Origin of the sequence: Pseudarthrobacter oxydans (genome assembly GCF_013314975.1) — a bacterium.
In the GTDB taxonomy this organism is placed as follows: domain Bacteria; phylum Actinomycetota; class Actinomycetes; order Actinomycetales; family Micrococcaceae; genus Arthrobacter; species Arthrobacter oxydans.
The window spans coordinates 1-196,093 of sequence record NZ_JABTYH010000005.1 but is presented as its reverse complement, the minus strand read 5'-3'; the positions used below and the strand labels follow the sequence as shown (position 1 = coordinate 196,093).

Here is a 196,093-nt window from a genome sequence, read left to right as displayed (position 1 = left end):
GCGAAAGGGCCTGAAAGGCGTTGCCATTTCGAAACCCTAGGGATTCGAAGCAGCCTGTCTGCGACAGTGCCGCCGCCGGTAGAGGAACCGATACCGGGCAGGGTGGACGCGACCGCAACCGCGGTGAATCACAGGGCTGGAAGAACGACTTTCCGTTCTCCATATTCCAGTGTGACCTCGCGTGAGACATCCACAGCACTTGGAGTCCTCATCACGTAGGTTCGAGGAGCCATGTCGGCTGTACAGTTTGGCCCGCCTCGGCTCTCAATGTTCAGCTTCATGTGATGAGAACTGACGACTTCAATGGAGGCTGGGAAAGCAGGACAACTCGAACTGCCGCTCAGCACGACCGCGAACCTTGCGCCGGAATCTAGCCAACCTGCAGTAGCAAAGGGAAATGATGGATCTGGAGCCGAACTGGGCTGGGCGGTGATTGCTTCAGCTGGGAGGCCACCTTGGCGTTCAGACTCGACGATTGAGGCAGGAACCGCTGAACAACCTGTAAGTAGCGCCGACAAACCGAAAACAAGAAGTCGAAGTGAGATCCCCATATGCAGAGGCTACGCTGTTGCCGAACCGATCCCTTTGACAAGCATTGGCTGGGTGAACAGCCCGGGACGACACACTTGCCTGACGCCCGCAAGCGGATCCTCCCGAAACAGCTGAACCACCGTGTCTCATAACTTCTGTGCCTCGAATTCCTAGCCAAGAGAGACAGTCTGCGCGAGGCGGCGTTCGCTGCCCCCGGCATGGCTAGGAGCAGGTGCCCCCATACATGGGCACCGAAACTGTGGAGGATTTACCGGTAGCAGTCGTGGTCACTTTGATAACCACACAGGCTGGCCCTTGGACCAAAGTCATTCCGGGGAACTGCGTAGGCCGGTCTTCACATGCGCTGAGGGTATAAGAACTCGGTAAGTCGAAGTCTCCTTGTCGGAGCTCTTCGCTGGTTTCCCATTCTGTCGCAGAGGAAACGATGAGTGACGCGTCTGCGGGGTTGTCGATGGTGATGGTCCGTTCCCCGGATCCTGCCGCTACGGTTATCGGCGTCTTCCAAGCCCCATATTTCGTGCCTCCGCCGTCCGTGTAGGAATATCCGGTCATCTCGTCTCGGATGGGCCATGAATAGCTGGCAGGGCTGCCCTTCCATGCAAGCGATGAGACACCTTCGGCTGTCGGAGCTTCAGGTGCAGGTGGTGGACTACCTTGCCATGCATCCTGGCAAGTCAAATTGGAGGAAAGGTGAAGCCGCGGACTGGCGGTACCCAATACCGGATCCGGTTGGGTCGGCGTGCAAGCAGTGACTACCGCTAAAACAACCAACACCGCTGGCGGTGCGATCCGAATTGAGTGCATAGCTGCCCCCATTGAGCTATTGAACCTGCTTTAAGCACAGCACGGACCATTCCAAACTGGAACCCCAACCCGGTACGGGGTCCCCTTACGGGCAGCTGAACGCCAGTGCCTCATAACCTCAACGTCTCGAATCCATAGGGTTTCGAAGCAGCTTGTCTGTACGGTCCGGTGACGGATCGACTAACGGGCATGTGTTGTTGTATCAGTTGGAAGGGACAGGGATAGCTGGGTATCCGGTTTCTGTTGGCGACAAACCCGGGCAAGGCCATGCCTCACCGGGACCTAGTGTTGGCGGGACTCCCGCGCATTCCGGCGCCGGCTCTCCAACGACCCCGAAGTTCCCGGCAGAATAGCTGATGACGAATTCACCTACGACCGTCTTGCCAGTCACGTTGTAAACGGGAATGGCAAAGTCTTTGCCTAGGCGGGCTTCCTGCCATGCGAGGGCTTCTGCCGGACTCTTGAAGGTCTTCATCGCTGCGGTACCGTCGGCATCTTCAAGTTCTGTCCGGTAGACATAGCCTCTGGTCCCATTGGTTGCTATCACGGCGACCATGTCGGGGCTTCCGTTCTCGTTCTGCGCGCCGTAGGTGTCTCCGTCGGCGTTGGTTGCCCACTCGGTGGTCTTGGTGTTGACGTACTGGGCGGTGATTTTCCAGCTGGCATCGGGGCTTGTTGTGATGGTGATGCTTTCCTCCCCGGGGGTGAGGGGAATTGTGTATCCGGTCCAGTCCTGGGGGGTTCCTACATCGTCCTGGTCGCAGGTGTTACTGGCCCCGCGGGAGTAAGAAAAAGTTCCCGCACTCAGGCAGTGCAACTGCATTTCAATGCCCGTTGTGCCTTCCGGGGGCGGACCGAGCTGCACGGTGGCCGTCCCCGTGTGAGTCTCCGTTACTGGGGATGCCAAGGGCGTTACCTGCGTGGATCCAGGGGTGACGAAAAGGCCGGCGGCGGTCGCGCCTACGCCGCCGAGGACGCCGATGCCGGCGACTACTGCGGTCCCGGCCCAAAGCCTGGTGCGTTTCCGGGCGCGGACAGGTGCGGCTTTCTCAACTCTTGCAGTGAGTTCGGCGCGTAGCGCGTCACTGAACACGTTGTCGACGTGGAGCTGGTTCATGGCCGTTCTCCTTCCAAAACTGGTGTGGGAGCGGTGGGAGGGTTCTGCGCTGATGCCTTGCCGTCGAGGGCGGCCCGTAGTCGTTGCCGGGCCCGGTGCATCCGTGATTTTGCTGCGGCTGGTGTCAGATGGAGGACGGCAGCGGCCGCGGCGATGGTGTGCTCTTCGAAAACGATCAGGCTCACCAGGTGCAGGTCTTCTGCAGACAGCGTGGCAAGAGCCTGCGCAAGGTCCTGATCGAGTTGGTTTTGGTATCTGCGGAAGGGATCCGCAGTGGGGTCACTGTCTTCTTGGGTACGGGGCAGGGAGTTCAGGAGCCGTTGGTAGCGGGCTACAGCGCGGGCGCGGTTACGGGCCATGTTCGTTGTCGTGACCAGTAGCCAGGGAAGTATTGATCCTTCGACCACCCGGACGTGCTTTCGTCGTCGCCAAAGTTCGAGGAAGGCGGCAGCCATGATATCTTCGCCATCGTGGTGGTTCCCGCACAGCCGGTAGGCGTGGCGGAAGACCCTGTCCCGGTGCCGGTCGTACAGGGCGCCGAAGGCGTCTCCCTGGCCCAGAAGGCTCTGGCGCCAAAGCCCCTCGTCGCCGGTTTCTATGCTCCCCATGCCCTTTAGTGTCCGGCAAAGCCTAAAAGGTTTCGCAGAATCAAAAAAACTTCAGATTCATGTCCAGACCTAAAGATGTCTCAACCAGGGCCGGTCCCGCGAGCAATGAGCTGGTTATACGGTAGGTGCCCTGGTGAAGGATCTCTCAGCGGGACGTTCTGAGGGATTTATGTGTCAGCCCTAGCAGGTGCTGGGACCTCAGGGCCCAGCGTTGCGCTCCTAAAGCTATCGCCTAGGGACTGGGCTCGGGATCGGTTTTTAGGGCAAGTCCAAGAGTGCCGCAGACTCTTTCGTCACCGGGAATCACAGCGGCCCTACCGTCCTGGAGGACGCATACAGTCAGAGGGCTCGGCACCGGGTGGGATGAGCTGGGGTCGTAAAGGCTTGGATGTGCTCGGCCGTCAGGGTCATTGGGGTCGATAGCGTTTTGTGCCCACGCTGCTCGGCATAGTGACAGAGCGTCTTCGATCATAATTGTGCTGTCTGGGCGTTCGGCTGTGCTTGGTACTCCCAGGACCATGGTTGTTCCGGGGAAGCTGTTGCCATGGAGTTCGGCTCTTGCCAGGCAGGCTATGGAGCTTTTGTCCGTGACTGGCATCTGCATGACCAGCGCCCCACCGGTTGCAAGAAGGGCGATAGCGACACCAGACAGCAATATTCGTTTGCCTTTGGTGTTCTGGAAATGCTGGTTTTCCGGGGTCCCAGTTTGCGCGACTTTTGTCACAAGAGACTCGATGGCTGCGCTGCGGGCCGGGTCAAATTTCGGCGAATGTGATTTGTTGGTCATGCTTAGTCCTCCTCAGACGTTAAAGCGGTCCGTGGCGGCAGGAGCCCAGTAGATGGGTTCATCAGCTGTGAGAGCTTGCTCTTTGCGCGTGAGAGCCTGGATTTCACCGTGCCTGGAGGAATTCCTAACAGTGCACTCACCTGAGACGTACTCATGTCCTCGTAGACACATAGGGCGATGATTTCCTGGTCCTGCCGGCCCAGTGCGCGGTAGGCGCGATGCAGAAGCTGGGAACGGCGGCCCTCGTCAACTGCTTCAGCTACGGAGTCACTGTGATCCGGCACGGTGGGGCTTTGGGGAAGTTTCCGCAGCAGCCGTTCATATCGAAGCCTTGACCTGATCTTGTTCCTGGCAACATTTGTGGCAGTTACCAATAGCCAGCCGAGCATCGAGTCGTCAACGAGTCGCACTTTGGATCTGCAGCGCCATGCTTCAAGGAACACCACCGCTGTGACGTCTTCAGCTTCAAATGCGGTTCGCACCAGCCGGAGGCTGTGGACAAAGACCCGGTCCCTGTGGCGCTTGAAAAGCGAGGCAAAAGCCGGGCCGTCGCCGTCGATGGCGCGTTGCCAAAGCTCCTTGTCTGTGGATGAGTCCTTACTGTCCCCCATATCTATAAGTGTCCGGCAACCCAACCAAGGTTCCATAAGAATTCGCCAGTCATTTCCACGCCCGCTAGGTGCGAGGATTCGCAGTTGTTCGGCCCAGTCCCGTGCCGAGCTTTTGCGACCCGAGGCGTCCACTTAGCACTGCCCGTAAGCCGGCCCTTCAACGTCTACGCACTTAGTACGCCCACGTTCGTCAGGCTTCTAATCGGTCAGCAGATTGCTAATTCCCATTGGACGCGGCGTAGGACTGCCGGTGAAGGTGCGGCGTCCGCTAAACCTTGAGTGGTCTCGAAACCCTTGGGATTCGAGGCGCTGAGGTTTTGAGACGCGGGCGCAGTACTATCGGTCGCTAGATAGCGGTACCGAATGACCCCCCGGCTGATCCGTATGCCTACTGCGTCCACGCCATGGGGGATGCAGTGGACGCAGCCGTAGCATGGTCTGTGCGTCGGCGAGTTGAATTCGACGCAGGGCCTTTCCGGTCCCTGCTCGCCCTACTTCACGACAATCGGTAAGGATCCTCAACCGGTCGCAACACGCGCGATTCGCTGTCTTTTATGGCTAGGGATTCGAGGCGACGAAGTTTCGAGACACATCAACGCAATGCGGAGCACGGTCCAGCTGCCCGTGAGGGGACCGGGCAACGGCAGACGTTTCAGTCGTGTACATATTGAGCATGGGACTAGAAGCTCAAATATCGGACCGGAACGATTGCCTGTTCTGCGGCATCGTTGACCGCGATCCCGGAGACCAAATTTTCTTTGCCGACAACGACGTCGTGGCTTTTCTCGATATCGCTCCAGCGACTCAGGGGCACACCTTGGTCGTGCCACGCATGCATGCGGTCAACGCATTCGATGTGGGAGGTGATGAATTTTCAGCCACAATGCGAGGCGCATGGAGCGTTGCCAGCCTCCTCAAACGACAGCTGAATCCTCAAGGACTGACCCTGATTCAGAGCAGCGGAGAGGCGGCCTGGCAGGACGTTTTTCACCTGCATGTTCATCTCATTCCTCGATATCAAGGAGACGGCCTCGTCCGCCCCTGGGGTCATATTCCGAGCAAGCCTGAGGCGGTTGGACAGATAAACAATTCCCGCGCCTTGACCGTCGACCTGCGTCGGGCAAGCGGCTACCAGGGCTAAACCGGTCTCTGCCACAGGATCCCTCAACGGGAAAGATTCAGTCTCTGAACTCAGACGAAGGCATCATCGAAATCGCCGCTGCCCCGGCCACACTGCAGCAGCTCCAGGAAGCCCCTTGATTCGGCACCATCGTAGCTGTCGCCGTGCAGGATCTGCTCAGCTGTGCCTTCCTGGACGCCGCCAGGACCACAGCTCACCTGGGCCGTCTCGAAACCTCAGCGCCTCGAATCCCTAGGGATACGAGGCGCTCGGGTTATGAGACATACGGGTTCAGCTGTCTCAAGAGGAACCTTTACGCGACGGTCTCAATTAAAAGTGACCTGAACGGGCTTGAACCTGAAAGGCCCCCCGCATCCGACCCCGAAAGGATGTTCTCCGGTGGATGCAGTTTCTACTGGCAGTTCAACCGCTGTTCGGCCGCCAATGGCAGCTGTGGCCTCAACTTTGATCGAAGTAACGCTTACGGGCTTGTTCAGGTAAGGCGCGGATTGGGGCACCAGCCACTTCCGCTCATCATTTTGTGCCACCGGTTCAGGCATGCACTCTTCCCCAAAACAAGCTGCAACGGACGTCGGCGGAGTGGAAAACACCAACTCCACGGGACCTGTATAGGCATAACCAATGGCTGGGCACGCACGGGGAATACGGGACCCGCCGCCGATCACAGCGATTACCGCCAACACTGCGACGATGCTGCCGACTGCAAGGAGGAGTGCCCACCCACGCTTCATGGAGCCAGACTAGCGCTGTACGGGACAACCGCGCGCATCGAGCCATTACGGTAATGGATCCCCTATCAGGGCGGGAACTGCTCGAATTGCGACTATAGAAAGAAGGCAGCCAGTCCCGTATTGTCACGATGAAATGACGGTACCGTGCTCTGCGAGCTTGGTGCATAGTCCTGAACATGGGGTGGGAATGTTTGGAGTAGGGCCGTTTTCGCGTTCGCAGAAGTTGATACTGACGGTCGGCACGTCAATTCTCACCTTTCTGGCTCTGACCAGATGCGTGATCTTTGTAATTACGGGCAATAGTGAGTGGCCGTGGACAGCGTGGCCAGTCCTGGTGGGAGTAGTCATGCTCATATGGATTCGTCGCGTTCCGATCAAGGAGCCGGGCCGATGACTCCAGTAGGGGTGACGCTTTTCGGGCTGGGGTTCCTGGGCCTGCTGGTTTCGGTACTTTACGGATTCATCGACAAACAGCGGACCGGTCAACTCTTCAGGCGGAAAGAGATCTTTGTCCCTTTGCTTATCGTTTCAGGGGCCCTCGGCTTCTCAGGAATATTCGTCGTTTACCTCTCGCAGTCCCAGTAACAGCACAGCAACCTCGATCAAGACACTTGGTCCTGGGTGTGGGATGTCCGGCTTCCGGTGAAGGATCCCCAGCCAGATCGTTAGGGGGCATCCGAGGAGTCTCGCCGCTCCGAAGACAACAATGCTGTCTTCTATAGCTAGGGATGCAAGGCGTTTAGGTTATGAGACACGGGGGAATTGAGCTGTCCCGTAAGGGGATCCCTCACCGGACACTGTTCCGTTAGCCAAGTTGGCAGCTTTCGAGCCGCAGTGCGTGGTTCTTATCCGAACCGGCACTTTCCGGCTCGTTTTCAGGTTTCCAGCTGCTTAAGCCAGTCATTCAAAATGTCGAATTCGGCCGCTTCGATGAGGGCAAAGGCCTGGATGACCTCGTCAGGCGTTAGCTGATGGCGTACCTTGTCGACACGCCGCCTCCACGTCCCGATCTCTTCAAACCGGAGCGACGCCTGGGCGTACTGATAAAAGTCCGCGACGGCTTGCTCATCCCGATCTAGAAGTTCGAACAGCTTTCCGGGGTCAGCAACAAAGTATTCGTCCCCTAGTACCCAATCCCGTTCCGTCTCTATGGCGAACCGCCAATGAGGGGGAAGAGCCATGTCAAAGGTCTCGAATGCCTTTATTGGCCACCAACTGGGAGCGAAAACCCGTTCCCCCCACCCCGAGGAAGCTAAGCATTCCAAGCTGTCACCTTGGCTACTGATTGCCCACAGGGTATACGGGTGCCCGAGCTCAAGGTCCACAAGCTGGTTCAGTTCATCCCGCGAAAAAGCGTGACGACTACTCACTGCCCAGATCTGCACAATTAGCCTGTCTCTCGTTTTGCTGACGACGCTATCCGCTCGAAGCGACATTCACAGCAACCTATTACATTCCATTGACTTGCGATGCGCCCGTAAGCCGGTCCCCAGCCGGGTCAGTGCGACAGACAGGTGATTTCCATTGAGGAGCGTGGCATCCCGGTGCCCGACGATTCCCGTAAGACCCGCCCGAAAAAATGCCCGGTGAAGGTGCCCCAAACGCTACACATCAAATCGCCTCGAAACCCTTGGGAGACAGTCACGTCTCGGGGACCAGGTGAGGACCGCGGCGGCACCACTGCAAGAGTCGCGGGATGCTGGAGTTCGTCCCCCGGTCGACAATTCCCGTGACTATGTCTGGTAATTTCCAGTCAGACCCCTAACCCAAATCCGCATTCCCGGCCGAAGCCAACGGCAGCATGCGTCCCCAGAAGTCCTCCGGGATGCTCCACTGCGCCAGGCGTGCCGCCTCGGCCACCCGCTCTGGCTCCGCCATCCCCACGATGGTTGAGGTGATGCGGGGATCGCGGGTGGAGAACTGCAGGGCCGCGGCGGCGAGCGGCACCGAATACTCGCGGCAGAGCTCCTGCATCTTCCGGACACGGCCCAGCAGTTCCGGGCTGGCCGGCCGGTAACAGTAGTTGGTGGTGGCATCGGGCCCCTTCACCAGCAGGCCGCCGCCAAAAGGCGCGGCATTGATGAAGGCGACGCCCCGCCGTCGTGCGTCCTCGATGAGCGGCTCCGCCGTCTGGTCGACCAGCGTGTACCGGTTGTGGCTGATCACCACGTCGAACACATCCAGGGCCAGGTACTTCAGTTCCAGGTCGATGGGTCCGCCGGCCACGCCGAGGTGCCCAATCACCCCCTGGTCCCTCAGATCAACGAGCGCCTCCAACGGCCCGCCCGCCGCAACACCCTCCCCGAAGCTGATCTTCTCCGGATCGTGGAAGTGGACCAGCGGCAGCCTGTCCAGCCCCAGCCGCTCAAGGCTTTCCTCCACGCTGCGCCGGACACGGTCCCCGGAGTAGTCCGCCGTCCCCAGGATGGGATCCACTTTCGTGGACAGGACAAAGCCTTCCGGCAGCCCGCCCGCTTCCCGGATGACCTGCCCGATCCAGCGCTCGCTGCCGCCGTCGTGACCGTATTCGTTGGAGGTGTCCAGGAAGTTGAAAGGCCCGGCCAGGGCGGCGCGGACGGCCGCCACTGCCGTTGCCTTCCGCTCCGCCGCGGTGCCGTTCCGCGGCGGCGCGGACGGCCGCCACTGCCGTTGCCTTCCGCTCCGCCGCGGTGCCGTTCCGCGGGTGGTTTCCCAGCGAACTCGTGCCGACGCACACATCGTTGACAGGGAGGCCAGTGCGGCCCAGGGTCTTCATGGCTGTGGGTATCCTCGCCTCGGTGACAGATTCCATCAGGCTACGACGGCGGACACGTCGCCGCCGCTGACGGTCACCTCAAAGTCCGTGGTGGAACCGTCCGGCGACGGCACGTCGATGCGCCGTGTCCCGTCCGCCGCCGCGAACGCCCGGAACTGCATGTCCCGTGCCCAGTCGTAGTCCGGCCGGTCCGACACTGTACCGATGGGCAGCACAGCCCCTTCCCTGACCCACGTGGCAGCCTGCATCACCGAATACTCCTTGCGGTGCCAGCGCGGGCCCGCCAGCTGCTCCCCTGTTTCCAGGTGCGTCCAGGTGCCCTCGGGCAGGTAGAAGGACACGGTGCCGGACGGGTCCATGACCGGTGCCACCAGGATGTCCGGCCCCAGCATGTACTGCCGGTCCAGGTGCGCGCAGCCCGGGTCCTGGGGGAACTCCATAAAAAGCGGACGCATCAGGGGAATCCCCTCCGCGTACGCCTGCTCCGCCGCCATCTGCAGGTAGGGCATCAGCCGCATCTTCTGCTCCGTGAAGTGCCGGAGCACGTCCACGGATTCCTCATCCACCAGCCACGGCACACGGTAGGAGTTGGACCCGTGCAGCCTCGAGTGCGAGGACAGCAGCCCGAACGCGATCCACCGCTTGAAGATTTCCGGCTCGGGCGTGCCCTCAAAGCCGCCGATGTCGTGGCTCCAGAAGGAGAAGCCCGACGCCGCCAGGGACAGCCCGCCGCGCAGCGATTCAGCCATGGCAGCGAACGTGGATTCGCAGTCCCCGCCCCAGTGCACCGGCATGGTCTGGCCGCCGGCCGTGGCGGATCGCGCAAACACCACGGCTTCGCCTTCGCCCAGCTCCTTGGACAGCAGGTCGAAAACCGTCCTGTTGTACAGCTGCGCGTAGTAGTTGTGCATCCTGTCCGGATCGGACCCGTCGTGCCACACCACATCGGTGGGGATGCGCTCGCCGAAGTCCGTCTTGAACGAGTCCACACCCTGGCCCAGCAGGCCGCGGAGTTTGTCCTGGTACCAGAGCACGGCGTCAGGGTTGGTGAAGTCCACCAGCCCCATGCCGGCCTGCCACATGTCCCACTGCCACACCGACCCGTCCGGCCGCTTGACCAGGAAGCCCCGCTCCAGCCCCTCCCGGAACAGGTGCGAGCGCTGGGCGATGTACGGGTTGATCCAGACGCAGACCTTCAGCCCCCGGTCGTGGAGCCGGGCCAGCATGCCTTCCGGGTCCGGGAACGTGGCGGGGTCCCAGACGAAGTCGCTCCAGTGGAAGGACCTCATCCAGTGGCAGTCGAAGTGGAAGACGGACAGGGGCAGCTTCCGCTCCTCCATGCCGTCAATGAACGAGTTCACGGTCTTTTCGTCGTAGTCCGTGGTGAAGGAGGTGGAGAGCCACAGGCCGTATGACCAGGCCGGGATCCGCGATGGCCGCCCGGTCAGTTCGGTGTACCGGCGGATGATGTCCTTGGGCGAGGGCCCGTGGACGATGAAGTACTGGAGCCTCTGGCCCTCCACGCTGAACTGGGTTCGGGACACCACCTCCGACCCCACCTCGAAGGACACCTTCTCCGGGTGGTTCACGAACACCCCGTAGCCGTCGTTGGTGATGAAGAACGGCACGTTCTTGTAGGCGAGGTCGCTGGAGGTGCCGCCGTCCTCGTTCCAGATGTCTACCGACTGGCCGTTCTTGACGAACGCGCCGAAGCGCTCGCCCAGGCCGTACACGTTGGTGCCCACGCCCAGGCTGAGCTGTTCGTGCACAAAGGTCCGCCCGCCGTCGTCCGTGATGACGCCGACGCTGCGCGGCGTGGAGGTGGTCAGCAGCCTGCCGTTCCCCAGGAAATCGACGCCCCAGTCCCCGGCCGTGCTGATCCGTGCCGTGAGCCCGCCGGAGGTGATGCTGGCCGTGTCCGCGTCCCGGCTGAACTGCGGCGCCGGTCCCGTGCGGTTCACGTCAAAGTGCGGGCCGTTGTCCAGCCCGCCCTGGAAGTGCTCGATGGTCACGCCGATGACGTCCGGCAGGGGCGCGTCGAAGGTGACCGTCAGCTGTGGAAGGTTCAGGGCATCGCCGCGGGAGGTGATGCGCTTGGTGGGTGCGTAGACCGTCAGGCTCCGCTCGTCCTCCACAACGTCGGAAACGTCGCGCGGGTGCAGCGCCGAGAAGCCTTTGCGGTACAGCCAGTAGCCGTCGGTAAATTTCATGGGATGTCAGTTTCCGTTCTCAAGAGGGTCTGGGCTGTCTTTGAGGACCAGGGCGCCGTACGGTTCCAGGGCCAGGCGGGGCCCGCAGGCGTCCCCGGTGAGCACGTCCACAGACTGCCCGGTGAGCGTCACGGTGCGTGGTTCCGCGCCGTGGTTCAGCAGGAAGTGGTGGCCGCCGCGGGTGGCGAGTTCGACGTCGTCCGGCAGCGTTCCTGCCACCGGCAAGGAGATGCGGGCTGCTGCCAGGGCCTCCCCCACGATGTGCCCCAGCGCAGGACCGGGCAGGTCGCACCCCGCGTACCAGGCGGTGCCGCTGCCGTGGCTGTTCCGGACTACCGCCGGTTTTCCAGCCAGGGAGCCGGAGGCAAACGTGGCCGCCGCCGCAGCGCCGGGGCCGTCCAGGCGGAGGTCCTCGGACCAGACAGTGGCCTGGAGCCCGGCCGGCACATCTGCAGTGACGCCGTCCTGGGGCGCCGCGAAGTCGAGGCCGATTCCTTCCGCCAGGGGCCGCCATTCCTCGCCGCTGACGCCGAGCATGGACGCCAGGACAGAGGGGAACCGCCCCTGCCGGAGGTGGCCGTTGCTGTCCGCCACCCCGGTGAAGGGCCCGACGACGGCCGTCCCGCCCCGGTGCACCCAGGACGCCAGCGCCCCGGCGTTGTCCTCGGTGAGGAGGAAGAGGCTGGGGACGAGCACCAGGTCGAACCGGTCCAGCGGCGTTGAGGGGTGCACCACCTCCACGGACAGGCCGCGCCGCAGCAGCGGCCGGTAGTAGGCCTGCAGCTGGTCCAGGACGCCGAGCCTGTCCGTGGGGCAGTCCGGGGCCTCCGCCGCCCACCAGCTGTTCCAGTCGAAGAGGACAGCGATCCGGGACGGCGCCGGGGTCCCGGCGAGGAGCCGCAGGTCCTGCAACTGGGAGCCGAGCTCCGCGACTTCGCGGAACACGCGGGTGTCCTCCCCTGCCAGCGGCACCACGGCAGAGTGGAAGCGTTCGGCGCCGAAGGCGGACTGGCGGAACTGGAAGAAGCAGATGCCGTCGGAACCGCGGGCCAGGGCGGAGAACGAGTCCACGCGGAGGGCCCCGGGTTCCTTGGCGCTGTTGTGGGGCCGCCAGTTCACCGCGGAGGCTGCCGATTCCATCAGTAGCCAGGGTGTTCCTCCGGCCAGTCCGCGGCACAGGTCGTGGGTGAGGGCGCCCAGTTCCCAGGTCTGCGGCTGCCCGGGATCGGTGTACCAGTTGTTGCCCACCAGGTCCGTTTCCCCCGCGAAGCTGAAGTAGTCCGCGCCGCGGAAGAACCCCATCAGGTTGGTGGTGACCGGTACATCCGGGGAGTACTGGCGGATGATGTCCCGTTCAGCGGTGAAAAGTCTGAGCAGCGACTCCGAGGTGAAGCGCTTGAAATCCAGGACCTGCGTGGGGTTGTGGAGGTACGGCGCCGTGCGCGGCGGCAGGATTTCCTCCCAGGTGCTGTAGCCCTGGCTCCAGAAAGTGGTCCCCCAGGCCGAGTTCAGGTGTTCCAGGGAGCCGTAGCGGCGCAGCAGCCAGGTGCGGAACGCGGCGGCCGTTTCGTCGTCGTAACTGATCTGTCCCAGCTCGTTCCCCACGTGCCACATCACCACGGCGGGGTGCTGGCCGTACCGCTCGGCGAGCGCTGCGGTGACCTGCCGTGCGGCGCTGCGGTACACGGCCGACGACGGCGAGAACTGGTTGCGGGAGCCGTACCAGAGCGTCGTCCCGGCGGCGTCCGTGGGCAGCGTGCTGGGGTAGCGGTGCCCCAGCCAGGGCGGCGGCGATGCGGTGGGCGTGGCCAGGCAGACCTTGATGTTTCCCTCGTCGAGGAGGGCAAGGATCCGGTCAAGCCAGCCGAAGTCCCAGGTGCCCTCGGTTGGCTGCAGGCGTGCCCAGCTGAAGACGCCGAGGGTGACCAGGTTGATGCCGGCCTGCTGCATCAGCCGGATGTCCTCCGGCCAGCTTTCCTCCGGCCACTGCTCGGGGTTGTAATCGGCGCCGAAGAGCAGCCCGGCCCGCTCTGTCACGGCGCTCAGGCCGTGGCTTCGAGGATGCATGGAATTCCTTGGTTAAATGATGGATATGAGTAATCGAAAGGCTTCAACGGCGGCGACCATCAGTGACGTGGCCAAAGAGGCAGGGGTTTCCACGAGCACCGTGTCCTACGTGATGAGCGGGAACCGTCCCATATCGAAAGAAACCCGCGAAATCGTCGAAGCGGCCATGCGGCGGCTGAAGTACAGTCCCCGGTCCAGTGCCCGCGCTCTGGCCTCCAGCCGCTCCAACGTCCTGGGGCTGGTGGTGCCCCTCCGCGCGGACGTCAACGTGGGAGTGGTGATGCAGTTCGTCACCGCCGTGGTGACTACGGCCCGGACGTTCAACCAGGACGTCCTGCTCCTGACCCAGGACGACGCCGGCAGCATTGAGCGGGTGACGTCCCAGTCCATGGTGGACGGCCTGGTGATGATGGACATCGAGGCCCGCGATCCGCGCATCCCCGTGCTGGCCAAGCTGGACAAGCCCGCAGTGCTGATCGGCATGCCGGACGATCCGCGTGGCCTCAGCTGCGTTGACTTCGACTTCGCCGGCGCCTCCCGCACCGCGGTCCGCCATCTGGTGGAGCTGGGCCACCGCGGCATCGCCTTCATCGGTTCCCCGCCCGCCTCGCTGCGCCGGCACGCCACCTATGCGGACCGGGCCCTGCGCGGTTTTGAGGAGGCATGCCGGGAACTTGAGGTCACGCATGTTTCGGTGGCCTGCGAGGCGAACTCCAAGGACCTGGCCCGCGCGCTGGACAAGGTCTTCGCCGGTCCGGAGGCCATCACCGCCCTCCTGGTGCACAACGAGGGACTGCTGCCCATCCTGCGCGAGAACCTCGCCGCGCACAGCCTCTCCGTCCCGGAAGACATCTCGGTGGTGGTCATAGCCCCCGCCGATGTGGCCACGTCCGCCTTCCTGCCCTGGACGGCGGTGTCCATCCCCGCCATGGACATCGGCCGCGCCGCCGTGGAGATGGTGATGGACCGGCTGAGCCTGGCCAAGCCCGCCGAGCTGCGGCTCATCGCCCCCACCCTCTCCGAGGGGGCAAGCACCGCGGCGGTCCGCTGACAGCTGCCGCAGGGACACGGGAACGCTCATCCCTTGACCGCGCCGATCATCACGCCTTTGGTGAAGTGCTTCTGCACGAAGGGGTAGACGATCAGGATGGGGATCATGGCGAGCACGATCACGGCCATCTGCAGCGCCGGGCCTGCCGCCGCCCCGGTGCCAACATCCACTTGGCCGGGAACAGAAACACCCTGGAGCACGTAGGACCGGAGCACCACCTGCAGCGGGTTCATGGAGCTGTCGTTGATGTAAAGGATGGCGTTGAAGAACGCGTTCCAGTAGCCCACCCCGTAAAACAGGGCGATGACGGCGGTGACGGCCTTGGACATGGGCAGCACGATCTGGGTGAGGGTGCGCCACTCGCTGGCGCCGTCAATCCTGGCGCTGTCCAGGATCCCCCGGTCGATGCCCATGAAGAAGCCGCGCAGGATGATGATGTTGAACACCGAGATGCAGCTGGGCAGGATCAGCGCCCAGTAGGTGTTGATCAGGCCCAGGCCGGACACCAGCAGGTACGCCGGGATGATGCCTGCGCTAAAGAACATGGTGATCAGCAGGGTGAACAGGATAGGCGTGTGGGCGAAGGACCCCGGCCGGGACAGGCCGTACGCGCAGAGGATGGACACCACCATGCTCAGGGCCGTTCCGGTGGCCGTGACGCCCACGCTGACCAGCACCGCCCTGGTGACCACCCCGCCGCTGAGGATCTGCTGGTAGGCGGCGAAGGAGATTTCCCCGGGGACCAGGACCAGTCCGCCGGCCTGCGTGATGGTGGCCTGGGAGGAGATGCTGGTGAGGACGATCGTGTACAGCGGTCCCAGGACTGCCAGGACGACGACGGCGAGCACCACGATCTTGCCGGCCTTCGCCGCTGCTCCGGGTTCTTCGTCCCAGATAGGGCGTTCCGGTTTGGTGCGCGGCTGCCTGGGAGGTTTGGCGGCACTGGCTCGAGTGGGCGCCTTATTGGTTAGTGTGCTCATTTGGAATAGACACCGCTCTCACCGAAGATGTGGGCAACTTTGTTGGCGGTCAGGATCAGCGCCAGGCTCACCAGGCCCTTGATCAGGCCTGCGGCGGCAGCGTAGCTCCAGTCGCCGTTCTGCACGCCGGTGTAGTACACGAAGGTGTCCAGGACCTCGGAGGCCTCGGCCCCCACGGCGTCCCGCTGCAGGATCATCTGCTCGAAGCCCACGGTCAGCGAGTCGCCCAGCCGGAGGATGAGCAGCAGAACGATGACGCTGCGGAGCCCGGGAAGGGTGACGTGCCACATGCGCTTCCACCGGCCGGCCCCGTCCACGGCCGCTGCTTCATACTGCGCGGGGTCGATGGCACTGAGGGCTGCGAGGAACACGATGATGCCCCAGCCTGCGTCCTTCCAGACGGCCTGGGAGGTGAGCAGGAACAGGAACGTGTCCGGGTTGGTCATGATGTCCACGGCCTGCCAGCCGTTGGCGCGCAGCGACTGGTTCAGCAACCCGGCGCCGCCGAAGATCTGCTGGAACACGGAGACCACCAGCACCCAGGAAAAGAAGTGCGGCAGGTACACCACGGCCTGGATGGCGGCCCGGAGCCGCGGGTTGACCAGGGAGTTGAGCAGCATGGCCAGGGCGATGGGGATGGGAAAGAAGAACACCAGCTGGAACGCCGTGATCACCAGGGTGTTCTTGACGGCCAGCCAGAAGTCCGGGTCCGCCAGCACCCGCGCGAAGTTGTCCATCCCCACCCAGGGGCTGTCCGGAATCCCCACATACGGGGAGTAGTCCTGGAAGGCCACCACGTTGCCCAGCATGGGAAGGTAGGCAAAGACGGCCAGCAGGATCACGGCGGGCAGTGCCATGAACACCAGGGAGCGGTCCCGGTTGAACCGCAGTCTGAGGTTGGCCTTCGGCCTCAGGGCGGGGGCCTTGCGCTCTGTTCCGGTGCTCATCCTTGCCATCTCCTAGGCCAGGAATCCGGCGTAGAAGTCCCGGAGTTCGTCGCCGCCCTTGCTCTTCCAGGTGGCGAGTTCGGCATCGAGGTCCTTCATGCTCTTGCGGCCGCGGATGATGTCCTTGGCAAGGTCGTCAAAGGGCTTGGACAGTGAGCCGAACTTGGCTGGCTCCTGGATCTGCATGCCGAAGAAGGCGTCCTCCACAACGTTGGGTGCCTGGCGCGCCTCCCACTCGGACTGGGACTGGACCAGCCCCGGGTACTGGACCATGGAGTTCACGATCGGGGCGTTCACCAGGAACGCGTAGGTGCTGGTGACTTCCTCGGTGCCCTTGGCCGTGGCCTTCGGGATGCCCTGGGCGTCCCTGGTGAAGTGGACGCCCTCCACACCGTTGTTGATCAGCACGTTCTCCTCGGTGCCAAACGGGGCCGCCATGAAGTTGGCCAGCGCCAGCATCTCCTCCACCTTGGCGGGCTCCGTCTTCTTGATGAAGCTGAAGATCGCTGCCGGCTGGGCCCGGAACAGGGTGGGCTTCCCGCCGTCCGGGGCGAAGTAGTCCATGGGCTGCATGTTGAACTTCGGATTGGACGGAAGGACGCGGGCCAGGGCCTCGTGCCAGGAGCCCATGCCGTCGGAGGCCATCAGCGAGGCGCCGGATTCGAAGCGCTGCTTGGACTGCTGCGCGTTGCCGGCCACGGCGTCCGGGTGGACCGAGCCGTCGGCAAACAGTTTCGCCGTCCACTCAAGGGCAGCCCGGTACTCTTCGGTTTCCACCTTGTTCTGCAGCGTGCCGTCCACCTGCTTCCACTTGGGGACCACGCCGTGCATGATCTGCGCGCCGGTCCAGACGTCTTCCGAACCCCAGCGATTCTTCGATTCGTCCGTGAGTTCCTTGGCCAGAGTGCGGTATTCGTCGGCGGAGGTGGGCGGCTTGGCGCCGAGTTCCTCGAAGAGGTCCGCGCGGTAGAAGATGGCGTCCGAGATCACGACATCATCACTTCCCGCTCCACGTACCTGTACAGCCGCGCGGAACCCCTGTACGCGCTGGGGCACGGACTGACGTACGGCGAGGTGCACTACGAATCTGTGGCCCAGCGCGAACTGCCGGGCGAAGGCCCCCAGGGTGCGGACCAGGTGGAACTCGTGGTGGAACTGCGCAACGCCGGCGCCCGCCCGGCGTGGGAACTGGTGCAGGTGTACGCGTCCGCCCCGGACCACCGCTTCGATTTCCCCCGCCGGCTCCTGGTGGGCCACCAGCGGGTGAAGGTCCCGGCCGGAGGCACGGCCACCGCAAGGATCCGGGTGCCGCTCGAGAGGCTTGCCACCTACAGCGTGGTGGAGGAACGGATGCTGGTGGAACCCGGTACGTACCAGCTTCTGGTGGGCGCGTCCGCGGAGGATCTTCCGCTGGCAGTCCCATTCAGTGTGGCGGGGAGCGCCGGATCCGGGCGCCGGGCCGGCCGGTGGTTCCGGGCTGAGAACTTCGACTCCTGCCACCATCTGGCGCTGGTGCCCGAAACGCCGCTGGCCGGCACGGCGATCGCACCGGCGGACACTACCCGGCCCGGCTGGGCGCTCTACCGCGGCTGGGAGCTGGCCCCTGCCGACGGCGGTCATGAGGTGATGCTTGACCTGGTTTCCGGCGAACCGGCGGGGCCTGCCGGCCTGGTCCGCATCCAGGTACCCGGCCCTGCGGACACCTGGAACACCGCGGGCAGCGCCAGGGTTGCCGCGGGCTTCAGTGGTGAGCTTGTGATTCAGCTTCGCCCCGGCACAACATTCCGCGTGCGCGGCGGCGCCTTCCGGCTGGTGCTGGAAGGCGCCGTAAAAGTCACCCGGGTGCAGCTGGCGTAGCCGCGGCCGGCAGCCACCCGGTACGAAGCGGTCAGGCGCGCGTGATCAGGCGTTTTTGGTCTGGCGCGTCTGGTCGGGAGCGTCTGTTCAGGCGCCGATCATTTCGGCGTCCGCCTGCGCCTGGCGCTCCGGCAGGTCGGGAATCATTGACGCACGCCGCTCAATGTAGGCGCCGACCTCCTCGTCGTCCAGCACCAGCAGCTCGGCCTGGCCGCGGAGCCAGGCGGCGTTGAGCGCCGTGATGTTCTCCCTCTCCAGCAGATCCTCAAACTCGCCGTCAAGCTCCTCCATCCGGAGGACGCCGTCGGGAACTTCCTCGGAGTCCTCATCCAGGCCACCGTCCAGGTAGCGCTCCTCGTCTTCTTCGGACAAGTCATCAAATGCCTCGACAGCCCGGTTGAAGAGGTCAAGATGGGCAGGGGCACCCATGCCCGCCATGCCTTCGCGGACCAGGGTGTCCGTTTCGGAGCGGTCGACGGCGGTGAACACGTACTGCGCGAAGCCTCCCTCCAACGCCTGGGTCAGATAGAAGTCCACGCAATAGCTGCGCACGGCCACGGGCGACATCTCTTCGGCCCGCAACAGGGCGCTGTGCATGGCATCCACAACGCTGACGTTCGCCTCCACGACGTCCTCGTCGCTGGAGTCGATGCTGCTGCTGGTCAGGACGACGGGCTGCTGGCTGGTGATCATGGCAATCCTCACGGCTGGTACGGGTGGTGCTCGGAACGTTTTTCACGCTACGTGGACTGGGCCGGTGCGCCGTTGAGGGGGAAATGAACGTCCGGCGAAGTTTTCGTCGTAGGCAGGTTTTCCTTCCGCCGGCCGTCGTGGCCGCCCTTGCCGCCGGACGGCCCGCCCACCGAGCCGCGCTTCACGAGGGTCGCGGCGAATTCGGGTTTGGCCGCCGGCGCTTTCCTGCCCTGGATCTGCCGGATGAGGGCCTCGGCTGCTGCCACGCCCATCTCGTACACAGGCTGGGCGATCACCGTCAAAGGAGGCCTGGTGAGGCGGGTCCAGGCGAAATCGTCGTACATGAGGAACGAGACATCATCCGGAATAGCGAGGCCGAGGTCCTGGATGGCCTCCACAACGCTGAGCCCGATCAGGCCGTCAGAGGCGATGATGGCCGTTGCAGGGTCCGGCTGCTGCAGCAGTTCACGGGTGATCTTCTTGATGGTTTCCGGTCCGTCGGCGTTGAAGCGCACCAGATCGTCGGGTTCCTTGAGACCCGCTTCCCGGAACGCCCGCATGATTCCGTCCCGCCGGTCCGAGATCTGGGAAGAGCCCAGCGACAGGCCCGTGGCGTAGGAGTCATTCGTCCGAAGCGTGGAGATGAAGGCGATCCGGCTGTGTCCGGCCTCAATCAAATAGCGGGTTGACTCATGGGAAATGCCTTCCATGTCCACGGCCACCGTGTCCACATCCAGCCCCTGCGCCGTACGGTCCAGCAGGACCAGCGGCCTTCCCGAGCTGTGGACTTCCTGGAGGTGCTGGGTCTCCACGGAAGAGGCGGGTGCCACGATCAGGCCGTCAACCCGCTTGTCCAGCAGCACCCTGACGGCGTCCACTTCCGCAGCCCTGTCCTCATCCGTGTTGACCAGGATGACGTTGAAGCCGCTCCTCTTGGCGGTGTCAGTTATTCCCCGGGTGGCCAGGCCGAAGTGCGGGTTTTCGATGTCGCCCACCACCACGCCGATGGTGTTGGACTTCCCCGTGTTCATGCTGCGGGCGAGCTCGTTGGGCCGGTAGTTCAGCTCCTCCGCGGCGGCCTGCACCCGCTCCCGGACGTCCTCGCTCACTGCGCCGTAATTTCCCAGGGCACGGGCCGCCTGGGCCTTGGACACCTGCGCGGCCTTGGCGACGTCGGCAACGGTGACGTCGCGTCGACGGGAAGCATCAGTACTCATGTCGGCCTTTCGTAATGGACCCTTGACGCCCTTAGTGGCGTCGATTACATTTCTATCCATCGATGTGAGTCCGGTCTCAATCGTAGGCATTGAGACCGGACTCAGCAAGGGTTTCCGGCAAACCCCGCCACGGCGGATCTTGATCCTCCATCTCCCGCTTCCTCACGATTGGAAAACTCGCTGTGATTACTCGAACCACTGTGCGCCCCGCGGCGCTCATTGCCGCGGCCGTTGCCGCTGTCCTGGCACTCTCCGGCTGCGGCGGCTCCTCATCAGCCTCGTCCTCGCCGGCCGAAAACCCCTACGGCCTCATTGAGCCGGGCTCCATCCGGGTTGCAAGCCTGGGCGATTCGAAGCCCTATACGTTCACGGATGCCCAGGGCAAGTTCACCGGCTTCGACGTGGAACTCTTTACGGACGTTGCCTCCCGCGCCGGCGTAGACGATGTGGTCTTCACCGGACAGGACTTCTCCGGCCTGCTGGCCGCCGTAGCCAACGGGCAGTTTGACGCCGGCGTGGCGGCCATCGGCATCACGGACAAGCGCAAGGAAACTGTCGATTTCTCCGACGGATACCTGGCCGGCTACCTCACCGTCATCACCACCAAGTCCTCCGGCATCAGCAACGCCGACGGACTTTCCGGAAAACGCCTGGGCGTGGTGCAAGGAACACTGCAGGAAGCCTATGCAGTGAAGAACTTCACCTCGGCCAGCCTGGTGCGGTTCCCGGACAACAACACGGCAATCTCCGCCGTCAACAGCGGTTCTGTGGATGCACACTTCCTGGACTACGAAGCCGCGAAGTCCTACCAGGAACAGTTCGGACTGGTCAGCGCCGCGGACATCCCGTCCTTCGACGCACCGGCCGGGTTCGCCGTCGCCAAGGGCAAGACCGCCCTCAAGGAGGCCCTCAACAAGGGCCTGGCCGAAGCCATGGAGGACGGCACCTGGAAGAAGCTCTACGAGAAGTGGTTCCCGGGTTCCCCGATGCCCGAGCAGTACCTCCCGAAGTCAGAACAGACCGCAACCCCGGCCCAGACAGCAAGCAAGTAGACCACGGGCATGTCCGGGCGGGCCGAACGCTTCCATGCCAAGGCCCGCCCGGCTGCTACCGGAACAACTAACACCTGAGAGCATTCAATGGACTGGCTCAACACCATCATCCGCACCTTCTTCGACTTCGGCGCCATGGCTGAAGTCCTGCCCCAGCTCCTGGCGGTAGGCCTCCTCAACACCCTCATCATCTCCGTCGCCGCCACCGTCATTGGCGTGGTCCTGGGCATGGTGGTGGCCGTCATGGGCATCTCACCGTCCAGGTGGCTGCGCATCCCGGCCCGCATCTACACGGACCTCTTCCGCGGCCTGCCGGCCATCCTGACCATCCTCCTGATCGGCCAGGGCTTTGCCCGCCTCAGCCAGTCGATCTTCGGCCCCTCGCCCTACCCCCTGGGCATCATCGCCCTCAGCCTGATTGCCAGCGCCTACATCGGCGAAATCTTTCGCGCCGGCATCCAAAGCGTGGACAAGGGCCAGGGCGAAGCATGCCGCGCCCTGGGCATGAGCTACGGCAAATCGATGGCACTGGTGGTGATCCCCCAGGGCATCCGCCGCGTCCTGCCTGCCCTCGTGAACCAGTTCATCGCCATCGTGAAGGACTCCTCGCTGGTGTACTTCCTCGGACTGCTGGTCAGCGAACGCGAACTCTTCCGCGTGGGCCAGGACGCCGCAGTGCTCTCCGGGAACCTCTCCCCCCTGGTCATGGCGGGCATCTTCTACCTCATCATCACCGTGCCGCTCACCCACCTGGTCAACTACTTCGATACCCGCTTCCGCACAGGAAAGCGCCGTCCCTCGGCCCCCACCAGCGGCCTCAATGAAGTCAAGGAACTGGACGCGGCCTCACCGCTCACCACCGGGAGCAACACATGATCACCAGCACCAGCACAAATACCACTGCTGACATCGAAACCTTCCACGGCTCCAGCCTGGAGCTGAAGAACCTGACCATGGCCTACGGGGATATTGAGGTCCTCCGCAACGTCAGCCTGGCCGTGGCACCCGGCACCACCACCTGCATCATCGGGCCGTCCGGCTCAGGCAAGTCCACCCTCCTGCGGGGCGTGAACAGGCTGCATGAGCCCAAGAGCGGTGACGTTGTACTCGCCGGCGAAAGTGCGCTAAACGTCAACCCGGACATCCTGCGCAGCCGGATCGGCATGGTGTTCCAGCACTTCAACCTCTTCCCGGACCACACCGCGCTGGAAAACGTGGCCCTCGCCCTCTGGAGCGTCAAGAAGATGTCCAAGGCGGAGGCACGGGAACGCGCGCGCCTCCGCCTGGCCGAAGTGGGACTCGCCGAACGCGCCGACCACCGCCCCCGGGACCTTTCCGGCGGGCAGCAGCAGCGCGTTGCCATCGCCCGCGCCCTCGCCATGGAACCGGAAGTAATGCTTTTCGACGAGGCCACCAGCGCCCTGGACCCCGAGCTCGTTAAGGGAGTCCTGACCCTGATGGCGTCGCTGGCCAAGAGGGGAATGACCATGGTGGTGGTCACGCACGAGATGGGCTTCGCCCGGAAGGTGGCCGACCAGGTGGTCTTTATGGACGAAGGCGAAGTCGTGGAAGCCGGCACCCCGGCGGAGATCTTCGACAACCCGCGCAGCGAGCGCCTCCAGCGTTTCCTCTCCGAGGTCCTCTGATGGGGTCCGCAGGCAAAGGACCCATCCGTACCGCCGTCGTCGGCTTTGGCATCTCGGGACGGGTCTTCCATGCACCCCTCATTGAGGCAGACCCGTCCTATTCACTCGATGTCATTGTCACCGCAGATCCGGAACGGGCCGCCGCAGCGGCTGCCCGCTACCCGCACGCGCGAGTCGTGCCGACGGCGGAGGCCATGTTCGCGCTGGCGGCGGACCTCGACCTGGTGGTCCTGGGAACCCCTCCGGCCACGCATTTTGGCATGGCATCGACGGCGATCGCCCACAAGCTGCACGTGGTGGTGGACAAGCCGTTTGTCACCACCTCGGCCCAGGGGCAGGAACTCTTGGCATTGGCGTCAGAGACCGGCATGCAGCTGACGGTTTTCCAGAACCGCCGCTGGGACTCGGACTTCCTCACCCTCAGGAAGCTCCTCCACGAGGGCGCGCTGGGCGAGGTCCGGACCTTCGAATCCCGGTTTGAGTGGTGGCGCCCCGAGGGATTCGGGAACTGGCGCGATTCCGCCACCACAGCCGAGGGCGGAGGAATCCTCCACGACCTGGGTGCCCACCTCATTGACCAGGCCGTCCAACTGTTCGGCCCCGTGGCGCGCAGCTACGGCGAAACAGCGCGCCAGGGCCTGAACCCGGATGCGGCCGACACGGAAGCGTTCGTGTCCCTGCTGCATGACTCGGGGGTGCGCTCCCGGCTGTGGATGAACGGCATGGCCGCCCAGGCAGGCCCCCGGTTCCACGTCCTGGGCTCCCACGCCGGCTACACAAAGTGGGGACTGGACGGCCAGGAACCCGCGCTCGACGCCGGCCTGCCGCCGTCGGACCCGGCATATGGCGTTGAGTCCCAGGAGTCTTGGGGGCTCCTGGGAGTCGACGGCGCAACACGCGCCGTGCCCGCCGAGCGGGGCGCGTATCCCCAGTTCTACCGGCTCCTCGCCGGAGCCCTCCTGCACGGCGGGCCGGTCCCTGTTGACCCGGCGGACGCCGTCGCGGTCCTCAAAGTCATCGAAGAAGTCCATGTCCTCGCCTGACGTACGTCGCCACGGCACACCTTCACACCACCAATCTTCCACACCAGGAAAGCGAGACACCATGTCCTCCGCAAACCCCGCCAGGAAAGTCGCCGTCATCGGCGGCGGAATCCTTGGCGTTTCCACCGCCGTCCACCTGGCAAAGGGAGGCGCGCATGTCACACTCGTCACGTCCGGTCCGCTGGCAAGCGGAGCCTCCGGCCGCTCGATCGCATGGCTGAACTCCTCCGGCGCCCGATCCGCCGAGTACCACTACCTCCGGATGCTCGCCATCGACCGCTACCGCACCTGGAGCGCGCACCACCCCGAAAGCCGCGACTATCTGAGGTTCGATGGTGCACTGAAATGGGCCGGCCCGGACGAAACCTTCCGCGATACCTTCGCTTTCGAGCGTTCGGGCGGATACCACTCCGTCTGGGTGGACAGCAGGGACGTGGCCCGGATCGCCCCGGATGTGGACGCCGCTGCGGTGGCCGACGAGGGTGCCATTTATAACCCTGGTGAAGGCTGGGTCAACATGCCCGACTTCATTACGGCATTGGCTTCCGAGGCGGCGGACAACGGGGCGGTGATCATCAAGGATGCCGGGGATGTCCAGGTGGATGTGAGGGACAGCGCCGCGGTCGGCGTCATCCTGGGCGACGGGACGCGGCTGGAAGCCGACCAGGTGGTATTGGCCACCGGCGGTGAGGTCCCGGCCCAGCTCGCAGCCCTGGGCGTAACGGTTCCTGATGCCACGCCGGCCGCCTTCGTGGTGTTCACCGAACCGCTCGACGTGAAAGTGCAGACCGTCCTGAACACGCCGCGGGTCGCTGTGCGGCCCACGCCTGACGGCGGGCTGGTACTTGACGCGGACTGGGCAGAGCAGTCCGTGATCATCGAAGACGACGGATCCTTCACGGTTCCCGAGGAGTCCGTCCAGGGCCTGCTCGAGGAAGCCTCGAAGGTACTCGCGGGGAATCCCCGGCTGACCGTCCGGCGGGTGGCTGCAGGCCTGAAACCCATTCCCGGCGACGGTGAACCGGTGGTGGGCCCGGTGTCTTCGATACCAGGCCTGCACACGGTTTTCACCCATTCGGGCGCCACGCTGGGGCTGATCCTCGGTGAGCTCCTCGCGGAGGAAATCCTTACCGGAACCCCCTCTCCCGTACTCGCCGCCTTCCGGCTTGACCGGTTCGACGCCGGCGCCCCCGCCCGCGAGGCCGTGGGGACCGGTGCTTGGGCGCCGGTGCACCAGAGCTGACAGGCCGGGCGGTGGTGCGGGCCGAAGCCCCACCACCTCCCGGGCCGGCTGCGGCATTCCGCTGCAGTTGCCTCCCTGGTTGTCCATGTGATCCCACCCTGCCGCCCTCAAGTCGCCGGCGGCGCCCTTCGCCCCGTCGGCGAACTAAGATGGATCAGATGACCAACCACCGGCCCGGCCCCGCCGTGGCCTGCTGAAAGTAGCGCGCACCATGCCATCCCAACCGGACGAGAGTGCGGCACTGGCAATACAGACTCCCGCCATCAACGACCGCTCGCTGGCGGCCGGGCTGGCGTATGCCATGGGAAGCCGCGTCTCGGGCATCTCGTTCGACGCCGGCACCGGGCTCATGCTGGGCAAGGTCCGCGGCGGCGCGGACGTGCCCTACTCCACCACCGCCAAGCTGGTCCGCAAGGGCGGCGGCTGGAGCTGCACCGTGGGCGTGTGCAGCTGCCCGGTCCGCAAGGACTGCAAGCACGTGGCGGCGCTGCTCTTCGCTGCCGAGGACAACCCGGCCATCCGGGTCCAGCTGCTCACGCCGTCCACCTCCACCCAGCTGTCCCGCACCCCGCCCGGCGCCGCCCTGTCCGACTGGGAACAGGCCCTCAGCCCGCTGATCTCCCAGCCGGGAGCCGTCCCCTCCAACGCCGGAGTTCCGCTGGCGCTCCAGTTCGAGGTGGAAGAACCCGCGCCGCACTTTTCCTACACCGGCCGGCGCGATCCGCAGCGCAGCGTCCGCCAGCTCAAGGCCCGGCCCGTCATCATGGGCGCCAAGGGCAAGTGGATCCGCGGCGACGTTTCCTGGACCACGCTGAACTACCTGAACTTCCGGCGCGAGTGCAATCCCGCGCATGTGGAGTGGATGCAGGAGTTCCTGGCCGCCCATTCCGCGGCAGCCGGCCGGACCTACAACTCCTCCGGCTTCTGGCTGGGGCTGAACTCGTACGCCGGGAAGAATCTGTGGAGCCTGCTGGAAGACGCCGGGAAGATCGGCCTTGCGCTGGTGCACTCGCGCGGCACTGAGCCGGTCCGCCTCGCAGGGTCCCCCGCCGCCGTCGGCCTTAGCCTGAGCCGTCACGGCTCGCCGCTCGACGGTGCGACCGCAGCGGAGGGGGCGGTACCCGCGGCGGCCGCCAAGGACCAGGCGTCCGACGGCGGCCTGGAGCTTGCGCCCACCATCGCCATTGAGGGCGTGGAGGTTGATCCGGCGTCCGTGGGAACCATCGGCCGCCCGGCCCACGGCATCTTCTTCACCACCGACGGCGGCGCGCTGCCCGGTGTTGGCGAGGCACCGGCGGGCGAGAACGTGATCACGCTGGCTCCGCTGGAAGGCGGCCTGAGCGAGGAACTGCTGACGTTCGTGACAGCCGGCAGCACGCTGCACATCCCGGCCAGGGACGAGTCGCGGTTCCTGACGGGCTTCTACCCGAAGCTGAAGCAGACGGCCCGGGTCACGGCCCGGGACGAGTCCGTGGAACTCCCGGCGCTGGCCGTCCCCACCCTGTCCCTGCTGGCAAACTACGGCGCCGACCACAGGGTGCGGCTGCACTGGGAGTGGCATTACAAAAGCGGAAACCTGGTCACGGCGCAGCCCCTCTGGAGGCACCCCGGCGACCACGGCTACCGCGACGACACCGCGGAAGCCCGAATCCTCGAAGGCCTCGGCCAGCCGTGGGACGTGGTGCCCGCCCTGGGTGAGTCCGCCACCGGCGGCTGGGGCACCCCGCGGCTTGCGGCGTCAGCGGAACTGAAGGGCCTGGACACACTGGCCTTCACCGAGGAGGTCCTCCCCAGGCTGCGCGAAGCCCCGGACGTCGAGGTGGACACCGTGGGTGAAATCGCCGAATACCGTGAGGCCGAGGAAGCGCCGGTGGTGTCCATCTCCACCAAGGCCACCGAGCAGCGCGACTGGTTCGACCTCGGCATCCAGATCACCCTTGAAGGGCAGCCGGTCTCCTTCGCGGCGGTGTTCTCCGCGCTGGCGTCCGGCCAGACCAAGATGCTGCTGCCCAGCGGCGCCTACTTCTCCCTGGACCTGCCCGAGCTGCACCAGCTGCGCGCACTGATCGAGGAGGCGCGCTCCCTGCAGGACAACAAGGACGCGCCCCTGCAGATCAGCCGCTTCCAGGCCGGGCTGTGGGACGAGCTTGCCCAGCTGGGAATCGTGGACGAGCAGGCGGCCGCGTGGCGTTCAGCGGTGGGCGGCCTGCTTGAAGGCGGCGTGGACGGCCTGCCGCTCCCGGCCACCCTCAATGCGGAGCTCCGGCCATACCAGCTGGAGGGCTTCAACTGGCTGACGTTCCTGTACCGGCACAGCCTGGGCGGGATCCTCGCGGACGATATGGGCCTGGGCAAGACCGTCCAGGCCCTTGCCCTGATGTGCGCGGCGAAGGAGCTTTCCCTGGCGGCAGCAGGCGTGTCAGCAGGCCAGCCCGACGCCGGCGCCCCCTTCTTGGTGGTTGCCCCCACCAGCGTCGTGGGCAACTGGGCAGCGGAAGCGGCGCGTTTTGCCCCCGGACTGAAGGTCCAGGCCGTCAGCGAGACCTTCGCCAAGAGCAACCAGGCGCCGGCCGAAGCACTGGCCGGGGCCGATATTGTGATCACGTCCTACGCCCTGTTCCGGATCGACTACGAGGCCTACGCCTCCCGCATCTGGTCCGGCCTGGTCCTGGACGAGGCGCAGTTTGTGAAGAACCACCAGTCCAAGGCGTACCAGTGCGCCCGGAAACTGCCGGCGGCTTTCAAGCTGGCCATCACGGGCACGCCGCTGGAGAACAACCTCATGGAGTTCTGGGCGCTCACCTCGATCGTTGCACCCGGACTGTTTTCCAGCCCCAAGCGCTTCGCCGAGTATTACCAGAAGCCGGTGGAGAAGAACGGCGACAAGGGGCAGCTGGACAAGCTCCGCCGTCGGGTCCGTCCGCTGATGATGCGCCGCACCAAGGACCAGGTGATCAAGGACCTGCCGCCCAAGCAGGAGCAGATCCTGGAGGTTGTGCTCAACCCCCGCCACCAGAAGGTCTACCAGACGCACCTGCAGCGCGAACGGCAGAAGATCCTGGGGCTCATCGAGGACGTGAACAAGAACCGGTTCACCATCTTCCAGTCGCTGACCCTGCTGCGGCAGCTCAGCCTGGACGCCTCCCTGGTGGACCCGGCGCTTTCGGCAGTGCGGTCAAGCAAGCTGGACGTGCTGTTCGAGCAGCTGGAGGACCTGGTGGCTGAGGGCCACCGCGCCCTGATCTTCAGCCAGTTCACCGGCTTCCTGGGGAAGGTCCGGGAGCGCCTGGACGAGGAGAAGATCGAATACTGCTACCTCGACGGCGGCACCCGCAACCGCGCGGACGTGGTCAACGAGTTCAAGAACGGCAGCGCTCCGGTGTTCCTGATTTCGCTGAAGGCCGGCGGGTTTGGGCTGAACCTTACCGAGGCCGACTACGTGTTCCTGCTGGACCCCTGGTGGAACCCGGCTTCCGAAGCGCAGGCTGTGGACCGGACCCACCGCATTGGGCAGGCACGGAACGTGATGGTGTACCGGCTGGTTGCCAAGGACACCATCGAGGAAAAGGTCATGGCGCTCAAGGCCCGGAAGTCGCAGCTGTTTTCCGATGTGATGGAAGGCGATGCCCTGGCCGGGGGCGCCATCACGGCGGAGGACCTCGCGGGGCTGTTCAAGGAGTAGCGGTGAAGGCGGGGCTTTGGGCCCTACGCCTGCACCATGGCCGGACTTAATCTGGGATCAGCAGAGCGACTGGCGGGCGCCTGCCACATCCCGGGAGGCAAACCGTGAAATCGGCCAACGCGAGCATCATCGCCGGCATCGTCCTGATCTCGGCTGGCGTGCTGCTGTTGCTGGACCTGCTCAACGTCATCGAGAGCGCGGCCTATGTGCCGATGCTGATCTTCGCCGCCATAGGGGCTGTGTTCCTGTCCCTCTTCATCCGCAGCCCGGAGAACTGGTGGGCCGCGATCCCCGGTTCGGTGTTCCTGGGTTTGGCAGCCGTGGTCGCCGCCTCCCAATTTACGGACGGCGGCGCCGGCGCGAGCTTCCTGTTCCTGTTCATGGCCGCCGGATTCGCCGCCGTCTACCTGCGCCAGCGGGGCAACTGGTGGGCGGTGATCCCCAGCGGCGTGATGCTGGCCCTCGCCGTCATTGTTACCCTCCCGCAGGATCTGCAGGGCATGCCCGTGGCAGCCGTCCTCTTCCTCGGCCTGGCGGCCACCTTCGGCGTGCTGTCCCTGGTGCCCGTCCCCGACGCCGGGCCCACCGGGCGGCTGAAGTGGCCCCTGATCCCGGCGGCGGTCCTGGGCGTGCTGGGCGTAATCTTCGCCCTGCAGTCAACGGCACTGCTCATCGCTGCGGACATCCTTGTGCTCACCCTCATGATCCTGGCGGGCGTCGCCCTTCTGGTGTACGCCTACCGCGCCCTGCATGGCGGGCACGGCAAGGCCCACGGCTAGGACCTGACAAGGCCAGGCGGAGGGCACCGGGAGGATCAGGCACGGCCCGGACGCGTCGCATAAGCTGGTACTCCAAGGAACTACAACGTTGGAGAACCAGTGCAAGAGCCGCTCACTCCCCTGCGTCCCGACGCCTTCAGGACGCCGTACCGCGATCCGGTCTGGGACGGCCCGACGGATCCGGTCCTGGTTCCGGACCACCTCACCGGTGAGTGGGTGCTGTTCTACACCCAGCGCCGGGCCACGGCACCGGGCCTCCAAGGAGTGGAGTGGGTGCACGGCACGGCCATCGGTTCAGCACGATCCTCGGACGGCGGCGCCACCTGGCAGTACCAGGGCACCGTGGACGGACTGGTGCCGCCCGGAACCGAACTGCCGGCAACCCTCTGGGCACCCGACGTCGTACGCATCGGCGATGAGTGGCTGATGTACCTGACCGTCTTGGGCGGGGTGCGGAAGGACTGGAACGGAAACGCGGCAATCGTGCAGTTCGCCAGCGGGAACCTGGTGAATTGGGAGTACCTGGGCCCCATCGACCTCGATTCGCCTCGGGTGATCGACGCCGCCGTCGCACCGTGCGGGGACGGCCGCTACCGGCTCTGGTACAAGGACGAGGCACGCGGCTCCGCCACGTACAGCGCGGTGAGCGATACGCCGCGGGACCCCTCGTCCTGGACCCTGGAAGGCATCACCATTCCCGGCCGCCCGCATGAGGGGCCCAAGGTGTTCCGGCTCGAGGGCACCTACTGGATGATCGTGGATGAGTGGCGGGGCCAGGCGGTGTACCGCTCGGCGGACGCCAGCGGCACCTGGGTCCGGCAGGAGCACCTGGACGGGCTGATCCTCACCCGGCCGGAGCACGTGGACGGGCGGCCCGTCGTCGGACGCCACGCGGACGTGGTGCCGCTCGACCCCACGGAAGACGGCAAGGAGCGGGCCCTGCTGGCCTACTTCACCCATCCGTACTGGGGCGGCGAGGACATCGACACCATGGCCCCGAACCCCGAAACCCGCCTGAGCCACCTCCGCGGCGCGGTCCTGGAAGTCCGGGACGGGAACCTTGTGTGTACTGAACACTGATTTCCGGCCGACCAGGCGCTTGACACCATGACAGAGGACCAACCCCTGGAACTATAAGCCGGCTCATGCCGGCACCGGTCCACAGGTTGGCCCTCTGCCTGACTCGTCCTCCGGATGGAACCCACCCGGAATCCTTCGAAAACCTACGCGCGCTGCGGGGAGCCCAGCTCCACCGGATCCTCATCCGTAAGGTAAGCGAGCTCGGAGTGTGCCGCGAGGTCGATGCCGCGCATCTCGTCCTCCGGGTTGATCCGCAGGCCGATCGTCTTGTCCAGGATCTTGGCGAGGACCCAGGTGATGCCGAACGAGTAGGCCAGCACCGTGACGGTTGCGAGCGACTGGACGCCGAGCAATTCCACGCCGCCGCCGTAGAAGAGTCCGCTGACTCCGTTCGGGGCAGCATCGGTGGCGAAGAGGCCGATCAGCAGGGTGCCCAGGATGCCGCCCACCAGGTGGACGCCCACGACGTCGAGCGAGTCGTCGTAGCCCAGGCGGTACTTCAGTTCAATGGCAAGCGAGCAGACGGCCCCGGCAATCGCGCCGATGGCCACCGCACCCAGCGGGCTGACCGCACCGCAGGCGGGGGTGATGGCCACGAGGGCGGAGATCAGGCCGGAGGCTGCGCCCATGCTGGTGGCAGCGCCGCGGCGGACCCGTTCCACCAGGGCCCAGGCCAGCAGGCCGGCCGAGGCAGCCACAGCGGTGTTGAGGAACACCACCGACGCCGAGTGGCCGGCGGACAGTGCCGAGCCGGCATTGAAGCCGAACCAGCCGACCCAGAGGAGGCCTGCACCCACCAGCACCAGCGGCCGGCTGTGCGGCTTCGCGTGCTCCACCTTGGGCCAGCCCGAGCTCTTGCCCAGGACCAGCGCCAGGGCCAGGGCGGCTGCGCCTGCGTTCATGTGCACGGCGGTGCCGCCGGCAAAGTCGATGGCCTCGATGCCGCTGGCGATCCAGCCACCGGTCACGCTGCCGTCCTCGGAGGAGAAGGCGAACACCCAGTGCGCCACCGGGAAGTACACGATGGTGGCCCAGATGCCGGCAAACAGCATCCAGGCACCGAACTTCATGCGCCCGGCAGCCGCGCCCGCCACCAGCGCGGTGGTGACACAGGCGAAGAACAGCTGGAAGGCCGCGAACAGGGCCACCGGAATGGACGCCTCCCCATCCTCAGCCATCAGCTGCCCCAGGCCGGGGAACTCGGTGATGTCACCGATCAGGCCCAGCCCGCCCACTGAATTGCCAAAGGCCAGCGAGTATCCGAACAGCGCCCAGAGGACGGCCACCAGGCTGGCGCCGCCAAAACACATCATCATCATGTTGAGAATGCGGCGCGACCCCACCATGCCCCCGTAAAACAGGGCAAGGGCGGGGATCATCATGCAGACCAGCGCTGCGCTGGCCAAAATCCAAGCGACATTTCCCGAATCCATGGGAAACCCCTTTCGTGATGCGAGGAGAGAACGCCAAATCGCCCGTTGGAGCCACTCCGGAGGAGGGACGCGGAGTCAGTACCACGTTCATCGGAGGGCAGCTATTGCCGTCTGGTTCCAACTGTATGGCGGCAGTAATGGCCTGGGTTTCCGGTGTGTTAAATGATCGTTTCAGTCATCCACACGGAAGTTTCAGCCGTCCCGCAGAGCGCAGGGGTGGGGGTGGGAAGGGCTGGATCCTACTTGGCGGAGATGGCCAGGAACGTGATGGGGAGGTCCAGCAGTTCCAGCGGCCCGTGCGGCCCTTCGCCGTCCAGCAGCAGGGAATCGCCCGGCTCCATGGCGTACTCGTATGAGCCGTGGCCGTACACCATCCTGCCCGCGAGCATGTAGATGAACTCCGTGCCGGGGTGCTGGAACAGCGGGAACACGTCGGAGGCGTCGGTGAGCGTCACCAGCGTGGGTTCCAGGGCGTCGGTCCTGCCCTTGAGCGTGCCCAGGACGCGGTATTCGTGGCCGTGCCGGGTGCCGCTCCGGACCGTAAGGCTTCCCTGGCCGCTCTTGGTGAAGGTGGCGTCGCGGTCCGTGTCTGCGCCGCGGAACAATGCGGTGACCGGGACTTCCAGCCCGTCCGCAAGCCGCTGCAGCGTGGTGAGGGAACACGAGGTGGTGGCGGTTTCCACCCGGGAGATCATCGCCTTGGAAAGGCCGGTCCGGGCGGCCAGTTCCGCCGAGGACAGCCCGGCTGCCGTACGGTAGTGCCGCACCTGGCGTGCGATGACCTGCTCCAGCCGGCCCGCAGCCTGCCCGTCAGCCTGAGCCCCGTCGTCGTCACCGGCGTGATCGGCTGCGTGTTCGGTCATAGCAGCCATCTTAGGCACGGAACCGCGCGGGAGGACGACGGCGGCGGCGCTACCTGGGTGCGCGGGCGTCGCCTGCCAGCCCCGCGAGTGAGTCCGCCAGCGCGAGTGCGCCGGCCTCGGCGTCCCAGTCCTCCACCAGTTCCTCGGGGGAATGGGAGATGCCGGTGGGATTGCGGACAAAGATCATGGCTGTGGGCAGGTGTGGCCCCAGGACGCCGGCGTCGTGCCCTGCCCCCGTGGCCAGGACCGGCGCGGCCGGGAGCAGTTCCTGCAGCCGGCTGCGCAGCCCGCCGTCGAAATGCACCGTGGGGCTGAGCGATTCCATGGTCATGGCCGCGGTGCAGCCTTCCTCCGCGGCGAACACCTGCGCATTCAGCCCGATGGCCTCCACCAGCGCCGCGGTGACGGAGTCGTCCGGATGCCGGGCATCAATCCACAGGTCCACGCGTGAGGCGATCACGTTGGTGCCCCCGGGTACCGGCTGGACCCTGCCCACGGTGGCCCTGGCGTCCCGGTACTTCCGTGCAGTGTCCCGGATGCTGACCATGATTTTCGCGGCGGCCACCATGGGGTCCCTGCGGTCCCTCATCAGGGTGGTGCCGGCGTGGTTGCCCTGGCCGCTGATGCTGAGCTTCCAACGGCCGTGGCCCAGGATCGAGGAACCGATGGCCACGGGCTGGTCGAGGTCAGCCAGTCCCCTGCCCTGCTCCACGTGCAGTTCCACAAAGACGCCCAGCTGCTGGAGCGTTGCGTAGTCAGCTCCGATGAGCCGCGGGTCCTGCCCGTTCGCGGCGGCGACATCCGCGTAGGTGTTGCCCTCCGGGTCCTTCAGCCGGCGTGCTTTGTCCGGGTCCAGCGATCCGGTGAGGAGGCGGGAGCCCAGGCACGCAACGCCGAACCGGGAGCCTTCCTCTTCCGGAAAGACCGCAATGGCCAGCGGGCGCCGGGGCCGGAGTCCGCGGGCTTTGAGGATGTCGACGGCGATCAACGCCGAGGCGACACCGAGCGGGCCGTCGTACCCACCACCGCCGGGGACGGAATCGAGGTGGCTTCCGGTCACGACGGCGTCCTTCCGGGTCCGCGCGGCGGTGTCCCACCAGGCCCAGATGATGCCGTTCTGGTCCGTGTGGACATCCAGGCACCGCCGGCCGGCCTGCTCAACGAACCAGCCGCGCAGGTCCGTTTCCGCGGTGGAAAACACCGGCCGCGAGTACCCGCCCCGGAAGGTGTCCGTGCCGATGGTGGAGATGTCCTGCAGGAGGCTGGCAACAGTGGGGTCGCTGGTCCTGCCGGAAGGCAGGGCAGCCGCTGCGGGGTCTCCCGTGGGTATTGTCTGTGGAAGGCTCACTGGTATCCGTCCTAGGTGGTCGCAGCTGTGGAGGACGCGGTCCGGAACCGCCCGGGAACACCGCCTGTGCCGTCGGCCAGGTCCGCCGCCCACCGGCCGAGCAGCGGCGCGAACTTGGCGCCGTGGCCGGAACAGGGCGAGAGGACGGTCAGGTTGTCCACGCGGTCGATGAGGAAGTCCTCGCTGGGGGTGTTGGTGAATAAGCAGGTTGTTTCGGCGTAGGGCTCCGGGTCCAGGCCGGGCAGGTAGCGCTGCACATACTCCACCACCCGGCGGCGGTTTGCCGGGTCCACCGCACCCGTCTGCTGCGCCGCGGAAGGGATCAGCCTGCCACCGTTGTACTCCGCCACCTTCTGGCCGGCGAAGCCTGCGTCGCGCCCGCCCGGCAGGCCGTAGGCCTGGATGCCGGCAGCCTTGTGGATGAACGTCGGCCAGCCTCCGGCACCGGAAGCAGCACCGCCGTCGTGGTATTCAGGTGCGTGGTCCGCAAAACCGTTGTCCCGGTACCTGAAGTGGAAGGCCTGCTCCTGCCGAACGGTGATCTCCGGGAGCCCGGCCACGAACCCTGCCGGGAGGGACAGCCCGCCCAGCAGCGCCGGCAGCCAGCCGCCCGCGCTGACCACCACGTTGCCGGCGTCGTACGTTTGCCCGGTGGTGGAGTGCAGCCGGTAGCCGCCGCCCTGCCGTGACAGGCTCTCCAGCTCCCAGCCGGTCAGCAGCCGGGCGCCGCGTTCCACCGCGAGGGACACCATGGCATTAACGGCAGTCTCGGCGTCGATCACCCCGGCGCCGGGGTGCCACAGCACGTCCGTGTCGAAGGCGAACTGCGGCCAGCGCTGCCGGGCTTCGGCGGCGGAAAGCAACTGGTGCTCGATGCCTTCGTCAGCCAGCACGGACGCCAGCAGCCCCGGATTGCGCGTCGGCCCGTAGTCCACGGCACCGCAGGGAGTGATCAGCGGGGTCCCGCACGCGGCGGAGAGTCCGTCCCACAGGCTTTTCGATTCCACCACCGCGCGGGTGTAGAAGGGGTCCGGATAGGCGTAGCGGAAGATCCGGGCGGACCCGTGGGAGCTGCCGTCGTGGCTGGCCGGGATGTTGCGTTCCAGGATGGCCACCTGGTGGCCGCGGGCGGCAAGCTGCCAGGCGGTGGCGGCACCGGCCAGGCCCGCGCCCACCACCACATAGTCTGAGGAGCCAGCGCCGGGCATCAAAAGCTCCCTTGGCCCGGGATCCACGAGGTTCCGGCCAGCGGCACCCGGGCCATGGCGGAGGCCTCGATGGTGAGCGCCACGAGGTCCTCGGGCTCCAGATTGTGCAGGTGCGACTTGCCGCACGCCCGGGCGATGGTCTGGGCCTCCATGGTGAGGACACGGAGGTAGTTGGCCAGGCGCTTGCCGGCAACCACCGGGTCCAGGCGGGAGGAGAGTTCCGGGTCCTGGGTGGTGATGCCTGCGGGGTCGCGGCCGTCCTGGAAGTCGTCGTAGAACCCGGCGGCGGAACCGAGGGCGGAATATTCGGCGGCGTAGCGGGGATCGTTGTCGCCCAGGGCAATGAGCGCGGCCGTTCCGATCGCCACGGCGTCTGCGCCGAGGGCCATGGCCTTGGCGACGTCGGCCCCGGTGCGGATACCGCCGGAGACGATGAGCTGGACCTTCCGGTGCACCCCGAGTTCCTGCAGGGCCTGCACTGCCTGCGGGATGGCAGCGAGGGTGGGGATCCCGACGTTTTCGATGAACACCTGCTGCGTGGCAGCGGTGCCGCCCTGCATGCCGTCCACCACCACCACGTCGGCCCCGGACTTCACGGCCAGGGCGGTGTCGTAGTACGGCCGGGAGGCGCCGATCTTGACGTAGATGGGGGTCTTCCAGTCGGTGATTTCGCGGAGTTCGCCGATCTTGATTTCCAGGTCGTCCGGGCCGGTCCAGTCCGGGTGGCGGCTGGCGGAACGCTGGTCGATGCCGACAGGCAGGGTGCGCATTCCGGCCACGCGTTCGGTGATCTTCTGGCCCAGCAGCATGCCGCCGCCGCCGGGCTTGGCGCCCTGGCCCAGCACAATTTCGATGGCGTCGGCCTTGCGGAGGTCGTCCGGGTTCATGCCGTACCGGGACGGCAGGTACTGGTAGACGAGGTGTTTGGACTGGCCGCGCTCCTCAGGCGTCATGCCGCCGTCGCCCGTAGTGGTGGAGGTCCCCACCTCGGACGCGCCGCGGCCCAGCGCTTCCTTGGCGTTGGCGGAGAGGGCGCCAAAGCTCATGCCGGCGATGGTCACCGGGGTCTGCAGGTGCAGGGGCCGGGTGGCGTGCCGGTCGCCGAGAACGACGTCGGTATCGCACTTTTCGCGGTAGCCCTCCAGCGGGTAGCGGGACATGGAGGCGCCCAGGAACAGCAGGTCGTCGAAGTGCGGGACCTTGCGTTTGGCGCCCCAGCCGCGGATGTCGTACACGCCGGTGGAGGCGGCGCGCTGGATGTCGGCGATGGTGGCGCGGTCAAAGGTGGCGGACTCGCGGAGGCCCAGGGCGGCGATGTCTGTGGGCGCCGGGGCGGGGATGGAGGTGATGGTCATGGGTGCCTCCTAGTAGGCAGTCGAGTTGTCGACGTGGAAGTGGTAGAGGTTCCGGGCGGAGCCGTAGCGCTTGAAATCGGCAGGGTTGTCGGTGCGGCCGGCGGCGGCCAGCAGTTCTGCCAGTTCGGCAAGGTGCTCTTCGCGCAGCGGCTTCTCGACGCAGTCCGCACCGAGGGAGGCCACCGTCCCTTTGACGTAGATCCGCGCCTCGTAGATCGAGTCGCCCAGGGCGTCACCGGCGTCGCCGCAGACCACCAGGCGTCCGGCCTGCGCCATGAACGCGGACATGTGGCCGATGTTGCCGCCGACCACGATGTCCACGCCCTTCATGGAGATCCCGCACCGGGCACCGGCGTTGCCGTCGATGACCACCAGGCCGCCGTGGCCGGTGGCGGCTGCGGACTGGGAAGCATCGCCCGTCACGTGGATGCGGCCGGACATGATGTTCTCCGCCAGGCCGACGCCGGCGTTGCCGGTGATGGTGACGCCGCCTTTTTGGTGCATCCCGGCGGCGTAGTAGCCGGCGTGGCCTTCGATGGTCACCGCGATGTCCGCGTCGATGCCGACGGCGAGGCTGTGCTTGCCGCCCGGGTTGGTGACAGTCCACGCTTGACCGTCCGCGGCGTTGTGGATGGCCTGGTTGAGTTCCCGGACGCTGGTGACGGCCAGGTCCACGGTGGTGGACTCCGGCACCCGGGCTTCCGGGGCGGTGTTTGCCGTGCTTTCGGGGGCTGTCAGAGTGACCATGTGTAGACCTTTCCGGGTTCCGGTTCAAAGATGCGGGCGTTGTCGATGCCGGGCAGGCCGGCCAGGGCGCGGTATTCGGAGGCCATGGCCACGTAGTCGTCGGTTTCGGCGATGATGGCGGGCTTGCAGGCGATGGGGTCGCGGACCACGGCCATGCTGTCCGCCGTTGTGACCACCAGGGTGTAGAAGCCGTCCAGGACCTTGCCCAGGTTCACCAGCGCTTCCTCGAGGGTGTCGCCCTGCTTGAGCCGGGAGGCGACGTAGCGGGCACCCACCTCGGTGTCGTTGTCGGAATCGAACACCACGCCTTCGCGCCTTAGGTCGCGGCGGACCGTGGCGTGGTTGGAGAAGGAGCCGTTGTGGACCAGGCAGAGGTCGTCGGCCACGGAGAAGGGGTGCGAGCCGCCCGCAGTGACGGCGGATTCCGTGGCCATCCGGGTGTGGGACAGGCCCTGGCTGCCGGCCATGGCCTCCAGTCCGTGATCGGCGGCGATCTCCATGGGGTGGCCCACGCTCTTCATCACGGCCACGTGTTCGCCGCGGCCAATGATGGTGGATCCGCGCAGCGTTTCGCTGACGGCCTTCACCAGCAGATCAGTACCGACGGCGGCGCTCACCAGGGTGGTGTCGCCCACCACCTGTACGGCTGCCTGTGCGTCGGACGGGAGGAGCGCCGCGACGCCCGCGGTGATGGCCGCCGTCGTGATGCCCTGGTCCCTGCCGAGCAGGCTCAGCGTGGAGGTTCCTTCCGACACCAGGCCGGGGGTGTTGTAGACGGCGAGGCCGGCGGAGTCCGGCCCGCGGTCCACGATCTGGCACAGCATGGAGGACAGCAGGCTGCCCATCCGGGGATGCAGCGAGGGATTGCGCAGCTGCAGCGCGGCGATTCCGCACATGGAAAGTCCTTTGCTTGGGTTCTTGGTGGTTCGGGTGGAGGGCTAGATCGAAGTGAGGTAGGTCCGGATTTCCCAGTCGCTGACCTGGTTGTGCCAGCTCAGGAACTCCTCTTCCTTGGCGTCCGCGTAGTACTTGCCAATTTCCGGGTCGCCGCTGAGGCTGGCCAGGATGACCGGGTCCTGCCGCAGGGCTTCCACGGCGTGGAGCAGGGTGGCCGGCAGCTGGTGCGCGTCCGGCCTGGACTCGCCGGGACCGGATGGGGCACCCGGGTCTGCGGCTTTCTCCACTCCGTCCAGCCCGGCGGAAACCGCGGTGGCGATGGCCAGGTACGGGTTGGCGGAGCCGTCGCCGGAACGCAGTTCAATCCGGTTGGTGTCCGGGACGCGGATCATGTGGGTCCGGTCGTTGCCGCCAAAGGATGCCTTCCGCGGCGACCACGTGGCACCGGATGAGCTGGTGGTGGCGCCTGTCCGTTTGTAGGAATTCACTGTCGGGGCGAGGAACGCCTGAAGTGCCGGAGCATGGTCCAGGATGCCGGCGATGAAGGAGTAGGCGAGGCCGGAAATCCCAAGGCCCCTGCCGTCGTCGTTGTTTCCCTTGCCTTCCGTCCCGCTGCCCGCGGCCGGGAACAGTGGCTCGGCGCCGGACCAGAGGGACAGGTGGAAGTGGAGGCCGGTGCCGGTGCGGTCGGTGAAGGGCTTGGGCATGAACGTGGCGGTCATGCCCCGCTGTTCGGCCAGGATGTTCAGGATGTAGCGGAGGGTGACCACCCGGTCTGCTGTGGTGAGTGCATCGGCGTAGTTGAAGTTCTGCTCGAACTGGCCGGCGGCGTCCTCGTGGTCGTTGGCGTAGTTGCCCCAGCCCAGGCCGTTCATGGCCTCGGAGATGGAAGTGAGGTGGTCATACATCCGGGTGACCCCGCGGGCGTCGTAGCACGGGCGGGGCGAATCGTCCCTGGCGTCGGCGGTACTCAGCGTCCCGTCGTCGTTCTTTTTCACCAGGAAGTACTCCACCTCGGCGCCCACCTTGGCCTGCATGCCCTTCTCCGCAAGGCGGGCCAGGGTGTTCTTCAGTATCACGCGCGGGGCGTAGGGCCAGGGCGTGCCGTTGACATGGGGGTCGCAGTGGATGATGGCCAGGCCCTCCTTGATGAAGGGCACCGGGGTGAAGGAATCCAGGTCCGGCACGGCGATCAGGTCCGGGTCCTGTGGCTTCTGCCCCATCAGGCCTGCGGCGAATCCGGCGAAGCCCATGGCCCCTTTTTCGAGGTCGCCGGCGGCTTCCACCGGGACCAGTTTGGCGCAGGGCTTGCCGGTCATGTCCACGAAGGTGGCCAGCAGGAAGCGGACGCCGTGGGCCCTGGCGATGTCTGCCAGGGAAATGGCGGGAGCCCCGGAAATTTCCCGCTCTTCGGCGAACGGCAGGGCGGTTACAGCAGGGGTTGCGACACTGGTCATCGAAACGTTCCTGTTCGGTTGGTGTTAGCTATCAGTAAACCTTGTTGCATAAGAGTATCCAAAATCATGTTTCGGCGGACCGGCGGCTAGGTTAATTTGGTGTTTCGTGGCAGGCCCTTGCGGGCTTCCGTCACGCCAGGCACGCTTTGAGACGATCGAGGCTGACAGCCTCCCGGAATCACGGGGGAGGCAGCGGCGCGGCAGGTCAAAAGCGTGCCGCGCGTGACGCCGGGGCGGTTCGGGGAGCTGCACCACCTCCCGCTGGATGCCGGGCGGCCCCCGGCAGGCGGCTAAGCTGAGGGAAAACCCGGCAGCACGGCGCGGGTACAGCGTGGATCCGGCAGTGGGGATCTCCATCACTGGCCGCGGGAGGAATTCGTCATGGCGCGAGCGACAGTCCAGGACGTCGCCAAGACGGCCGGAGTTTCGGTGGGGACCGTATCCCGCGTCCTGAACGGCAGTCCGGCCGTCAGCGAATCAAGCAAGGCAAAGGTGGCGGCGGCCATCCGCCAGCTCAATTACCGCCCCCTCGCTTCCGCCCGCGACCTGCGCCGGGACCGCACCATGCGGATTCTTGCCCTGGCCAAGAACTTGTACTCGCCGGTCATCAGCGAAGTCTTCCGGGGTGCCGGCGATGCTGCCGCACGGTCCGGCTACGTCACCCTGATCGCCCCCACAGCCGGCGATCCGGAGCGGGAACAGCAGTTGGTGGACATGCTGCGCAACGGCTCGGTGGACGGGCTGATCATGTTTTCGCCAACGATGCCGGATGAGGACGTCGGAGACATGGCGGAGCAGTTGAGCGTCGTCCAGGTCTGCGAGATCGCCGACGCCGAGGCGGCCTTCGGCGTTTCCATCGACGACCGGCAGGCGGCATTCGACATTGTGCGGCACCTCATTGAGACCGGCGGGCGGCGATTGGCGATGATCGGCACCAGGGCGGCCCGTTCCGGCCGGCTCCGGGAGGAAGGCTTCCGCAAGGCCGTTGCCGAAGCGGGATTGTCGCCCGATCAAATGCTTTTCACGGACGGGGACTTCGACTTCCACGCCGGCCGGCGCCTCGCGAGGGAACTCCTCGGGACCCGCCCCCTGCCCGATGCCGTCTTCTGCGGCAGCGATACGGTGGCCGCCGGATGCGTCCGCGAAATTACCGACGCCGGGCTGCGGGTGCCCGGGGACATCGCCGTTGCAGGTTTTGACGACTCCATCCAGGCAGAGATGTGCGTCCCGGAACTGACCACCATCCGGCAGCCGGCCTACGCCATGGGACAGCTGGCCTTTGAGGCACTCCTGGCCCGGATGACCGAACCGGAAGGGCACCGCCGCGGCCGGACCTTCCTCCCCCATGAACTCATCGTCAGGGACTCGACGAACGGTTGACGCCAAGGGTTGACAGCCCAACGTGGCTCCTGTCACACTTCTTTGGAATCGATTCCAAACCTACTGGCACCACTTTTGCACCATCGGTGGAATCGATTCCAAATTGACCCTCGAAAAGAAGCCAGCCAGGCAAAGGAGCCACTTGTGGACTTGATTCGACCTTCCTTCCCGTTGCACGAGGAGACCACCGCCGCATCCGTGCCCAGCGCGCGCAGGAGCGGAATGGGCGCCGCGTCCCGGCGTCGCACACGCATCACCGCTGCCGCGGCTGCGGCCATGGCTGCCGGCCTGCTTCTGACCGCGTGCGGTGGCGGCGCGGCCACCCAGGGTGCGGACCAGCCGGCGGCAGCCGATCCGGCGTCGGCCGCCAATGCCACCGGCAGCCTCAACGTCTGCGGCGGCAAGGACGCCTCCGGCATCTACAAGGGCACGGTTGAGGCCTTCACCAAGGCCAACGGCAAGGTCACCGCGAAATACACCGAAATCGGAGCCACCACCGATGAGGCCCGCACGCAGGCCGTGCAGCGGCTCGAAGGCAAGTCCTCGGAGTGCGACATCTTCGTCACGGACGTCATCTGGACCTCCGAGTTCGCATCCCAGGGCTGGCTCCTGGACCAGACCAAACTCGTCGAGGCCAACAAGGACCGCCTCATTCCCTCCACCGTGGAGACGGCGAAGTACGAGGACAAGTACTGGGCTTCCCCGTTCTTCACCAACGCCGGACTCGTCTACTACCAGAAGGACAAGGTGGCCAAACCCGAAACCTGGCAGCAGCTCTACGCTGAGGCAGCCGGGGCTGAGGGCAACAGCTACGTCTACCAGGGCAAGCAGTATGAGGGCCTCACGGTGAACTTCCTTGAAATGCTCTACAGCGCCGGCGGAGAGGTGCTGGACGAGAACGGCGAGGTCAGGATCGACTCGCCGGAGACCCGTGAGGTCCTCGACTTCATGGTGAAGGGCCTCGAGGACGGCTCGGCGGACCGTGCAGTGCTGACCTACAACGAGGACCCGGCGCGCCTGGCCTACGAGTCCGGCAACTTTGGCTACCAGCGCAACTGGCCGCATGTCTACCGCCTGCTGAACGCCACCCCGTTGGCGGGCACCTTCGGCGTGGCTCCGCTTCCGGCCTGGGAAGGCGGCAAGGCTTCCGGTGTCCTGGGCGGCTGGAACCTGGCCATCTCGGCCCACTCCACCAACCAGGCCGGCGCCGTTGCCTTCATCGACTTCGCCACCACCCCGGACTGGCAGAAGCACGTGGCCATGGACTTCTCGCAGGCCCCCGTCAACGAGGCAGCCTACGCCGACCCCGAGGTCCTGGCGAAAATGCCTTTTGCCACCGAACTGCTCGCCTCCGTCAAGGGCGCCAAGCCGCGCCCCATCTCCCCGGTCTACCCGCAGATCTCCCAGGCGATCTACAAAAACGTCTACGCCGTGCTGTCCGGCGCCGCCACCACCGAGGATGCGGTCAAGACCATGGCGGAAGAGATCACGGCCGCAAAGGCGAGCTTCTGAGCATGGCAACCAAGTCCCTGTCCCCCGGCCGCTGGGGATCCAGCAGCGGCATGAACGGCCGCGACCGGGAGGAGCGGCGCCTCGCGTTCCGGATGACCGCTCCGTCCCTGGTCCTCATGGCCCTGGTGGCGGCAGTCCCCATCGGTTACGCGCTCTGGCTTTCCCTCAACCAATACAGCGTCCGCACTGCCGGCCTGTCCCGCTTCGTCGGCCTGGACAACTACGTCGCGGCCCTCAGCGGGCCGCACTGGTGGGCAGCCTTCGGCCAGACGTTCCTCTTCGCAGGGCTCTCGGTCTCACTCGAACTGGTGCTGGGCACGGCCATGGCACTGCTGCTCAATCTTGCCTTCAAGGGCCGCGCACTGCTGCGTACCGTGGTGCTGCTGCCATACGCGGTGGTGACGGTGGTCAGCGCCATCACCTGGGAAACGATGTTCCAGCCCAACCTGGGCCTGGTCACCAATGTCCTGTCAACGCTGGGCCTTCCGGGCGGGGACGTCATCTGGCTCGGCGAGCACGGCTACGCGATGGCCGTGATCGTCCTGGCCGATGTCTGGAAGACGACGCCGTTCGCAGCCCTCATCATCCTGGCCGGGCTGCAGGTCATCCCTGCCGAAACCTACGAGGCGGCGGAACTTGATGGCGCCAGCAAGTGGCAGGCCTTCGTCCATGTGACCCTGCCCCTGCTCCGTCCGGCGATTGTGCTGGCGGCGATCTTCCGCACCATGGATGCCCTGCGCGTCTTCGACCTGCCGTTCGTGCTCACCCGGGGCGCCAACGGCACCGAGTCCATGTCCATGCTGGCCTACACCCAGCTGCGCGAGAACCGCCTGGTGGGTGAAGGATCGGCGCTGTCCATCCTCACCTTCCTCACCGTCATGGTGGTCTCAGTGGTGTACATCCGCTTCGCGGGCGGCAACATCCGTGAAGTTGCCAAGGAGGAACAATGAGCACGCTGACCGCACAGCGAACGGCGGCCGGGACCGCCACCCCGGGCGCCAGGACGCCCAAGCGCAGGCCGCGAGGCAGGGCAGAGCTTCATCCGATGGTGTGGGTATTCGTTATCGCCGTGATGGGCTTCTCGCTCATCCCGTTCTACTGGCTGGTCAACACCTCCCTCAAAAAGGGCGTGAGCCTGTCCCAGGGTGAACTCTTCCCCAGCCAGCCGACCTTCGAGAACTACGTGGCTGTGTTCCAGAACGCCGAGTTCCTCCTTGCCCTGCGCAACTCGGTGATCATCGCCGTCGTCACCACCACGGTGGCCCTGGTGTTCGCCTCCTTCGCCGCCTATGCCCTGGCCAGGCTCAAAATGCGCCGCAAAGCGCTGATCCTGACCCTTATCCTCTCGGTCACCACCTTCCCGGCCATTGCCATCGCGGCACCCCTGTTCTCCATCTGGCGGGAAATCGGCCTGTACGACACGCTCCTTGGCCTGATCATCCCGAAGCTGACCTTCGCGCTGCCCCTGGCGATCTACACGCTGACCTCCTTCTTCAGGGAGATCCCGCGGGAGCTGGAGGAATCGGCCTACATGGACGGGGCCACCCCCTTTACCGCCTTCCGCAAAGTCATCCTGCCGCTGGCTGTCCCGGGCCTTGCCACGACGGCGATCCTCGTGTTCATCTCGGTATGGAACGAATTCCTGCTTGCCGTCACCCTGACCACTTCCCCGGAGGCCCGTCCGGTCCCGGTGGCCATTGCATTCTTCAGCGGGACCAGCGAGTTTGACCAGCCGCTGGGCACCATCAGTGCGGCCTCGGTGATCATCACGGTCCCGCTCGTCGTCCTGGTGCTCCTGTGCCAGAAACGCATTGTCTCCGGCATGACCGCCGGCGCCGTCAAGGGCTAGAAACCTGAAGTCCCCAACCACAACACAAAGGAAAACCCCGTGAGCAACGAGCAGTCCCCCAGCCGGCAGGCTTCTGACCTGCAACAACCAGGCTCCAAAGAACTGAGGGTGGGCGTCGTCGGCATCGGCTGGGCCGGACAGCAGCACCTCATGGCCTACAACGGCCTGGACGGCGTCCGCATCGTGGCGCTGGCCGGGATGGAGCAGGACCTCCGCGACTCGCTGCAGGCGGAATACTCCATTCCCAACGCGTTCGCGGATTGGAAGGACATGCTGGAGCACGGCGGGCTGGACGCGATCAGCGTGGCAGTGCCCACCTTCCTGCACGCACCAATTGCCATCGCCGCCCTGGAGCGGGGAATCCACGTGCTGAGCGAGAAGCCCATCGCGCGCAACGCCGTCGAAGGCCAGGCCATGGTGGATGCCGCCCGCAAGGCGGGGCGCGTCCTGGATGTGGCCTTCAACCACCGCCGCCGCGGCGACATCAAGGCACTCAAGGGTGTCATCGACGACGGCGGACTGGGCCGGCCGTACTACGCCAAGGCCTCCTGGCTCCGGCGCTCCGGCATCCCCACGCTGGGCAGCTGGTTCACCAACCCGGAGCTTGCCGGCGGCGGACCGCTGGCGGACATCGGCGTCCACGCGCTGGACTACGCCCTGCACCTTCTCGGTGAACCCAAAGTGGTGGCCGTCTCCGCCGCCACGCATTCCGAGCTGGGTCCCCAGGGGCGGGGCGGCGGAAGCCGGTACTCCGCCCAGGCCACCAGCCACGCGTTCGAGGTTGAGGACTTCGCCTCGGCGTTCCTCCGGCTGGAGGGCGGCGGAACTCTGGTGATCGAAGCCAGCTGGGCCACGTACCGGGAAACGGACGACCTGCTGGACTTCACCGTCTACGGCACCGATGGCGGCGCGGAACTCAAAGTGCAGGGGGCGCCCTTCCCGCCCGTCGGGCAGCTGCGGGTGTTCACCGACAAGGAGGGCGAATCCGCCGACTACGTGCCGCCCGTGCTGCCGGGCCGCGCCCACGACGCAGTGGTGGAAGACTTCATCACGGCAGTGCGCGGCGGCGAGCAGGCCTGGGGCGGGCACGATGGCTCCCTGGCGCTCTACCGGGCACAGATCATCGATGCGTGCTACCTGTCCGCACGCGAACAAAGGGAGGTTCGTCTCTAATGAACGACAAGCTGAGAATCCGCGTCTGGAACGAGGGCGTCCACGAGGCCAACAACGAGCCGTCACACATCGGGGAGATCTACCCGGACGGCATCCACGGCGCCATCGCCGCGGGGCTCCGTTCCTATTACCCCGAGGCGGAAATCACGACGGCGGTGCTGGCCACCGACGATGAGCACGGCCTGGATGAGGAGGTGCTCGCCGAGACGGACGTCCTGCTCTGGTGGGGCCACGTGGCCCACCACGAGGTGAGCGATGCCGTCGTCGAACGCGTCCACCGGCACGTGCTCGGCGGCATGGGGCTCATCGTGCTCCACTCGGGGCACTTCGCCAAGGTCTTCACCAAGCTGCTGGGCACCACCTGCTCGCTGGCCTGGCGGAACGACGGCGAGCGCGAGCTGGTGTGGACCGTGAAGCCGTCACACCCCATTGCCGAAGGCGTGGACAGCCCCATCGTCATCCCCGAGCAGGAGATGTACGGGGAACTGTTCGACATCCCGGACCCGGACGACCTGATCTTCATCAGCTCGTTCGCTGGCGGCGAGGTGTTCCGCTCCGGCGTCACCTTCACCCGCGGCAAGGGACGCATCTTCTACTTCAGCCCCGGCGACCAGGAATACCCGGTGTACCACCACCCGCAGATCCAGCGGGTGCTGGCCAACGGCGTGAAGTGGGCGGCCCAGCCGCAGCTGCACCGTTCCATTCCGGAAGTCACCAACCCTTCCCGGGACTGGTTCGGCGAGCCGTAGGGAGTTTGTCCGGATATGCAGGGTTGCGGGGCCTTTAAATCGGCTTATCTGGACAAAAACTCCACTGCCCTGGCGCCGGCCCCGCTGCCCCAGCTGCGGATTTTCCCCATAGCCGGGGCGGGTTCCAGCAGGTACAACTGAGAGATGACTACCCCAGAGCTGGTCCTAGGCCCCATGATGCGGTACGTGGACCAGACTTCGGCGAGCATCTGGGTGGAAACCCGGGACAACGCCCGGGTGACGGTCAGCGCCGGGGCCGCGGAGTGGGAAGCCCGGACCTTCGCCGTCCATGGCCACCACTATGCGCTGGTGGAAGCGGACGGGCTGGAGCCCGGGTCCGTGACTCCCTACACGGTGGCAGTCAACGGGGTACCGGTGTGGCCTGAACCCGGGACGGGGTTCCTGCCGCCGGTGATCGCCACCCTCAAACCCGGCAAGCCGCTGCGCCTGGCCTTCGGTTCCTGCCGCACCAGCGTCCCGCACGACGGGTCCGGCAACCGGAGCCACGGCGTGGATGCCTTGCGGGCCTACGCCCTGGCAATGAGCTCCGGCGGCAAGGAACCCTGGCCGGACCTGGTGGCGTTCCTCGGGGACCAGGTCTACGCCGATTCCACCAGCGGGCAGATGCAGGAATTCATCAAAGCCCGGCGCGACATCACGGAGCCTCCCGGCGAGGAACTCAAGGATTTCGAGGAATACGCGCACCTCTACAACCTGGCCTGGTCCGACCCCGCCAACCGGTGGCTGCTGTCCACCCTGCCCAGTGCCATGATTTTTGACGACCATGACATCCGTGACGACTGGAATGCCTCGCGGAGCTGGCGGGAGGCCATGGAGGACACGGACTGGTGGCACGGACGGATCGTGGCGGGCCTTGCGTCCTACTGGGTGTACCAGCACCTGGGGAACCTGTCCCCGCAGGAGCGCGCCGCGGATGTGGTCTGGCAGAAGATTGCCTCCCACCGCAGGGACGGCGAACCGGACATCAGCACTGAGCTGGACGGTTTCGCCGAACGGGCCGACCAGGATCCGGAAACCTACCGGTGGAGCTTCTGCCGCGACTTTGGCGACACCCGGCTCCTCGTGGTTGATTCCCGGGCCGCCCGGAACCTGGACCCGGACCACCGCGCCCTGCTGGATGATGCCGAGATGGACTGGCTGGACGCCCGGATGCGCGGCGGTTTCCGGCACCTGCTGGTGGCAACGTCCCTGCCGTTCCTCCTGCCCATGGGCCTGCACCACCTTGAGGCCTGGGACGAGGCAGTCTCCGAAGGCGCCTGGGGGAAAATTCCGGCGCGGTTCGGCGAAAAACTGCGCCAGGCCGTGGACCTGGAGCACTGGGCCGCCTTCCAGGAGAGCTTCCGGCGGGTTGCCGCGATGGCCGAGGACGTGGCCGACGGCGGCCGCGGACCTGCCCCCGGCAGCGTCACCTTCCTGTCCGGGGACGTGCATTTTTCCTACGTCTCCGAGGTGGAGCGGACTGCGGGCAGCCGCATCATCCAGGCCGTCTGCTCGCCCATCCGCAATCCGCTCCCGCGGGTAATGCGGTCCTTCGGCGCCGTGATGTCCTACGGCCTGGCCACGCCGATCGGAGCATTGGCCGCACGGTCAGCCAAAGTCCCGGACCCGCCGTTCCGCTGGTCCGGGATCAAGGGCCCGTGGTTCGACAACAACCTGGCCTGCCTTGAAGTGGTGCCGGAGGGGCTGAAGCTGTGGTGGCAGCGGGGCGTCGTGGAGGGAGGCGACAACCTCAACCCGCGCCTCGAACGCGTGGCTGAAATAACGGTCGCGTCCCGCAAGGCCGGGTCACCGGCCAGGGAACGGTTGTAAAACGGCTGATGCCGGGCCCGGCTGCCGCCGGAGCCGGGCCACGAGCGTCGCGGCGAGCAGCGCCGTCGTAAGCTCCAGGCCAATGACCAGCAACAGTTGGGCGGCGCCGGTTGTGTCCGGAATGCGCGACGTCGGCCCTCCGCCGTGGGCATGTCCCGCACCGCCTGCTCCGAGCAGCAACACGGCATGCAGCGCGGCCATTGCGACGGCCGCCGTCGCGACCTGCTGCGGTGCGCCCACGCGGCTGTGCCGCCAGATATGGAAGGCACATGGCACGCATACGGCGGCCAGGGCAACCATCAGGACACCAAGCCAGGGGCCATGGTGGCCTGAGGCCGCCAACCACAGGTGCACCAGGCAGGACCCTGCGGTGGCCGTGGCACACATGCGCCGGTGCAGGACGAGCCCTGCCTCCCGGGCCCTGCCCGGCGTCGTCGTGATGTCCCTCATCCCGTGGCCGGTCCTAGTGGCAGCCACCAGCGCCTGCATCACTGTGGCAGGCCGAGGCCGGCTGGTTCGGGTTGGCCGGAACGTCCAGGACGGGGCTGCGGTCGAAGAAGCCTTCGGGGCGGAGCTTGAAGCCTACGGTGTCCACCGGCATGATGGGCCAGTCCTCAACACGCGGGAAGTGCGTCAACCCAAAGGTGTGCCACACCACGATGTCCTGGGCATCGATGTCCCGGTCCTGCGCGACGTACTCGGGCAGGCCTGCTCCCCCGGAGTGCTGGTTCACGAAATCGCCCGTCGGGTAGCGCTCCTCCTCCGCGTAACGGGTGACCCACAGGTCCTTGGTGGCGAAAGCGGCACGGCGGGCGATGGAGGAGTCCGGATCGGCCAGCAGCGTGGGCTGGTTGTGCGAGTGGAGCTTGTAGCCCACCGGTTCGCCCAGCCGGTTGCGGGACTCGGGGTTGGAGATGATCCAGGTCCGGCCGGCGCGTGCATCGGCCTCCCTGACGGCCTCCGATTCACGGGCCAGGACGGTGCGCTTGCGGGAGAAGGCGTTGCCGCGCTCATTGCCCGGCCCCATGGCCTGGCGGACCACGTCCTCTTCCTCCACCCGGTTGGTAAAGCCGTCGATGGCCATGTCCAGCCGGGCACTGAAGAGATGCTGGTGGAACGGAGCGCCCAAGCCCGGTGCCAGTTGGGAGATGTTGTCGGAACCGCCATCCGGGAACGCGGAGGTGAACACAACGCCGGTGGCCTTAGCCTCGAATTCGATGGTGCCGTCCAGGTAGAGGTACCAGTAGAAGCCGTAATCGTAGTTGCCGATGGTGGTAAAGAAGGAGATCACCAGGCGGCGGTTCCGGCGGGTGTAGTTCACCCCGCTCCAGAAATCCGAGTGCTTGGACAGGATGCCCCAGTCCTCCTCGTGCATGCAGATGCCATTGCGGATCTCGCGGGGGTTGCCGAAGGCGTCCGAGATGACAGGGCTCAGGTAAGTGATGTCCCCCAGGCAGTCACAACCGAGCTCCAGCGAGTTGGCGTACTGGCCCACCAGGTACTCACCGGTGTCAAAGTAGTTCTGCCAGGACCGGATGGGTGACGGATCGCCGTAAGGGACCACCATCTCGGCAATGGAAGCACGGTTGATGATCGGCCGGAGCCGCTCTCCGTCCTGGAAGGAGAGGTTGTGCAGGACCACGCCCTCACGGACATCGAAGCCGACGTCCACGCTCCATTTTTCCCATTCCACGTGGTTGCCGCCGGTGACGGTAAAGCTGGGGCCTTCCGGCTGGGTGATGCTGATGGGCTTCTGGGTGGTCCGCAGCGGTCCGGTCAGTTCCGGGTCCGTGTAGTTGCCATGCTCTGCGGGCACCGGCATGGCGCCGAGGTCGACGACCTGGGTGACTTCCTTGTTGACCACGTCCACGTACGCCACCAGCCCGTCCACCGGGTGCGCCCAGGCGCTGTCCTCCGGGAACTCCTGGGCGAACGCCAGGCCACGAAGGATGCGCCGGCCCTTCTCCTCGGTGTACTCGAAGACTCCAGCCGAGAGCGGCGCCACGCGGACTTTGTCGACGTCAAGGTCCCTTGCGGCTAGGGCCGCCAGCCAGCGCTCATCGGTGGCCAACAGGGACTCCACCACCTCAAACTCCTCCTCCAGCACCGGGAGCTCACCGGTGACCGCGGTGTCGAGTTCGACGTCGGACACCACCTTCCCGTGGGTGGCGGAGACGATCACGTCGCGGGGCGCACCGCCGGAGACGTCGTGGATGAAGACCCGGAAGCGCCGGTCAACCTGCCCTTCCGTGCGGGCTGCAGCCCGCGGCGGTTCCAGGAGACCGAGGTAGGCGATGCGGTGCTGCGGACCCAGGTGGCCCCCGGAGGAGAGGACGGACCGGACCTCGAGGATCTCGTCGCCGGTGGCCAGGCGGAAAGGGGACGCGATGTCAGTTGGAGCGAGTGTCATGGTGAACCTTTGTCCGGACCGTTTCGGGTCGGTGGTTTATTTTCTATAGTTGTAGAGAATAAACCTCCGTAACATGGCTCACAAGAGTCTGAGCAAAAAATTTCCTGGGAGTGGCCTGCGGTGCCGAAGATAGTTGACCATGACGAGCGCCGCCTGGAACTGGTGGATGCCACCTGGCGCATCATCGCCCGGCAAGGCCTGGAAGGGGCCACCATGCGCGAGATCGCAATGGAGGCGGGCTTCGCCAACGGAGCACTCAAACCCTACTTCCCCACCAAGGACACACTCCTGGAATTCGCCTTCGGCCACGTGTTCAACCGCACCAACCAGCGGATCGCCGAGGTCACCCGCGGCAAGTCCGGCCTGGCTGCCCTGCGCGCCTTCTGCCGTGAGGTCCTCCCGCTGGATGAAGAGCGCGTCAACGAAGCGCGGATCGTTATCCCGTTCTGGCAGAAGGCGGTCAACGATTCGCAGAAGGCCGCGATTCACCAGCAGTCCATGAACGAGTGGGCAACCACCATCCGGCGCTTCCTGGCCGAGGCGCGGGACAGCGGCGACATCCACGCCGCCGTCGACGATTCCATCCTGGCCGGCCAACTCCTGAACATGCTGCTCGGCGCGCAGATCGAGGCGGCCCTGGCGCCGGAGGGCGGCAGGGACTTCGGACATGCCGCACAGCTCGAAGGCTATCTGGCCCTGCTGTGACCAGACCGCCTGGCATCCCCGCCGCGATTGACACGCCGGACATCCTGATCGACCTCGACATCCTCGAGCGGAACATCGCCCGAATGGCGGAAACCATCCGGGCAAAAGGCCTTACCCTTCGCCCGCACGCCAAGACGCACAAGATCCCCGAGATCGCCGCGCTCCAGCTGGAGGCCGGGGCCGTGGGACTCACGGTTGCAACGATCGGCGAGGCCGAAGTCTTCGCAGCCGCCGGAGTGAAGGATCTCTTCATCGCCTACCCCTTGTGGACTTCAGCCCGGAAGGCCGAAAGGCTGCGGCGCCTGGCAGGCACGGCAACGGTGGCCGTAGGGGTGGACTCCCCCGATGGCGCGGCGAGGCTCGGGGCAGGCCTGGGTCCGGCGGCGTCAAGAGTGGGCGTGCTGGTCGAGATCGACAGCGGCCACCACCGCAGCGGTGTACACCCGAGCGCGGCTGCGGACGTGGCACAAGCAGCGTCCGACGCCGGCCTGAAGGTGGCCGGGATCTTCACCTTTCCCGGCCACAGCTACGCACCGGGAATGCCGGCGGAAGCAGCAGCGCAGGAGCAGGAAGCCCTGCGGGCGGCCGCGGAATCGCTCGCCGCAGCCGGGTTCGAGACCACTGTACGGAGCGGAGGCTCCACGCCAACAGCGCTCTTGACCAACGGCCCCGTGGCTACCGAGGTGCGCCCCGGCGTCTACGTGTTCGGTGACGCCCAGCAGCTTGAGCTCGGCAGGTGTGGACCGGAGGAGATAGCGCTGACCGTGGCGGCAACGGTGGTAAGCCACCACGAGGCCAGGCCCGGCATGCCGGAACGCTTCATTGTCGACGCCGGCAGCAAGATCCTGGGCAGTGACCGGCCGGCCTGGGCCAGCGGCTTTGGCCGCCTGATGGATTACCCCGCAGCCCGCATCACCGCCCTCTCGGAGCACCATGCCACGGTCGAATGGCATGGCCCCGGAAGAATGCCCGCGCTGGGCGCCCGCCTGCGCGTCGTCCCGAACCACGTCTGCCTGGCCATCAACCTCGTAGACAGCGCGGCCGTCATCAGCGCCGGAAAAAATAAGGGCCGCTGGACAGTGGCGGCCCGCGGGAAGAACGCCTAGCGCCCGGGGAAAATCTTTTTTCGCCGACTGTTGAAAAAAGAAACGGACGGCCCTAACCTGAAGGGACTGTGTTGCAGGACACAGCTCCCGGGGGAACGTCAGATGGCCATCCGTCGTCAGGAACATCCATGCCAGCAACAGCAAATACTGCGGCCCGCCCCGCACACCAAAACCTCACGTCCAGCGTCGCCACCTCCTTTGACCACTGGAAGCACCTGGTGGCCGAGTCCTTCGTGCCGCTCGCCGCCCAGACAGCGGACGTGGATGGCTTCCGTGGGCGGATGCGCTCGCGGGTGCTGGACCGGATGTCCATCGTTGAAGTCACCGCCACGTCCCACGAGGTGCACCGCACGCCGGCCCTGATTGCCCGGGCCCATGAGCGCTATTTCAAGCTCAACCTGCAACTGGAGGGCACCGGCCTGCTCGTCCAGGACAACCGCGAGGCCGTGCTCCGGCCCGGCGACCTGGCCATCTACGACACCAGCCGCCCCTATACGCTGACGTTCGAGGAGCAGGCGCGGAGATGGTGGTGATGTTCCCCTGCGACGCACTGGCCCTGCCCGCCGACTACGTGGGCCAGCTGGCAGCCGTGCGGATGGCGGGCAGCGCCGGCCTCAGCGGAATCGTGGGGCAGTTCATCCGCCAGCTCTCAGAGAACCTGGACGTCCTCAGCGGGCCCAGCGGTTCGCGGCTGGCAGCCAACGCCCTGGACCTGGTGTCCACAATGCTCCACGCCGAGATGGACATCGCGCCGGACCGGATGAAGCCGCAGGCACTCCTGGCAGTTTCGATCCGGGAGTACATCGACGCCAACCTGTCCGACCCCCTCCTGTCGCCCGCCACCATCGCCGCCGCACACTTCATCTCTACCCGGCACCTGCACAACGTTTTCCATGAATCCGGGACAACTGTGGCCAGCTGGATCCGGAGCCAGCGCCTGGAAGGTGCCAGGCGCGATCTCCGCGACCCGCTGCATGCCGGGAAGTCCGTGGGCGCCGTCGCGGCGCACTGGGGATTCCTGGATGCTGCGCACTTCAGCCGCACCTTCCGGGACGCTTTTGGCGTCCCGCCGAGCGACTGGCGGCGGGGCGGGTAGCGCCCGTCCCTGCGTCCCGGGCCATCCAACGTCTGGAGGAACGACGACGGCGGGTTGCGCTAAATGAGCCCCTGGGCGAGCATCGCGTCGGCCACCTTCACGAAACCGCCGATGTTGGCGCCCAGGACGTAGTTGCCCGGGTCCCCGTACTCGTCAGCAGTTGACGCGCACCGGTGGTGGATGCCCACCATGATCTCGGTCAGCCGCTCTTCCGTGTGCTCGAAGGTCCAGGAATCGCGGCTGGCATTCTGCTGCATCTCAAGCGCGGACGTGGCAACACCGCCGGCATTGGCGGCCTTGCCCGGGCCGAACAGGACGCCGGCTTCCTGGAAAACGGCGACGGCCTCGCGGGTGGACGGCATGTTGGCGCCTTCGCCGACGGCAAGGAGCCCTCCGCGCACCAACCCGGCGGCAGCAGCGCCGTCGAGCTCGTTCTGCGTGGCGCACGGCAGCGCCACGGAGGCGTCCACGTCCCAGACGGAGCCGCCCTCAACGTAGGAGACGCCGGAACGGCGCTCGGCGTAGTCCTTGAGGCGGCCGCGTTCCACTTCCTTGACTTCGCGAAGAAGCGCGACGTCGATGCCCGCCTCATCCACCACGTAGCCGGAGGAGTCGGAGCAGGCCACCACGGTGGCGCCGAGGTCCTGGGCTTTGGCGATGGCATTGATGGCGACATTTCCGGAGCCGGAAACCACCACGCGCTGGCCGTCAAAGGATGCCCCACGGGTCTTCAGCATTTCCTGGGTGAAGATCACTGTTCCGAAGCCGGTAGCCTCGGGCCGGACCAGGGAACCGCCCCACGAGATGCCCTTGCCCGTGAGGACGCCTGATTCGTAGCGGTTGGTGATGCGCTTGTACTGGCCGAAGAGGTAGCCGATCTCCCGCCCGCCCACGCCGATGTCGCCGGCCGGGACGTCGGTGTATTCGCCGATGTGCCGGTACAGCTCGGTCATGAAGGACTGGCAGAAGCGCATGACTTCTCCGTCGCTGCGGCCGCGGGGGTCGAAGTCGGAGCCGCCTTTGCCGCCGCCGATGGGCATGCCGGTGAGGGCGTTCTTGAAGATCTGTTCGAAGCCCAGGAACTTGACGATGCCCAGGTAGACGGAGGGGTGGAACCGCAGGCCGCCCTTATAGGGGCCCAGTGCGGAATTGAATTCCACCCGGAAGCCGCGGTTGATCTGTACACGTCCGGCATCATCGGTCCAGGGCACGCGGAAGATGATTTGCCGCTCGGGCTCGCAGAGCCGCTCCAGGATGGCGGCTTCGAGGAATTCGGGGTGCCTGTCATGGACGGGTCCGAGGCTCTCGAAGACTTCCACCACCGCCTGGTGGAACTCCGCTTCGCCCGGATTCCTTGCCAGGACAGTATCCCTGATGGCTTCCAGCCGTGAATCCATGTGTCTTCCTCACCTCTGCGTGAACGTGGGACGGCCGAAAGCGATCCCGGACGCACCTATAGTTGAGATTTCAACTTTATCGGATTATGACCGCGCGCCCCCAGACGGCCTGCCCGTCATCCCTTATTATCCGTATTGTGACAGACTTATTCCGTAGAACGAAAACTAGGTGCGTCCGGGACTGCATCCGCGGGGCCGCCTGATGGCGCACATCTGCCTGCTGCTGTCCGGGGCGGCCCTGCTCCTCAATGGGCTGGCCATGCTCGGATTCCTGCCCCGCCGGGACGCAGCAGTGTTCAGCCTGGTGGTGGGATCCATCCAGTTGGCGCTCGGCGTGGGCTACGTGGCGACGGCTGGGGCGGGTGCAACGCCGCTGCTGACTGCCGCGGGAATGTTCCTCTTCGGCCTGACGTACCTCTATGTGGGCCTGGACGTCCTGCTGCGCCTCGGTTCGGGGGGACTGGGATGGTTCTGCGGCATGGTGGGAGGTTGTGGCCTGCTGCTTGCCGCGGCCTGGCTGGGAACAGATCCCCTGCTGGCGGTCCTTTGGTTGTGCTGGTCAGCCCTGTGGGGACTGTTCTTTGCGTCCATGGCAGCTGGCCTGGGACACCTTGACCCTTTCATCGGCTGGGCGCTTGTGCTGACGAGTCAGGTGACGGCCACCCTCCCCGCATTCCTCGGCCTGGCGGGGATATGGCCGAGTGAGCCTGTCGTGGCGGGGCTGGCAGCAGCTTTCCTCGCCGCGCTTTTTGTCCTGGCAGGCATCCTGGCACGCGTGCCGGCCCGGCGCAGAGTTGCTCCTCGCCGGGCCGGCACAGGACACGTTGCCGTTTCTGCCGGCCCCAAAGCGCCCGTTAGTTGAGTGTATGGCCGAGGCTCTCCGCCCTGTGCCGGCGCTGCACCCGGTCCTCCACCAGCACCCCGGCCGCAAACACCACGGGAACAACCACCAGGAGCGCGGCCGCCGTCCCGGTGCTGCCGCCGATCAATGCGGTGAAGTTGCTGACCACGAGGAACAGGATCCATCCCAGCAGCAGGTCCGCGAGCGCCGGTGCGATCAGCGTCTGCCACAGCCCGGCGTCACCGCGGTCCCTGCGGAAGAATGCGACGACGGCGGCGGAGCAGAGCATGTACAGCACCAGGAGCGCCGCTACAGCCAGTCCGCTGAACCAGGAGAACAGGGTCAGCACGGGATCCAGCGCCAGGACGGCGAACGGAACCACGAGAATGACGGCGGCGGCGGTCTGGATCCAGGCTGCAGAGGCCGGGGCGCAGTGCCGGTTGGTTCGGGCCACGACGGCGGGCATGGAACCGCGCAGGGCCAGGGAGTGCAGGTAGCGGTTGATGCCGTTGTGGAAGGCGATGATGCCTGCCAGCAGTGACGTCACCAGCAGGACGCCTGTCACCACGCCCGCCCAGGGACCGAACAGTTCCACGATCGGCCCCAGGACGAAGGAGGTGGAATCGCCTGACTCAAGGGCCGCTCCCGCTGCATCCATGACCTGGGACGGGCCGTAATAGCTGACCAGCATCCAGGAGATGAAGGAGAAGAAGACGGCGATGACGCCCACGGACAGGTAGGTTGCCCGTGCCACGGTGCGGTGCGGGTCCTTGGCCTCTGCCGAATAGATGGCCGTCGACTCGAAGCCGAACATGGACGCCACAGCGAACATGATGGCCACTCCCGGAGCGCCGGTGGCGATGGCTTCCGGTGAGAAGGATGCCGCCAGGCTGATGCCTTCCGGTCCGCCGCCGCTGAACAGCACGGCGACGCCGAACAGCAGCAGCACTGCCACCTCCAGCCCCACCAGCACGGCCAGCACGCGGGCTCCGAGTTCGATATTGAGGGATCCAAGCACCTGGACTCCGGCGATGGTTGCCAGGGCCAGAAGCCACCAGGGCACCTCGAGGCCCATCGACGCGAGCAGGCCGGAGAATGCCGCCCCGTACAGGCCGTACATCGCGGCCTGGATGGTGTTGTAGGCCAGCAGCGCAAGCCAGGCCGCGCCCGCGCCAATCCTCCTGCCGAACGCTGCGGTGATATAGGCGTAAAAAGCGCCGTTCGCCTGGATCCTGCGGCTCATGGCCACGAATCCCACGGCAAAGATGACAATGACAATGCCGACAATCAGGTAGGCGCCGGGGGCGCCTGCCCCGTTGCCAAGGGCTGCGGCGAGCGGCGAAGCTCCCACGATGCCGGTCAGGGGCGCCTGGGCGGACAGGACAAAAAACAGGATGCCCAGGACGCCGATGCTTCCTGCGCGGAGGGCTGTGGAATGCTCCTTGGCCGGAGCGTCGGCAGTCCGGGACCCGAAATTCGAAATACTCATTTGATCCTTCTTAATGGTCATGAGCGTGGGGAAGATTATTGGTCATGAGCGTGGGGAAGAGCTGTGGAATCCAGCGTGGCAGCGGGCGGCTGCAGGTCTTTGTCCGTCAGCGATCAGTTCTTGTCCGTCAGCGCAGTGCCGTGCGCGCAGTGTCGTCCGGGCAGCGCCGGAAGCGGTGCCGCGGTCCCGGCGGCAGGGTGCGTACACAGAAACACGCCGTCCCGGGGCTGACCTAAGGAAGCCGCACCCCGCCGTCGGGCGTTCCCCTGCCGTGTGACATGGGATACTGCCGTAACATCTTTCCTGCCGGAAACCCCGGCGGAAGCCGGAAGGAGCCGTGGGCATGCAGGAATCCGTCAGGGTGGACGAAACGGCGCTGGAGCACGTGCTGGACGCACTGTCCCGCGAACGGAGCCTCGGACTCGCCCCTGATCCGGCATTCGACCGGCGCCTGGAGCAGCATTTCCCGGACCTGTGCCGGCTCTTCCGGTCCCTGTACGAAGCCCGGCAGGACTGGCTGGACCAGCTGACCGCCCTGGTGGTGGAGAGCGCACGCTCATGGCAGGAGCGGCCCGCTGACCTGAAGGCACTCGACGCCCAGCGGGAGGCGGACAGCGGTTGGTTCCTCTCCAACACCATGCTTGGCGGCGTCTGCTACGTGGACCGGTACGCGGACAACCTGGACGGGCTCCGCAAGCACATCCCGTACTTCAAGGAACTGGGACTGACCTACCTGCACCTCATGCCGCTGTTCCTTGCTCCGGAGCCACACTCCGACGGCGGCTACGCGGTTTCGAGCTACCGCCAGGTCAACCCGAAGCTGGGCACCATGGAACAGCTCCGCGACCTCGCGGCAGAGTTCCGCGGCCACGGCATCAGCCTGGTGGTGGACTTCATCTTCAACCACACCTCCGACGAGCACGAGTGGGCCAGGCGGGCCGCTGCCGGCGACCCTAAGTACAGCGACTACTACTGGATCTACCCGGACCGGACCATGCCGGACGCCTTCGAGCAGAACGTGCGCGAGATCTTCCCGGAAAACCACCCTGGGTCCTTCATCCGCATGGAGGACGGCCGCTGGGTGTGGGCCACCTTCCACACGTACCAGTGGGACCTGAACTACTCCAACCCGGACGTGTTCCGGGCGATGGCCGGCGAGATGCTGTTCCTGGCCAACCAGGGCGTGGACATCCTGCGGATGGATGCGGTGGCGTTCATCTGGAAGCAGCTGGGCACCCCCTGCGAGAACCTGCCCGAGGCCCACATCCTCCTGCAGGCCTTCAACGCCGTGTGCCGGCTGGCCGCCCCCTCGCTGCTGTTCAAGTCGGAGGCAATCGTGCACCCGGACGAGGTGGCGCTCTACATCGACCCCGCCGAATGCCAGCTCTCCTACAATCCGCTGCAGATGGCGCTCATCTGGGAATCCCTGGCCACCCGGGACGTTTCGCTCCTGGCCCAGGCACTGGAGCGGAGGCACAATATCCCGGGCGGCACCTCATGGGTGAACTACGTCCGCAGCCACGACGACATCGGCTGGACGTTCGCGGACGAGGACGCGGCAGAGCTCGGAATTAACGGCTTCGACCACCGCCGTTTCCTGAACTCCTTCTACGTCAATCGCTTCCCCGGCAGCTTCGCCCGCGGCGTGCCGTTCCAGGACAACCCCAAGACCGGTGACTGCCGCATTTCGGGTACGACAGCGTCGCTGTGCGGCATGGAGGTGGACCCCGCTGAGGCGGTGGAGCGGATCCTCCTGGCCCACTCGGTTGCCTTCAGCACCGGCGGCATCCCCCTGCTGTACCTCGGCGACGAAGTGGGCCAGCTTAACGACTACGGCTACGCGAAGGAGGAAGGGCACGACGCCGACAGCCGCTGGGTGCACCGGCCCCACTATCCGAAGGAACAGTACGCCCGGCGGCACGATGCGTCCACGCCGGAAGGCGCGGTGTATGCGGGCCTGAAGCGCATGATCGAGGTCCGCGGCGCTGCTCCTGAACTTGCGGGAACAACGCTCCTCGATTTCGATACCCACAACAGGGGCGTCCTGGCCTACCAGCGGCCGGCAAGTGCGGCCGACGGCGCGGAGACGAGAATCCTGGCGCTCGCCAACTTCAGCGACGAGCCCCAGACCCTGCCCGCCGAAACCTTCTCCGGTTTCTCAGACACCGCCGTCGACCTCCTCTCCGAAGCCGCACTGCAGCTGGACGAGGGCGTCACGCTCCTCCCCCGCCAGTACACCTGGCTGCGCGTCACTCCGGTCTAGTCCCGTCCTTCCCCAACTGGGTAGCAGCAGATGTCCTTTTGGGCCCCCATACCGACATCTGCTGCGACCCAGTTGGGCCTGCGGGCTCGGTCCGTGAAACCATACGGATCATGGCCCAGAAGATTGCGTACCAGGGTGAGCCCGGCGCCAACTCCAATATCGCGTGCAAGCAGATGTTCCCGGACATGGAAAGCGTGCCCTGCGCGAGCTTCGAGGATGCGTTCGAACTCGTGGCCAGCGGCGAGGCGGAGCTGGCCATGATTCCCATCGAGAACTCCATTGCCGGCCGAGTGGCGGACATCCACATCCTGTTGCCGCAGTCCAACCTGCAGATCGTGGGTGAGTTCTTCCTGCCCATCCACTTCGACCTGCTGGGCATCCCGGGCAGCACCATTGAGGACGCAACCGAGGTCCACAGCCACATCCACGCCCTGGGCCAGTGCCGGAAGCTCATCCGCGAGCACGGCCTCAAGCCAGTCATCGCCGGTGACACTGCAGGCTCCGCCCGGGAGGTCAGCGAGTGGAACGATCCGCGCAAGCTGTCCCTGGCACCGCCGCTGGCCGCGCAGATCTACGGCCTGGACGTCCTGGCCTCACGGGTTGAGGATGACCCTTCCAACACCACCCGCTTCGTGGTCCTGGCCCGGGAAAAGGAACTGCCGGCCCGGGATGAGCTTTCCGGACCGGCAGTGACCAGCTTCGTGTTCCGCGTCCGCAACGTCCCCTCAGCGCTGTACAAGGCACTGGGCGGCTTCGCGACGAACGGGGTGAACATGACGCGGCTGGAAAGCTACATGGTGGGCAACGAGTTTGCCGCCACCATGTTCATGGCCGACGTCGAGGGCCACCCCGAGGACCTGCCGCTGAAGCTGGCCCTCGAGGAGCTGGACTTTTTCACCACGGAGGTGCGGATCCTGGGCGTTTACGCTGCCGCGGAATACCGGACGGGTCAGACAGTCAGCGGCTGACCGGCCGGACGGCTTTTGAGGAGCGGCCCGAAGAACTGCGCCAGTTCGGTGGTGGCCGTCAGCGGCAGGACGTTCGCCACGTACTGGTCCGGCCGCACCACCACCACAACGCCGCCGCGGTCCAGGCCGCGGAGCTCGAAGATGTCTGCTGAGGGGTCCGTGCCGTAAACCTTCTCGTAGTCCGTGAGCTTGAATGGGCCCACCTGCGGCTTGAAAACCGCCGGCACCGCGTTGATGTCAAGCTCCGTGTGGGGCTGCTGGTAGATCACCTTCACGTCGAACCACGCGTCAGGATCAGCGTCCGACGGCGTTGCCGCCAGCGGTGATTCGGCCGCCTCCGCCAGCCACTGGGCCAGCTTGTCCGTGGCAGAGCCGGTGCCCGGAAGCGCGGCGTCGGCGAACACGTAGATCCGCCAGCGTCCGTCTGCCGTGGCGTGGTGGCCCAGATGCATGGGATTTGTGTCGCCTACCCGCACCACGGGCGCTGACTTGAACCGCTTGCCCACCGGGAAGCCGGCTGCAAGGGCCTGGTGGTCTGCCGGTGCCACGAGCATGGACGGCGCGTACTCGGTCATGAAACCGGCCGGGAACTCGGCAGTGCGGACATAAAAGTCCTCAAGGTCCGAGGGGTTCTCGAACTCCTCGGGCTTCTTGGCCATCATGGTGGACCATTCCTTGTCGAAGTCGATCAGGTTCTTGGCCACCACCTGGCGCTCCTCCGAGTAGGTGGACAGGAGGCTTTCAGGGCTGCGGCCTTCCAGGACATGCCCCAGCTTCCAGGCAATGTTGAAGCCGTCCTGCATGGACACGTTCATGCCCTGGCCGGCTTTGGCACTGTGCGTGTGGCACGCGTCGCCGGTGATGAACACCCGGGGGGTCCGTGTGCCGCGGTCCTCCGGCAGGACGTCGTCGAACCTGTCCGTGAGCCGGTGCCCCACTTCGTAGACGCTGTGCCACGCCACGTTGCGCACGTCGAGGGTGTAGGGATGGAGGATCTCGTTGGCTTTGGCGATGATCTGCTCGATGGTTGTACTTCTCACGGCGTGATGGGTAGCCGGATCCACCTCACCCAGGTCCACATACATGCGGAACAAGTACCCGCCCTCGCGCGGGATCAGCAGGATGCTGCCTTTTTCGCCCTGGATGGCGCACTTGGTGCGGATGTCGGGGAAGTCGGTCACGGCGAGCGCGTCCATCACGCCCCAGGCATGGTTGGCCTGGTCCCCGGCGAGGGTGCAGCCAATCGCTGCGCGCACTTTGCTCCGGGCGCCGTCGGCACCAATAACGTACTTCGCCCGGACTACGCGCTCCTGGCCCTCGTTCGGTCCGTCGGTATGCAGCAGCGTTACGCTGACGGGATATTCGTCCCCTTCCGTGATGTTGAGGGACTGGAAGTCGTAGCCGTAGTCGGGCGTCATGCGGGTGGGTGCGTTGGCCATGTACTCGGCGAAGTAGTCCAGCACACGGGCCTGGTTGACGATAAGGTGCGGGAACTCGCTGATGCCCATCTCGTCGTCGACGGCCCGGGCGGCCCGGGCGATGTTGGCGCGGTTCGCGGGGTCCGGCTTCCAGAACGCCATCTCGGTGATGTGGAAAGCCTCGGCAATAATCCGCTCAGCGAAGCCGAAGGCCTGGAAGGTCTCGACGCTGCGCGCCTGGATGCCGTCAGCCTGGCCGATGGCGAGGCGGCCCGGACGGCGCTCAATGATCCGGGTGGTGATGTTCGGGAAGCGGGACAGCTGCGCTGCCGCAAGCATTCCCGCAGGCCCGGTGCCAACAATCAGCACGTCGACTTCCTCCGGAAGCTCCTGGGGCCGGTTCAGGCCAACGCCGGCGGCGGGCAGGACTCGCGGGTCTCCGGATACGTAGCCGTGGTGGTGGAATTGCACGGGATTTCCTCACTTCGTTGTGGTGGATTATCGCTACTTCGCAGCAGTTACCTGCCCCGTCGATTGGTGTTCTATATAAGAACACCCCATTCGATAATCGAAAACTGGAGCTTTGGCTTCAACTGTACGCCGGATGTGATTCAGGCGACAAGTGCCATATTCCCGAAAGCCAAACGCCGCAATTGGGGGTTGACGATCCGCCTCCGACGGACGATAGTGATCGTATACGATTTCGTACCTGATGAGGGAGACAGTTTTGGAGCACGTCAACGGCGACACCTTGGCAGCAGCACGGAAGGTGGTCGCGGTGCACATCAACTACCCCAGCCGTGCAGCCCAGCGCGGCCGGACTCCCGCCCAGCCGTCGTACTTCCTCAAGCCCTCCAGCTCCCTGGCCCTGAGCGGCAGCACGGTGGAGCGGCCTGCAGGCTGTGAACTGCTCGGCTATGAAGGCGAGATCGCCTTGATTATCGGCAAGGCTGCCCGCAGGGTGGGCATAGAGGACGCCTGGAGCCATGTTGCTGCAGTGACCGCCAGCAATGACCTGGGCGTTTATGACCTGCGCTGGGCGGACAAGGGTTCCAACCTGCGTTCCAAGGGCGGGGACGGCTTCACGCCGGTGGGCCCGGCACTGATTCCTGCAGACGCCGTCGACCCCGCCCAACTGCGGATCCGCACCTGGCACAACGGGGAGCTGGTCCAGGACGACACCACGGGGGACCTGCTCTTCCCGTTCGCCCGACTGGTGGCGGACCTGTCCCAGCTGCTCACCCTCGAAGAGGGGGACATCATCCTCACCGGCACCCCGGCCGGCGCCTCCGTCGCCAAGCCGGGGGACGTCCTGGAAGTCGAGGTTTCCGCCGGCGACCTCACCACCGGCCGGCTGGTCACCAGGGTGGAGGAAGGTACGACGCCGTTCGCGGACTTTGGTGCCGGACCCAAGGTTGATGACCTGCAGCGGGAGGAAGCGTACGGTTCGCGGGCAGCGGCGGGGCTGCCGGCCTTCGCCTCCGCGCTTAGCCCGGAACTGAAGGCCAAGCTCGAAAGCGTCGCCACGGCCACCCTGTCCTCGCAGATGCGAAAGCGCGGCCTCAACAACGTCAGTATCGACGGCCTGCAGGCCACCCGCCCGGACCGCAAGGTGGTGGGCCTGGCCCGGACCCTGCGCTACGTCCCCAACCGTGAGGACCTCTTCAAGGCCCACGGCGGCGGCTTCAACGCCCAGAAACGCGCCATCGATTCCGTGAACGAGGGCGAGATCCTGGTCATGGAAGCTCGGGGCGAGAAGGGCACCGGAACCGTTGGCGACATCCTGGCCCTGCGCGCCCAAGTGCGCGGCGCCGCAGCAATCATTACCGACGGCGGCGTCCGCGACTACACCGCCGTGGCCGGGCTGGAGATGCCCACGTACTTTGCCAACCCGCATCCTGCCGTGCTGGGCCGCCGCCACATCCCGTGGGACACGGATATCACCATCGCCTGCGGCGGCGCCACAGTGCAGCCCGGCGACATCATCGTGGCCGATTCCGACGGCATCCTGGTGGTCCCGCCCGCCATCGCCGAAGAACTCGTGGATGATTGCATCGCCCAGGAGCAGGAGGAAACCTTCATCTTCGAGATGGTCAAGCAGGGCAACAGCGTGGACGGCCTCTACCCGATGAACGCCGCCTGGCAGGCACGGTACAAGGAATGGAAAGCGGGCACTGCGGAGGGGAGCCACCCGAATGACTGAGACAGTGACTGAACCGTCTGCTGCGGCTGCTGCGGGGAGCAAGTCCGAGCAGGCCTACCGGGCCGTCAAGGCACGCATTGTCGAGGGCATCTATTCCCCCGGCTACCGCCTGGTCTTGGGGAGCATCGCCAAGGACCTGGGGGTCAGCGTGGTGCCGGTCAGGGAAGCGATCCGCCGGCTCGAAGCCGAGGGCCTGGTGACCTTCGAACGCAACGTGGGCGCCACCGTGGCCGGAATCGACCCCACCGAATACCTCTACACCATGCAGACCCTGAGCATTGTGGAAGGTGCCGCCACCGCACTGTCCGCCCCACTGGTTGATTCCGTGGCAATTGCCCGGGCCCGTGCGGTGAACGAGGACATGCGCGAATGCCTGGACCACTTCGACCCCGTCCGGTTCACGCAGCTTAACCAGGACTTCCACAGCATCCTGTTCGAGCACTGCCCCAACCCCCACATCCTGGACCTGGTGCACCGCGGCTGGAACCGGCTGGCGTCGCTGCGGTCCTCAACCTTCCGCTTCGTCCCCGGCCGCGCCCGCAATTCCGTGGACGAACACGAGGCACTCCTGAAGCTCATCGAGTCCGGCGCCGACGCCGACGACATCGAGAAAGCCGCCCGGCTCCACCGCTCGGCCACCCTGGACGCCTACCTCGCCCAGGCGAAAACCATCTGAACTCCCCTGATCCCTTCAGAAGCAGTAAGGAAACAACAATGACGTTCACTGCACCGGAAACCGGCACCCATTACGTGCCGCAGGACCTTCCCACCCATATCCAGCACTACATCAACGGCCAGTTCGTTGACTCTGTAGGCGGGGCGACCTTCGACGTCCTGGACCCGGTATCCAACCGGAACTACGCCACCGCCGCGGCAGGCCAGAAAGAGGATATCGACCTCGCCGTCGATGCCGCCCGCGAAGCGTTCGCCAACGGCCCGTGGCCGAAGATGAAGCCCCGCGAACGCGCCCGCGTTCTCAACAGGATCGCCGACGCCGTCGAAGCCCAGGAGGCCCGGCTCGCCGAACTCGAGACCTTTGATACCGGCCTGCCCATCACCCAGGCCAAGGGCCAGGCCCTGCGCGCTGCCGAGAACTTCCGGTTCTTCGCGGACCTGATCGTGGCGCAGTTCGATGACGCCATGAAGGTGCCGGGATCGCAGATCAACTACGTGAACCGCAAGCCGATCGGCGTTGCGGGCCTCATCACCCCCTGGAATACCCCGTTCATGCTGGAGTCCTGGAAGCTCGCCCCGGCCCTGGCCACCGGCAACACCGTGGTGCTCAAACCAGCCGAGTTCACGCCGCTCTCGGCCTCGCTGTGGGCAACGATCTTCAAAGACGCCGGCCTGCCCGACGGCGTGTTCAACCTGGTCAACGGCCTCGGCGAGGAAGCCGGTGACGCCCTGGTCAAACATCCGGACGTCCCGCTGATCTCCTTCACGGGCGAGACCACCACCGGCCAGACGATCTTCCGCAACGCCGCCGCCAACCTCAAGGGCCTGTCCATGGAACTCGGCGGCAAGTCCCCCTGCGTGGTGTTCGCCGACGCCGACCTGGACGCCGCCATCGATTCCGCCCTGTTCGGCGTCTTCTCCCTCAACGGTGAACGCTGCACCGCCGGCTCCCGCATCCTCGTTGAGCGCGCCATCTACGACGAGTTCTGCGAGAAGTACGCCGCCCGCGCGAAGAACATCGTGGTGGGCGATCCGCATGACCCCAGGACCGAGGTGGGCGCCCTGGTCCACCCGGAGCACTACGAAAAGGTGGCCTCGTACGTGGAGATCGGCAAGTCCGAAGGCCGGCTGCTGGCCGGCGGCGGACGGCCCGAAGGCCTCCCGGACGGCAACTACATAGCACCCACGGTGTTTGCCGACGTCGCCCCGGATGCGCGGATCTTCCAGGAGGAAATCTTCGGACCCGTCGTGGCCATCACCCCGTTCGAAAATGACGACGAAGCCCTCGCCCTGGCGAACAACACCAAGTACGGGCTGGCGGCCTACATCTGGACCCAGAACCTGCCCCGGGCACACAACTTCGCGCAGAACGTGGAGGCCGGCATGGTATGGCTGAACAGCCACAACGTCCGCGACCTGCGCACTCCGTTCGGCGGCGTCAAGGCCTCGGGCCTCGGACACGAGGGCGGCTACCGCTCCATCGATTTCTACACCGACCAGCAGGCCGTGCACATCACGCTCGGAACCGTCCACACCCCCAAATTCGGCGCCTGAACCGCCACCCGTCCCTCCTCAAAGAAGAGAGAACACCATGACTGACTTCATTCCCACCCCCACTGTCCCGGCACCGGACATTGTCCGCTGCGCCTACATGGAGATCGTGGTCACCGACCTCGCCAAATCCCGCGAGTTTTACGTGGACATGCTGGGGCTGCACGTCACCGAGGAAGATGAGAACGCCATCTACCTGCGCACCCTGGAAGAGTTCATCCACCACAACCTGGTGCTCCGCAAGGGACCCCTCGCCGCCGTCGCAGCCTTCGCCTACCGGGTAAAGTCCCCCGCCGAAGTGGACGCCGCCGAGGCCTACTACAAGGAACTCGGCTGCCGGGTTGAGCGCCGCAAAGACGGCTTCACCAAGGGCGTCGGCGACTCCGTGCGCGTGGAGGATCCCCTGGGCTTCCCCTACGAGTTCTTCTACGACGTGGTGCACGTGGAGCGCCTCACCCAGCGCTACGACCTGTACTCCGCCGGCGAGCTGGTCCGTCTGGACCACTTCAACCAGGTCACCCCGGACGTCCCCCGCGGCCGCAAGTACCTCGAGGACCTGGGTTTCCGCGTCTCCGAGGACATCCAGGATTCCGACGGCGTCACGTACGCCGCGTGGATGCACCGCAAGCAGACGGTCCATGACACCGCGCTGACCGGCGGCAACGGCCCGCGCATGCACCACGTCGCGTTCGCCACGCACGAGAAGCACAACATCATCCAGATCTGCGACAAGATGGGCGCCCTGCGCATCAGTGACCGGATCGAACGCGGCCCCGGCCGGCACGGTGTGTCCAACGCGTTCTACCTCTACATCCTGGACCCGGACGGCCACCGCATCGAGATCTACACCCAGGACTACTACACCGGCGATCCGGACAACCCCACCATCACCTGGGACGTCCACGACAACCAGCGCCGCGACTGGTGGGGCAACCCCGTCGTCCCGTCCTGGTACACCGAGGCGTCCCTGGTCCTGGACCTGGACGGCAACCCGCAGCCGGTCATCGAGCGCGAGGAAAAGAGCGAAATGGCGGTCACCGTGGGTGCCGACGGTTTCTCCTACACCCGAAAGGACGGCTCCCCCGAAGGTGACCGGACCGGGTTCAAGCTGGGAGCGCAGCTGTAGCCATGCTGGATGACAGGACCATCGAAGCCATCGCGGACGAACTGGTGGAAGCCGGCCGGAACCGGAAGCCCGTCCCCCGCCTGACGGCCCGGTACCCGGAAATGACGGTGGAGGACTCCTACGCGGTGCAGCAGTTATGGCGGCGGCGGAACGAGGAGGCCGGCCGGACCCTGGTGGGCCGCAAGATCGGCCTTACGTCCAAAGCCATGCAGGCGGCCACGGGCATCACCGAGCCGGACTACGGCGCCATCTTCGACGACATGGTGCTCGAGACCGGCTGCTCGGTGGAGTGGGACCAGTACACCCACCCGCGGGTGGAAGTGGAGCTGGCGTTCGTCCTGAAGGACGGCCTCAAGGGCCCCGGCGTCACCATCTTCGACGTCCTGAAAGCCACCGACTACGTGGTTCCGGCCCTCGAAATCCTCGATTCCAGGATTGAGATGGAGGGCCGGACCATCGTGGACACCATCTCGGACAACGCCGCCATGGGTGCCATGGTGATCGGCGGCAACCCGGTGAAGCCGGACGCGGTAGACCTGCGCTGGGTCTCCGCCATCCTCTACAAGAACCAGACCGTGGAGGAAACCGGCGTGGCCGCCGGGGTCCTGGACCATCCCGCCAACGGGGTGCACTGGCTGGCCAACAAGATCGCCGCCCACGGTGATTCCCTGAAAGCCGGGGACATCATCCTGGCCGGCTCCTTCACCCGGCCCCTCTGGGTCTACAAGGGCGACACTGTCCATGCAGACTACGGACCCCTGGGGAGTGTCACATGCCGCTTCGAATAGACGACACCTTCCGCGACGCCCTCGCCAGCCAAACGGGGGAAACCGGCCGCCCGCTGGCAGGGATGTGGGTATGTTCCGGCAGCCCGTTGGTTGCCGAGCTTTGTGCTGGATCCGGACTGGACTGGCTGCTGGTGGACGCAGAGCACAGTCCCAACGGCCTCGAATCCATCCTCGCCCAGCTCCAGGCCATCCACGGCTACCCGGTCCACACCCTGGTCCGGCCGCCAGTGAACGACACTGTGCTGATTAAGCAGTACCTGGACCTGGGTGTGCAGAACCTGCTCCTCCCCATGGTCAACTCCGCTGCTGAGGCGGAAGCCGCCGTGGCCGCAACACGCTACCCGCCGCAGGGCGTCCGCGGCGTCGGGTCCGCGTTGGCCCGGGCCGCCCGCTGGAACCGGGTCCCGGACTACCTGGCCCGGGCCAACGAGACGATCAGCGTCACCGTGCAGATTGAGTCGACGGCGGCGGTCGACTCAGTCCAGGACATCCTGAAAGTCGACGGCGTCGACGCGATTTTCGTGGGCCCGTCAGACCTCGCTTCCTCAATGGGCCTGCTGGGACAGCAGGAACACCCTGAGGTGAGTGCCGCCGTCGAACACTGCCTGGCTGCTGCCAAGGCCGCCGGAAAACCGGCGGGCGTCAACGCCTTCAAGCCGGACACGGCCCGCCACTACCTGGACCACGGCGCCAACTTCATCCTGGTGGGGGCCGACGTCGCCCTCCTCGCCCGCGGCTCCGAAGCCCTCGCCGCGAAGTATGTCACCACGCGTGACGGCGACACCCCCACCAGCTACTGATCCCTCCCCTCTTAAGGACTATTTCAATGACAGTCACTCCTGCGCTGCCCCCTGCCGTTTCGTCGAAGCGTGAGGCTGAGCTCCTCGCCTCCGTTCCCACCGGCCTGCTGATTGGCGGGCAGTGGCGGGATGCGTCCGACGGCGGCACGTTCGATGTGCACGATCCCGCCACCAGGGAGGTCCTCGCCACCCTCGCCTCGGCCACCAGCGACGACGCCATCGCCGCGCTGGACGCCGCCGACGCCGCCCAGGCGTCGTGGGCACGGACCGCACCCCGGGTGCGTGCGGAGATCCTCCGCCGCGCCTTCGACCTGGTGACCGAACGGGCCGAGGACTTCGCCCTGCTGATGACCATGGAAATGGGCAAACCGCTGGCCGAAGCCCGCGGCGAAGTCACCTACGGCGCCGAGTTCCTGCGCTGGTTCTCCGAAGAAACCGTCCGCGACTACGGCCGCTACCTCACCACCCCCGAGGGCAAGAACAAGATCCTGGTCCAGCACAAACCCGTCGGCCCCTGCCTGCTCATCACCCCCTGGAACTTCCCCCTCGCCATGGCCACCCGCAAAGTCGCACCGGCCGTCGCCGCCGGCTGCACCATGGTCCTCAAACCCGCCAAACTCACCCCGCTCACAGCCCAGTACTTCGCCCAGACCATGCTCGACGCCGGCCTCCCCGCCGGAGTCCTCAACGTCGTGTCCTCCTCATCCGCCTCCAGGATTTCCGGGCCGCTGCTGAAGGACTCCCGGCTCCGGAAGGTCTCCTTCACCGGCTCCACCCCGGTCGGTAAGCGCCTGATGGCAGACGCCGCGCAGAACGTCCTCCGCACCTCCATGGAACTCGGCGGCAACGCCCCCTTCATCGTGTTTGAAGACGCCGACCTCGACAAAGCAGTCGACGGGGCCATGGCGGCCAAAATGCGGAACATGGGCGAAGCCTGCACCGCCGCCAACCGCTTCCTCGTCCACGAATCCATCGCCCAGGAATTCACCGCAAAGTTCGCCGCCGCCATGGACGCGCTGGCCACCGGCCGCGGCACCGACCCCAAAACCCAGGTCGGCCCCCTCATCGACGCCGGAGCAAGGGACGACGTCCACGCCCTGGTCACCGCCGCCGTCGACGCCGGAGCAGTAGCCGTCACCGGCGGCGCACCCGCGGACGGGCCCGGCTACTTCTACCCGCCCACCGTCCTGGCAAACGTGCCCAACGACGCCGCGATCCTCGGCCAGGAAATCTTCGGACCCGTCGCCCCCGTCACCACGTTCAGCACCGAAGACGAGGCCATTAAACTGGCCAACGCCAGCGAATACGGCCTCGCGTCCTACCTCTACAGCCGCGACTTCAACCGGCTCCTCCGCGTGGCAGAACAAATCGAATTCGGTATGGTCGGCTTCAACGCCGGCGTCATCTCCAACGCCGCCGCCCCCTTCGGCGGAGTCAAGCAATCAGGGCTCGGCCGCGAAGGCGGCACCGAAGGCATCGCCGAATACACCACCACCCAATACATCGGCATCGCCGACCCCTACGCCGGCTGATACCAGCCGCCCGGCGTGACATCCCGCTAAGCCCGCCTCGCGGGACGCTCCCTGCAGTGAAGAATAAAGGAATGTTCAGCATATTAGCCACCAGCCAGTATAGTGAACGAATGACTTCCACAATCACCCTTGCGATCGCTGTACCGCTCGAAGCAGAGCTGGTGGAACAGATCCGCGCCGTCGATCCGTCAGTTACTGTCCTCTACGAGCCCGAACTCCTGCCGCCCGAGCGTTACCCGGCCGATCACTCCGGCGACCCGGCGTTCAAGCGCACTCCAGCCCAGGAAGAGCGCTACTGGGCCATGCTCAACAGCGCACAGGTGCTGTATGGATTCCCCAACGAAAGCCCCGCCGGCCTGGCCCGCATCGCCCGCGAAAATCCCCGCCTGCAGTGGATCCATGCAATGGCCGCCGGGGCGGGCGGAGCCGCCAAGGCCTCCGGCCTTGACCAGGACATCCTGCAAAAGTTCAAGATCACCACATCGGCCGGCGTCCACGCCCTCCCCCTCGCCGAGTTTGCGGCGCTGGGGATCCTCAACGGCTTCAAACGGAGCGCAGAACTGGCGCAGGACCAGGCTGCCAAAACATGGCCTGAACTCCGGATTCCCACCCGCCTGGTCAACGGCTCCACGCTGGTGGTCACGGGCCTAGGTGAGATCGGGCTGGAGACTGCACGGATTGCCAGGGCACTGGGAATGAAGGTCAGCGGGACCAAGCGGTCCGTGGAACACATCGACGGCATCGAGGAGGTGGTGGACAACACCGGCCTTCCGGCCCTGCTGGCCACGGCTGATGCGGTGGTGAACACGTTGCCCGGCACCGCCTTCACGGAGAACCTTTTCAACCACGAAACCTTCGCCGCCATGAAGCCCGGGACGGTGTTCATCAACGTGGGACGCGGCACCGTTGTTGACGAAGAAGCCCTGCTGGAAGCCCTCAACAACGGGCAGGTCAGCTACGCCTGCCTGGACGTCTTCGCCGTGGAACCCCTCCCGCAGGACAGCCCTCTCTGGGACCACCCCAGGGTCATGGTCTCCCCGCACACATCGGCCCTCAGCGCAGCCGAGAACCGCCTCATTACCGAGCGCTTCTGCAGCAACCTCCGGACCTTCCTCGACGGCGGCGACCTTCCCCACCTCGTGGATACCGTCCACTTCTACTAAGCCCCGGGGGCACGATCAGGAGACCCATGCGCATCGCAAGAATCAAGACAGCAGAGGGCGCCCGGCACGCGGTGGAACGGAGCGGGACATGGCACCAAATTGCCGACCCCTTCGAGGAACCCCTCAGCTACACGGGGCACACCACCCCGGACGCCGACGCCGTGTTCCTTGCCCCGGTCCGGCCTGCGGTGGTGCTCGGCATCGGACACAACAGGACGCTGAACGACCATCCGCTCCCCATCCAGGCATGGCATAAATCCGTGCACACCCTCGCCAATCCCGGCGATCAGGTGGTGGCCGTCCGGGACCGCGGCACGGTCAACGTGGAAGGCGAACTCGCGGTGGTGATCGGGAAACAGGCGAGGGAACTGACGGCGGAGAACGCCCTGGAGTATATCCTCGGGTACACCTGCGTCAACGACGTGACCAACGTGGACCAGGGCCTGGTGGATGAACGGAATTTCCAGGGCAAGGCCGGCGTCAACTACACGCCCCTTGGCCCCTGGATAGAAACCGACCTGCCGGATCCGGACCTTGTGGCAATCGACGTCATCGTCAACGGAGTGGCCCAGGCGAACTCCGGGACATCCAACCTGCCCTCCTCCGTCGTGGAGTGCCTCGTCTACGTCACTTCCTGGCTGACGCTGGAACCCGGAGACGTGCTGATGACCGGGGCTCCCGGCACCGCCGTGGCAGTCCTGCCGGGCGACCAGGTGGACATCGTGATCGAGGGAATCGGAACCCTTAGCAATAGCGTCGCCTGAGCTCCCCTTCAGGAGTACGCCTGGCATAGGGGGCGCGATGTCGCGCGCCCCCTATGATGGATGGTGTTCAGTCAAATGAACACCAGCTCGTCCCGCCGCGGCAACCCGAAGGAGAATCATGGCCGATTCCCGCAACTCAGGTCCTCAACCAGACAACCAGGGCAACGCCTCTCCCGCCCCCGCCGTCACGCGGGCGGCTGCCGTCCTGGATGCGCTGGCTTCCTCCGCCACCGGCCGCCTCACCCTCAGCGACCTCTCGCGGGAAGTAGGCATTCCCAAGTCATCCACGTCGAACCTGCTGCTGGCGCTGGAGGAAGCACGGCTCATCAACCGGCAGGGCAGTGAATTTACCCTTGGCCGCAAACTCGTGGAGCTGGGCGCCGCCTACCTTGGCCGGCTGGATGAAGTGCAGGAGTTCTACCGCTACTGTGAGCAGGCTCCCGTCCTGTCCGGCGAAACGGTTCGCATCGCCATGCTCGACGGCGTGAATGTGATCTACCTCGCCCGCTACGAGGGCCATCCTGCCGTGCGCCTGACATCGAACATCGGCGACAAGATGCCGGTTTCACTCTGTGCGGTGGGCAAAGCGCTGATAGCAAGGCTCCACGACCATGACATCGAGGAGCTTTTCCCTGATGATGCCGAGCTGCCGGTGCTGACGCCGAAGTCGCTGCGCACGGGTGCCGAATTCAAGGCGCAGCTCCAGACCATTCGCGAACAGGGCTACGCCTTTGAGGATGAGGAATCCACCACAGGCGTGGTCTGCCTGGCCGTTGCCGTACCAACCCGGGGAGCCCACGGCCCCAGCCTGGGACTTTCCGTGACGGCCCTCAAGGCCACCTACACGCCCGAGCAGGGTGCCCAGATGGTCAAGGAACTCCAGGAACTCGCCCATTCCCTGGGCAACCCCATGGGTTAGGCGGCGGCACCTCCTTCACAAACGCATTCCCCCTTGTCGTCTGTTCAACTTGCTGTATTGTGTTCAGCATAGTGATCGGCGCAACAGGCGTCTCGCTATCCCACCAGGCCAACGAGGGTCTGGAGTGCGTTTAAGGGAGTTACTGTGACAACTCGTACTAAATCACCGCAGACTGACAGGAACGGCGATGTCGTCGAACCGGAGCAGCTGCGAAGGGCAACGCTTGCCAGCTCTGTGGGATCGGCCCTCGAGTACTACGACTTTTACATTTATGGCCTCGCGTCAGCACTGATCTTTGGTCCACTGTTCTTTTCCCCCCTGGGTGAAAGCGGTGCAGTCATCGCCTCGTTTGCCACGTACGGCGTCGGCTTTGCCGCAAGGCCCTTCGGTGGAGTGGTCTTTGGCTACATCGGAGACCGCTTCGGCCGGAAGATGGTGCTGATCCTCACCATCGGCCTGATGGGAATGGCGAGCTTCGCCATCGGCCTCCTGCCCACCTTTGAACAGGCCGGAATGCTCGGCGCCGTTCTGCTGGTGGCACTCCGCATCCTCCAGGGCCTCGGCGCCGGCGCCGAACAGGCCGGGGCAACCACTCTGATTTCGGAGGTGGCCCCGCGAAGCCGCCGCGGATTCTTCGCCTCCCTGCCCTTCGTGGGCATCCAGCTGGGCACCCTGCTCGGAGCGGGCACGTTCGCCCTGATGGCCCTCGCGGACAGGGATGTCCTGCTGGGCTGGCTGTGGCGGGTACCCTTCCTGGCCAGCGTCATCCTCATTGTCATTGCCGTCTTTATCCGGCTCCGGCTGAAGGAAACTCCGGTCTTCCAGGAGCTTGAGAAGCACAAAGCCGTGGTCAAGAACCCGGTTGGCCAAATTTGGAAGCACTCCAAGAAGAACGTGCTCGTCGGGATCGGCCTGCGCATGGGCGAGAACGGCAACTCGTCGGTTTACTCCGCGCTTCTGGTCTCATTCATCAGCCTTCCGGCCGGCGTCTTTCCGGGCGACAAGTTCATTGGCCCAACAGGCCTGCTGATCGCCGCAGGCTGCGCAGCAGTCATGGTGGTCGTCTTCGGCGCCCTCTCCGACCGGTTCGGCCGGGTTCCCGTGTACCGCTACGGGGCACTTTTCCAGGCCCTCATCGCGCTGCCCGCGTTCTACCTGGTCACGCTGGGCAACGTCACGCTGGTCTGGGCAGTGATGGCGGTGGGCATCGCCCTGGGCGTGCAGTCCATGCTGGGTCCGCAGTGCGCCCTGCTGCCCGAACTCTTCGGCTCGCAGCACCGGTTCACCGGTGTGGCCCTCAGCCGTGAACTCTCGGCAGTCCTCGCCGGCGGTTTCGCACCCATGATCGGCGTTGCCCTGCTCGCAGCAACCAACCACTCCTGGCTGGTTCCCGCGCTGTACTCACTGGTCCTGGCCGCAATCTCCTTTGTCACCACGTTCTTCACTCCCGAAACCAACGGCCGCGACCTGGTGCTCGTGGAGGACGCCAAATAGAAGTCCCTGAACCTTGGGGGCGGCCCCTTGCGGGGCCGCCCCCGGGTTCGTTCGCAGCCCAGCACCCCAAGCCCCGCCTGTCCCCCAAAGGTTGAACATGAACAACGCCACCACCTCCGCCGTTCCACCCTCCGGCGCCGAACATACCCGTCCGCGGGCCGGGTTTGTCGGGCTGGGGCTGATGGGCGCACCCATGGCCGCCAACCTGCTGCGGGCGGGATGGTCCGTCACGGGATGGAACCGCTCCCCCGCCGCTGTTGAAGACCTGCTGCGGCTGGGCGGGAGCGGCGCAGCCACGGTGGCAGACCTGAGGGACGAGCCGGTCATCATTTTTATGCTCCCCGATCTTTCCTTCATTGAAGATGCCGCGGCAGGGCTCCTCGACGCATGGCGGTCCTCGCCGCCTGGACCGGGAACGCTCGTTGTGGTCATGAGCAGCGTTTCACCCGTGGGCGTCCAAGACTTCGGCCGCGCGGTTATCGAGGCAAGCAGCGGGAACGCCACGGTGCTGGACGCGCCCGTCAGCGGCGGCACGCACGGCGCACGGCAAGGGACCCTGGCCATCATGGCAGGCGGCCCGGAAGAGGACTTCGCGCGGATCCTGCCGGTACTGCAGGCCATGGGGGCAACAGTCCGGCGGCTCGGCGGCCTCGGGGCGGGCTCCCTGGCCAAAGCATGCAACCAGTTGGTTGTTGGCACCACGACGGCGGCCCTCGCCGAAGCAGCCGAACTTGCGGAACGCTCCGGCCTGGACGTCACAGCCCTCTTCGACGTGCTCTCCGGCGGGCTCGCTGCAAGCCGCGTACTCGAAATCGTGGGCCCCCGCCTGGCAACAAAGGACTACACTCCCACAGGACCGGCCAAGTTCATGCACAAGGACCTGTCCTTTGTTGTGGAGAGCGCACGAAGCGTCGGTGCCGCTGCGCCGATGGCGTCCGCCGGGACTGAACTCTATGCGCAGTTGCTCGCCCAAGGCCTGGGGGACCTCGACCTGGCTGTGGTGCGTCAGACCATTGCGAACCTCAGCACCACAGACGCTTCCCACAGGGAAACCGAAACGGCCAAGGAGGCTGCACAATGACTTCACTTTTCGACCTGACCGGGCGTACGGCCCTTATTACCGGTTCCAGCCGGGGAATCGGCAACGCTCTTGCCCGGGCCTTGGCGGACGCCGGCGCAACGGTGGTGTTGAACGGGATGGATGCGGACCGCCTCAAGGCTGCAGAAACCTCCATGTCCGCCGGTTTCCCACCCGGCCGCATCCACAGCTGCGCCTTCGACGTGACCAAGGACGCAGAAGTGGGCCGTGCGGTGGCGTGGATTGAGGAGAACGTCGGCCCGCTGGAGATCCTGGTCAACAATGCCGGAATCCAGCACCGCGTGGCGATGCTTGACCTGGACGTCGAGGACTGGGAAAGGGTCATCACCACCGACCTCACCAGTGCTTTCCTCGTGGGCCGGGCAGCCGCGCGCTTTATGCTCCCCCGCGGCCGCGGCAAGATCATCAACATCTGCTCCGTCCAGGCCGACCTTGCGCGGCCCACCATCGCCCCCTACATCGCTGCCAAGGGCGGCCTGCGAAACCTCACCCGCGCCATGACGGCGGAATGGGCGGCTTCGGGCCTGCAGATCAATGCCATCGCCCCTGGTTACATCCACACCGAAATGACGCAGAACCTGGTGGACGATGAGCAGTTCAACTCCTGGATCCTGGGGAGAACCCCCGCGCACCGCTGGGGCACCGTCCAGGACCTCGCCGGACCGGCAGTCTGGCTGGCCTCCAGCGGTTCGGATTTTGTCAACGGACAGACCATCTTCATCGATGGCGGAATGACGGTGGTGGTCTGATGCATGGCGCTCCTGATGCTCCTGGAGCCGGCCGGCGCTACCCGTCCGGACTTCCCGCGGCTAGTCCCGCCGTCGTCGCCCATGCTGCAGGCGACCTGCGCATTGAAAGCATTCCGCTCCCGGCACCCCTGCCCCACCAGGCCGTGGTGGAGATTGCCTACGGCGGAATCTGCGGCTCCGACCTGCACTACTGGCTGCACGGTGCCGCCGGGGAATCGGTCCTGAAGGCCCCCATGGTGCTTGGCCACGAGATCGTGGGGACTGTCATCCGCGCGGCAGCGGACGGGTCGGGACCGGCTGAGGGCGCACAGGTCGCCGTGCATCCGGCCACGCCCGGGCCGGGAGAGGGTCCGGACTATGCCAGGTATCCCGAAGACCGGCCCAACCTGTCCCCAGGCTGCACCTATCTTGGAAGTGCCGCACGGTTCCCGCATACGGACGGCGCCTTCAGCAGGTACGTCAACCTGCCGTCGCGGATGCTGCGGGTCCTGCCGCCTGGCCTGGATCTGGGGACAGCGGCGCTGATTGAACCGGCCAGCGTTGCCTGGCACGCCGTGGCCCGCGCCGGTGATATCAGGGGCAAGACCGCCTTGGTGGTGGGGTGCGGTCCCATCGGGGCGCTGGCCGTCGCCGTGCTTAGGCGCGCTGGCGCAGCCCGCCTTGTTGCCACCGATCTGCACCGCAAACCCCTTGAGACAGCCCAGGCACTCGGCGCTGACGACGTGCTGGAAGCAACAGACAGCCAAGCACTGGCAGAAGTCCACGCCGATGTGGTGATCGAGTCCTCCGGCTCCCACCATGGGCTGGCTACGGCCATCAAGGGAACGGTTCGTGGGGGCAAAGTGGTGATGGTGGGTTTGCTGCCGTCCGGACCCCAGCCTGTACTTATTTCGCTGGCCATCACGCGGGAACTCGAACTTCTGGGATCATTCAGGTTCAACGACGAGATCGATGACGTCATTTCCGCACTGGACGACGGGTCACTTTTCGTGGACCCGGTTATCACGCACGTGTTCCCGCTGGAACGCGGGCTCGAGGCCTTTGAGACCGCCAGGAACTCGGCAGAGTCCGGCAAGGTCCTGCTGGACTTCGCTCCGGTCCGCCACTCCTGACGGGGCGAGGAGCTGACGCCGGTTCCAGGCTGTTCCCTCCACGTCAAGGGCCCTGCGCCCAAACACAAGAGGCCCGGACCGGGCGTACAGCACACTGGGAAGCAACCCGCCAGGCCAACCGGCCGGCGTCCTTGCCTACTCGAAGTGGAGTACACCATGGAAACCTACGATGCGCTTCTGGCGTCCGTCTCTGCCGCACCCGGTACCGGCCGGACCATCCTGGACCCCGCCACGGGAGAGCCCGTAGGCGAAGCCCCCGTCCACAGCCTCGAGTACCTCGAGGCGGCAGTCTCCGCCGCACAGGAAGCGCAGCCGGCGTGGGCTGCGCTGGGCCACAGCGAGAGGTCGGCCGCGCTCCTGAAAGCAGCCGACGCCGTCGAACGTTCCGCCGAGGAACTGGCCCAGCTGCTCTCCCGCGAGCAGGGCAAGCCCCTGAACGGCCCCAATGCCCGGTTCGAAGTGGGCGCGTGCGTGGCCTGGCTGCGCGCCACAGCCAACCTCCCGCTTGAGCCTGAAACGATCGTGGACGACGGCCAGACCCGCGCCGAGCTGCACTACAAGCCCATCGGGGTCGTGGCCGCGATCGGCCCGTGGAACTGGCCCATGATGATCGCCATCTGGCAGATTGCCCCCGCCCTGCGCATGGGCAACGCCGTGGTGGTCAAGCCCTCCGGCAACACCCCGCTTTCCGTCCTGGCGCTGGCCACTGTACTGAATGAGGAACTCCCCGAAGGCATCCTCTCCGTGGTCTCCTGCGGCCGGGAAGTAGGTGCCCGGCTCACGGACCACCCCGCCATCGGAAAGATCATGTTCACCGGCTCCACCGCGGCCGGCCGCGCCATCATCAAGTCCTCCGCGGACACCATCAAGCGGCTCACCCTGGAACTTGGCGGGAACGACGCCGGGATCGTCCTGCCCGACGCCGACCCCAAGGCCATCGCCGAAGATATTTTCTGGGGCGCCTTCCTGAACACCGGCCAGACCTGCGCGGCCCTCAAGCGCCTCTACGTCCACGATGACATCTACGACGCCGTCTGCGAAGAACTCACCGCCGTCGCCGCCACGATGCCCATGGGCAACGGCCTCGACGAGGACAACGTCCTCGGGCCCCTGCAGAACAAGGCACAGTACGACGTCGTTGCAGGCCTCGTGGAGGCAGCGAAGGCTTCCGGCGCACGCGTCCTGCTGGGCGGAAACCCGGAGCCGGACCAGCCCGGCTACTTCTACCCCACCACCCTGGTCGCGGACATCGACAACGACAACCCTCTCGTGGCCGAGGAACAGTTCGGCCCCGCCCTGCCCATCATCCGCTACAGCACCATCGATGAAGCCGTGGAAAATGCCAACGGACTCGACGTCGGACTCGGCGCCTCCGTCTGGTCTTCGGATGTTTCAGCAGCCCGCGGGGTCGCAAGCCGGATCCAGGCCGGCACCGTCTGGATCAACAGGCACGGCGCCGTAGACCCGCGCATCCCCTTCGGCGGCGCCAAACAATCCGGCTACGGACTGGAATTCGGCGTCGAGGGCCTCAAAGCCCTCGGTGTACCGCAGGTCATCAACGGCTGAAACCTGACAACGCAAGAGGGGCACTGCACGCCGACGCGCGCGCAGTACCCCTCTTGCGTTTGCCCGCGGGTGGCGGGGATCAGCCAGCCTAAAGGCCCGTTCCGGGTCCAGTTTGGTTACGCGAGGGAAAGGAAGAGCTTCTCCAGCTCTTTCCGGTCCATGGTGCTGTCCTCGCGGACAATGCACTGCTCGAGGCCGCTGGCGATGATCGCGAAGCCAGCCCTGTCCAGCGCCTTGGATACGGCGGCGAGCTGCGTGACGATGTCTTTGCAGTCCCTGCCCTCCTCCAGCATCCGCGTCACAGCGGCGAGCTGGCCCTGGGCGCGCTTGAGGCGGTTGACCACTGGGGCCAGTTCAGTCGAGTCGAGTTCCATGAGGTCTCCGTAAGTGGGGTTCTTGAGTCCAACTATATACCCCTCGGGGTGTTTTGACTACCCCCGGGGGTATCTGTAATACTCGGTGGGGTATTCACCTTCCCCCAACGAGAGGCCAGCAATGACTTCCCCTTCCACCGCACCGGCCGTTACCGCCCTTGCTCCCGAGACCCTGCGCAGCTGGATCGAACAGCACCAGGACCTCGTCGTCATCGACGTGCGCTCCGCCGCAGAATTCGAGTCCATGCACATCCGCGGCTCTTACAACGTGCCCCTGCCGCTGCTGTCCGAGCACACTGACGAGCTCGCCGCCCGCCTGGGCTCCCGCGTGGTCCTGGTCTGCCAGTCCGGAGCCCGCGCCGAGCAGGCACGCCAGCGGCTGGGCAAGTCCGGGATCGACGGCGCCTACGTCCTGACCGGCGGGGCCCCGGGCTTCGCCGCCGCCGGCGGGGACGTCGTCAAGGGCAAGAACCGCTGGGACCTGGAGCGCCAGGTCCGCCTCGTGGCCGGATCCCTGGTGGTCCTGGGCCTGGCCGGCGGCAAGTTCGTCTCCCCGAAGATCCGGACGCTTGCCGGGGTGATCGGCACCGGACTGACCTTCTCCGCAGCCACCAACACCTGCGCCATGGGCCAGGCCATCTCCGCCATGCCATGGAACAAGGCCGCCAAGGAACCCACCCGCGAAAGCGCCATCCTGACCCTTCCCATCGCTGACGCCCCGGCCCTTGACACCTTGGAGGAGGCCAAAGCCTCATGACCGCCACCCTCATCCTGGTCCTTGCCCTGTCGGTAGTCATCGGGCTCTCGCTCGGTGTCCTGGGCGGCGGCGGATCGATCCTGACAGTCCCGATCCTGGTCTACGTGGCCGGGTTCGAGGCCAAGGAAGCCATCGCAGCCTCCCTGTTCGTCGTCGGCGTCACCTCCGCGGTCAGCGTGTTCAGCCACGCCCGCGGCGGCAGGGTGATGTGGCGGACCGGCCTGATCTTCGGCGCGGCCGGCATGGCCGGTGCGTTCGTCGGCGGCCTCCTGGGCGGGCACATCCCCGGCCAGATCCTGCTCATCGCCTTCGCGGTGATGATGGTGGCCACCTCGGTGGCCATGCTTCGCGGCCGGAAGAAAAAGTCCGACGGCGGCGCACCGCCGGTCAAGCACGAACTTCCCCTTGGGAGGGTGCTGCTTGACGGCGCCGTGGTCGGGCTCGTGACCGGCCTGGTGGGCGCGGGCGGCGGATTCCTGGTGGTCCCGGCCCTTGCACTCCTGGGCGGCCTGCCGATGTCCGTTGCCGTGGGCACCTCCCTGGTGGTCATCGCCATGAAGTCTTTCGCCGGGCTCGCCGGATACCTCACCACGGTGCAGCTCGACTGGGGCATCACCCTCGGCGTGACCGCGGCCGCCATCGCTGGCACTCTTGCCGGGTCCAAACTCGCCGGCCGCATCCCGGAGGCCGCCCTGCGGAAGGCGTTCGGCTGGTTCGTCCTGGCCATGGGGTCCTTCGTCCTCATCCAGCAGGCCCCGGCCGACCTGCGGTGGTTCATCGCCGCCGGAGTCGCAGCCCTGACGGCAGCCACCGCAGGCGTCTGCTGGTTCTTCATCAGCTCGTGCCCCCTGCGCAACCGAAGCGGCCGGCGCAGCAACGTCCCCTCACCCGCCTGACCCCGCCACCAGCAACCAAGGAGAACACCATGGGCCTCATCAGCTCCCTGAAAAAAGCCTTCAGCAAGCCCTATAAAACGGTTTCAGTCGCGGAGGCCAAGGACCTCCTGGCCTCCGGCGCCGCGCTGATCGATGTCCGCTCCGCCCAGGAATGGCGCTCCGGAAGGGCACCCCAGGCGAAGCACATTCCGTTGGACCGGCTGCAATCCGACTTCGCCGGAACCAACACGACCGGAATCAATAAGAACAAGCCCGTGATCGCCGTCTGCGCGTCCGGGGTCCGCTCCGCTTCAGCGGCACGGCTCCTGGCCTCCCAGGGGTACCAGGCGTACTCCCTGCGCGGCGGCATGGGCGCCTGGCGCTCGGCCGGCGAACCCGTCCGCTAGCAACAGTCCACACGCACGTCGAAGGAGAATCCAATGGCTGAAATCACCATCACCGAAGCCGACCAGCGGCGCACTACCGCCCGCATCCTCGATGTCCGCGAGGACTTCGAGGTGGAGGAAGGCATGATCCCCGGCGCCCTGCACATCTTCATGGGCCAGCTGCAGGCACGCCTGTCCGAACTGGACCCCGCCGTCCCCGTCATTGCAGTCTGCCGCAGCGGCAACCGCTCAGCCCGCGTGGCCGACGCCCTTAACGGGGCCGGCTTCACCGCGGACACCATGGCCGGCGGAATGATCGCCTGGACCCGCGCCGGCCTCCCCACCGCCTGAGCCCGCAGTTCCGCCACCCTTCACCCCAAACCACACCCGAAAGGACACGAAAGACGATGGCAACCATCGACGTCACCGAACAGAGCTTCGCCGAGACCCTGGAGAACAGCGAGATCGTCTTCGTTGACTTCTGGGCAGCCTGGTGCGGCCCCTGCCGCATGTTCGCCCCCACCTACGGGAAGGCCGCCGAACGGCACCCGGATATCACCTTCGCCAAGGTGAACACCGAAGCCGAACAGGCCCTCGCCGCCGCCGCGAACATCACCGCCATCCCCACCCTCATGGCCTTCAAGGACAAGACGCTGGTCTTCTCCCAGCCCGGAGCCCTCAACGCCACAGGCCTGGAAGAAGTCATCCAGGACGTAAAGAAGCTGGACATGGACAAGCTCCGGGCTGATGCAGCCCAGCAGCCCGCCTGACCCAGGCACGGATTGCCCGGCGCATACCCCTCATTGCGGGATACCCCCCGGGGTATTACACTGAATTAAAGACCTCCCCAAACACCTACTCCATTGAAGGAGAGCACCAGATGCTTATCGAGCGTATTTACGATGAAGACCTCGCCCAGGCCAGCTACCTGATTGGCTGCCAGGCCAAGGGTGAAGCCATAGTGGTGGACGGCCGCCGCGACATCGCCGTGTACCAGGATCTTGCCGCGAAGAACGGCATGAAGATCGTGGCCGTCACCGAAACCCACATCCACGCCGACTACCTTTCCGGCACCCGCGAACTGGCCGCTGCCACCGGCGCGAAGATCTACGTCTCCGGCGAGGGCGGACCGGACTGGCAGTACGAATTCGACGGCGAACGCCTCCACGACGGCGACGCCATCACCCTGGGCAACATCACCATCAAGGCCCTCCACACCCCGGGACACACCCCCGAGCACCTGTCCTTCCTGGTCACCGACGGCGCGTTCAGCGACCAGCCCGGCTACCTGCTCTCGGGCGACTTCGTCTTCTCCGGCGACCTGGGCCGGCCGGACCTGCTGGACGAGGCAGCCGGCGGCATCGACACCCGCTTCGAAGGGGCCAAGCAGCTCTTCACCAGCCTGCGGGACAAGTTCCTCACCCTTCCCGACTACGTCCAGGTCCACCCCGCCCACGGTGCCGGCAGCGCCTGCGGCAAAGCCCTCGGCGCCATCCCCTCCTCAACCGTGGGCTACGAGCGCCTCTACGCCTGGTGGGGCCCCTACCTCGCCGCCAACGACGAGCAGGGTTTCATCAACGAACTCCTCGACGGCCAGCCCGACGCCCACGCCTACTTCGGCCGGATGAAGCGCGAGAACCGTGAAGGCCCGGCCATCATGGGCGAACGCACCCCGCTGCCCGAGCTCGCACCCGGCATCGTCGCTGCCGGCCTGGCAGAGGACACCCTGACCTTCATCGACACCCGCTCCAACAGCGAGGTCCACGAAGGCACGGTAGCCCGCTCCCTGAACGTGCCGGCAGGCAAGTCCGTAGCCAGCTACGGCGCCTGGGTAGTCAACCCCGAGACAGACAAGAACCCGCTGGTACTGCTGGCACCGGACCAGGAAGCCGCCATGGACACGTGGGACCACCTGGTCCGCGTCGGCATCGACAACGTGGCCGGCTACCTCACCAGCATCGACGGGCTCCCCACGGCACCCCCTAAGCTCATCCAGCCGGAGGAACTCGACGGCTTTGGCGCCGCCATGGTCCTGGACGTCCGCAACAAAACCGAGCACACCGCCGGGCACATCCCCGGCTCCCACCAGCTCAGCGGCGGCCGCGTCATGTGGCACCTGGACGAACTCCCCGCCAACGGCACCATCGTCACCTACTGCCAGTCCGGCGTCCGGAACTCCGTAGCAGCCAGCGCCCTGCGCCGGGCCGGGTACGACGTCGTCGAACTGGACGGCAGCTACGCCGGCTGGAACGCCTGGCAGCAGACGCGACAGAACGCCGTCTCAGCTAAGTAACCCCCCAGACCGCCCGGGCTGGTCCCCCCTCCGGCCCGGGCAACCTTATACCCGAATTCTGTCCCCACGACGAACGGAGCAGTCCGTATGCAGGGCAGCACACTCCCGCGCCGTGGCCGGGGACCAGCCGGTACCGTGCTGGGGCTTCGGCAAAACCTGGCCCAGTTCATGCTCCTGGTGGCAGTCAACGCCCTGGTGGGCGGCACACTGGGCCAGGAGCGCACCGTGCTGCCGCTGCTGGCGGACCAGGTCTTTGGCCTGGGCCAGTACACGGCCGCCCTGACCTACATTGTTGCGTTCGGTGTGGCCAAAGCCGCCACCAACTACTTCGCCGGAACACTCTCGGACCGCTACGGCCGGAAACCGGTGCTTGTGGCGGGCTGGCTCATCGCCCTCCCGGTCCCGTTCCTGCTGATCTTTGGTGATTCCTGGGGCCTGATCGTCGCAGCCAACGTGGTGCTGGGCATCAGCCAGGGCCTCACCTGGTCCACCACCGTGATGATGAAGATGGACCTTGTGGGCCCCGAACGCCGGGGACTGGCCATGGGACTGAACGAAGCCGCCGGCTACCTCGGCGTTGCCGGCACGGCACTGGCCACCGGCTACATCGCCTCAAGCTTCGGCCTGCGCCCGTGGCCGTTCCTGCTCGGCGCAGCCTTCATCGCCATCGGCCTGGGGCTGTCCGTGCTGACAGTGCGCGAGACACACCACCACGCCAAGGCCGAGGCCGCTGGCCATGTCTCCGTCCATGCGGGAGCAGGGGCCGGCCTGCGCACCCGGGAGGTCTTTACACTCACCAGCTTCCGGGACAGGTCCTTGTCCTCCATCAGCCAGGCCGGCCTGGTGAACAACCTCAACGACGGCCTGGCCTGGGGACTGCTTCCTGTCCTCTTCGCCGCAGCGGGGCTGGGCATTGAACGCATCGGCATCCTTGCCGCGGCCTACCCGGCCGTGTGGGGTGCGGGACAGATGGTCACGGGCCCCCTGTCGGACCGCATCGGCCGCAAACCACTGATTGCCGGAGGCATGCTGGTCCAGGCCGGGGCGCTTTTCCTGGTCGCCGTCGGACAGGATTTCGGAACCTGGCTCGCCGCGCTGGTCCTGCTCGGCGCCGGCACGGCCATGGTTTATCCCACGCTCCTCGCGGCGATCGGCGACGTCGCCCATCCGCTCTGGCGGGCACGTTCCGTGGGGATCTACCGGCTGTGGAGGGACGGCGGCTTCGCTGTGGGGGCCCTGCTTTCCGGGGTACTGGCTGACGCTTACGGCATCCCGGCGGCTGTGCTTGCGGTTGCTGCCATCACCGCAGCATCCGGCCTCCTGGTGGCCGTGCGGATGCGCCGGACGGACCACCACCGGCGCGGCTGAGTTCAGCGCAGTGCATCCGGAGGCGCCGTTACAGCGCTGAAAGGATGCCGGCGATGTCGTCCATCACGCCGGGCACCAGTGAGTAGTAGGCCCAGGTGCCGCGCTTTTCCCGGTGCAGGATCCCGGCTTCCACCAGGATCTTCAGGTGATGGGAAACGGTGGGCTGCCCCAGGTCCAGCGGCTCCGTCAGATCGCAGACGCAGGACTCCCCCGAGTCCTCCGCCTTGACGATGGACAGCAGGCGCAGGCGGTTGGGATCGGCCAGGGCTTTGAAGACCAGGGCTTTGCGCTGGGCCTCTTCGATGCCCAGCACCGGCTTGTCCGAGGGAACGCAGCAGGAAGCGTCGACGGCGGTACCAGCAGTATGGAGGAGGTTCATGACACCCATTATGCACATAGATTGACATTCATCGATATAGGTGGCAATACTTCCTATATCGACTTTCATCAATCTATTACAGAGCAGCGCAGGAGACCCGTGAGCACCCGGACCGAGACACCGCCCACCCGAGGGGACGAGGCCGTCGTCGGCAAACTCTCCACCCTTGACCGCTTCCTCCCTGTATGGATCATTGCCGCAATGGCCTTGGGCCTCCTGCTCGGAAACCTGGTCCCCGGCCTCAACACAGCCCTGGAAGCCGTCAAGGTGGGCGAAGTGTCACTGCCCATCGCCGTCGGCCTGCTGGTCATGATGTACCCGGTCCTGGCGAAGGTCCGCTACGACCAGACCCGCCGCGTGATCGGCGACAGGAAGCTCATGATCTCGTCCCTGGTGATCAACTGGCTGTTGGCCCCGGCGTTTATGTTCGCCTTGGCCTGGCTCTTCCTCGCGGACCTCCCCGAGTACCGGACCGGCCTGATCATCGTGGGCCTTGCCCGCTGCATCGCCATGGTGATGATCTGGAACGACCTCGCCTGCGGGGACAGGGAATCCGCCGCGGTCCTGGTGGCCATCAACTCCGTTTTCCAGGTGGTGGCCTTCGGTGCACTGGGCTGGTTCTACCTGCAGCTCCTGCCGTCCTGGCTTGGCCTGCCCACCACCAGCGCGGACTTCTCCTTCTGGGCCATCACCCTCTCGGTGCTGATCTTCCTGGGCATCCCGCTGCTCGCCGGGTTCCTCACTCGCACCCTCGGCGAAAAAGCCAAGGGCCGCGACTGGTACGAGGGCACGTTCCTTCCCAGGCTCGGCCCGTGGGCGCTTTACGGACTGCTGTTCACCATCACCCTCCTCTTCGCCCTGCAGGGCGAAACCATCGCGGCCCGCCCGCTGGACGTCGCCCGGATCGCACTTCCGCTGCTGGTCTACTTCGTGGTGGTGTTCGGCGCCGGCATGGTGATCGGCAAATGGCTGGACCTCGGCTACGCCAAAACCACCACGCTCGCCTTCACTGCCGCGGGCAACAACTTCGAGCTGGCCATCGCCGTGGCGATTGGCACCTTCGGCGTGACGTCCGGGCAAGCCCTGGCCGGCGTCGTCGGCCCCTTGATTGAAGTGCCGACGCTTGTTGCACTTGTATACGCCGCACTGTGGGCGCGAAAGCGTTTCTTCACCCCCGCCACCGCTTCCTTCTGACCACCGCCACACCCCGGGAGAACACCATGACCACCGAAACCGCCAAGAAGCCCTCCGTCCTGTTCGTCTGCGTCCACAACGCCGGCCGCTCCCAGATGGCCGCCGCCTTCCTCACCAGCCTCTCCAAGGGCGCCATCGAGGTGCGCTCCGCAGGCTCCCAGCCTGCGGACAAGATCAACCCTTCCGCCGTCGAGGCGATGGCGGAGGTGGGCATCGACATGTCCGCGGAGGTCCCCAAGGTCCTGACCACGGAGGCGGTGAAGGAATCCGACGTCGTCATCACCATGGGCTGCGGCGATGAATGCCCGTATTTCCCCGGCAAGCGCTACGAGGACTGGGTCCTGGAGGACCCGGCCGGCAAGGGCGTGGAGTCGGTCCGCCCCATCCGCGACGAGATCAGGGGCCGGATCGAGGACCTGATCGCGTCCCTGACCCCAGCCGCCAAGTAGACCCCCAAGATTCCGACCCCCAGGAGATTCCCGTGAGCGAGACCGCGAACGCAGAGAGCGTAAAGACAGAACAGCTGATCATCATCGGTTCCGGCCCTGCCGGCTACACCGCCGCCATCTACGCCGCCCGCGCCGGGCTGGAGCCCCTGGTCCTGGCCGGCTCGGTCACCGCCGGCGGGGCGCTGATGAACACCACGGAAGTGGAGAACTTCCCCGGCTTCCCGGGCGGCATCCAGGGCCCCGAACTGATGGACGGGCTGCAGCAGCAGGCGGAAAAGTTTGGCGCCAAGGTAGTGTTCGACGACGTCACGGAGGTTGCGCTGTCAGGCCACCTCAAGCGTGTGGTCACCGGCGGCGGCGACGTGCACGAGGCGCCAGCCGTCATCCTCGCCACGGGGTCCGCCTACAAGGAGCTCGGACTGCCGGAGGAGAAGAAGCTCAGCGGCCACGGCGTGTCCTGGTGCGCCACCTGCGACGGGTTCTTCTTCCGCGAGCAGGACATCATCGTGGTGGGCGGCGGGGATTCGGCCATGGAGGAGGCGATGTTCCTGACCCGGTTCGGCAAGTCCGTCACCGTCGTCGTCCGCAAGGGTGAACTGCGCGCCTCCCGCATCATGGCGCAGCGGGCCAAGGACAACCCCAAGATCAGCTTCGCGTGGAACTCTGCCATCACCGCCATCCACGGAGACAGCAAAGTCACCGGCGTCACGCTCACCGACACCCGCACCGGGGAAACCCGCGAACAGGCCGCCACCGGCATCTTCGTCGCGATCGGCCACGTGCCCCGCACCGAACTGGTGGCCGGGCAGGTGGACCTGGACGAGGAGGGCTACATCAAGGTGGACTCCCCCACCACCGTCACCAACCTCTCAGGCGTCTTTGCCTGCGGGGATGCCGTGGACCACCGTTACCGGCAGGCCATCACCGCCGCCGGCACCGGCTGTGCCGCAGCCCTCGACGCGGAACGCTACCTCGCAGCGCTCGAGGACGCGGACAGCATCGCTACCGCCCTGGTGGAAGAACCAACCCACGCCTAGAAGCACTCTCAAGGGAGGGGGTGAGCTGAATGGGTACAGGATGCTGCGGCGACTCCGGCTGCTGCGACGACGATTCCTGCACTGACCAGGACTGCTGCTAAACCAGCCCCTCCCCCAACTAGGTAGCAGCAGGTGTCGTTATGGGCCCTCAAAACGACACTTACTGCTACCTAGTTGGGCCGCCTACCGCACAAGACCTACGGATGAAACAGAGGACAGCATGGATTCAGCGAAGAACCTTCCCGTTGCCGTGATCGGCGCCGGCCCTGTGGGCCTGGCCGCGGCGGCCCACCTGCTGGAGCGCGGCCTTGAGCCGCTCATCCTCGAGGCAGGCACGACGGCGGGAGCGGCCATTGACCAGTGGCGGCACATCCGCCTGTTCTCGCCTTGGCGGTTCAACCTCGATGCCGCCGCGGTGCGCCTGCTGGAATCCGCCGGATGGGAGGCCCCCCGCCCCACCGCGCTGCCCTACGGCGGGGAACTCGTGGACAACTACCTGGCACCGCTGGCTGGGCTGCCGGCGATTGCATCCCGGCTGCAGACCGGAGCCCGCGTGGTCGCCGTAACCCGGGCGGGGATGGACAAGACCCACACCCGCAACCGGGACACCACACCCTTCACCGTCCGAGTGGAGCACGCGGACGGCGAAACACGTGACCACACCGTCGCCGCCGTCATCGACGCGTCCGGAACCTGGTCCCGCCGCAACCCGTTGGGCACCTCCGGCCTTCCCGCCATCGGCGAGGACACCGCAGCGGACCGCATCTCCGCTCCGCTGCCGGACGTTACAGGCCGGGACCGGGCGGCGTTCGCCGGACGCCGTGTCCTGGTGGTGGGCGCCGGCCATTCCGCCGCCAACACGCTGACCAGCCTGGCCGAGCTCGCCAGGGAAGAGCCGGAGACCCGGATCCTCTGGGCCGTCCGCGGCGCGTCGGCGGCGAAAGTCTACGGCGGCGGCGACGCTGACGGCCTTCCTGCCCGTGGACAGCTCGGCGGCCGCGTGCGGCGCCTGGTGGAGGCAGGAAAAATCGAGCTCCACACCGGATTCGGCATCAGCTCGCTAAAGTCTCTCGACTCCCATGTGACGGTGGAAGCCGCAGATGGCCGGACCCTTGATGCCGACATCGTGGTCCCCTGCACCGGTTTCCGGCCCGACCTGGACATCCTCCGCGAAATCCGGCTGGAACTCGATCCCGCCGTTGAGGCTCCCCGTGAGCTCGGCCCCCTGATCGACCCGGAATTCCACTCCTGCGGCACCGTCCCTCCGCACGGTGCCAGGCTCCTCGCCCACCCGGACAAGGACTTCTATATCGTGGGCATGAAGTCCTACGGCCGGGCACCCACCTTCCTCCTCGCCACCGGGTACGAGCAGGTCCGCTCGGTGGTGGCCGCCCTGGCCGGGGACCGCGAGGCCGCCGACACCGTCCAGCTGGAACTTCCCGAAACCGGCGTCTGCTCCACGGACGCGGGCACCAGCTGCGACGTCCCGGCAGCAGCAACCGCAGCCGGGCCCGATGCCGGCTGCTGCGCAGCCCCCGAGCCCGTCCTGGTGGGCTTTCCCACCGGACTTTCCCACGGCCGCTCCGGCGGCAACTAGATCCCTGAACATCGACCTCCGGAGCACCGCCATGTCCAACCCGAGCCACCAGGCCCCCGCCCCCAACACACCAGCCGTCCTCTTTGTCTGCAGCAAGAACGGCGGCAAATCCCAGCTCGCCGCCGGCCTGATGAACCAGATGGCCAACGGGAGGGTCACCGTGTACTCGGCCGGCACCAAACCGGGAAAGTCCCTGAACCCCCAGGCCGTGGAGTCGCTCACCGAGCTGGGCATCGACATCAGCGGCGAACACCCCAAGCCTGTTACCGGGGACGTCCTGGACGCTGTGGACGCGGTGATCGTGCTGGGGACGGAAGCGAAACTGGAGCCACGGGAGGGAACGCGTTTCGAAGTGTGGGAAACCGACGAGCCCTCGGAGCGCGGCATCGAGGGGATGGAGCGCATGCGCCTGGTGCGCGACGACATCACGTCGCGCGTCCGGAAGCTCTATGAAGAGCTGACTGCCGGCTAGCAGCAGGACTTCGCCCGCCGGACAGGGGCCCGAGCCGCTGCAGCCTTCCGCGCTATCCCATCGCGGGGGCGGCGGCGGTCCGTCCGGCGAACTGGCGGCGTGCCCAGCGGGCCAGCTTCTTGCCCTTGCCCTTCCACCAGTTGTCCTCGTCCTTGTCGTGGTGCAGGCGGAAGATGATGGCCACCAGCACGAACATGCCCATGACCACGTCGATCCAGGACCACAGCACCAGGGCGATGAGAACCGTCAGCCCGTTGACGATGATGGACGGAATCGCGAGGGTACGGAAGACCGTGCTGGCCAGGTAGCGCCGGTGGGACCTGGGGACGGACAGTGCGCGCACCATGTCAAAGCAGACACACACCACCACCACCGTCTGTCCGATGGCCAGCAGCATCTGGCCGGGAAGCGAGCCGCTGAACGCTGCCACCGACTCCATCCCCGGGCTCATCGGTGCCCCTCAAATGCAGGGCGGCAAGAATCGAAACCACACATGGAAAAACCCCCAGAAACTTTGGAACACTGCTGCTGATCCAGCAGTGGTTCCATTGAAGTTTCCGGGGGCTCCGGTGGTCACGAGTAGTGGGTACTCTAATTCCCGCCCGTACCCGTGGGGTGGTACTTACCTGCCGATGGCACGCGGCCGCCACAGCACCACGGCCTGCGACCGCGGGCGCGGACGCTGGCCACGCGCCAGGCTCACCACGTCGCCCGCAGCGCCCGCTGCGAAGATCCGGGCGTCCAGTGGCTGCCGGCGCCGGCCAAGTTCCTCGGTCAGTTCCGAAACCCTGCTCTGCAGGGCTGCCACCTGGTTCTCCAGCTCCAGGATCCGTTTGATCCCCTCCAGCGATACGCCCTCCTGGGACAACCGCTGGACCTCACGGAGCATGTTGATGTCCCGCTGCGAGTAGCGGCGGGACTTCCCTGGAGCGCGGCTGGGCGAGACGATGCCCAGGCGGTCGTACTGCCGGAGCGTCTGGGGGTGCATGTCCGCGAGTTCAGCCGCGACCGAGATCACGAAGATAGGCTGGTCAGCACTGACGTCCACAGCACACCTCCCCTGCTACAACCGGGCCTTGGCGGCCAGGCCCTCACGGACATCGGCTCCGGCCGTGGCTTCGGCAAACGCCTTGACCGCGGCTTCGGCTTCCTTGTTCAGGTTCTTGGGAACGGCGACGTCGATGGTCACCAGCAGGTCGCCGGTTCCCTTGGACGTCTTCACGCCTTTGCCTTTGACCCGCAAGGTGCGGCCCGACGGCGTACCGGCCGGCACGCGGACCCGCACCTTTTCGCCGTCGATGGTGGGCACCTCGATGTCCGCTCCCAAAGCAGCCTCGGGGAAGGTGACGGGGACGTGGATGCGGAGGTTGTCGCCGTCGCGCGTGTAGAACGCATGCGGCTGGACGGCGACGGACACCACCAGGTCTCCATAGCCGGCGGCGCCGGGCTGGCCCTTCCCCCGGACGCGGACCTTCTGGCCGTCCTTGATGCCGGCGGGCACGCGGACGTCGATCACTTCGCCGCTGGGTTCCCGCAGGCCGATGGTGGTGCCGCGGATGGCACCGGCGAAGGAAATGCTTGTGGAGGCTGTGCGGTCCGCACCCTTCTGCGGGGTGCGCTGGAATCCGGTCTGGCCGAAGCCGCCGCCGAACAGGTCAGCGAACTCCGGCGGGATGCCGCCCGCGGAGGGGTTGAACCCGCCCGCGTGCCGGCCGGTGTTGCCCGTGAACAGGCCACCGAACATGTCCTCGAACCCGGCGCTGCCAGCCCCGGCGCCGCCGGGGGCGAACCGTGCGCCGCTGCCCATGGCCCGGATGGCGTCATACTGCTGGCGCTCATCGGGATCCGAGAGCACGGAATAGGCCTCGGAGATGTCCTTGAACTTCTTCTCCGAAGCAGCATTCCCCGCGTTGGTGTCCGGGTGGTGCTGCCTGGCGAGCTTCCGGTATGCCTTCTTGATGTCGGCGTCGGAAGCGTCCTTGGCGATACCAAGGATCGCGTAAAAGTCCTTGTCCACCCAATCCTGGCTAGCCAATGGCGTTTCCTTTCAAAAAGTTATGAGTCGGTGGTTGAGCCAACCGGAAATCGGCCGGCTCAACCACCGAAGGTAATGCTACGCAGGTACTGCGACGATGACCTGGGCTGCGCGGAGGACGCGTTCTCCCGACTTGTAGCCGGAACGGAGTACTTGGCTGACGGTGTCAACCTCGATGTCCTCGCCAGGCTGCTGGATCAGGGCCTCGTGGATCGTGGGATCGAACTCCACGCCGGTCTCGTCGATGCGGACCAGGCCGTACGTCTTCAGCGCGTTCTCCAGCTTGGCGGCGATCGCGGCAAACGGTCCGTCGGCCAGGTCGCCGTGCTGGCGGGCTGCGTCGACGTCGTCCAGGACTGGAAGCAGGGAGTTCAGGACGCCGATGACGGCCATTTCCCCTGCCACGGCGCGGTCGCGTTCAACGCGCTTGCGGTAGTTGACGTACTCGGCCTGCAGCCGGAGGAGGTCGTTCCGCAGCTCGGCCGCCTCAGCGTTGGCCGAACCCGTTCCAGCGGCACCCTGCGCGACGGATTCTTCCGCCGGCACCTCGACGCCGTTGAGGATCTCCTCAGCCTGGGCCAGGGCGTCGCCGTCGGAATCCGTGCCGGAAGCCGGACCTGCACCGTGGGAGCTGGTGCCCTCTTCAGGGTGCCGGGCCTGACCGGTCACCGGGTCGACCTTGCGGTTGTCCCGGATGACCGGCTCATGGCTGTCGCCCTGCTGGCCTGCGCGATCGTGGCCGGTGGAAGTGTGCTCTTCCTCGTTACCGTGATGGGGCATGGCTACTTCTTCGCTTCGTCTTCGTCGATGATCTCGGCGTCAACGATGTCCTCGTCGCCAGCTTTGTCACCGGCAGCTGATCCCGCAGCGCCTTCAGCACCTGCAGCGCCGGTGGCACCGTCCGGTGACCCGGCCTGGGCGTAGATGGCCTCGCCCAGCTTGCCCTGGGAAGCCTGCAGCTTCTCGAAGGCGGACTTCACGGCGGCGTCGTCGGTTCCCTCGAGTGCCTTCTTGAGGTTGTCGACGTCGGCCTGGACCTCGGTCTTGACCTCTTCAGGCAGCTTGTCGGCGTTGTCCGCAATCAGCTTGTCCACGGAGTAGGCCAGCTGCTCGGCCGTGTTGCGGGTGTCGGTTGCCTCGCGGCGGGCCTTGTCCTCGGCTGCGTGCTCCTCGGCGTCCCGGACCATGCGGTCGATGTCTTCCTTGGAGAGGCTGGAACCGCCGGTGATGGTCATGGACTGTTCCTTGCCCGTGCCCTTGTCCTTGGCGGACACGTGGACAATGCCGTTGGCGTCGATGTCGAAGGTGACCTCGATCTGCGGAATGCCGCGCGGAGCCGGGGCAATACCGGTCAGCTCGAACGTGCCCAGCGGTTTGTTGTCGCGGGTGAACTCGCGCTCGCCCTGGAAGACCTGGATTGCCACGGACGGCTGGTTGTCGTCGGCCGTGGTGAAGGTCTCGGACCGCTTGGTGGGGATGGCCGTGTTGCGCTCGATCAGGTGCGTCATCACACCGCCCTTGGTTTCGATGCCGAGGGACAGCGGGGTGACGTCGATCAGCAGGACGTCCTTGCGCTCACCCTTCAGGACACCGGCCTGCAGTGCTGCGCCAACAGCCACAACCTCGTCCGGGTTCACGCCCTTGTTCGGTTCCTTGCCGCCGGCGAGTTCCTTGACCAGGTCGTACACGGCGGGCATACGGGTGGAACCGCCCACCAGCACGATGTGGTCGATGTCGGAGAGCTTGATGCCGGCTTCCTTGATGACGTCGTGGAACGGCTTCTTGGTGCGCTCCAGCAGGTCCTTCGTGAGGTCCTGGAACTTGGCGCGGGTCAGCTGCTCGTCCAGGTGGACCGGGCCGTCGGGGGTGACGGACAGGTACTGGAGGGAAACGTTGGTGCTGGTGGAGGAAGAGAGTTCCTTCTTGGCCTGCTCAGCGGCTTCGCGGAGGCGCTGGAGGGCGATCTTGTCCTTGGACAGGTCCATGCCCTTGACCTTGAGCTGGTTGAGCAGGTAGTCGACGACGCGCTGGTCCCAGTCGTCGCCGCCCAGGCGGTTGTCACCGGCGGTGGCGCGGACCTGGATGGTGGAGAAGTTGTCTTCGTCCTTGCCGACTTCCAGCAGCGAGACGTCGAAGGTTCCGCCGCCGAGGTCGAAGACCAGGATGAGTTCGTCTTCCTTGCCCTTGTCCAGGCCGTAGGCCAGGGCTGCGGCAGTGGGCTCGTTGACGATGCGCAGGACGTTCAGGCCTGCAATCTCGCCGGCTTCCTTGGTTGCCTGGCGCTCGGCGTCGTTGAAGTACGCCGGAACGGTGATCACAGCGTCGGTGACCTTTTCACCCAGGTAGGACTCGGCGTCGTTCTTCAGCTTCATGAGGATACGCGCGGAGATTTCCTGCGGGGTGTACTTCTTCTCGTCAATGTTGACGGTCCAGTCCGTGCCCATGTGGCGCTTGACCGAGGCGATGGTGCGCTCGATGTTGTTGACGGCCTGGCGCTTGGCGATTTCGCCCACCAGGACTTCGCCGGACTTGGAGAATGCAACGACGGACGGCGTGGTGCGGCCACCCTCGGCGTTGGCAATAACGGTGGGCTCGCCACCTTCGAGAACGGAGACGACGGAGTTGGTGGTTCCGAGGTCAATACCTACTGCACGTGACATGTGTTGCTTCCTTCTTTCCTTGGAAACTGGTTGGCGCCCTCGTATTGAGCGTTCTGCACTCAACTTTACTCAGCACACGATTGATGTCAATACGAAGTTGAGTGATGTGCGCTCAACTTTGCCTGCCTCCAGCTTCAGGGATCCGCCAGGCTGCCAGCAATCACGCGGCTAACGCCGCTTAAACGCGGACGACGGCGGATCTCCGTTTTCGCTGTTGGAGAACCCGCCGCCGTGCTGCTGCGTGTTGCGGTGCTGCTTTTGCGGCCTCGCTACCTGTCGCTGTCCCGGCCGCCGTGCAGGGGACCGCCTTCCTCCGAGGTGGTGTTCACCTGGCCGTCCGCGGCCCCGTCCCGGACTGCATCGGCTTCCCGGGCCGTACCGGACGTCCCGGCGTCGCCGTAGTCCCCGTCCGGGTACTCGCCGTCCTCAAGGTTCCCGGCGGGCTCTCCCACAGTCCCGGCATCACCGTAGTCACCGTCCACGTACTGCCCGCCCTCGCCTTCCAGCCCGGGGGCGGTGCTTCCTTTGCGGGGCTGCTCGGCCGGGGATTCCTGGTTCTCGGTCATGGTGCATCTCTCCTTTGAGTTCCGCGTCCATGCGGGCGCATGTGCAGTCTATCCAGCAGGCGTTTTGGCCAACAGGGCCTCATCCCGGTCCGGGCGTTCCTCAACCTCCTGCCGCCCCAGCTTGCTGGGCCACCAGATGCCGGGGCCGATGTCGTACGCCAGGGCGGGCACCAGCAGGGACCTCACCAGCACGGTGTCCAGCAGCACACCGAAGGCCACAATGAACGCCAGCTGCACCAGGAACATGATGGGGATGACGCCCAGGGCGGCGAAGGTGGCAGCCAGGACCACGCCGGCGGACGTAATCACCCCGCCGGTGACGCCCAGGCCGCGAAGAATGCCCGGACGGGTGCCGTGCTTCAGCGATTCCTCACGGACCCGGCTCATGAGGAAGATGTTGTAATCCACCCCGAGCGCCACCAGGAACACGAAACCGAACAGCGGAACAGTGGCATCAGCGCCCGGGAAACCGAGGATGTTGTTGAACACGAAGGCCGAAACCCCCATGGCTGCCGCATAGGAGAGCACCACCGAGAGCACCAGCAGCACCGGCGCCAGGACGGAGCGGAGCAGCAGCATCAGGATGAAGAGGATGACCACCAGGACCACGGGGATGATGATCACCAGGTCACGCTGGGCGGTGGTGTTGGTATCCAGCGCCGTCGCGGTCACGCCGCCCACCAGGGCGTCCGGGTCCACGGCCTTCACGTCCTCGCGCAGGGCCTTCACCGCTTCCTCCGCCTCCAGGGAGTCCGCTGCGGAGTTCAGGGTGGCGTTGATAAGCACCTTGCCGTCGCGGACGTCGGGAGCGCTGGGAGCGCCGGGAGCCCCGGTGATGGGCACGCTGCCCTGGGCCAGCAGGTAGGCGTCCCCTACGCCGTCGGCCGCCTTCACCGTGTTAAGCACCTCCTGCGCCTTGCCCTGGTCCGCAACCACGACGGCGGGGCTGCCGCTGCCGGCGTCGAAGTGGCGCGCCAGGGCGTCCTGGCCGTCCACGGCGTTGGAGGCGGTGAGGATGACGTCTGTCTGCGGGACGCCGTTGGCTTTGAGCTGCAGGACGCCGGCCGACGCTACCAGCAACAGCAGGACGGAGGCGATCCACACCGTACGCGGGCGCTGGGAGACCAGGGATCCGGTGGCCCGCCACAGTCCCTTCTGGCCCTCCAGCCCCGTCACCAGTTCGGGTTCGCGGTCTTCCGCCGGGACCAGCTTGGGGCGGAACGGCCAGAATGCCGCCCGGCCCAGGAGCGCCATCAGCGCCGGCAGCAGCGTGAGGGCTGCGAACAGGGAGCAAAGAATGCCGGCAGCAGCCACGGGGCCAAGGGCCTTGTTGGAGTTCAGGTCGGAGAAGAGCAGGCACAGCAGGGCGATGATCACGGTGGCGCCGGAGGCCAGGATCGGCTCGAAGGATGCCTTCCAGGCGGTGAGCACGGCCGCGGTGCGGTTGGCGGTGTGGGTCAGGGCCTCGCGGAACCGTGCCACGTAGAGGAGTGCATAGTCCGTTGCCGCGCCGATGACCAGGATGGACAGGATGCCCTGGCTTTGGCCGTTCAGCTGTATCCACCCGGCCTTGGCCATGCCGAAGACCAGCAGGATGGCCGCGCACAACGCAAAGACGGAGGTCAGGAGCACCATGATGGGCAGCAGAAGGGAGCGGTAAACGATCAGGAGGATCACAAACACGGCGGCCAGGGCCACCAGGAGGAGGATTCCGTCAATTCCGGCGAAGGCAGCCGTGAGGTCCGCCGCGAGTCCGGCCGGGCCGGTCACAAAGGTCTGCATTCCTTCCGGCGCAGACTCTGCCACGGTGTCCCGCAGCTCCTGGACGGCCTCCTTGACCTCCGAGGACGAGTCAATCGGCGCGATGAACTGGACCGCCTTGCCGTCCTCGGAAGGAATCGGGCCCACCACTGCGCTGCCAAGCTGCAGCCCTTCCAGCTCCGCCTTGAGGCCCGCCACTTCCCCGAGCTGGGCCGGGGTGAAGGCCTCGTCGCTCTCGATCACGATTACGCCGGGCACTTCGTCAGAGTCCCGGAACTTCGCCTGCCAGTCCTGGGCAGCCGTGGCCTCGGCGCTGGCGGGCAGGAAGGAAGCCTGGTCGTTGGATGAAACCTCTTCCAGACGGCCAAAAGTGGGGCCTCCGACGCCGGCGAGCGCCAGCCACGTCAGGACCAGGATGACGGGGAGCAGCCAGCGCAGCCAGAACGGGACGCGCTCCGTTCCTGAGGATTTGTGTTTCATGATGCCTTCCGGACGACGGGCGGGGAGTACAGTTGGTTCCATACTAGAGTATCTCCATCATGGAGATAAGCGTCTGGCTAGCTTTCTGTGGATTCCACCGAGAGCAAGGGGCCCCCGCCGCTGAAGTAATATCCGTCAGTACGCAACGCACGGTTGCACTGCAACCAGCCAGGCATGGAGACAACCGGGAGGTGGACATGGCAGAAGGCACCGGCGCGGCACCGCAGGGCGGCCCTCCCGGGACCGCGGGCGGGCCCCACCCCCTGGTCCGCCTCCTGCAGGAATTCACGCTCGAAGCCAACCGCTACGTGGATACAGCAGGCGGCCGCAAGGACATGCACCGGACAGACCTCAACGCGCTGGCCGTCATCATGCGCCACACCGCCAAGGGGAATGTGGTCACGCCGGGGCTCCTGCGCAAGGAGCTGCACCTCAGCTCCCCCGCCACCACCGCCCTCATTGACCGGCTGGACCATTCCGGACACGTGACACGTGAGCGGCACAGTTCGGACCGCCGTCAGGTCCAGCTCAGGATGACCCCTAAGGCCTTCCAGGAGGGCGGCGCCATCTTCGCTCCGCTGGCCCGCCAGATGGGCAGCGCCATGGCCGGGTTCTCGGCTGAAGAGCTGGAGATTGTCACCCGGTTCATGACCGCCATGGTGGAGGCCACGGTCGCTGCGCGCGAAGAGTCTTCCGCCGGCCGGCCGGACACCCCCGCCCCACCCAACTAGGTAGCAGCACATGTCGTTTTGAGGGGTCAAAAGGACACGTGCTGCTACCTGGTTGGGGGTAGCGTTTGGTTATGAGTGCGCAGCAGCCTGAAGACGACGTTTACACGCACGGCCACCACGAATCCGTGGTCCGCGCCCATGCCGCCCGGACCGCCGAGAATTCGGCAGCGTTCGTCCTGCCGCACCTCACACCCGGAGCCAGCGTGCTCGACGTCGGCTGCGGCCCGGGCACCATTACCTGCGACTTCGCCGTCCTGGTGGCGCCGGGCAAGGTGACGGGCCTGGACCGGTCACCGGACATCATCGCCCAGGCAAAGGCGCTCGCCATGGAACGCGAGGTTTCCAACGTGGAGTTCATGGCTGGCAACATCTACGACCTGGACTTTGATGATGAGACGTTCGACGTCGTCCACGCCCACCAGGTGCTCCAGCACCTTACAGACCCCGTGGAGGCGCTGCGTGAGATGCGGCGGGTCGCCAAGCCCGGCGGCATCGTTGCCGTGCGCGACGCCGATTTCCACGGCATGAGCTGGTACCCCGCCATTCCGGAACTGGACGAGTGGATGGAGCTCTACCAGCGCATCGCGCGGCGCAACGGGGCGGAACCCGACGCCGGCCGCCGGCTGGTCAGCTGGGCGCAGGCGGCCGGCTTTAGCGACGTGGCACCCTCCAGCAGCAACTGGCTTTATGCCACAAGCCAGCAGCGGCGGTGGCAGGCGCGCGTGTGGGGGGAACGCGTGCTTCATTCCGCCTTCGCGGAGCAGGCGCTGGAATACGGCTTCGCCAATCCCGCTGACCTGGCCCGGATCTCGGCCGGGTGGCACCGCTGGGGTTCCACCGACGACGGCTGGTTCCTGATCCCCAACGGTGAGGTCATCGCCCGGGCTTGAGCCGGTACTTGTCCAGGCGGCCGCACTCGCAGCACGGCAGTTATGGCCCGCAAGCAGGGCAAACAGGTGATGAGGCGGCGTCAACGGCCACTAAACTTGGATGGTGCAATTCTCCCTTTGGCTCGCCCTGGTGGGCGCCGGAACACTGATCAGCTTCACGCCCGGCGCCGGAGCCATCAACACCATGAGCAATTCCCTGAATGCCGGGTTCCGCCGGTCCATCTGGGGCATCCTGGGACAACAGGCAGCACTGGTGATCCACGTGGTGATCGTGGCGCTCGGCGTGGGCGTCCTGGTGGCAAGCTCTCCCGTCGCCTTCAACGTCATCCGCTTTGCCGGCGCCGCCTACCTGGTATACCTGGGCATCAGGCAGTTCCTGAGCAAGCCGAATGTCGAAGAGCAGCAATCCGCCGCCCTCCGGAACGAACCTGCCTGGTCCATCTTCCGCCGGGGGTTGTGGGTAAACCTGCTCAACCCCAAGGCCATCATTTTCTTCCTGGCGTTCATGCCCCAGTTCATCAGGCCTGAACAGCCGCTCCTCGCCCAGTACGCCGTGCTGACGGCCACGATTATCGGCATCGACATCCTGGTGATGTGGTTCTTCTTCGCGGCAGCCGCCCGGTCCTTCCAGCGGTTTACGCATTCGGCGCGTGGACAAATGGTTCTCAGCAAGGTCTTTGGGGTGCTCTTTGTCGGCGTCGGCATCCTCCTGGCCGTCATGCACTAGGCCCCGTTCAAGTACCTACCGTGACGGAATTAGAAAACCTATTTACAAGTCCGTCACGCAATATGAATGTGATCTCTGGCCAATCCGGCCGATAGCGCGCATGCTTAGTTTCATGAACTCAGCGTCGAGCCCATACCGCGTCATCGCCGTCTGCACCGGCAACATCTGCCGGTCCCCCATGGCTGAGCTCATGCTCGCCGCGGCCCTTGAACGCGAGGGGCTGGACGGTTTAGTAACGGTGGACTCGGCAGGAACCACGGGCTATGAGGCCGGACGCCCCATTGACCCCCGGGCCGCCCGCAGGCTCGCGGCCACCCAGCTTGGATCAGAGCAACACATCGCCCGCGAATGGGAGCTGGACTGGTTCCGGTCCAGGGACCTGATCCTTGCGCTGGATATCGACCACTACGCCTGGCTCAGCCAAGCCGCTCCGGACCAGGAGTCACTGGAAAAGATCCGCATGCTCCGCAGCTTCGATCCCGCCATGTCCGGCCTGGACCTCCTGGACCAGGGCATCGAGGACCCCTGGTACGGCGGACACGCGGACTTCGACGCCGTCTGGCACCAGATCCATGCAGCAATCCCCGGAATCGTGGACCACATCAAAGCCACAGTCCTGGGCAGGGCGGAACTGCAGCGGCAGGACCGCTGACCCAAAGTCCGGCACACGACCTTGGTTTGTAATTGAGAATCATTCTCAACTAGTCTGGGCGCATGGAGCTCATCGTTGTCACTTCCCTGGATGCCCTTTGCCGCCAGCAGGCCTGCGAGGACCTGGCGGCTGCCCGCCCCGGAAGCATCGTGGTCCTTCACGACCTGCTGGAAAACGGGACGGTGGTCCGGCGGACTTTTACCGGGGCCGGCGAGATTGAACGCGGGGAGTCCTTCCTGGAGCACGGATGCCTGAGCTGCGCCGTCCGTCTGGACCTGGTGCCCGGCATTGAACGCCTCATCCAGGACAGCCCGGGCAAGGGAACCCCTGGTCCCATCATCATCGGGCTGGCACCGGCTACCCCTGCGCACGCCGCCATCACTGCGCTCAACGAAAAACTCGCGGACCGTGCCACCGTCTCTTCTGTGATCCTCGCGCTGGCTCCGGATGCCCTGGAGGACCACATCTGGGACGCCCATACCCTGTACGAATCCGGCTTCACGCCGATGGTGGAGGATGAGCGGACGCCCGGCGAATGCCTCATCGGCGAACTGGCCTTTGCGGACACCGTCCTGGTGACCGAACCGGAGATCGTGCCACCGGACCCGGAGGGCCGGGAGCGGGGCCTGCACCTGGTCCGGCAGCTTGCGCCCCACGCGGATCTGGCGGCCAGCGCGAAGGAGGTCCGCCCGGGACGTCACCACTACCTGGGCTCACTGGCCCGGACTGCCCCCGGAACAGTGCCCTCCGGAACGGTGCCTGGGACGGACGCAGAACGGACCGGGGGCGCAGGAACCCGGAATGCTTCGCCGTTCACGACGGTTGTCCAGCGCGTCGAACGGCCACTGCACCCCGGACGTTTCCGGCAGGCCCTGGCAACCCTGGCAGAAGGCTGCTGCGTGGTGCGCGGCCACCTCTGGATTGCCTCGGCGCCGGAGTGCCGCATTGCCATCCAGGGCGTCGGCCCCCGTATCTGGCTCGAGAATACCGGGGCGTGGGACGACGTTCCCGCCACGCGAGTTCCGGCCGGCAACGGAATGCCGGCACCTGCCGCCACGGTTATCACGGCCACCGGCGAGGACCTCGACGCTGCGGAATTCGGGCACCTCCTCACTTCCTGCCAGCTCACGGACGAGGAACTGGCATCAGGCAAGAACCTGCACGACCCCTTCGGCCTTGAACAGGCCGGCTGAGCTTCTTTTCCCCAACCAGTACCAACAATCCAACCCACCCACCAGGAGCACATCATGAAAGTCCGCAACTCACTTCGCGCATTGAAGAAGATCCCGGGAGCCCAGATCGTCCGGCGCCGCGGCCGTACGTTCGTGATCAATAAGAAGAACCCGCGGATGAAAGCCCGGCAGGGATAAAGGTACGCTCTACTCCATGAGCCCAGCCCCCGTCATCATCGCCATTGACGGACGTTCCGGCGCTGGGAAGACGACGCTCGCCGTCGAACTGGCCGCCAGGCTGCGCGCCCACCACAAGGTGTCCCTGTTTCATCTCGAGGACATATACCCCGGCTGGAATGGACTCGCGGCAGGCATCGAGAGGTATGTTTCCACGGTGCTCGCGCCCCTGAGCCGCGGGGAGGCCGCCTCCTGGGTCTGCTGGGACTGGGAGAACCATGACGACGGCGAATCCCGGGTGACGCTTCCGGCAGAGATCGTCATTGTGGAGGGCGTGGGGGCGGCGGCAGCCGCAGCCCGCCCCCTGCTGAGCGCGGTGATCTGGGCCGAGGCTCCGGACGACGTGCGCCGGACCCGTGCGCTGGACCGGGACGGCGAAACCTATGAGCCGTTCTGGGACCAGTGGGCGGCGCAGGAAGAGGAATGGCTCGCGGCGGACAAGGTCCCCCTTGACGCCGATGTCCGCGTGCTGAACCCCGCCGACGGCTCGGCACCGGCTGACGTGCTGCAGGTCCTCCCCTACCTTCCCTCGCTGGCGCCTGCCCTGGCGCCAGAGCTGTCAGCGCGCCGGGGACTGCGCCTCCGCGCGGAACGGCTGAACGTCCGTCCGGACGCCGCGGGACTCTTCGGTTCCCTGTATGGCCGTTCGGCCAACGCCGTCTGGCTGGACTCCTCAAACGCGGGTGCCCCGGACACGGAGGCCGGGGAGGCTGCGGAGCGCAGCCGGTTCAGCATCATGGCTGACGACGGCGGCACGTTCGGCCAGTCGGTAACGCACCGTTCAGGCCACAGCCTGCTGAGCGCGGGGTGCGCCACCGCCACCGTGCAGGGCCCCTTCTTCCGTTGGCTGGACACCGTGTGGGGGCTCTCCGCCGTTGAGATTCCCGAGGCGTACCCCGGCGGCTTCGCGCTCGGCTGGCTCGGCTGCCTGGGCTACGAACTCAAGCGCGAGACCGGCGGCACCGACCTTCCCGCCCCCACCCCCGATGCCGCGCTCATCTTCGCCGGCAGGGCCGTGGTCCTGGACCATGCGGAAGGAGCCGCCTGGCTCCTGGCACTTGACGCCCCCGACGCCGATGACTGGCTGGTCCAGGCGCGGGCCGCCGTGGAAACCGCCGGGCGGGCCGCCGTGGAAACCGCCGGGGCGGCAGCGCAAGCCGGCGGCAGCACCGGCGTCGTGCTCCCGGCGGCGGCGGCGTTCCGCAGCCGGGACACCCGCGCGGAGTACCTGGCCAAAATCTCCGCGGCGCAGCACCAGATCGGCGAGGGGAACTCCTACGAGGTCTGCCTGACCACTGCCCTGTCGGCGGACATTCCGGCAGATGCCCTGGATCCATGGCCCACGTACCTGGCGCTGCGCCGCAGGAATCCCGCACCCTTTGCCAGTTACCTGCGCCTGGGCAGCCTCACGGTGGCCAGCACCTCGCCCGAGCGTTTCCTGAAGATCGCGGCCGACGGCGGGATGCGCGCCGAGCCCATCAAGGGAACCCGCCGCCGGGCTGCCGACCCCGCGGAGGACGCCCGGCTGCGCACGGACCTTGCCACAGCGTTGAAGGACCGCGCTGAAAACATCATGATCGTGGACCTGCTCCGCAATGACCTCAGCCACTTCGCCATCCCCGGCTCGGTGACCGTCAGCAGGCTCTGCGCCATTGAAAGCTACGCCACCGTCCACCAGATGGTGAGCACCATTGACGCGCAGCTGAAGCCCGGTTCCTCCCGGGCCGAGGCCGTGGCCGCCTGCTTCCCCGCCGGATCCATGACCGGCGCACCCAAGATCAGCACCATGGCCATCCTGGACGGCCTGGAAGGCGGCGCCCGCGGGGTCTACTCGGGAGCGATCGGCTACTTTTCGTTGAATGGAGCCACGGACCTCGCCGTCGCGATCCGGACGCTGGTGATCAACGCCCGGGGCGACGGAACGGCGGAACTGACGCTCGGCGTCGGCGGTGCCATTACCGCGGATTCAGATCCGGAAGACGAATACGAGGAAATCCGCACCAAGGCGTTCGGCATCCTCTCCACCCTGGGAGCGGACTTCCCGGATGCCTGACCACAGGAGTTGTTACTGGACGGTGGCGGTCAGCCTGGCCACGTTGTCCACGTAGCGGGCCGCCAGGGGCCGGTTGATCCAGTCCGTCAGCTTGAGCTCGTGGGAGATGTCCCGGTACGTGTCCTCCACGGCCCGCATCTTGGTGACGATGTCCTCGCCCAGCAGCATCACGGACACTTCCATGTTCAGGGAGAAGGAGCGCATGTCCATGTTGCTGGAGCCGAGGACCGCCACCTCGTCGTCGATGGTGAAATGCTTGGCATGGAGCACAAACGGGGCCTTGTAGAGGTAGATCCGGACGCCGGCCTCCAGCAGGGCTTCGTAGTAGGACCGCTGGGCGTGGTGCACCAGGAACTGGTCGCCCTTCTCGGACACGAACAGCTCCACCTCCACGCCGCGCTGGGCAGCTGTGGTGATGGCATAGAGCAGGGAGTCGTCCGGCACAAAGTAGGGGCTGCAGATGGAAATCCGGTGCTGGGCCGAGTAGATCAGGGTGTTGAACAGGCGCAGGTTGTTCTCGGTGATGAACCCCGGGCCGCTGGGAACCACCTGGGCGGTGACGTTCCCCGGCTCCGGGTTGGCCGGGAGCTGCAGCTGGTGCTCCAGCGATTCGTCCGTTTCGCTGAGCCAGTCGGTGGCAAAAACAACGTTCAGCGTGGTGACGATGGGCCCGCGCAGGCAGGCCATCAGCTCCACCCATTCCCGGCCTGCCTTGCGGTGCCGGGGGTTGTTATAGGAAGGCTCAATCAGGTTTTGCGACCCCGTGAAGGCAATTTCGCCGTCGATCACCATGATCTTCCGGTGGTTGCGGAGGTCCGGCCGGCGCCACTGGCCATGGATGGGCAGCAGCGGCAGCATCCGCTTCCACTGGATCTTGCCGGCGCGCAGCCGCTTCAGCAGTTTCCTGTAGCCCTGCACCCGGAGCGTGCCGATGTGGTCGAACAGCACGCGGACTTCCACGCCCCGTTCCGCCGCTTCCTCCATGGCCGTCAGGAGCTCGTCGGTTATATGGTCCGTGCTCATGATGTAGAACTCGGCGTTGACGAACTTCTTCGCCTTGCGGACGGCGTTGGTCATTTCCAGGATGGAATCCGGATAGCCAGGGATGAGGTCCACCGAGTTGCCGTCCACCATGGGGAGGGACCCCAGCCTGCGGTTCAGTTCCCCGGCGGACTTGACCCACTCGGGGCCCGGGTAGTCGCTTTCGACGTCGGCAAGGGACGAGATCCCGGCCCGCACCCTTTCGTTGACCTGCTGCTGCTGCTCCCGCCGGCGGCTGGACAGTTTGAAGTTGCCGAACAGGAGGAACAGGATGATGCCCACGAACGGGACGAAGAAGATGCCCAGCAGCCAGGCCATGGCCGTGGTGGGCCGTCTGTTGCCTGGAATGATGCCCACAGCCAGCACCCTGATCACCAGGTCGGCGATACCCAGCACCACAACCACCCACCCTGGAGCGGTGCCGGCAAGCGAAAATGGCCACAACACGTGAGATAACCCCCGGAAAAATGAGCTCCGGCGGACGGTTTCCGGCCGGGGCACTCCGCCCAGCTTATCGGTGGGGTGCCGCACTAAGCTGGAGCCATGACCTCTCCTGTGCCCGTGGTTCTCGTTTTCCTGGATCCCGCCTTCCCCGGCGGCCGGCTGGCTGACGCCTCGCAGCCGCAGCTGATGGTGACAGACCAGGGGGCCACCCGGGGCGACGGCGTCTTCGAGACCATGCTGGCGGTGGGCGGCAACGTCCGGAAAATCCAGGCCCACCTGGACCGCCTGGCCGGCTCCGCAGACGCGCTTGACCTTGCCATTCCGGGGCAGGACGAGTGGCGCCGCGCCATTGCCACCGCGCTGTCCGAGCACCGGGTCCAGAACCCTGCCCCGGCCGGGTACGAACTGGTGGTAAAACTCGTGGTGACCCGCGGCGCGGAGGGCGCAACCGCCCCCAACTGCTGGGTCCAGGTCTCGCCTGTGGGCGCAGGCGCCCGCCGGCAGCGCGAAACCGGGATCGACGTGATCCTCCTGGACCGCGGCTACGACAGCGACGCCGCCGAGCGTGCACCCTGGCTGCTGCTGGGCGCCAAGACACTCTCCTATGCCGTCAACATGGCCGCCCTGCGCCACGCCCACAAGCAGGGCGCGGACGACGTCATTTTCATCTCCTCGGACGGCAGGGTCCTGGAGGGCCCCACGTCCACCGTGCTGCTGGCCCACGTGGAAAAGGCCGACGACGGCACGTCAGTGAAGCGCCTGATCACGCCCCAGCTGGACAGCGGGATCCTCCCCGGAACGTCGCAGGGGGCGCTGTTCACCGCAGCCAAGGCAGCCGGCTGGGAACTTGGATACGGCCCGCTGGAGCCCCAGGACCTGCTGGACGCCGACGCTGTGTGGCTGATCTCCAGTGTCCGCCTGCTGGCGCCGGTCAACCACATCGACGGCAAGCCGGTCGGGACGCCGTCCGTGCAGAAGGAGCTCACGGCGGAACTGAACGAGGTGTTCGCGGGCATCCAGTAGGCCGGCCCGTGATTCGGGCCGTTGAACTCTAGGTTCCGCAGGGACAGTGGCCGTAAGGTGTGGTTCATGGACTCGCAGACGCAGCCGGAAGGCACCCTGACCTTTGACGAATGCTGGGAACTCCTGGCCAATGACACAGTCGGCCGCCTTGCCGTGGTGGTTGACGGCCACCCCGAGATCTTCCCGATCAATTATGTGGTGCACCGCCGAAGCATCGCCTTCCGGACAGCCGGCGTCACCAAATTGTGGAGCGCCCTGTCCGAACGCCCTGCAGCCCTGGAAATCGACGGCTATGATCCCCACACCGAAGAGGCGTGGAGCGTGGTGCTGCGCGGGGACACCCAGGTCATCGAGGACCAGGCGGACAAGGACGCCGTGGACAGCCTGGGCCTTGAGCCGTGGCAGCCGGGCGAAAAAGCGAACTACATCCGGCTCTCAGCCCGGGCGCTGACGGGCCGCCGCTTCAAGGTGAACCGCCCGGATGTCTGGGCCACCCGGGTGCAGGACAAGCGCCGCGCTTCCTTCGAATAGTGGTGTCCAAGGCTCTCCGGCGGCAGGAAATTTGCGGCGCCGGATGGGCAGTTGCGGGCAGCGGCGGACGGCTTGGGATGGATAATCCAGACGCTTGCTAGATTGGTTGTCTACGGGTAAAGTCTACATTGTAGATGCGGCAGTGACACCTTCATCCACACTCCATTGCCCCGTGCACGGCATTGAGGTTAGCTGCTGTAGCCGAACGGCAGTACCACCGCACTTAGCGAAGGGAAGCCGTCTTGGCACATTCGCAGTTCGACCTCTTTCTCAAAGAAGCCACCTACCTCGACCAGGCCTCGGAATCCACGCTGGACCGCGACCGCCTGTACGGCCTGTACACCAGCTGGTGCTTCATCAACCAGCAGAAGCCCGGACCGGAATCCGAGTTCTGGGCCGCCATGAGCCACCGCAGGATTGCTACCGGCCACAACGGGCTGCGCATGAAGGGCCCCGCTGCCGCCGATTACATCCTGGCGAGCTACCCCGGGCTCGTATAACAAGCCGCAGTAGACAGGTCACGGCGTGGACCACGTGCTTTCGGGCACGGGGTCCACGCCGCTCCTGTATCCGGGGACTCTGCGGGCCTCTACCTGCCGCCGGATGCCGGGTAGGCCGCGTCCACCTCCACTTCCACGAGCCATCCGTTGACGGGCAGGTTCTCGATTTCCAGGGCAAAGCGTGAGGGCCTTGCAGGGTTCACCACAAGAGGCTCTGCTGGCGCCGCGGAGCCCAGCGGAACCTTCACGGCGGAACCGTCGGCGAGGCTGGTGTTCGCAAAGTACTGCCGGTACGCCCGGTTCCAGCCGTCAAAGTCGGCCTTTTCCGCACCGGCAGGGTTCTGGAGGAAAACGCGCATGGTGATGACGTCGTCGTAATCCAATCCTGCCTGTGCAAGGTTCTCGCCGATCCGGCGGAGGGCGTTGATGCCCTGCGCTTCGGTAATGGTGACGCCGGGCGGAAGGACACCTCCCGGGAACACGCCCGTGTCCACGTAGCGCTGCTCACTGCCGGCGGGGGCGGCTGTGTTCAAGGCAGACGGCCCCAGCCCGCTGCTCTTGTAGATGGCGGTGTTCGCACCGATGGCCACGCCGCTGGCGATCATCGGGTTGTCCTGGCCGGCTGGGAGGTTGGACACTGTGGTTCCGGGTTTTGGTGCGGTGAGGTCCTGGAACACTGCAGGAGCCGCGAAAGCGGCGGTTGCGGTGAGGCTTATGCCGGCGATGCCGGCACCGATCAGGGCGAGTCTGCGGCGGAGCATGGGCTTCTTTTCTGTCGAGGTGCGGGTACTGGCGGGGGTTGCGGCGCTCATCCGGCCACCATTGCCGCTGCCCGGGTGTGCAGGGCGGTGACGGCTGCACGGGCGGAGGTCATGGCACCGTGCTGCCAGGCGATGGCGTGGCTGAGGTGGTCGCCGGCGAAGTAGATGTTGCCGGACGGCTCCAGCAGCCGGGCGTATTTGGCATCGGTCTGTGAGGGCCAGCCCACCCAGGCACCTTCGGAAAAGGCGGTGCTGCCCCAGTCCACCGAGAACGACGCCGCAACGTCCTTCCGGTACACGTCACCATGGATCCGTGCCCCTTGGTCGAGGGCGCGGCCCAGGCGCTTCTCCGGGCTGAGTTCCTTGTAGACGCGCGCGCTGGCACCTGTGTTGTAGTAGCCCACCATGGTGCCGCGCTGCCCGTGGAACCCGGTGGACGGGTACCACATGTTGCCGAGGTCGATGTTGGTGTTGGTGATGCCGCCGTAGATCCGGTGGTCCTCCTCCCACCAGCGGCGTGAGTACTCGATGCCGATCTTGCCGGCGTCGCTGGGGCTGGCGAATTTCAGGGCGTCGATGATGTCCGCGGGGAGGTTGCCCGGGACCTTGGCTGCGATGTGCGGCGGGAGGGTGCAGACGGCAAAGTCTGCTTCGATCAGCTTTGCCTGGCCGCCCGGGTTGGTGTACTCCACCGAAACGCCGGCTGCAGTGTTGTTCATGGAGAGGACCTGGGCTCCGTACACGAATTTGTCCTTGCCGATGGCTGACTCGAACGCGTACGGGATGCGGTCCATGCCGCCCACGGGCTGGAACATCATCATGGCCTGGTCCCAGCCGAATTCGAAGGAAAAGTAGTTGCCCACACCGCTGGCGAAAACGTCGGACAGGGCATCCGGCGCCAGGGGCGTGCCCGCTTCCAGGCCGGCCCCCGGAGCCACGGAGTATCCCTTGCGGCCGGTGCCGGTGTACTTGAAGCTCGCCGCGGCATCTCCTGGCACTTTATTGCCAATGGCACCGAAGCTCTTCAGGAAGGAGATCAGGTTCTCCTTGTCCGCTGCGCTCATGTAGCTGTCCAGGGCACCCTGGTCGGTGGCTTTGGCCAGCAGCTCGGAGACGTACCCGTAAACGTCAGCCTTGGCAGCGCGGTGCCGGATGGGGGTGTTGGAGAGCTTGCTGCTGCCTTCACGGAAAAGGTAGCCGTCCGCATTCTGGTTGGTGAAGGGCTCGATGGCCACCCCGAGTTCCTTGCAGTAGTCCAAGGTGATGTGGTGCTGCGGGATGCGGCCCGGCCCCGCGTTCATGTACTGGTCCTTCGAGAACGTGGCCCGCTGGGTGATCCCGCGCATGTCCGTCTCTTCGGTCCCGCCGCGCACGGTCCAGTTCCGCCCGCCCGGACGCATCCGTGCCTCGAGGATCGTGACCTTGTAGCCGGCTTTGCCCAGTTCGTACGCCGTGGTCAGGCCTGCGATTCCCCCGCCCAGGATTACCACGCTCTTGCCCTTGCCCTGCAGGTCGTCGGCACGGGGAGCGGCAAACGCAGGAGCTGCTGTATCAGGGGCAAGGCCCATGGCTGCCATCGTCTGGTACATCACCCCGGCTCCCCCCACCATTCCCACATAGCGGAGGAAGTTCCTGCGAGTAGCATCTGTCATGTCGTTCCCTTTCACCGGAGTGTTACATGGTGAGCGTAGGGATGAAATGTTTCGTCAAATGCTGTGACAGTATCGGTGTTGTGGCGTTTGCGTTTCGGTCACGTAAACCCTGCTCCCGCCCATGGAGCGCCCCCCTGAAAGGTGCCTGGTACATGACTGGCAGCAGTGCCTACCTGCGCGAACGGCTCCTCATCCGGTTGCTCGAGGACTCGGATGCGGCCGCCCTTGCCGGGGCCTATCAGCGCAATCGGGAGCACCTGGCTCCTTGGGAGCCGAAACGCACTGACAGGTTCTTCACCAGCGGGCACCAGGCGGACATCATCCGCGCCAAGCTCGCCCAGCACGCGTTGGGCACCGAAGTCCCTTGGGTCCTGGTCGAAGAGGAGGACGACGGCGGAGGCACAGTGTGCGCCGGCCACCGAGCCGGGCGCGTGGTTGGGGCGGTCACGCTGACGGGAATCGTGCACGGCCCCTTCCTCAGCGCCAACTTGGGCTATTGGGTGGATCACGAACTCACCGGGCAGGGGATCGGCACAGCCGCGGTTCGCCACGCAGCCAACTACGCCCGGACGTCGCTTGGGCTGCACCGTATCCAGGCGGCAACCCTGCTCCACAACACAGCATCGCGGCGGATCCTGCAGCGGGCGGGGTTCCGGGAGATCGGGGTTGCGCCGGAATACCTGAAGATCGCAGGGCAGTGGCAGGACCACCTGCTCCACCAGCTGATCCTGCCGCACTCCTGAGCACCGCGCGTCAGCCCCCGGCAGGAGCGCACGGGCTGCGGTGGCCGGGGAATCCTCAGGTAGGGATGATCTTGAAGAGGAACCGCGTGCGCACCATCACCCAGAGGAGCCCCAGCACCACGGCGTAGGCCAGGGTGTTGATGAGGATGTTCTCTTGCTGGAGGGCCGGGATGTTGGCGATGACGGCGATGAGAACCACATGCATGATGAACACATAGAGGGTGGCGCGGCCCAACGGGACCAGGAACCAGCCCAGGGCGCGCTGTACCGGTTTCCAGTACGCGGTGAGGAAGGCATAGGCCGCCACCACCAGGACCAGGACGTTGAGCAGCCGGCCCGGGGCAAGGTAGGTGCGCCCGAAGAAGAGGTCGTACATGGCCCGGTATGCGGTGTCCGGAATGATGGCAAGGCGGACGTCATACCCGTTGGCGAGGTACGGGTTGCCCCAGGATACGAAGGCGAACGCGAAGGCCAGGGCAGTGCAGGCCACCACCACCCCGGTATGCGATGAAAGCCAGGCCACGATGCTCCGCCGGTGGAACCCGGCCGTCAGGCCGATGACGAACAGCACCTGCCACACCAGCAAGGGGAAGGAATCCTCGAACTGTGACGGCAGGAGCCGGAAACGCGTCACCGTACCCACCGCGTATACGGCCAGCGATGCCGCCAGCACCCAGACAGCCTTGCCGCGGTTGAGGGCGGCCAGGATCAGCGGGCTGGCCAGCAGCAGCACCACGTAGAGGCCCATCACGTTGAACTGCCAGGGCCCGAACTGGAGCAGCAGGATGGCGGGAAGCACCCGCGCCGGAACGGGAAACTGGAACAGCGTTTCCATGCCCGCGTAAAGGTCGTAGGTGCGTCCTGCCCCTTCGTGTCCCGCTCCGCCGGTGCCTTGATCCACGAAGGTTGTGAGCGCGTCGGTCCGGAAGGCCGGCAGCAGCGACATCAGGAAGACGCCCACCAGCACCACGAGCGCCGTTACGTAGAGCTTGCCTGCCCGGCGCGAGGTGAGGTCCACCACCGTTCCAAAATCGTTCTTCGCCCTGGGCCCGTACACCATGCCCACCACCAGGCCGGAGAACAGAACGAACAGCTCGGCACCCGAAACGAAGCCCACCGCCTCCTGGGTCAGGAGCTGGAACAGCGATACCATGCCCAGGTGGTTCACCACCACGAACACGATGGCCAGGCCACGGAGCAGGTCCACGCGTGAGTCCCTGCTGGAAGGGTCGCTGTAGCCCCACGCCGTGACCGCACCCAGCCTGGCGGGGAGTTGCCACAGCGCCACCAGGAGGATGATGAGCGCGGCCCCAACGGTCCAGGCTGCAGCCCCCGAAAGCGTGTTGGACCTCACGAACCCGGGACCCGAACTGACATCGGTAACAGGCCCCGTCACGATGGGCGCGTCCTCAAGCCGGCTGTGGGCAGCGTCCGCGATGCCGGCGTTTCCGGTGAGCCGCCAGTCGATGCTGGCCACACCGGTGTCCCGTGTGCTGGTGCGTTCGTCCCAGACCACTGCCCCGGTCAGTGCGAAGTCGGCTGATCCGGCAACGCCCAGGACCTGGTCCCACCAGCCGTTCTTGATCTCCGCTTCCGCGGCGCCTCCGGAGGACGGGCTGTAGAAGGCGGACGTCTGCAGCATAAAGGGCTTGTCCCGCCCCGCGGCATATGTCCCGTAGAAGCTCTCCCCGCCGGAGGCCGTCAGCATCTCCTGCAGCTCACCGGCTCGGGGCACGGTGTTGACGGCGGCGCCCCCTGCGGTGTCATCGTGGTAGGCAGTCAGGCCCACCCAGTCCACGGCGTCGTCCCCCGGATAGTAGGGCTCATAGGCTTTGTCGGAGCCATTCCAGGTGCCGTCGCCATTGGTATCCAACAGGTTGAAGCCTTCGCTGCCGGGCCCGGGCGCATTCCGGTTCCGGTCAAAGGGGTAGTCCTTGCCCAGGTACGGCTCCCACACCATGACAAAGCTGCCACGGGCACCACCATCCCGAAACGCCGCCGCCACCGCCTGGAATGCCTCCCGGTAGTCGCCAGGCTGTTGCCCCCACTCCACCCAGCTGGTATTCATGTCCGGCGCAAAGCGGATAAGCAACTGGCCCTTGAAATCCCCCTGCATCCGGCGCACTTCCCCGGCAAAGGCTGTGGCAGCGCCAGCGGTGACCTGGTCCAGCGGGACGGCAGGCCTCACCGTGAGCATCGCATGGGCACCCTGCCCGGCGGACTGCTCCAGGAACTCCCGGATATCGTTCTCCTCCGAGGCACGGAACGGGAAGGCGATGTCGTGTCCGAAGATTGCGGGGGATGCCCCGAGCCTTTCGGAGAAGCCGCCGGCGGTGTCCTCTCCCCATTCGAGGACTGCGCCCAGCAGCGGCTTGCCTTCCTCCGTGAAGTTTCGGGCGGCCTGCGCTGAGCCGGCGGGCACCACCACCGCCAGGACGGCCATCATCACGGCGGCGAGGAGCGCGGCCACCCTGTGGAGGGGCTGCAGCCGGCGGCTCCGGGCGGGACGTGTGGGCGCGGCGGCGGATGGCGTGATGATGAAGACCCCCAGGGACTGATTTCTCCAGTAGCGGGGCGGCGGCCCCTGCAGAAACTTTATCGGCCTGACCCGGGCGGCAGGCACCTGGCGCCCGGGCACCCCAGGTGGTGTCGCCGTCGTCCGTTCCAGGGAGGTGGCGGACGCATCTTCGGCGCGGCGCCTCCGCACTGCATCCTTCAGTTACGCAACATGACGACGGCGGCGGTGCGGCGCCGGGCGGCAAGTGTTACGTTTTTGGGGAGTAATGAGTACCGGCGCCAAGCCCTGACTGGCCGGTCGGCAACCCTCCTTCCACGGCGGGGTGCCTCAGGTGAATACTCGGCATATCGACCATTCGAGCTGCAAGCGTGAGAGAAGGAGATCCGTCGTGTCTGACGCACCTGCCCCTGAAGAAAAACTGTCCTACCGCCTCATCAGCGGCCCGGACGACCGCGCTTTCTGTGAGCGCATATCGGCCGCCCTGGCAGAGGGCTATGTGCTGCACGGCAGCCCGGCGGCAACCTTCAACGGCAGCAGCGTCATCGTGGCCCAGGCAGTGGTTCTTCCGGCGGCGATCGCTTCCGCGGACGCCGCAGTGGCGGACGCCGTGGACAACCTCGAAACCACGGGTGACGACCTTGAGTTCGACGGCGAGGGCCACGCATGAGCTACGCAGGGGACCTGACGCCGCAGGAGGCCTGGGACAAGCTGGAACAGGGCGCCATCCTGGTGGATGTACGCACCGAGGGCGAGTGGGCCCACATTGGTATTCCCGACACCAAGGCAACCGAGAACGATCCGCTGTTCATCCAGTGGACTTTCCCCGGCGGCATCCCCAACCCGGACTTCATCAACGACCTCAGCCAGCAGGCGCCCGAGGACCGTTCAACCGAACTGGTGTTCCTGTGCCGCTCCGGCCAGCGGTCCATCGCGGCAGCCATAGCGGCCACCCAGGCCGGCTTCACCTCCTACAACGTGCTGGAGGGCTTTGAAGGCGACCCGGACCGCTTCGGCGAACGCACCGTCAACGGCTGGAAGAACCGCGGCCTGCCAACCAACCTGGGAAAGATCTAAGTGACCTTCAACGAGGACGCCGCCGGCTGGAGCCCCGACACCCAGGCCGTGCGCGGCGGGCTGGACCGCACCAACTTCCAGGAAACCAGCGAAGCCATCTTCCTGAACTCGGGCTTTGTCTACGAATCCGCCGCTGCCGCCGAGCGCGCGTTCACGGGCGAGGACGAGCGCTTTGTGTACTCCCGCTACGGCAACCCCTCCGTGGCCACGTTCCAGGAACGTCTCCGCCTGCTGGAAGGAACCGAGGCGTGCTTTGCGACGGCGTCCGGGATGTCCGCGGTGTTCACCGCGCTGGGTGCCCTGCTGGCCGCCGGCGACCGCGTGGTTGCCGCCCGCTCGCTGTTCGGATCCTGCTTTGTGATCCTCAACGAGATCCTGCCGCGGTGGGGCGTGGAAACCGTCTTCGTGGACGGGCCGGACCTGGAGCAGTGGCGCGAGGCCCTGTCCAAGCCCACCACTGCCGTCTTCTTTGAATCACCATCCAACCCGATGCAGGAGATCGTCGACATTGCCGCGGTCAGCGAACTGGCGCACGCAGCCGGGGCAACCGTCGTCGTCGACAATGTCTTCGCCACTCCCCTGCTGCAGCGCTGCGGGCAGTTCGGCGCGGACGTCATTGTCTACTCGGGCACCAAGCACATCGACGGCCAGGGCAGGGTGCTCGGCGGCGCCATTCTGGGCACCAAGGAGTTCATCGACGGACCGGTGAAGCAGCTGATGCGCCACACCGGACCGGCGTTGTCCGCGTTCAATGCCTGGGTCCTCACCAAGGGCCTTGAGACCATGGCGCTCCGCGTCAACCATTCCTCGGCCACCGCCCTGCGTCTCGCGGAATGGCTGGAGGAGCAGCCCGCCGTCAGCTGGGTGAAGTACCCTCTCCTGAAATCCCACCCACAGTACGAGCTGGCCGCGAAGCAGATGAGCGCGGGCGGCACAGTCCTCACCCTGGAGCTTGCGCCCTCCGGGGGCCGCTCGGGGAAGGAAGCGGCGTTCGCGCTGCTGGACGGCCTGCGGATCATCGACATCTCCAACAACCTGGGCGACGCCAAGTCCCTCATCACCCACCCCGCAACCACCACGCACCGCGCCATGGGTCCGGAGGGCAGGGCGGCAATCGGCCTGAGCGACGGTGTGGTGCGGCTTTCCGTCGGCCTGGAGGACGTGGACGACCTGATCGGCGACCTGGAGCAGGCGCTCAAGCAGATCTAGCACTCCGGACGGTGGTGGGCATGCCTGGAACGGTCGCTGCTCCCGGCTGGCGGCTGCTGTCCACCATCCCCTGCCTGAGCAGACCTGCTGGGCATCGCCGCCGGCGCGGCCCTACAGCGCCTGTTTCCGGTACGTCTTTTGGGGATATCCGGCCCCTATTCATCAGGTGCCGATAACGGAGAGGCTGACTTTCACGGCGTCGCCTTCACTGATCCGGGCCCTGGCCCTGATGGCCTTCTTGACTGGCAGGAGGTACGTCCCCTGGTGAGCGTCCGGGAAGAGCGAGGTCTGCCAGGTGTGGCCGGAAATTTCCGCTGTCACCTGGATTGAGCCGAACGCTTTGCTGTGCCCTGCGTTTCGTGCGCGGATATCGTCCGCCACGTCCGGTGGCAGGGTAAGGAAATGCCAGCCGGCCTCGCCCGGGTACAGCCACAGTTCGGCTGTGAAGGAGTACGACGACGTCACGCGCCGAGTATGGCACGCCTGCGGTAGTGCCGCCAAGGTTGTGGATATCCAGCCGGCCACTAGTCATCCACAGCCCCTGCCACACTGCCCTTTTTGTCAGACCCCCGCTGGAGGATGTCTGTATGGAAAGCACGACGGCGGTGGTGGAGGCGGAGGCGGCAGTTGACGCTTCGGTGGCTGCTTTTAGGGCGGTGCTCAGCGGCGCTGCTGTTTCCGGTACGACCGGTTCTGGGACGGCTGTTTCTGGTCTTGGTGGCGTTGAGCCTGGTGCTGACGCTGGCGGGGTTGGTGATGATCCGTTGCAGCGGGTTGCTGATAATGCGTTGGATGTCCTTGCGGGGGTGGCGCGGTCGGAGGCGAAGCTGGCGGCGGTGAAGGCGCGGGCGGTTCAGGTGCTCGCTGTCGCCACGAGTGTGGTGAACGGTCCGCCGTCATCGCCGCAGGAGGCCACGGCCCAGGACCGGAGCCTGGTGGCCGAGGTCGGGTGTGCGCTGGTGATTGGTGACCGTGCCGCCGGTGCCTTGTTGGCCGAGTCCCACGCCCTGGCCACCGCCCTGCCCCGGACCCTCGCCGCGTTGGGGTCCGGGACGATTTCCTGGGCCCATGCCCGGGAAATGGTGGACCAGACCGTGGGGCTTGACCGGGCCGGGGCCGCCGCCCTGGAGGCCCACTTCCTGGATCCGGACACGCCACGGCCGGCCGGGGCGGCGACGATCGGTGAGATGCCGGCGTACCGGTTCAAGGCCAAGGCCCGGACGTGGCGGGAACGCCACCATCCCGAATCGCTGGAGAAACGCCATACCAAGGCCGCGGCGGACCGGCGGGTCGAATACCGGCCTGACCAGGACGGCATGGCATGGCTCTCGGCCTGCCTACCCGCCGACCAGGCCATGGCAGGCTGGAACCGGCTCACCGCCCTCTCCCGGGGAATGCAAGGCCCCCACGAGGCCCGCACCCTCACCCAACTCCGCGCCGATACCTTCGCCCAAGCCATCCTCACCAGCGGCGCCGGCCCTGGCGCCGGTAGCGGCAACGGCTCTAGTGACGGCGACGGCGCCGTCGCCAGCAACTACGCCGGTACGGGTACTGGTCCTGGGCCGGGCATGCCGATCCGGGCGCAGGTCCTCGTCACCGTGCCGGTCGTCACCCTCATGGACCTGACCGACGAGCCAGCCATGCTGGACGGGTACGGACCCATCCCGGCCTCGATGGCACGGGACCTGGTCGCCAACGGTGCTGATTCGTTCTACCGGGTCCTGGTCGATCCGAGGAAGGGGGCGCCGTTGGAGATCGGCAGGAGCAGCTACCGGGTCACCAAAGCCATGCGGAACTGGCTCCGGCTTCGCGACGGCCAGTGTCCGTTCCCCGGCTGCAGCAACCCGTCTCTGGATAACGAGGCAGACCACCTCCTCGCCTGGCACCACGGCGGGACCACCGGGATCAGCAACCTGGGACAGCCCTGCCCGAAACACCACAAACTCCGGCACACCAGCGGCTGGAAACCAACACCAGCCACCAAAAATCAACCACCCGGCTGGACCTCACCCACCGGACGCCACTACACAAGCGAACACCAGGACTGGGAACCACCCCACTGGCCGGACTGGGTTACTGAATCGTGGAGTGCGGCAACGAAACCGGAAGGACAACCGAGTTTGGCGCTCGGAGGCATGCCCGTCCAGGGCTTTGTTGAGCACTTTGGGATGCCCCAGGACCTGGACCTGCCCGATAATGTCGATCCCCCAGACGTGGACGTTCCAGAAGACCCGGGACCCACCGAGGATGAACTCCCCAAGGACCCGTTCCCTGAGTGGCACCTCCTGCTGGAAGCCTCCCTTGCTGTCCTTTAGGAGAGAGCAAACATCGCCCCTGTAGGACAGAGCAGGATTGCCGGATACCGCGGTCTGCCCAGCGCCCCGGGCATAAAGCGGGCCAGCCTCCCATGGCATATGCCGTGCCGTACGCGCAGCCCCTCGTCGGCCCAGGAGGCAGCCCCTGTCTGCTCAAGAGGCAGCCCCTCGTCGGCCCAGGAGTGCCTATGACTGCCGTACGCGCAGCAGGTCCGGGGCTGCTTCCACTTCTGAAAGGTCCATGGCACCACGCATGGTGATATTCACTGCGTGGTTGACCACGGCGCCCAGGCCTAGGTCCTCGGGCGGTGAACCTTCCATGGCCCTGTCCCGGACCCGGCGCTGTTCAGCCGCTCCGGTGCCGCGGGCGATGATGTCCTCCACCCCCTGCCGAACGATGGCGAGCTCCCCTTGTTCGTCCAGGACCGGCGCCAGGTAATCCACCAGCGAACGCACCACATCCGCGGCCCGGGCCGGCCGGAAGGTGCCGAAGTCCAACAGCTCCCCGCTAAGCCCGCTGCTGCTCGCCTGCCATGCAGCCATGCGCAACAGCACAGTGGGCACCGGCGCGGGGTCCACCCCGTCCCGCCACTCCCGGCTGGCCGACTCCACCAGTGCACGCACCAGGAGTGCGATGAGCGCGGCATCCTCGGCACGGAGGCAGACATCGGCCACCCGCACTTCCACAGTGGGGTGGTTGCGCGAAAGCCTGGCGTCGAAGTAGAGCATCCCCTCGTCCAGCATCACTCCGCTGTCCAGCAACCGCGTGACCACCCGCCTGTACGCAGGGTAGGTCCCGTAGATCCCCGCGGGTCCTGAGGTGGGCCAGCGGTTCCAGGCCTGGGTCCGGTAACTCTCGAAACCGGTCGGCACACCGTTCCAGAACGGCGAGTTCGCACTCAACGCGGTGAGCACGGCAAGCTTGTCCCGGATCCGGTCCAGGACCGCCACGCCTTCCTCCGGCGATTCAATATAGGTGTGCACATGGAAGCCGCACGTGAGCTGCTCCTGCGCTGTGAGGCCGAAGCGCTCCAGCATCCGGGCATACCGGGGGTCCGGCGTCGTATGGCTGGTGGAGGCCAAGGGCGAGGTGGCCAGCGCCGCCACCCTGGCACCGTTCTTTTGGGCAGCCCGGTCAGCAAGCGTCCGGCCAGCACGGATCTGGTCCAGCAGGACGCCGTACTCGAGGCAGGGCCGCGTCTGGGTCTCGATCTGCTCAAGCTTAAGCTCGGCACTCAAGCCCATCTCATCGTCGTCGTAAACGGTCTTGTCTTCGGTTTCCAGCGAGCGGGCATCGGGTGCATCATCGGCCGCCATCCTGTGCCCGGACAACAGGGCATCGGCCAGCGCAAGCGGCTCCCCCGTTGTGGGGTCAACAATCAGGAGCTCTTCCTCGACGCCGAATGTACGCATACTGTCATTCTGCGGCAGGCAGGAAGATTTTGGAGGGGCTCCGCCATTCATGACGAACCGTGAATGATCAGTCCTGGAAGTACTCCACCTTCGCGCCAATGGCGTTCAACCGCTCCGCCAGGTCCTCGTAGCCGCGCTCAATGACGTAGATGTTCCGCAGCTCTGACACTCCACGTGCGGCAAGCATCGCCAGCAGCAGGCAGGCGGCAGGGCGCAGTGCAGGCGGGCAGCCCACCTCCGCGGCACGCCATTTCGTGGGCCCGTTGACATAGATCCGGTGCGGATCCAGCAGCTGCACCTGGGCGCCCAGCCGGTTGAGTTCCGTCAGGTAGATCGCCCGGTTTTCGTAGACCCAGTCATGGATCATGGTCTGGCCCCGAGCATTCGCGGCAATGACGGCGAAGAAGGGCAGGTTGTCTATGTTGAGCCCCGGGAACGGCATGGGATGGATCTTGTCCTCCGGAGCATGCAGCTCCGAAGGCTTGGTGGTGACATCCACCAGGCGCGTCCGGCCATTCCGTGCCATGTACTCGCCCGAGATCTCCAGCTGCTGGCCCATCTGCCCCAGCGTTGCCAGCTCAATTTCCATGAACTCAATGGGCACGCGCCGGATGGTCACCTCGGAATTGGTGACAATGCCCGCGGTGATCAGGCTCATCGCCTCGATGGGGTCCTCCGACGGGAAGTACTCGATGTCGGCGTCGATGGACGGGCGCCCCGTGATCTTCAGGGTGGTGGTGCCGACGCCCTCGATCTCCACGCCCAGCATCTGCAGGTAGAAGCAGAGATCCTGCACCATGTAGTTGGGGCTGGCGTTCCGGATCACGGTTGTACCCTCCCGGTGGGCGGCTGCCATGATGGCGTTTTCGGTGACGGTGTCGCCGCGTTCGGTCAGCACGAACGAGCGGTCCCGGGTGTCCGCGGGCGGGGCCTGGACACTGTAGAAGCCCGCGGTGGCCTCCACCGAGAGTCCGAACTGGCGGAGCGCCTGCATGTGAGGTTCAACCGTCCGGGTGCCGAGGTCGCAGCCGCCCGCATAGGGGAGCCGGTATTTTGCTGATTCGTCCAGCAGGGGGCCCAGGAGCATGATGACGCTCCGCGTGCGGCGCGCGGCGTCAACATCCATGGCGTCCAGGTCCAGCACGGCCGGACGCCGGAGCTGCAGGTCGGTGTCGTTAAGCCACGTGCACTCCACGCCGATGCTGGTCAGGACCTCAACAATCCGGTTTACCTCTTCGATGCGCGCCAGGCGGCGAAGGACAGTGGTGCCCCGGTTGATCAGGCTGGCGCAGAGCAGGGCCACTCCGGCGTTCTTGCTGCTGTTGACGTCCACGGAACCGGAAAGGGTCTGTCCGCCTTCAACCCGCAGGTGCGTCATCTGCGGCTTGCCCACGTTCACGATGCTCCTGCCAAAGATTGCTTCGAGGCGTTGGATCATTTTGAGGCTCAGGTTTTGCTTGCCCTGCTCCATCCGGGCAACGGCGCTTTGGCTCGTCCCCAGTTCGGAAGCCAGCTGGCCCTGGGTCCAGCCCTTCTCACTGCGGGCGTCCCTCAACATGGCGGCAACGTGTTCGGTGGTTTCCTGCGTCATAGTCAAGTTTATATCATGAATGAGCTATCAGGCCTGCCTTTGGAGCCTCAGTGAGCGGTAATAACGATTCGTTACCCGTTCCATGCGATAGAGTCGCACAGTTGCGGCACCTTGACCTTCCCGTGCCAACGGCGGGACACTGGATCAGGACCTCTTCGTCCAGCGGCAACGGAGGCAGTATGCGCCGCACACCAGCCAGCGAAATTCCGCCAAGGACCACCCAGCGGGGCAGGGCGCAGTCCTGCAGGGCACAGCCCGCCGGAAACAGCTTGGCCGTGCCGGGAATGTTTGGCCTGCTTCTTGCCGCGCTGCTCCTGGTCACCGGCGTCCCCGCCTACGCCGTTCCCTCACCCGGGGAGGGGCAGCAGTCATTTCTGGGTAACGACATCTCCTGGCCGCAATGCAACGGAAATTTTCCCTCGGAACAGGCGTTTGCCATCGTGGGCGTCAACAATGGCCTGGCCAACACCACGAACCCCTGTCTGTCCGAGCAGCTCAGGTGGGCGGAAGATTCTGCCGGCCACCCCGGCCAGCCCACCGTCGCGCTGTACGTCAACACGGCCAATCCCGGCGCCGCCGGCTCCTGGTGGCCGGACAACGACGAGTATCCGGCCGGCCAGGAAGTCCATAACCCCTACGGCCCCTGCAGGGCCGGGGACTACGGCAAGGCCTGCGCCTATATGTACGGCTACGCCAAGGCCTACGACGACGCGTACTTCCGCGGGATCAGCAACCCCTCCTCGTACTTCTGGTGGCTGGACGTCGAAACGGAGAACAGCTGGTCCCGCACCGACAAGGATGCCAACCGGACCGTCCTCGAAGGCATGACCGACTTCTTCCACAGCATCGGAGCCGAGGTGGGGATCTACTCGACCGGCCAGCAGTGGGACCGGATTGTGGGAACAGTCAGCAGCTCGAGCAACCTCTATTCGCTTCCCAGCTGGCTGGCGGGGTCCCTCAACGCCTCTGGCGCGGCGAGCGCCTGCTCACAGGAGCCGCTGACCGGCGGTGGCAAGGTGGTGCTGGCCCAGTTCGTGTCCAGGGGCTTCGACTACAACTATTCCTGCCCCTAGGCCGGCCCAGGCGTCAGCTTCCCAGCCACACCATGTTCCAGGTCCCCAGGGACACTGCCGCAACCACCGCTGTTCCCGCCATCACGACGCCCCCGGCAAGCACCCAGGCATCCAGCGCGCTGAAGGTGGATTCGCGTGCCCACGTCCGGCGTCCGCCGCCGAAACCGCGCGCTTCCATGGTCACTGCCAGCCGTGACGCCCGGCGGATTGCCTGCACCAGGAGCCCGAAGCTCTGCCCCAGCGTCGCCTTCAACCGCTGGACGGCATTGCCACGCGAACCGACGCCCCGGGCCCGGCGCGCCATGCCGATTGTCTGCCACTCTTCCGCCATCAGGCCCACCAGCCTCATGGCCGCAAGGGTCCCCAGCACGAACCGGTGCGGCAGGCGGGCCTTCTGCGCCAGGGCGTCGGCCAGGTCCGTGGGGTCGGTGCAGCTCATCAGCAGCACCGCCGGAAGGGCGATGGCCAGCCCGCGCAGCATGAAGCCGATCCCAAGTTCCAGCGAGCCTTCGCTCATGGTCCAGATGCCGACGTCGATCAGCGTCCTTCCGCTGTCCGGAGCCAGGATTGAGGTACTCCAGCCCCCCACCGCCGCGGCGAGGATCAGCGGCCAGCCGCGCTGCCACAGCAGCGTCAGCGTGAGGCCTGCGAGCGGGAACAGGAGGAATTCGAAGGCCAGCGCCACTGATGCGGAAACCCAGTCGATCGAAAGCGCCAGCACTGCCGTGATGAGGAAGACGGCGGCGAACTTGCTCAGGGGGTTGGCGCGGGCCAGCAGGGCCTGGTTGCCCCGAAGGTTCAATTCCTGCCTCATGGCGCCACCGGTTCCGCGGCAGCCATCCGCAGCTCAGTGCCACCCAGCGCGGCGGTGAACTCGGCGTCGTGGGTCACGGACACCACCGCGGTGCCGGAGTCCAGCAGCTCGGACAGGAACGAGGCCAGCTCCGCCCAGGTGTTGGCGTCCTGGCCGAACGTCGGCTCGTCCAGGACGAGCACCCGGGGATGGGCCGCCAGGACCGTGGCCACGGAAAGCCGCCGCTTCTCGCCGCCGGACAGCGTATAGGGGTTCGCGTCCACGAGGTGGGTCAGCCGCAACCGCTCCAGCAGTTCGTCCACGCGCTCCTCGCCGTGGCCCAGGTGCCGCGGACCGAACAGGAGTTCGTCCAGCACCTTCCCGGTGACGAACTGGTGCTCCGGCTCCTGGAACACGGTGCCAATCCGCTCGATGAGCTGCTCGGCCTTCCACTTATAAGGGTCTATCCCGGCGCCACGGCTGAGGTCCAGGGTGGCCGACACCTTTCCTGCCACCGGTTCCAGGAGTCCCGCGAGGGTCAGCGCAAACGTTGACTTGCCCGCCCCGTTGGGGCCCGTGATGGCCAGCGCCTGCCCTGCCCGGACCTGGGCGGAAATATCGTGTTGGACGGGTACCGGGGGTACCTTCCGGAAGCCGCTGCGGCGCGGACGTTCCCGGGAAACCGCAAGGTTCTCGGCCGCCAGCAGAAGGCCGCCGGAGCCGGCTGCCGGATTGCCCGACCGTGCACGCGTGCCAGGAACATACCCGGGCACCCACACACCGGCCGCCGCCAGCATGGTCCGTGCGTCCGCGAGCACCTGGTCCGGAGGACCGTCAAGCAGCACGGCATCTTCAGTGGCGCTGCCCGGCTGCAGCACCACGATCCGGTCCACCAGGTCCTTCCACACGGACACCCGGTGCTCCACCACAACCAGCGTGGCGCCGGTCTTGTCCACGCAGCGGCCCACGGCGTCCCGGACTTCCAGCACACCGGCAGGGTCCAGGTTCGCCGTTGGCTCGTCGAGCAGGATCAGGCCGGGCCGCATTGCGAGGATTCCCGCAAGCGCGAGGCGCTGTTTTTGCCCGCCGGACAGGGCCGACGTCGGGTGGTCACGCGGCAGGCGGGAAAGGCCGACGTCGTCCAGCGCCTCGTGCACGCGGGCCCAGATGGCGTCGCGGGGCACGGCGAGGTTCTCGGCGCCAAAGGCGACGTCGTCGCCGACGCGGGAGAGGACCACCTGCGTCTCCGGATCCTGCTGCATCAGCCCGGCCCGGCCGCGCTGCTCGCGGGGCACGGCGCCGTCAACCAGCAGCGAGCCCGTCTCGTCGGACTCGCCGGCGTCGCCGCCGTCGTCGTCCATGTCCCCCAGCACCCCGGCCAGGGCATGCAGGAGCGTGGACTTGCCCGCACCGGAGGGCCCCAAAAGGAGCACCCGCTCCCCCGGGCGGATCTCCAGGTCGAGGCCACGGACAGCCGGCTTGGCGCGCCCCGCATGGCGCCATCCCCAGCCGCGGGCTGTGACGGCAGCCGGACGCACCGCAACTGATGCCTCGTGCCGCGAAGGGGCGCCCATCAGGAGAAGACGGGCTCCGTTGCCGCCTTGCGTGATGCAAAGGAGCTCAGGACCCCTGTCCTGGCCAGGCCGCGGGTGGCGATCCAGGACAGTGCGCCGGCGATGATGGCGCCGGAGATGGCAGTGAAGATGATGTACGCCAGCTTGTCGCCGGCGGCGTAGGCGATGTTCCAGCCCCACGGCGCGAAGGAGTCGTTCAGGCCGCAGAAAAGGCCGGCCGCGGCGCCGGCAAGCAGTGCCACGGGCAGGTTGAACTTCCGGTACACGAAGATGGCGAAGATGATCTCGGCACCCAGGCCTTGGACGAATCCGGAGAACAGTACCGACGCACCGTACTGGGAGCCCATGAGCAGTTCACCCGTGGCGGCCACCGTCTCGCAGAAGAGCGCGGCGCCTGGCTTGCGGATGATGAGCATGCCCAGGACGGCCGGGATCATCCAGCCGCCGGCAATCAGGCCGGTCAGGGGCGGGTAGACGGCGTTCATGGGTCCGGAGACTGCGGCCGCCCCCTGGGACCAGGCCCAGAAAATGACGCCGCCGGCAACGGCGATAAGGGCCGCCACCACGATGTCCACGACGCGCCAGGACTTGCCGGCGGGCTTCTTGATTGCTGTTGTTGCCATGTGGTCCTCCTGAGGAACAGGAGGGGAAAGTGGACGCGGTTGCCGGCACTGCTGCCGCTGCGCGCACTTCGAGAACTCGACTCCCTTGCGCCGGTACTAACCGGATCAGGTTCGAGGGTCTGCGGCTGTCCGCACTCTCAGCGCCCACCTGCGGTCCCTGGCCTGGCCAGTGATGCCGACGGCGGCGCTCCCCTGTCGTTGAATGATTCTATTGGTGAAATATCCGCCCTGTTGGGCGTGGTCCAGTTTACCGCAGGGAGGGGTAGATTGTGGGCCATGACAGCGAATCCACCAGATGTGACCGGGTATGATCCGGATTCCCGCGATGCCCAGCCGGAGGGATCCCTGGAGGCCTTGATCGCGCGGATTGAGGCGGAGATCCGGGGACTCCAGTTTCCCGGCTTCTCCCTGGACGACTCCCTGAACCTGGGGCTGCTCCTCGTGGAGCTGGGCAAGGAGCGCGGGCTTCCCATCGCCATCGACATCACCAAGGGCGAGCAGGTCCTCTTCCACGTGGCCCTGCCGGGGGCAACACCGGACAACGGGCACTGGATCCGGGCCAAGAAACGGACCGCAGCCCGGTACGAGGTTCCTTCCCTGCTGGTGGGGCTGCGCGCCCGGCTCAGCGGCGGACGTATCGAAGACAATGCCTGGTTCGACCAGGCCCTCTACGCTGCGCACGGCGGCTCCTTCCCCTTGTACGTCACTGGGGTGGGCGCCGTAGCAACCGTCACCGTGTCCGGATTGCCGCAACTGCAGGACCATGACCTGGTGGTCGAGGCCCTCCGCGACATCCTCCGTTCGGCCGGCGCGGAGTAACGCCCTGCAAGCCAGCGGAGTGGCGCCCCCGGCCGGCCGGCATGGCAGGTCTTCCTGGCATGGACACCCCAGTGAGGCCGGGAGTACATTCGAGCGCAGTGGCGGGTGATCAATCCAGGAGGGCGCCGTGACCGGTCCAGCAACCGAGAACCAGGTCCGGGCGGCGCTGGACAAAGCCTGGGACGAGATGATTTTCATCGGCCCGGACCACCCCTACTATTCCCTGCTGGCGGAACTGGTGTCCGCCGTCGGGAAGTCCTGGCAGCAAGGCTACGACCACGGCCGCCGCGGAGGTCCGCACACCAACCCCTACTTATGGGCCGGCCCGGGAGGCTAGCAGCCTGCGCGCGGAGTGCGGGCGCACAACGCCGGCACAATACAAAGGCTGCTTAGCAATTATTTAGTAATCATGCTTACTATGTTGTCTCCAGCGTTTGAGGAGTACAGCACATGGCAGCCAGCATCCGCCGGGCAGGCGCCCGCACAGGCCTGCAGAAGGCTGCCCTCGCAACGGGCGCCGTGTTCTGCCTGGCCGGCATCCTTGGATTCGTTCCCGGCATCACTTCCAACCATGACGCGCTCCGCCTGGCCGGACACGCCTCAGGAGCATTGCTGCTCGGGATCTTCCAGGTATCCGTCCTCCATAACGCCGTGCACCTGCTCTTCGGCGTCGCCGGCGTCCTGATGTCGCGCACCCACCCGCAGGCACGGAACTTCCTCATCCACGGCGGCGTCATCTACCTGGTCCTCTGGCTGTACGGCCTCCTGGTCGGTGACCCCACCCCTGCCAATTTCATCCCCGCAAACGATGCGGACAACTGGCTCCATCTGGTCCTTGGCCTGGCCATGATTGCCCTGGCCATCATGCTCGCCCGTGGACCCGCCCCCGCCGCAGGCGGCGCCGGCAGCGGCAGCACCGCCACATCCCCAGCGCCCGGCACCCGCGGCCGCTGACACATCCCCGGCCGGGCCCCAGTGCAGGGAGCACGGAACCGGCCCACGCCAGACCTGAAGGAGCACCATGAAAATCCCAGCAGCAAGGGGTCCAGTCAGCACCGCACTGTTCAGCGCCCTCACAGCGGCACCGGGCACAGATGAGGGCGCCCTTGACGCGTTGCACCGCTCGGTGGCCGGCCATCTCCCGGCAACCCGGGACATCATTGGCGACGACGACCTCCAGCTGGCGCTCTTCTGCCTCTACGAGCTCCACTACTCGGGCCTTGAGGGTGTGAGTGACGAGTGGGAGTGGGCGCCGGAACTGATCCGGGTGCGCCAGATGCTGGAAAAGCCGTTCGAAGCCGCGCTCCGGGACGCAGCCGCGGAGGCTGCCGGTGACCTGGAACTTCCCGCCGGACCCGGTGCCACCAGCGACGCTGTGGCGGACGTCCTGTTCGGCCTGGCCGCACGCGACACCGGCCCCAGCCTCTCCCGCTATGTGGCCCGGAAAGCCAGCCTGGGCCAGCTCAAGGAATTCCTGATCCACAAGTCCATCTACCAGCTGAAGGAAGCCGATCCGCACACCTTCGCCATCCCCCGGCTCTCCGGCCGGCCCAAAGCGGCACTGGTGGAAATCCAGGCGGACGAGTACGGCGGCGGACGGCCCGAGCGGATGCACAGCGCCCTTTTCGCCCGCACCATGCGGGGCCTGGGAATGGAGGACGGGTACGGGGCATACGTGGACGCCGTCCCTGCGGTCTCCCTCGCTGCCGTGAACCTGATGTCCCTTTTCGGCCTGAACCGCCGGCTCCGGGGGGCCATCACGGGACATCTGGCCATCTATGAGATGACGTCCTCCCAGCCCAACCGCCTGTACGGCAGGGGCTTCCGGCGCCACGGATTCACTACAGACGTCACCCACTACTTCGACGAGCATGTGGAGGCCGACGCCGTCCATGAACAGATTGCCGGCCGGGACCTTGCGGGCGGGCTGGTTGAAGCCGAGCCCCACCTGCTGGCGGACGTCCTGTTCGGAGCCACGGCCGTCATGGCCGTGGACGGCAGGCTGTCCGCGCACATCCTGCAGTCCTGGGAAAACGGCGGAACCTCGCTAAGGCAGGCACTGCCTGCTGCGGCCTGAGCACCAGGGCAGGAAACCCCACTGACCAGATCAAGCCCGGCTCCACGCAGGCATCAACCGAGACCTCCACCAGATTTCCCAGCACCCCAGAGCAGGAGCAGAGATGAACCAGGAACCCACCGAGAGCTCCATTGTGGTCTGCCCCGACGGGCCCCTTATTGTGCGCGGCGATTTCGAGCTGGTCACACCGTCCGGCGATCCGGTTCCCCGTGACCGCAAAACGGTGGCGCTGTGCCGGTGCGGCGCCTCAGCCATCAAGCCCTACTGCGACGGCACCCACAAGATGATCAAGTTCCGCACCGAATCCCCGTCAGCCTGAACAAGCGACGCGTCACGCTGGGCAGGGACCCGGCAAACGCCAGATAGGCTAGGGACAGCCCGTTTTCCGCCCGCAAGGAGTACTCAGGAATGAACCTTTTCATCAAGCTGCTCGGCACCGGCGTGAGCCTCGGCGCCGGCTTCGTCGGCACCAAGCTGGTCAACACCATCTGGGAAAAGTCCACCGGGCGCAAGCCGCCCACCGGCAAGGACGAGGACGTCCCCACGAGCCTGCAGTCCGCGCTGACGTTCGCGCTGATCTCGGCCTCTGTCAGCACCATCATCCAGGTCCTGGCCAACCGAGGCACCCAGCGGGCCATCACCCGGTTCGCCAAGAGCCAGGACATCGTCTAGCGGAGTCCAGCACCCGCAGCCCCGGCCAACAGGGAAGTTTTACTCAGCTCCCGGGGCACTCCAAACCAGCGCTCAGCCGTCGCCGGAACCGTCCTCACGGGCGGCTTTGGCGGCGGCTTTTTGCACCACGGCCTCAAGCTCATCCGAGGTGAGGAGTTCGCGGTGCAGGTGCTTGGTGCGGTAACCGGCGCGCCCCACCATGTGCGCAGAGACCGGCACGGTGAGCAGCTGGAAGATCCAGGCCACCAGCAGCACGGGCCACACCCACCAGGTCCGCATCTGCAGGCCGATGGATGCCAGGAGCAGGAACAGCCCCAAAACCTGGGGTTTGGTGGCGGCATGCATGCGGCTCAGGAGGTCGGGGAAGCGCAGCAGGCCGATGGCCGCCCCCAGGGACATGGTGGCCCCAACAATCATGAACACCGCGGACAGCACGTCCACCCAGGCATCCAGGCCAGTGGAATCAGGACTCATTGGGCTGCTCCCTACGGTCTGCCACAAACCTTGCCACCGTCACGGACCCGATGAAGCCGATGATCGAGATGGCCACCACCAGCATCAGGTTGTTCAGGTGCCGGTTGACGGCCATGTCCACGCACAGGGCACCGCCCAGGATAGCCAACAGGACATCCGTGGCCAGCACCCGGTCCAGCAGCGACGGGCCGCGGGAGATCCTGATGATTGCGCCGACTGCCGCGAGCGAGAAGATCACGGCGGTCACTGCCAGGACGATCTGCATCATGCGGTCGCCTCCGTTCGCAAAATCTCGAGCTCTTCCCTGGTACCCATGATCCTGATCAGCCCCGCTTCGATGGACAGCACCTCGTTCTTCAGGTTTTCGACGTCCTGCGGGGAGCTGATGTTCAGCGCGTGCAGGTAGAGGGTGGAGGTTGACCTGTCCACCTCGACCACCAGGGAACCGGGAATCAGGGAAATCACGTGGCCTGTGGCTGTGACCAGAAGGTCCTGGTGGCTGCGCAGGGTCACCGCCACCACGGCGTTCTTCACCCTGGGGCCCCGCGACACGGCAAGGTAGAGGAGCTGCATGCTGGCCATCACCACCTTGGCCAGGAACGTGAGCGCGAACGGAACGGCGTACAGGATGTTGAAGCGTCCGCTGAGCTCCACCGGCGGAAGGTAGAACAGGCGTGCCACGGCTACTGACAACAGGGCTCCGAAAAGGAGGTTGCCCGGGCTGAAATCCTGCCACAGGGCACCCCAGACAATGACCAGCCACACCAGGAGCGGAAGCTCCTGGCGCAGTGAGATGCGCCGGCGGCTCATTTTCCTCCCCCTGCGGTAAGGACCATGGGAACCTCGGTGTCCTCGCCCAGGACTGCCTGGATGTAGGAGGACCTGTCCAGCATGTCGTGCGCGGCCTGGTCCGAGACCATGAACAGCGGCCCCGCGAAGACAGTCAGCCCGATGCCCAGCACCACCAGCCCGATGGTGGAACCCACCATGGTGCGCGGCAGCAGGGTGACGGTGTTCGGCTTGGCTCCCGGCCCGGTAACGCGGGCGGCAGGCGTTGCCAGCAGCACGGGATCCGGGTGTTCGGCGTCGGAAGGCCTGCGCCAGAACGCGCGGTTCCATACCCTGGCCACCGCAAGCAGGGTCAGCAGGCTGGTCAGCACCCCGCCGATCACCAGCACGTATGCCAGCGGTGTTCCCAGTTCAACGCCGGCCTGCATGAGCCCCACCTTCCCCAGGAATCCGGAGAATGGCGGGATTCCGGCCAGGTTCATGGCGGGCACGAAGAAGAGCAGCGCCAGCAGCGGCGACAGCTTGGCGAGCCCGCCCAGCCGGTCCACGGAGGAACTGCCGCCCCGGCGTTCGATCAAACCTGTCACAAGGAAGAGGGAAGTCTGGATGGTGATGTGGTGCACCACGTAGAAGACGGCCGCGCCAAGCCCCGCCACGGAGGACATGGCCAGGCCGAAAACCATGTAGCCGATGTGGCTCACCAGGGTGAACGAGAGCAGACGTTTGATGTCGCTCTGCGCCAGGGCGCCCAAAATTCCCACCACCATGGTCAGTAACGCGGCAACCATCAGCGGGGTGTTCAGTGAGTCCCCGGGGAACAGGAGCGTCTCGGTGCGCACCATGGCGTAGACACCCACTTTGGTGAGCAGGCCCGCGAACACGGCAGTGACCGGCGCCGGCGCCGTGGGGTAGGAGTCCGGCAGCCAGAAGGACAGCGGAAAAACGGCGGCCTTGATGCCGAACGCCACCAGCAGCATCACGTGCAGCAGCGTCCTGGTGCCCTGGTCCAGCTCACCGAGCTTGATGGCCAGGTCCGCCATGGTGATGGTTCCGGTGGCGCCGTAGACCATGGCGATCGAGATGAGGAACAGCACCGAGGACACCACGGACACCACCACATAGGTGACGCCTGCCCGGATGCGGGGTCCGGTGCCGCCCAGCGTCATCAGCACGTAGCTTGCCGTCAACAGGATCTCGAACCCGACGTAAAGGTTGAAGAGGTCCCCGGAAAGGAACGCATTGGAGACGCCCGCCACCAGGATCAGGTAGGTGGGGTGGAAGATCGAGACGGGCGCATCCTGGTCGCCGTCGGCCATGCCCTGCCCGGTGGCGTACACCAGCACGGCAAGGCTCACCGCCGAGGAGACCACCAGCATCAGCGACGAGAACTGGTCCACCACCAGCACGATGCCCCACGGCGGCAGCCAGCCGCCCAGCGTTACGGCAAACGTGCCGCCGTCCCAGACGGAGGCCAGCAGGAGACATTCCAGCAGAAGCGTGAGGGACAGCAGGGCGATGCTCACCGCGCGCTGGGCCCGTGAATGGCGGATCAGCATGAAGGTCAGGGCGGCGCCCAGGATGGGAAGTACGACGGCGAGCGGGGCAAGGCTTGCGAGGTTCACTTTCCGCCTCCTTCCGGGCCAGGGGCCACATTGGTGGAGCCGGGTTTTTCTTCGGAGGCTGCCTGCTCGGCCGCCATCTCCCGGCCGCCGGCCAGCAGCGTTGTCCCGGCAGCGCCGTCATTGGACGCGCCGCCGTCGGAAAAACTGCCGTTGGAAACACTGTGATTGGAAACGCTGTGGCCGTCGGTGCCCAGCATGGTGAGCGGGAACTCTGAGGTCTCGGCGGGGACCTCGGCGTCGTCCTCTGCGTCGAAGCTTGGAGTCTCGGCAACGCGGAGGTCCTCCACGTCATCCTGGATCTCGTCACGGCGCGCCAGCACCCACGTGCGGTAGATGATGCCGAGCATAAAAGCGGTGACGGCAAAGGAAATGACGATGGAGGTCAGGATCAGGGCCTGCGGAAGGGGATCGTTGTAGTCCCCGGCGGCAATGTCCTTTGAGTACAGGGGCGCGAGCCCTGCGTACCCGCCAGTGGCCAGGATCAGGAGGTTGGTGGAATTGGCCAGGAGCATCAGTCCCAGCAGGACACGCGTGAGGCTGCGCTCCAGCACTAGGTAGATGCCGCAGGCGTACAGGGCCCCCATGACGATCAGGAGGGTCAGGTTGATGCTCATGCTTGGCCCTTTGCGGTGGTCTCGGAGGCGGCGCCTTCAGGCTCCTGCTCCGGTGCGGACGGTGTGGCGGAGTCGTCGCCCGCGAACTCCTGCTCCTCGCCGGGGGTTCGGCCGCCCACAGCGGAACGCTGTTCGAAGTGTTCGTCGATTTCGGCGCCCAGGCTCCGCAGGACGTCCAGCACCAGGCCCACCACCACGATGTACACGCCGATATCGAAAATGGTGGAGGTGACGAACTTGATGTCGCCGAACACCGGGAGCCACAGCTCGATGATGGCTGTCTGGAACACCTGGCCGCCGAGCAGCAGCGGCACTGCGCCGGAGGCTGCAGCCACGGCCAGCCCGATCCCCAGGAGCGCACCGGCGCTGACCGGGGTGGCCTCGCGGAGCTCAAACCGTCCTCCGGCCAGGTACCGGATGGTCAGGGCCAGGCCGGCTGTCAGGCCGCCGGCGAAGCCGCCGCCGGGAAGGTTGTGGCCGGCCAGCAGGAGGTACAGCGAGAACATGATCATGGAGTGGAAGATCAGCCGCGTGACCACCTCGAAGATGATGGACCGGCGTTCAGGGGCCAGTGTCCGGCCGGCCACGATCCACGCATCCCGGGCAGACGCCGCGAATTTCCGGCTGACGGCCAGCGCCGCCGCGTCCCTGCTGCCGGGGTCAACGCCGCGGTGGCGGCCTACGGTTCCCTCCGCTACGGTGGCGGAGTTCAGGATCCGGTCGCCGCGGCCGCGGACGAAGATGAGGCTCGCCACGCCGGTGGCTGCCAGCGCCAGGACGGTGATTTCACCGAAGGTGTCCCAGGCGCGGATGTCCACGAGCGTCACGTTGACGATGTTCAGTCCGCCGCCGCCCTCGTACGCGAGCCGCGGGAACTCAAGGGACACCGGCGTTGCTATCCGTGCTCCCATGGCGTAAATCGCGGCGAACACCATGGTGACGCCGAAGCCCAGGCCGATGATGACGCGAACCACACGGTATTTGCCGCCGGTCCGGTCGCGGAGCTCGGGCGGCAGGCTGCGCATCGCCAGCACGAAGGCCACCAGAATGATCGTTTCCACCAGCATCTGCGTCAGTGCCAGGTCCGGGGCGCCCTGGAGCGCGAACATCAGGGCGATGCCGTAACCGGTGACGGAAACCATCAGGACTGCCAGGAACCGTTTGTTGGCTTTGACGGCCGCCAGGGCGCCGATCACGATGCCCGCACCCACCACGAGCTGGAGCGGGGAGCCGGGGTCAACCAGGTAGATCCCGTCCGGAAGCGGCTTGCCCGTCACCAGGATCACTGACAGGGGCAGGACAAAGGCGACGCTGAGGATGACGGCCAGGTAGTAGTACAGCGAACCACGCTGGGTGCGTCCGGTGATCCACACCGCTGCGTCATCCAGGCCGCCGATGGTGTACTGGTAGGCCTTGTCCCCGTCCACCCATGGCGGGACCAGGGACTGTGCCCGCGAGACCGCGTTGCGGCCAAGGTACATCGCCAGGCCCAGCGCGAACGTGATGACCGTCAGGCCCAGCGCCGGCGTGAAGCCGTGCCACAGCGCAAGGTAACCGGCCTGTTCAGCGGCCGTTCCGGCGTCGGGAGCAGTGGAGGCAAACAGGGCGGCGTACGGCTGGATCCACGCGTCAACGGGTGCCGGCCACAGCCCGTAGATGATGGTCAACAGGCTGAGGATGGCCGGCGCGGCGAGGAAGGAGGGCCTGATGGCCTTGAAGGGCGTGGGCTCCACGCCGGGCTTGACGGCGAACGCGCCCCACATGAAGCGGGCGCTGTAGGCGAAGGTGAGGATGGATCCCAGGACCAGTCCGGCCAGGACCACCGTGCCCCACGGTCCGGCTGCTTCGTCTCCCGCGTGGTGCACGAAGGACTCCAGCACCGATTCCTTGGCCACGAACCCGGCCAGCGGGGGCACTCCGGCCATGGACGCGGCGCCGATGGCGGCAACCACTCCGAGCGCACGGGACGAGCGGAAGACGCCGGACAGCTTGCGGACGTCGCGCGTTCCTGACTGGTGGTCGATGATGCCCACCACCAGGAACAGGGTGGCCTTGAACAGCCCGTGGGCCAGGAGCATGGCGAGCCCTGCGAGCGCCGCGTCCGGTGTGCCCAGGCCCACCACCATGGTGAGGAAACCCAGCTGGCTGACGGTGCCGTAGGCGAGGATGAGCTTGATGTCGGTCTGGCGCAGCGCCCGGTAGCCGCCCACCAGCATGGTGGCCAGGCCCAGGCCCAGCACCACCGGCTGCCAGTACGCCGTTTCGGAGAACCCGGGCGCCAGCCTGGCCACCAGGTAGATGCCGGCTTTGACCATCGCAGCGGCGTGCAGGTAGGCGCTGACCGGCGTGGGTGCGGCCATGGCGCCGGGGAGCCAGAAGTGGAACGGGACCAGGGCGGACTTGGTAATGGCGCCCACCAGGATCAGTACGACGGCGGCGCCCACCATGGCGCCCGTGGCACCGCTTGTGAGGGCGGGCGCCTGCTCCAGGATGCTGGAGATGCGGTAGGTGCCGGCCGCGTGGCCCAGCATGATGAGTCCCACCAGCATGGCCAGCCCGCCGGCAGTGGTGACCATGAGCGCCTGCAAGGCGGACCGCCGCGCAGCCAGCCTGGTGCGGGCGAATCCGATCAGGAGGTAGGACAGGATGGTGGTCAGTTCCCAGAAAATGAACAGCAGCAGCAGGTCATCCGCCGCCACCAGGCCGAACATGGCGCCCGCAAAGGCCAGCAGCTGCGCACCGAAGGCGCCGAGGTCCTGGTCTTTTTTCTTGAAGTACCTGGCGCAATAGACCAGCACCAGCGACCCCACGCCCAATACCAGGAGGGACATGACCCAAGCCAGCGCGTCCATGCGGAACGCAAGTTCGAGTTGGAGCCCGGGAATCCAGGAGACGGTTTCGCTGATGGACCCCGTCCCGGCGTAGACCGGACCGTGCTGCAGCAGGAGCCAAACGAAGGATGCGGCCGGAACAGCTGCCAGTGCATAGAACGCGTTGCGGCCCCAGGCCCTGAAGAGGAACGGCGCCAGGACAGCCACCGAAAAGTGCACGGCAAGGACTGTTATCACTGGTATCTCCGCAACGTCAGGGATTCGATTGTCAAAGTTGGAGCAGGCGGTTCATTCGTTAGGTCCGGGAGGGTCCAGTTTATCAAGGCTTCGGCGCCCGCCCTGCCCCTCACGACGCCCCGCTGGTGCGGGGCCCGGTATCCCCGGGGGTTCGCTCCGCCTCCTGTTCGCCACGGGCGGATACGATGCATCCTATGAACAGCGCCAGCGCTCCAGGGGCAACGCAGCCGTCCTCGGAACTTGAGTCCGGGAACCAGCGCACAGGCAAAGGCCGCATCCTGGCATGGGCTTCATGGGACTGGGGATCCGCAGCCTTCAACGCCGTGATGACAACCTTTGTCTTCACCGTCTACCTCACCTCCAATGCTTTCGGCGGCGAAGACCAGGCCTCGGCGGTCCTGGGCGGTGCCCTGGCGGTCGCCGGCCTGGCGATTGCCCTGCTGGCTCCTGTCACCGGCCAGCGTTCGGATGCGGGCGGCCGGCGCAAGCTGTGGCTGGGAGTCAACACGGCCGCCGTCGCCATCCTTACTGCCCTGTGCTTCTTCGTCTTCCCGCGGCCGGAATTCCTGCTGCTCGGAGTGTCGCTGATAGCCCTGGGCAACGTGTTCTTCGAGTTCGCGGGCGTCAATTACAACGCCATGCTCGCCCAGATCTCCACGCCGCGGAACATCGGCAAGGTCAGCGGATTCGGCTGGGGGGCGGGCTACCTTGGCGGCATCGTTGCCCTGCTGATTGTCCTCCAGCTGTTCGTCCAGCCCAGCTTCGACTGGTTCGGCGCGTCCACCGAGGACAGCCTGAACATCCGGCTGGTAGCTGTTTTCTCGGCCCTCTGGTTCTTCATCTTCGCCCTCCCCGTGCTGTTCGCCGTGCCCGAGCTTCCCCGCGCCGCCCAAGCAAAGCGGCTGGGCCTGCCGGCCAGCTACGGGCTGCTTTTCCGCCGGATCAAGGCCATCTACGCCACCAGCCCCCACACCATCTACTTCCTGCTGGCCAGCGCAGTCTTCCGGGACGGACTGGCCGCCGTCTTTACCTTCGGCGGAATCATCGCTGCGGGTACCTTTGGCTTTGAGCTGTCCGAGGTCATTTTCTTCGCCATCTTCGGCAATGTCGTGGCCGCGGTGGGGGCAGTGCTGGGCGGCCTGCTGGATGACCGGATCGGCCCCAAGCGGGTGATCATCGGCTCGCTGGTGGGCCTCCTGGTTGCGGGCAGCGTCATCCTGGTGCTTGGCAACGGCGACTACACCTTCCTGGGCATGGCCTGGCCCGGCAGCACCACCTTCTGGGTATTCGGGCTTTTCCTGTGCCTGTTCGTGGGGCCCGCCCAGGCCTCGTCACGCGCGTACCTGGCCAGGCTGGCGCCGCACGGCGAGTCCGGCGAACTCTTCGGCCTCTATGCCACCACCGGCCGGGCCGTCAGTTTCCTGGCACCCACGCTCTTCACCCTCAGCATCACCCTTGCGGCTCCCCTGGTGGCGCCCGGCGAGGCACAGCGCTGGGGCATCCTGGGCATCATGGTGGTGCTGCTGGCCGGACTGCTCGTCCTGCTGCCCGTCAAGTCGCCGGACGAGGCGCCCATCGCGGTCGTGCCTGCCGCCTGACGCCCGCAGGTTGACGTGGGACTCCCTCGTGACCCCTTGACGCCTCATGTTATCGATCACATAATTGTGATCGATAACATGAATCCTTTCAATGACGAGGAGCACCATGACAAAGGCCCAACATCGTCCCCGCGTGGGGATCGTCGGCACGGGCGGCATTGCCCATGCCCATGCGGAAGCCCTGAAGCTGGCGGGCGCGGAGCTCGTCGCGGCGGTGGATATCGACCCGCGCAGGGCAACAGAATTTGCGGAAAAGGTGGGTGTCGCCCAGACCGCCCCCACCCTGGCCGCCGCAGCGGAAACGGAACTGGACCTGGTCGCCGTCTGCACGCCGCCGTCGTCGCACGCACCCCTGGCCCTGGAGGCCATGGCGCTGGGCATGGACGTGGTGCTGGAGAAGCCGCCCGCCCTGTCGCTCCGGCAGCTGCGTGAGCTGCAGGAAGCGGAACTCGCCACGGGCAGGCGGGTCAGCTGCATCTTCCAGCACCGCTTCGGCACGGGCGCCCGGAAGCTGGCGGACCTGCAGGAGTCCGGAGTCCTGGGCAGCCCGCTCACCGGGTTCTGCAACACCCTCTGGTTCCGGGACCAGGCGTACTTTGACGTTCCGTGGCGCGGCCAGTGGGACGTTGAGGGCGGCGGACCCACCATGGGGCACGGCATCCACCAGTTCGATCTCCTTCTGCACCTCTGGGGGCCCTGGCAGGAAGTGACGGCATTCGCCGGAAAGCTGGCCCGCCGTACGGAGACGGAGGACGTCTCCACCGCCATCGTGCGGTTCGAGTCAGGTGCGTTGACCACCGTCATCAACTCGGTGATCTCGCCGCGGGAAACCTCCCAGCTGCGGTTCGACTACGAACATGCCACGGTGGAACTGGAACACCTCTACGGCTACGACGACTCGAACTGGCGCTTCACGCCGGCACCCGGCCAGGAGCACCTCGCAGCTGCGTGGACGGACGGCCCGGCCAGCACACCCAGCGGCCATTCGGCACAGTATGCCCGGATCATCGAAGCCGTCAGCACCGGGACCGTTCCGCCGGTCACGCTCGCTGACGCCTGGCCCACCATGGAGCTCGCCGCCGCAACCTACGCATCCGCCATCACCGGCGAGACCGTCCGCCGCGGCGACATCACTGAAGGAAACCCGTTCTTCGACCGTGCCGACGGCCGGCTGGAACCCTGGAAACTGGAAAAGAGCCCCGCATGAGCACCGCCGCCGGAACAACTGCTGCCCCAGCAACCGCACACCAGCTCGGCTGGACGGACGATGGCGCCGCCGTCGAAATCTCACTGGACGGCGTGCCCGTCCTTACCTACACCTATGCCGCAGAGGATCCCCAGGCGGAATCGCCCCGGCCGTACTTCCACCCGGTCCGCACCAGGGGAGGCGACCTGGTGAGCGCTTACCGCCCGCACGACCACGTGTGGCACAAAGGCATCGCCTGGTCCCTGCCGCACCTTGGTCCGGACAACTTCTGGGGCGGCCCCAGCTACCGGCGCGGCCAGGATTACCAGTGGCTGCCCAACAACGGTGCCATGCGGCACCTGGAAACCACCAGGGCAGCGGACGACGACGGCTCGTTCAGTTTTGCGCACCGGCTGCAGTGGATGACCCAGCAGGGCGCGCCCGTGGTCGAGGAGGAGAGATCCTTCCGGGTGGTGCCGGGGACGGACGCCAGCTACACCCTCGTCTTCGACACCGTCATGACCAACGTGTCCGGAGCGGACATCCACATCGGCTCCCCCACCACGGAGGGCCGTGACAACGCAGGATACGGCGGCCTGTTCTGGCGCGGCCCCCGCTCCTTCGCAGGCGGAACCATCATGGGACCCGGCGGTGCCACCGGCGAGGAACTCCGCGGCCAGCGGGCCCCCTGGCTTTCCTTCGTGGGGCAGCATGACGAAACCTGCCGCTATTCAACGCTGGTGATGGTTGACGATCCCGGCAGCGTGCATCCGGAGCCGGAATGGTTCGCCCGGTCCGAACCGTTTGCCTGCATGGGCCCTGCCCCGTTCTTCAGCCAGGAAGTCCTGTTCCAGGCAGGAGCCACCCTCCGTTTCCGGTACGGGGTTGTGGTTGCGGACGGCGCATCGGACCGGAACAGGGCGGAAGCGCTGGCAACGGCGGCCCGCGGTGTCCTGGCGGCTGCGCCGGCATCCCCGGCAGGGACGTGAACGGCGGAGAGGTGAACAGCGGACCGATGAACAGCGGGAAGGACCAGCCCCCTCCGCCGCCGGGATTTCCAGGCGGCACCGCAGTCAGCAGGCTCCGGGTATATGACTGGGAGTCCGCCGACGGCTTGTGCGGCGGCTCCCCGCACCTCCATACGGTGTCCTCCGAGGCCTACGTGGTCACGGCCGGCACTGGAGCGGTGCACACCATTTCGATGGCAGGCATCCAGCAGCACGGGCTGGCGGCCGGGTCGCTGGTGTGGTTCAGCCCCGGCACCGTCCACCGGCTGGTGAACACGGACGGGCTCACCCTCAACGTGATCATGTCCAACGCCGGCCTGCCTGAGGCCGGAGACGCCGTCCTGACTTTTCCACGCCGCATCCTCCAGGACCCGGACCTGTACGCGGCGCATGCCGCCCTCCCCCGGGATGCAAAAGAAAGCGAGGTTGCGGCGGCAGCACGGAGGCGGCGCGACCTCGCCCTGGAAGGATACGCCGAACTGCATACATCGGTGCTGCAGGACGGCACTCCCGCGCTTGCGGAGTTCCACCGCGCGGCCGCCCGCCTGGTCCGCCCGCGCGTCGGGCACTGGAAGGAACTCTGGTCCGCCAACGTCCAGAGCCAGGTAAAGGCAACGGAGCAGGCCCTCCGCGAGCTGGCAGACGGCTCGGCAGCGTCCCTGGCGGGCGCAGCGGTAGCCAGCGCCGAACAGCGCCCGGGCGAGGGATTTGGCATGTGCGGGCGCCTCACCACCTGGGAGGATTCCAGGCTGTGACACCATCCCCCGCCGCCGCCCGGCCGCCTGCCCGTGCAGCCACGATCTACGAGGTGGCACGGCTGGCCGGCGTCTCGCACCAGACTGTCTCCCGGTTCATGGCCGACCGTTCCAAGCTGAAGGCCTCCACGTCGGAAAAGGTGGAACGGGCCATGGCGGAACTGAACTACTCGCCCAACCTCACCGCCCGGTCGCTGCGGACCAAGGCCGCGTACCGGGTCCTGGCACTGGTGCCCGGATCCTCGCCGTACTTTCCGTCCCGGATGCTCAACGGCGCGGCCGCAGCCGCCCGGGAAGCCGGGTACCACCTGGACGTCGTCGCCCTGGAAGGGGCCGGCCCGGAGCGGACGGAGCGGCTCCGGGGGATCCTGGACGGCGGTCCCTTTGCTGGGGCCCTGTCTTTCGTGCCCATTTCCGGGACGGACCTCCTCCAGGCGCAGGAACGGATCCCCGTGGTGGTGGCCGGAGAGTACGACGACAAGATGCGTGGCCGGGGCCGGATTTCGGACGGCTCCGCGGCGCAGGCCATCGTGGAGCACCTTGCCGCCCTGGGCCACCGGCGGATCGCCCATATCGCTGGCCCGCAGGAATGGCCCGCAGCCCGCAACCGCCTGGCCGTTTACCGCAAGGCCGTGCACGACGCCGGGCTGGAGGATTGCGGGGTGGCCGAAGCGGAGTGGAGCGCCGCCTCCGGATACACCGCTGCGCAAACCCTCCTGGCCAACCCCTCCTTCACCGCCGTCTTCGCCGCAAACGACCACCTGGCCATCGGGGCCATCCGGGCGCTCCACGATCACGGTCTCCGGGTTCCCGCCGATATCAGCGTCGTCGGCTGGGACGACCACCCCGAATCCGCGTTCCTGGTCCCGTCCCTGACCACCGTCCACATGGACCTGGAGGCCCAGGGCAGCCGCGCCATGGAACAGCTGATCGCCGCGTTGAACCCGGGAAACACACCCCCTCCGGAGCCTGGTCCCACGGGCATGCGGCTGGTCCTGCGGGAATCCTCGGGGCCCGCCCCCAAGCATGGCCAGGCAGACTAGTCTGGAACCATGAACGTGGACGAAACCAACCTTCCCGGCCTGGGCCGGCGCAAGGATTTCATGACCGCCTCAGGCCGCCGGATCGGCGTGGTGGAGCGGCGCGAGGGCCAGACCGAGCTCATAGTCTCGGCCTGGGATGATCCGGACACCTGCCAGGCATCCATACCCCTCACCACCGAGGAAGCAGCCACCCTCGGCAATCTCCTGGGCGGGCAGCACCTGGCCATGAAACTGACAGAGGAACACAAGGACGTCCCGGGAATCGTCACCCGGCAGTTCTCCATCGCCCAGGATTCCCCCTTCCAGAACCAGCCCATGGGCAAGGCGTGCATCCGCACCCGGTGCGGCGTCTCCATCGTGGCGATCATGCGCGAAGGCGAGGTGCTCCCGTCGCCGGGACCCGACGTCGTGCTTCACCCCGGTGACCTGCTGGTGGCGGTGGGCACCCAGGAAGGCCTCGACGCGGCGGCCGATATCCTGCGTCACGGATAAGACGGCATGGACCCGCTGGCCCTGACCCTCATTGAACTGGGGGCCGTTGTATTCTGCCTTGGCCTGCTGGCCAGGCTGGCCGGACGGGTCGGAATGTCCCCCATCCCGCTCTACCTCCTCGGCGGACTCGCATTCGGCGCCGGCGGCATCGTCAAGCTCGACGGCATGAAAGAGTTCGCGCACGTCTCCGGCGAGATCGGCGTGATCCTGCTGCTGCTTATGCTCGGCCTGGAATATACGGCGACCGAACTCTTCACCGGCCTGCGCCGCTCCTGGCAGGGCGGCGTGCTGGACCTCGTCCTGAACTTCCTGCCCGGTGCTGCCCTTGCCTACCTGCTGGGCTGGGGCGGGGTGGGCGCCATGGTGCTGGGCGGCGTCACCTACATCTCCTCATCGGGAATTGCCGCCAAGGTCATCACCGACCTGGGCCGGATAGGCAACCGGGAAACACCGGTGGTGCTGTCCATCCTGGTGTTCGAGGACCTGGCCATGGCCGTCTACCTTCCCGTGCTGACCACCATCCTGGCCGGCGTCAGTTTCCTCGGCGGGCTCACCAGCGTGGGCATCGCGCTGGCGGTGGTGAGTGTGGTGCTGATGGTGGCGCTGCGGCACGGGCACCACGTGTCCAAGGCCGTTCACAGCGAGAACTCGGAAGTGTTCCTCCTGAACGTGCTGGGCGCGGCGCTGCTGGTGGCCGGGATAGCCTCGGCCATGCAGGTGTCCGCCGCGGTGGGGGCATTCCTGCTTGGCATCGCAATTTCAGGCGCAACGGCGCACAACGCCACCCGCATCCTCGAGCCGCTGCGGGACCTGTTTGCCGCCATCTTCTTTGTCGCCTTCGGACTCAATACAGATCCCACGTCCATCCCGCCGGTCCTTGGCTGGGCCCTGGTGCTGGCCGTCATCACGGCCGCCACCAAAATGGCGACGGGCATCTGGGCGGCCAAACGCGCCGGCATCGCGCGGCCCGGCCGCCTGCGCGCCGGAGCCACGCTGATCGCACGCGGCGAATTCTCCATCGTCATTGCGGGGCTGGCAGTTGCGTCCGGGGCAGTGCCCGGCGAGCTGGCGGCCCTTGCCACCGCGTATGTCCTGCTGATGGCGGTAGTGGGTCCGCTGGCGGCCCGGTTTGTGGGGCCCGTCAGGGCTGCCCAACCGCCCGCGGGCGTGGCTGCCAGGGCCTGAGGCCCCCTGCCCCGGTGCGGGCTTCAGTGCTGCCTGCTAAATCTCCGTGCGGTGGAAGTTCAGGTGGCTGCGGCTCGCGGTAGGACCGCGCTGGCCCTGGTACCGGTTGCCGTACTCGCCCGAGCCGTAGGGATGCTCCGCGGAGGACGTCAGCCTGAAGAAGCACAGCTGGCCGATCTTCATGCCCGGCCACAGCTTGATGGGCAGGGTGGCCATGTTGGACAGTTCCAGCGTTACGTGGCCTGAGAATCCGGGGTCGATAAACCCGGCCGTGGAGTGGGTCAGGAGGCCCAGCCGGCCCAGGGAGGACTTGCCTTCCAGGCGGGCCGCGATGTCGTCCGGCAGCGTGACGGTCTCGTACGTGGACCCCAGGACGAACTCGCCCGGGTGCAGGATGAACGGCTCGTTCGGCTCCACTTCCACAAGGCGCGTCAGCTCCGGCTGTTCCTCGGCCGGGTCGATGTGGGCGTACTTGTGGTTATCAAACAGGCGGAAGAATTTGTCGATCCGGACATCCACGGACGACGGCTGGACCATCGCCGGATCGTACGGCTCGAGCACGATCCGCTGGGAGTCTATTTCGGCACGAATATCGCGGTCAGAGATCAGCACCGTCCCAAATTACCGTATGGCCGCTCCCGGGCAGTTATCCACAGCAACATTTTTTCGTTGTTGCAGAGCGCTCGTGGGGCTACTGTTACAGCAGTGATTCAGGCGCCGGATGGTCTCCCGGATGGCCCAACAGAGCTGGGGATGTTGTGAATAGATTGGCCGCGCCCTCTTTTCTTGGCGTGCTCTTGGCTTTAGCGCTGCTCTCTTCATCGGCGGGCACGCCTCCGGTGCCGGCTGCGGGGCCGCCAGTGGGCGCAACGGGGCCCGGCAGCGTCAGCCTGGGTGCGTCGGCCATAACCGGCCGCACCGGGTCCCCCTCCGGCACGGACTCCGGCGGGCCCCTCCTCGCCCCCGCGGTTGAACCTGACATCCGGCCGGCATCACCTACGGAACCGCTGGCAGCGGAACCAGTACCTGCGGAGCCCCTGGCACCCGCCCCCGCACCCGGCCCGTTCGCCGTTTCGGTTCAGGATTCCCCCGAGCCCGCAGCACCGGCACCTGCTCCTGCTCCTGCTCCTGCTCCGGACTCCGAAGAGCCTGCACCCGGCATTCCGTCCATCCCTCCCCTCTGGGCACCGGACGAGGAACTTGCCTCTCCCCCGGTGTCCCGCCAGGCGGCTCCGGAATCCCTGGCGGCCGCCACTCCTGCACCGGAAGCCCTCATTCCTGACAGCAACGCAGCCGCCATCCTCACGGTTTTCAACCGGATCAACGAGTACCGGGCGTCCAAGGGCCTGAACCCCGTCAAGTACCACGCAACAGTGGCGGCCCTGGCACAGGAGTGGTCAGACAGCATCGCATCCCGCGAGGTCATCGAGCACCGCGCCAGCTTCTGGACGGACCAGCGCGCGCTGAGTCCCAACAACGGCGCCGGTGAGGTCATCGCCATCCGCACGGACCGGGACGCCGCGCTCCTGGTGGAATGGTGGAAAGGCTCCCCCGGCCACAACGCCATGCTGCTCGATCCGCGCTTCAACGTCATGGGTGCCGGGATCAGCTATACGGACCGCACGTACAAGATCTGGGGCGTGGTGAACTTCTTCGGCTACACCACCCTTCCCGCCGGCACCACCGATTCCCCCGGCGGAACCGGGTCGAGCACACCCTTCCCGGCGCCGCCGCCCACTATGTGCGACGCGCCGGTCCGGCATATGCCGCCCACGCTTGACCTCTCCGCCGCGGCCATCAAGGGGCCCGGAGACATGGTGACCGTCGACTCCTCCGGCCAGCTCCTGGCACGGGCAGCCACCGGCGCGCGCACCTTTGCCGCGGCCAAGGTCATCGGCTCAGGATTTGCCGGCGCCAAGGAAGTGTTCACCTCAGACTGGGACCGGGACGGCGCCTATGACCTCGTCACGCAGTGGAGCAACGGCACGCTGACCCTCCACCGCGGCATTGCCGCCGGCGGATTCCAGCCGCCCGCCACCCTGGGAAGCGGAGGGTGGGAAACCCTTACCCTCGCCGTCGGCGGATGGTGCGCCAACAACAGGCTCCCCCAGATTCTTGCCCTGGACGGGGCGGGGAACCTCTATCTGTATCCGAACAAGGGCATGGGCGACCTCTCCGCACGGACGTTCGTAGGCTCCATCGGCGCCGCCCGGAAACTGTCCATGGTGGATTACGATGCCGACGGGTTCCAGGACCTCCTGGCCCTCCGGGCTGACGGCTCCGTCCAGCTGCACCGAGGCTGGGGCACCACGGCACTGCGGACGGAAGCCAGGGCTACGGTCGCCACCGGCTGGGGAGATGTCACGGGCATCAGGCCACTGCGGGACGTTACAGGCCTGAACTCCACCGGGCTGGCCCTGCGACGGGCGTCCGACGTTGTGCAGTACTGGGACCTGACCTCCGGAAGCCTCGCGTCGCCGTCGAACATTCCCGGACCGTGGACCGGGCAACGGCTGGCGCAGTAGGCGCCCCGGCACCGTAGGAGGGCAGCCGCAGTAGGCGGACTACGCAGGCCTGCCGCTGCCGGAGGGAACGAGAGCACCCTCTACATAGCGGGCTGGAGCTCCAGGACGTCCTTGAGCCGTTCGAGCTGGGCCACCTCGGTGGAGAGGCTGCGTTGAAGCATCCTGTTCAGGAATCCGACCCGATTGAGGATCCCGAGCCTGTGCAGGATGCCGGCCGCCCCTTCTGCCCGGGCCTCAAGGGCAAACCTGACGCGCGTTCCTGCCGCCTCCGTGCTGAGGTAGTACCCGCCTGAACGGTGGGCCGGCCCGGACATGGCCTGGAACTGGATTTCGGCTCCGGGCCTGGAGTGGGTGATTTCCAGCTCCGCGGGGATGCTCAGCCCGGACCGTCCGGCCACCATCTTGCGGTACACCGCCCCCTTGGAAGCAGATGCGCCCTGCAGCAGCCTGACGCTGCGCACCGAGTCGTTCCACGCAGGCAGGTTGGTGGCATCAAGCAGGTACAGATACACGGCCATGGCGTCCCGCCGGATAAGGACCTCGTGTTCTGCGAATGCCATGGGGGATCTTCCTGTGGTTGAGGTTCAAGTGCCGCAGTAGCTGCACTCCCCCCGGCCCCGCAGCTACCCGGTTCAGGTTAGCCAGCGCTCCGCGGGCACACCTAGCCACGGCAGGCGACGTTATTGAAGAGTTACTGGATGACGTGCCCCTCACCGGGACACGGGCGGCGCGCAGCGTGTGTGGGCAAGGCAGGCAAAGTTCTGCGCTAAGCTATGTTCTGCCCCTCCACGGCGGGGCAGCGCGGCTGTAGCTCAATGGTAGAGCGCTAGCTTCCCAAGCTTGATACGCGGGTTCGATTCCCGTCAGCCGCTCCACTGCTTGCAGCGGGACAGAAGACAAGCCACCCCGGGGCCATTAGGTACCGGCGTGTATCGTCAGAAGCCAGGAACCTCTTCGGTTCCGCTACAGGAGCAATTCATGGCTGACAAGTCCCCGCGTCAAACAGCATCCAAAAAATCCGGCAAGTCCATCAAGGAAAAGCGGGCCGACAAGAAGGCCGCTTCCGCCCCCGCCAGCTCCCTGGACATCACCTCCAGCAAGGCCGCCAAAAAGAAGTGACCGGGCAGCAGAAAAGACTGACCCTCGGCGTCCTGGCCTCAACCAGGAAGCCCGATGAGCGCCGGCTCCCCATCCATCCGCTGCATTTCGAGCGCATTGCGCCCGACATCCGCGAGCACATCATCCTGGAAACCGGCTACGGCGAGCGGCTGGGCGTCTCGGACGAACACCTCTCGCCTTTGGTGGGCAGGATGGCCGGCCGGGAGGCGCTGCTGGCGGAGGCCGACGTCGTCCTCCTGCCCAAGCCCCAGCCGGAAGACCTCGCCGACATGCGGGACGGCCAGGTCCTCTGGGGCTGGCCGCACTGCGTCCAGGACCGCGCCATCACCCAGCTGGCCATCGACAAGAAGCTCACGCTGATTGCCTTCGAGGCCATGAACCACTGGGCCAGCGACGGCGGCTTTGGGCTGCACGTGTTCCATAAGAACAACGAACTCGCGGGGTACTGCTCCGTGCTGCACGCCCTGGCGCTGACCGGGTCCACCGGCGACTACGGCCGGAGGCTCAGTGCCACGGTCATCGGCTTCGGCGCAACGGCCCGGGGCGCCGTCACCGCGCTGAACGCGCACGGGATCCATGACGTCCAGGTGCTGACCAACCGGGGCGTGGCCGCCGTCGGGGCACCGATCCACTCGGTGAACATCGTCCAGTTCGACCACGGCGACGAAGCCCCGTTCCTGAGCCAGGTCATCAGCGAGCGCGGCAGGGTCCCGCTGGCACCGTTCCTGGCCGAGAGCGACATCGTGGTCAACTGCACCCTGCAGGACCCCAACAACCCGCTGACGTACCTGCGCACGGAGGACCTGGCGGCGTTCAGTCCCGGGAGCCTGATTGTGGATGTGTCGTGCGACGAGGGCATGGGTTTCAGCTGGGCCCGGTCCACCACCTTCGCCGACCCCATGTTCACGGTGGGCGACCACATCAACTACTACGCCGTGGACCACAGCCCGTCCTACCTCTGGAACTCCGCCAGCTGGGAAATCAGCCAGGCGCTGCTGCCTTTCCTGGAAACCGTCGTCAGTGGCCCCGGCGCGTGGGACGCCAACGAGACCATCGCCCGTGCCATCGAGATCCGCGACGGCGTCATCCGCAACAGGGATGTCCTGGAGTTCCAGAAGCGCGAAGAGGCGTACCCGCACCTGGCCTTATAGTGCGGGTTACGCGGCGGCCCGCCCGACAATCCGCACGGGCTGCCGCCGGTCCTTGAGGTTGACCCTCAGCGACAGCGAGCCCTTGCGCGCCAGGATGACCGCGACCGTCAGTGCCGCGAGGGCAGGCACGCCGCCGGACACCAGCAGCGCCACGTGCGGGTCGGCGTGCTCGGCGATCCAGCCCAGCATTGGCCCGCCGATTGCCTGGCCGCCGATCAGGACCATGATGTACAAGCTCATGACCCTGCCCCGGATGCCCATGTTGGAGCTGACCTGGACCAGCTGGTTGGACCCTGTCAGGAACATCAGGCACCAGAACCCCGAGAGCACCATGACCGCGCCGAACACCGGCATGGACGGCGCCAGCGCGGCAAGGCACAGCATGACCCCGTACATTCCCGCGCAGAACACCACGGAGCGCAGCCGGAGCCGGCGGCGCCGAGTGGATGCCACCGCGCCGGCCAGCGCGCCCAGCGCCACCAGGGCGTTCAGGAGGCCATAGCCCGCGGCACCGGCGTTGAACACGTGGTCCGCGAAGGCGGCGAGCACCACGGGCAGGCTCATGGCGAACACCGCGATGAATCCTGCCATCAGCCACGGCCAGTAAATGGTGGGCTTGCCCAGCGCATACCGCAGTCCCTCGCGCAGCATACCCTTGCTCTTCGGGGCGGGCTCGCTCACGAACAGCTGGTCCTTGCGCAAAAGAAGCAGCATGGCCACGGTGGAACAGCATGCCACGGCATTGCCGGCGAAAGCCCATCCGGCACCCACGGCAGTGAGCATCCACCCCGCCAGCGCGGGACCGATCAGGCCGCCCAGCTGGAAGGTGGTGGAGTTAACGCTGATGGCGTTGCGCAGGTAGGTGGGTCCCACGAGTTCATTGACGAAGACCTGCCGGGCCGGCTGGTCAAGGACCGTCACCAGGCCAAGCACCAGCGCGATGACGTAGACGTGCCACACCTCAACAGCCCCGCTCAGGGCGAGGGCCGCCAGCACAGCCGCCAGGACTGCCGCCATGCCCTGGCACAGAATCAGGATCTTCCGCTTGGCAAACCGGTCGGCCACCATCCCGCCCCACGGTCCCAGGAGCAGGGACGGCAGGAACTGCAGCGCCACGGTGATGCCCACGGCCGTGACGGATCCGGACAGCTCCAGCACCATCCAGTCCTGGGCGATCCGCTGCATCCAGATGGCGACGACGGCGATGAAGTGGCCTATCGCGAAGATGCGGAAGTTGGGGACCCGAAGGGAGATGAAGGTGTGTTTCCAGGGCAGGCGTTCAGTAACGACGGCGAGCGGCTGGGTCTGGTGGTCCGGCGGCGCGGAGCCGGCGGTATCGATGACGGTTTGGGTGACGGTTGCCGATGACGGCGGTGGGGGTGCCACAGGTGTGTCCTCAAGTGCGTGCGGTCCGGGATGCCCTTAACGCTAGGGTGGAACACGGGATTATGGAGACGTATCGTCCCTATAACTCCTATTGCAGACTGCAATACAGCCACGCCCGCACCGACGCCCCCCGGAGTCCATCGTGTTCGAACCAGCCCAGCTGCGCTCCTTCCTCGCCGTCGCAGAAACGCTGAGCTTTACCAAGGCGGCGGAGCGGCTGGGCCTGGCCCAGCCCACCGTCAGCCAGCATGTCCGCAAGCTGGAGGCGGCCGCCAAGAGGGTCCTGGTCAGCCGGGATACCCGCGATGTGCGGCTGACGGACAACGGGGACGCCATGGCGGGCTTCGCCCGGAACATCCTGGCAGCCCACGATTCCGCCTCCCGCTACTTCTCCGGTTCTGCGATGCGCGGACGGCTGCGGTTCGGCACGGCCGATGACCTGGCCATCACGGGCCTGCCGCGGATCCTGCGGGAGTTCCGGCAGATCTATCCGCAGATCAACCTGGAGCTGACGGTGGGCCAAAGCGACCAGCTGTACCGGAAGCTCAACGCGGGGCAGTTGGACCTTGTCTTCGTCAAGTGGGTGGCCGGAGCCAAGGACGGAACCGTGGTCCAGCATGATTCCTTTTCCTGGGTGGGGCTGGAGCAGACCACGCTGGACCCGGCGGCTCCCGTGCCGCTCATCGCCTACCCGTCACCCAGCCTGAGCCGGAAGCTCGCCATTGACGCCCTTGAGTCCCATGGCAGGACCTGGCGGATCACCTGCACCACGCGGCAAATCAGCGGTGTGCTGGCGGCCGTCCGGGCAGGAATCGGCGTGGCCGTCATGCCGTCGTCGCTCGTCCCGGAAGACCTCAAAATCATCACCCGGCGGTTCGACCTGCCGGCAGTGGGCGACGTGGACTTCACCCTGATCCGCAATCCACTGGCCAATGCGGAGGTCATTGATGCACTGACGCAGTCCATTGTGGGCAGGACAATTAACCGGCAAGCATAACGCCGGCGCCGCCCCGGCGGGCGCAGCCATTCCGCAGTTTCCATTGATTGCTGAAGGCAGCATCCCCTATGCTGACTTCCTAGGGTCAAGCAGCTGGCCGGTTCTCAAGCACGGGGGGCTCCTGCATGCCAGGATTTCCACCCGGGACAGGCAGCCAATGACGACAGCCAGGAACACCCATGCCAGCTCGGCCCATGCGCGCCCCATCAACACTGCGCGGCCGCCGGCCACCCGCCGCTCCAACCTCGGCGCCGGGATCGCAACAACCGATACCGGCTACGTAGGCAAACCCACCTGCGACACCTGCCGGACGGACGAATTCGTCTATCTGGAGTCCTACATCCCGCCCACGTACCGGCGTGACGGAACGGTCGCTTCCCTGGGCGAAGTAGCGTACACGTGCACGCGGTGCGAGGATTTCTCCGCTCACAGCGTTCCGGTGACCTGGACGCCGCCCGGGTGGTACCTCGGCTGACAGGCAAATAACACCAACACACTGCAGAAGGCCGGGCGGTCACCGTGAAAGGTGGCCGCCCGGCCTTCTGTATGTGCGGTAATCCTGCAGTGTGCGCGGAAACTCCGCGGGCCTGGGCTGCTAGATCAGGGCGTCCGAGAGGTGGTTCGGGGTGCCGAAGCGGTGCGCCGTGATGCTGACGGCCTGTTCGTGCACGAAGGGCAGCAGCTCAACGCGGCCCGCTTCGGTCACCGGGTGCGCGTAGATTGCCAGGTCGGGACGTCCCCCCGTGGCCTTCGCCAGGGCCGTCGCGGTGCCGCCAATCAGGCGGACGCGGCCATTGGACAGCTTGCCCGCCGCGGCGAGCCTGCCCGCGGAAGCCAGCCAGTCGGCGTCGGACTCCACCGTCACCTCGATGTCCAGGGCCAGCAGCACCGGGTGCAGCTGGGCGGGAAGCTCGACGGCGCTGGAAACGGTCAGCTCCGAGCCCGCCAGTACGCCGGCCGCCACGGTCCGGACCAGGTCCGCCAGCGGCGCACCCTCGGACAGGCGCACCGTCACGGGAAGGCTGCGGTAGCGGAAGATGTTGCGTTCCGCGCTGAGTCCGGAGACGTCCTTGGCGGTACCAAACTCCTCTGCCCAGGCCTGCGCATCGGAGGCCAGCGCACGCTGGACGGACTCGAAGCCGGCCGGGTCCAGGGCGGACCCGGCCGCGTCAAGGATGCGGCGCACGCCCGGGTGGGTGATGTCGGCATCCGCGGTGCTTGTGGCAGGGGCCCAGTCACCCAGGCCTGCCAGGTAGTTGGGTCCACCGGCCTTGGTGCCTGCACCCACTGCGGACTTCTTCCAGCCGCCGAACGGCTGGCGCTGCACAATCGCGCCCGTGATGCCGCGGTTCACGTAGAGGTTTCCGGCCTGGATGCTGTCCAGCCAGATTCCCAGTTCCTCGGAGTTCAGGGAGTGCAGCCCGGCGGTGAGGCCGTACTCGATCTGGTTCTGGAGGTCGATGGCCTCTTCCAGGGTCTCGGCGGTCATCACGCCCAGGACGGGGCCGAAGAATTCAGTGAGGTGGAAGTAGGAGCCGCGCTTGACGCCGTAGCGCACGCCCGGGCTCCAGAGCCGGCCGGTGCCGTCCAGCTTCCTGGGCTCAACGGCCCAGTTTTCTCCGTCGCCCAGGGTGGTGAGGGCGTTGAGGAGCTTGCCGTTGGCGGGCTCGATGATCGGGCCCATCTGGCTGGTGGGGTCCTCCGGGTAGCCCACCTTCAGGGAGGTGACGGCATCGATCAGCTGGTTGTGGAAGCGCCTGGACTTGGCCACCGAACCCACCAGGATCACCAGTGACGCGGCCGAGCACTTCTGGCCGGCGTGGCCGAACGCGGAGTACGCCACGTCCTTGGCTGCCAGGTCCAGGTCCGCGCTGGGGGTGACGATGATGGCGTTCTTGCCGCTGGTCTCGGCCAGCAGCGGCAGGTCCTGGCGGAAGGACCGGAACAGTTCGGCGGTCTCGTAGCCGCCGGTGAGGATCACGCGGTCGACGGCCGGGTGGGAGATCAGCTGCCTGCCGAGTTCCCGCTCGCCCAGCTGCACCATGGTCAGCACATCGCGCGGAACGCCGGCCTCCCACAGGGCTTCCACCATCACGGCACCGCTGCGGGCGGCCTGCTTGGCGGGCTTAATCACGACGGCGGAGCCGGCGGCGAGTGCCGCGAGGGTGGACCCTGCGGGGATGGCGACCGGGAAGTTCCACGGCGGTGTGACCACGGTGAGCTTGGCCGGGACGAACGTGGCGCCGTCGACCTTGTCCAGCTTCCGCGCGGACTCGGCGTAGTAGTGGGCAAAGTCCACCGCTTCGCTGACCTCCGGGTCGCCCTGGTCGATGGTCTTGCCGGTTTCGCTGGCCATGACCTCGAGCAGGTCGGCGCGGCGGGCTTCGAGGATGTCGCCGGCGCGGTGCAGGATCTCGGCGCGCTCGGCGCCTGAGAGCGCGCCCCAGGCCCTGCCCTTGTCGACGGCGGTGGTAATGGCGTCGTTCAGGGTTGCTTCGTCGTTGATGAAGGCGGCTTCCACGGCGGCGTTGCCGAGTGTGGAGGACGGGACGCGTTCCAGGATGGCACGGCCCCAGTCGCGGTTGGCCGGCAGCGAGGGATCGGTGTCCGGGGTGTCCTTGAACGAATCGTGCGGCAGGGGCTGCGGCGGAAGGTTGCGGTTCTGCTGCCGGTTGGCGGGCGGCACGCTGTTGTCCAGGGCTTCAAGGGAGGAGAGGAAGCGCTGCTTTTCCCGCTCGAACAGGGCTTCGTTCTTGTCCAGCTCGAACACGGCGGACATGAAGTTGTCCTGGCTTGCCCCTTCTTCGAGGCGGCGGATCAGGTAGGCGATGGCGACGTCGAACTCGGCCGGGTGCACCACCGGTGTGTAGAGCAGGAGCGAGCCGACGTCCTTCTTGACGGCTTCGGCCTGGCCCTGTGCCATGCCGAGCAGCATCTCAAACTCGATGCTCTGCCGTGCGGTGTCCGCGATGCCGCGCTTTTTGGCCAGCAGCCACGCGAACGCGATGTCGAACAGGTTGTGGCCGGCAACGCCGATCCGGATGTTCTTGATCCGCTCCGGGTGCAGCGAGTAGTTGATGACGCTCTTGTAGCTGGTGTCCGAGTCCTGCTTGGTTCCCCACGTTGCCAGCGGCCAGTCGTGCAGCGAGGCTTCCACCTGCTCCATGGGCAGGTTGGCGCCCTTCACCACGCGGACCTTGATGGCGGCGCCGCCGTTGGCGCGGCGCTCAGCGGCCCAGTCCTGCAGGCGGATCATGGCGGAAAGTGCGTCCGGGAGGTAGGCCTGGAGCACGATGCCGGCCTCGAGGCTCTTGAACTGGGGCTTGTCCAGGATCCTGGTGAAGACCGCGATGGTCATGTCCAGGTCCTTGTACTCCTCCATGTCCAGGTTGATGAACTTGGCCTTGGGAAATGACGCTGCGCGCTCGAACAGCGGGGTGAGCTTCTCGACGACGTGCGCAACGGCCTCGTCGAAGGCCCACGGCGAGTGCGGGGCCACCGTGGAGGAGACCTTGATGGAGACGTAGTCGACGTCGGGGCGCGCCAGCAGCGTGTGCGTGCCCTCGAGCCGGCGGGAGGCCTCGTGCTCGCCCAGGACGGCTTCGCCCAGGAGGTTGACGTTCAGCTTGATGCCGTCCTTGCGGATCTTCGCGATGGCGGGTCCCAGCTTGGCGTCGGTGGCGTCAACAATCAGGTGGCCCACCATTTCGCGCAGGACCTTGCGCGCGACGGGGATGACAACCTGCGGCAGGATCGGGGCCATGGTTCCGCCAAGTGCCACGGCGCTCCGCATGTACCAGGGCAGGAAGGCGGGGACTTTGGGGGCCAGCGCGGCGAGGTTGCGTGCGGCGACGTTGAGGTCCTCGGGGCGGACCACGCCGTCCACGAAGCCAACGGTGAATTCCAGGCCGTTGGGGTCCTTCAGGACGCCGGCGAGCTGCTGGGCGGAAGCATCCACGGGAACCTTGGCTGCCTCGGTCAGCCAGTGGCGGACCAGTGCCACTGCTTCGGTGGCCAATGCCTTGGCCTGGGGCACGTCGACGTCGACAGTCCGGGGCGCAGTTCCGGTGGCGGCTGCCGGTTCCATTGCAATGTGGGTCATGGCTGTTCTCGTTCTTTCCTGGGGTTCAAGGAGGTCTTATCCACCAGTATGAGCTTCCAGTCACATAAGATAAAGCGATCTTTTCTAAGCAATACAGGTTAGAAAAGATGAAGAATTAAGCCCCGCCCGAACTCCCCCTCCCCCAGCGACGCTCTCTCACTTGATGCAACAAATACGGCCACCCTCTCTCACTTAATGCGGGAAAAACGGAAACGCTCTATCACCCCCCACAGGAGGGTGATAGAGCGTCCGTGTTTAAGCGGCATTAAGTGAGAGAGCGTCCCCTGGGCGGGTCAGCCGACGGGGCGGTGCATCTCCACAATCTCCTGGTGCCGGGGGCTGTTGGGGTTCATGAGCGAGTGCTTCTTGCCGTAGAAGAAGTAGATCGCCAGGCCAACAAGGAGCCAGACGCCGAAACGAGCCCAGGTCTCCCAGTGCAGCTGGAACATCAGGAACGCGGAGGCCAGCACGCCGAAGGCCGGGATGAACGGCATGAACGGCAGGCGGAAGGTCCGGGGCGCGTCCGGCTTCTTGTAGCGGAACACGATCACCGAGAAGCAGACGACGACGAACGCGGCCAGGATGCCGATATTGGTCAGGTCGGCAACGGCCTTGATAGGGAACACGCCGGCCAGCAGTGCGGAGGCGACGCCGGCAATCCACGTGACGCGCTGCGGGGTGCCGTGGCGGTCTGTCTTGGAGAACCAGCCGGGCAGCAGGCCATCGCGGCTCATGGAGAACCAGACGCGGGTAACACCCAGGAGGAAGGTCAGCATCACGGTGAGGATGGACAGGACGGCGAACACCGAGATGATGGTGGCGATCACCGGCAGGCCAACACCCGTGAAGGCCGAGGCAAAACCGGCCGTGGGGTCAATGTCCTTGTAGTTCTGCATGCCGGTAAGCACCAGGGTGGCTGCCACGTAGAGCAGCATCGCAATGATCAGCGACAGGATGATGGCCTTGGGCATGTGCTTCTTGCCGTCCTTGGCCTCTTCCGCCGCGGTGCTCATGGCGTCGTAGCCGAAGACGGCGAAGAAGACCGTGGCCGCGCCGGCCAGGACGGGGCCGAAGCCGCTGGGCATGAACGGGTTGTAGTTGTTGGTGTCGATGTAGAAGACGCCCAGTCCGATGATGAAAAGGATCAGGATGACCTTGATGGCAACGGCCACGAGTTCAAACCGGCCGAAGGCCTTGGTGCCGCGGGACAGGATCCAGGTCACGATCAGGCAGACCACGATGGCCGGAATGTTGACGATGCCGCCGCGGCCCTCGTCAGCGGTGGAGGTCATCCAGATGGGCATGTTGATGCCGATTCCCGAGAGGAAGGCGTCGAAGTAGCCGGAGATGCCGATGGCAACCACCGCCACGATGGCGATGTACTCCAGCAGGAGGTCCCAGCCGATGAACCAGCCGATGATCTCGCCCAGCGCCACGTATCCGTAGGTGTAGGCGGACCCGGCGCGGGGGATCATGCCCGCGAATTCCGCGTAAGACAGAGCAGCGGCGGCAGACGCAAGGCCTGCCACCAGGAAGGAGATCAGCACCGCGGGCCCCACCCCGGGTGTGCTCTCGCTGCCGGCGGCCACCAGTCCCGCGAGGGAGAAGATGCCGACGCCGATGATGCCGCCTACGCCGATCGCCGTAAGCTGCCAAAGCCCGAGTGACTTAAAGAGGCCACTGTGTTTGTTCTCTTCTTCTATGTCGTCAATGGGCTTGCGCCGCATGATCGACTGGGTCATATCTCTAGTGCTCATCAGGAACTCCTGCTTGGGGTGCGACCCCGTCACGGCGCGAGAAGAATCGCTTGTGACGGGGGTAACTCGGTCCCAACAGTATGCAAGCGGGTTTGCGTTAGATAAAGTGACTACTTCTAACCTATATTCGTTAGTTTAGGTAAGGATTTCCCCATGCTTGATGTGCGCCGGCTCCGCCTGCTCCGGGAACTCAGCATCCGGGGGACCCTCGCGGAGGTGGCGGAGGCACTGCAGTACAGCCCGTCGTCGGTCTCGCAGCAGCTTGCCCTGCTGGAAAAGGAAGTAGGGGTCCAACTGCTCCGCAAGACGGGGCGACGGGTGCAGCTCACGCCCCAGGCCGAAGTCCTCGTGGCGCACACCGCGAGCCTGCTGGAAACCATGGAGCAGGCCGAGGCGGACCTGGCCGCATCGTTGACCACGGTCACCGGCACCGTCCGGATCGCCGTTTTCCAGTCGGCAGCCCTTGCCCTTATGCCGGAAACGCTCACGCGCATGTCCCGCACGTACCCCGAAGTCCGGATCGAGATGATCCAGCGCGAGCCCGAGACCGCCCTGCACGAAACCTGGGCCCGCGATTTTGACCTTGTCATTGCCGAGCAGTATCCGGGTCACGCCGCCCCCCGTTATCCCGAGCTGGACAGGGTCAGGCTGACCACCGATGCCATCCGGCTCGCCGTCCCGCCGGCGTCCGACGGCGGCCCCGCCATCTCCTCGATCGAGGACACCGCGGAACTCGCCTGGGTGATGGAGCCGCGGGGTGCCGCGTCGAGGCACTGGGCCGAGCAGGCCTGCCGGAGTGCGGGATTCGAACCCGACGTGCGCTATGAGACCGCTGACCTCCAGGCGCAGATCCGGCTGATCGAGTCGGGCAACGCCGTGGCGCTGATGCCGGACCTGGTGTGGACCGGCAGGGACACCACGGCCCGGCTCCTGGACCTGCCGGGGAAACCGCGGCGCACCGTCTTCACCTCGGTCCGCCGTTCCAGCGCCAAGCGCCCGGCCATCCTGGCAGCCCGGGAAACCCTTGCTGCCACGGCAGGAGCAGTGGCGGCTGACGTCGCCGGGTGACCGGCCGCCGTCGGACGCGTCACTGCGCCGGGACCGTCCCTGCGCAAGTGTTTCCTGCGTCACTGCGCGGCAGGGCCCCCGCCGCTAGACTGAAGCCGTTATGAATCGAACAATGTTCAAGTCCAAAATCCACCGGGCCACCGTCACGCACGCTGACCTGCACTACGTAGGTTCGGTCACTGTTGACCTGGACCTGCTTGAGGCCGCCGACATCCTGCCGGGTGAGCTGGTGTCCATCGTGGACGTGACCAACGGCTCCCGTCTGGAGACCTACACCATTGCCGGCGAGCGCGGCTCCGGCGTCATCGGCATCAACGGGGCGGCGGCCCACCTGATGCAGGAAAACGACATTGTCATCCTGATTACCTACGCGCAGATGACCACCGAGGAAGCGAAGAGCTATGAGCCCAGGGTGGTCCACGTGGACGAAAACAACCGCGTGATCCAACTGGGCAACGACCCCGCCGAGGGTCTGACCCCGGGCCTGCTGCGCCCCCCTTTCGCGCTTAACAACGCCGCACTGTAACCGGAGCGTGAGCCCCGGTCCCCTGCTCCGCCGCGACCTGCGGGCTGTCCCATGCTAGGCGTGCTGGCCGGCTTCTTCGTGGTGTGGTGCATCATCCTGGTGGGCTGGTTCGTGGGCCGGCAGAAAATCCTGGGTGACAACGCCCGGCAGGTGCTGAGCTCCCTCACGTTTTTCGTGGCCAGCCCTGCACTGCTCTTCGAAACCCTCAGCAAGGCGCGCCTCGCCGAAGTCTTCGCTGCTCCGCTGCTGGTGGCGGCGGTCTCTGCCGTGGCCACGGCCATGATCTTCTTCGCCATTGCCAGGTTCTGGCTCAAACGTTCGCTTCCCGAGTCGCTGATGTCCTCCATGGCGGCGTCGCTGGTCAACTCGGCAAACCTGGGCATTCCCATCGCGGTTTACGTGCTGGGTGACGCCAGCTATGTGGCGCCCCTCCTGATCTTCCAGCTTGCCTTCTTTACGCCGCTGTTCCTGATGCTCCTGGATTCGAGCACCAGCAGCCACCGCACCACGCCGCTGACCTTCCTCGTGATGATCGTGCGGAACCCCATGATCGTCGGCTCGGCACTGGGCCTGCTGGTGGCAGGCACCGGCTGGCAGGTCCCGGAACTGGTCATGGAGCCGATCCACCTGATCGGCGGCGCGGCGATTCCCGCCATGCTGATCGCGTTCGGCATGAGCCTGAACGGCACCCGCCCGCTGCAGGCGTCCGCGGGCCGCCGCGTGGACACGCTCCTTGCCAGCGCCTTCAAACTCGGCGTCCAGCCGGTGCTTGCCTATCTCTTTGCCCGCTTCCTGCTGGGCCTGGAGGGCCACCTCCTGTTCGCCGTCGTGGTGACCGCCGCGCTGCCAACCGCTCAGAATGTCTTCGTGGCCGCCAGCCGCTACAAGACCGGCCTCACCGTGGCCAAGGACACCGTTTTGATAACCACCGTGGTGGCAGTGCCGGCCATGATCGGCGTGGCGCTGCTGCTGACCTGACCCTGGAGGGCTGATGGAAACTGTTGTGGACACCGTGGTGATCGGCGGCGGGGCGATGGGCTCGGCGGCCGCGTGGGCGCTGTCGCGCCGCGGCCGGCAGGTGACGCTAGTGGAGCAGTTCGGGCCCGGGCACCGGATCGGGGCCTCCCACGGCACCACCCGCAACCTGAACCCGGGCTACCACCGGCCCGAGTACGTGGCCATGCTGGCCGAGGGGCTTGCCCTCTGGGACGAGCTCGAGGAGGAAAGCGGCGAACAGCTGCTGGCGCGCACGGGGGTGGTCAACCACGGGCCGGAGCCGCTGTTCGCCGACGTTGCAGCCGCCCTGGAGCAGGCCGGGATCCGCGCCGAATTCCTACACCCCGAAGAAGCGGCGGAACGCTGGCGCGGCATCCGCTTCGACCAGCAGGTGCTCCACCTGCCCGACGGCGGCCAGCTCAACCCTGACGCCGCCCTCCCCGCCATGCAGCGGCTCGCCGTGGCCCGTGGTGCCGAGATGCGGCACCACACCAAGGTGGTGGACTTCAAGGTCATGGACGACGGCGTCCGGCTGGTTGTGGAGTCCGCTGCGGGAACGGAGGTGCTCACCGCGGCGCAGGTGGTGGTGACTGCCGGCGGCTGGACGGAAAAACTCCTGGGCCGGGCGTTGGCCAACGGCTCCGGGCTGAGGATTCCGCAGCTGCGCGTCACCCAGGAGCAGCCGGCGCACTTCCGGGTTACGGACCCGGGAGCAGCGTGGCCTGGCTTCAACCACTACCCGGGCACCGGGACGGAGTACAGGAGCTGGTACTCCCCGGTGTACGGGATGCAGACCCCGGGTGAGGGAATCAAGGCCGGCTGGCACGGAGTGGGCCCTTTGGTGGATCCGGACCGGCGGTCCTTCCTTCCGGAGCCGGTGCAGCTCGCCGCCCTGCAGGAGTACGCGCGGACATGGCTGCCCGGGGTGGACGCGGACTCCTTCGAGGCGGTCAGCTGCACCTACACCACCACCCCGGACGAGGACTTCGTCCTGGACCGGATCGGCCCCGTGGTGATCGGCGCCGGCTTCTCGGGCCACGGGTTCAAATTCACCCCGGTCATCGGCCGGATCCTTGCGGACCTGGCCACCGGCACCCGGCCCGCTCCGGAGATCTTCCGGGCCGGCCGCTGATTGCCGGCTGCTAGTTGCCGGCCGCTGACTGTCGGGTACTGGCCGCTGGCTGTCGGCTACTGGCTGCTGGCTGCTGGCTGCTGGCTGCTGGCCGTAAGCCCAAGGCGGTTATCGGGAGCTGTCCTCCGCGTCGGTGAGGACCGGCTCCCCGCTGCCCCCATTTCCTTCACCGCCGGCGTCCTTGGTGGCCGCCCGGACGGCAGGCATCGCCAGGACTGCCGCCACCGTCAGGACCCCGGCTGCCAGGGCGGCCACGAAGACCGCACCGGAGGCGGCCACCACCGCAGGGCCGTTGCTGTCGCCTCCGGCCGTTCCCCCATAGATGGCGTTGGCCACGGCACCGAAGACGGCCACGCCCAGTGCGCTCCCGATGGACCGGGCGAACATGTTGGTGCTGGTGACCACGCCCCGCTCATTCCAGGAAACGCTGGACTGGGCGGCGATCAGCGTGGGGGTGGCCACCAGTCCCAGGCCGAGCCCGACGACGAAGCAGCTGGCGGCGACCAGCGCCACGCTGGGAGCAGCGGCGGTGAATGCAAGGACCGCGAGGCCTGCCACGGTGATGGAGATGCCGATGAGCGCTGTGGCCTTGAACCCGATCCGCAGGTAGAAGCGTCCTGCCTGCGAGGCGCTGATCGGCCAGCCCAGGGTGAGTGCCGCCAGGGCCAGCCCGGCGACCAGTGGCGAGCTGGCCAGCGCGCCTTCCAGGAACGTGGGCACGTAGGACGTCAGTCCGATCATCACGGCACCTACGCCGAAGGACACGAGGGCTGTGGTGCCAAGGAGCCTGCGCGAGACCACCCAAGACGGCAGCACCGGTTCCGCCGCGCGCCGTTCCACCACGAGGAACAGGGCCAGCAGGATCCCGCCCACGGCAAAGATGCCAAGACTCACCGGTGAATTCCAGGCCCAGCCGTGGCCGCCCTCAAGGGCTCCGAGGATGAGCAGGCCAAGCGAAGCAGCCAACAGGGCTGCCCCGGCGTAGTCCACGCGGTGTTTGGCCCTTTCCACGTTCTCGTGCAGGGTCCGGACGAGCATCCATCCCGCCAGCAGGCACAGCGGGATGTTGACCAGGAAGATTCCGCGCCAGAAGCCCACTGCGGCAAATATGCCGCCCAGGCTTGGTCCCACCACGGAGGAAACCGCCCACACGCTCGCAAGGTAGCCCTGGACCTTGGCCCGTTCCTCCAGCGAGTAGATGTCCCCTGCGATGGTGATGGAGACAGGCAGCACTGCGCCGGCTCCGAGTCCCTGCAGGGCACGGAAGGCGATCAGGGCGGGCATGCTCCAGGCGATGCCGCAGAGTACCGATCCGAGGAGGAACAGCCCGATGCCCGCAAGGATGATCGGTTTGCGGCCCACCATGTCCGAGAGTTTTCCGTAGATGGGCACGGAGACGGCTTGTGCCAGGAGGTACGCCGAAAAGAGCCAGGGAAACGACTCGAACCCGCCGATGTCCCGCACAATCGACGGAACGGCCGTGGCCACGATGGTGGAATCGATGGCCACCAACCCGGTGGCGAGCATCAGGGCAATGAGGATGGGCCCCCGTTCAGAACGGAAGCCCACTCCCTGGGCGCGGGTGGCGGACATGGGTCTCGTTTCCGTTTCGGGGTGGTGTCACCTCCACTCTAGGTACCCAGGAAGAGAGCCGGCTACCGTTTGTCCTGGTGTTCGTCCAGGATCCGGGCGCAGCGGATGAAGCCGAGGTGGGAGTAGGCCTGGGGGTGGTTCCCCAGGTGGGTTTCGGTGCCGGGATCGTACTCCTCCGGCAGCAGCCCGGTGGGCCCGAAAAGGTTCACCAGCTGGTCGAAGAGGTCCCAGGCTTCCTCGATCCGGCCCGTGGCAACGTACGCCTCGATCAGCCAGGTGGTGCAGATGTGGAAGCCGCCCTCCAGCCCCGGCAGGCCGTCGTCGTACCTGTACCTGAACACGGTGGGCCCCACCCGGAGTTCCCGCTCCACGGCGGTGACGGTATCCAGGAACCGTTGGTCCGTGACGTCCAGCAGGCCGGAGAGCCCGATGTGCAGGACGGCGGCATCCAGGTCCGGGCTGTCATAGGCCACCGTGTAGGACTTCGCGGACTCGTCCCAGCCCTCCCGCAGGACTTCGTCCCTGATGGTGGCGGCCACCGGCGCCCAGGATGGCTCGGGAACGCGGCCGTGGCGGGACGCCGTGCGGAGCGCGCGGTCAAGGGTCACCCAGCACATCACCTTCGTGTAGATGTGGTGGCGCGGTGCCCGGCGGGCCTCCCAGATTCCATGGTCGGGTTCGTGCCAGCGGGCCAGGACGGCTGACGCCATCTGGACCATCAGCTCCCAGTGTTCGTCGGCGAGCGTCCCCTCCCGTTCACTCAGGGCAAGGATCAGCTCGGCGATGGGGCCAAAGACATCCAGCTGGACCTGGTGGTCAGCGGCGTTGCCGATCCTCACGGGACGGGACCCGGCGTAACCGGGCAGGCTGTCGATGACGGCTTCCGTGGACAGGGGTGCGCCCGTCACGGAATACAGGGGGTGCAGCCACTCGGGCCCGGGGGCGTGCTCCAGGATCCGTCCCAGCCAGGACAGGAAGCCCGTGGCCTCCCGGGTGGAGCCCAGGTCCACCAGCGCGTTGACGGTCATGGAACCGTCCCGCAGCCAGCAGTACCGGTAATCCCAGTTCCTCGTCCCGCCGATCCCTTCGGGCAGGGAGGTTGTGGGTGCCGCCAGGACCGCGCCCGTGGGTTCATGCACCAGGGCACGCAGGACCAGGGCCGACCGCCGGACCAGGGATGGTTTGACGCCCGGCAGGACGAGCCCCTGCACCCACTGCCGGGCATGCAGCGCCACCGCGGAGCGCCGGTCCGCCTCACTTTCGGGTACCGCGGGCTGGTGCTCCGTGTCTCCGCAGCGCAGGTTCAGCACCACCGGGCCGTCCTGCAGGTTGACGGCGGCGGTGGCCGTGGCGTGGCGCCCGTCCGAGGTGATGCTGAAGGTCACGCCGGGCGCCAGCAGGATGAACGGCTCCGACGTCCCCACCACGTGCAGTTCCTCGCCGCGGGCCTCCATGCTGAACGGGGCGTTGGCGTAGTCCGGCCGGGGGGCGAAGGTGATCCTGGCGGCGCCATTGCCGGAGAGCACCCGCACCAGGCTGGTGATCCCCTCGGGGGCCGGCTCAAGGTAGTCCGTTACCGTAACGTCCGCCCAGCGGGTTTCAACGATCATGGTGCTGTCCACGTAGCGCTGCCCGAGCACCTGGGAGGCCTTGACCGGTTCCACCGAAAAATGGCCTGCGGCGTCTCCGCCCAGGATGTGCGCGAACAGCGATCCGGAGTCAGGCAGGGGGTGGCTCATCCAGCAGATTTTCGCGTCCGGTGTCACCAGGGCCGTTGAGGATCCGTTGCCGATCAGGCTGTGCCGTTCCAGGCCTACGGCATCCTCGCCGAACAGCCAGGCACGCCGCAGTTCGAACAGGATCGCCAGCACCCGGGCGAAGGATTCCGGGTCGCGGAGCCGGTAGGAGGCGGAGGTCTCCCCCGGTCCCACCCGCAATCCCATGTCCGGCCCGCGCAGGGTTGCCATGGCCAGTTCATCGCTCTCAGCGTCGCCCGCATACATGGCCGCGCTGGCTCCCAGCCGGGACCGCAGGCTCTCCAGGGCCTCCGCCTTGGACGGCTCCACCACGGACAGGTCCAGCACGGAGCCGTCCACAATAAAGTGCAGTCCGTGGGCGCGGGCCACCTCCCGCGCGGTGTCAGTTACCGCCGCCACGACGTCCGGAGCTGCCGGCCGGGTGTGCACCGAAACGGCCACGGGTTTGCGCTCTAGCCAGATGCCCTTCTGGAACCCCACGGCCTCGTTGAGGGCGGCGTGGACTTTCTGCAGGACGGACTCGGTGGCGAGGGTCTGCTGGTGCGCGAACCCCATGTCGAACTCGGCGCCGTGCGAGCCCACCAGGTGCACCTCCGCCGGCAGGCGCGATACTGCGGCGAGGTCACGCAGCGACCGCCCGGAAATGACGGCGGCGTGGGTGTTGGGGAGTGCTGCCAGGGCACGCAGCGCGATGGCGGCACTCCCCAACGGGAGCGTCTCGGTGGAGATGCCTTCGGCGTCGCACAGGGTTCCGCCGTAATTGCAGGCCACAATGAGCCCGGGCACCCGGGCCAGGACCTTCAGTTCCGCCAGCAGCGCAGGCGTGAGCCCTTCGTCGGCGGCGTCGGACTGGACGAACGTCCGGAGCATGCCCAGCGGCAGGGACCTGGTGAGCAGTGCGGAATCCGCGACGCTTTGGTTCAACGGCGTTGGCATCCATGTACCCCTTTGAGGCAGGACCGGGCCGGGACTACAGCCGCTGGATCTCCTGCGGGCTACCGGTTGGTGCCCCTCCCCAAGGTTCCCGGAACTCCGGAGGGGGCACTCCCATGGTCAGCCTCCGCCGTTACCCCCGAAAGTCCCTTGTATTGCGTATGTGTAAAAGTCTGCGGTCCCTGCGGCTGCACGCACGGCGGGCTTTAACTGCCGGCTCAGACCCGGGCCAGTCCGGCGGCTTCGGCAAGCAGCTCCACGGACCGCAGCCGGGCGTCCGTGCCGGTGCTCTGGTGCGCCACGATGAGCTCGTCGGCGTCGGCGTGCCTGCCGAAGCTGTCCAGGTAGTCCAGGACGACGTCGGGCGTCCCCACCGCGGAATACGTCATCATCTGGGAGACGTGCTGACCCTGCGGCGAATCGAGGATCATGTCCGCCTCGTCGTCCGTGAACTCGCGGCCGCCGCCGAAGAACAGCGACACCCGGGCACGCTTGGTGGCCTGCATCATGGCCTGCGCCTCGGAAGCCGAATCGGCGGCAATGACGTTCACACCGGCGATGACATGCGGGGCGTCCAGCTGCGCCGAGGGTTTGAACTCGCGGCGGTAGAGGGCCACCGCGTCCTGCAGGGCGTTCGGGGCAAAGTGCGAGGCGAACGCGTACGGCAGCCCCAGCTGGGCGGCGAGGCGCGCGCCGAACAGCGACGAGCCCAGGATGTACAGCGGCACGTTCGTGCCCTTGCCGGGAGTGGCTTCCACGCCCTGGATGCGGGTGGGGCCGGTGAGGTAGCCCTGGAGTTCCAGGACGTCCTGCGGGAAACTGTCGGCGGACATGGGATCCCGCCGCAGCGCGCGCATGGTGTTCTGGTCACTTCCCGGCGCGCGGCCCAGGCCAAGGTCGATGCGGCCCGGGTGCAGGGTCTCCAGCGTGCCGAACTGCTCGGCGATGGTCAGCGGTGAGTGGTTGGGCAGCATGACGCCGCCGGCGCCCAGGCGGATGCTTTCGGTGTGGGCGGCCACGTGGGCTATGAGGACGCTGGTGGCGGAGGAGGCGATGGAGGACATGTTGTGGTGCTCGGCGTACCAGACGCGGCGGTACCCAAGCTTTTCCGCGCTCTGTGCCATGGCCACGCTGCCCGCGAAGCTCTCCGCCGCCGTCTGGCCCTTCCCGATGGTTGCCAGGTCAAGGATGGAGAGGGGAAGAGTCACGTCGGGTGCCGGCCTTTCAAAGCTGTTCTGTGGGTTGGTACCCGCCGGATCGCGGCAGGCACTTGATGCATAACGACGGCGGGGGCCGGCTTATTTCAGCCCGCCCAGGAATACTCAGCAAACTTATGATGTTGCCGCCCCTATGAGCCTGAATACGTCGAACCAGCTGGAACTGTCCGCAACGATTGACCTGAAAGACCTGGGAACCGTGCACCGGCTTGGCTTTGGTGCCATGCGCATTGTCGGTGACGGTGTGTGGGGTGAGCCCGCCGACCGCAGCACCGCGATCCAGGTGGTGCGCCGCGCCGTCGAACTCGGGGTGGACTTCATCGACACCGCCGACTCCTACGGCCCCAACATCAGTGAGGAGATCCTGGCGGAGGCGCTGCACCCCTATAAGGACGGGCTGAAGATCGCCACGAAGGTGGGCTTTACACGCACCGGCCCCAACCAGTGGATTCCCGTAGGCCGGCCGGAGTACCTGCGCCAGCAGACGGAACTCAGCCTGCGGAAGCTCAAGGTGGACACCCTGGACCTGCTGCAGCTGCACCGGATTGACCCCAAGGTGGACGCCGAGGAGCAGTTCGGAGTGCTCCGCGAACTGCAGGACGAGGGCAAGGTCCGGGCGCTGGGCCTCTCGCAGGTCAGCGTTGCGGAACTCGAGGCCGCCGGGAAGCACTTCACCGTGTCCACGGTCCAGAACCGGTACAACCTCACGGACCGCAGCTCCGAGGATGTGCTGCGCTACTCGGAGGACAACGGCATCGGCTTCATCCCGTGGGCCCCGATCTCCGCGGGCGAGCTGGCCCAGCCGGGCGGGCCGCTGGATGAGGCCGCGAAGCGCCTTGGGGCCACCACCTCGCAGGTGGCGCTGGCGTGGCTGCTGCGCCGCGCCCCCGTGATGATGCCCATCCCTGGCACCGGGTCCGTGAAGCACCTGGAAGAAAACCTGGCCGCAGCCGGTGTCACGCTGGACGAGGACACCTACGCTGAACTTGAAGCAGCGGCCGGATAACCGCGGCGCAGTGGAGAAGCAGCACGGCAAAACAGTCCCCAACGACAGGAGCAACACCATGGCAAACATTCTGATGGTTGTATCCGCAGCCGATTCCCTCACCATGAAGGACGGCAGCGAACACCCCACCGGTTTCTGGGCCGAAGAGCTGGTGGTGGCGCACCAGACGCTGCTCGACGCCGGACACACGGTCCACATCGCCACCCCCGCCGGGGCGAAACCCACGGTGGACCAGGTCAGCCTGGCTGCGGAATCCGCAGGCGGCGAGGACCGCGCGAAAGGCTTCCGGGACTACCTGGCGTCCATCGACGGCGAGCTCTCGAACCCGCTGGTGCTTGCCGGCGTCGACCCCTCCGCCTATGACGCCATCATCATGCCTGGCGGGCACGGCCCCATGGCCGACCTGTACAAGGACGCCGACCTGGGCCGTCTGCTGGCGGCGGCGGACAAGGCCGGCAAGGTCATCGCCCCCTTCTGCCACGGTCCCGCCGGGCTGCTCAGCGCAACGGACGACGACGGCACGTTCGTTTTCGCCGGACGCCGCCTCACAGTCTTCACCAACGAGGAAGAGCTGGGCGGCGGCACGGGCGAGAACACGCCGTGGCTGGTGGAGGACGCGCTGAAGGAGAAGGGCGCGGTAATTGAGAACGGCGCTGCCTGGACCTCCAACGTGGTCCGCGACGGCAACCTCATCACCGGGCAGAACCCGCAGTCCAGCGAGGACGTCGCCAAGGAAGTCATCAAGGCACTGGGCTGATTCCGCTTCACGCTGCTGACACCCAGAAGGGCCAGGTCATGAATGACCTGGCCCTTCTGGGTGTCCCGTCAGACGGCGCAGCCTCCGAGCGCGATGGTCCCGTCGATGGCCTTTATCTGCAGCTGGACCTCGCCCAGTTTGGCTGTCAAGGCCGTGACCGTCGACTTCTGCGCAGTGATCACGTCCTTGTTCTGCTTCTTTTGGGCCTCCAGCGCCCGCAGCGTCTCCTGGGCCGCGGTCAACTTTCCGTCGAGGGCGGTCAGTTGGGACTGCAGGTCCTTGAGGGCTGCTTCGGTAGTGCTGATTTCATCATTCAGCTGGTTGAGCTGCTCCAGGAGAGGCGCCACCCTGGTCTGGAGGGAAACGATGTCAGCCTCCGTGGCCTTGATATCCGCGTTCAGCACGCCCAGCCGGGCGACGAAACCATCCATGATCAGGTGGAGGGCGACGATCTGGCTGGTCTTTCCCGCAACCGCCTCATTGGCTGCATCGACGTTGGCCTGCAGGGCGGGAAGCTGGCCCTGCAGGGTGGAAAGTTCAGCTTTCTTGTCCTCCACCGCGGCGGCGGCCAACACCTCCGCCGCCTGGGCGCTCTCCAGGGTCGACCTCTTCCGCTCCAGGTCGGCCCGCTGCTCTGTAACAGCCTGCTGCGCATCTTCGACACCCTGTGTAAGCCCGGGCAACTCCGCCTCAAGGCCGGCTACAAATGTCACCTGGGCAGCGACGTCGGCCGCAGCCCCGGCAGCTGCCTCCCGGGCTGCCGTCAGTTCCTGCTGCAGCCCATCCAGGACCGCCTGCTGGCCGGCCACGGCACTGTTGGCCTCGGTGAGGGCATCCCCAAGTGCCGGGAGTTCGGCCTTCAGGGCTGCAATCTCGGCCTCCTTCAAGGCAACCGCTGTATTCGCCGCGGTGAGTGTCGCCTGCAGGGGTGCCGCCTGCTGCTGCAGCGAGCTGCTTTCCTGTTGCTTCGCCAGCAGCTGGGTGTTCAAAGCCGAGACCTGGTTGTTCAGGGCCGCCAGGTCACCCTGGAGCGCCGAGATCACCACATTTTGGTCGGTAATCTGCGTATCGACGGCAGCGAGCAGTGCTTGCTTCTCATTCCGCTGGGTAATGAGGCCGTTGGCAGCGCCATTGTTCTTCTCAATCTTCGCTGTCAGCACCGCGATCTCCCCTTCGAGGGCCGTTTTGTTGGCTTGAAGAGTAGTCAGTTGGTTCCGTGCCGTGGTCAGCTCGCCCTGCTTGGCAGCGATGGCAGCGTTGGCGGCAGTGATCTGCCCTGTGATCGTCGTGATCTGCCCGGCGACAACGGCGGCGGCGTCGATGTTGGCCGTCACGGCCCCAGCTGCCATCAGCGCGTCGGCCCGGAGGCCTTCGAGGCTCTCCTCCGCAGATGCAATTTCAGCGTTCTTGGCGGAAAGTGCCGTGGCCGCTGTGCCGGCCGCCGTCTGGAGCACCTCCAGCTGGTCCTGGGCCGCGGCCACCTCAGTTGCCTTTGCCGTGGCAGCCTCTGCTGCCCCCGCGGAGATGTCTTGGAGCCCATCAAGGATAAGATTTTCAGCATCCACGAGGTCCTGCTGCTTCTGCAGGGCGTCCCCGGCTGTCACACCCGCCGCTTCGAGGCGGTCGAGCTCCACCTCCGCTGCTTCGACGGCTTCCCGGGCGGCATCCACGTCGTCTGCAGCTTCTGCGGCCGCCGTTTCGAGGGCGGTGAGCTGGTCTTGGGCAACTGCAATCCCGGCCTCTTTGTCCGCGAGCGCGGCGGCGGCCCCGGCTGCCGCCTGCTCCAGCGCAATGAGCTCGGTCTTCGCTGCGTCAATGCTGTCCTGGGTGGCAGCGATGTCTTGTGCAACGGCGGCGGCCTCGACCCTGAGGTCCTCGGCTGCCGCCTCTGCGGCAGCTTTTTCCTCCTGCAGCGGCGTGAGTTTGGCGACGAGGTTCGCCTTGTCTTCCTGCAGCTTGGCGAGGGTTGCTTCAGTCGCGGTTTCTGCCGCTGACGTGGCCTCATATGCGGCAGTGAGCCTTGTGATGTCCGACTCGGCCACCTTCACGGCCCCCTCGAGCGTAACTACCTCCGCCGCCAGCCTGGCAGACTCCCCCTCCAGGGCGGCGATCTCAGCGCTCAGCCTGTCCTTCTCCTCCTGGAGCGGTGCCCGCTCTGCCAGGAGCCTGGCGATGACGTCAGCATTCTTCTTCGCGGCTGCCTTCAGGAGGTTCTCCTGGACGGTGCCGCGGTGCGCCAACTGGTTTACCACCCCGTTGCAGATCCCGGCGTTGGCTCCGGTACCTGCGGCAGCCGGCGGGATGAGCACAAGGCTGCTGGTGAGCAGACCCGGCAGGACTACGGCCGCCGCGAGCCGGCGTGAGAGGACAGACGTGGACGGGGAAGTGCGCATGCGAGCTCCTGTTGAGACCTTCGGGCGGCCCACTCTGGCCGCTGCCTGGACTAACCGTAGGTGGAGGCAGGGGCGGAGCACACGCGTAGTCCCCCACCCGTCTTTCCGCTTAAGTACTCGTTTTCCCAAGCCGGCCAAAACCGCCACTACTTGGTGTACCTGGCCGGCCGGACTCCGGAATGTGACCGCTCCGGTCGCCCGGTTAACCGCCATTACTCCCTGTATCTCCCGGTGTCGCGGCCTTTGATTCCCTCGCCGCGGCTGCCGGATAGTGGCTGCAACGAGACTCTCCGTTGCATCCGCTACCAACTTCCAGGAGGAAAATTGGCCCCCACCAAGGCAACTGCGGCAGCCGCCATGGCCTTCACCATCACGGCACTCATGGGACTTTCTGCGTGCGCGGATCCCGGCGCGACGGCGGCGGCAGCACCGTCGTCGGAATCTTCCACAACGGCGGCCGGCAAGTCCTTCAACCTGTCCCCCGGGCAGGACCGGTTCAAGGTCTCCGAGGACCCGGCCGCGGCGGCGCTGGTCCCCGAATCCGTCAAGGCGGACGGCAAACTGACGGTGGTGACCACTGGCGGCACCGCCCCGCTCAGCCTTTTCGCCACCGACAACAAGACCCTGATCGGCAGCGAAGTGGACATCGCCTACGCTGTGGGCGGGACCCTGGGGCTGGAGGTGGAAGTCCTTCCGGTCGCGTTGGCCGACTGGCCGCTGGGCATCGAATCCGCAAAGTACGAGGCCGTCCTCTCCAACGTGACCGTCACCGAGGCACGGAAGGAAAAGTTCGACTTCGCCACCTACCGCAACGACCTGTTGGGCTTCTATGCCAAGAGCGATTCGGAGATCGGAGAGATCAAGGAGGCCAGGGACGTCGCAGGAAAGCGGATCATCGTGGGCTCCGGCACCAACCAGGAGGCCATCCTGGTGCGTTGGGACGAGGAGAACAGGAAGAACGGCCTGCAGCCGGTCGAGTTCCAGTATTACGACGACGATTCCGCCTCCACGCTGGCCCTGCAGTCCGGACGTGCGGACCTGACGTTCGGGCCCAACGCCGCCGCTGCCTACAAGGCCGCGAAAGACGGAAAGACCAAGGAGGTGGGCACCCTCAACGGCGGCTGGCCGCTGACCGCCGAAATCGCGTTCACCACCAAGAAGGGCAACGGCCTGGCCGTCGCCGCACAGGCCGCCCTGAACGGGCTGATCGAAGACGGCACGTACGCCAGGATCCTGGACCGCTGGGGGCTGTCATCCGAAGCCATCCCGAAGTCCGAACTGAACCCGGCGGGGCTGCCCAGCAAGTAGCTGCTCCTGCCGACGAAGGAATCCCCGCCCCGCTCCCGCAGGGCGGGGATTCTCCTGCGTAAAGTGCACTCCTCCGGCTTTGGCAATAGTGTGGCCGGATGGGGATAAATACCGTGAACTCCGGCGAACAGGTCGACAGGCAGTCGCGCATTCTCGAAGCGGCGCTGGACCTGCTCTCGCGCCACGGTATCTCGGGCGTCAGCATGCGGGCCGTGGCCCGTGAAGCCGGCGTCGCTCTGGGCCTCGTCAATTACTATTTCGACGACAAGATGAGCCTGATCCGGGCGGCACTGCACAGCGTGGACGAGCACGACCTGGGGCTGGTGGCACCGGACCCGTCGCTGACCCCGGAGGAGCAGCTCCGCAAAGCACTGCACCGGGTGGCCGGCGCGGATCTGCTGACCACCCGGTACCTGTCCCTCCGCCTGCACCTCTGGGCCCTCGCACAGGCCCACGAGGACTTTGCCCGGATCAACGCCGCAGCCTTCGACCGGTACCTCGACGGGCTGGCGGCGCTGGTGTCCACTGCCCACCCCGCGCTGCCCCTGAAGGAATGCAGGGACCGTGCGGCGGACATCGTCGTGGTCCAAAACGGCATGTGGCTGACAGCCCTTCTTGGGATAGACAAGGCCGCCATCCAACGGAGCATCGCCCGCACCGAGCAGATAGCCTTCGCCCCGCCGCGGGACAACTGACTTCAGGCCGGACCCCCAGCGCCAGGCACCACACGTCAGGGCCAGCCGGGCGCATCCGGCGCTTCACATTGAACACTTGTTCAAGAAATGTGTTGAACGTCCGTTCAACCTCGGTTACTCTCCTTCGTATGACATACGCCACACCACGCCACGGCGTCGCTCGCAGCCCTTGGGCTCCCGCTCCCCTCACCGGTCCCCGATAAAGCGTCCGGACAGTACGGCGGCCCCCCCGTGCCGCCTCTTCCTGCCCACACCAAGCGCTTTCCCCCGCGCCGCTGTGCGGCAGCACAACCTGCAGCACAGCGGCCGCAGCGGTCCCGGCCCTGCCCGAAGCCGCCACAGTCCTACACCCCAGGAGACAGCATGACCGAAACAGCCTCCACCCTTTTCATCAACGGCGCATGGGAGCCGGCGGCATCCGGCGCCGTACGCCACATCCGCAACCCGGCCGACGGCGAGCTGGCGGCCACAGTGTCCGAGGCCGGCCGTGAAGATGCCGGGCGGGCCATCGCCGCAGCCCGCGCGGCCTTCGACTCCGGCACCTGGTCCTCGGTCCCGGCGCCCGAACGGGGAACCTTCCTGCTCAAGGTCGCAGCGGAACTGCGCGAACGCCGCGAAAAGTTTGCCCGCGCCGAGTCGCTGGACACCGGAAAGCGCATGGTGGAAAGCCGCATCGACATGGACGACGTCGCCGCCTGCTTTGAATATTTCGGCAGGCTCGCCGGGCAGCAGTCCGGCCGCGTGGTGGACGCCGGGGACCCCGCCGTCGTGAGCAAAATCGTCTACGAGCCCGTGGGGGTCTGCGGCCTGATCACACCCTGGAACTATCCCCTGCTCCAGGCCGCGTGGAAGATCGCCCCGGCGCTGGCCGCCGGCTGCACCTTCGTCCTCAAGCCGTCCGAGCTGACGCCGTCCACCGCCATCCTGGCCATGCAGCTGCTCCAGGATCTCGGCCTGCCGGCGGGCGTGGCCAACCTGGTGACCGGACCGGGATCGGAGGCGGGTGCACCGCTCTCGGAACACCCCGCCGTCGACCTCGTCTCCTTCACCGGCGGGCTCGAAACCGGCAAGCGCATTGCCGCGGCCGCCGCAGGCACCGTCAAGAAGGTGGCGCTGGAACTGGGCGGCAAGAACCCCAACGTGGTGTTCGCCGACGCCGACTTCGATGCCGCGGTGGACAACGCCCTGAACGGCGCGTTCGTGCACTCCGGGCAGGTCTGCTCCGCCGGGGCGCGGCTGGTGGTGGAGGAATCGATCGCCGAACGATTCGTGGACGAGCTGGTCCGCCGTGCACAGGACATCCGCCTCGGCGGCCCCTTCGATGACGACGCCGAAACCGGGCCACTGATTTCAGCGGCCCACCGCGACAAGGTCCACGCCTACGTCCAGCGCGGCATCCAGGAGGGTGCCCGGCTGCGGACCGGCGGTGCGGCACCTTCCGGGGAGAAGTACGACGGCGGGTTCTACTACCAGCCCACCATCCTGGACCACGTCCAGCGGGGCATGTCCGTGGTGGTGGACGAAGCCTTCGGCCCGGTGGTCACCGTGGAAACCTTCACCACCGAAGACGAGGCCGTGGCCACGGCCAACGACACCGTCTACGGCCTGGCCGGCGCGGTCTGGACCCAGGACGCCGGCAAGGCGCAGCGTGTGGCCGGCCGGCTGCGGCACGGCACCATCTGGATCAACGACTACCACCCCTACCTCCCCCAGGCTGAATGGGGCGGCTTCGGCCAGTCCGGCGTGGGCCGTGAACTCGGCACCACCGGCCTGGCGGAGTACCAGGAAGCCAAGCACATCTACCAGAACACCAGCCCGCAGGTAACCGGCTGGTTCGCTGACCACAGCAAGGAGAACTAGATGCACGTCGACAACATCGAGGACCTCACCGGGCACGCATTCGACTACATCGTGATCGGCGGCGGATCCGCCGGCGCCGCGGTGGCCGCCCGCCTGAGCGAGGACCCGGACGTGACCGTGGCCCTGGTTGAAGCCGGCCCGGATGACCGGAACCTTCCCGAGATCCTGCAGCTGGACCGCTGGATGGAGCTGCTCGAATCCGGCTACGACTGGGACTACCCGGTGGAACCGCAGGAAAACGGCAACTCCTTCATGCGCCACGCCCGGGCCAGGGTCATGGGCGGCTGCTCCAGCCACAACTCCTGCATCGCCTTTTGGGCGCCGCGCGAGGACCTGGACGAGTGGGAATCCAAGTACGGCGCCACCGGCTGGAATGCCGATGCCGCCTGGCCGCTCTACCAGCGGCTGGAGACCAACGAGGACGCCGGTCCGGACGCGCCGCACCACGGGGACTCAGGCCCCGTGCACCTGATGAACGTTCCCCCGGCGGATCCTGCCGGCGTCGCACTCCTGGACGCCTGCGAACAGGCCGGCATCCCCCGTGCCAAGTTCAACAGCGGAACCACCGTGGTCAACGGTGCCAACTTCTTCCAGATCAACCGCCGCGCGGACGGCACCCGGTCCTCCAGCTCGGTCTCCTACATCCACCCGATCATCGACCGCCCCAACTTCACCCTGCTGACCGGGCTGCGCGCCCGCCAGCTGGTGTTCGACGCGGACAAGCGCTGCACCGGCGTGGACGTGGTGGACGGCGCGTTCGGCCGGACCCACCGGCTTTCCGCGCACCGCGAGGTGATCCTGTCCACCGGCGCCATCGACTCGCCCAAGCTGCTGATGCTCTCCGGCATCGGCCCGGCGGCGCACCTCGCCGCGCACGGCATCGAGGTGCTGGTGGACTCCCCCGGCGTGGGCGAGAACCTGCAGGACCACCCGGAAGGAGTGGTCCAGTTCGAGGCCAAACAGCCCATGGTGCAAACGTCCACCCAGTGGTGGGAAATCGGCATTTTCACCCCCACCGAGGACGGCCTGGACCGCCCTGACCTGATGATGCACTACGGCTCCGTCCCGTTCGACATGAACACCCTGCGGCACGGGTACCCCACCACGGAGAACGGCTTCAGCCTCACCCCGAACGTCACGCACGCACGCTCCCGCGGCACCGTCCGGCTGCGCAGCCGCGACTTCCGCGACAAGCCCATGGTGGACCCGCGCTACTTCACTGATCCTGAAGGCCACGACATGCGCGTTATGGTGGCCGGCATCCGCAAGGTCCGGGAAATCGCGGCCCAGCCGGCCCTGGCCGAATGGACCGGCCGCGAGCTATCACCCGGCGTCGAGGCGCAGACGGACGAGGAACTGCGGGAGTACATCCGCAAGACCCACAACACCGTGTACCACCCGGTGGGCACCGTCCGGATGGGGCCGGCCGACGACGTCATGTCGCCGCTGGATCCCCAGCTGCGGGTCAAGGGCGTCACCGGCCTGCGCGTCGCGGATGCGTCCGTGATGCCGGAACACGTCACCGTCAACCCCAACATCACCGTGATGATGATCGGCGAGCGCTGTGCTGATTTGGTCCGGGCGGACCTCATCCGCGCCGGCGGAAACAGCGAAACCCTGGCGGCGGACCTGGAGCTCAGCGCCTCCCTTGCCTGACTTTCAGGCAACCGACCTTCCGTGCGCCGCAGTGCGGACGGTCATCACTTTCGTGCTTTTTTGATTGAGGAGTCCACATGGCGGAACCCAGCAAGAGTATTGATTCAAGCGGCATGGACGAGTTTGGCTACGCGCAGACCCTGGACCGGAGCATCGGCAAGTTCGCCAGCTTCGCGGCAGGTGTCAGCTACATCTCCATCCTCACCGGTGTTTTCCAACTGTTCTACTTTGGTTTTTCCATGGCCGGCCCCGCCTACGCGTGGTCCTGGCCCCTTGTCTTCGCCGGCCAGCTGATGGTGGCCCTGTGCTTTGCCGAACTGGCGGGCCGCTACCCCGTGGCGGGATCGGTGTACAACTGGGCCAAACGGCTCGCGTCGGGCACCTCGGCCTGGCTGGCCGGATGGCTGCTGATGCTCTCCTCCATCGTGGCACTGGGCTCCGTGGCACTGGCCCTGCAGCTCACCCTGCCCCAGCTCTGGTCCGGCTTCCAGTTCGTCGGTGACGGCACCGGCCCCTACGATTTCGCCATGAACGGCGTGGTGCTGGCCAGCATCATGATCACCATCTCCACACTCATTAATGCGTTCGGCGTGAAGCTCATGACCCGGATCAACAGCATCGGCGTTTTCGTGGAGCTGAGCGCAGCCGTGCTCCTCATCCTCGCGCTGGGCTGGCACGTGGTGCGCGGGCCCGAGGTCCTCTTTGATACCGCCGGTTTCGGCGAAGGCCATGACCTCGGCTTCTTCGGCGTTTTCCTTATCGGCGCCATGGCATCGGGCTACGTCATGTACGGCTTTGACACCGCCAGCTCGCTCGGGGAGGAAACGAAAGACCCCAAGCGCACGGCACCCAAGGCCATCCTGCGGGCCATCACGGCTTCGTTCGTGCTGGGTGGGCTGATCCTGCTGTTCGGCATCCTGGCCGCACCGGACCTGGCGGACCCCAAGGTGGGATCGGCCGACGGCGGGCTGCAGTACATCGTGCTGTCCGTCCTGGGCGGACCGTTCGGCAAGGCCTTCCTTGCGTGCATCGTTGTGGCCGTGGTGGTCTGCACCCTGGCCGTCCATGCCGCCGCCATCCGCATGATGTTCGCCATGGCCCGGGACAACAACCTGCCGTTCAGCCGGCAGCTCAGCAAAGTGGACCCGGTCCGCAGGACCCCGACTGTTGCGGCGATCGTGATCGGCATCCTGGCCGTGATGCCACTGCTCATCAACGTTACGCAGCCCGCAATTTTCACGATCATGTCCAGCATCAGCATCGTCCTGATCTACCTCTCCTACCTCCTGGTCACCGTGCCCATGCTGCGCAACCGCCTCCTGAAGAAGTGGCCGCTAGCCGCAGACGGCTCCGAGCCCGGCTTTTCCCTGGGCAGGTGGGGGCTGCCGGTGAACATCCTGGCAGTCCTGTGGGGCGGTGCCATGACGCTGAACCTGGTGTGGCCGCGCCAGGAGATCTACAACTCGGTGCCGCCATTCGAGTGGTACCTGCAATGGGGCGGCGTGATCTTCGTTGCCGCCGTCACCGTTGGCGGGGCCCTGCTCTACCGGCTGAAGATCCGCCACCAGACGGGCGTGCTCGCCGAACATGCCGCGGCCGTCGCGGCCCATCCGTCCTCGGGCGGCGCCCCGCAGGCCGCCCCCGCTGAGCAGGACGTGGTGGACGCCAAGGTGTCCTAGGAACGCCCGCAAGAAGGGCCGACGACGGAAGTTTCCACGCCGTCGTCGGCCCTTCTGCGTTAACCGGCAGGTCCCTTGCGACTACGATGCCGGCTTGCCGGCTTCCGCCGGAGTCCAGCCCAGGGCGGGGCCAAGTTTGCCTGCGATGTCCGTAAGGATCTGGACGTAGTCCTCGTGGTCGAAGCTGAAGGGCAGTGCGAACGCCACCTCGTCCACCTCCTGGAACCCTGCGTGTGCGTACAGCTGCCCAGCGATCTGCTCGCTGCTGCCGATCAGGTCCCGGGCGAACATCATGCCCCTCGGCCCCTGCGGCGCCGTGGTGCGTGGCGTGCGTTCGTCGACGTACCGCTGGTATTTCTCCCGCTGGGCCGGCGTCGCCGAATCGGTGGGGATCACCACCAGGCCCTGCGAAACCCGCGCCCGGGAGTGTCCTGACGCTGCTGCCGCTTCGCGGAAGGCCCGGATCTGCGACTGCTGGACGAGGGCAAAATCCGGGTCCTGGTCCTCGCCAGGGAAGACCACGCTGCTGGAGAGCAGGTTGAACCCGTTGGCCCCCGCCCAGACAGCTGACGCCGTGCTGCCGGCCCCGTACCAAAGGCGCCCGCGCAACCCGGGAGAGTGCGGCTCGACGCGGTTGGAGAACTCCTCCACCACCCCTTGCCTGCCGGAAAATTCGCGCACCGGCTCCCCTGCAACCAAGTGCGCAAACCGCTCCACCCGGCCGTAGCTGAAGTCCTCCTGCTCCCCGGAATCCGGGTACAGCTCATGCTTCACAGTGTCGTAGTGCATCGGCTCGCCCACACTGACGCCGGGATTGATGCGTCCTCCGGCAAGCAGGTCCACGGTGGCCAGGTCCTCTGCCAGGCGCAGCGGGTTCTCCCAACCCAGCGGCGTCACGGCCGTCCCAAGCTCAATGCGCGAGGTGCGCTGGCTCGCGGCGGCCAGCACCGCCACCGGGGAAGAGATGCCGAACTGCAGATGCCGGTGGCGCAGCCAGGCGCTGTCGAATCCCAGCCGTTCGCCCAGTTCGATAATCCGCAAGGTGGATTCGTGTCCCGCGGCAGGATCCGCAGGATCAAACAGCCCAATGGTGAGGAATCCAAGTTTCCGCAGGGGACGGGTGGGGTGGGGCATCGGCTTCCTTAGATCGGGATGCGGTTACGTCCTACGAGTATGCGCCGGGGAGATGACGGTTCTCCTACAGCCACTGCTCCCACACCGTCAGTTGCAGCGTGACGGTCCCCAGCGAAGCAGCCCCGCCGGAATGGTCGACGACGGCACCCACCCCGCCGCCGTCGTCGGCCTTTCCAGCCATCTCAGCCGGGTGCATCAGGCCCGTACCGCCTGGGCGGCGTCATCCGCGGTCCGTACCGGCGTTGCCAGCCCAAGGTTCCCGCGGAGCGTGCTGCCGCGGTATCCGGTGGGGTACACCCCGCGTTCCTGGAGCTCCGGAACCAGGTGGTTCACAATGTCGTCCAGGCCGGTGGGAACCAGCCACGGCGAGATGTTGAACCCGTCCACGGCGCCCACCCGCGCATACTCAGCCAGCCGGTCCGCCACATCGGCGTACGAGCCGGTAAAGGTGGCGTCCACGCGTGCGGTGCGGGACGTGACGAACTGCCGGATGGACAGGCCCTTGTCCTTGGCCTCGGCCCGCCACTGGTCCGCCAACTGCCGGGCCTTCGCTCCGTGGAAGCCGCTGCCGCGGGTCTCCGAGGTCTCGTCCACGACCGGGTCGATTCCAGGCAGCGGCCCGTCAGGATCGTAAGCGGACAGCTCGCGGCCCCAGAACTGCTCCAGGTAGGCGATGGCCTGCTGCGGGCCGATCTGCAGGCTGCGCACCCACTCCTTCTTTTCAGCTGCTTCCGCGGCGGTGGGCGCAAGGATGAATTCGCTGGCCGGCATGATCTGCACCGCGTTCGCACCGCGGCCGGCGGCCACGGACCGCGCCACGAGGTCCTTGCGGAACTCCACGGCGGCATCGAACTTCGGGTGGGCGGAGAAGATTATGTCCGCCTGGCGGGCGGCAAAGTTGCGGCCCTCCGGGGAGTCGCCGGCCTGGAAGAGCACGGGCCGGTATTGGGCGCTGCGCGGCAGCCGCGGCGTGACATCCACCGTGTAGTGCTGGCCCTCGTGGAGCACCCGGCGTGCCGGCCCCTCAGGCGTTTCCCACGAATCCCAGATCCGCTTGGCCGTCTCCACGAACGCTTCCGCGTGCTTGTAGCGGTCCGCGTGGTCCAGGTAGCCGCCGCGCCGGAAATTCGCCCCGGTCCAGGCGTTGTCCGTGGTCACGATGTTCCACGCGGCCCGCCCGCCGGAGACCAGGTCCAGGGACGCGAGCCGGTGCGCCAGGTCCGCAGGATCGTTGTAGGTAGTGTTCTGGGTGGCCACCAGGCCGATGTTCTTGGTCACCGACGCCAGTGCGGCCAGCATGGTCTGCGCGTCGGGGCGGCCCACCACATCCAGGGCGTGCGGGCGGCCCAGGTGCTCCCGCAGGCGGAGTCCCTCGCCCAGGAAGAAGGCCGCGAACAGTCCCCGCTCGGCGGTCTGCGCAATGCGGCGGAAGGACTCGAAGTCAGTCTGGGAGCCGGATTCGGCGGCCTTCCAGATGGTGCCGGAGTTCACGCCCTGGAAGAAGACCCCGAACTGGATCTGTCCGGTGGGAGTGAACACGTCGGATTTAGCACGCGTGTGCTGCGTCATGGTTTTCCCTTACTTTCCTGCGCCGGCGGGAGCAACGGCGTTGGATGCGGCGGTGGCGTCGGATGCGGCGGCGTAGCGGCTCACCGGGCGTGAAAGCCCCAGCAGGTCGCGGAAGGTGCCATCCTGCACCACCGGGCGAAGGACTCCACGGCGGCGCAGTTCCGGCAGGACCAGGCGGCCCAGTTCCTCCAGGTCTACAAAGAGCGACGCCGGGTGCAGGCGCACGCCGTCGGCCTCCTTCAGGAGTTCCGCAAGGAAGTCCGTGAGACCGGCAGCGGAACAGGCGTAGGCAGCACGGCCGGAGTCAAAGCCAGCCACCCGCCCCGCCGCAGCCTGCCCGCGGGAGTCCAGGACGACGTCGAGCTCGGCGATCACCGCCACGGACGCACCCAGCCGGGCACGGACATCGCGCACCTCGGCGGCGAGCAGTTCGGGCGTGGGGGCAGACACCAGGACGGCGTCAACAGCGCCGGCCGGCACCTGCCCCTCGCCCACCAGGGACGCTGCGGCCAGCACCGGCAGCTGGCCCTGCAGCGGCCGCGGAATGATGGACGGGCCCTTGACCGAGTACCCGGGTCCGGCAAACCCGGCCGGAGTTTCGAAATCGGCATAGTGGAGCTTGTCCACGTCGATGTACCGGCCGGTGGCGACGTCACGGATCACGGCGTCGTCCTCCCACGAATCCCACAGGCGCCGGGACACCTCAACGGACGCGGCGGCTTCCTGGGCCAGGGCGGCGCCACTCACGGAGGAACGGCCGACGGCGGCTGCCGCCTCGGGCGCTTCGGCCGCCGTGGCGATCCATCCGGCCCGGCCGCCGCAGACGTAGTCGAGGCTCGCCAGCTGGGTGGAGACGTGGAACGGCTCGGTGTACACGGTGTCCACCTCAGGGACCAGGGCGATGGTGCGCGTCACCGGTCCCGCGAAGGCCGCGCGCTGCAGGGCATGGGCGCGGCCGGGCGCCGGCGCATCGGTGAACGTGGCCACATGGAACCCGGCGGATTCGGCGGCCAGCACGGCCCGGGAAAGGTCCACGCCGTCCCAGCCGGCGCCGTCGAGTTCGATGGCAAGGAATCCCGCCTGGGGCGTCTTAGAGGTGCTCACTGCTTGTCCTGACGTTCGTAGGGGATCTTCTCGCCGGCTTCAATAGCCACCGGCAGCCGGTTTTCGGCCGGCGGCAGCGGGCAGGTGGCAAGGTCTGTGTAGGCGCAGGGCAGGTTGACTGCCCGGTTGAAGTCGAGCTCCACGGCGCCATCCGGGGCAGGCACAACGGAGAGCGAGCGGTTGGCCGGGTAGGTTGTCCTGCCGGAGGTCTGGTCCGTGAACAGCACGGACAGCGATCCTGGCGCGTGGCCGTTGAACGCGGTCAGCGCCAGGTCCTCCCCCGCCAGGCGGAAGCGGATCTCGCCCGGCGCCTCGTAGACGTGCTGGATTCCTTCGACGGCGGCCCCCACCGTGGTGGGCCGCGGCGCCTCGAACGGGACGTAGGTCCCGCGGACGGCGTAGGCGGCGTCCGGTGAGTATGCCGGCGTGCCCTGGTAATTCCGCAGCAATCCGTTCTCCGGATTCCGGGGCCGCACAATGCACTCGCCGCCGCGCTTGGCCACCTCAATGACCGTGTTGCCGGAGAGCAGGTTGATGCCGCCGCGCTCCTCGATGGGGCCGAACGTAACAGTCGTGCCCGCTTCGGTGTTCAGTTCCCTGCCGTCCCGCTGCAGGCTTTCGCCCGGCTCTAAAACCACGCGGACGACGTCGGCCTCCACCCTCCAGATGCCCGGCGCACCTTCCAGCCGGGCAGCTTCGCTGCCCAGCCAGTGCAGGTGGGTCACGGCCAGGAAACCGTGCGGGTGCGCCCGCTGCTTTTCGTGTGCGGCGTGCCATTCCTGCCAGTCTGCGTCAAAGGACTCCAGGGCTGTTCCGGTGGACAGTGCGTTCATGATGCCTTCCCTGAAGGGGCCGCGCTGGCCGATGCCTGCGTGGCCGCGAAGTTCTCTTCCGTGATGGTCCTGGATTCGGGCAGGGCTTCCTCGGACAGGCCCCAGCGCTCCAGCACCTTGCCGTAGGACCCGTCGTCGATCGCGGAGTTGAGGGCCTCGGAAATGACCGGGGCCAGGCCGTTGCCGCGCAGCGTGGTGGCGGCCACCAGGGTTTCGGACGGCCAGCCGGCGTTGACCTTGCCCACCACCTTCAGGTCGTCCCGGGTGTTCTCCCGGTACACCGTGGACGGGTAGGGCGAGATGTTCAGGTCGGTGCGGCCGGAGGACAGCGCCAGGATGGTGTCTGCGTCGGAGGAGTAGTACTGGAGGGTGGCCGGCGCCTTGCCCTTGCTTTCGAGTTCCTTGTTCCACGCCAGCAGGATCTTTTCCTGGTTGGTTCCGGAGCCCACGGACACCTTAAGGCCGGAGATGTCGTCTGCGCCCTTGATGTCATAGCTGGCGGATTTCTTGGCTTCGAAGCCCATGAAGGCCGCGCGGTAGCTGGCGAAGTCGAACAGCTTCACCCGGTCCTTGTTGACTCCCACGTTGGAGAACACGGCCTCGAAGTCGCCGGACTGGGTTTTCAGCGGCCAGTTCTCCCAGGACGTCACCTGGACGTCCAGCTCCAGGCCCAGCTTGTCCGCCACGAGCTGCGCGATGTCCAGCTCGGAACCGATGGCCGTCTGGTCATCCGTGGCGTGGAAGGACAGCGGGATGGACCCGGCCGTGGTGGCGACGGTCAGCTTGCCGTCCCTGCCGATCAGTTCGGGGACCTTGGCGGCGAGCGCCGCCTCTTTCTCCGCACGGATGCGCTGCTGGTCCGGCGCGGTGTTGTACACGACGCCGTTGCGGGCCGCCGTTGTCTGCGCCCCGCCCGTGGAGGTGCCGGCAGCCGAGGCGCCGGGATCAGCGCAGCCGGCCAGGGCGGCAGTTCCAAGAAGTACGACGGCGGGCAGCGCAGCGAGTGCGCGGCTGCGGCGTGGGCCGCGGGAAAGGCCAGTGGGAGGTGTCATGGGGAAGTCCTTAGATGTTGAAAGCCGGTTCGAGCACCTTGGAGAAGAAGCTCCGGGTGCGCGGTTCCTGGGGGTTGGTGAAAATGTGTTCCGGGCTGCCTTGTTCCACGATCTGCCCCTGGTCCATGAACACCACGGTGTCAGCCACGTCGCGGGCGAAGCCCATCTCGTGGGTGACGATGAGCAGCGTGGTGCCGGATTTCGCGAGTTCGCGGATGACGTCCAGCACTTCGTTGACGAGTTCCGGGTCCAGTGCGGACGTGGGCTCGTCGAACAGCAGGATTTTGGGGTCCAGGGCCAGGGCGCGGGCGATGGCCACCCGCTGCTGCTGGCCGCCGGAGAGCTGGCGCGGGTAGGCGTCCGCACGGCCCTTCAGTCCCACCCGGTCCAGGAGTTCCAGGCCGCGGCGCCGCGCCTCGTCTTTGGAGCATCCCTGTGCGACGACGGGGGCTTCGCTCACATTTTCCAGGGCCGTGAGGTGCGGGAACAGGTTGAAGTTCTGGAACACCATTCCGATTTCGGTCCGCTGCTTGAGGATTTCCTTCCCGCGCAGCTCGTGCAGCCGGTTGCCCCGGACTTCATATCCCACCAGGTTGCCGTCAATGGAGATGAAGCCCCCGTCCACCTTTTCCAGGTGGTTGATGGTGCGCAGCAGTGTGGACTTGCCGGATCCGGAGGGGCCCACGATGACAGCCACCCCGCCCGGTTCCACCGTGAGGCTGACCCCTTTGAGGACCTCGGTGGCCCCGAAGGACTTGCGGACCTTGGTGATTTCCACCAGGCCGCGGGTGGATGGCGTGGTGACTGGGTCGGTGGCAGTTGCCGGGGCAGAGGTAGTTGCGGTGCTCATCGGGCGTTCCTTGCGGTGTTGGCCACAGCGTGGGTGGCGAAGAATTTGCGGGCCTTCTGCAGGGGCGTCAGCGGCAGGTTCCGCACCGCGCCTTTGGAGTAGTGCCGTTCGATGTAGTACTGGAAGACGCTGAGCACGGACGTGATCACCACGTACCAAAGAGTGGCCACCAGCAGCAGCGGCAGGACCTGCTGCGTGCGGTTGTAGATCACCTGAACTGTGTAGAACAGCTCGGAGTAGGCCAGGACGTACACAATGGACGTGCCCTTGACCAGGCCGATGATCTCGTTGAAGGCTGTGGGCAGGATGGCCCGCATGGCCTGCGGCAGGACAATCCGCGTGGACCTGCGCCAGGCCGGGATGCCCAGGGCGGCCGCGGCTTCGAGCTGGCCCTGGTCCACGGAGAGGATGCCGCCGCGGATGATCTCGGCCGAGTAGGCAGCCTGGTTGAGGGTCAGGCCCAGTACTGCTGCCGCGAACTGGCTGATCAGTGTGGTGGTCTGGACCTCGAAGAACCGGACGTCCGTGAAGGGGATGCCCAAGCTGATCTTTTCGTACAGGTAACCCAGGTTGTACCAGAGCAGCATCTGCACCAGGAGGGGTGTGGACCGGAAGATCCAGGAGAACGTCCAGGACACCGAGACCAGCAGCGGCGAGGCGGACAGCCGCATGAGCGCCAGGATAAAGCCCAGCACAAAGCCGAGGATGCCCGAGATGGCCGTCAGCTTAAGCGTCTCCAACAGGCCGTTGATGACGGACTGGGCGGTGAACCACTGGGCCACCACTCCCCACTCCCAGCGCGGGTTGGTGGCCAACGACCACGCAACAGCGAAGACCCCGAGGGCGACGACGGCTGTCCCCACCCAGCGCCAGGGGTGCCTGGCGGCCACCACCCGGTAGGAGGAGTAATCGGTGGCCACGCGGGCCGTCCCGACTTCCGGCGGGACACCGCCGGACCCGGAAGAAACCGCCCCGGCCGCAGTTGCCCGGCTATCCGCGGCAGCCGGCGCCCGGCCGGCAGTTGACTGTGCTGGCTGTGCTGACGTTGTTGACTGCGCCGCGGTAGTTGCTGCTGAACTCATGCGCCACCCCGCTTCTTTGTTAGGTCCGAAAGATCGGATTGTTGAGGCCGGAGCTGTTTGCCCCGGATGCTGGCTGCAAATCTAGGACCCGCCTGGAGGGGCCAGCAAGGCGCCGGGTTGCATAACTTCACCGGGGTTCGCACGGCGTCATGAGTCGGATTCTTGCGTTGCTTGACGCGGTGTGACGCGCAGTTAACGGCCGTGACAAAGCGCTCGACCGCCGTCGGAAACGCTGCCTAGCATGGGCACTCCCAGCCGCCCTTCCCCTCCATAGCCAGGAGCGCCATGCCAGCGAACATTCCCGCCGTCGTCTTCATCGGCGGCGGTCCCCGGACGGCCGGCGTGCTCGAACGGATCGCCGCCAACCGTTCGGAGCTCTTCACCGGGCCGCTGGACATCCACGTTGTGGAGCCGTACGTCCCTGGCTCTGGACGCATCTGGCGCTACGACCAGCATCCGGGCCTTCTGCTGAACTCCACTGCCGCTGACGTCACGATGTTCACGGACGGGTCCGTGGAATGCCTGGGTCCTGCGGTCCCGGGTCCGGGCCTCGCCGAATGGGCTGCCGGCGTAGTGGACGGTTCGATTACCGACGTGCCGGACTTTCCGCAGCTTCTGTGGGAGCAGCTCAGGCAGCTCAACCGCGCCAGCTTTCCCACCCGCCAGCTGCAAAGCCAGTACCTGGAGTGGTTCTTCCGCCGAACCGCGAAGTCCCTGGGGCGCAGCGTGACGGTGCACCGGACCATGGCTGTGGACGTCACCGCGCTTGAAGGCGGTGGCCATGCCGTAGAGCTTGCGAACGGGCGGACCCTGCGCGCGGACATCCTGGTGAACGCGCTTGGGCATACCGATTCGCGCCCGGATGCCGCCTCGGCCGCCTGGTCCGGTTTTGCCAGGCGTCACGGCGGTTTCCATGCGGCACCCGGCTACACCACCGACGTCGACTACTCCCCCATAGCCCCCGGACAGGACGTCATCGTGTCCGGCATGGGCCTCGCCTTTGTGGACCTGCTGGTCCTCCTGACGGAGGGACGCGGCGGCCGGTTTGAGGAAACATCCGACGGCGGCCTCGAGTATGTCGCGTCGGGCAGGGAACCCCGGCTTTGGGCTGGGTCCCGCCGGGGAGTGCCGTACCACTCGAAGATCTCCGCAACGCTCCGCGGCGAGGCTCCGGGACCGCTGCGTTTCTTCACCGCCGCGGCGGTGGAAGCCCTGCTGGAGCGGCACGGGGAACTGGACTTCCGCAGGGACCTGTGGCCGCTGATCGCCAAGGAGGCGGGCTACGGCTACTACCGGGAGCTGCTGACGGGCAGCCCCGCCCGGGCCGCCATGGACTGGGACGAGTTCGCGGCCCGCTACGCGGCGCTGGACTGGTACAGCGCCCGCCGGGAGGAACTCGTGGCCGCTGCCGTACCGGATAGCGCCCTGCATCTGGACCTGGAACGGCTGGACCGGCCCCTGGAAGGGCGCCGGTTCACGGACCGGCAGGACGTGCAGGACGCCGTGGCCGGTTACATCGAGCATGACCTGGCGCTCCGGGACAGCCCCGACCATCCCGAAACGCTCGCGCTGTTCCTCGCGCTGCTGCACGTCTACATGGAGGTGGGCCGCGTGGTCCCACTGGAGCGGCTCAACGCCCGCTCCCAGCAGGCCGTCCACGGCTGGTGGCACGGCTTCTTCAGCTTTGTGGATTCCGGGCCGCCGCCCCACAGGCTCCGGCAGATGCTCGCCCTGCACCGGGCCGGGCTGCTGCAGTTCCTCGGGCCCAACCTTGAGATCTCCACCGACGAGGCCGACGGCACCTTCCGGGCCAGTTCGCCGCAGTTCCCCGGCACCCTTGCAGCCACGGCCTTCATCGAAGCACGGCTCCCTGGCACCTCCGTGGCCCGCTCGCTCAACCCGGCTCTTGAGTCCCTGCACCGCAGCGGCTTGGGCACGGAGCAGCAGCTGCTCACGGCGGACGGCATCCATTCCACCGGGAAACTGCTGGTCACCTCCCGGCACCAGCTGGTGGATGCCCAGGGGCAGCCGCAGGCCACGGTGTTTGCCGTCGGGCCTGGGACCTCGGGCTGGGGAGCAGGAGCATTCGCCCGGCCGGGCACCAACGCCGCACCCTTCCGCGAGAACGATGCCCTGGCCCGGATCATCCTCTCCGTTGCCCGCGGCCTCACGGCGGAACCTTCCGCCGCCTTGTCCACCGCGCCCGCCGTCGTCGGAAAGAACTGAACCATGACCGCTGAACCTTCCCTCAGGCACCCGTCCCGCAGCGCCGGGTCCCTGGACGGTGCACGCCCGCTTGACCCGGCCGCGCTGGAAGTCCTCAACCTCCCCATGGACGATCTGCGGGTCCGGCCGCTCCTGGACGAACTCGCCGTCGAGTACGACACCCGGTACGGCGACCTCTTCGGCAGGAAAGCCGCCGCGGAGGAACTGAACCGCTACCCCGCCGCGGAGTTCGCGGCGCCGGGAGGGGCACTCCTGATGATCCTGGAGGATGCTAAAACCATTGCCGGCGGCGCCTTCCGCCGCTATGACGCCAGCACGGCGGAGCTGAAGCGAATCTGGACGCACTCGGGACACCGCCGCCGGGGCCTGGGAAGGCTGGTGCTGGCCGAGCTGGAAGCACTGGCGGCCCGGCGGGGCTACACGCGCATCTACCTCACCACCGGGCCCGCCAGCCCGAAGCCAGGAACCTGTACCTCAAGGCCGGCTACCGGCCGCAGTTCGACCTGGATGCCGACCCTGAAACACTCAAGTTCCTGGCGTTCACCAAGGAACTTCCCGAAGGCCCACGGAAGTGAGGGCATACCGGCCACGGAGGCGCAGCCGCCGCTAAGCTAGCGCCATGGCCAACAAAACCACAGCAGAAAAGCTCGCCACCCTCCAGAAGGGCTACACGCTGGAAGGCGCCACCATCGAATTGGGGGCCGCCATCATCGACGGCGAACTCCACAAGGACGCGCCGGTGCGGCTGCCGCTATCGATGATGAACCGGCACGGACTCGTCGCCGGCGCCACCGGCACGGGCAAAACCGTCACGCTGCACATGATGGCCGAGCAGCTTTCCACCGCCGGGGTGCCGGTCTTCCTGGCCGACATCAAGGGCGACCTGTCCGGCCTGGCCACTGCCGCCACCGGCAGTGAAAAGCTGACCGCACGTACCGAGGGCATCGGGCAGGCCTGGCAGGGCCGGACGTTCCCGGTGGAGTTCCTGGCCCTGGGCGGCGACGGCAACGGCGTCCCGGTACGCGCGACCGTATCCTCGTTCGGCCCCATCCTGCTCTCGCGGATCATGGAGCTGAACGACACGCAGGAATCGAGCCTGCAGCTGGTGTTCTACTTCGCGGACAAGAACGGCCTGGAGCTCATCGACCTCAAGGACCTCCGCGCAGTCATCCAGTTCCTCACCTCGGCCGAAGGCAAGGACCAGCTTGAGGAACTCGGCGGGCTGTCCAAGGCCACTGCCGGGGTTATCCTGCGGGAGCTGGTAAGCCTTGAGGCGCAGGGCCTGGAGAAGTTCTTCGGTGAGCCTGAGTTCGACACCGCGGAGCTGCTGCGGACCGCCCCGGACGGGCGCGGGGTGATCACCTGCCTGGAGCTGCCCACGCTGCAGACCAAGCCCATGCTGTTCTCCACCTTCCTCATGTGGCTGCTGGCGGACCTTTTCGAGGACCTGCCCGAGGCCGGCGACCTGGACAAGCCCAAGCTGGTGTTCTTCCTCGACGAAGCCCACCTCCTCTTCAACGACGCCTCCAAAGCCTTCCTGGAAGCCATCACCACCACGGTCCGGCTCATCCGGTCCAAGGGCGTGGGGATCTTCTTCGTCACCCAGACCCCCAAGGACGTCCCCGCCGAGGTCCTCGGCCAGCTGGCAAACCGTGTGCAGCACGCCCTCCGCGCGTTTACCCCCGAGGACGCCAAGGCCCTCAAAGCCACGGTGTCCACGTTCCCCATGAGCGACTACGACCTCGAAGAGACACTCACCTCTGCAGGCATCGGCGAGGCCGTCATCACCGTCATGAACGAGAAGGGCGCCCCGACACCGGTGGCGCTCACCAGGCTCCGCGCCCCCGAGTCCGTGATGGGCCCCAGCGACGAAGCCCTGGTCCGGAGCACCGTGGCAGGCTCGGCCCTGCTGGCAAAGTACGGGACAGCAGTGGACAACCACTCGGCCTTCGAAAAACTGTCAGGGAAGGCCGCCGCGCCCACCGGCCCCGCAGCCGGCGGATCTGTTCCGCGCGGACCGGTTCAGGGCGGACCGGTTCAGGGCGGGGCGGGCCAGGACGACGTCGACGCCGAGGCGCGCCGGATCGAGGAGGAGATCCTTGGGCGGCCGAGCAGCAGGCCCGCCCCGTCCGCCGAAACAAGGCGCCGCACGCCGGCCGAAAGCGCCCCGGCCCCGCGCCCGGGTGCGGGAGACTCGATGGCGGGGGACATCGGCGGAATGCTCGGCGGCGCCCTGGGCGGCGGGCTCAAGAGCATGGCCAGGTCCATCGGCACCCAGCTCGGACGGGAACTTCTGCGCGGGGTGTTCGGCACGTCGTCCCGGCGCCGCCGCCGCTAAAACGGACCGCATCCTGCTGACTCAACTGCCGCCGTCGGACGCATGGCAGGTAACGTATGGAACGTGCAGATGAGTCAAGCGTTGGTGAGGATCGCAGCCGGATGGCTGCTGGGACTCATGCTTGCCGTCGCCGGCGCCGTGGTGGCGGTGAACCTGGTCAACAACACCGTGGCCAGTCCCCAGCAGCCTGTGCGTGAATATCTGGACGCGCTGCAGAGCGGCGACGGCGGGAAGGCGCTGGGGCTGCTCCGCGCCACTGTCCCGCCCAGCAACGCCGCCATGCTGGACGGCACGGCCCTGCAGACCGCGACGTCCCGGTTGACGAACGTGGATATCGGAGACGCCGAGGAACGCCCGGACAACCAGGTCATGGTGCCCCTGGAGTACACCATTGACGGCAGCCGGCTGCGCACTGAATTCCTGCTGCGCAAGACCGGGACCGAGTGGATCTTCTTCAACACCTGGGCTTTCGTTCCGTCCCGGCTGCCCACGATGGACATCACGGTGGTCAATTCCAGTGAGGCCACCGTCAACGGCGTCCCCGTCAACATGCCCAACGGCCGGAACTCCTTTGCGGTCTTCTACCCCGGCGAGTACGAGGCCTCCGTGAACGGGGAGTATTTTTCCGCGGCCCCCTCCCGTGCCACGGTGACGGCACGGGACGCCCCGGTGGCGCCGCTCAACCTCCTCACCCAAGCCACGGACAACCTGAAGAAGGACGTGTCAGCGAAGGTCAGGGAATTCCTGGACAGCTGTGCCGCCGTCGCCGCCAAGGAACAGAAACTCCAGCCGGACTGCCCGTTCTATTACGCCAGCAACAACACAGTGCAGGACGGCAGCATCAAATGGACCGTGACGGAATACCCCAACGTGTCCATTGAACCCTTCGACGGGCGCTGGGTGGTGGCTCCGCTCGACGGCAAAGCGAAGGTGGAGGCCCTGCAGCAGAATCTGTTCACGGGGGCCTGGTACCCCCTCAACGAGGAAGTGGACTTCAGCTTCACCACCCGCCTGGACGTCACCGGGGACACGGTGAAGGTCACCCCGGTACTGAGCTTCTAGGGCCGGATTCCGGGGGTCGCGCGGCCTGCTTGCGTCACGCAGGGCACTTTTTTGCACTCCCCCGCCGTCCACGGCCTCGGAATCGCGCAGTTTCTGTCTCAGCGGGCATCCAAAACCATGCTCCCTGTGACGCCCGCACGGTTATCGCCGCCGTCCCAGCACCGCCAGGACCTGCGCCACCATGGCCTCAGGCTGGTAAACCACGTCGGAGTAGTAATACCGGAGTGCCGTGTAACCCTGAAGGACGGACTCATTGTTCCGCCGGTGGTCCTTCTTGACCTGGTTCCAGTCGGCGTGGTGCCGGCCGTCCAGCTCAACCACGAGCCACCCGTCCAGCAGCAGGTCTATGTATCCCACCCGTTCCAGGTAGACCTGGGTCTGCACGTCGATCCCAGCTTGGCGGAAGTAGGTTCGCGCCAGTGTCTCAAGGAGGGAATCGGCACCCCCATCAACCCACTGCAGGACTGCCCTGGCTTTGCCGTTGCGCCGGCCCTCGAGCCGGTCGCGCAGGAAGCCCACCGTCATGTCACCCCTTGTCACGGCGCTCTCCACCATGACGAGGGACTCCCTGAGGGGCAGGCAGCGTAGCGCGTGAATGAGCACATCGGCGAGGGCTGCTACCGGCCGTATCGATGCGGGCGGCAGGAGCAGCCCGGCGTGATGGACAGCCTCATCCCCTACTGCTGACTGCCTCCGGTGGTAGACGTGGCGGAGGCCCGGCGCCGGCAGGCACCATAGGTTGTAATGTCCCGCGGCGCTGGAACAGGTCAGCAACTCCCGGTTCCGAAGTACGGCAATCAGCCCGGCAGGCGCCGTCGGAAGCGCATACAGTCCGCGGTCCGGCTGCAGGACCCCGCCGCGGACGGCCCGCCGAAGGGCTGCATCATCCACGCCGAGCCGGGCGAGGGCGGGTCGGCGGGCAGCTCCCCCGCAACGTTCCAAGGCTCGTGACACTTCCATGGGGCCATGGTGGCTGGCCACGGATGTGCCCGGCAGCTGCGGACGGGGTTATGTGGACAAACCGTGCACGCATCGGCTGGCGGATGCCGTCACGCTGGACAGGGTTTTGGCGGCAGCGCATCGCAGCCACCCCGGGTTTCCACAGTTCTCCTGTCCACGCAGCGCAAAAGGCTGCTTCCCGTGACGCATGAGTCATGGGCAGCAGCCTTTTGCGGCATGTCGGCTGAGAATCAGGGACGACGGCGGGGCGTCAGTCCATGCCGCGCAGGTCCAGCACGAGCTCGGTGTCGCCGTCGCCCTGCAGGACCACGGGGATGCCCCAGTCCTGCTGGTAGAGGTGGCAGGCGGCGTGGTCCGGGATCTCGCCGTCCTCCGTCTCGGGGCCATCGCAGGCGGCGGCCCGTGCAGTGATGTGCAGGATTCCCTCCGGCACGTCCGGTGAAAGCTCCAGGGTGCGGAGCAGCCCCACCGAGGTTCCGCCGCCGGAGGCCAGCAGCTCCGGCGGTGTGGAGGAGATCTTCAGCTGGGTGGGATCGCCCCAGCGGTCATCCAGCTTCTGCCCGGTGGGGGCGGTGAAGCGGACCGTCAGTTCCAGGGGGCCCGGCGCCACGGGGCTCTTGGGCCGGTGCGTCTGGACCGCGCCCTCATCCACCTGCTGGGCTTCCTTGGGGATCGGAACGAACACCACCTGGTGCTTGTTCGCCTCCACCACCACCAGCAGCGGCTCCGACCCGGCCGAGTGCGTGTGGTCCACAATCACGTCGGACGGCTCCAGGAGGCCGCGCGCCAGGGTGGACACTGCGCCGGAGGCGGGGTCGTACCGCCGCACGGCGCCGTTGTAGGTGTCGGCCACCGCCACCGAGCCGTCCGGCAGGACGGTCACGCCCAAGGGGTGCTGGAGGCGTGCCTCGGCGGCCGCGCCGTCCCGGAAGCCGAAGTCGAACAGCCCCTTGCCGATGGCGGACTCCACGGTGACCGTGCCGTCGTCGTCAATTGCCAGCTTGCGGAGGGCGGACGTTTCGGAGTCGGCTACCCAGATGTTGCCCTCGGCGTCTTCGGCCAGGCCGGAGGGCTGGGCGAACCAGGCCTCGTGGGCCGGACCGTCCAGCAGGCCCTCCAGGCCGTTGCCGGCCACGATGGCCACCGCCCCGGTGAGGGGGTCGAAACTGAAGATCTGGTGCACACCCGCCATGGCGATGACCACGGCGTTGAGCTTGCGCGACCAGACAACATCCCACGGCGAGCTCAGTGCCACGTCCAGCGGGTGCCCGCCGAGCTGGCCGGTGAATCCGGCTGCGTCCTCGTCCACGCGTGCCGGTCCGGCCTCCAGCAGCCGCTGGACGCCGCTGCCGGCAAGGGTGGAGGCCTTGCCGTCCGCAAGGGACAGTCCACGGAGCCGGTGGTTGACGGAGTCGGCAATCACGACGTCGTACCCGGCCTTGGCTGCCACGTCTTCCGGCAGCAGGACCAGGCCTTGGGGCTCATTGAACTGTGCCACGGCGGAATCCCCGGCGGCGGGGCCGTCCGCGTGACCCCTCGCCCCGGAACCAAAGGTGCCCAGGACGGTATGGAAGTCCGTGCCGAGCTCCACCAGCCGGTGGTGTCCCGTGTCGGTGACCAGCCACGAACCCTTGCCGGCAGCACCGTTTCCTGCAGCACCTGCCGCTGCGCCGTCGTCGGACGTTCCATTCACGGCGGTGGAACCGCGGCCCGGCGGAAGGAACAGTGCCTTGCCCGGGAAGCGCAGGGTGCCGGAGGTGGGCTCCGGGGCCACGTACGGGCCGGAGCCGCGGTGCAGCGTCCCCTTGGCCTCATGTTGTGCGATGAGCTCGGGAATCAGCACCGCCAGGCCGTCCGCATGGCCTTCACCGGACAGGTGAGCCACGATGTAGCCCTCGGGGTCGATGACCACCAGGGTGGGCCAGGCGCGGGCAGTGTAGGCCTTCCAGGTCTCCAGCTCGGGATCGTCCAGGACCGGGTGGTGGATCTCGTAGCGCTCAACGGCGGCGGCCAGCGCCACCGGATCGGCCTCGTGCTCGAACTTGGGCGAGTGGACGCCCACCGTGACCAGGACGTCGGAGTACTGTTCCTCCAGCGGCCGGAGTTCGTCCAGGACATGCAGGCAATTGATGCAGCAGAAGGTCCAGAAATCCAGCAGCACGATCTTGCCGCGCAGGGCCTCAAGATCAAGGGTTTTGCCGCCGGTGTTCAACCAGTTGCGGCCCACCAGTTCGGAGGCCCGGACCCGGGCATGCGTGCGTACGGTTTCGCTCATCAGCGTCCTTCCAGCTTGTTGCGTTCAGCCAGCCTGGCGTCGCGTTCGGCCAATTTGGCAAACATATCGTTGTAAGCGGTGAGATCGGCGTCGTTATTCCTGTCCGCGGCCCTGTCCACGCGTTTGGTCTCCCGCTGGTCAGACCGGGACCACATGATGGCGACGCCGAGCGCCACCAGCAGCGTGGGGACCTCGCCGATGCCCCAGGCCACGGCGCCGCCCTTCTGCTGGTCCAGGAGGGCCGAGGGGCCCCACTCCCTGCCCAGGTTCCCGAAGTAGTCCGCGGCAAGGAGGTTGGTCCCGCCCATGATGGCGACGCCGAAGAAGGCGTGGAAGCCCATGGTGGCCAGGAGCAGCAGGAGCCGCATGGGGTACGGCGCCCGGCGCGGCAGCGGATCGGTGCCGATCATGGTCAGCACAAAGATGTACCCGGTGAGCAGGAAGTGGACAATCATCAGCTCGTGGCCCACGTGCTCCCGCATGGCGAAGCCGAACAGGTCCGAGTAGTAGAAAAGCACAATGGAGCCGGCAAAGTTGGCTGCCGCAAAGAGCGGGTGGGTGACCAGCTGGGAGAACTTCGAGTGGATGAACACCAGCAGCCATTCCCGGGCGCCCCTGGAGCCGTCACCCCGGGCCGGCAGGGCCCGCAGGGCGAGCGTCACCGGCGCACCCAGGACCAGGAAGATGGGCGCCACCATGGTCAGTGCCATATGGTCCACCATGTGTGCCGAGAACAGTATGCGGCCATAGACCGACGGCGGGCCGGACGTGATGTAGGTCAGGACCAGGAGGCCGATGACCCAGTTCACGGAACGGAACCACTGCCACGTGTCCCCGCGCCGGTGGACCTTGGCCACGCCCAGGAAATACGCCACAAGCCCGAACAGCGCCGCGGCGATCCAGAGCCAGTCCAGGCGCCACTCGGTGAGCCACCGCTCCGGTGTCAGTTCAGGGGGAAGTTCGTAGCCCGTGAGGATGAAGGCCGGCGAGGCGTCAGGGGCGAAGGTGGTGGGCTCCGGTGGGGCGGAACGGCCCAGGGCGACGGCGACGCCGGACGTTGCGCCCATCACCAGGAATTCCGCCAGGACCAGCTGCCAGAGCACGCGTCGTGAAGACATTGTGGAGCCCTTGCGGCCCAGCTGCGGGATCACCCACTGCCGGTGCATGAACCCGATTCCGCCCAGGACAAGGGTGGCCGCTGATTTGGCCAGGATCAGCTGGCCGTAAGGAGAACCAAAGAGGTCTGCCCAGTTGGTGATCCTGATGCTCGCGTTGATGATGCCCGAGGCGAGCACCAGCACGAACGCGAAGCCCGCGAGCGAGGAGAACCGGCGGAGCGTGGGTTCCGTGATGTCGGCGGACGCTGCGGCTTTGGGGCCCGTCAGGATTCCGGACAGCAGGGCCAGCATGATGATGCCGCCCACCCAGGTGCTGACACCCACCAGGTGCAGGCCCAGCGAGTTGATGGCGCCTTCATGGTCGGCGGAGCTCGAGGAATGGCCAATCAGGGCGGTGGGGACCAGCCCCACCAGGGCCAGGACCAGCGTCAGCGCAAGTCCTCCAAGGGACCTCACCCCGAACAGCGCCGTCGTCACAATGGCCGCGATGATGGTGACGGCCAGCCAGGCCCGCCCCGTCTCGATGTCCGTCATGAAGAAGACCAGTGCCTGCGTGAACTCCGGGTCACCGGAGAGTCCCTGCCCCGCCACGTCCGAGTAGGTCAGCACCAGGACGGCGATGGCGGACAGCGTCCACGCGGCACCTGCCGCCGACGCCACGGCCAGCGCGCGGCTGAAGGCGGGATGCTCCGGCGCTTCACCGCCGGCAGCCTCCTTGGCCCGGCTGCGGGGCCCGGCACTGTGGGGGAGGATGCCGACGGCGAAGATCAGGCCGCCGATGACAGTCGCCAACGAGACGTTGTGGATGGCCTTGCTGACAGGGAGGCCCCAGCGGACCAACGCTCCAGGGTCAGACACGGCCCGGGCGCCTGCCGCACCGGAGAAAAACAGCGCCGCTGCAAGGCCCAGGAAAAGGGCAGCCAGTCCGGCCAGCTGCCATCCGCGGGGGATCCCCAGGGACCTGCTGTCTTGGCCTGGCGCACCGTTGCCCCGCGCTCCCTTGACGGAAACGGACTGGGGGTGGGTGGAACGTGGTTTTGCGGCAGAAGACACCATTCCATTGTCCGCTACGCCTGCCCGGCCAGCGAATCGGCCTTAAAAGCAAAAGGAGCGGCAACCGGGTGGTTGCCGCTCCTTTTCCTGCGCCGGCTACGTGCCGGGAAGGAAGAAGCTTACTTCTTGTTGGAGACTGCAGCCTTCAGCTTGGAGCCGGCGGTCAGCTTGACGCTGTGGCCTGCCGCGATCTGGATGGTCTCGCCGGTCTGCGGGTTGCGGCCGGTACGTGCTGCACGGTCGGTGCGCTCGACGGCGAGCCAGCCCGGGATGGTGATCTTCTCGCCCGCGGCGACAGAAGTCTCGAAAACCTCGAACAGTGCGTCGAGGACGGAGTTGACGGCTGCCTGGCTGGTGCCGGCCTTGCCTGCTACCTCTGCAACAAGTTCACTACGGTTCTTAGCCATTTATGTCCTCCTGGACGGTCATGATTCTGGAGCCTGAACGCGGCATGCGCACAAGCCACTGTTCGAAAACTTACCAGCTTGGGCCCCCCGGTTCCGCAAATTCCGCGTGTTTCCGCCACTTTTTGAGGTTAATCACCGCGTTTTAGAGGTTTTCTGCCCCGGATTCAGCCACCAGCGGACGCCCTTGGACCTCTCCCCCGGCTTCTCCCTGGGACGCTCTCTCACCTGATGCGGGGTTTCCCGGGATGCTCTCTCACTTGATGCGGGGTGTCCCGGGACGCTCTCTCACTCGATGTGGGGTGTCC

Annotated in this window: 171 protein-coding genes, 1 tRNA gene, 2 pseudogenes and 2 riboswitches; of the genes and pseudogenes, 102 read left to right on the top strand and 72 right to left on the bottom strand. The window is 66.4% G+C overall.

Annotated elements, in window-relative coordinates; translation table 11 throughout:
• Window positions 1-1,558: 1,558 nt before the first annotated feature.
• From HTS88_RS05720 to HTS88_RS05705, 4 genes are all read right to left on the bottom strand, one after another.
• On the bottom strand, window positions 1,559-2,473 hold the full coding sequence (locus HTS88_RS05720) for a peptidase M56 family protein (protein ID WP_174176339.1): 915 nt from the start codon (window positions 2,471-2,473) through the stop codon (window positions 1,559-1,561).
• Complete coding sequence (locus HTS88_RS05715; RefSeq protein WP_174176337.1) at window positions 2,470-3,081, bottom strand: RNA polymerase sigma factor; 612 nt, start codon at window positions 3,079-3,081, stop codon at window positions 2,470-2,472. The genes HTS88_RS05720 and HTS88_RS05715 overlap by 4 nt, the downstream gene beginning before the upstream one ends.
• A 232-nt stretch (window positions 3,082-3,313) precedes the next feature.
• The gene (locus HTS88_RS05710; protein WP_174176335.1) at window positions 3,314-3,868 is read right to left on the bottom strand and encodes a hypothetical protein; all 555 of its coding nucleotides are present in this window, start codon (window positions 3,866-3,868) and stop codon (window positions 3,314-3,316) included.
• 2 nt (window positions 3,869-3,870) lie between these two features.
• The gene (locus HTS88_RS05705; protein ID WP_174176333.1) at window positions 3,871-4,479 is read right to left on the bottom strand and encodes an RNA polymerase sigma factor; all 609 of its coding nucleotides are present in this window, start codon (window positions 4,477-4,479) and stop codon (window positions 3,871-3,873) included.
• 673 nt (window positions 4,480-5,152) lie between these two features.
• Between HTS88_RS05705 and HTS88_RS05700 the strand changes: the two genes are divergently transcribed.
• On the top strand, window positions 5,153-5,620 hold the full coding sequence (locus HTS88_RS05700; protein ID WP_174176331.1) for an HIT family protein: 468 nt from the start codon (window positions 5,153-5,155) through the stop codon (window positions 5,618-5,620).
• Between the two features lie 50 nt (window positions 5,621-5,670).
• On the opposite strand, the gene HTS88_RS05695 is transcribed toward HTS88_RS05700, so the two are convergent.
• Complete coding sequence (locus HTS88_RS05695) at window positions 5,671-5,817, bottom strand: hypothetical protein (RefSeq protein ID WP_174176329.1); 147 nt, start codon at window positions 5,815-5,817, stop codon at window positions 5,671-5,673.
• A 924-nt stretch (window positions 5,818-6,741) separates the two neighbouring features.
• Here HTS88_RS05695 and HTS88_RS05690 point away from each other — a divergent pair.
• The gene (locus HTS88_RS05690; RefSeq protein WP_174176327.1) at window positions 6,742-6,936 is read left to right on the top strand and encodes a hypothetical protein; all 195 of its coding nucleotides are present in this window, start codon (window positions 6,742-6,744) and stop codon (window positions 6,934-6,936) included.
• A gap of 290 nt (window positions 6,937-7,226) precedes the next feature.
• On the opposite strand, the gene HTS88_RS05685 is transcribed toward HTS88_RS05690, so the two are convergent.
• The 4 genes from HTS88_RS05685 to HTS88_RS05670 all read right to left on the bottom strand — a co-directional run bounded on the left by HTS88_RS05685 (window position 7,227) and on the right by HTS88_RS05670 (window position 13,383).
• Window positions 7,227-7,532, bottom strand: coding sequence for a hypothetical protein (locus tag HTS88_RS05685; protein WP_174176326.1), 306 nt, complete (start codon window positions 7,530-7,532; stop codon window positions 7,227-7,229).
• A 580-nt stretch (window positions 7,533-8,112) separates the two neighbouring features.
• Window positions 8,113-8,937, bottom strand: coding sequence for an aldo/keto reductase (locus HTS88_RS05680; RefSeq protein WP_343044887.1), 825 nt, complete (start codon window positions 8,935-8,937; stop codon window positions 8,113-8,115).
• 204 nt (window positions 8,938-9,141) lie between these two features.
• Window positions 9,142-11,316 (bottom strand): alpha-xylosidase, encoded by a 2,175-nt coding sequence (yicI, locus tag HTS88_RS05675; RefSeq protein ID WP_174176322.1) that lies wholly within the window; start codon window positions 11,314-11,316, stop codon window positions 9,142-9,144.
• A 6-nt stretch (window positions 11,317-11,322) separates the two neighbouring features.
• Complete coding sequence (locus HTS88_RS05670) at window positions 11,323-13,383, bottom strand: beta-galactosidase (protein WP_174176320.1); 2,061 nt, start codon at window positions 13,381-13,383, stop codon at window positions 11,323-11,325.
• Between the two features lie 25 nt (window positions 13,384-13,408).
• Between HTS88_RS05670 and HTS88_RS05665 the strand changes: the two genes are divergently transcribed.
• Window positions 13,409-14,434, top strand: a complete 1,026-nt coding sequence (locus HTS88_RS05665) for a LacI family DNA-binding transcriptional regulator (RefSeq protein ID WP_174176318.1) — start codon at window positions 13,409-13,411, stop codon at window positions 14,432-14,434.
• A 26-nt stretch (window positions 14,435-14,460) separates the two neighbouring features.
• On the opposite strand, the gene HTS88_RS05660 is transcribed toward HTS88_RS05665, so the two are convergent.
• From HTS88_RS05660 to HTS88_RS05650, 3 genes are read right to left on the bottom strand one after another with little or no spacing between them, the layout of a single operon-like run.
• Window positions 14,461-15,414 (bottom strand): carbohydrate ABC transporter permease, encoded by a 954-nt coding sequence (locus HTS88_RS05660; protein ID WP_174176316.1) that lies wholly within the window; start codon window positions 15,412-15,414, stop codon window positions 14,461-14,463.
• Window positions 15,411-16,361 (bottom strand): ABC transporter permease, encoded by a 951-nt coding sequence (locus HTS88_RS05655; protein ID WP_174176314.1) that lies wholly within the window; start codon window positions 16,359-16,361, stop codon window positions 15,411-15,413. The genes HTS88_RS05660 and HTS88_RS05655 overlap by 4 nt, the downstream gene beginning before the upstream one ends.
• 12 nt (window positions 16,362-16,373) lie before the next feature.
• Entirely contained in the window at window positions 16,374-17,351 is a 978-nt protein-coding gene (locus HTS88_RS05650; protein WP_343044886.1) for an extracellular solute-binding protein, read from the bottom strand.
• 84 nt (window positions 17,352-17,435) lie between these two features.
• Between HTS88_RS05650 and HTS88_RS22130 the strand changes: the two genes are divergently transcribed.
• Window positions 17,436-18,218, top strand: a complete 783-nt coding sequence (locus HTS88_RS22130) for a fibronectin type III-like domain-contianing protein (protein ID WP_343044885.1) — start codon at window positions 17,436-17,438, stop codon at window positions 18,216-18,218.
• An 87-nt stretch (window positions 18,219-18,305) separates the two neighbouring features.
• Here HTS88_RS22130 and HTS88_RS05645 read toward each other — a convergent pair whose 3' ends face one another.
• The gene (locus HTS88_RS05645) at window positions 18,306-18,911 is read right to left on the bottom strand and encodes a DMP19 family protein (protein WP_246256010.1); all 606 of its coding nucleotides are present in this window, start codon (window positions 18,909-18,911) and stop codon (window positions 18,306-18,308) included.
• A gap of 47 nt (window positions 18,912-18,958) precedes the next feature.
• On the bottom strand, window positions 18,959-20,128 hold the full coding sequence (locus HTS88_RS05640; RefSeq protein WP_174176312.1) for a LacI family DNA-binding transcriptional regulator: 1,170 nt from the start codon (window positions 20,126-20,128) through the stop codon (window positions 18,959-18,961).
• 185 nt (window positions 20,129-20,313) lie between these two features.
• On the opposite strand from HTS88_RS05640, the gene HTS88_RS05635 reads away from it, so the two are divergent.
• From HTS88_RS05635 to HTS88_RS05600, 8 genes are all read left to right on the top strand, one after another.
• On the top strand, window positions 20,314-21,180 hold the full coding sequence (locus HTS88_RS05635; protein WP_174176369.1) for a transporter substrate-binding domain-containing protein: 867 nt from the start codon (window positions 20,314-20,316) through the stop codon (window positions 21,178-21,180).
• An 87-nt stretch (window positions 21,181-21,267) separates the two neighbouring features.
• A complete protein-coding gene (locus tag HTS88_RS05630; RefSeq protein ID WP_104186508.1) occupies window positions 21,268-22,056 on the top strand; it encodes an amino acid ABC transporter permease in 789 nt (262 codons plus the stop codon).
• Window positions 22,053-22,826, top strand: a complete 774-nt coding sequence (locus HTS88_RS05625; RefSeq protein ID WP_217432230.1) for an amino acid ABC transporter ATP-binding protein — start codon at window positions 22,053-22,055, stop codon at window positions 22,824-22,826. The genes HTS88_RS05630 and HTS88_RS05625 overlap by 4 nt, the downstream gene beginning before the upstream one ends.
• Window positions 22,826-23,869 carry a Gfo/Idh/MocA family protein gene (locus HTS88_RS05620; RefSeq protein WP_174176310.1) on the top strand — a complete coding sequence of 348 codons (1,044 nt, stop codon included), beginning with the start codon at window positions 22,826-22,828 and terminating at the stop codon, window positions 23,867-23,869. The genes HTS88_RS05625 and HTS88_RS05620 overlap by 1 nt, the downstream gene beginning before the upstream one ends.
• 61 nt (window positions 23,870-23,930) lie before the next feature.
• Window positions 23,931-25,112 (top strand): NAD(P)/FAD-dependent oxidoreductase, encoded by a 1,182-nt coding sequence (locus tag HTS88_RS05615; protein ID WP_174176308.1) that lies wholly within the window; start codon window positions 23,931-23,933, stop codon window positions 25,110-25,112.
• A gap of 211 nt (window positions 25,113-25,323) precedes the next feature.
• Window positions 25,324-28,794: a DEAD/DEAH box helicase gene (locus HTS88_RS05610; RefSeq protein ID WP_174176306.1), complete on the top strand. Its 3,471-nt coding sequence runs from the start codon at window positions 25,324-25,326 to the stop codon at window positions 28,792-28,794.
• Between the two features lie 104 nt (window positions 28,795-28,898).
• Window positions 28,899-29,573: a hypothetical protein gene (locus tag HTS88_RS05605; RefSeq protein ID WP_174176304.1), complete on the top strand. Its 675-nt coding sequence runs from the start codon at window positions 28,899-28,901 to the stop codon at window positions 29,571-29,573.
• 99 nt (window positions 29,574-29,672) lie between these two features.
• The gene (locus HTS88_RS05600) at window positions 29,673-30,653 is read left to right on the top strand and encodes a glycoside hydrolase family protein (protein WP_174176302.1); all 981 of its coding nucleotides are present in this window, start codon (window positions 29,673-29,675) and stop codon (window positions 30,651-30,653) included.
• Between the two features lie 143 nt (window positions 30,654-30,796).
• On the opposite strand, the gene HTS88_RS05595 is transcribed toward HTS88_RS05600, so the two are convergent.
• The 8 genes from HTS88_RS05595 to glnT all read right to left on the bottom strand — a co-directional run bounded on the left by HTS88_RS05595 (window position 30,797) and on the right by glnT (window position 39,961).
• Entirely contained in the window at window positions 30,797-32,086 is a 1,290-nt protein-coding gene (locus HTS88_RS05595) for an ammonium transporter (protein ID WP_174176300.1), read from the bottom strand.
• Between the two features lie 239 nt (window positions 32,087-32,325).
• Entirely contained in the window at window positions 32,326-32,949 is a 624-nt protein-coding gene (locus HTS88_RS05590) for a helix-turn-helix domain-containing protein (RefSeq protein WP_174176298.1), read from the bottom strand.
• 49 nt (window positions 32,950-32,998) lie between these two features.
• On the bottom strand, window positions 32,999-34,297 hold the full coding sequence (locus HTS88_RS05585; RefSeq protein WP_174176296.1) for an allantoate amidohydrolase: 1,299 nt from the start codon (window positions 34,295-34,297) through the stop codon (window positions 32,999-33,001).
• Window positions 34,298-34,308: 11 nt separating this feature from the next.
• Window positions 34,309-35,505 (bottom strand): FAD-dependent oxidoreductase, encoded by a 1,197-nt coding sequence (locus HTS88_RS05580; RefSeq protein ID WP_174176294.1) that lies wholly within the window; start codon window positions 35,503-35,505, stop codon window positions 34,309-34,311.
• On the bottom strand, window positions 35,505-36,860 hold the full coding sequence (locus tag HTS88_RS05575) for an FMN-binding glutamate synthase family protein (protein WP_174176292.1): 1,356 nt from the start codon (window positions 36,858-36,860) through the stop codon (window positions 35,505-35,507). The genes HTS88_RS05580 and HTS88_RS05575 overlap by 1 nt, the downstream gene beginning before the upstream one ends.
• Window positions 36,861-36,869: 9 nt before the next feature.
• Window positions 36,870-37,607 (bottom strand): GltB/FmdC/FwdC-like GXGXG domain-containing protein, encoded by a 738-nt coding sequence (locus HTS88_RS05570; RefSeq protein WP_174176290.1) that lies wholly within the window; start codon window positions 37,605-37,607, stop codon window positions 36,870-36,872.
• Window positions 37,595-38,503: a class II glutamine amidotransferase domain-containing protein gene (locus HTS88_RS05565; RefSeq protein WP_174176288.1), complete on the bottom strand. Its 909-nt coding sequence runs from the start codon at window positions 38,501-38,503 to the stop codon at window positions 37,595-37,597. Before HTS88_RS05565 ends, HTS88_RS05570 begins: the two co-directional genes overlap by 13 nt.
• Before the next feature lie 42 nt (window positions 38,504-38,545).
• Entirely contained in the window at window positions 38,546-39,961 is a 1,416-nt protein-coding gene (glnT, locus tag HTS88_RS05560; protein ID WP_217432229.1) for a type III glutamate--ammonia ligase, read from the bottom strand.
• A 381-nt stretch (window positions 39,962-40,342) separates the two neighbouring features.
• Between glnT and HTS88_RS05555 the strand changes: the two genes are divergently transcribed.
• From HTS88_RS05555 to HTS88_RS05525, 7 genes are all read left to right on the top strand, one after another.
• Entirely contained in the window at window positions 40,343-41,341 is a 999-nt protein-coding gene (locus HTS88_RS05555) for a LacI family DNA-binding transcriptional regulator (RefSeq protein WP_174176286.1), read from the top strand.
• Window positions 41,342-41,485: 144 nt separating this feature from the next.
• Window positions 41,486-42,853: an ABC transporter substrate-binding protein gene (locus HTS88_RS05550; protein ID WP_343044884.1), complete on the top strand. Its 1,368-nt coding sequence runs from the start codon at window positions 41,486-41,488 to the stop codon at window positions 42,851-42,853.
• Between the two features lie 2 nt (window positions 42,854-42,855).
• Window positions 42,856-43,803 (top strand): carbohydrate ABC transporter permease, encoded by a 948-nt coding sequence (locus tag HTS88_RS05545; protein WP_174176284.1) that lies wholly within the window; start codon window positions 42,856-42,858, stop codon window positions 43,801-43,803.
• The gene (locus HTS88_RS05540; protein ID WP_174176282.1) at window positions 43,800-44,702 is read left to right on the top strand and encodes a carbohydrate ABC transporter permease; all 903 of its coding nucleotides are present in this window, start codon (window positions 43,800-43,802) and stop codon (window positions 44,700-44,702) included. Before HTS88_RS05545 ends, HTS88_RS05540 begins: the two co-directional genes overlap by 4 nt.
• A 39-nt stretch (window positions 44,703-44,741) precedes the next feature.
• A complete protein-coding gene (locus tag HTS88_RS05535; RefSeq protein ID WP_425515551.1) occupies window positions 44,742-45,875 on the top strand; it encodes a Gfo/Idh/MocA family protein in 1,134 nt (377 codons plus the stop codon).
• Window positions 45,875-46,624: a ThuA domain-containing protein gene (locus HTS88_RS05530; protein ID WP_174176280.1), complete on the top strand. Its 750-nt coding sequence runs from the start codon at window positions 45,875-45,877 to the stop codon at window positions 46,622-46,624. The genes HTS88_RS05535 and HTS88_RS05530 overlap by 1 nt, the downstream gene beginning before the upstream one ends.
• A gap of 144 nt (window positions 46,625-46,768) precedes the next feature.
• The gene (locus tag HTS88_RS05525; protein ID WP_174176279.1) at window positions 46,769-48,454 is read left to right on the top strand and encodes an alkaline phosphatase D family protein; all 1,686 of its coding nucleotides are present in this window, start codon (window positions 46,769-46,771) and stop codon (window positions 48,452-48,454) included.
• On the opposite strand, the gene HTS88_RS05520 is transcribed toward HTS88_RS05525, so the two are convergent.
• Together HTS88_RS05520 and HTS88_RS05515 are read right to left on the bottom strand one after the other, a co-directional pair.
• Window positions 48,431-48,904: a hypothetical protein gene (locus tag HTS88_RS05520; RefSeq protein ID WP_217432228.1), complete on the bottom strand. Its 474-nt coding sequence runs from the start codon at window positions 48,902-48,904 to the stop codon at window positions 48,431-48,433. The genes HTS88_RS05525 and HTS88_RS05520 overlap by 24 nt on opposite strands.
• A gap of 13 nt (window positions 48,905-48,917) precedes the next feature.
• Window positions 48,918-50,864: a primary-amine oxidase gene (locus HTS88_RS05515; RefSeq protein ID WP_174176278.1), complete on the bottom strand. Its 1,947-nt coding sequence runs from the start codon at window positions 50,862-50,864 to the stop codon at window positions 48,918-48,920.
• Window positions 50,865-50,984: 120 nt separating this feature from the next.
• Here HTS88_RS05515 and HTS88_RS05510 point away from each other — a divergent pair, with 120 nt between their 5' ends.
• The 3 genes and pseudogenes from HTS88_RS05510 to HTS88_RS05500 all read left to right on the top strand — a co-directional run bounded on the left by HTS88_RS05510 (window position 50,985) and on the right by HTS88_RS05500 (window position 53,771).
• Window positions 50,985-51,569, top strand: coding sequence for a TetR family transcriptional regulator C-terminal domain-containing protein (locus HTS88_RS05510; protein WP_174176277.1), 585 nt, complete (start codon window positions 50,985-50,987; stop codon window positions 51,567-51,569).
• The gene (locus HTS88_RS05505) at window positions 51,566-52,675 is read left to right on the top strand and encodes an alanine racemase (RefSeq protein ID WP_343044883.1); all 1,110 of its coding nucleotides are present in this window, start codon (window positions 51,566-51,568) and stop codon (window positions 52,673-52,675) included. The genes HTS88_RS05510 and HTS88_RS05505 overlap by 4 nt, the downstream gene beginning before the upstream one ends.
• Before the next feature lie 128 nt (window positions 52,676-52,803).
• Window positions 52,804-53,771 (top strand): annotated as a pseudogene (locus tag HTS88_RS05500) (AraC-like ligand-binding domain-containing protein).
• Between the two features lie 59 nt (window positions 53,772-53,830).
• Here HTS88_RS05500 and gdhA read toward each other — a convergent pair.
• Entirely contained in the window at window positions 53,831-55,168 is a 1,338-nt protein-coding gene (gdhA, locus tag HTS88_RS05495; RefSeq protein ID WP_066279713.1) for an NADP-specific glutamate dehydrogenase, read from the bottom strand.
• A 202-nt stretch (window positions 55,169-55,370) separates the two neighbouring features.
• Between gdhA and HTS88_RS05490 the strand changes: the two genes are divergently transcribed.
• Window positions 55,371-56,030: an AmiS/UreI family transporter gene (locus HTS88_RS05490; RefSeq protein WP_174176275.1), complete on the top strand. Its 660-nt coding sequence runs from the start codon at window positions 55,371-55,373 to the stop codon at window positions 56,028-56,030.
• On the opposite strand, the gene HTS88_RS05485 is transcribed toward HTS88_RS05490, so the two are convergent.
• Window positions 56,023-57,498, bottom strand: a complete 1,476-nt coding sequence (locus tag HTS88_RS05485; protein WP_174176273.1) for an APC family permease — start codon at window positions 57,496-57,498, stop codon at window positions 56,023-56,025. The two genes, HTS88_RS05490 and HTS88_RS05485, sit on opposite strands and share 8 nt — an antisense overlap.
• Before the next feature lie 343 nt (window positions 57,499-57,841).
• Here HTS88_RS05485 and HTS88_RS05480 point away from each other — a divergent pair, with 343 nt between their 5' ends.
• Together HTS88_RS05480 and HTS88_RS05475 are read left to right on the top strand one after the other, a co-directional pair.
• On the top strand, window positions 57,842-59,761 hold the full coding sequence (locus HTS88_RS05480) for an amylosucrase (RefSeq protein ID WP_174176271.1): 1,920 nt from the start codon (window positions 57,842-57,844) through the stop codon (window positions 59,759-59,761).
• A gap of 110 nt (window positions 59,762-59,871) precedes the next feature.
• Window positions 59,872-60,729 (top strand): prephenate dehydratase, encoded by an 858-nt coding sequence (locus HTS88_RS05475; protein WP_174176269.1) that lies wholly within the window; start codon window positions 59,872-59,874, stop codon window positions 60,727-60,729.
• Here HTS88_RS05475 and HTS88_RS05470 read toward each other — a convergent pair.
• Window positions 60,711-62,618 (bottom strand): FAD-dependent monooxygenase, encoded by a 1,908-nt coding sequence (locus HTS88_RS05470; RefSeq protein WP_174176267.1) that lies wholly within the window; start codon window positions 62,616-62,618, stop codon window positions 60,711-60,713. The two genes, HTS88_RS05475 and HTS88_RS05470, sit on opposite strands and share 19 nt — an antisense overlap.
• 241 nt (window positions 62,619-62,859) lie before the next feature.
• Between HTS88_RS05470 and HTS88_RS05465 the strand changes: the two genes are divergently transcribed.
• The 15 genes from HTS88_RS05465 (at window position 62,860) to HTS88_RS05395 (ending at window position 79,688) form a co-directional block, all read left to right on the top strand.
• Entirely contained in the window at window positions 62,860-64,350 is a 1,491-nt protein-coding gene (locus HTS88_RS05465; RefSeq protein WP_174176265.1) for a fumarylacetoacetate hydrolase family protein, read from the top strand.
• Window positions 64,343-65,026 (top strand): GntR family transcriptional regulator, encoded by a 684-nt coding sequence (locus tag HTS88_RS05460; protein WP_174176263.1) that lies wholly within the window; start codon window positions 64,343-64,345, stop codon window positions 65,024-65,026. The genes HTS88_RS05465 and HTS88_RS05460 overlap by 8 nt, the downstream gene beginning before the upstream one ends.
• 38 nt (window positions 65,027-65,064) lie before the next feature.
• Window positions 65,065-66,579 (top strand): 5-carboxymethyl-2-hydroxymuconate semialdehyde dehydrogenase, encoded by a 1,515-nt coding sequence (hpaE, locus tag HTS88_RS05455; protein ID WP_174176261.1) that lies wholly within the window; start codon window positions 65,065-65,067, stop codon window positions 66,577-66,579.
• Window positions 66,580-66,616: 37 nt separating this feature from the next.
• Window positions 66,617-67,702, top strand: coding sequence for a 3,4-dihydroxyphenylacetate 2,3-dioxygenase (gene hpaD, locus HTS88_RS05450; protein WP_174176259.1), 1,086 nt, complete (start codon window positions 66,617-66,619; stop codon window positions 67,700-67,702).
• Between the two features lie 2 nt (window positions 67,703-67,704).
• Window positions 67,705-68,490 (top strand): 2-oxo-hept-4-ene-1,7-dioate hydratase, encoded by a 786-nt coding sequence (gene hpaH, locus HTS88_RS05445; RefSeq protein WP_174176257.1) that lies wholly within the window; start codon window positions 67,705-67,707, stop codon window positions 68,488-68,490.
• The gene (locus HTS88_RS05440; RefSeq protein ID WP_174176255.1) at window positions 68,475-69,290 is read left to right on the top strand and encodes an HpcH/HpaI aldolase family protein; all 816 of its coding nucleotides are present in this window, start codon (window positions 68,475-68,477) and stop codon (window positions 69,288-69,290) included. Before hpaH ends, HTS88_RS05440 begins: the two co-directional genes overlap by 16 nt.
• Before the next feature lie 26 nt (window positions 69,291-69,316).
• Window positions 69,317-70,822 carry an NAD-dependent succinate-semialdehyde dehydrogenase gene (locus HTS88_RS05435; RefSeq protein WP_174176253.1) on the top strand — a complete coding sequence of 502 codons (1,506 nt, stop codon included), beginning with the start codon at window positions 69,317-69,319 and terminating at the stop codon, window positions 70,820-70,822.
• A gap of 110 nt (window positions 70,823-70,932) precedes the next feature.
• A complete protein-coding gene (locus HTS88_RS05430; protein WP_174176251.1) occupies window positions 70,933-71,985 on the top strand; it encodes a D-2-hydroxyacid dehydrogenase in 1,053 nt (350 codons plus the stop codon).
• Between the two features lie 26 nt (window positions 71,986-72,011).
• The gene (locus HTS88_RS05425; protein WP_174176249.1) at window positions 72,012-72,749 is read left to right on the top strand and encodes a fumarylacetoacetate hydrolase family protein; all 738 of its coding nucleotides are present in this window, start codon (window positions 72,012-72,014) and stop codon (window positions 72,747-72,749) included.
• 118 nt (window positions 72,750-72,867) lie between these two features.
• Complete coding sequence (locus HTS88_RS05420; protein WP_174176247.1) at window positions 72,868-73,668, top strand: IclR family transcriptional regulator; 801 nt, start codon at window positions 72,868-72,870, stop codon at window positions 73,666-73,668.
• Window positions 73,669-73,812: 144 nt separating this feature from the next.
• Window positions 73,813-75,162 carry an MFS transporter gene (locus HTS88_RS05415; protein WP_174176245.1) on the top strand — a complete coding sequence of 450 codons (1,350 nt, stop codon included), beginning with the start codon at window positions 73,813-73,815 and terminating at the stop codon, window positions 75,160-75,162.
• 97 nt (window positions 75,163-75,259) lie between these two features.
• Window positions 75,260-76,243: an NAD(P)-dependent oxidoreductase gene (locus HTS88_RS05410; RefSeq protein ID WP_174176243.1), complete on the top strand. Its 984-nt coding sequence runs from the start codon at window positions 75,260-75,262 to the stop codon at window positions 76,241-76,243.
• Window positions 76,240-77,010 carry an SDR family oxidoreductase gene (locus tag HTS88_RS05405; RefSeq protein WP_174176241.1) on the top strand — a complete coding sequence of 257 codons (771 nt, stop codon included), beginning with the start codon at window positions 76,240-76,242 and terminating at the stop codon, window positions 77,008-77,010. Before HTS88_RS05410 ends, HTS88_RS05405 begins: the two co-directional genes overlap by 4 nt.
• Window positions 77,010-78,122, top strand: coding sequence for an L-idonate 5-dehydrogenase (locus HTS88_RS05400; protein ID WP_174176239.1), 1,113 nt, complete (start codon window positions 77,010-77,012; stop codon window positions 78,120-78,122). The genes HTS88_RS05405 and HTS88_RS05400 overlap by 1 nt, the downstream gene beginning before the upstream one ends.
• A gap of 156 nt (window positions 78,123-78,278) precedes the next feature.
• On the top strand, window positions 78,279-79,688 hold the full coding sequence (locus tag HTS88_RS05395) for an aldehyde dehydrogenase family protein (RefSeq protein ID WP_174176237.1): 1,410 nt from the start codon (window positions 78,279-78,281) through the stop codon (window positions 79,686-79,688).
• A 116-nt stretch (window positions 79,689-79,804) separates the two neighbouring features.
• Here the strand turns inward: HTS88_RS05395 and HTS88_RS05390 are convergent, their stop codons facing one another.
• Complete coding sequence (locus HTS88_RS05390) at window positions 79,805-80,062, bottom strand: metal-sensitive transcriptional regulator (RefSeq protein ID WP_066279770.1); 258 nt, start codon at window positions 80,060-80,062, stop codon at window positions 79,805-79,807.
• 121 nt (window positions 80,063-80,183) lie between these two features.
• Here HTS88_RS05390 and HTS88_RS05385 point away from each other — a divergent pair, with 121 nt between their 5' ends.
• From HTS88_RS05385 to HTS88_RS05355, 7 genes are all read left to right on the top strand, one after another.
• Complete coding sequence (locus tag HTS88_RS05385; RefSeq protein ID WP_174176235.1) at window positions 80,184-80,819, top strand: rhodanese-like domain-containing protein; 636 nt, start codon at window positions 80,184-80,186, stop codon at window positions 80,817-80,819.
• The gene (locus tag HTS88_RS05380) at window positions 80,816-81,715 is read left to right on the top strand and encodes a sulfite exporter TauE/SafE family protein (RefSeq protein ID WP_174176233.1); all 900 of its coding nucleotides are present in this window, start codon (window positions 80,816-80,818) and stop codon (window positions 81,713-81,715) included. The genes HTS88_RS05385 and HTS88_RS05380 overlap by 4 nt, the downstream gene beginning before the upstream one ends.
• A gap of 29 nt (window positions 81,716-81,744) precedes the next feature.
• Complete coding sequence (locus HTS88_RS05375) at window positions 81,745-82,101, top strand: rhodanese-like domain-containing protein (protein ID WP_174176231.1); 357 nt, start codon at window positions 81,745-81,747, stop codon at window positions 82,099-82,101.
• A gap of 33 nt (window positions 82,102-82,134) precedes the next feature.
• On the top strand, window positions 82,135-82,431 hold the full coding sequence (locus HTS88_RS05370) for a rhodanese-like domain-containing protein (RefSeq protein ID WP_174176229.1): 297 nt from the start codon (window positions 82,135-82,137) through the stop codon (window positions 82,429-82,431).
• Window positions 82,432-82,487: 56 nt separating this feature from the next.
• Window positions 82,488-82,850, top strand: a complete 363-nt coding sequence (trxA, locus tag HTS88_RS05365) for a thioredoxin (RefSeq protein ID WP_174176227.1) — start codon at window positions 82,488-82,490, stop codon at window positions 82,848-82,850.
• A 110-nt stretch (window positions 82,851-82,960) separates the two neighbouring features.
• Complete coding sequence (locus tag HTS88_RS05360; protein WP_174176225.1) at window positions 82,961-84,373, top strand: MBL fold metallo-hydrolase; 1,413 nt, start codon at window positions 82,961-82,963, stop codon at window positions 84,371-84,373.
• A gap of 87 nt (window positions 84,374-84,460) precedes the next feature.
• The gene (locus HTS88_RS05355) at window positions 84,461-85,741 is read left to right on the top strand and encodes an MFS transporter (RefSeq protein WP_174176223.1); all 1,281 of its coding nucleotides are present in this window, start codon (window positions 84,461-84,463) and stop codon (window positions 85,739-85,741) included.
• A gap of 28 nt (window positions 85,742-85,769) precedes the next feature.
• Here the strand turns inward: HTS88_RS05355 and HTS88_RS05350 are convergent, their stop codons facing one another.
• The gene (locus HTS88_RS05350; protein WP_174176221.1) at window positions 85,770-86,120 is read right to left on the bottom strand and encodes an ArsR/SmtB family transcription factor; all 351 of its coding nucleotides are present in this window, start codon (window positions 86,118-86,120) and stop codon (window positions 85,770-85,772) included.
• 99 nt (window positions 86,121-86,219) lie between these two features.
• Here HTS88_RS05350 and arsB point away from each other — a divergent pair, with 99 nt between their 5' ends.
• The 5 genes from arsB (at window position 86,220) to HTS88_RS05325 (ending at window position 90,869) form a co-directional block, all read left to right on the top strand.
• Window positions 86,220-87,314, top strand: coding sequence for an ACR3 family arsenite efflux transporter (gene arsB / locus HTS88_RS05345; protein ID WP_343044882.1), 1,095 nt, complete (start codon window positions 86,220-86,222; stop codon window positions 87,312-87,314).
• 26 nt (window positions 87,315-87,340) lie between these two features.
• A complete protein-coding gene (locus tag HTS88_RS05340; RefSeq protein WP_174176217.1) occupies window positions 87,341-87,763 on the top strand; it encodes an arsenate reductase ArsC in 423 nt (140 codons plus the stop codon).
• Between the two features lie 32 nt (window positions 87,764-87,795).
• Window positions 87,796-88,800 carry a thioredoxin-disulfide reductase gene (trxB, locus tag HTS88_RS05335; RefSeq protein WP_174176215.1) on the top strand — a complete coding sequence of 335 codons (1,005 nt, stop codon included), beginning with the start codon at window positions 87,796-87,798 and terminating at the stop codon, window positions 88,798-88,800.
• A 220-nt stretch (window positions 88,801-89,020) separates the two neighbouring features.
• Window positions 89,021-90,397 carry an FAD-dependent oxidoreductase gene (locus tag HTS88_RS05330; RefSeq protein ID WP_174176213.1) on the top strand — a complete coding sequence of 459 codons (1,377 nt, stop codon included), beginning with the start codon at window positions 89,021-89,023 and terminating at the stop codon, window positions 90,395-90,397.
• A gap of 31 nt (window positions 90,398-90,428) precedes the next feature.
• Window positions 90,429-90,869, top strand: coding sequence for an arsenate-mycothiol transferase ArsC (locus HTS88_RS05325; RefSeq protein ID WP_174176211.1), 441 nt, complete (start codon window positions 90,429-90,431; stop codon window positions 90,867-90,869).
• 52 nt (window positions 90,870-90,921) lie between these two features.
• Here the strand turns inward: HTS88_RS05325 and HTS88_RS05320 are convergent, their stop codons facing one another.
• From HTS88_RS05320 to HTS88_RS05290, 7 genes are all read right to left on the bottom strand, one after another.
• On the bottom strand, window positions 90,922-91,308 hold the full coding sequence (locus tag HTS88_RS05320; RefSeq protein ID WP_174176355.1) for a hypothetical protein: 387 nt from the start codon (window positions 91,306-91,308) through the stop codon (window positions 90,922-90,924).
• A gap of 183 nt (window positions 91,309-91,491) precedes the next feature.
• Window positions 91,492-91,917, bottom strand: a complete 426-nt coding sequence (locus HTS88_RS05315; RefSeq protein ID WP_066279799.1) for a heat shock protein transcriptional repressor HspR — start codon at window positions 91,915-91,917, stop codon at window positions 91,492-91,494.
• A gap of 15 nt (window positions 91,918-91,932) precedes the next feature.
• Entirely contained in the window at window positions 91,933-92,904 is a 972-nt protein-coding gene (locus tag HTS88_RS05310) for a DnaJ C-terminal domain-containing protein (RefSeq protein ID WP_174176209.1), read from the bottom strand.
• Window positions 92,905-92,982: 78 nt separating this feature from the next.
• Complete coding sequence (locus HTS88_RS05305) at window positions 92,983-93,684, bottom strand: nucleotide exchange factor GrpE (protein ID WP_174176207.1); 702 nt, start codon at window positions 93,682-93,684, stop codon at window positions 92,983-92,985.
• Window positions 93,685-93,686: 2 nt separating this feature from the next.
• The gene (dnaK, locus tag HTS88_RS05300; RefSeq protein ID WP_174176205.1) at window positions 93,687-95,564 is read right to left on the bottom strand and encodes a molecular chaperone DnaK; all 1,878 of its coding nucleotides are present in this window, start codon (window positions 95,562-95,564) and stop codon (window positions 93,687-93,689) included.
• Window positions 95,565-95,833: 269 nt separating this feature from the next.
• A complete protein-coding gene (locus HTS88_RS05295) occupies window positions 95,834-96,130 on the bottom strand; it encodes a hypothetical protein (RefSeq protein ID WP_174176202.1) in 297 nt (98 codons plus the stop codon).
• 48 nt (window positions 96,131-96,178) lie between these two features.
• Entirely contained in the window at window positions 96,179-98,371 is a 2,193-nt protein-coding gene (locus HTS88_RS05290) for an MMPL family transporter (protein ID WP_174176200.1), read from the bottom strand.
• Window positions 98,372-98,568: 197 nt separating this feature from the next.
• Here HTS88_RS05290 and HTS88_RS05285 point away from each other — a divergent pair, with 197 nt between their 5' ends.
• The 7 genes from HTS88_RS05285 to pabB all read left to right on the top strand — a co-directional run bounded on the left by HTS88_RS05285 (window position 98,569) and on the right by pabB (window position 104,833).
• Window positions 98,569-99,102: a MarR family winged helix-turn-helix transcriptional regulator gene (locus tag HTS88_RS05285; protein ID WP_246256009.1), complete on the top strand. Its 534-nt coding sequence runs from the start codon at window positions 98,569-98,571 to the stop codon at window positions 99,100-99,102.
• A 71-nt stretch (window positions 99,103-99,173) separates the two neighbouring features.
• The gene (locus tag HTS88_RS05280; protein WP_174176198.1) at window positions 99,174-99,992 is read left to right on the top strand and encodes a methyltransferase domain-containing protein; all 819 of its coding nucleotides are present in this window, start codon (window positions 99,174-99,176) and stop codon (window positions 99,990-99,992) included.
• A 103-nt stretch (window positions 99,993-100,095) separates the two neighbouring features.
• A complete protein-coding gene (locus HTS88_RS05275; RefSeq protein WP_174176196.1) occupies window positions 100,096-100,719 on the top strand; it encodes a LysE family transporter in 624 nt (207 codons plus the stop codon).
• Window positions 100,720-100,831: 112 nt separating this feature from the next.
• A complete protein-coding gene (locus HTS88_RS05270) occupies window positions 100,832-101,371 on the top strand; it encodes a low molecular weight protein-tyrosine-phosphatase (protein ID WP_174176194.1) in 540 nt (179 codons plus the stop codon).
• 62 nt (window positions 101,372-101,433) lie between these two features.
• Complete coding sequence (locus HTS88_RS05265; protein WP_174176192.1) at window positions 101,434-102,564, top strand: GTP-binding protein; 1,131 nt, start codon at window positions 101,434-101,436, stop codon at window positions 102,562-102,564.
• 54 nt (window positions 102,565-102,618) lie between these two features.
• Window positions 102,619-102,741 carry a type B 50S ribosomal protein L36 gene (ykgO, locus tag HTS88_RS05260; RefSeq protein WP_011693081.1) on the top strand — a complete coding sequence of 41 codons (123 nt, stop codon included), beginning with the start codon at window positions 102,619-102,621 and terminating at the stop codon, window positions 102,739-102,741.
• Between the two features lie 16 nt (window positions 102,742-102,757).
• Complete coding sequence (pabB, locus tag HTS88_RS05255) at window positions 102,758-104,833, top strand: aminodeoxychorismate synthase component I (RefSeq protein ID WP_174176190.1); 2,076 nt, start codon at window positions 102,758-102,760, stop codon at window positions 104,831-104,833.
• Window positions 104,834-104,845: 12 nt separating this feature from the next.
• On the opposite strand, the gene cls is transcribed toward pabB, so the two are convergent.
• Entirely contained in the window at window positions 104,846-106,318 is a 1,473-nt protein-coding gene (gene cls / locus HTS88_RS05250) for a cardiolipin synthase (RefSeq protein ID WP_174176351.1), read from the bottom strand.
• Between the two features lie 99 nt (window positions 106,319-106,417).
• Between cls and HTS88_RS05245 the strand changes: the two genes are divergently transcribed.
• The 3 genes from HTS88_RS05245 to HTS88_RS05235 all read left to right on the top strand — a co-directional run bounded on the left by HTS88_RS05245 (window position 106,418) and on the right by HTS88_RS05235 (window position 108,372).
• Window positions 106,418-107,341: an aminodeoxychorismate lyase gene (locus HTS88_RS05245; RefSeq protein ID WP_174176187.1), complete on the top strand. Its 924-nt coding sequence runs from the start codon at window positions 106,418-106,420 to the stop codon at window positions 107,339-107,341.
• A gap of 66 nt (window positions 107,342-107,407) precedes the next feature.
• Window positions 107,408-107,872 (top strand): pyridoxamine 5'-phosphate oxidase family protein, encoded by a 465-nt coding sequence (locus HTS88_RS05240; RefSeq protein ID WP_174176185.1) that lies wholly within the window; start codon window positions 107,408-107,410, stop codon window positions 107,870-107,872.
• A 242-nt stretch (window positions 107,873-108,114) separates the two neighbouring features.
• Entirely contained in the window at window positions 108,115-108,372 is a 258-nt protein-coding gene (locus HTS88_RS05235) for a hypothetical protein (protein ID WP_174176183.1), read from the top strand.
• 89 nt (window positions 108,373-108,461) lie between these two features.
• Here HTS88_RS05235 and HTS88_RS05230 read toward each other — a convergent pair whose 3' ends face one another.
• Window positions 108,462-109,184, bottom strand: coding sequence for a Rid family hydrolase (locus tag HTS88_RS05230; RefSeq protein ID WP_246256006.1), 723 nt, complete (start codon window positions 109,182-109,184; stop codon window positions 108,462-108,464).
• A complete protein-coding gene (locus HTS88_RS05225) occupies window positions 109,181-110,785 on the bottom strand; it encodes a flavin monoamine oxidase family protein (RefSeq protein WP_174176181.1) in 1,605 nt (534 codons plus the stop codon). Before HTS88_RS05225 ends, HTS88_RS05230 begins: the two co-directional genes overlap by 4 nt.
• A gap of 152 nt (window positions 110,786-110,937) precedes the next feature.
• Between HTS88_RS05225 and HTS88_RS05220 the strand changes: the two genes are divergently transcribed.
• The gene (locus HTS88_RS05220) at window positions 110,938-111,528 is read left to right on the top strand and encodes a GNAT family N-acetyltransferase (RefSeq protein ID WP_174176179.1); all 591 of its coding nucleotides are present in this window, start codon (window positions 110,938-110,940) and stop codon (window positions 111,526-111,528) included.
• A gap of 55 nt (window positions 111,529-111,583) precedes the next feature.
• Here the strand turns inward: HTS88_RS05220 and opgC are convergent, their stop codons facing one another.
• A complete protein-coding gene (gene opgC / locus HTS88_RS05215; RefSeq protein WP_174176347.1) occupies window positions 111,584-113,974 on the bottom strand; it encodes an OpgC domain-containing protein in 2,391 nt (796 codons plus the stop codon).
• A 333-nt stretch (window positions 113,975-114,307) separates the two neighbouring features.
• A riboswitch (SAM riboswitch) is annotated at window positions 114,308-114,421 on the top strand.
• Window positions 114,422-114,434: 13 nt separating this feature from the next.
• Here opgC and HTS88_RS05210 point away from each other — a divergent pair.
• The 3 genes from HTS88_RS05210 to HTS88_RS05200 are packed head-to-tail and all read left to right on the top strand — an operon-like array spanning window position 114,435 to window position 116,329.
• Window positions 114,435-114,713 (top strand): DUF1737 domain-containing protein, encoded by a 279-nt coding sequence (locus tag HTS88_RS05210; RefSeq protein ID WP_174176177.1) that lies wholly within the window; start codon window positions 114,435-114,437, stop codon window positions 114,711-114,713.
• On the top strand, window positions 114,710-115,120 hold the full coding sequence (locus tag HTS88_RS05205) for a rhodanese-like domain-containing protein (RefSeq protein WP_174176175.1): 411 nt from the start codon (window positions 114,710-114,712) through the stop codon (window positions 115,118-115,120). Before HTS88_RS05210 ends, HTS88_RS05205 begins: the two co-directional genes overlap by 4 nt.
• On the top strand, window positions 115,121-116,329 hold the full coding sequence (locus HTS88_RS05200; RefSeq protein ID WP_174176173.1) for an O-succinylhomoserine sulfhydrylase: 1,209 nt from the start codon (window positions 115,121-115,123) through the stop codon (window positions 116,327-116,329).
• A 162-nt stretch (window positions 116,330-116,491) separates the two neighbouring features.
• Here the strand turns inward: HTS88_RS05200 and HTS88_RS05195 are convergent, their stop codons facing one another.
• On the bottom strand, window positions 116,492-116,794 hold the full coding sequence (locus HTS88_RS05195) for a DUF1905 domain-containing protein (protein WP_174176171.1): 303 nt from the start codon (window positions 116,792-116,794) through the stop codon (window positions 116,492-116,494).
• Between the two features lie 122 nt (window positions 116,795-116,916).
• Between HTS88_RS05195 and HTS88_RS05190 the strand changes: the two genes are divergently transcribed.
• On the top strand, window positions 116,917-118,644 hold the full coding sequence (locus HTS88_RS05190) for an HNH endonuclease signature motif containing protein (RefSeq protein WP_174176169.1): 1,728 nt from the start codon (window positions 116,917-116,919) through the stop codon (window positions 118,642-118,644).
• Window positions 118,645-118,830: 186 nt separating this feature from the next.
• Here the strand turns inward: HTS88_RS05190 and HTS88_RS05185 are convergent, their stop codons facing one another.
• Window positions 118,831-120,057 carry a glutamate--cysteine ligase 2 gene (locus HTS88_RS05185; RefSeq protein ID WP_174176167.1) on the bottom strand — a complete coding sequence of 409 codons (1,227 nt, stop codon included), beginning with the start codon at window positions 120,055-120,057 and terminating at the stop codon, window positions 118,831-118,833.
• 67 nt (window positions 120,058-120,124) lie between these two features.
• A complete protein-coding gene (locus tag HTS88_RS05180) occupies window positions 120,125-121,648 on the bottom strand; it encodes a UDP-N-acetylglucosamine 1-carboxyvinyltransferase (RefSeq protein ID WP_174176165.1) in 1,524 nt (507 codons plus the stop codon).
• Window positions 121,649-121,932: 284 nt separating this feature from the next.
• Here HTS88_RS05180 and HTS88_RS05175 point away from each other — a divergent pair, with 284 nt between their 5' ends.
• Window positions 121,933-122,721, top strand: a complete 789-nt coding sequence (locus HTS88_RS05175; protein ID WP_174176345.1) for a glycoside hydrolase family 25 domain-containing protein — start codon at window positions 121,933-121,935, stop codon at window positions 122,719-122,721.
• A 13-nt stretch (window positions 122,722-122,734) separates the two neighbouring features.
• Here HTS88_RS05175 and HTS88_RS05170 read toward each other — a convergent pair whose 3' ends face one another.
• From HTS88_RS05170 to HTS88_RS05160, 3 genes are read right to left on the bottom strand one after another with little or no spacing between them, the layout of a single operon-like run.
• The gene (locus tag HTS88_RS05170) at window positions 122,735-123,535 is read right to left on the bottom strand and encodes an energy-coupling factor transporter transmembrane component T family protein (RefSeq protein WP_174176163.1); all 801 of its coding nucleotides are present in this window, start codon (window positions 123,533-123,535) and stop codon (window positions 122,735-122,737) included.
• Window positions 123,532-125,088, bottom strand: a complete 1,557-nt coding sequence (locus HTS88_RS05165; protein WP_174176161.1) for an ABC transporter ATP-binding protein — start codon at window positions 125,086-125,088, stop codon at window positions 123,532-123,534. The genes HTS88_RS05170 and HTS88_RS05165 overlap by 4 nt, the downstream gene beginning before the upstream one ends.
• Entirely contained in the window at window positions 125,088-125,711 is a 624-nt protein-coding gene (locus tag HTS88_RS05160) for an ECF transporter S component (protein ID WP_174176159.1), read from the bottom strand. The genes HTS88_RS05165 and HTS88_RS05160 overlap by 1 nt, the downstream gene beginning before the upstream one ends.
• A gap of 64 nt (window positions 125,712-125,775) precedes the next feature.
• A riboswitch (TPP riboswitch) is annotated at window positions 125,776-125,915 on the bottom strand.
• Window positions 125,916-125,987: 72 nt separating this feature from the next.
• Here HTS88_RS05160 and HTS88_RS05155 point away from each other — a divergent pair.
• The 6 genes from HTS88_RS05155 to HTS88_RS05130 all read left to right on the top strand — a co-directional run bounded on the left by HTS88_RS05155 (window position 125,988) and on the right by HTS88_RS05130 (window position 129,279).
• Window positions 125,988-126,530, top strand: a complete 543-nt coding sequence (locus HTS88_RS05155; RefSeq protein WP_174176156.1) for a heme-degrading domain-containing protein — start codon at window positions 125,988-125,990, stop codon at window positions 126,528-126,530.
• A 127-nt stretch (window positions 126,531-126,657) separates the two neighbouring features.
• Entirely contained in the window at window positions 126,658-126,867 is a 210-nt protein-coding gene (locus tag HTS88_RS05150) for a hypothetical protein (protein ID WP_174176154.1), read from the top strand.
• A 113-nt stretch (window positions 126,868-126,980) separates the two neighbouring features.
• Window positions 126,981-127,484 (top strand): DUF4383 domain-containing protein, encoded by a 504-nt coding sequence (locus tag HTS88_RS05145; RefSeq protein ID WP_174176152.1) that lies wholly within the window; start codon window positions 126,981-126,983, stop codon window positions 127,482-127,484.
• A gap of 67 nt (window positions 127,485-127,551) precedes the next feature.
• On the top strand, window positions 127,552-128,607 hold the full coding sequence (locus tag HTS88_RS05140; protein ID WP_174176150.1) for an iron-containing redox enzyme family protein: 1,056 nt from the start codon (window positions 127,552-127,554) through the stop codon (window positions 128,605-128,607).
• Window positions 128,608-128,710: 103 nt separating this feature from the next.
• Window positions 128,711-128,926, top strand: a complete 216-nt coding sequence (locus tag HTS88_RS05135) for a CDGSH iron-sulfur domain-containing protein (protein ID WP_174176148.1) — start codon at window positions 128,711-128,713, stop codon at window positions 128,924-128,926.
• Between the two features lie 89 nt (window positions 128,927-129,015).
• Complete coding sequence (locus HTS88_RS05130) at window positions 129,016-129,279, top strand: DUF4235 domain-containing protein (protein ID WP_066279890.1); 264 nt, start codon at window positions 129,016-129,018, stop codon at window positions 129,277-129,279.
• Window positions 129,280-129,351: 72 nt separating this feature from the next.
• Here HTS88_RS05130 and mnhG read toward each other — a convergent pair whose 3' ends face one another.
• From mnhG to HTS88_RS05100, 6 genes are read right to left on the bottom strand one after another with little or no spacing between them, the layout of a single operon-like run.
• Entirely contained in the window at window positions 129,352-129,753 is a 402-nt protein-coding gene (gene mnhG / locus HTS88_RS05125; protein ID WP_104188514.1) for a monovalent cation/H(+) antiporter subunit G, read from the bottom strand.
• Complete coding sequence (locus HTS88_RS05120; RefSeq protein ID WP_066279895.1) at window positions 129,743-130,021, bottom strand: MrpF/PhaF family protein; 279 nt, start codon at window positions 130,019-130,021, stop codon at window positions 129,743-129,745. The genes mnhG and HTS88_RS05120 overlap by 11 nt, the downstream gene beginning before the upstream one ends.
• Window positions 130,018-130,563, bottom strand: coding sequence for a Na+/H+ antiporter subunit E (locus tag HTS88_RS05115; protein ID WP_174176146.1), 546 nt, complete (start codon window positions 130,561-130,563; stop codon window positions 130,018-130,020). Before HTS88_RS05115 ends, HTS88_RS05120 begins: the two co-directional genes overlap by 4 nt.
• The gene (locus HTS88_RS05110) at window positions 130,560-132,164 is read right to left on the bottom strand and encodes a Na+/H+ antiporter subunit D (RefSeq protein WP_174176144.1); all 1,605 of its coding nucleotides are present in this window, start codon (window positions 132,162-132,164) and stop codon (window positions 130,560-130,562) included. The genes HTS88_RS05115 and HTS88_RS05110 overlap by 4 nt, the downstream gene beginning before the upstream one ends.
• Window positions 132,161-132,778, bottom strand: a complete 618-nt coding sequence (locus HTS88_RS05105; RefSeq protein ID WP_174176142.1) for a Na(+)/H(+) antiporter subunit C — start codon at window positions 132,776-132,778, stop codon at window positions 132,161-132,163. Before HTS88_RS05105 ends, HTS88_RS05110 begins: the two co-directional genes overlap by 4 nt.
• Entirely contained in the window at window positions 132,775-135,846 is a 3,072-nt protein-coding gene (locus HTS88_RS05100; RefSeq protein ID WP_174176140.1) for a Na+/H+ antiporter subunit A, read from the bottom strand. Before HTS88_RS05100 ends, HTS88_RS05105 begins: the two co-directional genes overlap by 4 nt.
• Window positions 135,847-136,040: 194 nt before the next feature.
• On the opposite strand from HTS88_RS05100, the gene HTS88_RS05095 reads away from it, so the two are divergent.
• The 7 genes from HTS88_RS05095 (at window position 136,041) to HTS88_RS05065 (ending at window position 143,112) form a co-directional block, all read left to right on the top strand.
• Window positions 136,041-137,444: an MFS transporter gene (locus HTS88_RS05095; protein ID WP_174176138.1), complete on the top strand. Its 1,404-nt coding sequence runs from the start codon at window positions 136,041-136,043 to the stop codon at window positions 137,442-137,444.
• Window positions 137,445-137,550: 106 nt separating this feature from the next.
• The gene (locus tag HTS88_RS05090; RefSeq protein WP_174176136.1) at window positions 137,551-138,651 is read left to right on the top strand and encodes a Gfo/Idh/MocA family protein; all 1,101 of its coding nucleotides are present in this window, start codon (window positions 137,551-137,553) and stop codon (window positions 138,649-138,651) included.
• Window positions 138,648-139,619 carry a DUF6807 domain-containing protein gene (locus HTS88_RS05085; RefSeq protein ID WP_174176134.1) on the top strand — a complete coding sequence of 324 codons (972 nt, stop codon included), beginning with the start codon at window positions 138,648-138,650 and terminating at the stop codon, window positions 139,617-139,619. The genes HTS88_RS05090 and HTS88_RS05085 overlap by 4 nt, the downstream gene beginning before the upstream one ends.
• 26 nt (window positions 139,620-139,645) lie before the next feature.
• Window positions 139,646-140,392: a cupin domain-containing protein gene (locus tag HTS88_RS05080; protein WP_174176132.1), complete on the top strand. Its 747-nt coding sequence runs from the start codon at window positions 139,646-139,648 to the stop codon at window positions 140,390-140,392.
• Window positions 140,389-141,435 (top strand): LacI family DNA-binding transcriptional regulator, encoded by a 1,047-nt coding sequence (locus HTS88_RS05075; protein ID WP_174176130.1) that lies wholly within the window; start codon window positions 140,389-140,391, stop codon window positions 141,433-141,435. The genes HTS88_RS05080 and HTS88_RS05075 overlap by 4 nt, the downstream gene beginning before the upstream one ends.
• Before the next feature lie 9 nt (window positions 141,436-141,444).
• Entirely contained in the window at window positions 141,445-141,927 is a 483-nt protein-coding gene (locus HTS88_RS05070) for a cation:proton antiporter regulatory subunit (RefSeq protein ID WP_174176128.1), read from the top strand.
• Between the two features lie 6 nt (window positions 141,928-141,933).
• Window positions 141,934-143,112: a cation:proton antiporter gene (locus HTS88_RS05065; protein ID WP_174176126.1), complete on the top strand. Its 1,179-nt coding sequence runs from the start codon at window positions 141,934-141,936 to the stop codon at window positions 143,110-143,112.
• 36 nt (window positions 143,113-143,148) lie between these two features.
• Here the strand turns inward: HTS88_RS05065 and dcd are convergent, their stop codons facing one another.
• Entirely contained in the window at window positions 143,149-143,724 is a 576-nt protein-coding gene (gene dcd / locus HTS88_RS05060; RefSeq protein ID WP_104188486.1) for a dCTP deaminase, read from the bottom strand.
• Between the two features lie 248 nt (window positions 143,725-143,972).
• Between dcd and HTS88_RS05055 the strand changes: the two genes are divergently transcribed.
• Window positions 143,973-145,637, top strand: a complete 1,665-nt coding sequence (locus HTS88_RS05055) for a CAP domain-containing protein (RefSeq protein ID WP_343044881.1) — start codon at window positions 143,973-143,975, stop codon at window positions 145,635-145,637.
• An 80-nt stretch (window positions 145,638-145,717) separates the two neighbouring features.
• Here HTS88_RS05055 and HTS88_RS05050 read toward each other — a convergent pair whose 3' ends face one another.
• Window positions 145,718-146,197, bottom strand: a complete 480-nt coding sequence (locus HTS88_RS05050; protein WP_174176122.1) for an SRPBCC family protein — start codon at window positions 146,195-146,197, stop codon at window positions 145,718-145,720.
• A 241-nt stretch (window positions 146,198-146,438) separates the two neighbouring features.
• Here HTS88_RS05050 and HTS88_RS05045 point away from each other — a divergent pair.
• From HTS88_RS05045 to HTS88_RS05035, 3 genes are all read left to right on the top strand, one after another.
• Window positions 146,439-146,512: transfer RNA gene (locus tag HTS88_RS05045), tRNA-Gly, on the top strand.
• Between the two features lie 103 nt (window positions 146,513-146,615).
• Window positions 146,616-146,756 carry a hypothetical protein gene (locus tag HTS88_RS05040; RefSeq protein ID WP_172801468.1) on the top strand — a complete coding sequence of 47 codons (141 nt, stop codon included), beginning with the start codon at window positions 146,616-146,618 and terminating at the stop codon, window positions 146,754-146,756.
• Window positions 146,753-147,907 (top strand): Rossmann-fold NAD(P)-binding domain-containing protein, encoded by a 1,155-nt coding sequence (locus HTS88_RS05035; RefSeq protein WP_174176120.1) that lies wholly within the window; start codon window positions 146,753-146,755, stop codon window positions 147,905-147,907. Before HTS88_RS05040 ends, HTS88_RS05035 begins: the two co-directional genes overlap by 4 nt.
• Window positions 147,908-147,913: 6 nt before the next feature.
• Here the strand turns inward: HTS88_RS05035 and HTS88_RS05030 are convergent, their stop codons facing one another.
• The gene (locus HTS88_RS05030) at window positions 147,914-149,293 is read right to left on the bottom strand and encodes an MFS transporter (RefSeq protein WP_174176118.1); all 1,380 of its coding nucleotides are present in this window, start codon (window positions 149,291-149,293) and stop codon (window positions 147,914-147,916) included.
• A gap of 142 nt (window positions 149,294-149,435) precedes the next feature.
• Between HTS88_RS05030 and HTS88_RS05025 the strand changes: the two genes are divergently transcribed.
• Window positions 149,436-150,290, top strand: a complete 855-nt coding sequence (locus HTS88_RS05025; protein ID WP_066279926.1) for a LysR family transcriptional regulator — start codon at window positions 149,436-149,438, stop codon at window positions 150,288-150,290.
• A 157-nt stretch (window positions 150,291-150,447) separates the two neighbouring features.
• Window positions 150,448-150,765: a hypothetical protein gene (locus HTS88_RS05020; RefSeq protein ID WP_174176116.1), complete on the top strand. Its 318-nt coding sequence runs from the start codon at window positions 150,448-150,450 to the stop codon at window positions 150,763-150,765.
• Window positions 150,766-150,885: 120 nt separating this feature from the next.
• On the opposite strand, the gene HTS88_RS05015 is transcribed toward HTS88_RS05020, so the two are convergent.
• Window positions 150,886-154,392, bottom strand: coding sequence for a bifunctional proline dehydrogenase/L-glutamate gamma-semialdehyde dehydrogenase (locus HTS88_RS05015; RefSeq protein ID WP_174176114.1), 3,507 nt, complete (start codon window positions 154,390-154,392; stop codon window positions 150,886-150,888).
• Window positions 154,393-154,685: 293 nt separating this feature from the next.
• Window positions 154,686-156,149, bottom strand: coding sequence for an amino acid permease (locus tag HTS88_RS05010; protein WP_174176113.1), 1,464 nt, complete (start codon window positions 156,147-156,149; stop codon window positions 154,686-154,688).
• Window positions 156,150-156,302: 153 nt separating this feature from the next.
• Here HTS88_RS05010 and HTS88_RS05005 point away from each other — a divergent pair, with 153 nt between their 5' ends.
• The 4 genes from HTS88_RS05005 to HTS88_RS04990 all read left to right on the top strand — a co-directional run bounded on the left by HTS88_RS05005 (window position 156,303) and on the right by HTS88_RS04990 (window position 159,871).
• The gene (locus HTS88_RS05005) at window positions 156,303-157,217 is read left to right on the top strand and encodes a LysR substrate-binding domain-containing protein (RefSeq protein ID WP_174176111.1); all 915 of its coding nucleotides are present in this window, start codon (window positions 156,303-156,305) and stop codon (window positions 157,215-157,217) included.
• 100 nt (window positions 157,218-157,317) lie between these two features.
• Window positions 157,318-157,743, top strand: coding sequence for an aspartate 1-decarboxylase (panD, locus tag HTS88_RS05000; RefSeq protein ID WP_172801470.1), 426 nt, complete (start codon window positions 157,318-157,320; stop codon window positions 157,741-157,743).
• 51 nt (window positions 157,744-157,794) lie between these two features.
• Complete coding sequence (locus HTS88_RS04995; RefSeq protein ID WP_174176109.1) at window positions 157,795-158,721, top strand: AEC family transporter; 927 nt, start codon at window positions 157,795-157,797, stop codon at window positions 158,719-158,721.
• 13 nt (window positions 158,722-158,734) lie between these two features.
• A complete protein-coding gene (locus HTS88_RS04990; RefSeq protein WP_174176107.1) occupies window positions 158,735-159,871 on the top strand; it encodes an FAD-dependent oxidoreductase in 1,137 nt (378 codons plus the stop codon).
• A 108-nt stretch (window positions 159,872-159,979) separates the two neighbouring features.
• Here HTS88_RS04990 and HTS88_RS04985 read toward each other — a convergent pair whose 3' ends face one another.
• The 3 genes from HTS88_RS04985 to HTS88_RS04975 all read right to left on the bottom strand — a co-directional run bounded on the left by HTS88_RS04985 (window position 159,980) and on the right by HTS88_RS04975 (window position 165,362).
• Window positions 159,980-161,464 (bottom strand): MFS transporter, encoded by a 1,485-nt coding sequence (locus tag HTS88_RS04985; RefSeq protein WP_174176105.1) that lies wholly within the window; start codon window positions 161,462-161,464, stop codon window positions 159,980-159,982.
• A gap of 62 nt (window positions 161,465-161,526) precedes the next feature.
• Entirely contained in the window at window positions 161,527-164,157 is a 2,631-nt protein-coding gene (locus HTS88_RS04980) for a trehalase-like domain-containing protein (RefSeq protein WP_174176103.1), read from the bottom strand.
• 215 nt (window positions 164,158-164,372) lie between these two features.
• Window positions 164,373-165,362 carry an LLM class flavin-dependent oxidoreductase gene (locus tag HTS88_RS04975; RefSeq protein ID WP_174176101.1) on the bottom strand — a complete coding sequence of 330 codons (990 nt, stop codon included), beginning with the start codon at window positions 165,360-165,362 and terminating at the stop codon, window positions 164,373-164,375.
• Between the two features lie 142 nt (window positions 165,363-165,504).
• On the opposite strand from HTS88_RS04975, the gene HTS88_RS04970 reads away from it, so the two are divergent.
• Window positions 165,505-166,377 carry an aldo/keto reductase gene (locus HTS88_RS04970; protein ID WP_174176099.1) on the top strand — a complete coding sequence of 291 codons (873 nt, stop codon included), beginning with the start codon at window positions 165,505-165,507 and terminating at the stop codon, window positions 166,375-166,377.
• A gap of 58 nt (window positions 166,378-166,435) precedes the next feature.
• Window positions 166,436-167,134, top strand: coding sequence for a type 1 glutamine amidotransferase domain-containing protein (locus HTS88_RS04965; RefSeq protein WP_174176097.1), 699 nt, complete (start codon window positions 166,436-166,438; stop codon window positions 167,132-167,134).
• Window positions 167,135-167,202: 68 nt separating this feature from the next.
• On the opposite strand, the gene HTS88_RS04960 is transcribed toward HTS88_RS04965, so the two are convergent.
• Window positions 167,203-169,527, bottom strand: coding sequence for a coiled-coil domain-containing protein (locus tag HTS88_RS04960; RefSeq protein WP_174176095.1), 2,325 nt, complete (start codon window positions 169,525-169,527; stop codon window positions 167,203-167,205).
• 357 nt (window positions 169,528-169,884) lie between these two features.
• On the opposite strand from HTS88_RS04960, the gene HTS88_RS04955 reads away from it, so the two are divergent.
• From HTS88_RS04955 to HTS88_RS04935, 5 genes are all read left to right on the top strand, one after another.
• Window positions 169,885-170,835, top strand: a complete 951-nt coding sequence (locus tag HTS88_RS04955) for an ABC transporter substrate-binding protein (RefSeq protein WP_174176343.1) — start codon at window positions 169,885-169,887, stop codon at window positions 170,833-170,835.
• Window positions 170,836-170,933: 98 nt separating this feature from the next.
• On the top strand, window positions 170,934-171,530 hold the full coding sequence (locus HTS88_RS04950) for a TetR/AcrR family transcriptional regulator (protein WP_174176093.1): 597 nt from the start codon (window positions 170,934-170,936) through the stop codon (window positions 171,528-171,530).
• Between the two features lie 363 nt (window positions 171,531-171,893).
• Window positions 171,894-173,390: an aldehyde dehydrogenase family protein gene (locus HTS88_RS04945; protein WP_174176090.1), complete on the top strand. Its 1,497-nt coding sequence runs from the start codon at window positions 171,894-171,896 to the stop codon at window positions 173,388-173,390.
• The gene (locus tag HTS88_RS04940; RefSeq protein WP_174176088.1) at window positions 173,391-175,046 is read left to right on the top strand and encodes a GMC family oxidoreductase; all 1,656 of its coding nucleotides are present in this window, start codon (window positions 173,391-173,393) and stop codon (window positions 175,044-175,046) included.
• A gap of 77 nt (window positions 175,047-175,123) precedes the next feature.
• Entirely contained in the window at window positions 175,124-176,725 is a 1,602-nt protein-coding gene (locus tag HTS88_RS04935; protein ID WP_174176086.1) for an APC family permease, read from the top strand.
• An 81-nt stretch (window positions 176,726-176,806) separates the two neighbouring features.
• Here the strand turns inward: HTS88_RS04935 and HTS88_RS04930 are convergent, their stop codons facing one another.
• The 7 genes from HTS88_RS04930 to HTS88_RS04900 form a co-directional block, all read right to left on the bottom strand.
• Window positions 176,807-177,859, bottom strand: coding sequence for an LLM class flavin-dependent oxidoreductase (locus tag HTS88_RS04930; RefSeq protein ID WP_174176084.1), 1,053 nt, complete (start codon window positions 177,857-177,859; stop codon window positions 176,807-176,809).
• Window positions 177,860-178,054: 195 nt separating this feature from the next.
• Window positions 178,055-179,428: an NtaA/DmoA family FMN-dependent monooxygenase gene (locus tag HTS88_RS04925; protein WP_174176082.1), complete on the bottom strand. Its 1,374-nt coding sequence runs from the start codon at window positions 179,426-179,428 to the stop codon at window positions 178,055-178,057.
• Between the two features lie 9 nt (window positions 179,429-179,437).
• On the bottom strand, window positions 179,438-180,532 hold the full coding sequence (locus HTS88_RS04920) for an LLM class flavin-dependent oxidoreductase (RefSeq protein WP_174176080.1): 1,095 nt from the start codon (window positions 180,530-180,532) through the stop codon (window positions 179,438-179,440).
• Complete coding sequence (locus HTS88_RS04915; protein ID WP_174176078.1) at window positions 180,529-181,365, bottom strand: DUF1684 domain-containing protein; 837 nt, start codon at window positions 181,363-181,365, stop codon at window positions 180,529-180,531. Before HTS88_RS04915 ends, HTS88_RS04920 begins: the two co-directional genes overlap by 4 nt.
• The gene (locus HTS88_RS04910; protein ID WP_174176076.1) at window positions 181,362-182,417 is read right to left on the bottom strand and encodes a transporter substrate-binding domain-containing protein; all 1,056 of its coding nucleotides are present in this window, start codon (window positions 182,415-182,417) and stop codon (window positions 181,362-181,364) included. Before HTS88_RS04910 ends, HTS88_RS04915 begins: the two co-directional genes overlap by 4 nt.
• A 10-nt stretch (window positions 182,418-182,427) precedes the next feature.
• Complete coding sequence (locus HTS88_RS04905; RefSeq protein WP_281358997.1) at window positions 182,428-183,267, bottom strand: amino acid ABC transporter ATP-binding protein; 840 nt, start codon at window positions 183,265-183,267, stop codon at window positions 182,428-182,430.
• Window positions 183,264-184,349 carry an amino acid ABC transporter permease gene (locus HTS88_RS04900; protein ID WP_174176074.1) on the bottom strand — a complete coding sequence of 362 codons (1,086 nt, stop codon included), beginning with the start codon at window positions 184,347-184,349 and terminating at the stop codon, window positions 183,264-183,266. The genes HTS88_RS04905 and HTS88_RS04900 overlap by 4 nt, the downstream gene beginning before the upstream one ends.
• Before the next feature lie 285 nt (window positions 184,350-184,634).
• Here HTS88_RS04900 and HTS88_RS04895 point away from each other — a divergent pair, with 285 nt between their 5' ends.
• The 4 genes and pseudogenes from HTS88_RS04895 to HTS88_RS04880 all read left to right on the top strand — a co-directional run bounded on the left by HTS88_RS04895 (window position 184,635) and on the right by HTS88_RS04880 (window position 189,975).
• The gene (locus tag HTS88_RS04895; protein WP_174176072.1) at window positions 184,635-186,575 is read left to right on the top strand and encodes an FAD/NAD(P)-binding protein; all 1,941 of its coding nucleotides are present in this window, start codon (window positions 184,635-184,637) and stop codon (window positions 186,573-186,575) included.
• 3 nt (window positions 186,576-186,578) lie between these two features.
• Window positions 186,579-187,150, top strand: a pseudogene (locus tag HTS88_RS04890) (GNAT family N-acetyltransferase).
• 44 nt (window positions 187,151-187,194) lie between these two features.
• Window positions 187,195-188,913 carry a helicase HerA-like domain-containing protein gene (locus HTS88_RS04885; protein ID WP_174176070.1) on the top strand — a complete coding sequence of 573 codons (1,719 nt, stop codon included), beginning with the start codon at window positions 187,195-187,197 and terminating at the stop codon, window positions 188,911-188,913.
• A gap of 69 nt (window positions 188,914-188,982) precedes the next feature.
• The gene (locus HTS88_RS04880; RefSeq protein WP_174176068.1) at window positions 188,983-189,975 is read left to right on the top strand and encodes a hypothetical protein; all 993 of its coding nucleotides are present in this window, start codon (window positions 188,983-188,985) and stop codon (window positions 189,973-189,975) included.
• Window positions 189,976-190,116: 141 nt separating this feature from the next.
• Here the strand turns inward: HTS88_RS04880 and HTS88_RS04875 are convergent, their stop codons facing one another.
• The 4 genes from HTS88_RS04875 to HTS88_RS04860 form a co-directional block, all read right to left on the bottom strand.
• Window positions 190,117-190,935, bottom strand: coding sequence for an endonuclease domain-containing protein (locus HTS88_RS04875; protein WP_174176066.1), 819 nt, complete (start codon window positions 190,933-190,935; stop codon window positions 190,117-190,119).
• Window positions 190,936-191,185: 250 nt separating this feature from the next.
• A complete protein-coding gene (locus HTS88_RS04870) occupies window positions 191,186-193,210 on the bottom strand; it encodes an NHL domain-containing thioredoxin family protein (protein WP_174176064.1) in 2,025 nt (674 codons plus the stop codon).
• Complete coding sequence (locus HTS88_RS04865) at window positions 193,210-195,384, bottom strand: bifunctional copper resistance protein CopD/cytochrome c oxidase assembly protein (RefSeq protein WP_174176062.1); 2,175 nt, start codon at window positions 195,382-195,384, stop codon at window positions 193,210-193,212. The genes HTS88_RS04870 and HTS88_RS04865 overlap by 1 nt, the downstream gene beginning before the upstream one ends.
• A gap of 116 nt (window positions 195,385-195,500) precedes the next feature.
• Window positions 195,501-195,788 carry an HU family DNA-binding protein gene (locus HTS88_RS04860; protein WP_009358243.1) on the bottom strand — a complete coding sequence of 96 codons (288 nt, stop codon included), beginning with the start codon at window positions 195,786-195,788 and terminating at the stop codon, window positions 195,501-195,503.
• Window positions 195,789-196,093: the final 305 nt, after the last annotated feature.

Bases quoted from the DNA above. Each gene is read 5' to 3' on its own strand.
- HTS88_RS05480 (WP_174176271.1), top strand. From the start codon at position 57,842: ATGCAGGAATCCGTCAGGGTGGACGAAACGGCGCTGGAGCACGTGCTG.
- HTS88_RS05280 (WP_174176198.1), top strand. From the start codon at position 99,174: ATGAGTGCGCAGCAGCCTGAAGACGACGTTTACACGCACGGCCACCAC.
- HTS88_RS05460 (WP_174176263.1), top strand. From the start codon at position 64,343: ATGACTGAGACAGTGACTGAACCGTCTGCTGCGGCTGCTGCGGGGAGC.
- HTS88_RS05545 (WP_174176284.1), top strand. From the start codon at position 42,856: ATGGCAACCAAGTCCCTGTCCCCCGGCCGCTGGGGATCCAGCAGCGGC.
- HTS88_RS05265 (WP_174176192.1), top strand. From the start codon at position 101,434: ATGGAGCTCATCGTTGTCACTTCCCTGGATGCCCTTTGCCGCCAGCAG.
- HTS88_RS04980 (WP_174176103.1), bottom strand. From the start codon at position 164,157: ATGCCAACGCCGTTGAACCAAAGCGTCGCGGATTCCGCACTGCTCACC.
- HTS88_RS05610 (WP_174176306.1), top strand. From the start codon at position 25,324: ATGCCATCCCAACCGGACGAGAGTGCGGCACTGGCAATACAGACTCCC.
- HTS88_RS05070 (WP_174176128.1), top strand. From the start codon at position 141,445: ATGAACGTGGACGAAACCAACCTTCCCGGCCTGGGCCGGCGCAAGGAT.
- HTS88_RS05515 (WP_174176278.1), bottom strand. From the start codon at position 50,864: ATGACACTCGCTCCAACTGACATCGCGTCCCCTTTCCGCCTGGCCACC.
- HTS88_RS04895 (WP_174176072.1), top strand. From the start codon at position 184,635: ATGCCAGCGAACATTCCCGCCGTCGTCTTCATCGGCGGCGGTCCCCGG.
- ykgO (WP_011693081.1), top strand. From the start codon at position 102,619: ATGAAAGTCCGCAACTCACTTCGCGCATTGAAGAAGATCCCGGGAGCC.
- HTS88_RS05065 (WP_174176126.1), top strand. From the start codon at position 141,934: ATGGACCCGCTGGCCCTGACCCTCATTGAACTGGGGGCCGTTGTATTC.
- HTS88_RS05105 (WP_174176142.1), bottom strand. From the start codon at position 132,778: ATGAGCATCAACCTGACCCTCCTGATCGTCATGGGGGCCCTGTACGCC.
- HTS88_RS05690 (WP_174176327.1), top strand. From the start codon at position 6,742: ATGACTCCAGTAGGGGTGACGCTTTTCGGGCTGGGGTTCCTGGGCCTG.
- trxA (WP_174176227.1), top strand. From the start codon at position 82,488: ATGGCAACCATCGACGTCACCGAACAGAGCTTCGCCGAGACCCTGGAG.
- HTS88_RS05295 (WP_174176202.1), bottom strand. From the start codon at position 96,130: ATGACCGAGAACCAGGAATCCCCGGCCGAGCAGCCCCGCAAAGGAAGC.
- dnaK (WP_174176205.1), bottom strand. From the start codon at position 95,564: ATGTCACGTGCAGTAGGTATTGACCTCGGAACCACCAACTCCGTCGTC.
- HTS88_RS04945 (WP_174176090.1), top strand. From the start codon at position 171,894: ATGACCGAAACAGCCTCCACCCTTTTCATCAACGGCGCATGGGAGCCG.
- HTS88_RS05465 (WP_174176265.1), top strand. From the start codon at position 62,860: ATGAGGGAGACAGTTTTGGAGCACGTCAACGGCGACACCTTGGCAGCA.
- HTS88_RS04985 (WP_174176105.1), bottom strand. From the start codon at position 161,464: ATGTCCGCCACCCGCGCCCAGGGAGTGGGCTTCCGTTCTGAACGGGGG.
- HTS88_RS05205 (WP_174176175.1), top strand. From the start codon at position 114,710: ATGAGCTACGCAGGGGACCTGACGCCGCAGGAGGCCTGGGACAAGCTG.
- HTS88_RS04930 (WP_174176084.1), bottom strand. From the start codon at position 177,859: ATGCCCCACCCCACCCGTCCCCTGCGGAAACTTGGATTCCTCACCATT.
- HTS88_RS05390 (WP_066279770.1), bottom strand. From the start codon at position 80,062: ATGGAACTCGACTCGACTGAACTGGCCCCAGTGGTCAACCGCCTCAAG.
- hpaH (WP_174176257.1), top strand. From the start codon at position 67,705: ATGCTGGATGACAGGACCATCGAAGCCATCGCGGACGAACTGGTGGAA.
- HTS88_RS04865 (WP_174176062.1), bottom strand. From the start codon at position 195,384: ATGGTGTCTTCTGCCGCAAAACCACGTTCCACCCACCCCCAGTCCGTT.
- HTS88_RS05575 (WP_174176292.1), bottom strand. From the start codon at position 36,860: ATGACCATCACCTCCATCCCCGCCCCGGCGCCCACAGACATCGCCGCC.
- HTS88_RS05485 (WP_174176273.1), bottom strand. From the start codon at position 57,498: ATGAGTATTTCGAATTTCGGGTCCCGGACTGCCGACGCTCCGGCCAAG.
- HTS88_RS05020 (WP_174176116.1), top strand. From the start codon at position 150,448: ATGACGACAGCCAGGAACACCCATGCCAGCTCGGCCCATGCGCGCCCC.
- HTS88_RS04935 (WP_174176086.1), top strand. From the start codon at position 175,124: ATGGCGGAACCCAGCAAGAGTATTGATTCAAGCGGCATGGACGAGTTT.
- HTS88_RS04875 (WP_174176066.1), bottom strand. From the start codon at position 190,935: ATGGAAGTGTCACGAGCCTTGGAACGTTGCGGGGGAGCTGCCCGCCGA.
- HTS88_RS05245 (WP_174176187.1), top strand. From the start codon at position 106,418: ATGACCTCTCCTGTGCCCGTGGTTCTCGTTTTCCTGGATCCCGCCTTC.
- HTS88_RS05685 (WP_174176326.1), bottom strand. From the start codon at position 7,532: ATGGCTCTTCCCCCTCATTGGCGGTTCGCCATAGAGACGGAACGGGAT.
- HTS88_RS05175 (WP_174176345.1), top strand. From the start codon at position 121,933: ATGTTTGGCCTGCTTCTTGCCGCGCTGCTCCTGGTCACCGGCGTCCCC.
- HTS88_RS05720 (WP_174176339.1), bottom strand. From the start codon at position 2,473: ATGAACCAGCTCCACGTCGACAACGTGTTCAGTGACGCGCTACGCGCC.
- HTS88_RS04915 (WP_174176078.1), bottom strand. From the start codon at position 181,365: ATGAACGCACTGTCCACCGGAACAGCCCTGGAGTCCTTTGACGCAGAC.
- HTS88_RS05140 (WP_174176150.1), top strand. From the start codon at position 127,552: ATGAAAATCCCAGCAGCAAGGGGTCCAGTCAGCACCGCACTGTTCAGC.
- opgC (WP_174176347.1), bottom strand. From the start codon at position 113,974: ATGATGGCCGTCCTGGCGGTGGTGGTGCCCGCCGGCTCAGCGCAGGCC.
- yicI (WP_174176322.1), bottom strand. From the start codon at position 11,316: ATGAAATTTACCGACGGCTACTGGCTGTACCGCAAAGGCTTCTCGGCG.
- HTS88_RS05410 (WP_174176243.1), top strand. From the start codon at position 75,260: ATGAACAACGCCACCACCTCCGCCGTTCCACCCTCCGGCGCCGAACAT.
- HTS88_RS05165 (WP_174176161.1), bottom strand. From the start codon at position 125,088: ATGGGCGCCCCTTCGCGGCACGAGGCATCAGTTGCGGTGCGTCCGGCT.
- HTS88_RS05640 (WP_174176312.1), bottom strand. From the start codon at position 20,128: ATGAGTACTGATGCTTCCCGTCGACGCGACGTCACCGTTGCCGACGTC.
- HTS88_RS05010 (WP_174176113.1), bottom strand. From the start codon at position 156,149: ATGAGCACTAGAGATATGACCCAGTCGATCATGCGGCGCAAGCCCATT.
- hpaE (WP_174176261.1), top strand. From the start codon at position 65,065: ATGACGTTCACTGCACCGGAAACCGGCACCCATTACGTGCCGCAGGAC.
- HTS88_RS05355 (WP_174176223.1), top strand. From the start codon at position 84,461: ATGCAGGGCAGCACACTCCCGCGCCGTGGCCGGGGACCAGCCGGTACC.
- HTS88_RS05660 (WP_174176316.1), bottom strand. From the start codon at position 15,414: ATGAGCACACTAACCAATAAGGCGCCCACTCGAGCCAGTGCCGCCAAA.
- HTS88_RS05180 (WP_174176165.1), bottom strand. From the start codon at position 121,648: ATGACGCAGGAAACCACCGAACACGTTGCCGCCATGTTGAGGGACGCC.
- HTS88_RS05590 (WP_174176298.1), bottom strand. From the start codon at position 32,949: ATGACCGAACACGCAGCCGATCACGCCGGTGACGACGACGGGGCTCAG.
- HTS88_RS05525 (WP_174176279.1), top strand. From the start codon at position 46,769: ATGACTACCCCAGAGCTGGTCCTAGGCCCCATGATGCGGTACGTGGAC.
- HTS88_RS05230 (WP_246256006.1), bottom strand. From the start codon at position 109,184: ATGAGCGCCGCAACCCCCGCCAGTACCCGCACCTCGACAGAAAAGAAG.
- HTS88_RS05160 (WP_174176159.1), bottom strand. From the start codon at position 125,711: ATGGCAACAACAGCAATCAAGAAGCCCGCCGGCAAGTCCTGGCGCGTC.
- HTS88_RS05385 (WP_174176235.1), top strand. From the start codon at position 80,184: ATGACTTCCCCTTCCACCGCACCGGCCGTTACCGCCCTTGCTCCCGAG.
- HTS88_RS05520 (WP_217432228.1), bottom strand. From the start codon at position 48,904: ATGAGGGACATCACGACGACGCCGGGCAGGGCCCGGGAGGCAGGGCTC.
- HTS88_RS05145 (WP_174176152.1), top strand. From the start codon at position 126,981: ATGGCAGCCAGCATCCGCCGGGCAGGCGCCCGCACAGGCCTGCAGAAG.
- HTS88_RS04970 (WP_174176099.1), top strand. From the start codon at position 165,505: ATGAGCCTGAATACGTCGAACCAGCTGGAACTGTCCGCAACGATTGAC.
- HTS88_RS05430 (WP_174176251.1), top strand. From the start codon at position 70,933: ATGACTTCCACAATCACCCTTGCGATCGCTGTACCGCTCGAAGCAGAG.
- HTS88_RS05475 (WP_174176269.1), top strand. From the start codon at position 59,872: ATGGCCCAGAAGATTGCGTACCAGGGTGAGCCCGGCGCCAACTCCAAT.
- HTS88_RS05665 (WP_174176318.1), top strand. From the start codon at position 13,409: ATGAGTAATCGAAAGGCTTCAACGGCGGCGACCATCAGTGACGTGGCC.
- HTS88_RS05375 (WP_174176231.1), top strand. From the start codon at position 81,745: ATGGGCCTCATCAGCTCCCTGAAAAAAGCCTTCAGCAAGCCCTATAAA.
- HTS88_RS05570 (WP_174176290.1), bottom strand. From the start codon at position 37,607: ATGGTCACTCTGACAGCCCCCGAAAGCACGGCAAACACCGCCCCGGAA.
- HTS88_RS04965 (WP_174176097.1), top strand. From the start codon at position 166,436: ATGGCAAACATTCTGATGGTTGTATCCGCAGCCGATTCCCTCACCATG.
- HTS88_RS05015 (WP_174176114.1), bottom strand. From the start codon at position 154,392: ATGACCCACATTGCAATGGAACCGGCAGCCGCCACCGGAACTGCGCCC.
- HTS88_RS04885 (WP_174176070.1), top strand. From the start codon at position 187,195: ATGGCCAACAAAACCACAGCAGAAAAGCTCGCCACCCTCCAGAAGGGC.
- HTS88_RS05380 (WP_174176233.1), top strand. From the start codon at position 80,816: ATGACCGCCACCCTCATCCTGGTCCTTGCCCTGTCGGTAGTCATCGGG.
- HTS88_RS05420 (WP_174176247.1), top strand. From the start codon at position 72,868: ATGGCCGATTCCCGCAACTCAGGTCCTCAACCAGACAACCAGGGCAAC.
- HTS88_RS05630 (WP_104186508.1), top strand. From the start codon at position 21,268: ATGGACTGGCTCAACACCATCATCCGCACCTTCTTCGACTTCGGCGCC.
- HTS88_RS04925 (WP_174176082.1), bottom strand. From the start codon at position 179,428: ATGACGCAGCACACGCGTGCTAAATCCGACGTGTTCACTCCCACCGGA.
- HTS88_RS05225 (WP_174176181.1), bottom strand. From the start codon at position 110,785: ATGACAGATGCTACTCGCAGGAACTTCCTCCGCTATGTGGGAATGGTG.
- HTS88_RS05120 (WP_066279895.1), bottom strand. From the start codon at position 130,021: ATGATGCAGATCGTCCTGGCAGTGACCGCCGTGATCTTCTCGCTCGCG.
- HTS88_RS05655 (WP_174176314.1), bottom strand. From the start codon at position 16,361: ATGAGCACCGGAACAGAGCGCAAGGCCCCCGCCCTGAGGCCGAAGGCC.
- HTS88_RS04910 (WP_174176076.1), bottom strand. From the start codon at position 182,417: ATGACACCTCCCACTGGCCTTTCCCGCGGCCCACGCCGCAGCCGCGCA.
- HTS88_RS05155 (WP_174176156.1), top strand. From the start codon at position 125,988: ATGACAGCGAATCCACCAGATGTGACCGGGTATGATCCGGATTCCCGC.
- HTS88_RS05085 (WP_174176134.1), top strand. From the start codon at position 138,648: ATGAGCACCGCCGCCGGAACAACTGCTGCCCCAGCAACCGCACACCAG.
- HTS88_RS05670 (WP_174176320.1), bottom strand. From the start codon at position 13,383: ATGCATCCTCGAAGCCACGGCCTGAGCGCCGTGACAGAGCGGGCCGGG.
- HTS88_RS04905 (WP_281358997.1), bottom strand. From the start codon at position 183,267: ATGAGCACCGCAACTACCTCTGCCCCGGCAACTGCCACCGACCCAGTC.
- gdhA (WP_066279713.1), bottom strand. From the start codon at position 55,168: ATGGATTCACGGCTGGAAGCCATCAGGGATACTGTCCTGGCAAGGAAT.
- HTS88_RS05625 (WP_217432230.1), top strand. From the start codon at position 22,053: ATGATCACCAGCACCAGCACAAATACCACTGCTGACATCGAAACCTTC.
- HTS88_RS05425 (WP_174176249.1), top strand. From the start codon at position 72,012: ATGCGCATCGCAAGAATCAAGACAGCAGAGGGCGCCCGGCACGCGGTG.
- mnhG (WP_104188514.1), bottom strand. From the start codon at position 129,753: ATGAGTCCTGATTCCACTGGCCTGGATGCCTGGGTGGACGTGCTGTCC.
- panD (WP_172801470.1), top strand. From the start codon at position 157,318: ATGAATCGAACAATGTTCAAGTCCAAAATCCACCGGGCCACCGTCACG.
- HTS88_RS05290 (WP_174176200.1), bottom strand. From the start codon at position 98,371: ATGAAACACAAATCCTCAGGAACGGAGCGCGTCCCGTTCTGGCTGCGC.
- HTS88_RS05595 (WP_174176300.1), bottom strand. From the start codon at position 32,086: ATGGATTCGGGAAATGTCGCTTGGATTTTGGCCAGCGCAGCGCTGGTC.
- HTS88_RS04940 (WP_174176088.1), top strand. From the start codon at position 173,391: ATGCACGTCGACAACATCGAGGACCTCACCGGGCACGCATTCGACTAC.
- HTS88_RS05090 (WP_174176136.1), top strand. From the start codon at position 137,551: ATGACAAAGGCCCAACATCGTCCCCGCGTGGGGATCGTCGGCACGGGC.
- HTS88_RS05285 (WP_246256009.1), top strand. From the start codon at position 98,569: ATGGCAGAAGGCACCGGCGCGGCACCGCAGGGCGGCCCTCCCGGGACC.
- HTS88_RS05130 (WP_066279890.1), top strand. From the start codon at position 129,016: ATGAACCTTTTCATCAAGCTGCTCGGCACCGGCGTGAGCCTCGGCGCC.
- HTS88_RS05240 (WP_174176185.1), top strand. From the start codon at position 107,408: ATGGACTCGCAGACGCAGCCGGAAGGCACCCTGACCTTTGACGAATGC.
- HTS88_RS05135 (WP_174176148.1), top strand. From the start codon at position 128,711: ATGAACCAGGAACCCACCGAGAGCTCCATTGTGGTCTGCCCCGACGGG.
- HTS88_RS05615 (WP_174176308.1), top strand. From the start codon at position 23,931: ATGTCCTCCGCAAACCCCGCCAGGAAAGTCGCCGTCATCGGCGGCGGA.
- HTS88_RS05325 (WP_174176211.1), top strand. From the start codon at position 90,429: ATGTCCAACCCGAGCCACCAGGCCCCCGCCCCCAACACACCAGCCGTC.
- HTS88_RS05405 (WP_174176241.1), top strand. From the start codon at position 76,240: ATGACTTCACTTTTCGACCTGACCGGGCGTACGGCCCTTATTACCGGT.
- HTS88_RS04870 (WP_174176064.1), bottom strand. From the start codon at position 193,210: ATGAGCGAAACCGTACGCACGCATGCCCGGGTCCGGGCCTCCGAACTG.
- HTS88_RS05040 (WP_172801468.1), top strand. From the start codon at position 146,616: ATGGCTGACAAGTCCCCGCGTCAAACAGCATCCAAAAAATCCGGCAAG.
- HTS88_RS05340 (WP_174176217.1), top strand. From the start codon at position 87,341: ATGACCACCGAAACCGCCAAGAAGCCCTCCGTCCTGTTCGTCTGCGTC.
- HTS88_RS05555 (WP_174176286.1), top strand. From the start codon at position 40,343: ATGGCGCGAGCGACAGTCCAGGACGTCGCCAAGACGGCCGGAGTTTCG.
- HTS88_RS05350 (WP_174176221.1), bottom strand. From the start codon at position 86,120: ATGAACCTCCTCCATACTGCTGGTACCGCCGTCGACGCTTCCTGCTGC.
- HTS88_RS04960 (WP_174176095.1), bottom strand. From the start codon at position 169,527: ATGCGCACTTCCCCGTCCACGTCTGTCCTCTCACGCCGGCTCGCGGCG.
- HTS88_RS04880 (WP_174176068.1), top strand. From the start codon at position 188,983: ATGAGTCAAGCGTTGGTGAGGATCGCAGCCGGATGGCTGCTGGGACTC.
- HTS88_RS05440 (WP_174176255.1), top strand. From the start codon at position 68,475: ATGCCGCTTCGAATAGACGACACCTTCCGCGACGCCCTCGCCAGCCAA.
- HTS88_RS05005 (WP_174176111.1), top strand. From the start codon at position 156,303: ATGCTTGATGTGCGCCGGCTCCGCCTGCTCCGGGAACTCAGCATCCGG.
- glnT (WP_217432229.1), bottom strand. From the start codon at position 39,961: ATGACCAGTGTCGCAACCCCTGCTGTAACCGCCCTGCCGTTCGCCGAA.
- HTS88_RS05080 (WP_174176132.1), top strand. From the start codon at position 139,646: ATGAACAGCGGGAAGGACCAGCCCCCTCCGCCGCCGGGATTTCCAGGC.
- HTS88_RS05620 (WP_174176310.1), top strand. From the start codon at position 22,826: ATGGGGTCCGCAGGCAAAGGACCCATCCGTACCGCCGTCGTCGGCTTT.
- HTS88_RS05710 (WP_174176335.1), bottom strand. From the start codon at position 3,868: ATGACCAACAAATCACATTCGCCGAAATTTGACCCGGCCCGCAGCGCA.
- HTS88_RS05565 (WP_174176288.1), bottom strand. From the start codon at position 38,503: ATGTGCGGAATCGCCGCGCTGCAGCTGCGCAATCCCTCGCTGCATCCC.
- HTS88_RS05540 (WP_174176282.1), top strand. From the start codon at position 43,800: ATGAGCACGCTGACCGCACAGCGAACGGCGGCCGGGACCGCCACCCCG.
- HTS88_RS05490 (WP_174176275.1), top strand. From the start codon at position 55,371: ATGGCGCACATCTGCCTGCTGCTGTCCGGGGCGGCCCTGCTCCTCAAT.
- HTS88_RS05220 (WP_174176179.1), top strand. From the start codon at position 110,938: ATGACTGGCAGCAGTGCCTACCTGCGCGAACGGCTCCTCATCCGGTTG.
- HTS88_RS05360 (WP_174176225.1), top strand. From the start codon at position 82,961: ATGCTTATCGAGCGTATTTACGATGAAGACCTCGCCCAGGCCAGCTAC.
- HTS88_RS05115 (WP_174176146.1), bottom strand. From the start codon at position 130,563: ATGAGCCGCCGGCGCATCTCACTGCGCCAGGAGCTTCCGCTCCTGGTG.
- HTS88_RS05530 (WP_174176280.1), top strand. From the start codon at position 45,875: ATGAACGACAAGCTGAGAATCCGCGTCTGGAACGAGGGCGTCCACGAG.
- HTS88_RS05580 (WP_174176294.1), bottom strand. From the start codon at position 35,505: ATGCCCGGCGCTGGCTCCTCAGACTATGTGGTGGTGGGCGCGGGCCTG.
- HTS88_RS04955 (WP_174176343.1), top strand. From the start codon at position 169,885: ATGGCCTTCACCATCACGGCACTCATGGGACTTTCTGCGTGCGCGGAT.
- HTS88_RS05700 (WP_174176331.1), top strand. From the start codon at position 5,153: ATGGGACTAGAAGCTCAAATATCGGACCGGAACGATTGCCTGTTCTGC.
- HTS88_RS05190 (WP_174176169.1), top strand. From the start codon at position 116,917: ATGGAAAGCACGACGGCGGTGGTGGAGGCGGAGGCGGCAGTTGACGCT.
- HTS88_RS05170 (WP_174176163.1), bottom strand. From the start codon at position 123,535: ATGAGGCAGGAATTGAACCTTCGGGGCAACCAGGCCCTGCTGGCCCGC.
- HTS88_RS04950 (WP_174176093.1), top strand. From the start codon at position 170,934: ATGGGGATAAATACCGTGAACTCCGGCGAACAGGTCGACAGGCAGTCG.
- HTS88_RS05645 (WP_246256010.1), bottom strand. From the start codon at position 18,911: ATGATCACCAGCCAGCAGCCCGTCGTCCTGACCAGCAGCAGCATCGAC.
- HTS88_RS05435 (WP_174176253.1), top strand. From the start codon at position 69,317: ATGACAGTCACTCCTGCGCTGCCCCCTGCCGTTTCGTCGAAGCGTGAG.
- hpaD (WP_174176259.1), top strand. From the start codon at position 66,617: ATGACTGACTTCATTCCCACCCCCACTGTCCCGGCACCGGACATTGTC.
- HTS88_RS05395 (WP_174176237.1), top strand. From the start codon at position 78,279: ATGGAAACCTACGATGCGCTTCTGGCGTCCGTCTCTGCCGCACCCGGT.
- HTS88_RS05705 (WP_174176333.1), bottom strand. From the start codon at position 4,479: ATGGGGGACAGTAAGGACTCATCCACAGACAAGGAGCTTTGGCAACGC.
- pabB (WP_174176190.1), top strand. From the start codon at position 102,758: ATGAGCCCAGCCCCCGTCATCATCGCCATTGACGGACGTTCCGGCGCT.
- HTS88_RS05050 (WP_174176122.1), bottom strand. From the start codon at position 146,197: ATGGCATTCGCAGAACACGAGGTCCTTATCCGGCGGGACGCCATGGCC.
- HTS88_RS05305 (WP_174176207.1), bottom strand. From the start codon at position 93,684: ATGCCCCATCACGGTAACGAGGAAGAGCACACTTCCACCGGCCACGAT.
- HTS88_RS04990 (WP_174176107.1), top strand. From the start codon at position 158,735: ATGGAAACTGTTGTGGACACCGTGGTGATCGGCGGCGGGGCGATGGGC.
- HTS88_RS05270 (WP_174176194.1), top strand. From the start codon at position 100,832: ATGAACTCAGCGTCGAGCCCATACCGCGTCATCGCCGTCTGCACCGGC.
- HTS88_RS05185 (WP_174176167.1), bottom strand. From the start codon at position 120,057: ATGCGTACATTCGGCGTCGAGGAAGAGCTCCTGATTGTTGACCCCACA.
- HTS88_RS05715 (WP_174176337.1), bottom strand. From the start codon at position 3,081: ATGGGGAGCATAGAAACCGGCGACGAGGGGCTTTGGCGCCAGAGCCTT.
- HTS88_RS05095 (WP_174176138.1), top strand. From the start codon at position 136,041: ATGAACAGCGCCAGCGCTCCAGGGGCAACGCAGCCGTCCTCGGAACTT.
- HTS88_RS05320 (WP_174176355.1), bottom strand. From the start codon at position 91,308: ATGGAGTCGGTGGCAGCGTTCAGCGGCTCGCTTCCCGGCCAGATGCTG.
- HTS88_RS05330 (WP_174176213.1), top strand. From the start codon at position 89,021: ATGGATTCAGCGAAGAACCTTCCCGTTGCCGTGATCGGCGCCGGCCCT.
- HTS88_RS05370 (WP_174176229.1), top strand. From the start codon at position 82,135: ATGGCTGAAATCACCATCACCGAAGCCGACCAGCGGCGCACTACCGCC.
- HTS88_RS05400 (WP_174176239.1), top strand. From the start codon at position 77,010: ATGCATGGCGCTCCTGATGCTCCTGGAGCCGGCCGGCGCTACCCGTCC.
- HTS88_RS04995 (WP_174176109.1), top strand. From the start codon at position 157,795: ATGCTAGGCGTGCTGGCCGGCTTCTTCGTGGTGTGGTGCATCATCCTG.
- HTS88_RS04900 (WP_174176074.1), bottom strand. From the start codon at position 184,349: ATGAGTTCAGCAGCAACTACCGCGGCGCAGTCAACAACGTCAGCACAG.
- HTS88_RS04860 (WP_009358243.1), bottom strand. From the start codon at position 195,788: ATGGCTAAGAACCGTAGTGAACTTGTTGCAGAGGTAGCAGGCAAGGCC.